The following is a 219870-nucleotide window of genomic DNA, read 5'->3' as shown; positions in this document are numbered from 1 at the left end:
TCGCGCATGCCGACCGGCACCTGACGCTGAAGCAGGCGGGCAACGGCAACTTCCTGATCGGCGGCGGCTGGACGGCGACGCTCGACCCCGTCCACCACCGCCCCCGCCCGCTGCGCGAGAGCCTGGAGGGCAACCTGTGGGTGGCGCAGCGGGTGGTCCCGGCGCTGCAACGGCTGCACGTGCTACGGAGCTGGGCGGCGATGAACATCAACATCGACGGCGCGCCCATCCTGGGCGAGCACCCGGCCGAGCCGGGCTTCTTCAACGCCGTCTCCTCCAACGGCTACACGCTGGGGCCGATGCTGGGGCAGGTCACGGCCCGCCTGATCCTGCGGGGTGATGCGGGGCGGGACCTGTCCGCCTTCTCCATCGCGCGCTTCGGATGAGCGGCGGCCGGAAGCGCGCCGGCGCCCGCGGGGCGGCCGGGCCCGAGCTTGCAGCCGCGGGCCCGGGTCGCTTAAACCAACCCATGGCGTTGATCGACGACAGCGCGCCGGCCGTCGCCGCGCCGCCCGTATCCAGGCCGGCCGCGACCCGGCCGGCCAACGGCCCCTCCCAGAACCTCTCCACCCTCGCCTATGCCTCGCTCTCGGCGATGATCCGAGACCACCGGCTGAAGGGCGGCGAGACCATCCTGGAGGCCAAGCTGGCCGAGGCCCTGGCCATCTCCCGCACCCCGCTGCGCGAGGCGCTGCAGCGGCTGGAGGGGGAGGGCATGGTCGTGAAGAACGGCAGCCGCTCCTACATGGTGCGCGGCGTCGACCTGGCCGAGTACCTCTACAGCCTGAAGGTCCGCGAGATCGTCGAGCCGGAGGCGGCGGCGCTGGCCATCGGCCGCGTGCGGGCTGAGGAGATCGAGGCGGTGCGCGACGCCATCCTGGCGCTGGGCCAGGCGCCGGACTGGGACCGGCACGCGCACTGGAAGGTGGATGCCCGGCTGCACGAGCTGTTCATCGCCGCCTGCGGCAATCCCGTGCTGATGCAGATGGTCCGCCAGCTCCGCGCCACGACGCACCTGTTCGAGATCGCGCGCCTGCGCGACCGGCTGCAGCCGGACAATCTGGAGCACCTCGCCATCCTCGACGCGCTGGCCGCCGGCGATGCGCGCGCGGTGCGCAAGGCGACGCAGCAGCACCTGCGCAGCCTGCACGCCTTCGCCCTGACCGTGGTGAGCTGACCGCGGCCGGCCGCGTCAGGCCGGCAGGGTGAGCAGGCGGCGCGGCGTCTCCACCAGCAGGGTCCCGATCTCCGCGGGCGAGAAGCCGCGGTCGCGCATCAGCGGCACCACGTTGCGCGGGATGTGGCCATAGCCGTGGCCGCCGTGGCGGCACAGGCGGGAGCGGGTGCAGATGTCATGCGACAGGGCGACCCGGCCGCCCAGCCCCACCTCGAAGAAGCGGCGCAGGAAGCGCAGGCGCATCCAGTCGTTGGGCAGGTCGGCCACGCCCATCCAGTAGTTCGACATCTCGATGCCGAAGAAGTCGTACTCCACCACGCAGCCGCGCCGGGCGAGGGCTAGCGCCGGCTCCACCGAATCCTCGTAGGTGCGGTCCATGTGGTCGATCACCACCCGCGACGGGTCGGCGCCGGCCGTCTCCAGCACGTCCAGGATTTCGCCCGGCGCGTCGGGGTGGCGGCCTGGATGCACGGTGATGGCGGCGCCGGTCGCGCGCTGGGCGTCGGCGGCCGCCTGCAACGCCCGCCGCTCGGCGGGGTGCAGCGGCCAGGAGCAGCCGATCTCGCCGATCAGGCCGCAGCGGATCGCCGTGCCCCAGGCGCCGTCGCGGAGCTGGCCCAGGATGCGCTCGGCCATCGCCTCGCGCGGCAAGGCCAGCGTCGCCGCGTCCAGATAGGGCGCGGTGTAGAAGCCCGCGCCCATCACCACCGCCACCCCGCTGCGGCGCGAGACCTCCGCCAGCCCCTCCGGGTCCGGGCAGATCCCGCCCGTCGTCACCTCGACGATGGCGCCGCCCCCCGCCGCGGCGAAGAGCGCTGCCTCCTCGGCCGCCAGCGCGACGTCCTGCAGGCGATGATTCCCGGGATAGGCGCCCGGGCGGTAGTTCACGTCGAAGGCGTTGCCCAGGGTGATCTCCGCCGCCGCGCCGCCGCGCTGCCCCGGGGGCGTCAGGTCGCAGAGCAGGTGCTCGTGCATCAGCACCTGCCCCAGCCGGTCCGGGGCAAGGGGGCCGAGAACCGTCATCACCTGTCCGCCTGGCATGATCCCTCCACCGCGGCCGGCACGGATGGGCCTTGCCGTCGTGGTCGGAGAATGGCATACAAAATGTATACACGAAAGGGCGGTCCGGTTCGTCCCGGCCGGCAAGGGGGTGCTGCGATGACCGAGTTCCGAACCGGCCTGACCGATCTGCCCGCCACGGCGGGACGCCGGCGCCTGCTCCAGGGGGCCGCCGGACTGGCTCTCGCCACGGGACTTCCCGCCGCGGGGCGTGCGCAGGGCACAGCAAGAATCGCGCCGCCGAACATCATACGCGCCAACACGCTGGTGATGTCGATCAACCCGACCCTGCCGCCGCTTCAGTTCGTCAACGACCGCGGCGAGCTGCAGGGCATGCGCGTCGAGCTCGGCAACATGGTCGCCAAGGAGCTGGGCCTGACGCCGGAATACGTCCGCATCGAGTTCGCCGCGATGGTCCCCGGCCTCGCCGCGAAGCGCTGGGACATGATCAACACGGGCATCTTCTGGACCGAGGAACGGTCGAAGATCATGTACATGGTGCCCTATGAGCGCGCGGCGGTCAGCTTCCTCGCGGCCAAGGGCAACCCGCTGGGCATCCAGAAGTGGCAGGACCTCGCCGGCCGCGCCGTGGGCGTGGAGCTGGGCGGCATCGAGGAGTCCCGCACCCGCGAGGTCGACCGCATGCTGAAGGCGGAGGGGCTGAAGGGCCTGGACATCCGCACCTTCAACAACTTCGCGGAAGCCTTCCAGGCGCTGCGCGCCCGCCAGGTGGACGCCGCCACCAGCATCGACGCGACGGCGATGTACTGGCAGGAGCGGGGCGACTTCACCCGCGCCATCGCCGGCCTGTTCCCGCAGACGGCGACCTTCGCCTTCGCCAACCGCACGCTGGCGAACGAGGTGGTGGCCGTGCTCAACGCGCTGAAGGCCGATGGCCGCTACGGCGCGCTGCTCGACCGCTACGGCGTGCTGAAGATCGAGGAAGATCAGTTCGCCATCCGCGGCCCCGGCCCGGGCTGAGGCCCGGGCCGAGGTCAGGGCGCGTCCGATGGCATGGAACTGGTCCGGCTTCTGGGGCTACTTCACCAACACCTACCTGCTGGGCGGCGCGCTCGTCACGCTGGGGCTGACCGCGGCCACGCTGGTGCTGGGCTTCCTGCTCGGGCTGGTGCTGGTCTGGATGCGGCTCTCGGGCTGGACCGTGCTCGCCTGGCTGGCGCGGGCGCATGTCTGGCTGTTCCGCGGCACGCCGCTGCTGGTGCAGCTCATCATCATCTACACCGGCCTGCCGCAGCTCGGCATCGCGCGGCTCAGCGTGCTGGAATCGGCGCTGCTGGGCCTCGTGCTGAACGAGGCCGCCTACCTGGCGGAAATCCTGCGCGCCGGCATCCAGTCCGTGCCGCGCGCGCAGCGCGACGCGGCGAACGCGCTGGGGCTCAGCCGGGCCAGAACCTTCCTGCTGGTCGTCGCGCCGCAGGCGCTGCGCGTCATCGTGCCGGCGCTGGGAAATTCGGTGAACGGCCTGCTCAAGACCACCTCCATCGCCTCCGTCATCTCCATGGAGGAGCTGCTGCGCCGCGGCCAGATCCTGATGCAGCAGCGCTTCGAGGTGCTGGAGGTCTTCACCTGCATCGCCATCATCTACCTGGCGATGACGACGCTGTGGGACCTCGTGCAGCGGCGGATCGAGGCCCACTACAGCAAGTCGGACCGGCAGGTCGCCGGCGCGGCCCAGGACCTGGCGGCGACGGAGCGCTGAGGCCCGTGGCCCGCCATGCCCCGGGGCACCTGCGCGTCGCCGTCCTGGGCGCCGGCCGCATCGGCCTGCGCATCGCCGGGCGGCTGGACGGCGGCCCGGAGGGGCCGGAGCTGGTCGCCCTGCTCGCCCGGCCGGAGCAGCGCGCCGCCCTCGCCGCCCGCTTCGGCGCGGCCCGCATCTGCACCCGGCTGGAGGAGGTGCTGGCGCGCGCCCCGGACGTGGCCGCCGAATGCGCCTCCGCCCGGCTGCTGGCCGAGGCCGGCCCGGCCCTGCTGCGCGCAGGCACCGACGTGATCCCCCTCTCCCTCGCCGCCTTCGCCAATCCGGCGACGGAGCGCGCCCTGCTGGCGGCGGCCGGGGCCGGCCCGGGGCGGCTGGAGATCCCCGCCGGCGCCATGGCCGCGATCGGCTTCCTCGCCGCGGCGCGCGAGGAGGGGCTGCACGCCGTGCGGCTGTGCGTGTCCTACCCCCCGACGCGCCTGGCCGGCACCCCGGCCGAACCCGCCCTGGCGGGGCTGGCGGCGCCGCGCACGGTCTTCGCCGGCACGGTGCGGGAAGCGGCCGCGCTCTTCCCCCGCCATCTCAACGTCTCCGTGGGCGTGGCCCTGGCCGGGCTCGGCCTCGACCGCACGGAACTGGCCCTGGTCGCGGATCCGGGGATCGGCCAGTGCCGATTCGTCCTGTCGGCGCGCGCCGCGCCGGGCGACATCCACCTGGCCGTCGAGGGCCGCGACCGGCCCGTGGAGGAGGATCCGGTGGACCACACCACCTTCTCCGTCATCCACCTGCTGCGGCGCCGGATGGCCCGGCTGGCGGTCTGAACGCCCGAGTCTCACCGCCGCCGCCGCCCGTGGCCCGGCCGTCGGTCACGGCAGCCCCGCCCGCCTCACACGGACGGTGCGATGCCTCGATCCGTGCCGGCGCGGGGAGGCGCTCGTTCCCCGGGGGCAAGGCGCTGCCTCGCCCCCGTACCCCCACTCCGCCAGGACCCTGCGGGCCCTGGACCCGATCAGCGCTGCCGCGCGGCTGTCTGTGACGGGGTCACAGCGCCGAGGAGCCATGCTCCTCGGCGGGTACGGCCGCAGCACTCGCTGACGCCTATGACACTTTCTCAGAGTCCCGCCTGTCCGCGCTCCGTCAGGGTTCAGCCCGCAGGCTGACACCCACCGGAAGCACCAAACTCCCAGCGGGGTCCGGGGCCCGCTTGTGGCCCCGGCAGGGGAGGGTCTGGGAGGGGACGGCGTCCCCTCCCGGTCCCACGCTGGAACACGGCAGTACGCCGGGTCATCCTGTCGTCGGTGTCAGGCGCACCAGCCACGGATCAGCTGGGCGACGACATCGACGGCGCGGGCATAGTCCGCCACGTCCACCCATTCGTCACGGCTGCCGTTCTGCGTCAGGTCACCGCAGAGCGGACCCAGGCCGACGCAGGGAATGCCGTGCTGCACCATCGGGTTGCGGATATCGGAGGCGGTGTGCAGCGGGTTTACCTGCGGCGGGGCGCCGGTGGCGGCCTCGACGGCGCGGGCCGTCTCGATCCAGAGGGGATGGCCCTGCGGCACCTCGGCGCCGGTGACGCCGGAGAGCCATTCGATCCGCGGCGGATGCTGGCGCAGCCAAGGATCCGCCGCCACGGCTTCCGCCACGGCGGCCTCGACCTCCGCCTGCACGGCGGTCAGGCGCTCGCCCGGCGGGAAGGACAGCGCGGCGGTGAGGGTGCAGTCCAGCGGCACGCGGCCCGGCTTGCCGCCCCCCTCGATGCGCGAGAGCAGCAGGTTGGTGGAGCGCCCGATGGCCGCCTGCAGCGCCGGGTGCCGCACCCGCTCGCCGCGGCGCGCATCCAGCGCGCGCAGGGCCGCGGCCAGCGGCAGCATCCGCTCGATCGGATTGACGGCGGTGTGGGCGAAGGCGCCGTGGCCCGGCTCGCTGGCCTCGGGCTGGCGGCCCTCGACGCGGATGCGGAAGATCAGCTGGCCGGAGGCGAGGGCCTTCACCTCGCGCATGCCGACACCCGATTCCGCCGGGTGCAGGTAGACGGCGGCATCGGCCCGGTGGCCGTGGTGCATCGCCGCGTGCACGCCACGCGCGTGCCGCTTGCTGGGCGTGCTGGCCAGGATGACGTCGCCGCGCAGGGGGCCGCCGGCGGCGGCGCGGCGCACGCCCTCCACCATCATCGCGACCCCCGCCAGGTCATCGGCGACGCCCCAGCCGTGCAGCCGGCCATCCGCGACCGTGCCGGCGAAGGGGTCGTGGCGCCAGCCATGCTGCGGCTGGAAGGCCTCGCCGTCGGGGTGGGCGAAGAGGATCAGGCTGCGGCCGCCACCGGTACCGGCCAGGCGGGCGATGACCGCCTCCCGTTCCTCCGTCGCGATGGCGCCCTCGCCGGCGAACTCCTCGCGCAGCGGCACTTCGGCGGGGCGGTAGCGCAGGCGGTCCACCGTGCAGCCGGCGGCGGCGAAGCCCCCGGCGACAAGCGCCTGCACCGCGGCCTCGCCATCCCGCTGCGCTGCGATCAGCGCCCGGAGGAAGACGACGGCCTGCCCGGCCTCCTTCGTCCCAGCCTGCCCGTCCGCCATAGGCCCTCTCCTCGGATCCGGCCGGGAGGATCGGCACCTGTCCCGCTGCTGTCAATCTTCTGGATGCAAATTGCATACAAAGAGAACGCAGTTCGCACGCAAGGGATTGCACGCGCCGGAGTCTTCCCGCCACTATCGCGCCGCATCATGCGAAGGGTCGAGCCATGGACAGCGTGATCGGGCGGCGCGGCGTGCTCGCGGGGCTGGCGGGGACGGCCATGCTCCCCGCCCTCCCCGCCGTGGCGCAGGCGCCCGCCGGCCCGCGCGGCACCGTCACCGCCTCGCTGCTCGGCAACCTCCAGAACATCCACCCCTGGCACGTCGGCAACATCGAGACGGGGGCGGCGAACCTGCTGGCCTTCTCGAACCTGCTGCGCATCGCCCCCGACGGGTCCCTGGAACCGGACGTCGCTACCGCCCTGCCGCAGGTCAGCGCGGACGGGCTGACCTACACCTTCGAGCTGCGGCGCGACGTGCGCTTCCACAACGGCGACCGGCTGACCGCCGGGGACGTGCTCTACACCTACGAGCGCTACCTCGCGACCGCGCGGCGGCGGCAGAACCTGGAGCGCTTCATCAAGTCGGTCCGCCAGGACGGCGACCACGTGGTGACGGTGGAGCTGTCCCGCCCCTTCGCCGGCTGGCTGCGCCTGCTGGGCTACGAGCTGGCGATCGTCCGCCGCGGCACGGACGTGGAGAACCAGGAGGCGACAGGCGAGAGCCTCTACCGCGGCTCCCGCCTGGCCGGCAGCGGGCCCTACATCCCGAAATCCTTCCAGGCGGACGTGGCGGCGGAGTTCGAGGCCAATCCCGACTACTTCGGCGGCCCGCCCCCGGCGCAAACGGTGCGGCTGGTGCGCGTGCCGGACGCGGCGACGCAGCTCGCCAACCTGCGGGCCGGGACGGTTGACATCATCTCCAACTGCCCCGCCAAGGACTTCGCGCCGATGGCGGCGACACCGGGCTACGGCGGCGGCAAGCGGCCCTCGGCCGGCATCTTCTACATGCCGATGAACCGCGCCAAGCCGCCCTTCGACAACATCCACCTGCGCCGCGCCGTCTCCTGCGCGATCGACCGCGACTATATCTGCGAGGAGATCTATTCGGGCCTTGTCACCCCCTCCTCCCTGCCGGCGGCGCCGGCGGAATACTGGTACGAGGAGGATCTGGCGAAGGTCCACGCCTACGACCCGGACAAGGCGCAGTACCACCTGAAGCAGGCGGGCCTGCCGCGCGGCTTCGCCTTCGAGGCGATCATCCCCGTCCCCAGCGCCTATGTCGAGGCGCGCGACGCCGCGGTGGTGATGCAGGCCAACCTCGCCGAGGTCGGCATCCGGATGAACATCCGCCAGACGGACTTCGTCTCCATGTACCGCAGCGCGCAGAACGGCGACTGGTCCGCCTTCCCGCATCCGTCGATGCAGTCGAGCGTCGAGGACTACCTGATCTTCAACAACTACCACTCCTACGGCGTGCAGGCGCGCTGGATGGGCGGGCTCGGCCCCGGCTACGACGCGCTGGTGGAGGAGGCCTTCCGCAGCGTCGACCCCGCCCGCAAGAAGCCCGCGCTGCGCAAGGTGACGGAGGTGCTGGTGGACCAGGCGCCGGCGCTGTGGATCGGCCGGCTGAACGCCTATCACCTCTGGCGCGGCGACGTGACGGGGATGGAGCCGCGCTACTCCTTCTTCATGGACCTGACCAGGGCGGGCAAGCGGGCCTGACCGACCGGCCCGCATGCTCCGCTTCGCCGTCCTCCGCGCCGCCACGCTGGCCTTCGTGCTGTTCGGCGCCAGCCTGGTGATCTTCGGCGTGCTGCGCGCCCTGCCCGGGGACCCCGCGATCGGCATGGTCACCGCCAACGCCACGCCGGAGGCGATCCAGGCGATGCGCGAGCAGCTTGGCCTGCACCGGCCGCTGCACGTGCAGTACCTCGCCTGGCTCGGGGCGGCGCTGCGCGGCGACCTCGGCCGTTCCTTCTTCTACGCCGACAGCGTGGCCACGCTGATCCGCCAGCGCTTCCCCGTCACCCTGCACCTCGCCCTCGCGGCCCTCGCGGTGGCGCTGCTGGTGGCGGTGCCGGCGGGGGTCTTCGCCGCCACGCGCAAGGGCCGCTGGGGCGACCACCTCTCCCGCCTGCTGGCGCTCGCCGGGGTCTCCATGCCCGTCTTCTGGCAGGGGCTGCTGATGATCCTGCTGTTCTCCGTGGTGCTGGGCTGGCTGCCGCCCGGCGGCTACGTCGCGCCCTCCGAGGGGCTCGGCGCCTCGGCCGCGCATGTCCTGCTGCCGGCGGTGGCGCTGGGCACCGCCTATGCCGCCACCATCACCCGCATGCTGCGCGCCTCCATGCTCGACGCGCTGGGGCGGGACTACGTCACGGTGGCGCGGGCGCTGGGCGTGCCGGAGCGGGTGGTGGTCTGGAACGACGCGCTGCGCAACGCGCTGATCCCGACCCTGACGGCGGCCGGCTTCTCCTTCGGCACGCTGCTGGCGGGGGCGGTGCTGACGGAGGTGATCTTCAACATCCCCGGCATGGGCCGCCTGCTCTACGAAAGCATCCTGGCCCGCGACTACCCGCTGGTGCAGGGGCTGGTGCTGACCAACGTCGCCGTCTTCGTGGCCATCAACCTGTCCCTGGACCTGCTCTACGCCGTGCTCGACCCCCGGGTGCGGGGATGAGGGTGCGGGGATGAGGGCGCAGGGATGAGCGCGGTCCCCTTCCCCGCCCTGTCCGCCTCGCCGGCCGGGCGCGGCCTGGCGCGGATGCTCGCCGTGCTGCGGCGCGACCCTCTGGCGGTGCTGGCCTTCGCCTTCCTGCTGGCGCTGCTGCTGATGGCGCTCTTCCCCGAATGGTTCGCCGGCCGCTCCCCCGTCCGCACCTCCCGCCTGCGGTTACTGCCGCCCTCCTGGGAGTACTGGATGGGCACGGACCAGTTCGGCCGCGACATCTGGGCCCGCTGCGTGCACGCGGCGCGCATCTCCCTCCTGGTCGGGGTGGTGACGGTGGGCATCGCCCTGGCGCTGGGCGTGCCCACGGGGGCGGTGGCGGGCTTCCGCGCCGGCTCTCGGCTGGATGCCGCGCTGATGCGGCTGATGGACGTGCTGATGGCCTTCCCGCCGATCATCCTGGCCATCGCCGTCGTCTCGGCCCTGGGCACCGCCGACATGGCGTGGGGGCCGCTGGCCGTGCCGCACATCGCCAAGGTGATGGCGGTGATCGGCGTGCTGAACGCCCCCAAGGTCGCCCGCATCGTCCGCGCCGCGGTGATGGTGGAGCGGCACGAGCAGTACGTGCTGGCCGAACGCGCCCTGGGCAGCCCGGAATGGCGCATCGTCTTCCGCGACGTGCTGCGCAACTGCGTCTCGCCCGTCGCGGTCTACGCCACGCTGCTGGTGGCGACGACGATCCTGACGGAGGCGTCGCTCTCCTTCCTCGGGCTCGGGGTGCAGCCGCCGGACCCCTCCTGGGGCGGGATGCTGGCGGACAGCCGCACCTACGTCATGTCCGGGCAGTGGTGGCTGACCGTGCTGCCGGGGCTGATGATCTTCCTCACCGTCTGCGCGCTGAACCTGGCGGGCGACCTGCTGCGCGACCTGCTCGACCCCGCCCAGCTCACGCGGGGGGCCGATGGCTGAGCCCCCGGCGGAGCCGCCCCTGCTGGCGGTGCGCGGCCTCGTCACCCGCTTCCGCACCCCCTCGGGCACCATCCGCCCCTCGGACGGGGTGGACCTGACGCTGCGCGCGGGGGAGGCGGTGGGGCTGGTGGGGGAATCCGGCTCCGGCAAGTCCGTCACCGCCCGCGCCGCCGTGCGGCTGGTCGAGCCGGCGGAGGGGTCCATCGCCTGGCGCGGCCGCGACCTGCGCGCCATGCCGCCGGCCGAGCTGCGCGCGTTGCGGGCGAAGCAGATCGCCATCGTCGTGCAGGACCCGGCGGCCGCGCTGAACCCGGTGATGACGGTGGGCGCCCAGGTCACCCGCATCCACCGCCTGCACCTGGGCAGCGACGCCGCCACCGCCCGCGCCGCCGCCGTCGCCCTGCTGCACCGGCTGCGCATCGCCGATCCCGAGGCGCGTCTCGCCGCCTATCCGCACCAGCTGTCGGGGGGGATGCGGCAGCGCGTGCTGATCGCCATGGCGCTGATCTGCCGCCCCGCGCTGCTGATCGCCGACGAGCCGACCACGGCCCTGGACGTGACGGTGGAGGCGGAGATCCTCGCCCTGCTGCGCGAGCTGCGGCGGGAGATGGGGCTGGCGCTGCTGCTGATCTCGCACGACCTCGCCGTGGTCGGGCGCCTGACCGACCGCGTCGCCGTGATGTATGCCGGCCGCATCGTCGAGGAGGGACCGACCGCGGCGCTGCTCGCCGATCCGCGCCACCCCTACACCCGCGCGCTACTGGCGGCGGTGCCGCGCGGCACGCGGGCGGCCGCGCCGGATGGCGCACGGATACCCGTGCCGGATGGCGCGCGCAGAGAAGGCCGGCTGCCGGCGATCCCGGGAGAGCCACCCGACCTCGCCGCCCTGCCCCCCGGCTGCCCCTTCCAGCCGCGCTGCCCCCTGGCCGCCGAGCCCTGCCGGGTGCCGCAGCCGCCGCGCCCCGCGGGGCCGGACCGCTCCGCCGCCTGCTGGCGCGCCGCCGCATGAGCCTGCTCTCGCTCCAGGGCGTCTCGCGCCACTATCCGCTGCGCCCGCCGCTGTTCGGCCGCGCCCGGCCGGACGCGCCCGCGGTGCGCGCCGTGACGGAGGTCTCGCTCGACATCGCCGCGGGCGAGATCCTCGGGCTGGTGGGGGAGAGCGGCTCGGGCAAGTCCACCCTGGGCCGTCTGGCACTGCTGCTGGAGCCGCTGACGGCGGGCACGGTGCGCTTCGCCGGCGCCGATCCCGCCGCCGACCCGAAGGGCTTCCGGCGCCAGGCGCAGATGGTGTTCCAGGACCCGCAATCCTCGCTGAACCGGGGGATGCGCATCGGGCGCATCCTCGACTCGCCGCTCGCGCTGCATGCCGGCCTCGGCCGTGCCGCGCGGCGGCAGCGTGTCGCGGAGCTGCTGCGTCTCGTCGGCCTGCGCCCCGAGCATGCGGAGCGCTATCCGCACGAGCTCTCGGGCGGGCAGCGCCAGCGCGTGGGCATCGCCCGCGCGCTGGCGGTGGACCCGCGCTTCGTGGTGCTGGACGAGCCGACCAGCGCGCTCGACGTCTCCATCCAGGCGCAGGTGGTGAACCTGCTGCTGGACCTGCGCGAACGGCTGGGCCTCACCTACCTGTTCATCTCGCACGACCTCAAGCTCGTCCGCTGGCTCTGCGACCGAATCGCCGTGATGTACCTGGGCCGCATCGTGGAACTGGGGCCGGCCGAGGCGCTGTGGGCGGCGCCGCGGCATCCCTACACGCGCATCCTGCTGGCCAGCGCCGCCGAGGGAGAGGCGCCGCCGCTGGGGGGCGAGATGCCGAGCCCGGTCCACCCCCCCTCCGGCTGCGCCTTCCACCCGCGCTGCCCCGCCGCCGGGCCGCGTTGCGCCACGGAGATGCCGCGGCTGCGCGAGGCGGGCGGCGTCGCCGTGGCCTGCCACCTGCACCATGGCGGGACCGGGGACGGCGGGAGGGAGGAGTGACCGCACGCTGCCGCGCCGCCTGACCGGTTTCCAGGCAGCCCGTGCCCTTCCGGCCGGAAAGGCGGCAAAGCCGGTTGCCAGACACGGGCACCGCCTGCATTGTATGCAAATTGAATTCAAATCGTGTTCGGGAGTCTTGCCGCATGCCCTCTGGCCCAGCCTCCTCCCTGACCCGCCGGACCCTGCTCCAGGCGGCGGGCGCCGCGGCCCTGGCGGGCCAGGCCGCGGCGCAGGCCCCGATCACGCTGCGGGTGATGACCCTCCAGCGCGCGCCCGGGCAGCTCAAGGCCTACGAGGCCATGGTGCAGGGCTTCGAGGCCGCCAATCCCGGCATTAAGGTCTCCATCCTGCCGGTGTCGCAGACCGACCTCTGGCCCAAGCTCGCCGCCGCCTATGCCGGGGGCGACGTGCCCGACCTGGTGCTGCAGCTCACCTCGGAGAACGCCGTCTCCCTCTACGGCCAGGGGCTGATCCTGCCGGTGGACGACGTGGTCAAGGCGGTGGGCGAGGAGGATTTCGAGCCGGCCGCGCGCAACCTGTTCAAGGACAAGGGCAGCTACTTCGCCGTCCCCGCCTCGAACAACTGCGTCTCGCTGCTCTGGTACCGCACCGACCTGCTGCAGGAGGCGGGCCTGTCCCCGCCCCGCACCTGGGCCGAGCTGGTCAACGTCGCCCGCAAGCTGACCAAGGGCGAGGTCTATGGCGCCTCCCTCCCCTACGGGAAGACCGCCATGACCAACAGCATCACCTGGACGCTGATCTACCAGGCGGGTGGGCGGGTGATCGCCCCGGACGGCTCCGTCACCTTCAACTCCGACGCCACGGTGGCGGCGCTGGAGTTCCTGAAGGAGATGCACCCGTTCTGCCCGCCGGGGGCGAACCGCTACGACTTCTTCGATGTGCTGAACGCCTATGTCACCGGCCAGGCGGCGAGCTGCATGTACACCGGCCGGGCGATCGGCAACGTGAACGCCGAGAACCCGAAGCTGGCGGACAGCATCTCCGTCGTCCCCTTCCCGCTGCAATCCGCCGACCGTCCCTGGTGGTCCGGCGCCTTCGAATGCATCGTCATCCCGAAGGCCGCGAAGAACGTCGAGGCCGCGAAGAAGTTCGCCGCCTGGAACTTCCGCAAGGACACCTACATCGACTTCATCAACGCGACGCCGGGCCACCAGATCCCGATGCTGCGCTCCGTCAGCAGCAGCCCGGAATATCTGGGCCACCCGCTGCTGGTGAAGTACCGTAAGGAGTTGGACACCAGCATCGACACGCTGGCCCGGGCGCACGCGACCTGCAAGCCGACCGACGACTACCCCCTGATCGCGCGGGCCGGCGAGATCCAGAACAGCGGCATCTTCGCCGAGACCATCCAGCGCGTGGTGATCGAGGGCATGCCGCCGAAGCGGGCCGCCGCGATGGGGCAGGACCGGCTCGCCCGCCTGCTGCGCTGACGCGCCATGCTCGACCGCGACCGGGGCCTCGGCTACCTGCTGCTGACGCCCACCGTCCTGCTGCTCGCGCTGCTGCTCGGCTGGCCGCTGGTCCAGGCGGTGATGCTCAGCTTCTACGAGATGCACCCGCTGACGCGGCGGCTGGTCTATGTCGGGCTGGAGAACTACCAGGACATCTTCGGCGACGAGATGTTCTGGCAGGCCCTGGCCAACAACTTCATCTGGCTGGCCGGGTCGCTGATCCTGCAGATCGGCGGCGGCGTCGCCGTGGCGCTGCTGCTGCATCGCAGCTTCCTCGGCCGCGGCCTGGCGCGGTCGCTGATCCTGTTCCCCTACCTCATGCCCGTCCTGGTCGCGGCCCTCGTCTGGCAGTGGATGCTGCACGACACGAACGGCATCGTGAACGTCCTGTGGCAGGGGATCGGCCTGCCGCGCGTGGACTGGTTCGGCGCCATGCCCAACGCCATGATCACCGTCATCGTCGTGGGAAGCTGGCGCGCCTTCCCCTTCGTGGTCATCGCCGTGCTGGCGCGGCTGCAATCCATCCCCGCCCAGCTCTACGAGGCGGCGGAGCTGGACGGCGCCTCGCGCTGGTCGCGCTTCTGGGACATCACCATGACCCAGCTCGCCGGCGTGCTGTCCGTGGTGACGCTGCTGCGCGCGGTCTGGGACTTCCGCGAGTTCGACCTGATCTTCCTGATGACGGGCGGCGGGCCGGTGATCGGCACCACCACCCTGCCGCTGCTGGTCTACAAGGAGGGCTTCGAGCTCTTCGCCATGGGCCGGGCGCTCGCCATCGCCGTGGTGATGCTGCTCTGCATGCTGGTGCTGATCGGCCTCTACTTCCGCGCGCTGCGGCGCATGCCCTCTGCCGAGGAGGCGGATTCGTGATCCGGCTCGAACGGGCGTTCTGGACGGGGCTGACCTGGCTGGTGGTGGTCGCCACCGCCTTCCCGCTGTTCTGGATGCTCGGCAGCGCCTTCAAGACGCCGGAGGAGCTCTTCGCCAAGCCGCCCACCTTCCTGCCCCGCGCGCCGACGCTGAAGAACTTCGCCGACGTGCTGGGCGGCACCAACTTCCTCACCTATGCCGGCAATAGCCTGATCGTCGCCACCGCCACCACGGCGATCGTGCTGGTCATCGTGACGCTCGGCGCGCATGCGATGACGGCCTTCCGCCTGCGCGGCCGCAAGACCTTCGCCCGCGCGCTGCTGCTCGCCTACATGATGCCGACGACCGCGGTGCTGATCCCGATCTACCTGATGATCGCGGGGCTGGGCGTGGCCAATACCCTGCCCGGGCTGATCATCGCCTATACCAGCCTGGCCCTGCCCTTCGGCCTGTGGATGATGCGCGCCTTCTTCGCGAACATCCCGCCGGAGCTGGAGGCGGCGGCCACCATCGACGGCGCTTCCCGCCTCGGCGCCTTCTTCGACGTGGTGCTGCCCCAGGCGGTGCCGGGCATCATCACCACCGGCGTCTTCACCTTCCTGCTCTGCTGGAACGAGTATCTCTACGCGCTGGTGATGATCAACGACGACGCGCGCCGCACCCTGCCCACCGGCATCATGGGCACGCTGGTCACGGGCTACGCGATCGAATGGGGCATGGTGATGGCGGCCGCGACGATGATGAGCGTGCCGCTCCTCCTCGTCTTCCTGCTGCTGCAACGCTACGTCGTCCAGGGCTTCGGCGCCGGCGCGATCAAGGGGTGATGACTTGAGCGAGATTCGGCTCGAAGGCGTGCAGAAGCGCTATGCCGGCGGCGCCGTCGCCGTGCAGGGCCTGGACCTGACCATCGCCGAGGGCGAGTTCCTGACGCTGCTGGGCCCGTCCGGCTGCGGCAAGACCACCACGCTGCGCATGATCGCGGGGCTGGAGACGCTCTCGGCCGGGCAGATCCGCTTCGGCGCGCAGCGGGTGGACACCCTGCCCCCGGCAAAGCGCAACATCGCCATGGTCTTCCAGAACTACGCCCTCTACCCGCACCTGACGGTGCGCGGAAACCTGGAATACCCGCTGCGCAAGCGCGGCGTGCCCACGTCGGAGCGGCAGGCGATGATCGACCGCACCGCCCGCCTGCTGCACATCGACGAATTGCTGGACCGCCGCCCGCGCCAGCTCTCGGGCGGGCAGCAGCAGCGCGTGGCGCTGGGCCGGGCGATGATCCGCGATCCGGCGGTCTTCCTGTTCGACGAGCCGCTCTCCAACCTCGACGCCCAGCTCCGCTCGGTGATGCGGGCGGAGCTGATCCGCCTGCACGCCCGGCTGAGACGGACCATGGTCTACGTCACCCACGACCAGCTGGAGGCGATGACCATGTCCACCCGCATCGCCGTGATGTTCAAGGGCGAGCTGCAGCAGGTGGGCACGCCCGCCGAGATCTACGGCCGGCCGGCCAACCGCTTCGTGGCGGGCTTCGTCGGTACGCCCGCGATGAACTTCTGGGACGCGACCCTGGCCGATGGCGTGCTGCGCGGACCGGCGCTCGCGGACATCGCCCTGCCGGAGGCGCGCGGCGGCGGCCCCGTGCTGGCCGGCATCCGCTCGGAGCACATCGCCCTGGGCGAGGGCCCCGACCGCGGCGAGGTGCTGGTGGTCGAGGCGCTGGGGCACGAGACGCTGGTGATCCTCTCCGCCGGCGGCACGGAGCTGACCGTCCGCGCGCCCGCCGACCTGCCGCTGCGTCCCGGCGAGGTCGTCCCCTTCGCCGTGCAGCCAGGACGCCTGCACCTCTTCGACCGGACCACCGGCCTCCGCCTCTGAACGCCGCCAGCCAGGATCACGCCGCCATGCCCGACCTCCTCCTCACCAACTTCGCCCTGCTTGACGTCGCGGCGGGCGAGCTGCGCAGCGGCCACCAGGTGCTGGTGCGCGGCAACCGGATCGCGGCCGTGGAGCGCGGCGCCATCGACGCCCCCGGGGCGCAGGTGCTGGACCTCGGCGGCCGTACCCTGATGCCCGGGCTGATCGACTGCCACGTCCACATGGCGCCGGGCGCGGTGCTGAACCAGCCGAAGCTGCCGCTCTCCTTCGTCGCGGCGCGCGGCGTGATGTGGATGCGCGAGATGGTGAGCCGCGGCTTCACCACCGCCCGCGACGCCGGCGGCGCGGATGTGGGCTACCGCAAGGCGGTGGAGGCGCGGATCAGCGTCGGGCCGCGGCTCTTCGTGGCTGGGCGCGCCATCAGCCAGACGGGCGGCCACGGCGACAAGCGCTGGCCGTCGGAGCCGGGCTGCAACTGCTTCTGCGGCGAGTCCATGGCCTCCATGTCGCGAATCGCCGATGGCGTGCCGGAATGCCGCAAGGCCGTGCGCGACGAGCTGCGGATGGGCGCGAACCACATCAAGGTCATGGCCGGCGGCGGCGTCAGCTCGCCCTCCGACTCGCTCTCCCACCTGCAGTATTCCGACGAGGAGCTGCTGGCCATCGTGGACGAGGCGGCGCGGCAGAACACCTACTGCATGGCGCATGTCTACACCGCCCCGGGCATCCGCCGCGCCGTGGAGCTGGGCATCCGCACCATCGAGCACGGCAACTTCCTCGACGACGAGACGGCCGGCGTCATGGCGGCGCGCGGCGCCTTCCTGGTGCCGACCCTGGTGACCTACCGCGTCGACGGCGCGAACGGCGCCAAGATCGGCTTCACCGAGGAGGTGATTCGCAAGAACGACGAGGTGCTGGAGGCCGGCACCCGCTCGCTGGCCATCGCAGCCCGTGCCGGGGTGAAGATCGCCTACGGCACGGATCTGGCCTATTCTTCCAAGGTCCACCAGCCGGAGGAGTTCCTGGTCCGCGCCGAGGTGCAGAAGCCCGCGGATATCCTGCGGAGCGCCACGCTGGTGGGGGCGGAGGTGCTGAACATGGCCGGGAAGCTCGGCGTCGTCGCCCCCGGCGCCTTCGCCGACCTGCTGGCGGTGGACGGCAACCCGCTCGAGGACCTCGGCGTGCTGCAGCAGGAGGGCGCCGCCATGGCGGTGATCCTGAAGGACGGGGCGTTCATCAAGAACACCCTCGCCGCCTGAATCCGGCAGCCCGAAGCCCTTAGTTCAGCCGCTGCCGCAGTTCCTCGGCCAGGCTGCGCATGCGCTCCGCGGCCTCGCCCTCGGGCACCAGCTCCAGGAAGCGGTCGAGGCAGGCGATGGCGGCGCCGATCCGGTCCAGGCGCTGGTTCATCAGCCCCGCCTCGCGCCACAGCACGGCGGCATCGGGCGCCAGGCGCAGCATGTCCTCGGCGCAGGCCAGGGCGGAGTCCAGCCGCCCGGCGCGCAGCCGCCGGAGCTTCAGGTTGTTCTGCAGCCGCAGCAGCACCGCCCGCTTCCCCATCGGCGCCAGCAGGCCGGGGCGCAGCTCCGCCTTGGGCCCCTCCACTCGCTTCAGCAGGGCTCGCAGCTCGGGCGCGGAGAGCGGGACGCCACCCTCGAAGGGATCGAGCACCGACTGTCCCCGCGCGCCTTCCAGCGCCACCAGGAAGTGGCCGGGGAAGTCGATGCCATGGGCGGCCCAGCCCGCCGCCTCCGCCGCATGCAGCCACAGGATGCCGATCGCCACGGGCAGGCCGCGCCGCCGCTCCGTGACCCGGATCAGGTTGGCGTTGTCGGCGTCGTCATAGCTTTCGCTGTCGCCGACATAGCCATGCGAATCATGGATCACGCGCGCGAGGACCTCGCGCCGCGACGGGGCGTCGCCCGCTTCGGCCGCCGTATCCTCCAGCGCGGCCGCGACCGCCTCCCGCGCCAGTTCGGACAGGCGGGCCTGGGCGGCGCGCCAGTCCGCTTCCGGCGCATCGATGCGCGCGAACTGCAGCGCCACCGCGACCAGGTCGAGCTCCGGGTCCGGCAGCTCCCCCGCCGCCTCCAGCGCCGCCCGGGCCTCGGCCTGCTCCTGCGCGGGGTCGGTCATCGCCGGACGGTCAACCCACCGCCGGCGGCACCATGCGGCCGAGCGGACGGCCGCCGAAGAGGTGGACGTGGAAGTGCGGCACCTCCTGTCCGCCATCCGATCCGATATTGGTGAGGGCCCGGTATCCCTTCGCCTCCAGCCCATGCTCGCGGGCCACCGCGCCGACGGCGCGCCAGAAGCCGGCGATCTCCGCATCGCTCGCCCGTGCCGAGAAGTCGGCCAGGGAGATGTAGGGACCGCGCGGGATCACGAGGATGTGCACCGGCGCCTGGGGCGAGATGTCATGGAAGGCGATGGCCCATTCGTCCTCATGGACCCGCTTGGACGGGATCTCGTTGCGAAGGATACGGGCGAAGACGTTGCCATCGTCATAGGACGGCAGGCCGGTCATGGACATGGTGCTGCGCCTCCGGGATCAGCGCCCTTCGTGCGGCGAGCCAAGGCCCGGCGCAAGGGGGTGGGACTGCGACGCCCGGCAAGGAGCCGGCCCCCCTGTCCGTCCACGCCCCTTATGCCACCGAGGCAACCGCCACCGGCGGGCGCAACAGCCGCGCCACCAGGGACGGTGCATTGGGCATGCGTCTGGCTCCCCGACGGCGCCCGGGGCCGAGGGTGCGGCCCCCTGGACCATTCTTCGTCCCTACCGGGATGGCTGCCCCGCCTGCCGACGCTGATGTCCCGCGAGGCGAAGGTCCTCATCGAGGCCGTGTCCCGGGCGTTGGTGTAGGAGCTGATCGCCGGATCTGAGGCGGTCACCGCGGTGGTTCATGGCAGGGTTGGGTTGCTGGACCTCAGCCCCTTGCTTTGGACCGACCACGATGACCGATGAGACGATGGCCCTTCGGGGCCTGCTGGAGAAGTCTGCCGACGCGACCTTCCTGCGGGAGATGGTCGGCTTTGCCGCCGGGCGCCTGATGGAACTGGAGGTGGGCGAGCTGACGGGTGCCGCCCACGGCGAGCGCAGCCCGGACCGGCTGGTGCAGCGGAACGGGTATCGCGAGCGGGACTGGCAGACCCGGGCGGGGACGGTCGAGTTGCGGATCCCCTGCCTCCGGCGCGGTTCTTACTTCCCGGCGTTTCTGGAGCCCCGGCGGCTGGCGGAGAAGGCGCTGACGGCGGTGATCCAAGAGGCTTACGTCCAGGACATCTCGACGCGCTCGGTGGATGACCTGGTCCGGGCCATGGGGCAAGGCCTATGACAGCAATGCGCTACGCGGCCTCATCGCAGGCATGAATGCTACGGCCGTCATCCCATCCAACCGGTCCCGCAAGATCGCCATCCCGCACGACACCGTCCTCCACAGGCAGCGCAACCGCATCGAGCGATGCTTCAACCGCCTAAAGCATTTCCGACGCTTCGCTACCCGCTACGATCGGCGCACCATCCACTTCGCCGGCTTCGCAACCCTCGCCGCCTGCCTCTTCTGGATGAACTGATTGTCGATCCGTCCTAGTTCGGTCGGACGCTGGATTTAATCTCGCCGTGGTATCTCGGCCAAAACATCAAGGGCAGCAACTAAAGTCTCCGATCTAATTATTTGATTTTATTAATAAAACTTGAGCGGCGGCGGGAACCGGGAACTGAAGTTCTCTGGGGCTTAGGACGTCCAGCGGCCTCACCCCACACCCGGCAGCATGGTTGGATTCTGCTGCGCTATCTCGCGGATCACTGCATGCGCCTCCGCGATGAACAGCGTCGCGGCTGCGGTCGGCCGCCGGTGGCGCAGCGTCGCGGCGACGACCGGCAGGTGCCAGCGCGGCAATGCGATCGGCAGCACGCGCAGCCAGGGCAGTGGCGGCGCCAGCAGCACGGCCGAATCCGGCATGAAGGTCAGGTAGCGCCGCGATTGCAGCATGCTCAGCCGGAAGTTCATGGAATCGCTGACGATCGGGCGCTCCGGCGGCGCCAGGCCGGCCGCCGCGAAGGCGTGCCGCACTGGGCTGCCCTCGGCCATCTCCGGCTGCGCGATGATCCATGGCGCATCAACAAGTTCCGCCAGCCGCGCCTTCCGCGCCCACGGGCTGCCTTTGCAGGTGACCACCAGCAGCCGCTCGTGCATCAGCGGTTCGAACTGGAAATCCGGCCCTGGATCCGAGGTGTGGGCCCGCGCGACCCATATATCGACCCGCCTTTCCCGCAGCGCGTCCATGCGCGACGTCACCGTGCCCGAGGCCATGGTGACCCGCATGCGCGGATAACGCTGTACCAGGCGTTCGATCACCCGCGGCACCAACCCCGCCTCGTTGACTGGCGAACTCGCGATGCGCAGCGTCGCCGCATTGGGATCGGCGAGCGTCGCCAGATCCGCCACGCCTTGGCGCAGCTCGTCGAACACCGCCCGCGCACGGTGCAGCAGCGCCTCGCCATATTGGGTCGGCACCACGCCATCCGGTGCGCGATCGAAAAGCGTTACATCCAACGCGCGTTCGAGATCGGCGATGGCCCGCGACACCACGGGGCGCGAGACCGCCAGCCGCGCCGCTGCCTTCGCCATGGAGCCTTGCTCCGCGACGGCGAGGAAGACATGCAGGTCGCGCGGGCTGAGCCGACGCCCGATGCGGTCGGTCCATTCCATGGGGGTAGCCTAGCCGCTAATCGGGCGTCCTGAAATAGAACTCCCCGCTACGCCTCTGAGCACGGCAAGCATGGGCTTCAGCTCTTGCCGATGGAGGCCGCCGGATGAGCGATGCCCGACTGTCCCGCCGCTGCTTGCCTGCGCTATTCCTCGCAGGGCCGGCCCTGGCCGGCACCGCGCTCGACCGGCCGGCGCGCATCATCGTCGGCGCGGCGCCTGGCGGCGGCGCCGACCTGGTCGCGCGCATCCTCGCGGAGCACCTGACTGGCCGCTACGCGCCGCAGGTGATGGTCGAGAATCGGCCCGGCGCCAGTTCCCGCCTCGGCGCTGAGGCGGTGAAGGCGGCGGCGCCGGACGGCACCGCGCTGCTGCTCTGCCCGATGCCGGTGCTGGCGCTGTTCCCGCATGTGCTGCCGCGCACCACGCGCTACCACCCGATCACCGACTTCACGGCCGCGGCGACGGTGGGTGAGCTGGCCTATGGGCTGGTCGTGCGGCGCGACCATCCGGCGTCCGACCTGCGCGGCTTCATCGACTGGGCGCGGGCCAAGGGCGAGGTCACCTTCGCCCCGCCGGTCGCCGGCGCGCCGCAGCACATGCTGGGGCTGGCGCTGATGCGCGCGGCGGGGCTGGACGTCACCGTGGTCACCTACCGCGCCAGCACACTGGCCATGCCGGACCTCATCGCCGGCCGGCTGGATTGCTACATGAGTCACATGGCGGAACTCGCCCCGCAGATCCGCGGCGGCCAGGCGCGGCTGCTGGCGGTCAGCGTCGAGCCCCGCCTGCCGGGCTTCCCCGATGTGGCGACCTTCGCCGAACAGGGTTTTGCGCAGCTCACCGCCAGCGAGGCCTTCGTCGTGATGCTGCCGGCCGCCGCGCCGCCGCCGGTGGTCGCGGCGCTGAACGGGGCCGTCGCCGCGGCGGTGGCGGAACCGGCGGTGCGGGACAGGCTGGCGCAGTTGCAGATCGCGCCCAAGGTGCTCTCCCCCGCCGAGACGGCGGCGCGTCTCGCGCGGGAATTCGCCGCCTGGGGACCGGCGGTGCGCGCCTCCGGCTTCACGCCCGAGGAGTAGCGCCATGCTGCGCCTGGAGATGCGCCAACAACGCCCGCACCCGCGCCGGCCGCAGCCGGTCGCGCGGATAGACGGCGTGCAGCGAGGGCCCCTCGAAGCGCCAGCGCGGCAGGACGCGCATCAGCCTGCCCTCGGCCAGCGCATCGGCCACCAGCATCAGCGGCAGCCGGGTGATGCCGATCCCCGCCAGCGCCCAGTCCCGCACCTGGAAGGCCGAGGAGGTCCGCACGCGGCAGGCCAGCGTCACCTCATGCCGCCGCCCGGCCTCGTCCCACAGCGCCAGCACTTGCCGCTCGCCGCCGAAGCCGGCAAAGCCGATCCAGGCATGGCGGCCGAGATCGGCCAGGCTGCGCGGCGCGCCGCCCGCCGCATCGAGATAGAAGGGCGCGGCGCAGAGCACGCCCTCATAGGCGCCGATCCGCCGTGCCACCAGGCCGAGCTCGGCACCGCGCAGCCAGCCGAAGCGGAAGGCGACGTCGATGCCCTCCTGCCGGGGATCGACGATGCGGTCGGTCGCCGCGACATCCAGCCGCAGCGCGGGATGCGCGGCGAGGAAGCCGGCCAGCAGCGGCACCAGCACCGCATCCGCCATGCCCACCGGGCAGGACAGGCGCAGCGTGCCGGCGAGGGCATCCTCGCCCCCACGGGCGGCGGCGATGGCGGCCTCGGCCTCGCCGCGCAGCCGGCGGCCGGCATCGAGCAGGCGCTCGCCGGCCGGGGTCGGCCGCGCGCCGCTGCGCGAGCGGACCAGCAGCCGAACGCCGAGCTCCGCTTCCAGCGCGCTGATGCGCGTGCTGACCGAGGATTTCGCCGCGCCCAGCGCGGTGGCGGCGGCGCTGATGCCGCCGGCGCTCACCACGCGGTCGAGCAGTGCGAGGTCGCCGAGCAGGGTGTCACGGATCGCCATGGTTCGATCTGGCCGAAGGATGCGTTCAGAATCAAGAACGCTGTGGCGCGTGGTGGCTGGCTATCCTTGGCGGCGACGCCCTCGCTCCGGAACCGCCGCACCATGCCCGATACCCCGTCGCTCCGCCGCCGTGCCCTGCCGGCGCTGACCCTGCTGGCCCTCCCCGCCATTGCACGGGCCCAGGCGTTTCCCGCGCGGCCGGTGCGGCTGGTCACGCCCTTCGCCGCCGGCGTCGGCGCCGAGGCGACGTTGCGCCTGTTCGCCGACAACCTGTCCCGGCGCCTGGGTCAGCCCGTGCCGGTAGAGAACCGGCCCGGCGGCGACGGCGTGGTCGCGGCCATGGCCTTCCTCGGCCTCAACGACGACCACAAGGTCTTCTTCTCCTTCGCCGGCCCCTTCACGGTGAATCCCTTCACCATCCCGAACCTGCCCTATCGGCCGGAGCAATTCGCCCCGCTCTCCACCGTCGCCATCGACCACATCGTCATCGCCGCCGCGCCTTCCGTGCCGGCCAGCGATCTGACGCAGGCGGTCGCGCTGGCGCGCCGGGATACGCTCGCCTGGGCCTCCTCGCCGGGCGGCATCGCCATCGCCTTCGCGGGCTTCGCGGCGGCGCAGGGGCTCACCCTGACCCGCGTGCAGTATCGCGCCGTGCCGGAGATGCTGAACGACCTTTCCGAGGGACGGCTGCATCTCGCGGTGATGCCGCTCGCCACCGCCTTGCCGCAGGCGCAAGCGGGGCGGCTGAAGCTGCTCGCCGTGACCAATGCGACGCGCTCCCCGGCCGCGCTGGCGGTGGCGACGGCGGCCGAGCAGGGCTTCCCCGCCTATGTCTTCGAGGGCTTCGTCGGCGTCTTCGCCGATGCCCGCCAGCCCGCAGCGGTGCGCCAGGCGCTGGAACAGGCGGCGCGCGAGGTGGTCGGCGATGCGGCCTTCGCGGCCCGCGTCGGGGCTGCCGGGCAACTCCCCTTCGCCGGCGGCGCGGACGATCTGGCCGCGCGCCTCGCCGCCCAGCGCGCTCTGGTCGAGGCCGGCCTGCGCCACCTGCCATCGGGAGGATAAGGCCATGCGTGTCGCGCTGCTGGCCGCCGCCGTGATCGCCATGACGGCCGCCGCGCCGGCATTAGCGCAGGTCGCGGTCGAGATCGTGGCGCTGCCGGCCCCGGCCGGGTTGGCGCGGTTGCTGCGCCCGGCCGGCGTGACGCCCCCGCCTCTCGTCATCCTGCTGCCGGAAGGCGCCGGCGACGACGGGCGCGACGAAGCCTATGCGGACGCCCTTCTGGCGCGCGGCATCGCGACACTGACCCTCGGGCTCGGCGAGGGTGACGAGGTGAGTGGCACCGGGCTCGATGCGGGCACGCGGCCGGGGGCGGCGGCCGCGGCGCCGGGCTGGGCAGATCGGGCAGGCTTCGATCGCGCCGCCATCGGCTTGGTGGGCTTCGGCCTCGGCGGGCGCCGCGCGTTGGCCGAGGCGGCCGGCAGGCCGGTCGTCGCGTTGTATCCGCGCTGCCACGACCTGCCGTGGCCGGCGACCGGGCTGGTACTGATCCTGCAAGGCGCGCTGGACGCGGCGGGCTGCGGGGCGCTGGCCGAGCGGCCCGGCATCTCGCTGCGGCTTCTGCCAGATGCCGGTCATGGCTGGGACGTGCCGGCCGGGTCGCGGCCAGGTGCGCCTGCCCTGCTGCCCGATCCGGCGGGGGGCGAACGCCTCCCTGCCGTCCACGATCCTGAGGCGACCGGCATGGCGGCGGCGCTGCTCGCCGATTGGCTGTCCCTGCGGCTGCGCGCTCCATGATGCACCCGGCGCCGGATTGGATGGCGATGGAACGGGCCGGGCGGCGGGCCGCCTGGCGCGGGCTGGTGCGGGCAGCGCGGCGTGCCGTGGAGCGTTTTCTGGGTCGTCGGGCGAGGGCCGCGCCATGATCCCCCGCCCGCCGTCCGCCCTGGCGAGCGAGTGGCAGGTCGTCGCCGGCGCTTTCCTGGTGCTGATGACGGGGTTCGGCGCGATCTACTCCTACGCCGCCTTCGCCGAGGAGATCGCCGGCGCTTTCGGCGTCGATCGCCCCCACCTTGCCGCGGTCTTCGCGCTGAGCGGCGGGAGTTGCTTCCTGGTCAGCGCCGTCAGCGGCCCGCTCGGCGATCGCCTCGGCGCGCGGCCGATGGCGGCGATGGGCATGCTGCTGGTGAGCATGGGCCTGGTGCTCGCGGCGACGGCGCGCGGGCTGCCCGGCCTTTACCTGGGCTATGGGCTGCTGACAGGGGTGGGCACCGGCTTCGCCTATGTGCCGGCCATGGCGGCGGTGCAGCGGGGGTTCGCGGCACGCCGTGGCCTCGCCTCGGGCATCGCGGTCAGCGGCATCGGGATCGGCACGGCGCTGGTGCCGCCCGCGGCGGAACTGCTGGGGGCCTTCGGGGATTGGCGCCTGGCCTTCCTTGTTTCGGGCATCGCTGTGGCCATCGTCGGGGCGGCGGGCGCCATGCTGCTGCCGGGGGGAGGCGTTCTGCCGAGCGCCGGCGCGCGACGGCTGCCCGCGCGCGGGATGGTGCTCGCCTGGGTCGGCACGTTGCTCGTCTCGCTGCCCGCCATGCTACCGCATGCGGCGCTGGTGGGCTCGGCGCGCGATCTCGGGCTGCCGCGCGCGGAGGCGCTGGGGCTGCTGGGGCTGATCGGCATCGGCACCATCATCGGGCGCTTCGCGCTGGCTGCGGTGGCGGATGCGCTCGGCCGCAGCCGCGTCTTCGTCGCCTGCTGCGCCAGCATGGCGACGAGCCTGGCACTGTGGGTCGCGGCTGACGGGCTCTGGGCGCTGCGGGGCTTCGCGCTGATCTTCGGTGCGGCGCAGGGCGGCTTCGTCGCGCTGCTGCCGGTCTTCATAGCCGACCGCTTCGGCACCGCGGAGCTCGGAAGCGCGATGGGGGTGCTCTATACGAGCCGGGGCATTGCCTTGCTGGTGGCGCCGCCGGTGCTAATGGCGGCGATCGGCGCGAACGGGCTCGCGGTGCCGGTCCTGGTCTTTGGCGGGCTTGGCCTGCTGGGCACGATGGTGCTGGCGGTACGCGGGGATGGGATGGGCGTGCTGCGGCGCTGCCGCATCCGGATCGCCTGATGCGCGCGGCGATGATCGGAGATGGCCGATGGAGGATTGGCGGGCGCTGAACCTGGCGAATTGGGAGGAACGCACCGCGGTCCATCTGGGCCCAGGCGGCTACGAGCTGTCCTCGCACCGGGCCGGGCGGGGAAAGCTCGATGCGATCGTCGAGGCGGAGCTCGGGCCGGTTGTCGGCCAGCGCTTTTGAACCGCGCCGGGTTTGGCGGAGGCTCCAACCGTTGAGAGGATGGAGCGATGACGGCGAAGAAGACGGCGGCGAGCTACTCGCCTGAGGTTCGGGAGCGGTCGGTGCGGCTGGTGCTGGACGGCGCCGGGGAGCATGGCTCGCAATGGGCGGCGATCGGCTCGATCGCGGCGAAGATCGGCTGCACGGCGGAGACGCTGCGTCGCTGGGTCCGGCAGGCCGAGCGTGACCGCGGCAAGCGTGCCGGGCCCACGAGCGAGGATCGGGATCGCATCAAGGCGCTGGAGCGGGAGAACCGCGAGCTGCGCCAGGCGAACGAGATCCTGCGCAAGGCATCAGCGTATTTTGCCCTGGCGGAGCTCGACCGCCGGTCGAAGCCATGATCGCCTTCATCGACGATCATCGGGGCGTGTACGGGGTCGAGTCGATCTGCCGGGTTCTGCCGATCGCCCCGTCCACCTACCACGCCCATGCCGCGCGCCGCGCCGATCCCACTCTGGGCTCGGCCAGGTCGCAGCGGGACAGCATGCTGCGGGCGGAGGTGCGGCGGGTCCACGCCGAGAACTTCGGCGTCTACGGCGTGCGGAAGGTCTGGCGCCAGCTCGGCCGCGAGGGGACGTCGGTCGCCCGCTGCACGGTGGCGCGGCTGATGCGCCAGATGGGCCTGCGCGGCGTGGTGCGTGGCAAGGAGACCAGGACGACGGTGCCCGACAAGGGCGCGCCATGCCCGGCCGACCGGGTAAACCGGCAGTTCCTGGCGCCGCGGCCGAACCTGCTCTGGGTGTCGGACTTCACCTACGTCGCGACCTGGCAGGGCTTCGTCTACGTCGCCTTCGTCATCGACACCTTCGCGCGGCGGATCGTCGGCTGGCGGGTGTCGCGCACCTCCCATGCTGGCTTCGTCCTGGATGCCCTGGAGCAGGCGCTGCATGACCGGCGGCCTGTCCAGGGCATGGGGCTGATCCATCACAGCGATCGCGGGGTCCAATACGTGTCTATCCGCTACACCGAGCGCCTGGCGGAAGCGGGCATCGAGCCGTCGGTCGGCAGCGTCGGCGACAGCTACGACAACGCGCTGGCCGAGAGCGTCATCGGCCTGTTCAAGACCGAGGTCATTCGGCGCCGCGGCCCGTGGCGCAGCCTGGAGGGCGTCGAGTTCGCCACCCTCGAATGGGTGGACTGGTTCAACAACCGCCGCCTCCTCGAGCCGATCGGAAACATCCCGCCCGCCGAGGCGGAGGCGCACTACTATGCCGCCCAGGAGGCCATAGCCCTGGCGGCCTGACTCACGCCAAACAGCCTCCGCCAAACCCGGCGCGGTTCAATCCAGCAGGCGAGCCCGGACGTGGAGCAGCTCGCCCGCAACGACATGGCCCTGGTGCTGGCTGAGACGCTGGACCGCGCGGCCATCGCCGGCAGCGGCGCGGGCGCCGAGCCGCGGGGCATCCTCAACACCTCCGGTATCGGCGGTGTGTCGGCCGGCACCAACGGCGGCGCTCTGACCTTCGACCTGGTGGCCGACCTCCAGGGGCAGGTGGAGGATGCCAACGCGGACGGCGGCTCCATGGGCTTCCTGACCAACACCAGGGTCCGGCGCGCCGCGGCCAAGATGAAGGACGTGTCGGGCTTCCCGCTGGGCGTCCCGATGGTGTTCCAGGGCGCCACGCCCACCGTCACGAACAACGTGCCGTCCAACCTCACCAAGGGCACCGGCACCGGCCTCTCCGCCCTGATCTACGGCAACTGGTCGGACCTCCTCATCGGGGTGTGGTCGGAGCTGGATATCCTGGTGAACCCCTACGCGGCCGATGCCTACGCCAAGGGGAACGTGCAGATCAGGGCGATGATGACGGTGGACGTCGCCGTGCGTCACCCGGAGAGCTTCGCGGCCATCAAGGATATCATCGCGTGAGCGGCGCGGCGCGCTTCCCGGACGGGCTGGAGCGTCGCGCCGCCGCCGAGCTGCGCGCCGCCGGCCGCCGCCTGGAGGGCTACGCCGCGGTGTTCGCGGCCGAGGCCCACATCGGCGGCTTCACCGAGACGATCCGCACCGGCGCCTTCCGGGCGTCGCTGGCCGCCGGGGGCGACGTGCTCGCCCTGGTGGACCACGACCCCGGCCGGCTGCTGGCGCGCACCGCCTCGGGCACGCTGCGGCTCGCGGAGGACACCCGCGGGCTGCACTTCTCCCTGGACGTGCCGGATACTAGCCTGGGGCGCGACATCCTCGCCCTGGCCGAGCGGCGCGACCTGGGCGGCATGTCCTTCTCCTTCCGGGTGAAGGACGAGGCATGGCCCGCGGCCGACAAGCGCGAGCTGCGCGCGGTGGAGCTGCTGGAGGTGTCGGTGGTCCATGCCTGGCCCGCCTATGCCGCCACCACCGTCCAGGCCCGCAGCCGGGCCGCCCAGGGCAGCGCCGCCGCCGCCCGCGCCCGCTTCCTGGAGACGCTGTGATGGCCGGCCTGCTGTCCCGCCTGCTGGGCCGCGCGGAGAAGCGCGCCGTGCCCTTCTCCGACCCCTCCGGCTATGCCGCGGCCTTCGGCATCCGCCCCACCGCGAGCGGCGTCTATGTGAACGCCCGGCTGGCGGAGAACCTGTCCACCGTCTCGGCCTGCGTCGGCGCGATCAGCTCGACCATGGGCAGCCTGCCGGCCTACGTCTACCGGGTGACGCCCGGCGGGCGGGAGGAGGTGCCGTCGCATCCGGTGGCCCGCCTGATCCGCCGGCCGAACGCGCACCAGACCTGGCCCGACCTGATCGAGTGGCTGATGGCGCAGGTGCTGTTGCACGGCAACGCGGTGCTGGTGATCCAGCATGACGGCGCCGGGCGCATCACCGGCCTGCTGCCGATCCCCTGGGGCAAGCTCCAGCTCTACACCCTGCCGTCCGGACGGCTGGCCTACGACGTGGTGCAGGATGCCGGCGGCGTGCGGCGCTACCTGGCCGACGAGGTGTTCCACCTGCGCGACCGCAGCGACGACGGGCTGATCGGCCGCAGCCGGATCAGCCGCGCGCCGGAGGTGCTGGGCAGCGCCACCGCGCTCCAGGAGTGGACCGGCAGCCTGTGGCAAAACCAGGCGACGCCCTCCGGCTCGGTCACGCATCCCAAGACCCTGAGCGACGATGCAGTGCGACGTCTGCGGGCGCAGATCACAGACAGCATCACCGGCACGCGCAACGCCCGCCGGGTGCTGGTGCTGGAGGAGGGCATGGAATGGAAGGCCCTTTCCGTCAGCCCGGAGGACGCCGAGGTGCTGGCGTCGCGGCGCTTCACGGTGGAGGAGCTGTGCCGGCTGTTCCAGGTGCCGCCGCCCATCGTGCAGGACTACACGCACAACACCTTCACCAACTCGCAGCAGGCGGCGCTCTGGTTCGCGCAGTTCAGCCTCACGCCCTGGGCGCGCAAGATCGAGGCGGAGTTCTCCCGCTCCATCTTCGGCACCGGCTCCGACCTGACGCTGGAGGTGGACCTCTCCGGCCTCATGCGCGGCGACTACGAGGCGCGGTGGAAGGCGCACGAGATCGCCGTGCGCAACCAGATCCTCGACCCCAACGAGGTGCGCGAGGTGGAAGGCTGGAACCCGCGGCCGGCGACGGCGCAGCAGTCGGCGGCAGGGGAGGGGGCGCAGGGCTGATGGCGCAGATTCCGCTCCTGCCGCGGCTGCTGACCGAGGCCCTGGCCGCGGAGGCCCTGGGAATCTCGATCGACACCCTGCGACGTGAGCGGCGCCGTCAGCGCATCGGGTACACCATGATCGGTGGCCGGCCGCGGTACACCGACCGCCATCTTTCTGACTACATCGCAGCCAATGAGGTAGCAGCTTGCGCAGCAGGCGGACGGACCAGCCGGGGCGAATCGGGGAATACTGGCTCAGCCTCCGCCCCAACAGCACCCAATGGTGCCGGACCTGGTTCGACGCTGACGCGCGACAGACGCGCCGCGCATCTCTCGGCACTGACGATTTTGAGCAGGCCCAGCTTGCCCTCGCGCAATGGGTCACGGCCAATGTCGCCCTCCGGCAGCAGCAGCCCCGCGACGTGCCCCTCGCCACCGTCTTCGCCCGCTACTACGAGAAGCACGCCCAGCACATCGTCGGCGCCGGCAACCAGCGGGGGAACCTGCGGGTGATGCTGGAGACGCTGCCTATGGGCATCACGGTGGCCGAGCTGAATCTGGAGGCGCAGCAGACCGCCGTGGCGGCCCTGCGCAAGCGGTACGCCCCGGGCACGGTCAAGCGGATGCTGGGCGCGACCAAGGCCGCCGTGACCTGGGCGTGGAAGAACGGCGAGCTGGACCGGCAGATGCCCTTCCTCAGCCTACCGGAGGGGGAGGGGAGGGACCGCGTCCTTTCGATCGCCGAGCTGGCGGCCCTCTGGTCGGCCGAGATGCCCGACCACGTCCGCATGTTCCTGCTGCTGCTGATCGGTACCGCCGGCCGCCCGAAGGCGGTCCTGGAGCTGACACGGTTCCAGTGCGACCTCGACCGGAGGACGATCAACCTCAACCCGCCGGGCCGAGTGCAGACGAAGAAGCGCCGGCCGATCCTGCCCATGGCCGGCTTTCTGCGCCCCTGGATCGAGGCGGTACCGGCAGGGCCGCTGGTGGCCTACCGGGGGCAGGCGGTGAAGAAGATCAACGGCGCCTTCCAGGCGGCCCGGGACCTGGCCGGGCTGGACGCCGAGGTGGTGCCCTATGCCATCCGCCACACCATCGCGACGGAGATGCGCGCCCGCGGCGTGCCCGAGATGGAGCTGGCGGGGTTCCTGGGGCACCTGATGCCCAACATCCGAACGACCGGGAGGTACACCCATGTAGCGCCGGACCACCTCGCCCACGCCCGCCGGGCGGTGGAGGAGATCGCAAACGACATCGACCGGGCTGGGACCCGGCCGATGGTACTCAACAATTTGCGTGCTAGTTGCGTACCAGTGCCTCAGCGGACGGACTGCAATCCAACCGCTAAGCCTTTGCAGACTGGAGCAGCAGTGGCAACCGGAATCCAACCTGCTCTGGTGTTCGTGAGACGTGTCTCGCCAGCCGAGAGTGTTCGCCTAAGGTGACTGCACCAGACCTTGACCCCGGCTTTTGTGCTGCGCATCATTTGTGGAAGGGGCCTTCCGCGATCGCCCCGTGAGGCTTCGGCCCAAGCATCGCGTCCATGCTCCGGCGCCCCGCGCCGAAGGAGGACGCACGTGCCGAGCCCTGACATCATCACGCCGAGCCAGCTTGCCCGGCTTCTGGGAACGCCAGACGCGCCGATCATCCTGGACGTCCGCACCGACGAGGATTTCGCCCGAGACCCCCGCACCCTGCCGGGGGCGCTTCGCCGCGACTTCCGCTCCGTTGCCTCCTGGGCGGGCGATTTCGCTGGGCGCCCCCTGGCCATCATCTGCCAGCGCGGCCTCAAGCTGAGCCAGGGCGTGGCCGCCTGGCTTCGCCACGCGGGCAGCACCGCCGAGGCGCTGGAGGGCGGCTTCGAGGCCTGGGCGGCCGGCGGCGGTCTGCTCGTTCGGCCAGACCACGTTCCGCCGCGCGACCCCCAGGGCCGCACCGTCTGGGTCACGCGCGCCCGCCCCAAAATCGACCGCATCGCCTGCCCCTGGCTGATCCGCCGCTTCATTGATCCGGCCGCGGTGTTCCTCTTCGTCGCGCCGTCCGAGGTGCCTGCTGTAGCCGAGCGCTTCGGCGCCACGCCCTTCGACATCGACGGCGTGTTCTGGAGCCACCGCGGCGCGCTCTGCACCTTCGACGTCATGATCGAGGAGTTCGCCCTGGCCTCCGACCCGCTGCTGCGGCTGGCCACCATCGTGCGCGGCGCCGACACCGCACGGCACGACCTGGCGCCGGAGGCGGCGGGGCTGCTTGCCGCCTCGCTCGGCCTCTCGCGCATGTATCGGGAGGATCTGGCGCAGCTCAACGCCGCGATGGGCCTCTACGACGCCTTCTACCGCTGGGCGCGCGATGCCGCGACCGAGACCCACAACTGGCCCGCACCAGGGAGCAAGACATGACCCCCGACACCACCAACAAGGACGAGGCGACGCCCCGCACGCTGGCGGAGGCGCAACTGCCGTCCTTCGCGGAGGCATTGCGCGTCTGGTGGCGCATCGGCCTGCTGTCCTTCGGCGGCCCGGCTGGGCAAATCGCGCTGCTGCATCGCGAGGTGGTGGACCAGCGGCGCTGGGTCTCCGATGCGCGCTTCCTCCACGCGCTGAGCTTCTGCAACCTGCTGCCCGGCCCCGAGGCGCAGCAGCTCGCCACCTATCTCGGCTGGCTGCTGCATGGGGTGCGCGGCGGGCTGGCGGCCGGCACGCTGTTCATCTTGCCCGGCGCCGTGGTCATGCTCGGGCTGTCGGTGATCTACGTCACATTCGGCCAGGTGCCGGTCGTGGCCGCGCTGTTCTTCGGCCTGAAGGCAGCCGTGCTCGTGCTGGTGGTGGAGGCGTTGCTGCGCGTGGCGCGCCGCGCGCTCAAGACCAGGGCGGCCTGGGTCATGGCGGGCGCCGCCTTCCTGGCGCTGTTCGCCTTCGACGTGCCCTTCCCCTTCGTGGTGCTGGGCGCGGCGCTGGTCGGCTACTTGGCGCCCGGCGCCTTCCGCGCCAGCGACCACGGCAAGGCCAAGGACGGCCCGCCCGCCCTGCTGGACGCCGTGCTGGCCGCCGACCCCGGCCGCCCCGCGCGGATGGCCGCACAGGCCTGGCGTGCGGGCTGGGTGGCGGTGACGCTCTGGCTGCTGCCCACGGCGCTGCTCATGGTGGCCGTGGGGGGCGTCTTCGCCGACATCGCCTGGTTCTTCTCGGTGATGGCGGTGGTGACGGTGGGGGGCGCCTACGCCGTGCTGGCCTATGTCGCGCAGGAGGCGGTGCAGGGCTATGGCTGGCTGACCGCCGACCAGATGCTGGTCGGCCTCGGCTTGGCGGAGACCACGCCGGGGCCGCTGATCCTGGTGCTTCAGTTCGTGGGCTTCCTGGCGGGGCATGGCGCGGCGGGCATCCTCCACGGCGTGCTCGCCTCGGTGCTGGTGCTGTGGGTGACCTTCACGCCCTGCTTCGCCTGGATCTTCCTGGGCGCGCCCTTCGTCGAGCGGCTGCACGGCAACCGCAAGCTGACGGGCGCGCTCGCCGCGGTGACCGCCGCCGTCGTGGGCGTCATCCTGAACCTGGCAATGTGGTTCGCGCTGCGGGTGCTCTTTGCCGAGCTGCGCGAGGTGCGGTTCGGCCCTCTCTCGCTGGACGTCCCCATGCCCGGCAGCCTGGACGTGCTGGCGCTGGCCCTCGCCGCCCTGGCCGCGCTGTGCGTGTTCCGGCTGAAGCTCGGCCTCATCCGCACCCTGGGCGTGACGGCGGCGGTGGGGCTTGCCGCAAAGCTCGTCCTCGGGTGACGGGGGGCAGCCCCGTCCGGCGGATCCTGGTCGCGCGGGGCCTGCGGGACTTCGGCGATGGCCTGGTGGCGGTGCTGCTGCCGGCCTACCTTCTGGCGCTCGGCTTCGGCGCGGCCGAGGTGGGGGCGGTGGCGACGCTGGCCCTGCTCGGCTCGGCGCTGATGACGCTCGGCGTGGGGGTCGCGGGCGCGCGGCTGGACCCGCGCCTGCTGCTGATTCTGGCGGCGGGGTTGATGACGGCCAGCGGGCTGGGGTTTGCCCTGGCGTCGGGCTTCGCGGCCATCGCACTCATCGCGCTGGTGGGGACCATCAATCCCTCTGCCGGCAGTGTCAGCATCTTCGCGCCGCTGGAGCAGGCGATGCTCACCGCCGCGTCTCCCGATGCGCGGCGGACGGCGGTCTTCGCGCGCTACAGCCTGGTCGGCGCGCTGGCCGCCGCCTTCGGCGCCCTCACGGCGGGCGCGCCGGAGCTTCTGGCCCGCACCGGCGTCACGGAGATGGCGGCGCTGCGCTCGGCCTTCCTGCTCTATGCTCTCCTCGGTGCCGCTTGCTTCCTGACCTACCGAGGAATCCTGGCGCTGCCGAAGGCGGACCGCCGGGAACGCCATGCGCCGCTGGGCCCCTCGCGCGGCATCGTGGTGAAGCTCGCCGCCCTGTTCTGCGTGGACAGCTTCGCGGGTGGGCTTGCGGTGCAGGCGCTGCTGGCGCTTTGGCTGTTCGAGCGCTTCGATCTTTCGCTGGCGCAGGCCGGGCTGTTCTTCTTCTGGTCAGGGGTGCTGTCGGCCTTCTCCTTCCCGGTCGCCGCCTGGCTCGCGGGACGGATCGGGTTGATCAACACCATGGTCTACACGCATATCCCGTCGAGCTTGTGCCTGATCGCGGCGGTCCTCGTGCCGACGGTGGAGTGGGCGCTCGGCCTGCTGTTGGCGCGAGCGGCGTTGTCGCAGATGGACGTGCCGACACGCACCTCCTACGTCATGGCCGTCGTTACACCGGCCGAGCGGACGGCGGCGGCGAGCTTCACCGCGGTGCCGCGCAGCCTCGCAGCGGCGGCCGGGCCTGCGATTGCAGGCGCCATCATCGTGGCAGGCTACCCGACCGCGCCCTTCATCCTCTGCGGCGTGCTCAAGATCGCCTACGACCTGGTCTTGCTCTGGGCTTTCCGGCACATCAAGCCACCGGAGGAGCGCCAGACCGGCGACGCCCCAAGGGTGGGCTGCCAATAAGTGATTTGTGCCGGGCGTGGTATGAATTTGAATATGCGGTCGCTATCGATGATCGCTCAGCTCCCGCGCGGCTGCCGGGCACGGCTTCCCGTGCCCGGCTGGGCGCGCCCGTTGCGGCGAACTCTTCGGTCCTTACTTGAGACGCCGCCGTAGAGCCGCCCCCAGGCTGTCCACGACCACCACGCAGGCCAGGATGGTGATGAGGATGGCAGCCACCTGGTCATAGGCGATCAGGCGCAGCGCCGCGATGAGCTCGAAGCCGATGCCACCCGCCCCCACGATGCCCAGCACGGTCGAGGCGCGGAAGTGATATTCCCAGCGGTAGATCGTGATGTCCGCGAGCTGCGGCAGCACCTGGGGCAGCACAGCGTGCATGATGACTTGTAGGCGCGTCGCACCGGCCGCGCGCGCCGCCTCCAGGGGCTTGGGGTCCACATGCTCGATTGCCTCGGCGTAGAACTTGCCGACCATGCCGACCGAGTGCAGCGCCAGCGCCAGCACGCCCGGCAGCGCGCCGAAGCCCACCGCTGCCACGAAGATGATGCCGAGGATCAGTTCCGGCACCGAGCGTAGGAAGGAGAGCACCAGCCGCGTGACGTGCCCCAGCGCCGGGTGCACCGTGGTGTTGGGCGCGGCGAGCAACGCCAGCGGCAGCGAGATGATCACGGCCAGCAGCGTGCCCGCGATGGACATGGCCAGCGTATCGAGCAGCGGACGCACCCATGACTGCCAGCGCGAGAAATCCGGCGGGATCATCTCCGAGCCGAGCTGCGCAAGCGCCGGGATGCCCTCGGCGAAGCGCTGCGCGTCGAAGAAACCCGTGATGGCGAGCGCCACGACGCAGATCGCCAGCACGCCCACCACCAGCAGCGCCTGGCGGCGCCCGTCGGCACGCTCGGCCGCCAGGATGCCCTGTTGCATGGTCCCCGACATCAGCTCATCCGACCGAGATCGAGGTTCAGGATGCGCGCCGTCTCGCGCAGCACGTCGTAGGCGGCGTCATTGGTGGCGGCGAAGCCTTCGACGCGGAAATTGCGCAGCAGTGCAGGGTCGCGCAGGTTCAGGAAGGCGTCGCGGATGGCCTGCTTCAGGTCGGGCGCCAGGTTGCCCTGCATCACCATCGGGTAGTTGGGGATGGGGTCGGAGAAGGCGACGTCCACCAGCCGCTCGCGCTGGATGACATTCCGTGCCAGCAGCGAATGGAAAATCAGCTCCGACAGCGCGCCGACCGGGGCGCGGCCCGACTGCACGGTGCGGGCCACCGCGTCATGCGTGCCGACATGCACCACGCGGAAGTCGCGCTCGCCCACCAGGCCGGTGCGGCGCAGGATGGTGGCGCGCGGCACCAGGTGCGAGGAGGTGGAGGCCTGGTCGCCGAAGGCCATCGGGTGGCCGCGCACATCCTCCAGCTTCTTCACCGGACCGTCGGCGGTTGCGATGATGATGGAGCGATAGGTGGGCGAGCCGCGCTCGACACCCACGGCGAAGGGCTCGATGCCCTCGGCGCGGGACTTCGCCAGCACGTAGGAGAACGGCCCGAAATACGCGATCTCGATGCGGCCGAAGCGCATCGCCTCGATCATGGAGGAGTAGTCGGTCGTCACCACCACCTGCACGTCACGGCCCAGCGCCTGCATCAGATGCGTGCGCAGCGGCTGCGCGTTCTGGATGATGGTGGAGGCGTTCTCGTCTGGCAGCAGCGCCATGCGCAGGCGAGTGGGGTTCTGCGCCTGGGCATGGGCCTGGGTCGCGGCCAGCGCCGGCAGCAGCAGCGGTGCGGCGAGCAGGGAGCGGCGGTTCATGGCGTGGTCTCCAAGATGCGGGTGGCATGTACGGGGGTGGGCGCGGTGCCGCCGTAGATGCGGCGGATCGCTGCCTCATCGAGATCCTTGGGCGGTCCGTCGAACACAACGCGCCCGCCACCGATGCCGATGATGCGGTCGGCGAACTGGCGGGCGAGGTCGACCTGGTGCAGCGAGACGATGGCGGAGAGCCCGTCCTGCCGGCAGATGTCGTGCAGCAGGGCCAGCACGCGCTCGGAGGTGGCGGGGTCGAGCGAGGCCACGGGCTCGTCGGCCAGGATCAGGTTGGGCGCCTGGGCGAGTGCGCGCGCGATGCCCACGCGCTGCTGCTGCCCGCCGGAGAGCTGGTCGGCGCGGCGCAGCGCAAATTCCAGCAGGCCCACGCGCTCCAGCGCGTCCAGTGCGAGGTGCTTCTCGGCGGGCGAAAGCGGCAGCAGGCTGCGCAGGGTCGAGTGGTGGCCCAGGCGGCCGGTTAACACATTGGCGAAGGCGGTCAGCCGGCCGATCAACTGGTGTTGCTGGAACACCATGCCGGTGGAGCGGCGGTGCTCACGCCAGCCGCGCGTGCCGCGCACCACGCCAAGGCGGCTCGTCTCCACATGGCCCTCGCTGAGAGGCACAAGGCCGTTGAGGCTGCGCAGCAAGGTGGATTTCCCGGCGCCCGAAGGGCCGAGCAGCACGGTGAACGCCCCTTCGGCAAAGTCGAGGCTCGTGGCATGCAGGGCGCGGGTGCCATTTGGATAGACGACGCCAGCGGCGATCAGTCGTAGCGCAACAGCGCGGTCTCTTTGATCATTCATTTGCAACTCCACGCTTGTTTGATAATTTAATGGCCGTATAACCCGGCCACGACGGCTATCGGAGTGACGTCTCGATGAAACCCGCCCCGCCACCTCGCATCCTCGCGACGCAGCCACTGCACGAGCGCGTCCTCGCGCGCCTGCGGGGCTTTGCCACCGTCGAGATGAACCCGGGCCCCGAGCCCTGGCCGGTCGTGGAGCTGCGCGCCCGCGCCGCCGAGGCAGACGGGCTGCTCGCCTTCATGACGGACCATGTGGACGAGGCCTTCCTCGCCGCCTGTCCGCGGCTGCGCATGATTGGCTGTGCGCTGAAGGGGGCCGACAACTTCGACCTTGCCGCTTGTGAGCGCCGTGGCGTGGTCGTCTCCGTCGTGCCGGACCTGCTGACCGCGCCTACGGCCGAGCTTGCGGTCGGGCTGCTCATCGGCCTCGGCCGGCATGTGCGCGTAGGTGATGCGCTGGTGCGCGGCGGCGGCTTCGCGGGCTGGCGGCCGATTCTCTACGGAGCCGGGCTCGAAGACGCGACAGTTGGGCTGCTGGGCTTCGGTCGAGTGGGCCAGGCTGTGGCTGCGCGGTTGCAGGGCTTCGGCTGCCGGATCCTTGGCCATGACGCGGGCGCCCCGGCCCCGCCGGGTGTGACCGCTGCGCCGATCGAGGAATTGCTGCCAGTGGCCGATGCGCTGGTGCTGGGCCTGCCGCTGACGCCCGCCACCCACCACATCCTCGACGCGAGGCGCTTGGCGTTGCTGCCGGCCCACGCGCTCGTGGTGAACGTGGCGCGTGGCTCGCTGGTGGACGAGGCGGCGGTGGCGACGGCCCTCGAAGCCGGGCGCCTCGGCGGATACGCGGCCGACGTCTTCGCCATGGAGGACTGGGCCCTTCCGGACCGCCCGCGCGAGATCCCGCCTGCGCTGCTCGCGCACCCACGCACGTTGTTCACGCCGCATCTCGGCTCGGCCGTCGCACAGGTGCGTGAGGCGATCGAGATGGCGGCCGCGGAATCGCTGGCCTCCTTCTTCGCCGGCGCGCCGGTGCCGGGTCTGATCGGAAGGGCGGCATGATGCTCGACCTCGGCCTGCTGAACAGCTTTGTCGCGGTCGTCGAAGATGGGGGCTTCCGCGCTGCGGCGCGGCGTTTGGGCGTGTCGCAGCCGTTGCTGACCCAGCGCCTACACCGGTTGGAGGAGGAACTCGGTGTGCCGCTCATCCAGCGCAGCCGCCGAGGCGGTGCCCCGACGCCACAGGGGCAGCGCTTGCTGCCGCATGCCCGCCGCCTTGTGGAAGGCGCTCGCCAAGCTGCGAGCCTGTTCGCATCGCGTCCGCTGGTCATCGGCTCGGCGCGCAATCCGGGCCTTTACCTACTTCCGCCACTGCTGCGTGCAGAAGAGGAACTGCGCCTCGGCTCCAACCCAGAGACACTCGAGTTGTTGGCGGCTGGCGAGACGGACATCGCTTTCACCGAATGGTGGGACGGACGACCAGGCTTCGAGGCGCTGCCGTGGCGGGAGGAGCCAGTCATCGGCATCGTGCCGCCAGGCCACCGCTATGCGGGCACGGAACCGATACCGCTGGAGATCTTCCTGGCCGAGCCGTTGATCGGCGGAGAACCCGGCACCGGCATGGGCCGGGTGCTGGCCGAGGCCTTGGGCAGCGCGGCGCCCCCGATGCGCGTGGCCCGGGCGATGGGCAGCACTGAGGGCGTGAAGCGAGCGGTGGCGGCGGGGCTTGGCGTCTCGGTGCTGCTGGAATGTGCGGCGCGCGACGAGTTGGCGGCGGGCTCACTGGTCAGGGTCGCCCTTGCGGGCCCGGCAATGCGCCGACAGATCTGGGCAGTGCTTCCCGCCGATTTGCCGCGGCGCGCGCCGGCGCGGCTGTTCTATGAGCGCGTGCGCGAGCTGGGATAGATCTTTCGGAGGCAGCGCGCCCGGGCTTGAACCATTGCCTATCGCGGAGGCTCCGTCCCTATGGGTTCCTGCGGATACTGCGGCGACCGTTTCGTCCTCAGGCTACTTCAACAGTGAGGCCCGCGGCCTTCCACTCCGGGAACCCGTCCTCGAGGCGTCGGGCCTGGAACCCTGAGCCGCGCAGTGCGTCAACAGCGTCGAACGACAACACGCAGTACGGTCCGCGGCAGTAGGCGACGATCTCCTTGTCGTGTGGCAACGCGGCCATAGCCCGATTGAGCGAGGCGAGAGGCACGTTGAGGGCGCCCGGAAGGTGACCGGCCGCGAATTCATCCTCCGGACGCACGTCAAGCACGACGACGTCGCCCGCCTTCAGGCGGCCGACCAAATCCTGCCGCGTCACGGCTTCGAGGCTGTCGCGGGCGGAGAAGTAGGTCGCGACGATCTGCTGCACCTCCGCGATGTTCCGTTCCGCGACGTGGCGCAGCGCAGTCATCAGTGCCAGCACCGCCTCATCCTTCAAGCGATAGACGACGTGCTTGCCCTCCCGCCTCGTCTCGACGAGACCGGCGCGGCGGAGGTGCTGCAGGTGCTGTGAGGTGTTGGCAAAGGGCTGGCCCGATCGCGCAGCCAGGCCTTCGACCGTGCGCTCACCCTGGCCAAGGAGTTCCAGCAGGTCGAGCCGATGTTCATGGCCGAGGGCACGCGCCACGGCGGCGAACTGGGCCAGAAGGCGCTGCTTGGGGGAAGCGTCACTGCTTGACACGGATGCGGTCTCATTCCTACGTTCAATGGTATTATTGAATGATGAGCGGTCGCCATGGCCGCGTCAACCAGGATCGGCCGCAATGGACAGCCTGCTCGCGAACGAGCCCCTCATCCGCCTGGCGGTCTTTGTCGGTGTGCTGGCCTTGATGGCCGGCCTGGAGGCCTTCTTTCCGCGCCGGCAGCGCGCAGCGGGACGCTGGCTGCGCTGGCCGAACAACCTCGGCGTCGTCGTGGTGGACAGCCTAATCGTGCGCATCCTCTTCCCGACCGCCGCCGTCGGCATCGCCCTCGCCATGGAGGGCCGCGGGGTGGGGCTGCTGCCCTGGCTCGGCATGCCGCAGCCGCTCGCGGTCGTGTTCGCCATCGTGGTTCTCGACTTCGCCATCTACCTCCAGCACGTGATGTTCCACGCGGTGCCGCTGCTCTGGCGGCTGCACCGAATGCATCACGCCGATCTGGATTTCGACGTGACGACGGGCCTGCGCTTCCACCCGGTCGAGATCGTGCTCTCCATGGTCATCAAGCTGATGGTGGTGGTCGCCCTCGGCGCACCGGCGGTCGCGGTTCTGATCTTCGAGGTACTGCTGAACGCCACCGCGATGTTCAACCACGCCAATCTCCGCCTGCCTGGCTGGCTCGACCGAGCACTGCGCCTGGTGCTGGTCACGCCTGACATGCATCGCGTGCACCACTCGGTGGTCCCGCGCGAGACGAACAGCAATTTCGGCTTCAACCTGGCGGTCTGGGACCGGATCTTCGGCACCTACCGCGCCCAGCCCGCAGCCGGGCACGACGCCATGACCATTGGCATCCAGCAGTTCCGCGACCCGCGCGAGCTCCGCCTCGACCGCATGCTGACCCAGCCGTTGCGGGAGGATGATCGCGCCTATCCGCTCGGCCGGCGCGAGCGCGCCTGATGTCGGCGCCCCAGCGGCCGTTGTCCCGCTGGCTGCTGGCAGCGGTGCTGGCGGCGGCGGTCGCGGCAACCTTCCTGGTGCGTGACCGGCTGGACCTCACGGCGCTGGAGAGCGCGGTGCGCAGCTTCGGCGTCTGGGGCGCGGTCGGCTTCGTGGTGATCTTCGCGGCGGCAACGGTGCTGTTCCTGCCCGGTTCGGTGTTCGGCCTGGCCGGCGGCGCACTGTTCGGACCGGTGCTTGGCACGGTGATCAACCTCGCGGGCGGAACGCTCGGCGCAACGCTGGCCTTCCTGGTGGCCCGCCATCTTGCCGGCGACTGGGTGGCACGACGCGCCGGCGGGCGGCTCAAGAAGGTCGTCGACGGGGTCGAGGCAGAGGGCTGGCGTTTCGTCGCGCTGGTCCGGCTGGTGCCGGCGGTGCCCTTCAATCTCGCCAATTACGCGCTGGGCCTGACGCGCATCTCGCTCGGCCAGTATCTGCTGGCGACCGCCATCAGCATGATCCCGGGCACGGCGGCCTATGCCTGGCTCGGCCATGCCGGGCGCGGAGCGCTTTCGGGCGACGACGCGGCGGCGTTGCGCTATGGGCTGCTCGGCCTCGCTGTGCTCGCTGCCATTGCCTTCCTGCCACGGCTACTGCGTCGCATGCGTCGGGCTGCTCCGGCCGCGGAGCCAATGGCCTGGACCGATGTCGATGCCCTGTCGCAGGTGCTCGCCGCATCCGGCGCGCCGAGGGTGATCGATGTGCGCGGAGCTGACGAGTTCACCGGCCCGCTCGGCCACATCGCGCGCGCCGCCAACATCCCGGTGGAAGCGCTGGTGGCGAACCCGGCTCTGGCCGGCACGGGCGCGGTGGTGCTGGTCTGCTTGACCGATCGCCGCTCCGCCCGCGCGGCCGAGGCGCTGGTCGCCGCCGGGCATCAAGATGTCGCCGTGCTGCGGGGCGGCATGAAGGCCTGGGCCGCCGCGGGCCTACCCGTGACCCACGACGCGTCGATTGCCAGCGCAACACTGAAGGAGGCGCCCACATGAAGATGCTGTTCATCGTCAACGATCCGCCCTACGGCACCGAGCGCTGCTACAACGCTTTGCGGCTGGCCGGCGCACTGCTCAAGCGCGATCCCGCGACCGAGGTGACGGTCTTCCTGATGGCCGATGCCGTCGGCGCCGCGCGGCGGGGCCAAAAGGTGCCGGAGGGCTACTACAGCCTCGAGCGCATGCTGAAGCGCGTCATCGTGGGCAAGGGTCGCGTGCTGCTGTGCGGCACCTGCATGGATGCCCGCGGGATGACCGACGAGGACGTCATGGAAGGCGCCGCCCGCAGCACCATGGATGCCCTGGCGGAAGCGACAGCCGAGGCCGACAAGGTGCTGGTGTTCTGACCATCACGCGGGAAGCGCCGACGCCGACCGGCCCCGAGGCCTATCGCGCCTGGCGCGCCTCCCCGCTCGGACGCATCACGGATGCCTGCGAGGCGGCGGCGCTTCGGCCGATGATCGGCGACGTGGTCGGGCTCGACAGTCTCGACATTGGCTGCGGCGACGGGCTGCTCGCGGTGGAACTCGCCGCCGCTGGCGCGCGCGTGACCGGCATCGATCCGGACGCCGCCATGCTGCGCGCGGCGGCGGAGCGAACGGCCGGGCAGGACATCCGCTTCGTGCAGGGCCGCATCGAGGCGCTGCCCTTCCCCGACGCCTCTTTCGACCTGCTCACGGCCGTCACCGTGCTGTGCTTCGTCAAGGACGAGGCGACGGCCTGGCGTGAGATGGCGCGCGTATTGCGCCCCGGCGGGCGGCTGGTGATCGGCGAGCTCGGACGCTGGAGTCTGTGGGCGCTGCGCCGGCGCATCCGCGGCTGGATCGGATCGCGGCTCTGGCGCAGCGCGGCCTTCCACTCGGCCAGCCAGTTGCGCCGCGCGGCGGCAGCCGCCAGCCTGGTGATCGACGACGTCCGGGGGGCGGTCTTCCACCCGCCGAACGCCGCGATGGCGCGACTGATCTCCGGGTTCGATGCGCAGCTCGGCCGTGTGACGACCTTCGGGGCGGCGTTCATCGCCCTGCACGTCCATAAGCCCGCCCGGCCGGCTTCCGGCTGAACCGACACTCACGAGGAGCCGCCATGACCACGACGCACCAAACCCGCAACGTGCTGCTGCTCGCCTCGGCCCAGGCTCTGTTCCAGACCGCATCCGTGCTGGTGATGACGGTCGCTGCGCTGGCCGCGACGTACCTCGCCCCTGCGCCATGGCTCGTCACCGCGCCAATCGCGGCGATGTTCCTCGGCACGGCCGCGGCGACCTTTCCGGCCTCGATGCTGATGGCGCGGCGCGGCCGCCGATATGGATTCCTCATAGGTGCGGCACTCGGCGTCCTCGGCGGGCTCTGCGGCGCCGCCGGCATCTGGACCGGGTCGCTCGTGCTGCTCGGTTTCGGTACACTGCTGATCGGCGCCTATCAGGGCTTCGCCCAATTCTACCGCTTTGCCGCGGCCGAAGTGGCCGATGCCGCCTTCCGGCCGCGTGCCATTTCCTACGTGCTCGCCGGCGGCGTCTTCGCCGCGATCGTCGGGCCGGAGCTCGGGCGGCATGGCGGTCCGCTGCTGGAGCCGGAATTCACCGGGTCATTCCGGCTGCTCTCGGTCGTCAGCCTGCTTGCTATGGGAATTCTGCTCGGCCTGCGCATGCCGGCGGCACCGCCCGCGGCCGCAGTAGCAGGGGCAGCGACGCCACGCCCGCTTGGCAGCATCGTTCGCCAGCCATCCTACCTCGTGGCGCTGTTCGGTGCGGCGACCGGGTATGGTGTGATGATCCTTGCCATGACGGCAACGCCGCTCGCCATGATCCACCACGAGCACGGCATCGCGGACGCGGCGCGAGTGATCCAGGCGCACACACTCGGCATGTTCCTGCCCTCCTTCTTCACGGGGTCATTGATCGCGCGCTTCGGGGTGCTGCGGATCATGTTGACCGGGGTGGTGGTGCTCTGCGCGCATGTCGGCATGACGCTGACGGGGACGGGCTTCCACAGTTTCACCGCGGCGCTGGTGCTGCTCGGCGTGGGGTGGAACTTCCTCTATATCGGCGGCACGACGCTGCTGACCGAAACCTACACCCAGGCGGAGCGGGCGCGGGCACAGGCCGCGAACGACCTGACGATCTTCGCGGTGGGCCTCGCCTCCTCGCTCGCTGCCGGCGCGATGCTCGATCGGCTCGGATGGCAGATGCTGAACATCGTGCTTCTGCCTTGGCTTACGCTCGCGGCCGCGGCGATCGTGGCGCTTGGCCTGGTACGGCGTCGCCGGCTTCGGGCGACTGCCTGAACGGGCGTGCCCGACCCACGAAGCCTGCCGGAGATGTGCGGGATGATTACTCACAAGTACTTGGTGATGGCCTTGAAGTCATCGATAGGCCCGCGGTCGGCGCGCGGGATCGCGCCGACGACGTGGTCCAAGCAATGGTCGAGATGGTCGTGGATAAGGGTGCGTTTGGCTTTGGCGATGGCCGCTTCCACCGCGTGAAGTTGCTGCGCGATGTCCAGGCATGGCCGACCCGACTCGATCATCTCGACCACGCTGCGCAGATGGCCCTCGGCCCGCTTCAGCCGTTTGACGATTTCGGGGTGGGACCCGTGGGTATGGGGATCACTCATGAACCTGTCCTATCCCCCTGGTAGGGATAGCGTCAATCTGCTATCCGGTGCGAGTATCACAGGAGTGGGGTAGCCGCGCGGCATGAGGGGGTTTCGACACATCGTCAGGCTGCTGCTCGTGGCACTGCTTGTCTTCACCTTCGCACCGCCCCTCGCAGCGGTGACGATGCACGGTGCTGCCGACCACATCCACGCCACGGACGATCACGACCTGCCCGGGCCCCACGATGCCGCCGATCATGCGATCACAGACCATGTGCATGAGGCGGTGACCGTGCGTTCGACCTCCCTGGTGCCGCGATGGATGCCGCGTACCCGGCTCGCAATCCTGGGGCAGGAGGGCCTGACGCCAGGGCCAAACAGCAGGATGGAACGTCCGCCCCGCGGGCTCGGCTGAGCTGCCCGTGCCGCCGTCTTCGGACGATTCCTTCCTTATCTCAGCTGAGCGGTCTCACCTCATGAATCCCATCATCGCGGGCGCCGCGCGCCTGTCGCGAATTCCATGGCTATGCCTGTGCATCCTCGGCCTCACCCTGCTGGGTGCCACCACAGAGGCGCTCGCCCATGCCGTCGCCGAGGGTGACAAGGGCTACATCCAGGAGATCACCGGCGTTCACCTGCTGCCCTTCATCTATCTGGGCGCCAAGCACATGGTGACCGGCTACGACCACATCCTGTTCCTGTTCGGGGTGATCTTCTTCCTATACCGGCTGCAGCACATCGCCCTCTATGTGAGCCTGTTCGCGCTCGGCCATTCGACCACGATGCTGGCCGGCGTCTATTTCGGCATCGGGATCAACAGCTACCTGATCGATGCCATCATCGGCTTCTCGATCGTCTACAAGGCGCTCGATAATCTCGGCGCTTTCCAGCGCTGGCTCGGCTACCAGCCGAACACCAAACTGGCGACGCTGATCTTCGGCTTCTGCCACGGCTTCGGCCTGTCCTCGAAGATCCTCGACTACAACATCTCTCCCGATGGGCTGCTGCCGAACCTGCTGGCGTTCAACGTCGGCGTCGAGGTTGGGCAGTTGCTGGCGCTCGGCGCCATTCTCATCGCCATGGGCTTCTGGCGTCGCAGCCCAAGTTTCCTGCGCCACGCCTATACCGCCAACGTCGTCATGATGACCGCTGGGTTCGTGCTGATCGGCTATCAGCTCACCGGCTGGTTCGTCTCCTGAGGAATCCCTGACATGTACAATACCGACCTGCCGACCCGCGCCGAACTGCCGTCCTCGAAGCAGCTGCTGCGCTCCACGGCCATTGCCATCGTCGCGGCCGCGGCCATCCTCGTGGCCGTCGTGCTGCCGGCCGAATACGGCATCGATCCGACGGGCATTGGACGGCCGTTGGGCCTGACCGAGATGGGCGAGTTGAAAATGCAATTGGCGGCCGAGGCGGAGGCCGACCGCGCGCCACCCGCCGCAACGCCGGGCCCGCGGTCCAGCCTGCCCGGCGCGATCTTCGCCGGGCTGTTCATCCGCTCGGCCGCTGCACAGACGCCGACACCGGCAGCCGCTTCGCGGACCGACGAGACCACCATCACGCTCCGACCGAACCAAGGCCTGGAAGTGAAGCTCGACATGCGTCGTGGTGCGCGGGCCAGCTACAGCTGGACCGCCACGGGGCCGGTCAACTACGACCTGCATGGTGAACCGCCCAATCCAGGGCGGAACGCCGCGCATAGCTATCGGAACGGCCGTGGGTCCTCCGGCGAACAGGGCGAGTTCACCGCCATCTTCGACGGCACCCATGGCTGGTTCTGGCGCAACCGCTCCGGCCGCGATGTCAGCGTCACGCTGCGCACGACGGGCGACTACGCACGCATCATCCGCCCCTGAGGCCGGCCTCCCCGCCGGCCTCGGCCGGCGGGGGGCTGTGGAGTTCGAAGCGCCATGGTGAGCCCACTTGCCAACCAAACCTATCGCCACCTGTTCGCGGCGCAGGTGCTGTCGCTGCTCGGCACGGGTCTGGCCACCGTGGCGCTTGGGCTGCTGGCTTTCGAACTGGCGGGCGCCGATGCCGGTGCGGTGCTCGGCACCGCGCTCGCCATCAAGATGATTGCCTATGTGGGCATCGCGCCTGTCGCTGGCGCCTTCGTCCACCTGGTGCCGCGGCGCAGCCTGCTGGTGGCACTCGACGTGCTGCGTGCCGCCGTCGCGCTGTGCCTGCCCTTCGTCACGGAGATCTGGCAGGTCTATATGCTGATCTTCGTGCTGCAAACCGGGTCGGCCGCCTTCACGCCGACCTTCCAGGCGACGATCCCCGACATCCTCCCCGACGAGGCCGATTACACCAAGGCGCTGTCCCTCTCGCGCCTGGCCTATGACCTTGAGGCGTTGGCGAGCCCGGCGATCGCCGCGGCGCTCCTTGGGCTGGTCGGCTTCCATTGGTTGTTCGCCGGCAATGCGCTGGGCTTCCTCGCCTCGGCCGCCCTGGTGCTGACCGTGGTGCTGCCCTCGCCGAAGCCGCCTGCAACGCAGGAGGGCGCCTGGGGCCGCATCACGCGCGGCAGCCGCATCTACCTCGCCACCCCGCGGCTGCGCGGGCTGCTGGCGCTGAACGTCACGGTCGCCATGGCCGGCGCGATGGTGATCGTGAACACCGTGGTGCTGGTGCGCGCGGGCTTCGGCCTGGGTGCGGCAGAGCTCGGCTGGACGCTGGCGGCCTATGGCGCGGGCTCGATGGTGGCCGCACTCGCTGTGCCGCGGCTGCTCGATGGTGTGATGACAGACCGCACAGCCATGATGGCCGGCGCCGGGCTGCTCGTTGCCGGCTTGCTGCTCGGGCTGCTGGTGCCAAGTTGGTCGATGCTGCTGCCGCTATGGATGTTGCTGGGTCTAGGCAATGGCCTGGTGCTGACGCCCAGCGGGCGCCTGCTGCGGCGCTCGGCCCATGCGGGCGACCGTCCTGCACTGTTTGCTGCGCAGTTCGCGCTCAGCCACGCCTGCTGGCTGGTCGCCTATCCGGTGGCGGGGCGGTTCGGGGCGGCGGCAGGGATGGAGGCCACCTTCCTGGTGCTGGCGGTACTGGGCGCGGTGGGGCTGGCCGCCGCCATGATGCTGTGGCCGAGGGATGATGTGGAGGAGGTCGAGCATGTCCACGACCGGCTTCCGCCTGGCCATGCGCATCTGGGCGATGCGCAGCCGGATCCGAGAGGAGCGTTCCGCCACCGCCATGCCTTCGTGATCGATGAGCTTCACCAGCGCTGGCCCCGCTAAATTCGGACACGATGCGCTGATGAGTCAGAGGCGTTTGGTCAGAAAGGCGAGGATGGTCATGGAACCCTCCGCTTCGTCACCCCGACCGACAGGGTCGCCGCCGCCAGATCGAATGTCGCCGCAGAGATGTTCCGCGCCATCACCCGCGCCGTGTTGTTCGACCACACCGCCGCGTCGAGCTCGATGAAGCGCGTCGACGAGACGAGCGACGCCTGCGCAAGATCCCCCGCCCGCGCCCCATTCACCGTGACGTCGATCAGCGCCGTCGCCCCCGGTGCCAGGCTCGGCAGGTCCCAGGACACCTCCGCCGCGAACTCTCGCTGCCCGGACTGTGGCAGCAGCGGCGTGCCGTTCAGCACGGCCGGCGTGGCTTCTGGCAGCCCATAGAGCCGCAGCGATTGCAGGTCGATCGGCCCGTCGAAGCCTATCACGCCCACCTGCGCATAGGCCACGGACGCGCCCACGCGGATAGTTTGCCGGCGATTGAAGTTGGCATCATCCATGGGCGCGCCGGCGTTCCACCCCTTGGCCGGTCCGTTCCACTGCATGGTGGTGATCGAGGCCAGGACGTCGCCCGCGATGTCCTCGCGGACATTCCCTGCGCCGTCGAACACGCGCACAAACAGCCGCCCGCCCGAGGCGCCGCTCGTCAGCCAATGTGCCAGCGCGAACTCCTTCGCCTGGGAGGTATCGAGCATCCACCCCAGTCCGCGGTTCGCCGCCAGCGTCACGGCCCGATCGGTCGGCGTGAGGTCGGTCAGCCCGTTGAAGCAGAAATCCGCCATGAAGGTCGCGGTGGTGGTGGAGGTCGCGATGGTGATCAGCCCCTCCACGCCGACCTCGGTCGCCGACTGCCGGAACGCTGCGGCCCGGGTGTTCGGTACCCCCGCGAGAAAGCGCTGGAACCGCGATGCCGGCGCGCGGTGCCGGTTGATCACCGCATTGCCGCAGCGATTGGCCGTCGCCGTGTAGTCGATGCCGACCAGGTAGGTGTTGGTCCAGGCGATGTCGTATTCGCAATCCTGCGCCCCGGCGGTGTGGCGGGCGGCCAGCGGCGAGCAGGCCTCCATGCGCATGTTCCGCGCGATGATGGCGCTGCCGGAGGTCTCGTTCAGGAAGGGGATGGCGATGTTGCTGCCGGCCTGGCGGAGCTCGAAGTTCGGCGCGTCAAAGACATGGCGATTGTGGTTGGTATAGGCGCCGGCCTCATTCCCGAACCGCACCCCGAAGCGGTCCATTGCGGCGTTCACCCCCGTCGCCTGCGCGAAGTGCCCGCCGTAGTAGCGGATCGAGGTGTTCCAGGCGGTCGCCGTCGCGCACCAGATGTCGAGGCCGATGCGGTTGTTGACGATGCGGCCCAGCGTGAAGGTGCTGTCCTCCACGCCGCGGCCATCGCCCAGGGTACGCATGCCGATGGTGAAGCCTTCCACCCGGCGCAGCTCGATCTGGCTCGCATCGACGTTGCGCACGGTGATGCCGATATCCGCCTCGGAGGACCAGTCCGATAGCGTCTGCCGGATCACGTTCAGCCCGGTGTAGAGCTTCTCCGCGTTGCGGATGGTGCCGCCATCGCCCAGCACCAGCACGGAGGTGGGCGCTGTGCCAGTGTAGCGGATGGTCCCCTGCATGATCAGGCCACGCGCGCCGCCTGGCAGCGTCACGGTGCCGGAGACGTTCCAGGTGCCAGGCGGGATCATCGCGAATTTCTGGTCCGCGCCGGCGCGATCAAAGGCGGCCTGGATGGCGGTGCGATCATCCGCCACGCCATCGCCCAGCCCGCCGAAGTCATTCGGCAAAACCGCCTCGCGGTCGCGCAGGTACTTCGCGAAGTCGGTCTTGTTGAGGTTGGCGTTGAGGACCAGCAGGTCGTCGATGCGAGCCGGCATGTTATCCACCCTGGTACGAGATGCGGAGCGAAGATGCGGACCTTGCTTTTTTACGCCGGTGGTGCGGCGGCAGAGATTGCCGGCTGCTACGCTTTCTGGGCATGGATCCGCCTCGGAGCTTCGGCGTGGTGGCTGGTGCCTGGCACGCTGTCGCTGATGGCGTTTGCCTTGTTCTTGGCGCAGGTCGACAGCGCCGCCGCTGGGCGCGCCTACGCGGCGTATGGTGGGGTCTACATCGCCGCTTCGCTCGTTTGGCTATGGGCCATGGAGGGCGTGAGGCCCGACCGTTGGGATGCGATCGGCGCCGTCATCTGTCTGGTAGGAGCGGCAGTGATACTGCTCGGTCCTCGCACCGCTTAATCTGCGTCAAGTGGCGGTGGCGGTGACCGGGCCGGCGAAGGCCGAGACGTTGCCTTCGGCCGAGACGCTGCGGAGCCAGTACCAGCGGGCCTGGCCGGTGGTGAGGCCAGTGCGATCCCAGGGCAGCGCCGTGGGCTCGCTGGCCAGCTTGGTCGCGGCGGCCAGGCTGGCGCTGCTGGCCTCGAACACCTGCAGCCGCACGGCATCCGGGGGAAAGCCGCCCGACAGCCGCACGCCGCCGGCAATGCCGGTCGCGGCCAGGCCCGACGCGGCGGCCGGCACCAGTGCCTCGCGCCAGCCCGACACCGCCCCGCTGCGCGCCTGCGCCCGGACCCGGAATGCCGTGGGTTCCGCGGTGGGGATGCCCACGGCGGTGGCGCCGAAGCCGCCCGCATAGCCTTGCCAGACCGCGACGGAGCTGGGTCGGAACTCGATCTCGTAGCCGGCCAGATAGGCCGAGCCCACGGCGGACCAGGACACCGCGATCGCAGCGAAGGTCACCCCGAGTGGTGTCTCCACCAGGATAGACGCTGGCGCGGCGATCACGCCCGGGTTCGGCAGCACCACGGACGGGTTCTGCCCCGTCGCCCGCTCATCCGTCGCCGGGTTCCAGGCCCAGACGGCGGGATCCTCCTCCGCCAGCTGCAGATTGACCCCGCCATCCGGTGCCAGCGCCCATCCCGTCACCCGCGCCGGGAATGGCGTCAGGCGTTCGAGCGCCACGGTCACCCCATCCCAGGGCCGCAGCCGCAGTGCCGAAAGGTTGGCCTGCATCGCCACCTCGCGCTGGCGGCGGTTGCGCTCCAGCTCGATTTTCATCAGGCGCTGGACCGTGGCGGCGGAGGTGGTGAGCGGGAACTCCATGTCGCGATAGATCGCCTCGCCGCCATCCTCGGTGACGTAGTTGCTGGCCAGCAGCGGCGGGGCATCGGTCGGCTGCCAGGCGGCTGCGGGCTCGACATAAACGGCGCGCACCCCGTTGAAGAGATCCCGCCGCGGACGCGAGCCCACGATGGTGACGTCGCCGCGCAGATCGTCGGAGGTGAGGGTCGCCGCCGGCAGCGCGGGCGCGCCCGCGTGGATGTAGAAGCGCCCCCCGCTCACCACCAGCGCGCCGGCCATTGCAGCCACCAGCTTGCGCGTGATGGCGATCTTGCCCTCGCCCAGGGTGACAGCGCCGTTGACGGTGTAGCGGCGCTCGGCGGTGCCATCGCGGCGGCCCATGATCTCGTCGCAGATGTTGGCCGCGGCCATCAGCGCGGGCAGGTCGATATCCGCCCAGGCGGCGCGCCACCCGAAGGGCGAGGTCAGGTACCAAGCCAGGCAGAGCGCGGGATTGTCGGACCAGCCGGTGGCGCCGGTGCGCGGATCGAGGATGGTGTCCGCGCCCTCGACGATGGCCGACAGGCTGGGCGCGCCGGAGGGGAAGGCCTCGGGCCGCAGCTTGAGGCGCACGGCGAGATAGGCGCGCCCCTGGCCACGATGGGCCGCGGTCCACTGGCCGCCAGTGTCTGCCACGAGATTGGCATTGGCGGCCTGGCCGGGATCACCCAGCGCGCGCTCGATCCGCAGCAGGCCAGCGAACTTCGCGTCGGTGGAGGCGGTGCCGTTGAGGAAGACCTCGCCGATGGCGCGGACGCGGTGCGCGGCCAGGACCACGACCACGTGGAGGAAGCCATCGGCGCGTCCCTCGTCATCGGTGGCGGAATGCAGGAACACCACGGGGCCGGAGGTGCGGCAGCGGCCAAAGACGATCTGGTGCTCGGTGATCGGCTGGCGGAAGGACTGGGTGCGTCCGGCGCCGGGTGTGCGGGGATCGAAGCCGGAGCCGGGACCGGTGTCGGTGCCTGGCGTGACGTTGGCGCTGCGGGCGGCGGAGGGCGACTTGGGGCGGAAGACCGCGGCACCCACGCCGGACACCACCAGGGCGGCGCCGGCGGCCGCCACGGCGCCCAGGACGCCGCCGCCAATGACGGCCGAGGCAGCGGCACCTGCCGCGGCAGCGATGAACGGGATGGCGACCGGCATTAGCCAATCCTCCAGGCGGTGGTGCAGGCGGTGATGGGGAGGCGCAGCAGGCCCGAGGGTCCGACGAAGGCGGCGCGGCCGGCGTCGAGCACCACGCCGAGGCGCTCGGGATCGGCCGCGAGCACCACGTCGCCGGCACGGGCGAAAGGCACTGGCACGCGCGGGTAGCCGGCGGTGTCGGCCATCGCGGCGAGGGTCGGGCGGTGCTGCCAGGACGGGCGCTGCCCCGTGCAAGCGACCACCGCCGCCATGGCAAACCGTCCGCAGTTCCAGCGTGTCGCGTCGAAGGGCCGATGCTCCGCGGCGGTGATCAGCGCCGCCAGCCGCTCCGGCCAGCCGGGCAGCCGGTTCACTGGTTCGGTAGCCGGATCTCCGCCTCCTGGAGCGCGGGCACGAACTCGAAGAAGCGATCGCCGGGATACTCGGCCTGCTGGTCGGCATCCGTGTAGCGCCGCACCTCGGCGCGCTCGAGGTCCACCAGCCGGCTCTCGCAGGCCAGTGCCACGGAGGGCTCCGCGCCGTCCGTCACCTCCATCGTGTCCATCAGCCCCGCCCAGAGCGGGAACGGGTCCGCCACAAAGGCGCCCTGCGCATCGAGCAGCGCACCCCACAGCGTGACCGGCCGCAAGCGGTAGCTGCGCTCGGCCAGCGCGATATCCACCACCTCCTGCGGCACGGGCGACAGTGCGAGGGTGAGCCGGACGGCACGCAGCTCCACCGTCTCCTCCACATCCGAGATGGCGCCGATGCTCCCAGCGCCCTCGAACACCTTCCCCGCCCAGTCCAGCGGGCCGAGCCCGGTCCAGACGCGAAAGGGGCCGGTGGCGAAGTCGAGCTCGACCAGCACGACCGGCGTGGCGATGGGCGCGGTGGCCGCGGAGGCGGCCTGGTTGCTGAGGCGTGGGGTGCCGGACATCAGAGGGCTTCCTCGAGGCGGATGGTGACCGCGGCAAAGGGGCCCGGCCGCGTCGGGTTGGCCGCCTCGTCGTCGGAGACCAGCCGCATCGGCACGCTCGGCAGGGAGAGGATCAGCGGCTCGCCGACCACCACCGCGGCGCGCAGCGGTGGCGCGATGGCGATGGTGGCGGTGCCGGCCCCCGAGGCCATGACCGCGCCGGTGGCGATGTAAAGGCGACCGCCGAGGCCGATGTAGTCGCCGGCGCCGACCGCCACGGTGCTCGGCCACCAGCCCTGCGTGACGATCGACAGCGCGCCGCGCGGCGCGCCCGCGGCCAGCGACGGATTGCCAGAGCCGACGACCAGCCCGGTCCCGTCGGTGAAGATGGTCGCGTCCGAGAAGCTGTAGGGCCCAGTCGGAACATCGCCCTGGCTGCGCGGATCGCCGGTGCGGTATTCCCGCCGCCAGTCCCAGATACGCACCGTGTTCGCCGAGCCAGCGAGTGCCGCCAGCAGCCCGTCCATCACCCCAGCCTGCACGCGCCCCAGCGGCTCGAAGCTCGCCTCTGCCACCCAGCGCGCGCCCTCGCGCCGCAGCACCTGGGTGGCGCGGGTGACGGGCGAGACAAAGCGCAGGGTGTTGTGCTGCAGGTAGAAGCTCAGCCGCGACGGACGCAGCGTGGCGGGCCAGGCGTATTCCGTCATGACCGCTATCCCCGCACGATGGAGGTGGCGCTGCCGCCGCGGCGGATGGCGTCGAGCGTCGCCGCACTGGCCTGGCGGACGATCTGCGCCGAAAGCACCCGCAGCCGTGCCTCGACGCCGGCATCGGCGCCGCGGGCGTCGATGGTGATGCTCTGGTTGATCACCGGCCCGCCCGGCGCCATGCCATTGGGCAGCACGGTGCCGCTGCGGTTCGGCACGAACCATTCGGGACCACGCTCGCCCACGATATAGGGTTGGCCGCCTGCGACCGGCCCGCCCTCGGCGCGGAACAGCCCGCCCAGCGCCGAGCCAATCCCCGAGAAGATCGAGCCGAAGTCAAAGCCGGCCAGGCTGGAGGTCACCGCCGTGCCGAGCGGCTCGGTGATGGTGCGGCGGACGACGATGCGGGCGATGTCCTGCAGAATGCCCTGCAGCACCTTGGAGAAGCTCTCGCCCTTGATGATCGCGTCCTCGAAGGCGGAGGAGAAGGTCAGGCCGAGTTCGCGCGCCGTGTTGCTGGTGCGCTCGGTCGCCTGCTGGACGCGCTGCTGGCTGCGCTCCAACTCCTCCAGCGCGGCATTGGCCTCGCGCGAGACCGTCTCGTCGGGGATGGGCTGGCCGATGCGGTCGGCGCGTTCCACCAGCCGGCCGAGGGTTTCGAGGCGGCGGGTGTAGCGTTCCTGGGCGTTCTCGTTGTTCTGGATCAGCCGCTCGCGCTCGCGGATGATGTCGTTAATCTCGCGCTCGGCCTCGCGGTCGGGGCGCGGGATGGCAGCCACGCGGCGGGTGGTGCCCTCGATGCGGCGCAGCGCCTCGTCGCGCTCGCGCAGCGCCAGGGTTTCGAGGCGGGTACGATCGGCGGCGGTGATGCCGCCCGCGGCCTCGGCCTCGCGCAGGCGGCGGACGCGGTCGTCGTATTCGCTGTTGATCCGGAAGCGATCGTCGAGCGCCTTGCGGAGTTCCTCGGCATCGGCGGCCGTGCGGCGCCGGCGAGCCTCGGCGGCCTGGCCAGCTGCGGCCTCCTGCTCGGTGCGCTGGCGCTCGCCGGCGGCCTGCTCGCCGCGGGTGATTTCCTCCGACAGCTCCTGGTACTGCCGGCGCAGCTCCTCCAGCCGGGCGGCGCGATCCACGCCGGCCTGTTGCTGGGCGGTGCCGACCAGCCCGCCGCGGATCGAGCCACGCCGGGGCTGCGAGCGCAGGCTGTCGCGGCCATCGTTCTCCGCCTCGAGGCGGGCGATCTGGGCGCGCAGCGCCTCGGCCTGGGCGCGGCGGTCGGCTTCCTGCTCGGAGGGGAGCAGCAGGCCGGAGCCGCGGCGCACGCCGTCCAGCACGCGCGCGGCGCCGGACAACGCCCGCGCCAGGGCGTTGGACAGGCCGATCGCCTGGTCGAGCCGGGCGAGGAACTGATCGGCGGCGGCGGTGAGCTGCCCAAAGGCGCGGCCGACCGAGAGGGGTGCCCGCTCGAACTCGCCATTGAGCCGCTCGACGGCGCGGAGCAGCGCGGGGAACACCGTGTCGGCGGTGAGCTTGCCCTCGGAGCCGAGTTTTCGGAGTTCGCCGATGGAGACGCCGAGCTCGCGCGCCAACGCCTGCGCCAGGGTCGGCAGACCTTCCAGGATCGAGCGCAGCTCGTCGCCCTGCAGCGTGCCCGAGGCCAGCGCCTGGGCGAGCTGCTGAGTGGAGGAGGCGATCTCCTGCTGGCTGGCGCCAGACGCGATGGCGATGCGCTGCAGGCCGCCGACCAGCGTGGCGACCTGGTCCGAGGTGGCGCCGATTTCGCGCGCCGCGATCGAGAAGCGGGCGAAGGCGTCCACGCTCTCGCGCACGGCGACGCCGGTCTGCAGGCTGTCGCGATACAGCCGGTCGTAGATCTCGCCGGCACGCTCGACGGAGCCCAGCGCCGTGTTGAGCCGGCCCATGGATTGGGTGAGCGCGTCGCCGGCGACGACCACGGCGCGCAGCCCAGCGGCGAGGCCGGCGATCTGAACGCCGCGGACGGCGATGTCGAGCAGGTCCAACGCGCGGGAGGCGCGATCGGCGCCGCCCTGGATGCGCTCCAGGCTGCGCTGGCCGGTCTCGCCGACCTCGCGCAGCTCCTGCTTGACCCGGCCGGCATCGTCCAGCGATAGCCGGACCGAGACGCGGCGCGTGCTATCCGCCATGCGTCACGCCTCCTGCATCGGTGTGGTGGTCAGGGTCCGGGGGGATCAGTGCGCCGTGCGGCGCTGCCGGCGGCCAAGCCCATGCGCATGGCCAGCAGCAGTTCGGCCGCGGCCCAGCCGGTGGCGCCCATCTCGCGGGCGGTGGCGAGGGCGGCCGGCATGTCGAGGTCGAGGCCCGTCATCGTCGCCGTGGCGCAGGTGGTGCCGGCGGCCCAAGCTGCGGCGCCCTCGACACTGGCCGGGGCCTGGGCGGCGTAGGGGCAGGCGAGGCCGCAGTCGCGGTCGAGGGCCGCGCAGCCGCGGCAGTAGTCAGGGCCCTGGCCGAAGTGCCATTCGGCCCGAGCCCTTAGTCGTTTCCCTCCAGCGCCACGGCGGCGACCGGGCCAGTGGCGCGGTCCCAGAAGGCGGCGGCGATCTCGTCCATGTCCATCAGGCGCTCGACCGCCTCGGGCGAGAGCGGCAGCGGCTTGCCGGCGGCGTCGCCGACGCCCTCCCAGGCGGTGACGGCGTGGCGGGCGAGCGCCTTGACCAGGAAGGCGAAGGCCAGGCCGCGGGCCATGTCGGGGTCGAGGTCCTCGGAGGCGGCTCGCAGCGCGCCGAGGCGGCGGGAGGAGCTGGCCTGGGCGGCGGCCATCACAGCGGTGGTGACGGGGCGGATCTCCACGCGGACGCCGCGCGGCAGGTCGAGCCAGTACGGCTCGACCGGGAGGTCGAGGGTGAGCATTTCGCAATCCCTTGTGATTGGTTACCTACGAACGATTGGCCAGCTGCTGCTGGCCGCCCCGAAGAGTGCGTCGGCTTGACGCGCTGACTATGCTGCACGAACGGCCGGCCCGAATCGGCTCTGGGCCGGCGTTACACACCGCGCCGAATACTTAACCGTAGCGAAGGATGTTTTGATGGCTGACTGGATCTACGTCGATAACTCGAACGTCTTCATCGAGGGACAAAGGGTCAGCGCACTCGCCAAGGGCATGGCGCTGAACATCTATGACGCATTTGACAACCGAATTCTCGATACGAGCTATCGGATGAGCTTTGGGAAGCTCTACCAGTTTGTGGCTGGCACTGACCCCAAGGGCACGGCCCGCGCCATGCTGTTTGGATCTCGTCCCCCGGAGAATGACGCGGTTTGGAACCTTGCAAAGCGCGCTGGTTTTGAGGTCGTTACTCATGACCGCAACTTCGCCAATAAGGAAAAGAAGATCGACACTGGGATCGTGGCGGCGCTAACGCGTGATGCCTACAAGAGCGCGCAGCCTGGAGACGTGTTTACCATCGTGTCAGGGGACAGTGACTACGTTCCCGCAGTGGAAAATCTCGTATCCGACGGTTTCCAAGTCGATGTCGTCTTCTGGGACCATGCCTCGCGGGAGCTGAAGGCCGCATGCTCAAACTTCATATCGCTCAATCAGCACTTGGACGCTTTGCGCCCTTGATGGGGCACATCAAGAGCTTCGGCGGCAGCATCACGCATACTCCGTCCCCGCCTGCTGGTTCCGCAGCACCGCCGTCATCATGCGCGTCGCCGTCGCGTTGAAGGCGGCGCGGAAATCGAAGCTGGCCTCCACACCGGCCGGACCTTCGATCGGGGTCTTGGCCAGCGCGAGATAGACCTCGTGCAGCGTGATGGTCAGGCTGCGGTTCGCGTCGATCGTGAAGGCCATGGCAAACTCCGCCGAGGTGCCGGCCTGTGCCTGGGCGAGCAGCGTGGTGTTCTCGAAGCGCACGGTGATCTGGCCGGTGCAGCGCGCAATGCCAGGGTCCACGCCCTCGACGCGGCGATCGGCGCGGATGGTGCGCACCGCCTCCATGCCGTTGGCATAGGTGAGCCGCGCGCCGGTGACCTGCGCCAGCGCGGCGCCGCTGCGGGTGATGGACCCCTGCGCCTTATTGAAGGCGGTGTAGGCCGCGCTGGTCGGCGTGCCGCCTGAGGTCGCACCCGTGCGCACCGAACCCTGGCCAAGCAGCCCGAAGGTGGCGGTGGCCGCGCCGGTCGGCGTGAAGTCCAGTTCCAGCGTGTCGGCGCGCACGCCAGTGCAGACATCGAAGGACGGCACGTCCGGATAGCCGACCTCCATCGCGTTGCTGGGCAGCGAGGCCGCGCCGGAGCCGAACGTGTGGATGAAGTTGGTGGTGCCGGTGGTGGTCGGCGCACCAAGCAGCAGCCGCAACCAGTGGCCGATGTTGATCAGATCGACGGGCACCACTGCCTGGCCGGCGACCGTCACGGTGTCGAGGAAGGGCGCCGCCGGATCCCGGTTGCTGCCCACACCGATCACGTCGGCATCCAGCAGCGGTTGCTCTGCGCCCAGGTCACATGACAGGAACGGCACGCGCCGCCAGTTGCCGCCCGGGGCGGTGCCGTAGGTAACCTCGGGGATCATGAGCAGGCGCGAGTTCGCGCCGATGGCACGGGGCATCGGAAGCTCCTGTCAGGCCAGCGGCGAGCCGGCGACGGTGAAGGACAGCGTGACGGGCACGGAGGCGACGCGGGCCGCGGCGGCGCCCTCGGTCTCGGCGTCGTCGAAGGAGGGCGCGCCGGGCTGCGCCCACTCGACCGCCCCGCCGAGGGTGCGATCGCCGGCGATCGCCGCGGCGATGTCGACCAGCAGCGCGTCGAGCAGCGCACCCGTGGCCGCGACAACCTCGACCTCGGCGCGGTGCTCGACCGCCCAGGCGAGCGGTGACAGGATCGGGGTCTCCTCCACCGTCTCGCCGTCGCGGACCACCACGAGCCCGCCGGCGGGCATGCGCTGTGGGACGGTCTCGTTCCGCAACACCTTCGGAGCCGGGTTCCGCGCGGCCAGGGTGGCGCCCAGGCGCGCGGACAGAGCGGCGAGGGCCGTCTCGCGAACGCTCACGCGGGCCTCCCGGCTTCGGCTTCCCAGGCCGCCACGAAGCGCCGCGGCAGGCGCCGGAGGGCGCGCAGGGAGGCCCCGCGCACGTCGAGCCGCTTGGCGAGCTTCACCTGCGGCAGCAGCAGGAACATCGGCACCATCCCCTGTTCGAGCAGCCCCCGTGCCCAGGCCTCGCGGCCCTTGCGGTTGGCCGTGCCGACCTCGGCCACGCCGCCAGCGATGAGCCGTGTGCGCCGCCGTCGGCCCGTTCCCGCGCCCTGGCGCAGCGGCAGGCACCAGACGAAGCCGCGGCCCGAGCGGAAGGGTCGGAGGAAGCCCTGGCCGGAGGCGACCATCTGGGCAGGCGTGACGCGCAGGCCCTTGTCGCCGCGCCCGCGCCAGCCGCGGGCGGCGTTGAAGCCGGTGGCGATCGCGAGGAACCGCCCGCCGCCCTTCGGCCGGATCAGCGCGCCGCGCTCGAAGGCATCGATCACCAACGGCGTCTTGCTCCAGACGAGGCCGGCAGCGCGCATCGACACGCCGGTGCGCGGGAAGACCTGGGAGCGCCAGGCATTGGCGATGCCGCGGGCTTTCCCGCCCAGGGATCCGGTGACCTGCTGGCGCAGTTCCCCCTTAAGCGCGTCGGTCTCGGCGCGCACGGCGCGAGAGGCAGCACGCTCACCGGCGCGGACCTCCTCCGCGAGCGCCTTGCGGAGATCCCCGACGACAGCGGAGAGGCGCATGCTACCGCCGGCAGAGTACGCGCCAGGCGACCCCGGCAGCGTCTCGCTCGGCGCTGTCCACCGTCAGTATGTCCGTGCCGATGGTGAAGGTGTCGTCCGCCTCGATCGCTGGCAGCAGGCCGATGGCGACGGTCAGCACGTCGGTCGCGCGCAGCAGTGGCGTGTCGAAGGCGTCCACCACGCGATCGGGGCTCGACCGAAGCACGCGCAGTGACATGGGCACACCGGTGCCCGCGACGCGGTAAGTGGCCTCGACGCCAAGGTTCGGATCGGCCGCGAGCACCGCCAGTGCATCGTCGAACACAGCCATTGCGGTTCAGCCCAGCCCGAGCCAGGAGGCGAGCTTCGCGCCGACCGCGGCGCCGACGATGCCGCCGGCTGCGGCCGCACCCGTCGCGGGGATCGCTGGTGATGTGCCCGGCAGCCCGCCGGCCCCGAGCGACAGCCGCGCGGTGAGGCCAGCCATCGCCTTAACCAGCTCGGTCACCGTGCGCGTCAGCTCGCGCATGTCCTTATCGCCCTCGGCGAGCCGCCGCTCGATCTCGGTGAGGCGGGTGACGATCGTGCCGAGTTCGCGGTCGTGGTCCGTCATCGGGTGACCTCCCGCTGCCGCTGCAGCCGCTGGTGGATTGTCCAGGCCGCGACGCCGATCACCGCGGCGGCGACGCCCCAGGGGCCGAGCGCGCGCAACACGGCCGCCAAGCCCTCGGCGTGGGGAGCAAGCGTGGTCACCGCATCGACCACCGCCGCCGCCGTGACGCCCGCGACCACCGAGCCCGCGGCGGCGCGCACGGTGCCACTGTGGGCAAGGCCCGGCTGGACCAGCCCCGCCATGCGTAATCCCTCCGCGATCGTCTCCGGCGCGTAGGGCATGCCGCCGAGCTCGTGCCGGATGATCGCCTCGACCAGCCCGCGCATCGTCGCCGCGTCGTGCAGGTCGATCGGGTCGTCGAGCGCGACGCCGAGCCGCGCGGCGACCGCCGCCTGGTAGGCGCGGGTGTCGTTCTCGCTGCTCGGCGCCCAGCGCGCGACGATGCTGCGCACCGTGCGCAGCCCATGCCGGTCCTGGTAGCTCTGCAGCAGCAGGGCCAGGGCGCGGATGCCGTGCTGGTGCGAGCGGAAGCGGCAGAAGCGCCCATCCGAGGGTGGGTCCTCGAGGCCGAGCCACTTGTTCGTAGCGAGGTGCTCGATGTTGCCGGGGTTGCGATTGCGGTAGCCCCGGCTGGTCTTCGGATCGCCGCTCATGTGCCGGACGCCGAGACGCGGGCCAGCATGACGCGGACCGTGGCATCGGCCGCCAGCGCCGCGACGGTGCAGAGGCCGACCTGGAAGTTGCCGGTGGCGGTGGTGGTGATGCGGCGGTTGGTGTTGTCCCAGAACACCCGCGCGCCGGCGGAGATGGCGAGCGAGGGCTCCTTGGTGAGCTCGAACTCGCCGCGGGTCTCGCACTCGACGCTGGCGTTCTGGGCGGCGTCGGACGCCGCCACCCCGAAGAAGGCGCCGACCAGCATGCCCTGGCCGGAGAGGATGCCTCCGGCGTAGGGCACCACCATCGGGATGGAGCGCGCGTCGGGACGGATGCAGTTGCGCATGGAGAGGTCTCCTGAAACGCCGAAGGCGTCCCGAAGGACGCCCTCGACGAAGCTGCTGTGGTGGTGGGGAGGATCAGGTCCCCGGGTTGAACCAGGCGCCGCGCCAGTCGATGGCGCCGACGCCGAAATCGAAGATCACGCTGACCTCGACGCCGTCCGCGCCCTGCACCGGGCCGGTGGTGACCTGCGGTCCCTCGGCGCCGTTAAGGTAGCCGTAGACATAGACGGGTGCGGCGACCGGGTCGGAGAACAGGTACCAGCGGTTCGCCTGGATCAGCGGCTCGATCACCGGCTGCACGAAGCCGGCGAAGACGTTCGCCTTGCCGATCTCGCTCGCCTGCACGACCACCGTCGCCTGGCGGGCGGCGAGCTCGAGGTTCGGCCCGACCAGCAGGCGCATGGTCTGGCCCATGGAGATCGGCAGGCCGTCCAGCGTGCGCTGCTTCATGATGGCGGTGCGGCCGGCGCCGATGGTCGAGGTGTCGAGCACCGTGCCGGTGCTGGCCTTGTTCGCGCGCGCCGCGCCAGTGGCGAAGACCGGGGCGCTGCCGGTGGCGAGGGTCGGGCCGTCGCCATTGGCGCTGTTCAGCAGGTTGTAGGCCGTGGCGTTCTCGAACTCGGCGACGCGACGACCGATGGAGGCGGCGAAGTCGGTGAAGGCGCCGAGGTCGTCGTTGACCAGCATCGGCCGCGTGACGCGGATGCGCCGCGCGAAGGTCTGCAGCAGCACGATCTCCTGGCTCTCGGACATGGTGCCGACCTGGATCTCGCCGTTCTCGGCGAGGGGGAGCAGGGTCGGGAAGTCGCCGATGCGCAGGTGGCGGTGCGGCTTGAAGTCGCGGAAGTCCCGCCGGAGGAAGATCTGGCGATAGGTCGGCTGCGCCGGCTGGTAGGCGGCGAGCAGCATCTTGTTGGCCGCGGCCGAGAGCAGCGCCGGGAAGTCCGAGCTGGTGTGGAAGGCGCGCTCGGCGAGGAGCGTCGGGTTGCGCGGCACGCTCCGCACGCCGCGGGCGCGGAGCAGCTCGCCGATCATGTCGGAGGGGCGCCAGCCCATGAACTCGGCGTGGCGGCCGGAGCCCTGCGGCTGGTAGCCGGGCATGGAGCGCGCGGCGAGCGCCTCGGCCATGGCGTCGAGGATCTGCGCAGGGTCGTCGTGGCCGGGGCCCGTCTCGGGGCGGGCCGGGAGCGTCGGGCGGCTCGTCTGCGTCTGGGTGAAGGCGTCCCACAGGCGGCTGCGCAGCACCTCGGGGCTGACGCGCTCGCGGATGGCGGCATGGCGCAGCGCGTCGAGGGTGTCCGCGGCGAGCAGGCCGCGGGCGGCGGCGAGGACCGGCTCGTAGCTGGCAATGCGCTCGGTGGCGGCGCGCTCGGCCTCGGCGCGGACGGCCTCGAGGTCGATCGTCGGCACGGCCGGTGCGGGCGCGGCGCGGGTCGGCTCGGGCGCCGGGGAGCTGGGCGTGGTGGTCACGGTGGTCTCCTGGAGCGGGGCGGTGGACGGCGACGCGGCAGGCGGCGCCGACGGGGCAGCAGCCGGCTCGGCCGGCGTCGTCTCGGGCATGGGTGGGTCCTCGTCAGGCAGGGCGGGTTCGATCGCGACGGCGGGCGCACCCTGCGGCGCCTCGCCACGCACACTGGCGTCCCGGTCCACCGGAACGGGCACGACAGAGATCTCGAAGGGCTCCCAATCCACCGCGCGGTGGACGGTCTCGCCAGTCGCGACGTCGGGCCGCGGCTCGTAGCGGTGCACGCGATAGCCGACGCTCACCGCGCGGAGAGTGCCGTCGGCGATGCGCTGCCAGACGGGCTCGACATCGGCCGCGGCGGAGAACTGCAGCGTGGCGTAGCCGCGGCCGCGCTCGAGGCGGGCGGCCGTGACGCGGCCAAGGACGTCACGCGCATCGCCGCGGCGGTGGGTGTTCAGCACGGGGGCCTGGCCCGAGCGCAGCGCGTCCATGCGCACCGCGTTCGGCGACATCTCCAGCTCCTCGGTGATCAGGCCGAGGGCCGGGACGAAGTTGCGGGCCCGGGCGCCGGTGCTCCACACCACCTCGACGGTGCGCGCGGCGCGATCGACGGTGGCAGGCGCGGTGATGGCGCGCTGCGCCACGAGCGGAACGTCCGCCGCGGTGGGCGCAGCTGCCGGCTCCGGTGCGGCATCGCTGCCGCCCGGCTCAGTGGTGTCGATCATGTGGATATCCCTGGGGAAAAGGCCGGGATGATCTGTGGATAGGGCGCGCTCAGCCCTCGCCCGACGCAGGTTCAGTCGGCACGCGCGGTGGCGCGGCCGCGCCGGTGGCGGCGATCTCCACCGCGGCCATCTGCGCGGCGTCCTGTGCTGCGCCGGACTTCGCGACCCGGCGCGGGTCGGTGTCGAGCGCGAGGCCGGCCTCGTCGAGCAGGGCGTTGGCCTCGCGGATCATCTCCACAGCGGCCCGAAAATCGTAGCCGAAGGCGCCGGCCGCCTCGGGCTGCGGCACGAAGCCGGCCCTGACCTGGGCGATCAGGGCGGTGGTGTCCTTGAGCGGGTCGATCATCTCGTGCGCCGGCGGCACGTGGCTGACGCCGTCCGGCATCTCCGCACCCCAGAGCCCGAGCAGCGCGCCCTGCGCGTGGAAGCGCTCGGCGATGGGTCGCACCAGCATCGGGATGAGCATCCCGTACTGCACCTGCTCGCAGAGGCGGCGGAACTCGATCTTGCCGGCGCGCAAGCTGGAGTAGTTCGCCTGGGTGAGATCGCCTGAGACCTGGTCGTAAGTGAGGCCGGCGCCGACCGCGGCGGCCTCGAGCGCACGGCGGGCGAAGGCGGCATGTGAGCCGCCGCCGGAGGGGTTAACCACCTCGACGCTGCCCATGCCGCGGCGATAGAGGATCATCCCCGGCTCGAAGCTCTCCACCGTCCGGCCTTGGGCGTCGCGGAGCAGGCCGGCGGCGGCGCCGGTCAGCGCCTCGTCGCCTTCCTCGGTGACCACGGCGGCGAGGCAGGCTTCGATCTTGGCCTTCATCAGCAGCGCCGCCTCGTAGTCGCCGAGGTCACGCAGGCGCAGCAGCACCGGGGCCAGCCAGGAGACATCGCGCAGCTGGCCGGGGCGGCGCTTGCGGTAGACGTGCAGCACGTCACCAGCGGGGATGCGCTCGCTGCTGAGCAAGGTCGCGCCCGGCAGGATCCAGGCGGCGCCGGGGTGGACGCGGTGGAGCCAATAGCCAATCGGCTCCCCGGCCTCGCCAAGCGCGATGCCCTGGATGGTTGGCGCGCCCTCGACCATGCCGTTCCGCGCCGTGTCGAGGTGGTCGCTCTCCAGCACCTGCAGGCGTAGGCCGATCGGGTTGGTGAGCGATGGCGACACCATCAGGAAGCGCACGAAGCACTCGCCGCTCTCGACCACAGCCCGCATCACCAGCGCCTGCAGGCCGTAGAGGTCGAGCCGCCCCTCCGCGTCGCAGGCGGTGCTCTCCGCCCAGCGCTGCCAGGCGCGGCCGTGCGCGTCGTCCGGCCAGCGCGTGGTGATGCCCGCGCCGACCGCATTGCCAGTCCAGAGATCAACGATGCGACTGGCGTAGGGATCATTGCGCACGGCATCGCGCGCGCGGCGCGCCACCGTTGCTGCCGCCATGCCGACCTCGGCATTGGCGCTGCCGCCCGAGGGCGCCCAGGCGGAGGCGCGGTGGTCCTGCGCCGCGGCATAGCCGCGCAGCACCTGCCATGCATCGCGGAGGCGTCGGATCACCCGGTTCTCTCCCGCGAGAAGCTGGCGAGTGTCACGGAAGGACGGCGCGTTGCGCTCATCTCCGCACCGCGCAGCACGGCCAGCGCGCGGCCGAGCTCATCGAGGCTGCGATACTCCACCGTCCGCCCGTCGAAGCTCACGCGCGTCGTGCCGCCCGTGTAGGCGGCCGCCAGCGCCGCGGCGCGGCTCCCCTGCGGCTGCGCCAGCGCCCACGCGAGAACAGTCGGATCCATCACGCGGCCCTGAGCGTCGGCAGCGGCGTCGCCGCGTTGACGAGATAGGACAGCCCGGTGGGCGGGTTCGGCATGATCGGCACGCCGGCCTGGTGCGTCAGCGCCGCGAAGAAGCCGTTCTCGCTGCCGGTCGTGCCGCCGCCGGCGCCGCCATCCGCCGCGGCCGAGCCGAGCAGCAGCGTGTTCCCGCCGCTGAATGCCTGCGTGCTGGTACCGCGTACCGAGGGAGCCCCGGAGAAGCACAGCAGCAGCCACCAGATGCCGGCCGAGATCCAGCGCGGCTGCGCGAAGGGGCAGAGTGCATTGCCAGTGGCGGCGGTGTCGGCGTCCACCACCGGCTCTTCGATCACCGCTCCCGGCCGGCCGGCACCATTGTCCGCCGCGAGCGCCATACGCAGGAGTCCGGCCGCGCCCGTCGTCACACTGACAGCCATGCCCGAGAACAGCCCGGGACGCGCCAGCACATAGGGGACGCAGTACAGCCGGTTCGCCGTCATCGCGACCGCGCCGCCGACGGCGCGCGCATGCTGCGAGGCGTAGAAGCGCCCCGAGACGTAGGGCAGCATCGCCGGCGCCGGCGGCAGGTAGTGCTGGAAGAGCGCGGTCATGCGAGGGGCCGGATGCCGAGGGTGAGAAGGCGCTCCGCCACCTGGTTCACCGGCGCAGCGGCGAGGCCGGAGCGCATCCGCAGCCAGCGCCAGCCGAGCAGAAGGGTGGGCGGCAGGGTGAGTGCCCGGCCGGCGGCGGCGGCCAGCACCACCTCATTGCCGAGATGGTCGTAGAGATCCGCCCAGGCTGCAGGCTCGCCCTCGTCGAGCGAGCCCTGCAGGGTGAGCGGCGCGTCGGTCCAGGCGGCCGGCAGCAGCAGCAGGCAGACGCTGTAGCCGACGCTGGCGACGGGGCCGCTCAGCGCCTGGCCGGCGGTGATACTGGTGCGCACGGGCACGATCGCGGTCATCAGGGTCTCCAGGATCAGCGCAACCAGCCGCTGCGCGGCGCGAGCCAGCCGCGCGGGCGGTGGGTGTCGGGTGCGGCCTGCGACGGCGACGGGGGAGCGACATTCCCGCCGGTGGGAAGTTCGGCTGCTGGAAGCGACAGCGCATCGGCCATGCGCGCCCAGCGCCCGTCGCCCCAGCCATCCATGCCAAGCGCCGCCGCGGCCGCGCGGGCATAGACCCGGCAGTCCAGCGCCTCGTTCCGCTCGCGCGTCTTCACCCACTCAAGCCGGCGGAAGCCGTTCCGCCCAGCACGGGCCACCAGCTGCTCCGCCGTGATCTGGCGGCAGAACTCCTCCCCCGCCGCATGCCCCGGCAGGTGCACGTAGCCCGGCGGGAAGGGATCGCCGCTCTCCTCCGTGGGCCGGTCGAGCTTCAGCCAGCCATAGGTCTCGGCCTTCAGGAAGGACGAGCCCACCGGCCAGACCTTGAGCCCACCGAGCTTCCGGCCGTTCCGCCGGACCTCCGTCGCAGCCGGCTGGCCGATCGCGGCCCGCAGCCCGTCCTGACCCTTCACGGCGATCGCGCGGCCGGCACCCGCGCGCCGGACAAACGCATACACCTCCGCCGTGGTCATGCCGTCGCCGCTGTCGATCGCCGCCATTGCCACCGGCAGCCGATGCCCGCTGGCATGCCCCCAGGTCTCGCCCAGCAGCAGCCGCAGATCCTCCCACACCCCCGCCTCGAACGGATTGCCCGCCAGCACGCGGTGCTCGATCAGCCAGGACTGCCGATCTTGGCCCCAGGCCCATAGGCTCGCCTCGAGGCGATCACGCTGAACATCCACGCCGGCCGTGAGCAGCAGCCCGCCCATCGGCACGGTGCCGACCGGCCACTGCTCGCGGCGGTCGTAGAGGCGCTGCCAGTCCGGTGCCTCGCCCGCCTCCTGCCAAGTCTCCCCGAGTACGGTGTTGCGAAAGGTCTTGATCGCGCGGTCGTCGCCCTGCGCGGCAAGCCAGAGCCGCGCGATCTCCGACCAGGGCATCCAGCCGGGCGGCGAGTAGAGCGCCGAGATGTGGAAGCCGATCGCGTGCGGGTCCGTGGCCGTGGCGGTTGCACGCCATTCGCCCGCGGCCAGCATCGCCGCCTTGTGCTGCTCGCCGATCGCGCGGTCGCAATCCTCGCACAGATACCGCGCCGTCTCCGGCTGGCCCTCGTCCCAGACCAGCCGCTCGAAGCGGAGATGCTGGCGATGGCCGCAGTGCGGGCAGGGCATGAAGTACCGCCGCTGGTCGGAGGCCAGATACTCCCGCTCGATCCGCGACAGGCCGGCGATGGTCGGCGTGCTGACGAGCAGCATCTTGCGGCGCCAGCCGAAGGTGCGGGCGCGGGCCTCGGCCAGTGCGATCGGATCACCCTCGCCCTCGACGTCGCCGGGATAGGCGTCGATCTCGTCGAGGAACAGGAAGCGCGCCGACATCGAGCGCAGGCCGACCGCGCTGTTGGCCCCGGTCATCACCAGCTGCCCGCCGGGGAACTCCTTCGAGAGCTGGCGATTGCCGCTGTCGCGGGAGCGCGCCGGCGCGACCCGCTCGCGGATCGCCGGTGTCTCCTCCACCAGTGGATCGATGCGCTGGTCGGAGAAGCGCTTGGCCAGCTCCGTCGTGGGCTGCACCGCGAGCATCGGCCCTGGTGCGTGGTGGATGACGTAGCCGATCCAGTTATTGCCGCACTCGGTGCCGCCGACCTGGGCACCCTTCATGAAAACGACGCGCCGCGCCGGATGGGCCGGCGACAGCGCGTCCATCACCTCCTTCAGGTAGGGCGTGCGGACCGTACGCCACGGCCCCGGCTCGGCAGAGCCCCGCGAGCCGAGCACGCGATGCTTGTCCGCCCACTCCGAGACCAGCAGCGCCGGCTCGGGCGCCATGCCGTCGCGCCAAGCCTGCAGGATCTCCGCGTCGCCGTCGAAGCGACCGAGCTCGTCGAGCAGGTGTTCCCCGATCATCAGCCGACGCTCACGCGCACATCGTGCCGCCCGGCCAGATGCTCTCGCAGGCGCGTGTCCATCATGGTCTGCAGCCGATGCGCGTCGACGCCGAGCTCGGCTGCCATCTCGGCAGCCACGCGGGCGGGCCAAGCGAGGATGGCGTCGCGTTCCTCCTTAGCGAGGCGGTGCACCAGCAGCAGCGCGCGGGCTTTGTCGACCAGCTTGCCCTTGCGCTCGTCGAGCCGCAGCCGGCGCTCCTGCGCCTTCAGCACCTCGTTCGCCGTGCGCGCATCGTGAAAGGTGTTCTGCGCGGCGCGCGGCAGCGGATCAGTCGGTGCGGGCGGCGCCGCGACAGGCGGTGGCGCCGCGGGCCGCGGTGTGGCCGGTGGAGCAGGCACCAGCGTCGCGGTCTTCCGGATGGGATCGCTGCTGTTGGCGAGCCGCGCCCGGACCTTCTCGATGTCCCAGGCGCCATCGGCTTCGGGCGCGATGCGGCCGGCACGCTGCGCCTTCTGCAGCGCCGTGTGGGAGACGCCGAGACGGCGCGCCACCTCGCGCTGCGAGGCCACGCGGCCCGGCTGCGCGGTGGCGATCATGATGTGATCGAGACCCCTCGAAGAAAGCAATCGCCGTCGCGCCGATGGCGCTTGGCTCAGCCCCCGCCGCAGCGCGAATGGTCCGTCACGAGCAGGGGCTGCCCTGCATCACGACGGAGACGAACATGACCGACCGCGAAGCCCGCGCCGCCCGCAACCAGCAGAAGAGCCTCGAAGCCTTCCTGCAGCAGAAGGCCCGCTTCGACGCGATGGTCGCGGAGCTTCGGGAGATGAGCGCGGACCACTTCGGCGCGGATCCCGAGGACGTCCTCTGGGGCAAGGCCGCGACGCTCGAACACTGGAACAGCCGGCTCGCGAGCGTGACGGACTGCTACTTCAAGCGCGGCGAATTCGCCGAGTAGTGCGCGGCACACCCCGCCGCGGCCCCGACCGGCGCGCGCCGGCGGGGCTCCGGGCAGTAGGGGCCGATGGTCGGCACCCGACACCGGAGACCACCACGATGACGAAGCTTTCCGACACCCAGCGCGTGATCCTCAGCGCCGCCGCGCAGCACGAGATGGGCCTCGCCCGCGCGCCGAAGACCCTGCCGGCCGCCGCCCGCAACGCGGTATTCCGCAGCCTGATCAAGAACAACCTGCTGACCGAGATCAACGCCCCGCGGGAGCATGTCGGGCTGGGCTGGCGGCAGGACGAGGACGGCACCTGGATCGTGGCGCGCATCACCGACGACGGGCTGCGGGCCATCGGCATCGACCCGAACACGGACGACGCGCGCGAGGAGGACGAGCAGAGCGCCGAGGCCATCGCGCGCCGCAACGCCGAGCGCCGCGCCGCCGCGGAGGCCGCTGCACCGGTGGCCGACACGGCGCCCACGGGCGGGGAGGACGCGACGGAGCGGGATGGCCCCGCGGAGGACGCCGAACCCGCCCAGGGCGCGACCACGCCCGCCCCGCGCGCAAGCCTGCGCTACGCCGCCGCGGCGGTCCTGGCCGCCTGGGACGCCAGCCCGGCGCAGGACGCGACCGACAACCCGATCAGCCGCGCCATCGAGACCCTCCGCGCCGCCCTGGCCGGCAAGCCGCCCCGCGCCGCGCGCGAGCCCGGCGCGCCGCGCAAGCCGCGCGAGGGGACGAAGCAGGAGACGGTCCTGGCGATGCTCCGCCGCGAGGAGGGCGCGACCATCGCGCACATCTGCGAGGCGACCGGCTGGCAGCAGCACACGGTTCGCGGGTTCTTCGCGGGCCTCAAGAAGCGCCAGGGGATCGAGGTGCAGGTGCTGGAGCGGGTGCGCCAGGTCGGCCCGAACAAGGAGGGCGCGAAGGGGTCCTACACGGTCTACCACCTGCCGGCCTGAGGCGCGCCGCACCGATCACGCCGCCGCCTGCATGCCGCGGGCGGCGGCGATGTCGTCGAAGACCCGCTCCTCCCCCGCCAGCACGGCCGCACGGCCCGTGAAGGCCTGCCACCGGCGCACCGCGACATCGACATAGCGGCGGTCGAGCTCCATCGCGTAGCAGATGCGACTAATGGTCTCCGCGGCGATGATGGTGCTGCCGCTGCCGCAGAACGGCTCGTAGACGACTTCGCCCGGAGCGCTGTTGTTCAGCATAGGCCGCCGCATGCACTCCACTGGCTTCTGTGTGCCGTGCACCGTCGCCGCGTCCTCGTCGCCTCCCGCGCTGATCGGCCAGAGCGTTGCCTGGTCGCGCGCGCCTTGCCAGTGGCCGGTCGCACCCTTGCGCACTGCATAGAGGCAGGGCTCGTGCTGCCAGTGGTAGTCGCCTCGCCCGAGCACGAAGCGCGACTTCGCCCAGACGATCTGGCTCCGCACCGCGAAGCCCGCCGCCTCGAGGCTCTCGATCACCGTGCGCGCGTGCACGCCCGCGTGCCAGACATAGGCGACGTCGCCTGGGAACAGCGCCCAGGCGTCGCGCCAGTCGGCGCGGTCGTCGTTCGCCACCTTGCCTGTGCGCATCGTGGCCGAGACGCCCGCCTCATTCCGCCACTCGGGATCGTAGTTCACACCGTAGGGCGGGTCCGTGATCATCAGGTGTGGCCGCGCGCCGTCGAGCAGCCGCGCGACGTCCGCAGCGGAGGTGGCGTCGCCACAGAGCAGCCGGTGCGGGCCGAGCAGCCACAGATCGCCAGGCTGCGTGATGGGAGCCTCGGGCGGCTCTGGCGCCGGAGCGTCGGGATCCCCGCCAGGTGCGGCCGGGGCGTCTGACGCCGCCTCGTCCAGCAGCCGGTCGAGCGTCGCCCCGTCGAAGCCGATCAGCCCGAGGTCGAACTCGTCGGTGCGCAGCGCGCGCAGCTCGGCGGCGAGCAGTCCCTCGTCCCAGGTGGAGTTGAGCGCCAGCTGGTTGTCCGCCAGCCGGAACGCCCGCGCCTGCGCCTCGGTCAGGTGCCCGAGCCGGATCGCCGGCACCTCATCGAGGCCGAGCGCCTTGGCGGCGAGCACGCGGCCATGGCCGGCGATCAGCACGCCGGCGTCATCCACCAGCACCGGCACGTTGAAGCCGAACTCCCCGATCGAGGCGGCGAGCTGCGCCACCTGCTCGGTGGGATGGAGCCGGGCGTTCGCGGCGTAGGGCGCGAGCGCCGCCACAGGCATCATCTCGACGCGGAGATCAGGCAGCATCGGCCGGCGCCTTACCGCCCTGCTCGGGCGTTGCCTGAGGGCTCGTGCGCGCCGCGGCGACCGTGTCGTGGTCTCGTCCGTCCTCGGCCAGCGTCACCGGCAGGTCTGGGTGCAGCATCCGCCAGCGGGCGATCGCCAGGTCGACATAGGCCGGCGCGAGCTCAATGGCGCGGACGCGCCGACCCGTGCGCTGGCCGGCGAGGATGGTCGTGCCCGAGCCGCCGAAGGGCTCGAACACGACGTCGCCCTCGTCCGTGTAGGCGCGCATCAGGAACTCCGGAAGCGCGACGGGGAACACCGCCGGGTGCTCGGTCTCGATCCCCCGCGCCTTGTGTCGCGTGATGCGCAGCACGCTGTCCGGGATGCGCATCTCCTGCACCGGCAGGCCGATATGGGTGTAGGCCTTCACCTCGCCGTCAGCGGCGCGCAGCCCGCTGCCCTTGTTCGGCGTGCCGGCCCACTTGCACGGCACGATCTTGTTCGCCTGCCGCGCCTCGCGGTTGAAGTGGAAGACCAGCTCGAAGGCCGGCGCGAGCCGCCCGTTCCAGTCGCCGGGCAGGCCGGGGCCCTGGTCCCAGGCGTAGAGCCCGAAGCGCCGCCAGCCCTGGCCACGCATCCAGTCCAGCCAGCCCTGCCAATACGGCTGCCATTCACCCTCGCGATGGATCAGCCCAAGATTCACCAGCACCTGAGCGTCGCGCCGGAGCGCGCCTTCGAGATGCCCGAACACGCCCTGCATCAGCGCGTCCCAATCGAACACGCCGCCGGTCGTATAGTCCCGCTGGTTCCCATAGGGCGGGCTGGTGAACAGCAGCGCGGCGCGATCCGCAGCCATGACGCGCGCGACTGTGCTTCGATTGGTGCTGTCGCCGCAGGCGAGGCGGTGCTCGCCCAGCAGCCAGATGTCGCCGACGCGTGCGACGGCTTGGCGGGGCGGCTCAGGTTCCGCATCCGCGGGGTCTTCCGTCGGCTCCGCGCCATCCGCGTCCGGCTGGTTGCCAGGAGCGGGCTCGGCACCACTGGCAACCGCCGGCGCCGGGAGGTTGTCGGCCTCGGTTTCCAGCCCTGCCAGCAGCCGCTCGATCTCGGCGCCGTCGAAACCGGTCAGCGCCAGGTCGATGCCGCCCATTTCCTGCAGCTTCGCGACCTCGGCCGCGAGCAGCGCTTCGTCCCAGCCGGCGTTCAGCGCGATGCGATTGTCGGCGAGCCGATACGCTGCCTTCTGCGCCTCGGTCAGGCCGCCGCGGACGATGGTCGGCACGGCGTCGAGGCCGAGGGACTTCGCAGCCAGCAGCCGGCCGTGGCCGGCGATGATCTCGCCGCGTTCGTCCACCAGCACCGGCGCGACGAAGCCGAATTCGAGGATGCTGGCCGCGATCTGCGCCACCTGCTCGGCGGAGTGCGTGCGCGCGTTCCCGGCGTAGGGCAGCAGCGCGGCGACCGCGCGCGCCTCGACGGCGCTCGCAGACCATGGGGCCTGGGGCATCTGCACCTGCGTGATCGTGGATTGGTGGCCGGCGCGGCTGGCAACTGCGCGACGCTGGCAACCTGGAAAACTGGCCTGGCGCTAGGAACCTTGCGCGCTTCCGCCCCCCGCATACAGCAGGCCCAGGAAGGACCCTGCAGCTCGCGAGCCACAGTGGCAAATCAGCGGACGAGTGGCTCAAGAGCCGCGGTGCTCGACGCACCTTCTCGACGTGTCACCACCATAGCCAACTCGATTTGCAAGCCGCCAGCGGGTGAATTGTAACAGCGCGATCGGGACGGTGGAGACCGCCCCGATTGCACGTCGTCACGCCGCCTGCTCTCGCGGCGTAAGCCCGAAGTGCATCGCCAGGATGCCAAGGCCTGCGACCAGCATGCCACCGGCGATCGGTTGCGGGACTGGCCTGCCGCTCCAGCCTCTGCGTGCGGCCCATTCGCGCACCGACATCTCCAGGCCCACGACGAACCAGATGCAGGAGCCGGCCGGGCTATCATGCCCACCCAACGCGTCCAGCGCCGCGAGCACACGCCGGCGCGCGTCGATCTGGCGATTGGAGAGCCGGTCTGCCGTCGAGCCTGGCAGCCGGATCAACTGCGACGTGGACATGCTGTCGATCGCCGCGCTGCGGAACAGCGTGCGGAAGATGCTGCCCGCCTCGTGCATCTGCGGCGTGATCGTGCCGTTGGCCAACATCTGCCCAAGCGTGTCCACAGCACGGCGATGCTGCACAGGGCTGCCGGTTTCGGGATCCGCTTCGCGGACCGGCTCCGAGAATCCGCCGTGCTGCAGCCGCCACTTCGAAGGCTTGGATAGGTCCTCGCGGCTCGCCTTCGCGGCCTTGGGCTTGCGCTTACCGGCCATGCTGGTTCTCCCCGTTGCGACGCCCCCAGCGCCGGTTGGCTTCGTTGGTGATGGCCTGTCGCAGCCAGTCGTCGGTGATCTCGGCGACTGGCAGCGCGGCCACGCCGTGTCGATGCCAGGCAGCCGCGCGCATGGCGTTCACCTCGCTCTCGTTGGTTGGGCTGCGGGTGCCGCGGTCGAGGCAGGAGCGGGGCGGCAGCGGTGCGCCGTGGATGCTCATGCGCGGCCTCCGGTGGGCTCGGTCGCCCAGAGCAGAAGGGCGATGGCATCGGCCTCGTTGTCGTCGGCCGGCGCGAAGCCGCGTGCGCGCATGGCCGCGATCATCGCCGCCTTGTCAGCGTTGCCCTTGCCCGTCGCGTAGCGCTTGATCGTGCCGACGGGCACGCCCTCGTAGGCGATGCCCCGCTCCTCGCACCACGCGGAGAGGTGCGCGAGGAAGCCGCCATAGAGGTGCGCGGCGTCGGTGCCGGCGTGGGAGCGCACCTCCTCGAAGGCGATGCGCGTGAGGCCGCCGGCAAGCGCTGCCAGCTCGCCGAGCCAGCTGCGGAAGCGCAGGTAGCGCATGCCGCCACCCTCGAAGCGGCTCGGGCGGAAGGTGACGGTGCCGGAGGTGATGCCACCGTCCTGGCTGCGCAACGCCCATCCAGTGGTGGTGCCGAGATCGAGCGCGAGCACCGCGTGGCGTGCCAGGTTGATCGCAGGTGGTTCGGCGATGGAGGGGCCGCTTGCGTGCGCCGCGGGCATGGGGAGAGTCGCGAGAGCCATGGGGTCTCCAAGAGGGGATCGTCGTGGTGAGGGCGGCGACGGCGCGGTTCTTGGCGGAGCTCGCCGTCGCTGCCCGGCTTTCCGGGATGGCCCTCTCGGGGTGGACCACGAGCCCGAACCCGACCGCTCTGGGTGTGGTGTGCGCGCGCCGTTGAGGCGCGCACGCACACCCCCCGTAGGGGGGTGGGATTTTGCGGAACTTGCGGAACTTGCCTAACCGCTTGTTCGGGCTGGACATTTTGAAGTTCCGCAAGCCAGTTCCGCAAAGCCCGTTTGCGGAACTTGCGGAACTTGGCGAACCCATTGGAATGCTTGGGCAAATCAAGTTCCGCAGGGAAGTTCCGCAGCGCTGCGGAACTTGCGGAACTGCCAAGTTCCGCACCAAGTTCCGCACGGTGCGGGGGCGTTCCGATCGGGTCGATCATGCCTCGACCTCCGGGTCGTTCAGCACCCAGACCTCGGGGTTTTCGACCGGCAGGACGGCGCTGTTGGTGTCCGACTGGAAGTGGCTGGGCAGCAGGCGGACCAGGGTCGGCGTGATCTCGCCGGTCTCGGGATCCGTCGTCTCCTCGCCCGTCGCGAAGAGCATGTCCTGCACCAGCAGATAGCCCTTGGAGGATTTGCTGGCAGGAATGCCGTGCTCCGGGGCCGCGCGCAGGAACTTGATGTAGCCCTTGTTGGCGAGGACGTTGATGCGGCGCGCGATGGTGTCGTTGCCACCCAGACCGTGCGTGTTCTCGAACTGCGCCGCGAAGGCGCCGCCCGTGAACACGCGCCCTTCGCGGGCCTCCTGCGCGATGATCTGCAGGATGACGTCGTGGCGACGGCTGCGCTCGGCGTCGAGGCGGGCGCCGACGTCACGCCGCACGATGCGCGCGCCTCTGCGGTCGAGCTCCACCCAGGCGCCGCCGCGCTTGTCGATGAGGAGCGGGTTGAGGCCGGGCCCGTTGCGCAGCTCGATATGCAGTTCGCGCGGCGTCTCCTCCTCATCAGGGCGGAAGAGGATCATGCCGGAGGTGTAGAAGCCGCGCAGCGCGGAGGCGCCGGAGAGCGACAGGAAGGGATCGTCCTTCACCTGTTGCTTGCTGAGCTTTTTCGTGTGGTGGGCGAGGATGATGCCCGCCTCGGGTGCCACCTCGTCGCGCAGCGCCTCGACGCGGCTCTGCAGGAAGAACAGCATCGCCGCGTTATCGTTCTCGCCTTCGCCGCCGGGGCCACCGTCGAACAGGTTGCGGATTGGATCGATGCAGATCACGTCCGCCGGCGCGTCGGGGAAGGCCTGGCGAATGGCGGCAGCCACCAGCGGCACGCCGCGCTCGTTGAGCAGCATGCGCAGCTTGGGGGTGACGACGAGGGTGTCGCGCGCGCGGGCAACGACGGCGCGGTCGAGGCGCAGCTGCTGCAGGCGCTCGCGGAGATAGTGGTACTGAATCTCGGCCTGCAGGTAGAACACGCGCAGCGGCCGCGGCGCGGTGAAGCGCAGGAAGGGCGCGCCGGCGGCGGCGTGCACGAGCAGGCTGATGAGGAAGTCGGATTTGCCGACCTTCGGCGCGCCGCCGAGCACCAGCATCCCACCCGGGGTAAGCAAGCGAGGGCCGATGAGGTCGTCGGGCATTGGCGAACTGTCGTCGAGCAGCGCGCCGAGCGTGTGGGCGGGGACGGCTGCTGATGGTGCGGCGTCGGCGCGCAGCAGCGGCGGCCCGTTGCGGTCAACGTGCAGCGCCCAGAGCGCGTCGGCCTCGGCTTTCAGGCGATCCAGCGGCCAGGCCGGGCGCAAGCAGGCGGCGTTGTACCCGCAGATGGCCTCCCAGCCCTGGTCGGGCGTGAGGCGGCCTTCATGCACCTGGCGGACGAAGTGGCCGATCGCGGCGCTCGCCCCCTGGAAGCGCGTCCAACCGTCCTGGGCGCCCTCCCGCACTGGCGTGGTCAGGACGGCGTCGAGACCCGGCCGTTCGCCCTGTGCGCCAGCCTGGGCGCGTTCCTGGCCAGGCAGGAAGGGCATGACGGCGACCGCCTCGGCGAGGTCACTCAGTTCGATCTCGCGGCGTGGGTCGTGGTGGCGGATGGTGACGACGCGCTCCACGCCGCCCTTGCGGTAGACGGTGCCCGGCACGCGGATGGGCTGGTGAGCGGAGCGGAAGTGGGCGTCGCCGCCGACCTTGTCCGCGATGTCGCCGCGCAGCGTGCAGAGGCGATGGATGTCGCCGCCCTCGGCTGGCTCCGTCAGTCGCCACCAAGCGTGGAGCTTTGCCGCACCCTCAGCCGTGCGCCCGCCGCTTTCGACCAGAAGGGTGGGCGCGCCGACGTGCTGGACCAGGTGCGCCAGCTTCGCCTCGACATCACCATTGTCGAGATCAACGACGGCGGCCTGCATCTGCAGGACATGCTCGGCCCGGGCTTGGCCGTGCTCGGCAACGGTGCCGGGAATGACGTAGACCGCGCTGCCCTCACGCGCGGCCCAGGCGGCGTAGGTGGCCAGAAGCTCGCCCGCGGTAGCATCGGCTGGGATCCAGATGTTGTGCGGGCGGGTGTCGATGCCCTGGCCCTGGTCGACGAAACCGCGGACCGGGATCAGCCCGTCGCAATAGCCGAACACCACCTCGAGGAACGCGGCGATCGCGCTCGCGTCGATCGCTGCCGGCGCCTCTGCCTCGCCGGGCAGGCAGGCCGCGTCGTTGAAGTCGCCCCATGCCGTCATGCAGGCAGCGCCCAGCACCGCTTGGCCCAGGGGCAGAACCGGCACTCGAAGTGATCGGCTTGGGCGGCAAGGCGGGGAAGCAATTCGCCGGCATCCGTCGCGGCGAGGATGCGCACCGCCCGGTCCGACATGCGCTGCGCCAGCTCCGCGTTGAACGGCACCAGCTCGTGGTGCAGCTCCGCCGTGTCCTTGTTGATGGCGGTGAACAGCGCCGGATTGTCCGCCACGCCCGGGACGCTGGCGTCCATGTAGGCCTGGTAGACCGCGATCTGCGCCGCATAGATCGGCTTGGCCGCGGCGACGCCCTTGCTGGACGTCTCGCGCCAGGCCTTGGCGTTCATGGTCTTGCATTCCCACAGCGCCGGGAACGCCATGCCGGGGACGGCGGGGCCTCCGGCGAAGACGCCGTCCACATGACCGCGGATGCGACCGCCGGCGACTGAGAAGCCGAACTGCTCGCCATGCTCGCCACCGCCGCGGCGGGTGTAGAGATCGAAGCCGGCGCCTCGCAGCCAGGCGACGGCAACGTCCTCCAGCGCATGGCCGATCCCAAAGATGCGCAACAGCCGTCCGTCGAAGTCAGCGCCCTCATCCTTCGGGGCCTTCACGAACTCGAACTGCAGCGCGCGCTCGCAGGTGTGGCCGAGGCGCGAGCCGCCCAGGTAGTTGCGCGGCGGCGTCGCCTGATTGGCCGCGACAAGCGCCGCGTCGATGGCGGCATTCACATGCGCAGAGGTCTGGCTGCGGCTGTTGAAGTCGAGCATCAGAACGGCACCTCCGCCGCCGCATCCTGCCGGGCGATCGCCTGCATCGCCTCCTGGAAGCCGCCGACGGCGACCTCGATCAGCGTCAGCACCTGCGCCTCGCTCAGTTCCTGGAAGCGGGTGCCCCAGCCGATCTCGGCCATCGTCTCCGCGACGCGGCGCATGGCGGCGCGCATCGCGGCCTTCTCCTGCCCAGTGAGGTCAACCATGGCGGACGACCTCCCAGCCAAGCGCGAGCAGAAGCCCTGGCAGGCGATGCAGCAGAAGGAGACCGACGGCCGCGGCTTCTTCCGCGGCGCCGGGTCGAACCAGCCAAAGCCACGCGCCGGGCGGGAGCAGACGGCGCAGGGCGGTTCCGGGGAGCGGGCCATCGATCATGCGGCCTGCCCCAGCGCCGCGGGCTGGGCGCTGCGCACGAGATGCTGGATGGCCTGGCGGTTGAACTTGAAGGTGAGCAGCGCCGAGGCCTGGTAGCGCGTCATGCCGAGATCGGCGCGGGCTGCCGGCGGGAGGTGGATCAGCTGCCGCTCGGTCGGCGGCTCGCGCAGCCAGCGCCGGCTCTTATGGGCGCTCTCGTCCGTCTCACACACGTTCAGCCAGTCATCCGCCGCGGCCAGCGCCACCAGCCGCTCGCCGATGGACAACAGGCGCGGCCGCGCCTCCTTGGCGCCACCGACCGCGTGCCAGGCTCCGTTCAGGAAGAAGATGCCCGCCCAGCCGTTGAAGCCATTGGCCAGCAGTGCGGCGTCGTCGCCGAACAGGTCGCACCACTGGAAAGCCGAGCGCCGGAGGAGATCGATCTCCGTCATGATGAAGTCGGTGAGCGGCGTCGTGTCGCGCCCGCGAGGCTCGAAGGCGTGGCCGCAGATCGGGCACTCCATCACCGCGATCGGCACCTCCGCCTCGCAGGAGGGGCAGGTCTTGGTGGGCGGTTCACCCTCGCCAGGCTGGCTGTCGAGGTCGACATCCTGCTCCAGGCAGCCATGGATCTGCGAGGAGGTGCCGAAATCGAGCACGATGCAGTCGCGCTTGACGATACCGGGATGCTCGGTGGGATCCACGGTGCGAAGCCCGCGGCCCACCATCTGGATCATGGTGCACTTGAACGAGCTCGGCCGCAGCAGCACGACGCAGGAGGTGGGCGGGTGGTCCCAGCCCTCCGTCAGCACCGCGACATTCACGACGATGCGCGCCTCACCCCGGGCATAGGCGGCCAGGACCGAGCGCCGCTCCCCCTCCGGCATGTCGCCGGTCACCATGACGGTGGGGACGCCGGCCGCGTTGAAGGCGGCGGCGACGTGCTCGGCATGGGCGATGGTGGAGCAGAAGGCCACCGTCTGGCGGCCGCCGGCCTTCTCCTGCCAGTGCTTCACCACGGCGTCGGTGACCGGCACGGTGTCCATGACGCGGGCGACTTCGCCCATGTCGAAATCGTCGCCGCTGCGCCGCACCGCGCGCAGCTCATCCTGGACGCCGACATCGATGATGAAGGTGCGGGGCGGCACCAGGTGGCCGGAGGCGATCAGCTCGCCGAGCCGGATCTGGTCCGCGACGTTCGAGAACACCTGGCGGAGCCCGACCTTGTCGCCGCGGTTCGGCGTGGCGGTGACGCCGTAGATCCGGCAGTCGGCGTTGCGGTCGAGGGCGCGATCGATGATGCGGCGATAGCTGTCTGCGACGGCGTGATGCGCCTCGTCGATCACCAACAGGTCCAGCGCCGGCATCGCCGCGAGGTTCGCCTGGCGGGTCAGCGTCGGCACCATGGCGAAGGTGACCTGGCCGCTCCAGGACTTCTGGCCGGCATCCACCACCGAGGTGGAGATTCCGGAATTCACGCGGCGGAACTTCGCCAGGTTCTGGGCCGTCAGCTCATCCCGATGCGCGAGGACCGCGGCCTTGGCGGCGCTGCTGCCAATATGCTCGCCCACCGCCGCCGACAGCATGATTGTCTTGCCGGCGCCGGTCGGGGCGACGCCGAGGGTGTTGCCGTGCTGGCCGAGCGCACGAAGGCTGCGCTCGACGAAGAGCTTCTGGCGGGGGCGGAGCATCATGCTGGCGCGGCCCTCCCTCAGCGCGCCCAGGCGGGACGCGGGTCGGCGCCGGCGGCGGCGGGCTGGGCGGCAGGGAAGGCACCCTGGTGGATGGCCGGCGCACCTGGCGGCGCATAGGCCTGGACGGGGGGTGCATAACCCGCCGGCACCACCTGCCGCCCCATCACCTGGGCGTAGTCCCGATGGTCCGGCGTCACCGCCATGCGGATTTCGTTCTTGGTCTCGCCGCCGGCGTCGGTGCCGTGCTCGATCTTGGCCACGAACTCGAGGCCATCCAGATCCGCGAAGCCGCCGATGCGGCGCGCGGCCTGCGCCTGGGGCGAGACATCCTTGTCGGAGATGCCGCGCGCGGAGTTCAGCATCCCGCGCAGGAAGCTGCGGCCCATCCCCGCCCACTCGGGCCCCTTCGGGCTGTGGAGGCCGATCAGCGTGAAGATCTTCCGCTTGGCGTAGGGCCCCTCCAGCACGGTGAACTCGCCGTTGAGATAGACAGCGCCGGTGCTGCCGCGCGTCGCGTAGCCGCCGGTCCAGCCCTGGCTCGGATCGTCGAAGCCGCCGGGGCGGATGGTGAGGCGGACCTTCGCCAGCGTCCCCTTGGGGATCAGATTGGGGTTGGACTGGGCGTCGTTGTAGTCATTCCAGGCAGCCATAGGGCTTCTGCTCCGATCAGGTGTTGGGGTTGGCGGTGGGCGGCGCGATCGACGGCGCGCCGTGCGCGTCGATCGGCAGCGATGGGCTGCGGATTTTCTGGAAGAGCTGCCCGAGATGCGGCGGCTCCAGCATGTCGAGCCGGCCGCTGCGATCTTTCGCGGGGTAGCCCCAGGGGTTCAGCGTCTGGCAGACCAACCCGCGGAAAGACGCGACAGCAGGCTGGCCGGGAGCGGCGTCCGGCTTGATCTCGGCCAGCGTCATCACCTGGTCGACGATGCCGGGCAGCTCGAGACCAGTCTTGCTGCCGTCGATCTGCGGCACGAAGACGCGGCGATTGAAGTCGTCGAGCTTCTCGTCGAGGATTCCGACGAAGATCACGTTGCGCCCGCGCGCATGCTGCAGATGCGTGAGCCAGGCGATCATCTCGCGGCCATGCAAACCATAGGCGCCGCGGATGTCGGGCTTGCCGGTCTTCTCCGAATACGCTTCGGGCTGACTGCGGCACCACTGGAAGCAGAGACGACCCGCGACCGTGATGCTGTCGACGAAGATCGTGGCGAAGCCGTCCATGCGCGCCGGATCGCCATAGGCCTGCAGGACGCGCGCATACTGCGCGGCGGAATAGGGCTGGTCGTCACGCAGCGCGGGGTTGGGGCCCGCCAGGAACAGCGCGAGGTCGCGGCATTCATCCCAAGTGCGCGGGCGGATCGACGCGCCACGCCAGTGCTGCACGGCGAGATCGCCCGCCTCGAGGTCGATGAAGAGCGTGCTGCTCTCGTCGAGTGTCAGCAGGAGGTAGGTCTTGCCGATGCCGCTCTTGCCAAAGATCACGGCCTTGATGCCGCGCGCCTCAGCCTGCCGCTCGTCTGCGGTGATGATGCGCAGCGCCATCAGCGGCCTCCCCGCAGCGGGATGACGCCGGCGCCATGCGGGCTGTCGCGCAGCGCCGTCTCGGACATGATGGCGAGGCGATAGGTGGCGCGGCCGGTGCGGACCGTGCGGGCCGGCTCGAAGGCCTGGCGGATGCGATCGGGCCAGGCGGTATAGGCCCGCTCCGAGACCTTGAAGCTGACCTCGACGTACTGGCCGGGATCCTCACCGCCGGCGCGGATTTGCTCCGACAGCGCGGCGAGCCGCGCCTGGTCCCAATCCACCTTCTTCGGCAGATCGACCGCGATCTCCACGGCGCCGTCCTGAAAGCGGACCGTGCCGGTGTCCTTGCCGGCAGCGGCACGGGCGCCGATGGCGCGCTGCTCGTAGCGGAGCGCGATCGCGGCCTCGATCCAGTCCTGCATGCGCTTGGCGGCATCCAGCGCCTCGCGCGCATCGGTCTGCAGCAGCGCCAGGTGCTCGGCGGGAAGCGCGATGACGTCGCTCACCGGCATGTGGCGCAGCGCTTCGAGGCTGGGGCGATTGGTGAGGAGCGCGTCCATCACGCGGCCTCCGCGAGCAGCATCGGCAGGATGGTGGAGGCGGTGCGGCGCGGGCGACGGCGGGCGACGAGGATGTAGGCGTAGTCCTCGTAGCCGTGGCGGCGCTGCACGATGTCGGCGAGGCCGAGCTCGGCCAGTTTCCAGGCACGGGCCGCCAGGCGCTGGAGCGCGGTGCGCTCGTTCTCGGGCAGGCACTGCAACTGCGGGCAGACCTGCCGGCCGAGCGCGCCACGGTGGTAGGTGATGCTGTCGCCAGGCGCCGCGGCGCCGAGCCAGGTGCAGAGGGAAGCCTCGGTGAGAGGCGCCACCACTGCGCGGATGTCGGTGATGTTGGTGTCCATGACAGCCATTACTCATCCACCTCCAAATCCGTATCAGGCGGCGGAGGGGATGCCGGCGGCGAGCAGCCGCAGGCGGATTTCCCGGATGCGGCGATAGATGCGCATGCGCGGCATCGTCTTCTGCTCGCCGAACTCGTGCGGCGTGTGCTCGCTGAGCGCTGCGCAGAGCGGGTAGTCCTCGGGGGCGATTGCACCGGCCGCGCGCTCCAGGTCGAGGCGGCGTTCCAGCGCGCCGATGGCGTCGGTGGACTGGCCGCACCACGCGCCGTATCCATCCGCCTCCGCGATGGTGTCGCCCAGCGTCAGGCCTTCGGTGTTGGGAACGGCATCGTCGAGGGAACGCGGATGGCGGGCAGCGCGCTGGCGACGGGCTTTGCCGGCGATCAGTGCGGCAGCATTCCGGATGCAGACCCGAGCGAAGGCGCCGAACTCGCCCTTCGCGGGGTCGTAGGCAGGAAGACGGGTCAAAAGATCGACAAGAAGATCCTGGCGGAAGTCTTCGCGATCCTCAGGCGGCAGGCCGAGGCTGCGGCACAGGGCCGAGGCTGCAACTCCGGCGAGATGGTGGGCCGGAGCGAGGTCGGGGAGATTGGGGCGGGAACCCATCGGTGGTCCTTTCCATCGAGTTGATGGGCGGACCGTGCCGTTCGCGGGGGGGATTCAACCTGTGTGGAAGCTATCCGAACCTATGTGGAAGCTATTCTGCTCGTGCGTCCGAGCGTCGAAACCAGATGCGGTCAGCCGGCAGCCGAAGCTCGTACCCTACACCGCGAACGGTCCGGATGAGCGCGTCCGAGGCTTTCTCTTCCGGTGACGCTGCTGCCGCAATGACCTTCTTGATGGCCGAGATGACCAGTGTCACCTGCTCGTCTCTCGGCTCCTCGCCATGGGTCGAGTATCTGGCGAGAACATCCAGGATCGCACCCCTCGAAACGATGGGATCGCGGTCGGCAGCCGCACCGGCGAGTTCTCGCAGGGCGTGGAATTCACGGGGGGTCAGCGAAAGCTCGCTGCCCCGAAAGGCCGCAACCGAGCGAATCTCGTCGATCTGCAAAGCATCCTCGCGCGGAGCCGCCTCCTGTCCGCTGACAAGATCGTCGAGCAGCATTCGGAAAGGTGCGGGCAGGGCGCCAGCTATGCGCTCGGCGACGGGGCTGATGGTGATGCCGAGTGGCTGAATCAAACGAAGCGTCTCGGGACTGAGGAAGCGCAATGTCGGTGTCATGATGATCACGCGACCCGCACCATGGCGTGCCTTGATGGCCGACAAGGTGTCCAGCGCATTCCGGTCGGACAGGAGTCGCACCAGGTAGACGCCGCACGGGTACGGTTTGGCCGGGACGGCACCGATGCGCACAACCCGTGCGTCCAGCAGTTCCAAAGGCGGACCCGTGATCCCGCTGTCGCGGCGGATTGCGACCGCCGTCGCGCGAAAGTCGATGTCGAGCGAACGCGCATGCAGATCATCTTGGACGACGGTGAGGTAGGGCTCGCCATCGACAAACTCGACATCCGCTGCGTCCGCCTCGTCCAGCGGTGGACGCCAGGCCAGGATGCCCACTTGGCGGAGGTGATCTCGAAGTGGCTCCCACCCTACGCAGGCTGCGGCGGGCAGCGCGCGGATGGGATGCAGATCAATCTGCTGCAGCAGCGAGGCGAGCAGGGTCGTCATCCATCAGAAATCCGTTGAGCCGAAGGTGCTCGAATATCCGGGCCTCGAGCAGATGGTCGCGAAAGGAGACTGTGTTGGGCACCTTGATCGCGACCGTGACGTCGCGTCGCTCCCCGTCGATTTCGAAGCGCATCCGCATCTTCAGCCCAGATACCCTCAAGGTCGAGAGATCGATGTCTGGGCATACGCGCTCGACCCGGGACACGGAATTCAGGGTGTCGGTCATGCGGAGGCTCCACGGGGAACCTCCGCGGCCGCCTTTGCCTGCTTGCCCCTCATCGATCTCGATCTCGACGACCTTGACGCTTTTCAGATCGTCGTCCCAGTCGTTCTCGAACTTCCAGGTGGTGCCTTTCTTTTCGATGGGCGCCAGATGGTAAAGTTGATCGCTCTTCGGACCAGAGAAAAAGTCGGGATCGTCGAGGAGATGTTCGGCGAATAGCTGTACCAGCTTCAGGCGCTCGACCTTGGCGCGGGCCGCCACCTTGATGAGCCCCGTCTCCGGCTCGAAGCAAATGGCGTCTGCTGTGATCTCGCGGACAGGACGTGTCGTCTGCCGGCCGCCCTCTTCTACGGGAAGGATCACGGCGTTCATCCCGTGCTCGACCAGCAGGTTGATGTGGGTGGCTTCCGGGTACCAGTAAACGTCGCAAATGCGCCCCTGGTAACGTCGCGCGAAGTATTCCCGGCAGGCGGCTTTGAAGGCTTCCCGTGCGGCCTCGTCCTCGTGCCGCGGCACCACTCCCTTCCTGGCTCCGATCAGCCTGAGGGGGGATGATGCGAAAAACGCGTGCCGATGGACCGCTCGCTGAAAGATATCGCGGTGGTGCAGGTAGGCGATCAGAGCGAGATGGCGCGCGGTCAGGCGCTTCCGATCGTCGGCGGGTGCCGGTTCGGCCTCCTCGGCCAATCGCACGCCGCGCTCATCGGCAATCTCCTGAAGCGCCCGCGCTCCATTCGGCGTCGAAAGAGTCAGTATTGAGTGAAGCGCATCCAACAATACATCGGGGAACTCGTCACCGCGCTCCCGGAAGAGGTGAAAGAGGGCGTCCCGCTGGGCAGATTCGTCTTCAGGAAGCTCAAGCCATTTAAAGGCCATGTCTGGCTCATGTGGCGCCAGGAGTTCTTGAAGGAGGCCAAGGTCGACCGTCTGCATGAACAGGCGGTTCACGAAGTTTCGGACGTTCTTGGCCAAGCGAAGCTCCGATGGATGATTCGTAATCTTTCTATCTGAGGTTGTGAGCGCGCCGCAACGGTCACGTGATACGGATTCTGGCCTTGCCGAGTAATAGCCTGGGATGAGCCTTCCCGCATCCGGCCCGATGAACCAGCACCTCCCGCCGCACCTCCGGGAGGTCTGCAGCATCCTGGCACGGGGGCTGGTGCGGCTGCGCAGCCGCGATGCCGAGGACGATGCGCGGAGTGCCGAGATAGCTCGGGGGGCGGGAGAGGTTCGCCTACACTCCACCGCCCACCAGCGCCTGCATGCGAACCCCAACAGGAAGGGACTCGCATGACCAGACGATCCACCGCCGCGCCCGCGCCGGCGCCCACCATCCCGACGATCCCACCGACGCAGGTGCTGAGCCGGCTCGCCGCGCTGCAGGCGGCGCCGACCGCCACGCTCAAGCAGCAATGGCGGGAGCTCTTCGGGAAGGAGCCGCCGCCCTGGAACCGGGCCTATATCCAGAGCCGGCTCGCGTATCGCATCCAGGAGCTCGCGTATGGCGGGCTGAAGCCCGAAACCGTCGATCGACTGGTGGCGCTGGGCGAGCAGTTGGACGGCGGCAACGTGGTCCTTCGCCGTATCCGCGCCGACAGCCGGCCGCTGGCGGGCACCCGCCTCATCCGGGAATGGCAGGGCGTGCAGCACGTGGTCACCGTTCGCGCCGATGACTTCGAATACGAGGGCCGGCCGTATCGGTCTCTATCGGCCATCGCGCGGCACATCACTGGCACGCGCTGGAACGGCTGGACCTTCTTCGGCCTGCGCCAGCCAGGCGGTGGCGCATGAAGATGCGCGCCACCACCACGGCGATGCCCGCCAGCACAAAGAAGCTGCGCTGCGCGGTCTACACGCGGAAGAGCACCGACGAGGGCTTGGACAAGGAGTTCAACACCCTCGACGCGCAGCGCGACGCCTGCGAGGCGTACATCACCAGCCAACGCGCCGAGGGCTGGGCGCTGGTGCGCGATCGCTACGACGACGGCGGCTTCTCCGGCGGCACGTTGGAGCGGCCGGCGCTGCAGCGGCTCCTGCGCGATATCCAGGCCGACCTGGTCGACGTGATCGTGGTCTACAAGATTGATCGCCTCAGCCGCTCGCTGATGGATTTCGCCAAGCTGGTCGAGGTGATGGACGCGCATGGCGTCACCTTTGTGTCCGTGACGCAGAGCTTCAACACGACTACCAGCATGGGCCGGCTGACGCTCAACATCCTGCTTAGCTTCGCGCAGTTCGAGCGCGAGGTAATCGGCGAGCGCATTCGCGACAAATTCGCAGCGTCGCGGGCGCGAGGGATGTGGATGGGGGGCAAGGTGCCGCTCGGCTACGACGTCGTGGCCCGCAAGCTGGTGGTGAACGAGGAGGAGGCTCTGCGCGTCCGCCGCGTGTTCGAGATCTTCGCCGAGACCGGGTCGGGCATCGAGACGGTGGCGCGCCTTCGGGCTGAGGGCGCCACCAGCAAGGCCGGACGACCGCTCGACAAGGGTGATGTCTACAAGCTGCTGAACAATCGGACCTACGTCGGGGAGGCTGCGCACAAGGGGCAGGTCTATCCCGGCGAGCACCAGGCGATCGTGTCGCGGGAACTCTGGGACCGGGCACACGCAATCCTGCAGGTCAGCCCGCGAATCCGCGCCAACCAGAACCGGGCGCAGACGCCGGCGCTGCTGAAGGGGCTGATCTTCGGTGTGGACGGGCGGGCACTGTCGCCGACCCACGCGCGGAAGAACGGTCGGCTCTACCGCTACTACGTGGCCCAGCGGGTCCTGAAGGGTGATGCTGCCGGCGACGCCAGCATTGTGCGCCGGGTCTCGGCGGCCGAGATCGAGGCGGCGGTGGTGGACCAGGTGCGGGCGCTGCTGCGCCAACCGGAGATCGTGGTCGGCACCTGGCGCGCGGCGCGCGTGGAGGCGCCGGACCTGACCGAGGGCGAGACCCACGACGCGCTGCATCGGCTCGACCCGCTGTGGGAACACCTCTTTCCGGCGGAGCAGGCGCGGATCGTGCGGTCGCTGGTGGAGCGGGTGGTGGTGGGCCCGGCCGGTGCCGACATTCGGCTGCGGCTGGACGGGCTCGGCGGCCTGGTCCGCGACCTCACCGCCATCTCGCCCAGCGCACTGATGACGGCAGCATGACGACGGCGACGAGCATCACTGTCCGGGTGCCGCTGGCAATCCGCCACCGACCGGGCCGGAAGACCGTCGTGACGCCGATGACCGATGGCGTGGCGCCGGTCACGACGCGCGCCGACCCGACGCTGGTGAAGGCGTTGGCCAGGGGGTTCCGGTACCAGCGGATGCTGGACGAGGGGCGCTACGCGTCCATCACCGAAATGGCAGAGGCGGAGCGAATCGAACGCGGCTACCTCGGCAGCCTGCTCCGCCTGACCCTCTTGGCACCCGACCTCGTAACCAACGCCCTCGATGGGCGGCATATGCCCTCGGTCGCCCTGGCCGCCCTGTTGGAACCATTCCCTCTATGCTGGCGCAGCCAGGGCGAATTGTTCGGCAATGACGGGTCGGGAAAGTAACGGCCGCGGCCACATGGCCATTATGCGAAGGCAAAGTCCGTGGCATCTTCGGGGCGTGACAGGCCCCGTGATCGACAACCCGATTCTCAACAGCCCCTTCGCGGAACCCTCCCGCCATTGGGAGCTCGACGAGAGCGGCATCCCCACCGGCACCCCGGCGCTCGGCCGGCGGCGCAGCGAATTCATCGTCCCCGTCCCCCCGCCGAAGCACAAGGTGAAGGCCCAGGCCACCCTCGACCTGGAGGATGAGTACGGGAAGCGCCAGCCAAACGACTACATCAATGAAATCAGGGCCAAAGTTGCCCAATGGCGCTCCCTCGGCGAACAGGGCCTGCGTCCCGTCACGCCCGTCACCGCCCGCCTGCTGCGCCACTGGCGGGAACAGGGCCGCGCGCGCCCGCTCTTCTTCTGCCAGGTCGAGGCGGTTGAGACCGCCATCTGGCTGACCGAAGTGGCCCCCCGCGCCGAGACCGAACGGCTGCGTACCCTCAATTCGGAGGCCAACCCGGACCTCCTGCGCATCGCTTTCAAGCTGGCGACCGGCGCCGGCAAGACCACCGTCATGGGCATGCTGATTGCCTGGCAGACCCTCAACGCCGCGCGCACGCGCAACTCGACCCGCTTCACCGACGCCTTCCTGATCGTGGCCCCCGGCCTGACGGTGAGGGACCGCCTGCGCGTGCTCCACCCGTCCGACCCCTCCAACATCTACGCCGCCCTCGACATCGTGCCGCGGGAGCTGCGCGACGACCTCCAGCGCGCCCGGATCGTCATCACCAACTTCCACGCCTTCAAGAAGCGCGAGACGCTCGAGGCGCCGAAGTTGGCGAAGGAGATCCTGGCCGGCCGCACCGGCAAGGTCGAGCGCCCCGAAACCGATGGCCAGATGGCGCAGCGCATCTGCAAGGACCTGCTTGGCCGCAAGCGCATCATCGTCATCAATGACGAAGCCCACCACTGCTATCGCCAGAAGGTCGGCGCAGCGGATGACGCCAGCGCGAAGCTCGACGCTGAAGGCAAGGCGGAGGCCAAGAAGAACAACGCCGCTGCCCGCCTCTGGATCAGCGGCATCGAGGCTCTGCAACGCGTCGTCGGCCAGCCTGTCCTGGTCTACGATCTCTCCGCCACGCCCTTCTTCCTGCGCGGCTCAGGCTACCCCGAGGGCACGCTCTTCCCCTGGGTCGTCTCCGACTTCTCGCTGATCGACGCCATCGAATGCGGCATCGTGAAGGTGCCGCGCGTCCCGGTGCAGGACCTGCCAGGCGCCGACGAGCCGGTCTATCGCCACGTCTATCGCTACATCCAGGAACATTCTGATGTGAAGCTGCCCAAGGCTGGCCGGGCCAAGCAGGGCAAGCCGCTCACGCCGGACCAGCTTCCCTCCCAGCTCACCGGCGCGCTCCAGGCGCTATACGGCCACTACCGCCAGGTGTTCGAGAACTGGGCCAGCCGCGGCGGCAGCACGCCGCCCGTCTTTATCGTGGTCTGCAACAACACCGCCACCTCGAAGCTCGTGCATGACTGGATCGCCGGCTACGAGCGCATCGAGACTGACGCCGCGGGCGCGGAGCGCCGCGTCATCGTGCCCGGCAACCTGCCGCTCCTCTCCAACGTCACCCAGGCCGGCATCGGCCAGAGCAGCATGGTGGAGCGCCCCGTCACCATCCTGATCGACAGCGAAGAACTCGAATCCGGCGAGGCCCTGTCGGACAACTTCCGGAAGCTGGCTGGTCCCGAGATTGACGCCTTCAAGCGCGAACTCCGCGCCCGCGGTCGCCATGCGGATGCCGAGACGGTCACCGACAGTGACCTGCTGCGGGAGGTGATGAACACCGTCGGCCAGCCCGGCCGGCTGGGCGAGCCTATCCGCTGCGTGGTCTCCGTCTCCATGCTGACCGAGGGGTGGGACGCGCGCACCGTTACCCATGTGCTGGGTGTGCGCGCCTTCGGCACGCAATTGCTGTGCGAGCAGGTGATCGGCCGTGCGCTGCGCCGTGTCTCCTATGACCCGGTCGGCGTGGACGACGCCGGCAATGCGATGTTCGCGCCGGAATATGCCGAGGTGCTGGGCATCCCGTTCAGTTTCGTGCCGGCCAATTCCAAGGCCGACTACACCCCGCCGAAGAAGACCACCCAGATCCATGCCGTGCTGCCGGAGCGTGCGGCGCTGGAAATCCGCTTCCCCCGCGTGATCGGCTATCGCACCTTGCTGCCGCCCGGCCGCATCACCGCCGCCTTCACCAACGAGAGCCGCCTCGAGATCGATCCGACGGACGCGCCGCCCGAAGCCGTCAGCGCCGCCATCATCGGCGCCGAGCACACGCTGACGCTGAACGACCTGCGCCATCAGCGCGACACCACCATCGCCTTTCACCTGGCGGGCCACACGCTGCGCACCTGGTTCCGCGACAGCGAGGACCACCTGAAGCCCTGGCTGTTCCCGCCGCTGCTCACCATCACGCGGCGCTGGATGGCGGAATGCCTGACCTGCATCGGCGGTACCTTCCCGGCCTACCTGCTGTGGCGTGACATCGGCGACAAGGCCGCGGAGCGCATCTTCCGCGCATGCACGCCCGAAGTCGCTGGTCCCGGCACGCTTCGGCCGATCCTGGACCCCTACAACGAGGCCGGCAGCAGCCGTCATGTCAGCTTCGCCACCACCAAGACGAATTTCTGGACCCCCGACGCGCAGAAATGCCAGGTCAACCTGATCGTCTGCGACGAGAATTGGGAGGCCGCGGCGGCCCAGGCGCTGGACGGCATGCAGGAGGTGCTGCGCTACGTGAAGAACGACCGGCTGGGCTTCGAAGTGCCCTATGTGGATGGCAGCACCGAGCGCCACTACCGGCCCGACTTCATCGTGGTGGTGGATGACGGTCGCGGCCCGGATGATCCGCTGCACCTCGTGCTGGAGGTGAAGGGCCGCCAGACCGCGCAGGACGACGCAAAGCACGACACCATGCGCAAACTCTGGGTGCCGGCGGTGAACGCGCTGGGGCGCTTCGGCCGCTGGGATTTTTGCCGGGTGGATGGACCCTATGGCGTGGATGAGATCATCCGGCGGCGGCTGAACGCCGACGCTCTCTCACGCGCCGCCTGAACCCGGAAGACAGCGCAGCATGGCCCGCCCGAAGAAGCTCAAACCCGACGCACTCGCCACTGAGGTGGAGACGCTCGTCCACCCCGCCGATATCGCGCGCAAGAACATCCCGACCGCGGAGACCGCGGCGCTGATGGCGGAGGAGGAGGCGCGGGCGGAACCCAAGCTCTATCCGCGCAACCCGGACCTGGATCCGCAACTGGTCTGGCGCGGGAAGGATGCGCAAGACAGCGCACCGCTGCGCGTCGAGACGGTGCCCGTCTACATCCAGGAGAAGCTGTATCCGGAGGCGCTGATCCGCGATCTGCAACGCGTGTCGGCGAAGGAAGCGGCACCGCAGGCCGATCTGTTCGGCAGCTTCGACCGCATCACGGATGAGGCGGCGCGGCTCGAGTTCTACCAGCACGCCGAGAACTGGTCGAACCGGATGATCCTGGGCGACTCCCTGCTGGTGATGAACAGCCTGGCGGAGAAGGAAGGTCTTCGCGGCCAGGTGCAGATGATTTTTCTCGATCCACCCTATGGAATCAAATTCAGCAGCAACTGGCAGCCGAGCACGCGCACGCGCGATGTGAAGGAGGGCAAGGCCGAAGGGCTGTCGCGCGAGCCAGAGCAGATCAAGGCCTTCCGGGACACCTGGAAGGATGGCATCCACAGCTATCTGGCATATCTCCGAGATCGACTGGCTGTAGCGCGGGAGCTATTGGCCGAAAGCGGCAGTATCTTCGTTCAGATCGGCGACGAGAATGTCCATGTTGTGCGTAGCCTTCTCGACGAAGTTTTCGGGCCAGCCAACTTCATCGGACAGATCGCTTATCAAAAGACCACCGGTGCGACCTCTGATTTTCTCGGCGGCACGCTCGACTACCTGCTGTGGTTTGGAAAGAACCGTCAGCAAGCGAAATTTCGCGCCATGTACAATCTGAAAACAGCCGGCGAAGAGGGTGCGACCAAATATCGCAAGTTGATCCATCTCGATGGAGCGCGGAGACCTGCCGCAGAGGGCGAAGTCTCGGGTGCGACGGCGCTCCCAGATGGCTGGAAGTTGTACACCGACGACAACCTCACCAGCCAAAGCGCCGGCCGCGAAAAAGGAGAAGGCGCAGCGTCCTGGTTTGAAGTAAAACATGACGGCCGAAGTTTTCTTCCGACGATGCAATCCCGTTGGAAAACCAACGAAGCTGGGATGGGCCGTCTCCAGGCCGCTGGCAGGCTTGAGCCTGCGCGGAACATACTGCGCTACGTGAGGAAGCTGGATGATTTTGCCGCAGTCGAGATCAACGATCTCTGGCGGGATATCGGCGGCATCCAAAGCCGAAGCGATCCGAAGGTGTACGTGGTCCAGACGTCCACTACGGCAATTGAGCGCTGCATGCTCATGACCACCGATCCTGGTGACCTCGTCTTCGATCCGACCTGCGGTTCCGGCACCACCGCCTTCGTCGCCGAGCAATGGGGCCGCCGCTGGATCACCACCGACACCTCCCGCGTCGCCCTGGCGCTGGCACGCACGCGCCTCATGGCCGGGCGCTTCCCCGCCTACCTGCTGCGCGACAGTCGTGAGGGCGCAGCGAAGGAGGGCGAGATCACTGGGCGCCCACCCGAGGAAGGCCCCTTCCGCCACGACATCCGCCAGGGCCTGGTGCTGGAGCGCGTGCCGCACGTCACCCTGAAATCCATCGCCAACAACGCCGAGATCGACGTCATCCACGCCAACTGGGCGCCGAAGATCGAGGCCGCGCTTGCCGCCCTCAACACCGCCCTCGGGACGCAGCACGCCGAATGGCAGGTCCCCCGCAGCCTGCCCGAAGACGCGAAACCGGCGGTGCAGGAGGCGCATGCGGCCTTCTGGGCCGCCCGCCGCGCCCGGCAGGCGGAGATGGACGCCTCCATCGCTCGCAATGCCGAGACCGAGTTCCTGCACGACCGACCCTACGCGAAGAAGAACGCCGTCCGCGTCACGGGTCCCTTCACGGTGGAGAGCCTCTCGCCCCACCGCGTCCTGCCAGCGGATGAGGAAGACCAGGCCGTGATGGAGGCGCTCGCGCAGGAAGCGGGCGAGCCCGTGCCCGAACGCCGCCCGCTCCGCACCCGGCCGGACGCTGGCGATGACTTCGTGACCGCCGTGCTGGACAATCTCCAGAAGGCCGGCGTGCAGAACACGAAGAAGGATGAGCGCCTGACCTTCGCCACGCTGCGCCCCTGGCCCGGCGGCAGCCGCGTCTCGGCCGAGGGCGAATACGAGGAAGCGGGCGTGAAGAAACGCGCCGCCATCGTCATCGGCCCCGAATACGGCACCGTCGGCCCGGACCTGGTGCGCGAGGCCGCGCGCGAATGCCGCGACTGGGCGGATGCCATGGTCGTCTGCGGCTTCGCCTTCGACCCGCAGGTGGGCGACAGCACCATGAACCTCGGGCGCCTGGTGGTGCTGAAGGCGCGCATGAGCCAGGAGCTGCGCGCGGCGGAGGCCTACAAGGCCGGCGGCGGCAACCTGTTCGTGGTGTTCGGCGAGCCGGACATCGCGCTCGACCAGGCCGATGGTGCATGCGTCGTGCGCCTGAAGGGGGTGGACATCTTCGACCCCACCACGGGCGAGGTCCGCTCCTCCGGCCGTGTCGAGGATGACGTGGCCTGCTGGTTCGTGGACACGGACTACGACGGCGACAGCTTCTTCGTCCGCCACGCCTACTTCCTGGGCGGCAAGGACCCTTTCGAGAAGCTCAAGACCGCGCTGAAGGCCGAAGTGGACGAGGACGCCTGGGCCAGCCTCTACCGCACGGAAAGCCGTCCCTTTGTGAAGCCGAAGTCGGGCCGGATCGCGGTGAAGGTGATCAACCACTATGGGGACGAAGCCATGCGGGTGTTCCGACTGTGACGCGCCACACCATCGAGGCGGCGCAGCACCCGCTGGAGAAGATCTTCTGCGATGACTACCTGTTCCGCATCCCCTCCTACCAGCGCCCCTATGCCTGGACCACGGAGCAGGCCGGCGAGTTGCTGAGCGACATCGAGGCCGCCCGCGGGCGCGACCCGGACGACCCTTACTTCCTGGGCAGCGTGGTGTTGATCAAGGCTCCACAGAAGCCCGAGGCGGATGTTGTGGACGGGCAGCAGCGCCTGACCACACTGACCATCCTGCTCTGCGTGCTGCGCGATCTCTCGCCCGGCATCGCCGACGACGCGCATGGCTTCGTCTGCGAAGTGGGCAACAAGATGAAGCGCACCCAGGACCGCTTCCGACTGACGCTGCGGGAGCGTGATGCGGCCTTCTTCCGGGATATGATCCAGCGCCGCACGGCGACCGATGCGTTGCCCGATCCGCGCAGTCTGGAAGATTCGCGCGCCCGGATGGTGGAGAACGCTGCTCTGTTCCGAGACAGGCTCTCGGCCATGCCGGAGGCCGACCGCAGCGCGCTGGCCAGCTACTTGGTCCAGCACTGTTACCTCGTGCTGGTGGCAGCGTCTGATCAGGAATCGGCGTTCCGCATCTTCTCGGTGATGAATTCGCGGGGGCTCGACCTTTCGCCCGCCGACATCCTGAAGGCCGAAATCATCGGCGCTATCCCGCAGGCGCAGCAGGATGACTACACCGAGAAGTGGGAGGAGCTGGAAGCGGAGCTCGGCCGGGTGCGCTTCGCCGAACTGTTCGGCCACATCCGAACCATCCACCGCAAGCAGAAGATGAGCGAGACGCTGATCGCTGAGTTCCGAAAACACGTACCCACCGCAAAGCAGCCCGCACTCTTCGTGGACCAGGAACTCATCCCCTACGGCGAGGCCTTCCACGCCATCAGCGACGCGAGTTTCGAGACCTTTCAGCACGCGGACGCTATCAACGCGGCACTCCGCCACCTCGCGCGGATCGACAATTTCGACTGGCAGCCGCTCGCCATCCAGGTCTTCGCGCGGCACGGCGGTGACCCGGCCCATCTGCTGCGCTTCGTGAACGCGCTGGAGCGCTTCGCGTATGGGCTGTTCCTGACGCGCGCGGATACCAATGCGCGGCTGCGACGGTATGGAGCGGCGCTCGAGGCGTTTCAGCAGGGCGCGGACCTGCTCGCGGCGAATTCACCCCTGCAATTGACATCCGCCGATAAGGCAGGGGTGCGCCAGGCGCTGGCGGGCGACATCTACACCGAGACCCGTATCCGCCTCCCGCTGCTGCTACGCCTCGATTCGATGCTGGCGGCAGGGGGCGCCATCTACGATCACGCGACCATCAGCGTGGAGCATGTGCTGCCGCAAACGGTGCAGGCGGGCGGGCAGTGGGCGGCGGACTTCCCCGATCCCGCGCAGCGCGAGGCCTGGGTCCACAAGTTGGCCAACCTGCTTCTGCTGACCCGGCGAAAGAACGCGCAGGCGAACAACGCGGATTTTGCAGTGAAGAAGGCGAAGTATTTCAGCGCGAAAGGCGGAACGAGCAACTTCGCCCTCACCAATCAGGTGCTTGCTGAGCCTGTGTGGACGCTCGACGTATTGCAAAAGCGTCAGGATGCATTGATTTCGAAGATCGCTCAGGCTTGGGACTTGTGAGGTTTGGGGGCCGGGGACGCCGGGCAATTCGCACGCCAGTTGCTTCCGAGAGCCAATGCCGATGCAAAAAACCCTCAAGGCTCTGGCCGGGAAATCTGTGGAAAATCAGAGTTTTGGAGCTTGAGGGTTAAATCGCCCCACCCCCGAGCTTCGGAGACTCTCGCGCATCCGGAGAACGATTTCCGGGATCGTTGCGTTCTCCAACCCTCAAGCCGACACGGAGAAACCCCAGGAAACCTGCGGTTCACGGCGCCAACGGCGCAGAAGACATGTGAGAGTCTGATTCATAATTATCCGGCGTGATTTCATGGCCTTGCGATGCGGCGTGCGAAGAGCTGGATCGAGGCGATGAAGAGCCATGCGGTAGCCGATGCGATGGTCTGCTCGAAGTCCTTGGCGAGGCGGCGGTTCCGATTGAGCCAAGCCAGTGTGCGTTCGACAACCCAACGGCGCGGGAGGACGACAAACCCTCTTGCGGCATCTGACCGTTTGACGATCTCGACGGTCCATTTGCCGATCCGCCGGAGGGCGTCCCTGAGCTTGTCGCCAGCATATCCACCATCGGCGAAGACATGGCGCAGCCACGGGAAGCGCTTGATGATCTCGGCCAGCACCAGCGGCGCACCGTCACGGTCCTGGATGTCGGCGGTGTGGACTACCGCATGGACGAGATTGCCGTCGGTGTCGGTCAGGATGTGGCGCTTGCGGCCCTTGGTCTTCTTGCCCGCATCATAGCCCCGAGGTCCGCCGCTTTCCGTGGTTTTGACGCTTTGGCTGTCGATTACCCCGGCGCTGGGCGAGGCTTCGCGACCCGTCCCCTCACGGGCGATCAGCAACAGAGCATGGTTCAATGACAACCACAGCCTATTGTCCCGCCACAGGTAGAACCAGCGCCGCACCGTCGAGACCGGCGGAAAGCAGGGCGGCAGCATCCGCCACGGCAGGCCGCCACGCAGCAGATACAGGATCGCCTCGACAATCCGCCTGAGTGGCCACTTGCGCGGGCGGCCCACATGCGATGCTGGCGGAAAGAACGGCTCCAGCAGTGCCCATTCGGCATCGGTCAAATCGCTTGGCAAAGCCAGTTCCGCACGGGCATACTGCGCCCGAGTGGTATCGGTCCACATCGTTGATCTCCGGAAGTTTTCGCAAAAACCCCTGAATCAATGACCTGGGCTGGCGTCAAGCTAACCCGCTGATACCACTCAACTTAATTTCGGATCAGGCTCTGAGGTTGGAAGTCCGACTGGAGCGGGCGAAGGGATTCGAACCCTCGACCCCAACCTTGGCAAGGTTGTGCTCTACCCCTGAGCTACGCCCGCGCTCCGTTGGTGGCGGGGCGTATCGCACGCACTTCCGGGTCTGGCAAGTCACTCCGGCGGGGTTTCTTCAGCGGTGGCTCTTTCGCTCACGCGGATTTCTTCCTTTCCGGGACCAGGCCCAGGGCGGCCAAGGCCGGACAAGGGACCTGCCCCCCGCTACCCGCATGGCTCCGCCCCGTCGCGCAGGACCTTGATCGTGTTTCCTTGTGGGCATGACGCTTGAAACCCCCGAAGGCCTGCTGCAGCGCCTCGCCCGCGCCGGCATCGCGGCCCGCACCGTCCACCACCCGCCCCTGCATACGGTCGCGGAAAGCAAGGTTCTGCGTGGGGATTTGCCTGGCTTCCACGTCAAGAACCTCTTTCTGCGGGCGAAGTCCGGCACGGCATGGCTGGTGGTGCTGGAGGAAGATCGCACGGTCTCCATCAACGCCCTTGCCCGCCGCCTGGACGCCGGCCGGGTCTCCATGGGCAGCGCCGAGGATCTCTGGGCCACCCTCGGCGTGCGGCCAGGGGCCGTCACCCCGCTCGCCCTGGTGAACGCCCCGCCGGGCAGCGTCGCCTGCGCCATCGACTCCATGCTGCTGCGCGGCGGCCAGGTGAACATCCACCCCCTGGTCAACACCGCGACCACGGCCCTGGCGCCGGAGGACCTGCTGTCCTTCCTCCGTGGCCTGGGGCATGCGCCGCTTCGCCTGGATCTCGACGAACCCGGGTGAGGCCACCACAGCCGAAGCCGGCAGCCCCCGCGCCCCGCCTCCGCGCCGCCCCGGGCACGCGCAAGGCAGACCGCCAGCGGCAGGCCATTGCGCCGCGCCCCCTCAGGCGCATCTATGCACAAAGGATTGCCGGAACTGCACGATCATGGACACCATCCTGGACCCGAACCGCCCCGTAGGCCCTCTCGGCGGCCCCATGGCCGGGGGCGATGCCGACGTCATCCGCGACGGCGACCAGAAGACCTTCATGCAGGACGTGGTGGAGGCCTCCCGCCAAGTCCCTGTCCTGGTCGACTTCTGGGCGACGTGGTGCGGCCCCTGCAAGCAGCTCACCCCTGCGCTGGAGAAGGCGGTCAAGGCCGCCGGGGGCCGGGTGCGGCTGGTCAAGATCGACATCGACAAGAACCAGGCGCTGGTCCGCCAGCTCGCCCAGATGGGCCTGCCGCTGCAGTCGGTGCCGACGGTCGTCGCCTTCTGGCAAGGCCAGATCGCCGACCTGTTCCAGGGCGCCCTGCCCGAGAGCGAGGTGAAGCGCTTCATCGAGGCGCTGTTGAAGGCCGCCGGCGGCCAGATGCCGGCCCAGGACCTGCTGGCCGAGGCCAAGGCCGCCGTGGAGGAGGGTGACCACCAGGGCGCGCTGGAGCTGTTCGGCGCCCTCGCCCAGGCTGAGCCCGAGAATGCCGAGGCGCTGGCCGGCGTCGCTCGCGCCCTGATGGCGTTGGGCCATGAGGACCAGGCGAAGGCGGTAATCGACCAGATCCCGGCCAAGATCGCCCAGCACGCCGAGATCGCCTCGGTCCGGAGCGCGCTGGAGCTGGCCGAGCAGGGCCGTGCCGCCCGCTCCAAGCTGGCCGAGTTCGAGAGCCGCCTCGCCGCCGATCCGGACGACCACGCCGCCCGCATCGAACTGGCCGTGGCGCTGAACGCGGCCGAGGACCGCGCGGCCGCGGCCGACGCGCTGCTGGAGTCGGTCAGGCGCGACCGCGACTGGAACGAGCAAGCGGCCCGCAAGCAGCTGCTGAAGTTCCTCGAGGCCTGGGGCTTTGCCGACCCGGCCTCCGTCGCGGCGCGGCGCAAGCTCTCCTCGCTGCTGTTCAGCTAGCGGCGAGCGCGCCCGTGGCCGCCTTCCACCCCCGGCTCGAAAGCCTGCCGGCGGAGATCGCGGTCTTCCCGCTGACGGGTGCGCTGCTGCTGCCGCAGGGGCGGCTGCCGCTGAACATCTTCGAACCGCGCTACCTGGCCCTGGTGCAGGACAGCCTCGGCCAGGGGCGGATGTTCGGCATGATCCAGCCCGACCCCGCCCAGGCGGAGGTCCAGACGGGGGACCAGAGGGGGACAGGGACGCGACGCGTCCAACCCGCGCTCTACCGGGTGGGCTGCCTCGGCCGGATATCCTCCTTCGCGGAGACGGAGGATGGGCGGCTGCTGATCACCCTGACCGGGGTGGCCCGCTTCCGCGTCGCGGAGGAACTGCCATTGCGGGGCGGCTACCGGCAGGTGCGAGCCGACTATGCGGGCTGGGAGGAAGACCTCGCCGTCGACCGGTCACCCCCGCCGCTCGACCGCGCTGCCGTGCTTGGCGCCCTGCGGCCCTATTTTCGCGCGCGGCGGATCGAGGCGAACTGGGAGGCGCTGGAACAGATGGCGGACAGCATGCTGGTCACCACCCTGGCCATGGTCTGTCCCTTCGATCCGCGCGAGAAGCAGGCGCTGCTCGAGGCAGCGACCGAGGAGGAGCGGGCCAGGGTGCTGGTGACGCTCCTGCAGATGGATGCCCTGGCCGGCCCGGATGCCCCGGGCGGCCCCGGCCTGCCGAGCTAGGCCCGGCCGCCGGATCGCGGGATAAGGATCGGCCCCAGGACCCGCTCTCCGCGTGGCAGCGGTGGATCGGCCCCGGGGCCCGGAACAGGAATGGACGATCGATGAGCGAGAGCGCGACGCGGCCCGACGAGGCGGGCGCTGTGGACCCCCGGCTGCTGGAGATCCTGGTCTGCCCCGTGACCAAGGGTCCTCTGCGCTACGATCGCGCGCGGGGCGAGCTGGTCAGCGAGCAGGCGGGACTCGCCTATCCGATCCGCGACGGCATCCCGATCATGCTGCCGGACGAGGCGCGCAAGCTGGAGGGCTGAGCCGGCCGTGCCGGTCACCGCCCCGGTGGAGATCCGCCTGCTGCGGGCAGAGCGGCTGCTGGAGGTCGCCTGGGCCGATGGCGCCCGGCATCGGCTGCCGGCCGAGTACCTGCGGGTGGAGAGCCCCTCCGCCGAGGTCCAGGGGCACGGTCCCGGTCAGCGGAAGCTGGTGTCCGGGCGACGCCATGTCGGCATCCTGAAGCTGGAGCCCGTGGGGCGCTACGCCCTGCGCCTGGTCTTCGACGACCTGCACGACACGGGGATCTACAGCTGGGAGGAGCTGCGGCGGCTGGGCGAGGAATACCCGGCCCGCTGGGCCGCCTATGAAGCGGAGCTGGGGGCACGGGGGCTGTCACGCGATCCGCCCCGGCGGCCGGGGGCGCCCCCTTCCGGATCGCCGGATCGCACGCACATAGCCTAGCCGACCCGACGGAGAGCCCGTGCTCCCCGGGGGGCGGAGACCCGTATCCGGACGGGCCCGCCCTGCCTGTCCGGATCATGAGGCCTGCCATGACGCAGCATCATCTCCCTCGCCGGCGGCTTCTCCGCGCCGGCCTCGCGCTCGCCCCCCTGGGCCTCGGCCTCGCGGCTCCGGCCCTCGGCCAGCCCACTGGCGCGGCCCAGCCCCCCACCCGCCTGCGCGGCACCATCGCCGCCATCGCCGGCGACCGGATGACGGTCGTGACGCGGGAAGGCCCCTCGGTGGAGGTCGCACTGAACGATCCCCTGACGGTGTCCGCCCTGCGCCGCCTCGCCCTCTCCGACATCGCGCCGAACAGCTACATCGGCACGGCGGCGGCGCCGGGCCCCGACGGGCAGTTGCAGGCGCTGGAGGTGCTGGTCTTTCCCGAGGCGATGCGCGGCACCGGAGAGGGGCACTTCCCCTGGGATCTCGCCCCCGGCTCCACCATGACCAACGCCACCGTCGGCGCCACGGTGGAGGGCCGCGCCGGGCGCGAGCTGACGCTGAACTACAAGGGCCAGAGCGTGCAGGTCCGCGTGCCGCCCGAGGCGCCGGTCGTCACCCTGATCCCCGCCAGCCGCGCGGACCTGGTACCGGGCGCGCCGGTCTTCCTCTCCGCCACCCGCAATGCCGCGGGCCAGCTTGCCACCGGCCGCGTCACCGTGGGCAAGGACGGCGTGGCGCCGCCCATGTGACGCCACGCCCATCCCGCCCCGCGACCGCCGCCTGATGTCCGACACCGCCCTTCCCCGTCCGCGCCGGGAGCGCCGCAGCGGCCCGCGGGCAGCGCCGCGCCTCGCCGCCTGGCCGCTGCCCTGGCGCGACCGCGGTGGCCGCTTCTCCTGGTTCAAGGCGCTGGCCTTCCTGGGCACGCTGGTGCCCGCCGGCATCCTGGCCGGGCGCTGGATGGCCATGGATCTGGGGCCGGAACCCTATACGGAGGCGATCCACGTCGCCGGCCTCTGGGCCATCCGCTTCCTCGCCATCTCCCTGGTCGTCACGCCGCTGCGCCGGCTGGCGGACTGGCCGCGCGTCGTGCTCCTGCGCCGCATGCTAGGGCTGGCGGCGCTGGCCTATGCCCTGCTGCACGTCGCGCTCTATGCCGCCGACCAGCAGTTCCGGCTGTGGCACGTGTTGTCCGAGATGCTGCGGCGGAACTACCTGACGCTCGGCTTGGTGGCGGTGATCATCCTCTGCACCCTGGGCTGGACCTCCACCGACGGGTGGCTGCGCCGGCTGGGCCGGGACTGGAAGCGGCTGCACCGGCTGGTCTTCGCCGCCGCGGGACTGGCCCTGGTGCACTTCTTCCTGCAATCGAAGATCGACGTCACCCAGGCGGTGCTGATGGCCGGCCTGTTCCTCTGGCTAATCCTGTGGCGGCTGCTGCCGGCCACGTGGCAGGCCAGCCTGCCGGCGCTGCTGGGGCTGGCGGCCGCCGCGGCGCTCGGCACCGCCGGGATCGAGTACGCGTGGTACGCGCTGGCCACGCCGATCCCGCCGCTGTTGGTGCTGCAGGCGAATCTGGACGTGTCCTTCGGCCTGCGCCCGGCGCTGTGGGTGGGGATCGCCGGGCTGGGGGCGGCAGCGCTGGTGCCGCTGCGCCGGCTGGTGCCGGCGAGCTGATCTGCGGGCCGGTACTGTGAGACCTGTACGCGGATTGCCCTCTCGGGCGTGGCGCCGGTCGCCCCCATGGCCGGGCGCTCCCTGCTCGCCGCCGAGCCACGCGCACGGCGGGTGGTGGAAACCGGCCACGACGCCTATCGCCAGCGCCTCGTCCTGGCGGGCGAGGGCCGTGGCACGGTGATCCGCGAAGGCGGGCGGGTCGGTGCGGAGGGCGGGATGCGCTGACCGCCGCGGCGGTCCGGTCAGGCCAGGGCGGAATCCGCCCCGACGAGCGTGGTGCCCAGCATCGCGGCGAGGCGAGGCGCGACCTCCGGCGTCGCGGCCAGAACGAGGTTGCCCTCGGTCAGCCCGTTCCCGGCCAGCACGTCGTTGACCTGCCCGCCTGCCTCCTCGACCAGCAGCAGGCCGGCGAGGCAGTCCCAGGCGTTCATGTGCAGCTCGACATAGCCGTCGCTCAGCCCGGCGGCGGCCTCGGCCAGGCCCAGTGCACCGGAGCCGTGGCGGCGAAACTCGATCCCCGCCTCGGTCAGCCGGTGCAGCAGGGCGCAGAATTCGTCCAGGCCGCGGCGGCCGGACCAGCCCAGCTCGATCACCGGCGCGGCGCCGTGCCGCAGGTGGCTGACGGCGATGGGCCGCCCGTTCAGCACCGCCCCGCCGCCGCGTCGTGCGGCGAAGAGCCGGTCGCTGTCGGGGGCGAAGATCACGCCGACCTGCGTGCGTCCGTCGCGCACGTAGGAGAGCGAGACGCACCAGCGCGGCGTGCCGTGGATGTAGCCGGCGGTGCCGTCGATCGGGTCCACCACCCAGACGCTGTCGGCCGCCTCGCCCCCCTCCTCCTCGCCGATCACCGCATCGCCGAAGGCGTCGGCCACGCGGGTGCGGATCAGCGCCTCCACGGCGCGGTCGGCCTCGGTACAGAAGTCGATCGGGTTCTTGGCGTCCGGCTTGCCCAGCCCGTGGCGCATGCGCTGCGCGAGCGCGCCGCATTCCACGGCGAGGCCGATGGCGAAGGCCAGGCGGTCGGCGATCGGGTCGCCGCTCATGCCGGCACCACCACCGCGCCGTCGGCGTCGATCCGCACGCCCACCGCGCTGCCCTCCGGCAGGGCGGAAAGCACGTCGGGGTCGATCACCAGCACGTCGTCCGGCACGCCTTCCAGCACCACCTCGTATTCCATGTGGTCGCCGAGATACGCGGCCTTGCGGACGGTGCCCGGGACGGCGTCCGCCGTGGCGGCGCCCGGGGTCAGGCGCAGGCATTGCGGCCGCACCGCCAGCTCCGCCGGCCCGTCCGCCAGCCCGCGATGCGGCAGGCGCAGGAGGAGGGGACCGAGCCGGACCTGCGCCACCGTCTCGTCCTCCCGCCGCAGCGTCACGGGGAGGAGGTTGGCGTTGCCGATGAAGTCGGCGATGAAGCGGCTGCTCGGCCGTTCGTAGAGGTCGCGCGGCGCGCCGTCCTGCACGATCACACCCCCACGCATGACGATGATCCGGTCGGAGACGGCGAGCGCCTCCTCCTGGTCATGGGTGACGTAGACCACGGTCAGGCCGAGGGATTGCTGGAGCGCGCGGATGTCGGCCCGCACCCGCCGGCGCAGCTTGGCGTCGAGGTTGGAGAGCGGCTCGTCGAACAGCAGCACCTTGGGCTCCAGCACGATGGCGCGCGCCACCGCCACGCGCTGCTGCTGCCCGCCGGACAGCTCGCTGGGCAGGCGCTTCTCGAAGCCCGCGAGGCCGACGGCCGCGAGCTTCTCCGCCGCCATCGCCTCCGCCCGGGCGCGCGGGGTGCCGGCGGCGCGCAGCCCGTAGCAGACGTTCTCCATCACCGTCATGTGCGGGAACAGCGCGTAGGACTGGAACACCATGGAGACGTCGCGCTCGGCCGCCGAGAGGTGGGTCACGTCCTGCCCGTCGATCAGGATGCGCCCGCCATTCGGGTGCTCCAGCCCGGCGACGAGACGCAAGGTGGAGGTCTTGCCGCAGCCCGAGGGCCCGAGCAGCGTCACCAGCGTGCCGCGCGCGATGTCGAAGCTGACGGCGTTCACCGCCAACACCGGGCCGTAGCGCTTCACCACCGCCTCGAAGCGCACTGCCGGCGGGGCGGCGGAGAGGGCATCTGCCGCGGGCCGGCCACGGGTCATCTCGTTCATGCTCATGCCCTCGCAGGGACCTTCTCGCCCGGAACCGGCAACGCCTCGGTGGCGGAGCGGCGGCCGATCCGCCGCTCGCCCACCAGGGCCTGGATCAGCAGCAGCGCCGCGACCATGATGGCGATCAGCACGGCGGAGTAGACGATGGCGATGCCGTACTCGCCGTACTCGGCGCGGCCGACGATGTAGACGGTGGCGAGGTTGTACTCGCCGCTGACCAGGAAGATCACCGCGCTGACGGAGGTGATGGCGCGCACGAAGCTGTAGACCATGGCGGTGGCGATGGCCGGCCGCAGGATCGGCAGCAGCACGCGCCGCAGGGTGGCGGCGGAGCGCGCGCCGAGGGTCAGCGACGCCTCGTCCAGGCTGCGGTCCACCTGGCTGAGGTTGGCGAGCCCGGCGCGGATACCCACCGGCATGTTCCGGAAGATGAAGGCGATCACCATGATCAGCCCCGTCCCCGTCAGCTCCAGCGGCGGCACGTTGAAGGCCAGGATGTAGCTGATGCCGATCACCGTGCCGGGGATGGCGAAGCTCATCATCGTCAGGAATTCGAAGGCGCCGCGCCCGGCGAAGCTCTGCCGGTTCAGCAGCCAAGCGGTGAGGATGCCCAGGGCGGCCGTCAGCGGCATGGCCAGCAGCGCCACCCGCAGCGTGGTCAGCAGCGAGCTCCAGGCGGAACCGGCCAGGAACCAGCCATCCACCCCCCGCTCGATGGCGAAGGCGGTCAGGAAGTGGCGCAGCGTGAAGCTGTTGTCGCTGCCGATCGCGGTGATGAAGCCGCCGACCAGGATCAGCCCGTAGATCGCGACCGTCAGCAGCAGCCAGGGGATGACGACGGCGAGGCAGGCGATCCGCAACCCCCGCGGCAGGCGCAGCGGCTGGCCGGAATCCCCCTTGCCCGTCACCGTCACGTAGGAGCGCCGCCCGAGCCAGAGCCGTTGCAGCAGGAAGGCGGAGAGGGTGAAGATCAGCAGCACGATGGCCAGCACCGCCGCCTGCCCCTGGTCGTGCGCCGCCCCCACCACGGCGAAGTAGATGGCGACCGAGAGCACCTGGAAGTTGCCGCCGATCATGATCGGGTTGCCGAAATCGGCCAGGCTCTCGATGAAGGCGATCAGGAAGGCATTGGCGAGACCCGGCCGGATCAGCGGCCAGGTGACGTGGCGGAAGGTGCGCCAGCGGCCGGAGCGCAGGGTCTGCGACGCCTCCTCCAGGCTGGGGCTGACGCCTTGCAGCACGCCTTGCAGCACGAGGAAGGAGATCGGCGTGAAGGCCAGGAGCTGGGCGATGGTCAGCCCCGGCATGCCGTAGATCCAGCGCGAGCGCGGCAGGCCGAACCACTCCTGCAGCCACACCGTCACCAGCCCGGCGCGGCCGAAATACAGGATCAGCGCGAGGCCGATGACGAAGGGCGGCGTGATGACGGGCAGCAGCGAGAGCAGCTTCAGCAGGCGCGGGAAGGGGAAGCGGGTGCGGGTGGCCACCAGCGCGAAGGCGAGGCCGAGCAGCGTGCTCAGCACCCCCACCAGGATCGCCTGGGCCAGCGAGTTCCAGGCGACGCCGCAGCGCCCGGGCCCGGTGACGCAGTCCAGCCCCCAGATGGCTTCCGCCGTCAGCTTGCCGGCGAAGAGCGGCAGGTCGAGGTTGCCGTCATTGTCCTGGAAGGCGGAGACGAGGACGCAGAGCACGGGATAGCCGACGAAGACGAGGATCGAGCCGCAGACCAGCCCGATCGAGGCGATGGTGAAGACCTCGCCCTTGCACCAGCCCTTCCAGGCGAGGCCATAGGCCAGCAGCACCATGGCGGCCACGGCGTAGAGCAGCGCCCCCCAGCCCAGGGCCGGCTGCGCGGCGGTGGCGCCGAACAGCCAGCCCAGCCCCTCCAGCCGCCAGCCATGCGCGCGGATGCCGAAGGCCTCCAGCACCAGCCAGGCCAGCGCGGCGATGCCCGCCGCCACCAGCGGCCCGGGGCGGCGCCCGGCCACGGCCCAGGCGGCCAGCAGCGGCGGGACCAGCAGCGGCAGCAGCCAGGGGCGGCCGCCGAGCGTCGCCTGCCACGCGGCCGGCAGCGCCTCGGCGCCGGCGCCGCGCAGCAGGGAGGAGAGCCCGCCCTCCTGCCCGTACCAGGGCAGCGCCAGCAGCGAGGCGGCCCAGGCGGCCAGCCACCACCACGCCGCGTGGCGGATGCTGCGGGCCTTGCCCTGGCGGGGGACAGAAAGGAGAGCGGCGCTCACCGGGCGTCAGCGCGCGTTCTGCACTTCGCGCGTCCAGCGCGAGAGCAGGCGGGTGCGCTCGGCCGAGGAGCCGTACTTCTCGAAGTCGTAGTTGATCAGCTTGATGGAGCTGATGTCCGGCGCCTCCGGCGGCACCGGCGTGCCGGTGTTGGAAGGAAGCTGGTAGGAGCCGTGCTGCGCCGCGATGGCCTGGGCCGCGGGGGTCAGCGCCCATTCGTAGAAGCGCTTCGCCTCCTCCGGATGGCGGGCGCCGCGGATGATGCTCATCGAGCCGATCTCGAAGCCCGTGCCCTCGCAGGGCGAGACCACCTTCACCGCCGGGTTCTGCTTCGCCGCGTCCACCAGGTCGTGCTGGAAGGCGATGCCGATCAGCGTCTCGCCGCGCATCACCGCCTGGGCGGGGGCGGCGCCGGCGCTGGTGTACTGGTCGATGTTGACGTTCAGGCGCTTGAGGTAGTCAAAGGCCTTGTCCTCGCCCATCAGCTGCACCAGCGTCGCCAGCATGGTCCAGGTGGTGCCGGAGGCGTTGGGGTTGGCCATCTGCACCTCGCCCTTGTACTCGGGCTTCAGCAGGTCCTCCCAGCAGGCCGGCACGGGCAGGTTGCGGCGCTTCAGCTCCCGCTCGTTGTAGCCGAAGCCCAGCGCGCCCATGTAGATGCCGACGGTGCGGTTCTGCGACCGCGCCGCCTGCTGCTGCGCCCAGTCGCGCAGTTGTGGCAGCGCCTCGGAGCGATAGGGCTCCGTCAGATCGTCGGAGGCAGCCTGGAGGTGCGGGTCGCCCGTGCCGCCGTACCACACGTCGCCGCGCGGGTTGGTCCGCTCGGCGCGCAGGCGGGCGAAGATCTCGCCCGCGCTCTGGCGCGTCATGTCCACGCGCACGCCCGTCTGCGCCTGGAAGGCGGTGGCGGCGGCGCGGCACCAGGCCTCGTTCACGCCGCAATACATCACGAGGCTGTTGCCCTGCGCCCGCGCCCCGCCCGGCGCCATGGCGACCGCGAGAACGCCGCCCAGCAGCAGCGCCGCGCGCCGCATCACACCCTTGGACATCCCATCACTCCCATCAGGGGCGCGCCGTTCGCGGCGCTGCCCGGTCTCGCCACCCTACTCCGCGGGGCGCCGCAGCATCCACTCGTGAGCAGGGTCGTTGTGGAAGCGCCAGGCGCGGCGCGGCCCCGCCATGACGTTCAGGTAGTAGAGCCGGTAGCCATGCGGCGCCCCCACCGGATGGTAGCCGCGCGGCACCAGCACCACGTCGCCGTCGCCCACCGCCAGCACCTCGTCCAGGTCGCGTTCGTCCGTGTAGACGCGCTGCACCGCGAAGCCCTGCGCCGGGTCGAGCCGGTGGTAGTAGGTTTCCTCCAGCAGCGTCTCGTCCGGGAAGGCGTCGCGGTCATGCTTGTGCGGCGGATAGGAGGACCAGTTCCCCGCGGGCGTCAGCACCTCCACCACCAGCAGCCCCTCGGCGGGCTCCGTCTCCGGCAGGATGTTGTGGACGACGCGGCGGTTGCTGCCCTCGCCGCGCGTCTCCGGCGCGATGCCCTCGGGCGCGATGCGGCGCGGCGGCAGGCCGGGCTTCCCGGGGGCGGAGCAGACGGCCAGTTCCAGCGCCGTCTCCGCCTCCACCCGCCAGTCGGTGCCGGCGGGGACGTAGACGGCATCCGGCCTGCCCTCGAAGGGCGAGGCGCGGCCGCCGACCCCCTCCACCCGCACGCCGCCCGTGCTGACGGCGGCGCGGCCGGTGACGGGGACGAGGCAGAACTCCCGCGCCGCCTCGCCGCCCGAGACGGACTGCCCCGCCTCCAGCCGGTAGAGGTCGAAGCCGACATGCGTCCAGCCCGCATTCTCCGGCGTGACGTGGTGCACGCGCCCCTGGGCGTCCGGCTTGCCCGCGCGGCGCAGCAGGGCGCTGCTCATGCCGCGCGCTCCATCCCGGCGCCGGCCGCGAAGCGCGCGAGATTGTCGTGGCCCATCCGGGCATAGCGCAGCGGGTTCGCCTTCTCCGGGTCCTGCTCCGCCTCGATCACCAGCCAGCCGTGATAGCCGGGGAGTTCCGCCAGCACGGCCCGAAAATCCACCATGCCGTCGCCGGGCACGGTGAAGACGCCGGCCACGACGCTGTCGAGGAAGCTCCAATCCTTCGCCCGGGATTCCTCCATCACCGCGCGGCGGATGTCCTTGGTGTGGACGTGGCGGATGCGCTCCCGCCAGCGGCGGGCCAGCGCCACCGGATCGGCGCCGCCGAAGGTCGCGTGCCCCGTGTCCAGCAGCAGGTGCAGCGCCGAGCCGGTGGAGTCCATCAGCCGGTCGATCTCCGCCCCGCTCTGCACCACCGTGCCCATGTGGTGGTGGTAGACCAGCGCGAGGCCCGCATCGGCCACGGCCTTGCCCACCTCGGTCAGCCGCGCGCCGAACGTCGCCCAGTCCGCGTCGGCCAGCACCGGGCGGCGGGAGAGGGGGATGCCCTGGTCGCCATGGATGGCGTTGGAGGTCTCGGCGATGATCAGCACCTCCGCGCCGCAGCCGCGCAGCAGGTCGAGATGCGGTTGCATCGCCGCGATCTCCGCCTTGGCGTCGCGGACCAGCAGCTCGCAGGAATACCAGCCGGAGACCAAGGCGAGGTCGTGCGCCGACAGCACCGCTTGCAGCTCCGGCGCGGTGCGGGGGAACTTGTGCCCCAGCTCGATGCCGTCGAAGCCCGCCTCGCGCGCCTCGCGCAGGCAGGTCTCCAGCGGGGTGGCGCCGCCCAGCGTGCGCAGGTCGTCGTTCGACCAGGCGATGGGGTTGGTGCCCAGGCGGATGCGTGGCGTGCTCATGCTCATCGTCCCAGCGCCTGTTCCGCGCGGGCCTCCTCGTAGCGGGCGCGGGCCTCGCGCACCTCGGCGCGGTCCGAGACCTCGGGCACGCCCACATCCCACCAGTGCCCGCCCGCCGCGGTGGACTCGCGCGGGTCGGTGTCGATCACCAGGACCGTGGTGCGGGGCGATCCCTTCGCCCGGGCCAGCGCCGCCTCCAGCTCCGCCACCGAGGCGACATGCTCGGCCACGGCGCCCAGGCTCTCCGCATGGGCGCGGAAGTCGATGCGCGGCGTCTCCTCGGGCAGCAGGTTGTTGAACGGCGCGCCGCCCGTGGCCCCCTGCAAGCGGCCGATGCAGCCGAAGCCGCGATTGTCCAGCAGCACGACGGTCAGCTTCGCGCCCATCGCGACCGCCGTCGCCAGCTCGGAGTTCAGCATCAGGTAGCTGCCGTCGCCCAGCATCACGATCACGTCGGTGTCCGGCCGCGCCAGCTTCACGCCCAACCCGCCGGCGATCTCGTAGCCCATGCAGGAGAAGCCGTATTCCAGGTGGTAGCCGCCCGGCGCCGTCGCCTGCCACAGCTTGTGCAGCTCGCCCGGCAGTCCGCCGGCCGCGCCCACCACCACGGTCCGTGGCCCCGCCGCACGCTGCACCGCGCCGATCACCTGCGCGTCCGAAGGCAGCGGCGCGTTGGTGGGGGCGGTCACGGCGGCCGCCTCCCGCTCCCAGGCGGCCAGCGCCGTGCGCCCCGCCACCGCCCAGGCTTCGGGCGCGCGGTGCCCCGCCAGCGCCTCGTCCAGCGCCGCCAGCCCCTCTCGCGCATCCGCCACCAGCGGCCGCGCGAAGTGCTTGCCGGCATCGAAGGGCTGCACGTTCAGCCCCACCAGCACCCGCCCGGGATCGCGGAACAGCGCCCAGGAGCCGGTGGTGAAGTCCTGCAACCGCGTCCCCACCGCCAGCACCAGATCGGCCCGTTCCGCCAGCGCGTTCGCGGCCGCCGTCCCGGTGACGCCGATGGCGCCCAGGTTCAGCGGGTGCCCGTGCGGCATGGCGGCCTTCCCCGCCTGGGTCTCCGCCACCGGGATGCCGTGCGCCGTCGCGAACTCCGCCAGCGCCCCCGTCGCGCCGCTGTAGTGCACGCCGCCGCCCGCCACGATCAGCGGCCGCTGCGCCGCACGCAGCAGGCGCGCCGCCTCCTCCAGCTCCGCGCGGTCCGGCCGCGGCCGGCGCGGCGCCCAGCGGCGCGGCGCGAAGAATTCCTCCGGCCAGTCGAAGGCCTCCGCCTGGGTGTCCTGGCACAGCGCCAGCGTCACCGGCCCGCATTCCGCCGGATCGGTCAGCACCGCCATCGCGCGCGGTAAGGCGGTCAGCAACTGCTCCGGCCGCGCGATGCGGTCGAAGTAGCGCGACACCGGCCGGAAGCAGTCATTGGCGGAAACGGTGCCGTCCCCGAAATCCTCGACCTGCTGCAACACCGGATCGGGTCGCCGCCCCGCGAAGACGTCGCCGGGCAGCAGCAGCACCGGCAGGCGGTTCACATGCGCCAGCGCCGCCGCCGTCACCATGTTCGTCGCCCCCGGCCCGATGGAGCTGGTGCAGGCCATCATCCGCCGCCGCCCGCTGGCCTTGGCGAAGGCCACGGCCGCATGCGCCATCCCCTGCTCGCTATGCGCCCGCAGCGTCGGCAGCGTCTCCCGCACGCCCCACAGTGCCTCGCCCATCCCGGCCACGTTGCCATGCCCGAAGATCGCCCAAACCCCGGCGAACAACGCCGCCCCGTCGCCCGCCTGCTGCGCGGCCAAGTAGCGCACGAGCGCCTGCGCGGTGGTGAGGCGGGTCATGGCTGCGTGGCTCCCGTGACTCGCAGGGCGGGCTCCGCCCCCCTGCACCCCCCGCCAGGAGCAAAGCCCCTGGACCCATATTCGTAAAAGAGTGGCGCTGGCTGGACCGGGGGTGCCTCGACGCGGCTACGCCGTCGAGGCACCCCCGGTCCAGCCAGCGCATTTGTGAAAGGGGGTCCAGGGGCTCTGCTCCTGGCGGGTGGGGTGTGGGGAGGGCGGAGCCCTTCCCACGGGCCACGGGTGCCGACGCCGCTCATGCCGCCACTGCCGGCGCGGCGGCCTGGGCGTCCTGCCAGGCGGCGCAGAGGGTGGCGAAGCGGTGGGCCATGGCGGCGACGGCCTCGGCGTCGGTGGTGCGGCCGGCGAGCCAGGCTTCGGCGGGCTCGGCGAAGATGCTGCGGCCGATGGCGAAGCCGCGAAGGTGGGGGCAGCGGGCGGCGAGGGCGAAGGCCTGGGCCAGCTCGGGCAGGGGGGCGTCGAGGCCGAGGAGGAGGATGCCGCGGCAATAGGGGTCGTGCGCGTCGATGACCTCGGCGATGGCGGCCCAGGCGGCGGCGTCGGGCTGGGCCTCCAGCTTCCACCAGTCGGGGCGCAGGCCGAGGGCGTAGAGGCGTTCGAGGATGGCGGCGGTGGTGCCGCTCCCCAGCGGGCCGTGGCGGGAGGCGATGATCTCAACCAGGCACTCGCGGCCCTGGCGGCGGCAGGCCTCGTGATAGGCGAGCAGGGCCTCCTCCTGCTCGGCGCGCAGCGGGGCGGGGTCGTCGGGGTGGTAGAAGCAGAGGCACTTGGCGGTCTGGGTGACGGGCCATTCCAGCATGGCCATGCCCGGGTCGTGCGCGCCGTCGAAGCGCAGCGGGCGGGAGCCGGGGCGCTCCATCGGGCGGGCGAGCCACAGCTCCGTGCCCTCCGCCTCGAACAGCGCCTCGCGGCCATGGGTGCCGTCGAGCAGCATGCCGTAGCCCGGGCGGCCGCCGGCGACCTGGCGCGCCGCCTGCACCGCCAGCCGCTTGAAGGCGGCGAGGCGCGCGGGGTCGGCGCCTGCGCGCTCCGCCATCTCCTCCAGCTGGGAACGATGGTCGATGGCGAAGGCCATCAGGCTGTCGGGCAGCACGCGGCGCGTGGTGGCGTGGTGCAGGTGGTTGAGGGTGGCGTCCTTGCGCAGCGCGCGGTGCGGGCTGCCTTCGGTCAGGAAGTGCTGCAACTCCGCCCAGCTCGGGTATTCGGGCGCGCAGAGCAGGCGGGAGACGGCGAAGGCGCCGCAGGCATTGGCCCAGGTGGAGCAGGTCTCCCACCCCTCGCCGCGCAGCCAGCCGCGCAGGAAGCCGGCCATGAAGCCGTCGCCCGCACCGAGCACGTTGTACACCTCGATCGGGAAGCCGCGGCCGCGCAGCCCGTCCTCCAGCCGGTCGGGGATGGGGCCGGGGAAGACGGTGCAGCCCATCGGCCCCTGCTTCAGCACCAGCGCGGCCGGGCTCGCGGCGCGCACGGCGCGCAGGGCGTCGTGGACATCCTCGGCGCCGCCGGCGATGCGGAACTCCTCCTCCGTGCCCACGATCAGGTCGCAGAGCGGCAGCACGCTGCGCAGCACCCCGGTGACGCGGGCGGAGGCGACGTAGCGGTCCTCCCCCGCCCCGGCATGCGCCAGGCCCCAGAGGTTGGGGCGGTAGTCGATGTCCAGCGCCACCCGCCGCCCGGCGGCGCGCGCGGCGTCGATCGCGGCGCGGGAGGCGCCCTCGACGCCCGGCGTGCTGAAATGCGTGCCCGTCACCACCAGCGCGCCCGCGCGGGCGATGGCGCCGGCGTCGATGTCGGCCGCCGAGAGCGCCATGTCGGCGCAGTCCTGGCGATAGAAGATCAGCGGGAAGCCGTGGTCGTCGCGCACGCCGACGACGGCCAGCGCGGTGAGGCGGTGCGGGTCGGTGACGACGGTGGAGGTATCCACCCCCTCGCGCGTCAACTGCTCGCGGATGAAGCGCCCGAAGGCCTCGTCGCCGACGCGGGTGACGAGGCCGGCGCGCAGGCCGAGCCGGGCGCTGCCGACCGCGATGTTGGTGGGGGAGCCGCCGACCGCCTTGGCGAAGCTCGCCATGTCCTCCATCCGGCCGCCGATCTGCTGGCCGTAGAGGTCGACCGAGCAACGGCCCAGGGTGATGACATCGAGCGTGATGCCGTCGAGCTGCGGCGATTCTGCCATGGCGCCCTTGCTGTCCTGGTGGCCGGCCGCGTGTCGCGGTCAGCCATCCTCCCTTGCGGCGACTCTCGGGAGCGGCGTACAAAATGTCAATTCCATTCTGAATAATTTCAGAACATCCGTGCGAAATCAGCCTTCGCGCGACATCAGGGAGGAACGGCCATGCTGGACATCGCCGTGATCGGGGCCGGTCGGATCGGCCGCATCCATGCGCGCAACATCGCCCTGCACCCGCGGGCGCGCCTCTCCGGGGTCTCGGACCCCGACACCGCCGCGGCGGAGGCCCTGGCCGCCGCCTGCGGCAGCCGGGCGATCCCGCTGGAGGCGGCGTTCCAGGCCCGGGCGGTGCTGATCGGCTCGCCCACCCCCACCCATGCCGACTACATCGAGCGCGCGGCGGCGGCCGGCCAGGCGGTGTTCTGCGAGAAGCCGGTGGACCTCTCGGCCCGGCGGGTGCGCGACTGCCTTGCGGCGGTCGAGCGGGCGGGCGTGCCGCTGATGGTGGGCTTCAACCGGCGGTTCGACCCCAGCTTCGCCGCCCTGCAACGGCGCCTGGCGGCGGGCGAGATCGGCGCGCTGGAGATGCTGACCATCATCAGCCGCGATCCTTCGCCGCCCCCCGCCAGCTATGTCGCGCAATCCGGCGGGCTGTTCCGCGACATGATGATCCACGACCTGGACATGGCGCGCTTCCTCCTGGGCGAGGAGCCGGTGGAGATCTACGCGGCCGCGGCCGCCCTGGTGGACCCGGCGATCGGCGCGGCGGGCGACGTGGATTCCGCCGCCGTGACGCTGAAGACGGCCAGCGGGAAGCTCTGCCAGATCAGCAACTCCCGCCGCGCCACCTATGGCTACGACCAGCGCATCGAGGCGCATGGGTCGCTCGGCCTGCTGCGGGCGGGGAACATGACGCAGACCACGGTGGAATCCGCCGGGAGGTCGGGCTTCACCACCGACCCGGCGCTGCCCTTCTTCCTGGAACGCTACGACGCCGCCTACCGCGCCGAGCTGGACGCCTTCATTGCCGCGGTGCTGGACGGCAAGCCGGCGGCGCCGACCGGCGAGGACGGGCTGAAGGCCCTGCTGCTGGCGGATGCGGCGACGGAATCCGCGCGGACCGGCCAGCCGGTGCGGGTGGCGGCGTAGGGCGCCGTTCAGTCCTCGAAGTTGCTGCGGGCGCGGCGCAGGAGGGACAGCAGCATCCGCACCTCATCCGCCGTGAGGTTCTGCGTCGCACGCCGGTTCACCCCGTGGGCCTCCGGCATCAGCTCGGCCCGCAACGCCCGGCCGGAGGGGGTGAGGTGGATATGGACCTTGCGCCTGTCCGTCTCGGAGCGGACGCGATGGATCCAGCCGCCCTCCTCCAACCCGCGCAGGGCGATGACGGCGGTGGGCTCCATCATGCCGACGCGCCTGGCCAGCTCGCTCTGGGTCAGCCCGTCCTCCTCCCACAGCACGCGCAGGAAGTACCACCCGCCCGGCGCCACGCCATGCGCCTGCAGCCGGGCTTGCAGGTGGCGCTGGATGGCGCGGTTCAGGTCGCGCACGAGGAAGCCCAGGCTCTGGTCGAAGGGCAGCGGTTCCGTCAGCCCGGCGGCGGAAGGCGGCATGTCCATGCGCCATCCTAGGATGGCGCCGCCGCCGGGGGAAACCTCGCCCCGGCGGGGCCGGATGGGGGCGGCGGCGGCGCCGCCCCGGCTCCTCATGCGACGGCCTGCGCCATCTCCCGCTCGTCCTCCTCCATCTCCATGCCGGAGAGGTACGCGGCCTCCTCCTTGGAGGTGCCGAGCAGGCGCCAGTTCTCCGTCTTCGGCACCACGCCCTGATAGGAGCGCAGGGCGGCCTGGGCCAGGTGCGGCGCGGCGAGGCCGATCGGCTCCGCCCCCTCCTGGAAGCGCGCCAGGGCATCGAGCATGATGCGGCGGAACTGGATCACCGCGATGTCGCTCGCGCCCAGCCGCTCGGCGGTGCGGTCGGCGATCGGGCCCATCGACTCCCACATGGCGATATCCTGGTTCGGGATGCCCGGGATGCCGGTGAAGGAGCCGCTCCGCATCGCCTCGCGGTCCTGCAGGTAGTCGTTCTCCGCCAGCCGCTTGACCGGGCGGAAGTCGGAATCCAGGTCGACGCCCACCTGGGCGACGCAGAACTTCCGCCAGGCCTCGGTGTCGATGCCGCCGCCCGTGTTGTTCCAGGCGATGAAGTGGAAGTAGCTGCTGGTGTCGTCGCGCGGCACGATCACGCTCGCCACGTTGTAGGAGGCGTTGGGCGGGATCAGCGCGGCGAAGGGCGCGACGAAGCAGGTGATTCGCACGTAGTCGTGCGTCGCGGCATTCATGATCGGGCGGCGGATCGCGGCGTAGCGCATGCCGTAATTCGTCACCTGCACCTGGATGCGCGGGTTCTTGTCGGTGGAGGGGCGCACCCAGTGCGTCTCCAGCGCCTGCGCCTCGCCGCGCGCCGGCTTCATGTCGGAGGAGTGGAGCGAGGAGGAGTGGGCGCTGTCGATCTGCCCCTCCATGATCTGCGCCCAGTTGCAGGGAAGCTGGATGCGCACCACCGCGACCCTGGTGTCCGGCGTCGGCGCCCAGGCCGGCGCCTCGAACTCCGGCATCAGCTCGGGCGGGCCCATATAGGCCCAGACGAAGCCGCCTGCCTCGCGGGTCGGGTAGGATTTGTGCTTCACGCGCTCGGCGAAGCCGCTCTCCTTCGGCTCGGAGGGCATGTCGGTGACGTTGCCGTCCACGTCGAACTTCCAGCCGTGGTAGAGGCAGCGCAGGCCGCAATTCTCGTTGCGGCCGAAGGCCAGCGACGCCTTCCGGTGCGGGCAGAACTCGCCCAGCAGCCCGATGCGGCCCTCGCTGTCGCGGAAGGCGACGAGCCTTTCGCCGAACAGGGTGACGCGGACCGGCTTGCCGTCCGGCTCCGCCAGTTGCTCGGTCAGCAGGGCGGGCACCCAGTGGCGGCGCATGAGCTGGCCCATCGGGGCATCGCCCTCGATGCGGCAGAGCAGTTCGTTCTCTTCGGCGGTGAGCATGGGTCGCTTCCTCGCTCGCTCGGGACCAGGCGGCCGGCCGGGCTGATCGCCCGCCGTCCATTTACTTAGTGTTCTAAGTATCTTTAGCGGAAGGGGTTACTCCTGTCGAGCCCGAATCTCCGGACCGTCGGCGCGATATGTGAGAACGTCTCGCAACTTTGGAAAGAGGCCCAAAATCGTCCAGAATCCCCTTGCCGGTATTTACTTAGTCTTCTAATCAAATCCCGACGAACGGCAGGCCCGCCAGGCCGGGCTAGGGTACGGGGAGGACAGACAGGCATGGATACCGGAGAGCCGGCGCTGCTGCCGCTGCGAGTCCTGCGTTCGGAACCGGCCGCCGATGGCATCCGCCTCTTCGAGCTGCGCCACCCGCAGGGCGCGGAGCTGCCGGCCTTCACCCCCGGCGCGCACCTGTCCGTCCGCGTGCCCAGCGGCGCCATGCGCAACTACTCGATCTGCAACGACGCCGCCGAGCGCGACCGCTACGTCATCGCGGTGAAGCGCGAGGAGGGCGGGCGCGGCGGCTCGGTCAGCCTGATCGACGGGGTGAAGGAGGGCGACACGCTGGAGGTGTCGGAGCCGCGCAACCTGTTCGCCCTCGACCTGCGCGCCCCCGAATACATCTTCGTCGCCGGCGGCATCGGCATCACCCCGATCCTGTCGATGATCCGCACGATCCGCAGCCGGGGCGACAAGCCCTTCCGCCTCTACTACCTGACCCGCAACGCCGCCGGCACCGCCTTCCTGGGCGACCTGTCCGACCCCGGCCTCGCCGACCACGTGCTGATCCATCACGATGAGGGCGACATCGCCAACGCCTACGACCTCTGGCCGGTCTTCGAGGAGCCGGGCAAGGCGCACATCTACTGCTGCGGCCCCCGGCCGCTGATGGATGCGGTGAAGGACATGACCGGCCACTGGCCGGAGAACACGGTCCACTTCGAGGATTTCGGCTCCGACCTGGTCCGCCCGCGCGCCGACGACGCGCCCTTCGACATCCGCCTGGGCCGCGGGGGGGAGACGCTGAACGTCCCCGTCGGCACCACGATCCTGGAGGTGCTGCGCGCCCATGGCCGCAAGGCGCCCTCCTCCTGCGAGAGCGGCACCTGCGGCACCTGCCGCACCCGCTACCTCGATGGCGAGGTGGACCATCGCGACATGGTGCTGACGCCGGCGGAGCGGAAGTCGGCGCTGATGATCTGCGTCTCCCGGGCGAAGTCCGGCACCCTCGTGCTCGACCTGTGATGCGGCAGGACGCCGTCCAGCTCGGCGTGGTCGGCCTCGGCCGCGCCTTCATGCTGATGCTGCCGACCCTGGTGCAGCATCCGCGCCTCCGCCTCGTCGCCGCCTGCGACCCGCGGCCGGAAGCGCGCGCCTGCTTCGCGCGCGACTTCGCGGGCGCCCGCACCCACGAGGATGTCGCCGCCCTCTGCGCCGATCCGGCGGTGCAGGCGGTCTATGTCGCCTCCCCGCACCAGTTCCACCTGGATCACGTCCGTGCGGCCGCCGCGGCCGGCAAGCACGTGCTGGTGGAGAAGCCGCTCGCGCTGAGCCTGGAGGAGGCGCAGGCGATGATCGCGGCGGCGCGGGCGGGCGGCGTGCATCTGCTGGTCGGGCATAGCCATTCCTTCGATGCGCCCTATCGCCTGGCGCGGGAGATGATCCGCTCCGGCGCCTACGGCGCGCCGCGCATGATCACCGCGCTGAACGCCACGGACTACCTCTACCGCCCGCGCCGGCCGGAGGAGCTGGACACGGCGCAGGGGGGCGGCGCGATCTTCTCCCAGGCGCCGCATCAGGTGGAGGTGGTGCGCCTGCTGGCCGGGCGGCCCGCGCGGTCCATCCGCGCCGCGGCCTCGGTCTGGGACCCGGCCCGCGGGACGGAGGGCGCGTACAACGCCTTGCTCGACTTCGGCGAGGGGCTGTCGGCGACGCTGACCTACGACGGCCATGCGCATTTCGACACGGACGAGTTCCAGGGCTGGTTCGGCGAGATGGGCCTGCCGCGCGACCCCGGCCGCTACGGCGAGGCGCGGGCCGCGCTCGCCCATATCCGCTCGCGCGAGGAGGAGGCGGCGCTGAAGAACCGGCGCGCCTACGGCACGAACCTCGATGCCGGCGAGGCGCGGAGCGCGGCGCCCCCGCCCGCCTACAACCATTTCGGCCTGGTCCTGGTCTCCTGCGAGCGGGCCGCGCTGCGGCCGACGCCGCAGGGCGTGATGGTCCATGGCGACACGGAGCGCCGCTTCGAGGCCCTGCCGCCCCCCGCCGTCGCGCGGCAGGAGGTGGCGGAGGAGCTGTACGACGCGGTCGCGCGGGGCATCCCGCCGCTGCATTCCGGCGAGTGGGGCCTGGCCACGCTGGAGATCTGCCTGGCGCTGCTGGAATCCGCCCGCACGGGGCGGGAGGTCGCGCTGCGCCATCAGGGGGCTGGGTGAGTCAGGGCGGCCCGCCAGGCGGCGGCGCCGGGGATTCTGGGGAGAGAACGATGCTGGACGATCCATTCTCGCGCCGCGCCGCGCTGCGGCTGGGGCTCGGCACGACATTGGGGCTGGCGCTGGCGGGGCAGGCGCGGGCACAGCGCGGCGTCGCGCGCGTGGTCGTGCCCTATCCGCCCGGCGGCACCACCGACGTCACCGCGCGTCTGCTGGTCAACCGCATGGCGGAGACGCTGAACCAGACGCTGGTGATCGAGAACCGCTCCGGCGCCAACGGTGCCGTGGGGGCGCAGGAGGTGGCGCGTTCCGCGCCGGACGGGCAGACGCTGCTCTACTCGAACGAGGTCCACCTCGTGCTGAAGTTCGTGCAGCGCGGCGTGCCCTTCGACGCCATCGCCGACTTCACCCCGGTCACGCGCACGGTCAGCATCCCCTACGTGCTGGTGGGCGGGGCGGAGCACGTGAAGCAGGCGGAGATCCGCAGCCTGGTCGACGCGGTGAGGCGCGAGCCCAACCGCTTCGCCTTCGCCGGCTCCACCCTGGGCTCCGTCGGCCAGCTCGGCGCCGCGGCGCTGGGGCAGAAGCTGGGGGCGGATCTGACGATCGTGGCCTATCGCGGCTCCGGCCCCGCGGTGAACGACCTGATCGCCGGCTCGGTCGCGCTGATGTTCGCCCCGCTCGGTGCCGTGCTGCCGCTGATCCAGGGCGGGCAACTCCGCGCCTTCGCCGTCACCGCGCCAGGGCGCGTCGCCATCCTGCCGGAGGTGCCGACGATGGCGGAGGCCGGCCATCCGGAGATGCTGTTCGAGGGCTGGACGGCGATCTGGGGCCCGAAGGGCCTGCCGGCGGCCAAGGTGGAGGAGATCCGCAAATCCGCCGACGCCGCCCTGCGCGACCCCGCGATCGTGCAGCGCCTGACCGAGCTCGGCTGCGCCCCGATCCACGAGAGCAGCGCCGACTTCGCGAAGCTGCAGATCGCGGAGCAGGATCGCAACGGCGCGATCATCCGCGCCGCCGGCATCCGGCCGGAATAGGGCGCCGGCCATGGCCCTGATCCGGATCGAGGCGGCGCGCGACGAGGCCTCGGGGAAATACTTCCTCGAGATCTACCGGCCGCATGACGCGCCCTCCCCCTTCGTCACCACGCAGCCGCGCTACCAGTCGGCCGCGGCGGCGGAGAACGACGCCATCGCCATCCTCGCGGCCGCGGCCAGCATGCCGCGCCGCCAGGGCGGCTGAATCCGGGCGGCCAGCCCCGGCCGCCCCCTTGCCTGCCCTGCCGGATGCGGCAGGGTGCCCGCCAGCCATCCGGGAGTCGCCCGTGACCAAGCTTCGCCTGTCCCTCGCCATCGGCGACTACGACCGCATCCGCCCCCTGGTGGACGGCACGGTGCAGATCGACGGGGTGGACCCGGTCTTCAGCATCCTGGACCCGGAGGAGATCTTCTTCCGCGCCTTCAAATACGCGGATTTCGACATCTGCGAGCTCTCGCTCTCCTCCTTCACGGTGAAGACCGCGGCCGGGAACTGCCCCTATGTCGGTATCCCCGTCTTCCCCTCCCGCGCCTTCCGGCACACCTCCGTCTACATCCGCACCGACCGCGGCATCGAGCGGCCGGAGGACCTGAAGGGGCGGCGCATCGGGCTGCCGGAGTACCAGCTCACCGCCAATGTCTGGGTGCGCGCCCTGCTGGAGGAGTACGGCGTCCGCCCCGCCGACGTCACCTGGGTGCGCGGCGGCTACGAGCATCCGGGGCGCGAGGAGAAGATCGCGCTGAACCTGCCGCCGGAGGTGCGGCTGGAGAATCTGCCGCCCGGCGCCACCCTGTCCTCCGCCCTGGCGGAGGGGACGCTGGACGCGGTGATCGGGCCGCGCGCCCCGTCCTGCTTCGATCGCGGCCATCCGCAGGTGGGGCGGCTCTGGGCCGATCCGGTGCAGGCGGCGTCGGAGTGGTACGGCCGGACCCGCATCTTCCCGATCATGCACCTGCTGGGCATCCGCAAGGATGTGGCGGAGCAGCACCGCTACCTGCCCGGGGCGCTGTACAAGGCCTTCGAGGAGGCCAAGTCGGCGGCGCTGGCGAAGCTTTCCAACACCGCCGCCACCAAGGTGACCCTGCCCTTCGTGGAGGAGCAGCTGCAGCGCGCCCGCGCCCTGATGGGCCCGGACTTCTGGTCCTATGGCCTGGAGCCGAACCGCCACGTGCTCGACGCCTTCCTCGAGGCGCACCACGCCCAGGGCCTCTCCCCCCGCCGCCTGACGCCGGAGGAGCTGTTCCACCCGGCGTCGCTGGAGGTCTTCCGGCTGTAGGCGCCCATTTGTAGGCGCCGACGCGCTCCGGCCCGGCCTCAGCCCTTGCCCTTCGGCGCCTCCCGCTCGACGAGGCGGGCATAGAGCGCGGCGCCGAATGGGATGGCGTCGTCGTTGAAGGCATAGCCCGGGTGGTGCGGCGAGAAGCCGTCGCCGTTGCCCAGGTGGATGTAGGCGCCGGGCACCTTCTCCATCATGAAGGAGAAGTCCTCCGACCCCATGCCGGGCGCGGTGTCGCGCTCCACGGCGGCCTCGCCCACCAGCTCGGCGGCGGCGTCGGCATAGGCGGTGGTCAGGGCGGCGTCGTTCACGGTGGGGGCGAAGATCAGGCGATAGTCCACCGTGGCGGTCGCGCCGAGCCCGGCGGCCACGCCCTCCGCCACGCGGCGGATGCCGGCCTCGATCTGCTCGCTGACCTCGCGGGCGAAGAAGCGCGCCGTGCCGGCCAGCGAGGCGGTCTGGGGGATGACGTTGTAGGCGTCGCCGCCCGTCACCTTGGTCACGCTCACCACCGCCGCCTCGCGCGGGTTGACGTTGCGCGCGACGATGGATTGCAGCGCGGTGGCGATGTGGCAGGCGGCCAGCACCGGATCGACGCTCATCTCCGGCCGCGCGCCGTGCGCGCCCTTGCCGGACACGGTGATGTCGAAGAAGGCGCCGCCGGCGGCGAAGGAGCCGGCGCCGATCCCGTACCGGCCCACGGGCATGCCGGGGCGGTTGTGCATGCCGAAGATGGCGTCGCAGGGGAAGCGGTCGAACAGCCCGTCCTCCAGCATCGCCAGCGCGCCGCCACAGCCCTCCTCGCCCGGCTGGAAGATGAAGGTCACCGTGCCGTCGAAGTTCCGCGTCTCCGCGAGATACCGCGCCGCGCCGAGCAGCATCGTCGTGTGCCCGTCATGGCCGCAGGCGTGCATCTTGCCGGGCACGGTGGACTTGAAGGGCAGGTCCGTCAGCTCCGTCAGCGGCAGCGCGTCCATGTCGGCGCGCAGGCCGATGGCGCGGTGGCCGTTGCCACTGGTCAGCACGCCGACCACGCCGGTCTTGCCGACGCCGCGATGCACGGTGATGCCCCAGCTCTCCAGCAGCGTCGCGACGATCTCCGCGGTGCGGTGCTCCTCCATCCCCAGCTCCGGATGCTGGTGCAGGTCGTGGCGGAGCGCGACCAGCTCCTCCTGGTAACGGCGGATGTGGTCGATGGCGGACATGACGGAACCCTCGGGGACGGCGCGATGGCGGGCGGGTTAGCAAGGACGGTGCCGTTGATCGAGTCCCGGCCGGCATTTGACCTCCCGGCCCGAAGCACGAAAGCTGGCGCCCCATCCCCGCCACGGCCGGAGACCATCCGATGACCCCGGAAGAGAAGCTTGCCGCCCTGGGCCTGGTGCTGCCGCAGGCGGCCATGCCCTCCGCCAACTACGTGCCCTTCCGCCTGGCGGGGAACCTGCTCTTCCTCTCCGGCCAGGGACCCCGCAGGCCGGATGGCGGCTATGAGACCGGCCGCGTCGGCCGGGAGGTGACGACGGAGCAGGCCTACCGGCATGCCCGCACGGTCGGGCTTGGCCTGCTGGCCACGGCCAAGCTGGCGGTGGGGGAGCTCAGCCGCATCTCCGCCGTGGTGAAGCTGCTGGGCATGGTCAACGCGGAGCCCGATTTCGGCGAGCACCCGCAGGTCATCAACGGCTGCTCCGACCTGCTGGTGGAGGTTCTGGGCGAGGCCGGGCGCCACGCCCGGTCCGCGGTCGGCATGGGCTCGCTGCCCAACCGCATGACGGTGGAGATCGAGGCGATCCTGCTGGTGCAGTAGCCCAGGGCCGGGCGGCCGCGGCGCGCCTCTCGACAGGCGATCGGAAACCGGCGAAGGCCGGGGGCATGTCCGACCCCGTCCGCGATATCGCCACCCTGCTGCGGCTGGAGCAGGCCGCCCTCACCGCCGTCCCGGCGCCGCGCGTCGCCTGGGACGGTCCGTTCGTCATCCGCGGCTTCCACGGCGGGACGGGGCGCGCCAATGCCGCCTGCTCGCTCGACCCCTCGCCCGACCCCGGGCTGGCCGCCCGGGTGGAGCGCATCGAGTCGGACTACGCCCGCTGGGGCCTGTCGGCGCGCTTCCGCAGCACCCCGCTGGACCCGCCGGGGCTGGAGGCCCTGCTGCGGGAACGCGGCTATGCCGAGGCGGAGGGGGCCTGCGTCATGGCCGGTCCCCTGGCGGGGCTGAGCCTGGCCGGGCGGCCGCCGGTGGTGGAACGGCTGGACGGTCCGGCACCGGACTGGCTGGCCGTGCTCGCCACGGCGGACTACCAGACGGAGGCCCGCCGGGCCGAGAAGGCGGAAGCGCTGCCGATGATGGCCCGCCCTGCCGTCTGGCTGCTGCGGCGGGAGGAAGGGATCCCCGCCGCCGCGGCCCAGATGGTGGCGGACGGCCCCCTCTGCGGCGTCTTCGACGTGGCGACCGACCCGGCACACCGGCGCCGTGGCCTGTCACGGCAGGTCCTGGCGGAGGGTGCCGCCTGGGCCGCCGGCCATGGCGCCTCGATCGCCTGGCTGCAGGTCGCCCCTTCCAACACGACGGCGCGGGCGCTGTACGCGGCCCTCGGCCTCACCGAGATCTACCGCTACCGCTACTTCGTCCGCCGCTGAGGTGGCGGCTGCCCGGGCCTGACGCCGCAGGGCCTCTCGACGCCCTGCGCCGGCGACGGGCCTTCGGCGGCGCCGGAGCTTCCGCCGCGCCTCCGGTCGGACAGGCCGGAAACGAAAAAGGGCCGGTCCTTGCGGACCGGCCCTGTTCCTGAAGCGACCCGGGAAGGCCGCCCTGCAGGCCGCTCGGACGGGCCAGCCGGAAGGCCAGCCCGTCCTCGCGATCAGCGCAGGACGATCTCCACGCGGCGGTTCTGCGGCTCGCGCACGCCGTCGGCGGTCGGCACCAGCGGGCGGCTCTCGCCGAACGCCTGGATGACCATCTCGGAGCGGGAGATGCCGTTGCGGGCCAGCTCGGCCGCCACCGCCTCGGCGCGGCGCTGCGACAGGCGCTGGTTGTACTGCGGCGAACCGGAGCGGTCGGCGTGGCCGGCCACCTCGATGCGCGTGCTGGACACCCGGCGGGCGTTCTGCGCCGCCTCGGCGATGATCTGCCGGGCGCGGTCCGTCAGGTCGGCGCGATCCCAGTCGAAGAACACCAGGTAGGTCCGGGCCGCCTCGGCCGGCGCCGGGGCCGGGGCCACGGGCACCGGAGCCGGACGCGGCGCGTTGAACGCGTAGCGCAGGCCGATGAACGCCGAGTGGTTGTTGTTGTCGACCGAGACCTTGCTGCGGGACACGACGTCGCCGCTCGCGACGTTGGTCACGTTGGCGTCGAGGTCGGACGACAGCGAACCCTGGTAGCGGTACTCGGCGGTCAGGGCCAGGCCCGGCACGCCCTGGATCGGGAAGGCCAGACCGACGATGCCCTGGTAGCCGAACTGGCCCTCACGGTCGTCGATCTTCAGGCGCGAGGCGCCGGCGGTGCCCGAGCCGAAGCGCGCGGTCACGTCGTCGTAGTCATGCCACAGGTAGCCCAGGCCGGCGCCGATGTACGGCACGACCGGGGTGAACTGCGGGATGAAGGACGGCATCACGAAGTCGTACAGGACGTTGGCCATCGCGCCGTAGGTGCGGGCGGTGCCGCCCACGCCGTAGGTCGGGACGCCGAAGGCCCGGACGTTGTCGATGTCGTTCTGGCGATAGGTGCCCTCGACCTCGACGCGCACGCCGTTGCCAAAGCCATAACCCAGCGCGACGACGCCGCCGAAGCCGAGGTCGTAGGTCGTCTTGACGGTGCGGTTCTGCAGGCCAGTCGCGTTGCCGAGGACGGCGGCGAGCGGGGTGTTCACGGCGTAGCCGCTGCTGTCGCTCTGCAGCCAGTTCGCGCCGGCACCGGCACCGATGTACAGGCCAGTGACAGGCTGCGCCTGGGCGGCGAGCGGCAGCGACAGCATCGTCGCAGCCAGTAGCGCCTTCCGAAGGCTCATCTTCAAATTCTCCCCTCGATCCCTAAGGGCCAATTCCGCCGCGCACTGGGAACAGCCCCCGAGTCCGACGCGACGTGCACCAGCTAACTAACACTCCCGACGCGGCCGTGCATCGGCCTACGTCTCGTTTCCGCATCACTGTGGCGCAGGTGACACGGGCCCTTCCTGCAGCCGCCCCAGACGGGCCAGGAGGGGGTCTTCCGCCGCGTCCCGCAGGCTTCCGAGCGGCAGCAACAGGTTGGCATGGCCCATTTTTCGGCCCGGGCGCGCCGCCGACTTCCCGTAAAGGTGAAGATGCACGTCCCGCGCGTGCAGCAGGCCAGCACAGGCCGACATGCCCTCGGCACCGATCAGGTTCCGCATCACCGCATCGGCATGCCGCGCGGCATCCCCGACCGGCAGCCCCGCCACGGCCCGGGCATGCTGCTCGAACTGGCTGATTCCACAGGCATTCATGGTCCAGTGGCCGGAGTTGTGCGGCCTGGGCGCGATCTCGTTCCCCAGCAGCCGCCCATCGGGCAGCAGGAACAGCTCGACCGCCGCCACCCCCACCAGCTCCAGCTCCTCCACGACCCGGGCCGCGTGCTCCCGCGCCCGGCGGGCGACGGCCTCGGGCACCCGGGCAGGGGCGAAGCTGGTATCGAGAATGTGATGACGGTGCCGGTTCTCCACCACGTCGTAGGTGACGGTGGTGCCGTCCACGCCCCGCGCCGCGATGGCCGAGACCTCCAGCACGAAGGGCACGAAGGCTTCCAGGATCAGCGGCCGGGGCGACAGGCGCTCCCAGGCCGCATCGAGATCCGCGGGATCGCGCAGCACCGCCTGGCCGCGCCCGTCATAGCCGAGGCGCGAGGTCTTCAGCACTGCCGGCAGGCCGATCGCGGCCACCGCGGCATCCAGCTCCGCCCGGTCCCGCACCGCGCGCCAGGGCGCGACCGGCACCCCGGCCTCGGCCAGGAAGGCCTTCTCCCGCAGCCGGTCCTGGCAGATGGACAGGGCACGCGGCCCGGGCCGGCAGGGGACCAGCCCACCAAGCGTCGCCAGCGTGTCGGCGGGGACGTTCTCGAACTCGAAGGTCACCACGTCCACGGCAGCCGCGAAGCGGCGCAGCGCCGCCACGTCCTCGTAGGGCGCGACGGTCCGCGCCGCCGCGACCTGCATGCCCGGGCTGTCGTCCTCGGGCGCGTAGACGTGGCAGCGATAGCCCAGCGAGGCCGCCGCCAGGGCCGTCATCCGCCCCAGCTGGCCGCCGCCCAGGATGCCGATGGCCGCGCCGGGCGGCAGGGGCGCGACGGTCCCGCTCACTCTGCGGCCTCCGGCTGCGGGGAGTCCGGCACCGCCTCGGTCTGCGCCGCCCGGTGGGCGGCGAGCCGCTGCGCCAGCGCCGGATCGGTACCGGCCAGGATAGCCGCCGCCAGCAGCGCCGCGTTGATCGCCCCGGCCCGGCCGATCGCCAGCGTCCCCACCGGGATGCCGGCCGGCATCTGCACGATGGAGAGCAGGGAGTCCTGCCCGCGCAGCGCGTGGCTCTCCACCGGCACGCCCAGCACCGGCAGCGTGGTCAGGGACGCCACCATGCCGGGCAGGTGCGCGGCCCCCCCGGCCCCGGCGATGACGACGCGCAACCCGCGGTCGGCGGCGGTCTTCGCATAGGCGTACATCCGGTCCGGCGTGCGGTGCGCGGAAACCACCCGGGTCTCGTGCGGGATCTCCAGCGCCACCAGCATCTCGGCGGCGTGGCGCATCGTCTCCCAGTCGGAGCGGCTGCCCATGATGACGCCGACCAGCGGCGCCTCCGGCGGGTTCGGGATGTCGCTCATGCGATGATGTCCGGCAGCAGGCGGCTTTCCAGCCAGGCGATCTCGTCCTTCAGCCGCAACTTGCGCTTCTTGAGGCGTTGCAGCTGGAGCTGGTCCATCGGCCCCTCGCCCATGCGCGCGATCACGGTGTCCAGGTCGCGATGCTCGCTGCGAAGTTCGTGCAAGCGGCGGAGGAGGCTGTCACGGTCGGCGAGCATCGTGTCGGGCGCGGCAGTTTCCAGGGGGGTCGCCCCGAGGGGCGGGCCGGCCATAACATGACGGCGGCGGCCGCGACAGCCGCCAAGAACGGGAGAAGGAACCGGATGCTCATGCAGACCGCGCCACGCCTGCGCTCGCTCGAGGATCGTCATGCCTCCCTGGAGGACAAGCTGGCCGCCGAGGCCAGCCGTCCCCGCCCCGATGAGCTGGAGCTCGCCCGGCTGAAGCGGGAGAAGCTGAAGATCAAGGAGGAGATGGAACGACTGAGGGCACCGGCGCCGGAGGACCGCCCCTCGGCCTGAGCCCCTTCGGGGGCGGCGCCAACCGGCCCCGCCCCCTCCCCCCGCGTCTTCGGGCGCTGCCCCCGGGGCCGGCCCGGTGTCGCGCCGGCCCGGTGTCGCGGATGTGCGGCCCGGGCCGGGCAACACCCCGGGATGCCCGGCCGTTCTGGCTTGCCGCGCCCGAAGGGCCGGCGGCCAGGGAGGGCCGCAGCGCATGCCGCGTGACACCGCCAGCGAGGACGCCGCTATCGTGGCGCCGCAGGAGGCCGCGGCGTCCGCCGGGCTGCGCTACGTCTCCGACGAGGCGCCCGGCATCCGCCGGCACCGTGCCGGGCGAGGCTTCTCCTACCGCATGCCGGACGGGACGCGCCTGTCCGACCCGGCCACGCTGGCCCGCATCCGTGCCCTGGCCATCCCGCCCGCCTATCGCGACGTCTGGATCTGCCCGCGCGAGGACGGGCACATCCAGGCCACCGGCCGGGACGAGCGCGCGCGCAAGCAGTACCGCTACCACCCCCGCTGGCGCGCGGTGCGCGATGCGACGAAGTACGGGCACATGCTGGACTTCGCCCGCGCCCTGCCACGCATCCGCGCCCGGGTGGCGGCGGACATGGCCCGGCGCGGCCTGTCGCGCGAGACGGTGCTGGCCACCATCGTCCACCTGCTGGAGACGACGCTCATCCGCGTGGGCAACGAGGACTACGCGGCCAGCAACGGCAGCTACGGGCTGACGACGCTGCGGAACCGGCACGTGGCGGTGGAGGGCGGCGCCCTGCGCTTCGCCTTCAAGGGCAAGAGCGGCCGTACCTGGAGGCTGAAGGTCTCGGACCGCCGCGTGGCGCGGATCGTCCGCGCCTGCCAGGACCTGCCGGGGCAGGAACTGTTCCGCTATGTGGACGAGGAGGGCGTGCCGCAATCCGTCGGCTCGGCGGAGGTCAACGCCTACCTGCGCGACATCAGCGGCCAGGACATCACCGCGAAGGACTTCCGCACCTGGGCCGGGACGGTCCTGGCGGCCATGGCGCTGCGCGAGTTCGAGCGGGTGGACAGCCAGGCGGCGGCAAAGCGCAACCTGCGCGCGGCGATCGGGCGCGTGGCGGCGCGGCTGGGCAACACGCCAACCGTCTGCCGCCAGTGCTACATCCATCCCGGGGTGATGGCGCGGTACATGGACGGCCGCCTCGCCCTGGACGTGGCCGAGGCGGCCCGGACGGAACTGCGCGAGGACATCGCCAGCCTGCGCCCGGAGGAAGCGGCCGTCCTCGCCCTCCTCAGCCTCCCAGCCGCCAGGGAGAAGCGGTCAGGACGCTGACGGGCGGCCGGCGGAGCCAGGCCACGCCCGGCGGCCGGTCTCAGGCGGAATCCCGTAGGATGCCGGCTAGGACGGCCCCGCGCGCCAGAGACGCAGGGTGACGCGGCGGCCACGGGTGTAGTTGAAGCCTTCGACCTGTCCGGCCGCGGCCGGCGAGAGGGAGAGGGCGGCGACTTCCGCCGCGAAGGCGGTGGCCTGGCGCTCCTCCACCGCGACCAGCCGCGTCTCGCCGAGGCGCTGCCCCTCCGCCAGGAAGCGGGCCGCCTCCGCGCCGTCGCGCAGCAGCCGCACCGGCGTCCCGAGGGTGAAGACGGCGGAGGGCTCGTGGTGCCCGACCAGCCCGACCTGCCCAGCCGGGATGCCACCCGGCACCGCGGCCGCGGCGCTGGCCACCGCCACACCCAGCTGGCGCGACACCCAGGGGGCCTGGAGCCGGGGAAGCACCGCCTGCATCACCACCCATTGCAGCGGGATGGCGAGCAGCGCGGCGGCCAGCCCGGCCCGGCCCCATTCCCCCGACCGGCCGTGCACGGCAACACGCCAGACCAGCAGCGCCGCCGCCGGCACGGCAAGCAGCGCCGCCGGATCGACGCGCCGGTCGGCCAGCCAGGGCAGCAGCGCCGCGCCGATCCCCAGCCCCGTCGCCACCCCGCCCAGGGCCAGCCAGCCCAGCCCGGCCAGCCAGCGCGGCGTCGGGCGGCGCAGGGGGTCCAGCGCCCAGGCGGCGGCCAGCAGCATCAGCGGCGGGAAGGCCGGCAGGACGTAGTGCGGCAGCTTGGTCGAGACCGCCTCGAACAGCAGCCAGGTCGGCGCCGCCCAGGCCAGCAGGAAGCGCACGGGCGGCTGGAGCCGCCGGGTCCAGGCATAGGGCAACGCCCGCAGCACCAGGAAGGCCCCGGGAAAGGCGGTGAGGCCGAAGGTCAGAAGGTAATAGCCGGGCGGGCCCCAATGCGCCTCCTCGCCGGAGCCGACCTTGGACAGCATGTCGCCGCCCACGGCCTGGGCGAAGAAGCGCCCCTCCGTGGCGATCCCGATGGCGACCAGCCAGGGCAGGGCGATGGCCAGCATCAGCGGCACGCCCCAGCCCGGACGCAGCGCGCGCCACCAGGAATGCGGCATCTCCTGTCCGGGGAGGGCAGAGGGTGCGGTGCGCCGGCCGGTCGCGGCGGTGCCGCCCCAGCTGCGGTCGGCCGCGGCCAGGGTGATGCCGGCCAGCAGCGGCACCATGGGCCCGATCGGGCCCTTCAGCAGCACGCCCACGCCCAGCGCCAGCCAGAAGCCCGCCGCCTGCCGCGGGGTGAAGGTCTCGGGCGAGAGGTAGGCGCGGCCCATCAGCCCCATGGCGACCGCGACCGTGGCCAGCAAGGCCGCGTCGGTCTTGGCGATGTGCACCTCGACGCACAGCACCAGGGCGGCCGCCAGCAGCGCCGCGCCGAGGAAGGCCGCCCGCCGGCCGACCAGCGCCCGGCCGAGCGAGAAGGTCGCCAGCACCGCGATCCAGGCGCCCAGCGCCGAGGGGAAGCGATAGGCCCAGATGGCGTCGCGCGCGGGGATGCCCACCGCCTCCAGCGCCGTCACCGTCCCGGCCTGGGCCCAGTGGATGCCGACCGGCTTCTTGTTCCGCTCCTCCTCCTGGTTGCGGATCCGCACCCAGTCGCCCGTCTCGACCATCTGGCGGGAGGCCTGGGCGAAGCGGCTCTCGTCCCGGTCGCCCGCAGGAAGCGTGAAGAAGCCGGGCAGCCAGAGCAGCAGGCAGAGCAGGCTCAGCAGGAGCCGGGGCCGCTGCGTTTCCGGCAGCCGGTCGAGGAAGAGCTGGGCCATGATGGGCCGCGCCTCTAGACCGCTTTACGCGCGAAGGCCATGCGTGACCGTGCGGCGCGGGTCTGTCCCGCGCCGTGCCGGCTGCGCCCGCCCCCTGGCAAGCCGCGGCGCATGGCGACATACCGCACGCATGGCCGAGACACCCCGCCGCCCCGACCGCCCCCGCCGGGGGCCGGCTCGCCCCATCGCCCCCAGGCCCCCTGCCGCAGCCGCAGCGGGCGGCAACCCCACCCGGCGCGCCGCCGCCGCCCTGCTGGCCGCGGTGCTGGAGCAGCACCGCCCGCTGGAGGAGGCACTGGACGCGCTGCCGCCGATCGAGGCGCGCGACCGCTCCGCCGCGCACCGCATCGCCTCCGCCGTGCTGCGCCGCCTGGGCTCGCTGGACGCGGCGCTGGAGCCGTGGCTGCGGCGCGAGCCGCCGGCGCCGGCCCGGCTGGCGCTGCGCATCGGCGCGGCCGATCTGTGGCTGCTGGGCACGCCGCCACACGCCGCCGTCTCCGCGGCCGTGGATCTGGCGCCGCGCCCCCTGGCCGGCTTGGTGAACGCGGTGCTGCGCAAGGCGGCCGCCGCGGGCCCGGCCGCGCTGGAGGAGCTGGACGGCGAGCGGCTGGACACGCCCGGCTGGCTCTGGACCGCCTGGCACGCCGCCTACGGCCCTGCGGTGCGGGCCATCGCCCGGGCGCACCGGAGCCCGGCGCCGCTGGACCTTTCCCTGGCACCCGGTACCGTGCCCCCGGAGGGCGCCGTGCTGCTGCCCACCGGCACCGCCCGCCTGCCGGCCGGGACGCGCTTCGCCGACCTGCCCGGCGCCGAGGGTCCCGGCTTCTGGGCCCAGGATGCGGCGGCGGCCCTGCCGGCGCGGCTGCTGGCGGCGCGGCCGGGCGAGCGGGTGGCCGATCTCTGCGCCGCGCCGGGAGGCAAGACCGCGCAGCTCGCCGCGACCGGCGCGACGGTGGTGGCGGTGGAGAAGGAGTCCCGCCGCGCCATCCGGCTGCGCGAGAACCTCGCCCGCCTGGCCCTGCCGGCCGAGGTGGTGGAGGCCGATGCGCTGCAATGGGGTGAGGAGGAGCGCTTCGACGCCATCCTGCTGGACGCCCCCTGCACCGCGACGGGGACCATCCGCCGCCACCCGGATGTGCCCTACCTCAAGCGCGCGAGCGACGTGCCGGCCCTGGCGGAGCTACAGCGCGCCCTGCTGGCGGTGGCGGCGAGGCGCCTGGCGCCGGGCGGGCGGCTGGTGCTGGCCACCTGCTCACTGCAGCCGGAGGAGGGGGAGGCCCACCTGGCTGCCGCCGCGGCGCTGGGTCTGCGCCCCGATCCGGTGCGGCCGGAGGAGCTGCCGGGGCTGGAGGCGGCGCTGACCCCGGACGGCGCGGTGCGCACCCGGCCCGACCTGTGGGCGGAGCAGGGCGGGATGGACGGCTTCTTCATGGCGCGCTTCCGCGGGGCGGGCTGATCCGTCCAGGCCGGTCCCCCTGGCCGAAGGGCCCGGCCGGCCCCGTCAGCCGAACGGCAGGCGCAGCCCCGGCTCGCGCCAGGGAAGCTCGGCCAGCCGGCCCGTGGCGGAGAGCGTGACCCAGGCGGTGGTCATCCCCGGCCCGCCGAAGCAGATGTTGGTTGGCATCGGGTCGGGCATCGCCACCACGTCCACGATCCTCCCCTCCGGCGAGACGGTGGTGATCTCGCCCGCCACCAGCGTGGCGACGACGATGTTGCCCGACGCCGCGATGGCCAGGCTGTCCAGCCGGCGGTAGCCGGGGAACTGGCAGACCAGCCGGCCGCCATGCGGGCTCGGCCAGGGCGCCTTCCGCACCGTGCCGCTGCCGGTCACGTCCCAGGCCCAGAGCCGGCCCGTCTCCGTCTCGGCGACATAGACCACGCGGCCGTCCGGCGAGACGCCGACGCCATTGCCGCCGCCCGGGATGGGATGCGCCGCCTCGACGATGCGCGAGCCGTCGGCGGCGGCCCAGTAGAGCCCGCCATGGTCGCGGTCCCGCGCCCGGGACTTGCCGAGGTCGCTGAACCAGAAGCCCTCCTGCCCGTCGAACATCAGGTCGTTGGGACCCTTGAGCGGGTGCCCGTCCACCCGGTCGTAGAGGCGCCGGATCGCGCCGGTCCGGGGATCGACCGTTTCGATCCGCCCCGTCTCGTAGTCGGCGGCCTGGCCGCAGGGGCGCAGGTACCCGCCCTCCTCGGTGAAGGCGAAGCCGCCGTTGTTGCAGAGGAAGAGGAGCCCGTCCGCGCCCAGGGCCAGCCCGTTCGGCCCGCCGGGCACCGCGGCGATGGTGGACGTGCCACCGTCGGGCGCCACGCGGGTGATGCGCCGCGCCTCGATCTCCACCAGGGCGACGCTGCCATCCGGCATGGCGACCGGCCCCTCGGGAAAGCGCAGGCCATCGGCCAGGATCTTCATGCGGGCGTTCCCTAGCGAATTCTTCAGTCTGTCCCGCGGGAGCCGCGATGCGGCTGCGCCGGAGCGCCTTGCGGTGCGGGCGCAGCGTGCCGCCGGGGCGGGCGGCTGGGAAGGCAGGCCGGCCAGGCCAGGATGAGGGCGAGCCGAGAGAGCACCGGCGCCATTCCCGCCGCCCCTGTTCGACGGGCCCCAACCCTCGCGGTCGCCTGGGCCGGTTCCTTGCCCCGGGCGCCAGGCCCGGGTGGGCCAGGGGTTGCAAACCCGGCACGATGCTTCCGGGCCACGATACGCAGCCCAGTATGCCACGCCCTGGCATCCACGCTGCGGCCTTGTCGTTTCCAGGGCTGCAACTCAGTGGCGGGACCCGGCCATGTGTGACGTCCTTTTGGTGGAAGACGATGAACTCGTCCGCGAGGCGCTGCTGATGGCGTTGGAGGAGGAGGATTTCGTGGTGAGGAGCGCCTCGGACCCGGCCGAGGCGCTCCAGATCCTGGGCTCCGAGCCTCATTGCGGCGTCCTGGTGACGGATATCGACCTGGGCGTGCAGGGCCTGGACGGCTTCGAGATGGCGACCCAGGCGCGGCGGGTTCAGCCGGATGTCCGGGTCATCTTCATGACGGGCAGGGTCTGGCGGCTGGAGGACCGGCCGCTGCGGTCGAATGAGCGCGCCCTGCCAAAGCCGTTCAAGCCGACCGAACTGATCTCACTGGTCACCAAGCTTCTGTAGGTCGCGAGGCGGGTGCGGGGCATCATCCGCCGTTGCCGAGGGGGGTTCCGCCGCCTCCCGTCCGGGCCTGCGCCTTCTCACCTCCCGGCCACCGCCATCGCGGCCCCTTGCCGCGACGGCAGGGAGGCAAGACGGGCCGAAGCTTCCTTGCGCGACACCCCGGCGGAGACGTTCCGCAGGCTGGGGTATTCGGCGACCTCTTCCGCATCCGGGCCTCCGGTTCCTACCGGTGGGGATGGACCGTCCCTTCGGACCAGGGATGAACCGCGCCGGGTTTGGCGGAGGCTGTTTGGCGTGAGTCAGGCCGCCAGGGCTATGGCCTCCTGGGCGGCATAGTAGCGCGCCTCCGCCTCGGCGGGCGGGATGTTTCCGATCGGCTCGAGGAGGCGGCGGTTGTTGAACCAGTCCACCCATTCGAGGGTGGCGAACTCGACGCCCTCCAGGCTGCGCCACGGGCCGCGGCGCCGAATGACCTCGGTCTTGAACAGGCCGATGACGCTCTCGGCCAGCGCGTTGTCGTAGCTGTCGCCGACGCTGCCGACCGACGGCTCGATGCCCGCTTCCGCCAGGCGCTCGGTGTAGCGGATAGACACGTATTGGACCCCGCGATCGCTGTGATGGATCAGCCCCATGCCCTGGACAGGCCGCCGGTCATGCAGCGCCTGCTCCAGGGCATCCAGGACGAAGCCAGCATGGGAGGTGCGCGACACCCGCCAGCCGACGATCCGCCGCGCGAAGGTGTCGATGACGAAGGCGACGTAGACGAAGCCCTGCCAGGTCGCGACGTAGGTGAAGTCCGACACCCAGAGCAGGTTCGGCCGCGGCGCCAGGAACTGCCGGTTTACCCGGTCGGCCGGGCATGGCGCGCCCTTGTCGGGCACCGTCGTCCTGGTCTCCTTGCCACGCACCACGCCGCGCAGGCCCATCTGGCGCATCAGCCGCGCCACCGTGCAGCGGGCGACCGACGTCCCCTCGCGGCCGAGCTGGCGCCAGACCTTCCGCACGCCGTAGACGCCGAAGTTCTCGGCGTGGACCCGCCGCACCTCCGCCCGCAGCATGCTGTCCCGCTGCGACCTGGCCGAGCCCAGAGTGGGATCGGCGCGGCGCGCGGCATGGGCGTGGTAGGTGGACGGGGCGATCGGCAGAACCCGGCAGATCGACTCGACCCCGTACACGCCCCGATGATCGTCGATGAAGGCGATCATGGCTTCGACCGGCGGTCGAGCTCCGCCAGGGCAAAATACGCTGATGCCTTGCGCAGGATCTCGTTCGCCTGGCGCAGCTCGCGGTTCTCCCGCTCCAGCGCCTTGATGCGATCCCGATCCTCGCTCGTGGGCCCGGCACGCTTGCCGCGGTCACGCTCGGCCTGCCGGACCCAGCGACGCAGCGTCTCCGCCGTGCAGCCGATCTTCGCCGCGATCGAGCCAATCGCCGCCCATTGCGAGCCATGCTCCCCGGCGCCGTCCAGCACCAGCCGCACCGACCGCTCCCGAACCTCAGGCGAGTAGCTCGCCGCCGTCTTCTTCGCCGTCATCGCTCCATCCTCTCAACGGTTGGAGCCTCCGCCAAACCCGGCGCGGTTCAGGGACGCGGGTCCGGCCGGACAAGGTTCTCAGCTTGCGGGACGATCCCGTAGGGTGTGCCCGTGGGCATGAGCAAAGGACAGAGGCCGGAATGAGCGAGGACCAGTATGGCGTGCTGCCGCGGGGGATCAATCATCTCGGGCTGACCGTTCCGGACCTCGATATCGCCACGCGCTTCCTCACGGACGGGCTGGGTGCGCGCTGGTGCTACGACGGCCTGACACAGGACGATCCGCCACGCGAGGGACCGGAGGTGGAACGCCAGCTGGGACTGCCGCCCGGTTCACGTATCGTCCGCCAGCGCCTGATGCGCATCGGCAACGGCCCCAACCTGGAGATATTCGAGGTCCAGACGAGAGATCCGGCAGAGCCCATTGGACTTGCCGACCGCGGATGGAACCACATCAGCGTCTACTGCGACGATCTCCAAAGCGCGCTGCGGCGGATCGTTGATGCCGGTGCAAGGCCACTGTCCGAAGTGCACGGCAACTCACGCCACGAAGACACGCCCGGGAACGGCAGCGTCTATGTGGTCCCGCCCTGGGGTGGCCTCATCGAGCTTCAGTCGATCCCGGGCGGGAACTACTATCCGAGTGACAGTCAGGCGGACGCCTGGTTGCCAAGGCCGTTCGGTCGTGTCCCGGCAGGTGGTGTAGGGGCTGTCCGTTCCTGAGTGGGCGGTCACCGCGGTGGTTCATGGCAGGGTTGGGTTGCTGAGACCGACAACCTGAACCTCGGACCACCACGATGACCGACGACAAGACTGACCTTCGCGAGATGCTGGCGAAAGGCTCGGACGGATCGTCTCGGTGGCCGTGACCATCTACGAGGCGGACGGCGCCGTGCAGGGCCGGGTGCTGTTTCTGCTCGACGAGGTCCGCCGGCTGGGGCCGATGAAGATCCTGGAGGTCGCCCGCGACGCCGGCCGCAAGTACGGGATCACCCTGCAACTGCTCTACCAGGCCGAGGACCAGCTCCTGGAACAGTGGGGCCGACAGGGCCGCAACGCCTGGTTCGACAGCGTGAGCTGGCGCATGTACGCCGCCGTGCAGAACACCGACACCGCGAAGTCGGTCTCGGACGCGGCCGGCGGGCACTCGGTGCTGGCCGAGAGCGAGGGCCGCAGCACCGGCAGTCAGGGCAAGCCCCTGGAAGCCGGGTCGCGCTCCAAGGGCACCAGCATGAACCGGCACGAGATGGCGCGCGCGCTGATCCGCCCCGACGAACTGCTGCAGGACGTGCGCGGTGACGAGGCCTTCGTGTTCGCCCGTGGCTCCAGGCCGCTGCGCTGCGGGCGCGCGATCTACTTCCGCCGACCCGAACTGTGCGCGGCGATCGAGGCCAGCCGCTTCCACAAGCAGGCGGCGGAATAGGAGGACGGCATGTCCGACACCAGGGGTTCCAACCCATCCCGCGGCACCGCGCCGCGCCGGGCGGAAGCGTCCCCCACGGCCGGCGCCAGCTCGTCAAAGCTGGCGCAGGGGCAAGCCTTGGCCGCGACGCAATACTGGCAGGGGATGGCCGCCGCCGGCCGAGCTGCGAAGCGCGCAGCCACGCAGGCAGACACTGCCAAACCAGCACGGCAGCGCGGCATTCGCGTGTAGCCGGCGTCCGTTTGGGCGGCATCAGCCGATCAGCGTGACCAGTTCCGTGTAGGGCGGTAGCAACGGGTCGGCGGTGTAGAGCCGCAGCGGCCCGGCCATGGCCTGCGCCACCAGCAGCCGGTCGAAAGGGTCGCGGTGGTATGGTGGCAGTTCCACTACCCGGGCGGCAACCTCGGCCCGCACCGGCAGCTCCGTGAAGCCGGTCGCGACCGCCGCGCTGGCGACCTCCTCCGGCCGCACCGCGAAGTCGGTGCGGCCGAGACCAGCCTTGATGGCGATCTCCCAGATGCTGGCAGCGCTGAACAGCACGTCGTTCTCCGGGTCCTCGAGCAGAGCCCGGACCCCGGCATCCAGTCGTCCCGGCTCCGCCAACGCCCACAGCAGCACATGGGTGTCCAGCAACAGGCGCATCAGCGCGTCCCGAAGGCGTCCAGTACCTCGTCTGGCAGTGGCACGTCGAAGTCTGTCGGCACCCGCAGGTGGCCGGACAAGCTGCCCAGCACTCTCCGCGGCCTCCTTATCGGACCGTCGAGGGGCACGAGCTTGGCCACAGGCTTGCCGGCGCGAGCGATCACGATCTCCTGCCCGGCGGCGGCGGCATCGACCAAGCGCGAGAGCTGCGTCTTGGCCGCGTGGATATTGACGGTTTCCATATGCTTCTTATATCAGGTCGGACTAGACTTAGTCCAGTATTAGGTTCATCCCCGCGAGCGCGGGGAACACCATAACGCCGGCTGCGGGCGGGCGCGCTGGTACGGTTCATCCCCGCGAGCGCGGGGAACACTCCGAGTACCGGGTGGCGGCCAGCGGGAGCGGCGGTTCATCCCCGCGAGCGCGGGGAACACTGCTCCGGCTGCCGCGGCAGGTAGGCGGCGAGCGGTTCATCCCCGCGAGCGCGGGGAACACATCCGCACCGCGAGGGCAGCCGAGACGGAGTCCGGTTCATCCCCGCGAGCGCGGGGAACACAACGCATCCGGATCCCTGCCCCCGAAGACCAGCGGTTCATCCCCGCGAGCGCGGGGAACACTCCGACTGCCCCGACCTCGCCGCGGCGGGCAACGGTTCATCCCCGCGAGCGCGGGGAACACGTCACCATCGCCGGCGGCACGATCACCAACGTCGGTTCATCCCCGCGAGCGCGGGGAACACCGGGGCCTGTACTGCTCCGGCACCACGGGGGTCGGTTCATCCCCGCGAGCGCGGGGAACACTCCGGCATGCCAGGAATCGGAGGGGTATCGCCCGGTTCATCCCCGCGAGCGCGGGGAACACGGTACCTCCGTGCATTCCATTGCCGGCGCCAACGGTTCATCCCCGCGAGCGCGGGGAACACTTGCCGTAGGCCACGGAGAGCGTATCGCCCTCCGGTTCATCCCCGCGAGCGCGGGAAACACCAATGGGACGATGACATCCGGGCGCACTTCGTCGGTTCATCCCCGCGAGCGCGGGAAACACGTCCTCGTCCTCGGAATCCCCCGCGAGGATGGCGGTTCATCCCCGCGAGCGCGGGAAACACGCGTACATCGAGCCGGACGTGTCGGGCGAGGGCGGTTCATCCCCGCGAGCGCGGGAAACACATGTGGGGCGTCACCGAGGCGGTGGCGCGGGCCGGTTCATCCCCGCGAGCGCGGGAAACACGATACGCGCCTGACCGCCCCCTCGGGCCATACCGGTTCATCCCCGCGAGCGCGGGAAACACCCCGGGCGGCCCGGAGGGTGATCTCCCCAGGTCGGTTCATCCCCGCGAGCGCGGGAAACACCCCGGGCGGCCCGGAGGGTGATCTCCCCAGGTCGGTTCATCCCCGCGAGCGCGGGAAACACGGGCGCCAGCGGTCCATCATGAAGCCGCCGTTCGGTTCATCCCCGCGAGCGCGGGAAACACTAGCGATCCAACTGGGCGAGCCACCACTGCACCGGTTCATCCCCGCGAGCGCGGGAAACACCCCCCTATGGAAACCGCCGTGACCGCCCTGACCGGTTCATCCCCGCGAGCGCGGGAAACACGGACTGGGTTCGCGTCGTGGCGGTGGTGGTGAGGGTTCATCCCCGCGAGCGCGGGAAACACCTGCCGCCCGGGGTGAACAGCAGCCGCAGTGCCGGTTCATCCCCGCGAGCGCGGGAAACACCGGCGGAATCGAGAACGACGAAGACCTGTGAGCGGTTCATCCCCGCGAGCGCGGGAAACACGCCACGATCCAGAGCAACGCCGCCAACCCGGTCGGTTCATCCCCGCGAGCGCGGGAAACACGCTCCGTGAGCAACGGGAGCGCCCTGGACAGCCGGTTCATCCCCGCGAGCGCGGGAAACACTCCTCCCTGCTCGACGGCCTGTTCGAGAGTTCCGGTTCATCCCCGCGAGCGCGGGAAACACGTCGCCGTGCCCCGCTCGCGCATCTCCGAGGCCGGTTCATCCCCGCGAGCGCGGGAAACACGACATCTCCGGCGCCACGGCGGCCACCTATACCGGTTCATCCCCGCGAGCGCGGGAAACACGGCGTGGTGTCGGTGGAGCTTCGTGTCCTGTCCGGTTCATCCCCGCGAGCGCGGGAAACACAGCCGAGCAGGCGGCTCCCAGAACCACCGCCCCGGTTCATCCCCGCGAGCGCGGGAAACACCATGGCTTGCCTGTCGAGGGCTTTGGCCAAGGCGGTTCATCCCCGCGAGCGCGAGAAACACGCCTGTTGTCGGCGTGATCGACGCCGCTTGCTTGGTTCATCCCCGCGAGCGCGGGAAACACTGCTCTCGAAGGCGCCTTCGCAGCTCGTGTCGCGGTTCATCCCCGCGAGCGCGGGAAACACATCCACCCGTCGTTTTCCTCATCCTCCCGCTGCGGTTCATCCCCGCGAGCGCGGGAAACACGCCTTTTGCTTGGCATCCGGGGAGGCCCCGGGCGGTTCATCCCCGCGAGCGCGGGAAACACATGGTTACGTCCGCCGCCACGGGCAAGACGGACGGTTCATCCCCGCGAGCGCGGGAAACACAAGGGATTGATTATATTGCGCGCCATATTCGTCGGTTCATCCCCGCGAGCGCGGGAAACACACGTCCTGCATGCCGTGATGGAGCTGCCACGCCGGTTCATCCCCGCGAGCGCGGGAAACACGGGATTCCTGGCAGATTCTCCGCAACCCGAGCCGGTTCATCCCCGCGAGCGCGGGAAACACGCCCATGCTGCCGCCGTTCGCGCGGCTCTCTCCGGTTCATCCCCGCGAGCGCGGGAAACACGCGCATCTCGGCGGCGAGACGGGCATGCGGCGCGGTTCATCCCCGCGAGCGCGGGAAACACCGCAGCCACTCGGCCAGCTCGGGCGGCACCGGCGGTTCATCCCCGCGAGCGCGGGAAACACCCCGAGGCGTCGGCGGACACGCTGCTGGCGAACGGTTCATCCCCGCGAGCGCGGGAAACACTGCCTTCTCCGCCTCGCGCTCCCGCGCGCACTCGGTTCATCCCCGCGAGCGCGGGAAACACATCCTGACCTGACGGCCCACGATCCGCCCGGCCGGTTCATCCCCGCGAGCGCGGGAAACACATCTCCAGAGCCTTGGCCTCCAGCGCCGTGATCGGTTCATCCCCGCGAGCGCGGGAAACACCGAGGCAGGCGGATGCCGCCGGCGCCCTTGCGCGGTTCATCCCCGCGAGCGCGGGAAACACTCGCCCTCTGCGCTCTCCCGAGCGATCAGGCTCGGTTCATCCCCGCGAGCGCGGGAAACACTCCAATTCGCGCAGATAGGTGGCGTACTGCGCCGGTTCATCCCCGCGAGCGCGGGAAACACCCTTCTTATAACCAATTGTTCTGGCTTCTATATTTGGTTGTCAAATGATCTACCGGTCGGAACGCCTGTTCCGATGCTGTAGTGGAGGCAGAGCCGAGTATGCTGCCTCCGGCCCGAAGGCGACCAGTCGAAAGCCATCCAAATCCGTCGGCACACGCCGATTCCGGCCACAGGTCTCGAACAGGAACCCCGCATCGGTCGGAGCGGCCCAGGCGATCACGGCATTGCCGTCCTCGATGCCCGTCTGCACCTGCTCCCACAGCATCTCGCGCACGCGGCGACCATAGGTCCCGACATAGACCCCGGCCCTGATCTCCAGCAGCCACACCGCCAGCCGCCCCCGCAGACGGGGCGGCGCGTTCTCAACCACGATGACCAGCATCGCCCAACCCTGGTGGAGCCTCGAACGCCACGGGCATCGCCTCCTCCGGTGCGCTCGGCAACGGCAGGCCACCGGCAGCCAGCACCTCCTCGATCAGGGGGATCAGCTTTCCCAGCACGTCGCTTCGCCGGAAGGCGTCGCGGCAGCGGCGCCGCACCTCCGCCACCGGGTCGCGCACCGCCTGGCCGTCCAGCGACCGCCCCGTCTCGAAGGCGGCGCAGACCCGGAAAGCCTCCGGCACCACGGTCTCGAACTTCAGGATGTCGGCGATATCGTAGACGAAGCTCTGCGGCTTGCCGGTGTGCAGGAAGCCGATGGCCGGCGCGTAGCCGGCCGCCAGCACGGCTGCCTCGGTCACGCCGTAGAGGGCGGCGGTCGCGGCGGACAGGCAGCGGTTCACCGTGTCCGAGACATCCCAGGCCTGCGGGTCGTAGCGCCGGCCTTCCCAGGCGACGCCATGCCGCTGCGCCAGCAGCCTGTAGGTCTCGCGCACCCGCGCGCCCTCGATGCCGCGCAACTGGTCCGCCGACCGGCGGGCCGGCGCGTCCTCGCCGAAGCGCAGCGCGTACATCTTGCGCACGACCCGAAGCCGCGCCTCGTCGTCGAGCGCGAGGCGGGCCTGCAACAGCAGCCGATCGGCCCGCGCGCCCCCGGGCTGGCCGGCGGCGTAGAGGCGCACGCCCGCCTCGCCCACCCAGATCAGCAGCGTGCCGGCGCGGGCCGCCAGCACCACCGCGGCGTGGCTGACGCGCGTGCCCGGCTCCAGCATCAGGCAGACGAGGCCACCCACCGGGATGTGCAGGCGCACGCCGTTCTCGTCCACCAGCACGAAGGCGCCGTCGAGCACGTCCAGACGCCCCTTCTCGACGAAGAGGATGGAGGCGCGCTCGCGGATCGGGATGGGGCGGGGCGGCGGCAGGCCGGGGATCGGGCGGGCGGCGCCGGCCATCAGCGCCTGTCGCGGCGGATCAGCATCAGGCCCAGACCGAAGGCGCGCGCCTTGCCGAAGCCCGCGGCCAGCGCGGCGAGGAAGCGGGCCGGGTCCTCCACCGTCAGCACGCCCTCGAACTCCAGCACCCCGAGGACCGCCGTGCCGCCCCCCTCCCGCGGCACCGGCCGGCGCTCATAGCCGTCCACCGCCACCGTGCCGTCCGGGCGGAAGCCGTGGCGCTCGCCCTGTCCCGCCAGCCAGGCGCGCCCGGCCGAGAGGATGGTCGCCGGCCGCGCCTCGGCCCGTTCCGGCCCGGGCGGCACATGGCGTAGCGCATCCATCACCACGTCGTGCCGCTGGCCGCGCCGTCCCGGCCCGGCGGTGCGGGACACCACGGGGTTGGCCCGCAGCGCGAAGCCCAGCCGGTCGCCGGGCGCGAGGGCCGGCTCGAAGGGGCGGCTCTCCACCGTGAACAGGCCGGTGGCGTCCTCCGGCCGACGGGCGGAGAGGGCGAGGAAGCGGCCCGGCGCCTCCTCCCGCCACAGGAAGTCGCGGCGGCGTTCCGGCCCGTCGGAGAAGACGGACCAGATCAGGTGGTGTCCCGCCGCGGTGCGCGCACCTTCGCCCTCCGGCACCAGCAGCCGCGCCAGCGCCGCCACCGGCGCCTCCCGCCGCAGCCGGATGCGCGACAGCCAGAGCTCTCCCGAGGGTCCGCTCACGATGCCGTCCCGCGCAGCACGGCCTCCGGCCGCAGGTCGAACTGCCAGCGGCGGCGGGAGCGCGGCTGGTCCCGCCGCATCTCCACCCGCAGCAGGCGCGGATCGGCGCCCGCATCGGCCGCGTCGAGCACGATGAGCGGATCGGCGGGCTGGTCCGCCAACAGGTCGCGCAGCGGGGTCTCGCGCCGGCCCGCCCGGGGCAGAAGCAGGCGCGCCTCCGGTCCCTCCGCGCGGCGACGCTCCAGGGCGGCGGTCGGGTCGTCCGCCGTCGCGATCTCCGGGGCGAGGGGCAGGCCCAGCGGGCAGGATTTGCGGCCGAGATAGGGCACGAAGGTCGGCCGGGCCATGGCGTCCCGCAACTGCTCCAGGGACCAGCGCGGCGCCTCTCCCCGGGCCCAGAGGGCGCCGAGGTGCCAGGCGCCGCTGCGGTAGTCCCGGCGCGAGAGCACGGTGTTCAGCCCCGGCGCGGCCAGCTCCTCCGCCCGGGTCGCGAAGCGCCGGTTGCGCAGCGCGGGCGGCATCTGGGCCGTGTGGTAGTCCGGCAGCAGCCGGCCGGGCGCGTGGCAGAGCAGCGCGAGGCCGTAATCCGCCGCCAGCGCCGCCTGGGCCGCATCGTCCTCCCGCTCCACGCCCAGGCAGGCCCCGAGCAGGCCGAGCACGGCCGAGCGCGCCGGACGGTCCCAGCCGCCGCGCCGCTCCCCCACCGCGATGCCGCCGAAGGAGGCCAGCGGCGCGACGAGGGCGAAGGTGAGGTAGGCGGGCACCGGCTCAGCCGCGCGCGAAGGCGACGATCTCGGCGAGCGTCCCCTCGCCGCCCACCACCATCTCGGCCGAGGCTTCGGCGGCGCTGCCATAGGCCTTGTCGAGCGCGGCACGGAAGGCGCGCAGCCGGCCGATCGAGGCGGCCATGACGTCGCTCCCCGATCCGCCGGGGCCGCGCCCCTCCTCCGGCTCGACCGGGGCGGCGAAGGCGCCGGCGAGGGTGCGCGGCTGGCCGTCGCCGCGCTCGGCGAGCACGTAGCCGGCGCGGCCATGCGCGGCGAAGGAGTTCTGCTTGCCGCGCGGCGCCACGGTCGCCGCCGCCTCGGCCAGGGCGCCCAGGGCGGTGGCGGCCAGCGCCGCGTCGCCGCCGAGGTTGCGCGCCAGCAGCGCGGTGTCCACGCAGAGGTAGAGGTAGAACACGCCCGAGCCGAAGGCGGCCTCGCCCAGGAAGCCCGCGCCCGCATCCTCGCTGGGGCGCTTCAGGTCGTCCACGGCGGTGTAGTAGTCGTCCTCCACCGCGACACGGTGGGTGGTGATCGCGTGCGCCACCTGCGCCGCCGCCTCGCGGTTGTAGTCGGGGGTTTCGGCCAGCATGCGGCCGAAGAGCGCGATGTCGGCCGCGGTGTCGGTGCGGCGCAGCAGGCCGGCGGCCTTGACCTCGGCCTCGCCCACCTTCTCCCCGGCGAGAGCGCGGTCGGCCAGCGCCAGTGCCGCCGCACGCTCCTCCGGCGCGACGAAGGCGAGCTGCTCGATCCGCGCGGGGTTCTTGTCCTTGGCGTCCTTGACCTTGCCGAAGACGTCCGCGATGGCGCGGGCGACGGCCAGCGCCTTGTCTTCCGCCATGCCGCCCGCCTTGAGATGCGCCAGCACATCCTCGCCCAGGCGCTGGGTCCGCTGGCCCATATGGTCCGCCAGCGCCGCCGCGAAGACCTCGGAGGTGCGCCAGGCGCGCTTGAGCGCCTGGGAGGACAGGCGCAGCCGGGTGGCGCCGCCCACCACGGCGGTCTTGGGGCGGCCGGTGTCGTCGCGGTTGAGGTTGGCGGGCGGGAAGAAGGTGAGGAGGTGGAGCTGCAGGAAGCGGCTCATGCGGCGTCGTCCTTGTCGGGCGCGGTCGGGGAGGGCGCGTTCGGGGAGGGGCGGGGGTTGGCCGGCTGGCCGACGCCCCAGTAGTCGTAGGTCCAGTGGCGGCGGCGCTCCTCCGTCCAGTAGAGCAGCGCCCCGGCCAGATCGCGCAGGTTCAGCGCGCCGCCGGCCAGCGCGACGAGGCGGCGCATCGCGGCCAGCCGCTCGTCCGGCGTGACGGCCGTCATCATCCGCTGGAAGCGCAGCGGCTTCATCAGCGCGGTGTCCAGCGCCTCCGGCCCGTTCTGCGGGCCGACCTGCCGCGCCACCGTCATGCCCTGCCGGTCCTCCCGCAGATGCGCCAGCACGGCGGCGGCCAGGGCCACCTCCACCAGCGCGTCGGGGTGGCGGACGCCGCAACGGCGTGCGAGGTCGATGGTGGCGGGCTCGTTCATCGCCTCCGCCACGCTGGCGCAGCGGCGCAGTCGGGCCAGGGCGCCGCGGTCGCCCGCGCGATGCGGCGGGTCCGGCTGCAGCTGACGCCACCAGGCGACGGTGGCGAGGATCCTCTCGTCGCGCGTCACGCAGCTTTCCCCTTCCTCTGGGCGGCCGGCACCGGCAGGGGCAGGCCGAGGGTTCCGAACAACGCGACGCCATCCTTGCCATGGCCTGTCAGGGCGAAGAGCAAGCGCCGGCGCGCGGCGGCGATGCGTGGGGCGGCCGTGGCCATGCTGGTTTCGGGGCGCAGCGGCGCCGCCTCGTCGAACAGGCTCAGCGCCGTGCTGCGCAGCAGGCGCAGCCACTTGGCCATCGCCTCCTGCTCCGCCTCCTCGCCCTGGCGCAGCAAGGCGTCGAAGAAGGCGGCCTCCGTGCGTTCCCACAGCCGCTCCCGCTGGCTGGCCAGCAGCTCGGCATCGAGCTTCACCGTGGTGCCGGCGGAGAACAGCGCCTGGCGCACCGCGTTCCGCAACAGCCCCGCCACCGCGTCGGCCGACCGCACCAGGGCGCGGGCGAGAGCGTCCTGCGCCTCCGGCTCGGCGGCGCCAGGCAGCGGCATCTCGCTTTCCACGAAGCCGCGGGCCTTCATGTTGTCCATGTCGTAGCCGGCCGCGAGCAGGCGGGTGCGCGGGCCCACGTCATAGGCACGCCGGTCGATGCGCCGCCACGCGGCGACGACAGGGGCCGGGCTCCGCAGCCCGCCATCGCCCTCCGTCACCAAGCCGAGCCAGTGGCGATAGCCGACACCGCCGGGCTGTGGGTGCAGGGGCAGCACCTCGCTGCCGGGCTTGAGCCGGTAGCACGGCGTCAGCGGGTGGCGTCCGCCCCAGGCGGCGTAGTTCGCCCCGCGCGGCCGCTGCCGCCATCCGGTGACGCGCAGCGTGTCGGGAACGCCGGTCAGGTCGCAGGGCGTCGGCGCTCCGGCTTCGGCGAAGTCCAGGCGGATGCGGCGCGGCATGCCCCACCAGCATTGCAGCGGATGGGCATTCACCTCCGGCACCACCACCGTCGCGCCCTCGGAGGTGAGGGTCGGTGCCAGCCACGGGAAGACGCGCGGCAGCTCCTCGGGCGCCGGCGCCTCGCCCACCAGGACATTGGCCCAGAGCAGGTGCCACAGCGTCTCCGCCTTGCCCGGCGCCACCAGCGTCACCATCGGGCCGCCGCCGCGCAGCCCCGTGCGGTTGCCGGCGCCGCCCGCCGGTGCCCAGGACTGGAAGGTGTAGAGCGCCATCGCCGCCGCCGGGCGGCCGAGGGCCGAGAAGCGGTTGCGGCGCACCAGCAGGTCGGTGTTCTTGCTGTTCGTGCTGCCGCCGGGACTCTCGATCAGCAGCCGCTCGACGGGTTCGGAGTCGGAGACGAGGTCTTCGCGGTCCTGCAGGAAGCGCGGGCCGGGGCCGTCGAGGTCGAAGGCATGGGCGATCGGCGCGAAGGCGGCGTCCAGCGCCTCGGGCAGGGGCGGCGTGTCCCAGCCGTCCAGCCAGTCATTGTGCTCGGCGGGCGGCAGGGTGGTGGAGAGCAGGCCGATCAGGAATTCCAGCCCGGCAACCCGGAAGTCGGCGCGCGGCCAGTCGAGTGCGACGATGGGATCGTCGTCGATGCGGTCGGTGAGCTGCGCGGGGCGGATGGTGTTGCGGGTTCCGCTATGGCGGAGAACAGGTAGCCACGGGGCGGCAACGAGATTGAACGGCAAATTTTCGACCCTCGACAACATCGGGGCTCTCATGGCTTAGTTGCCCTGGAGTGAGTTTGCACTCCAGGGCCGTAAACGGGCTTAGCCCGAAACGACTCTTCTGGGGCGTGTTTGCCACATCAGCTCCTCCTAACTTTGCCAGCGTTTACAAGACACAAGTGCGACCGATGGGGGTGCCTCCCCGTCGGTCGCCTGTGACGCTGGCGCACCTGCGATCGCTCGTCAAGTCTTTTTAGGTAGAACTTTTAATGAAAACGAACTAACACTTTCTGCTAACCCTCACACCTTGAGATATGGTATTGACGGTCGTCGAACTGATGCTTTCATTCGAAGCATGAACTGGAAAGTTAGCGAGGCCATCCCCGCGAGCGCGGGGAACATTGCTGTATGCAAACGAACACCTCTGCCCGCCCACACACCGGATCATCCCCGCGAGCGCGGGGATTGGGCTTGAACGATACACCCTCCTGCCCTGTGTAATATAAGCAGTCCTCGTCACCTAGGCCTTCCGACCCGAGGTTGCCTGTACGGAGGATACTCGGCACTTCTCCCACCACTGCCAGCAGGTGCCGCGGCGATTCCCGCTCCCACCGCCCCCACCCCTTCCTTGCCTCCTCGGCCGCCGCCCCCAGACCCGCCGGCACCGGGCAGGCCGCGACGCGGCTTCGCACGACGCTCACCTCCGACAGCGCCCAGGCCCGCCGCACGTCCGCGTCCTCGGCATAGGGCAGCACCTTTCCGTCCCGCACCACCGCGAGCCGCAGCGTCACCGTCTCCCGCTCCTCCAGCCGCGTCGGCGTGTTCGTGTCGGGGTCCCAGGCGCCGTGTTCGCGCTTGTAGCCCTTCCACACGTCCAGGACGTTCTGCGCGGCCAGCCCGGTCGCGGAATGCGCCTTCCCCTCCGCCTCCTGCGCCGCGCGGGCCAGGGCGGGCGGCACGGCGCCGGGGGCGTCGCGGTCATACGCCGCCTCGATCAGCGGCCGCATGTCCTCGGGCGTCGCGATCGCGCCGCGCCTGAACACCTCCCGCGCCGTGCGCCACAGCAGCGCAGGATCGCGGTACACTGCCGCCGTGCCCGGCAGGGCATCGCGCAGCCAGCCCACGGGCGGGTCCGCCGCCGGCTCGGGCGAGACCACCAGCAGCTCCGGTCCCGGCACCGGCCGCGGGCCGCGCCACGCATGCCGCCAGAGCCGCCCGGCGCGCTGGATCAGCAGGTCCATCGGCGCGAGGTCCGTCGCCAGCAGGTCGAAGTCGAGGTCTAGCGACTGCTCCACCACCTGGGTCGCCACCAGCACGCCGGGCCGCTCGGCCGGGTCGCCGTCGCGGCCGAAGCGGCGCAGCACCTCCGCCTCGACCCGCAGGCGGTCCACCATGGCGAAGCGGGCGTGGAACAGCATCGGATCGAGGCCCTGCGCGCGCAGCGCGGCCGCGGCCGCGATCGCCTCGTCCACCGTGTTGCGCACCCAGGCCACGGCGGCGCCGGCCGACGCGGCTTCCACGATCCGCGCGACCGCCGCAGCCTCGTCCGGCAGGTGGGTCACGGCGACGCGGCGCGGCAGGCCCTCGCGCGGGGCGCAGGGCGTCTCGGCGATGCCCGTCGCGCCCACGAGCGTCGCCAGCGGATAGGCGGTGGCGGAGAGCGCGGCGCGCGGCGCCTCCAGCCCCTCGCGGAAGGCATCCGCCAGCCCCTGTCGCACGGCCTGCGGCAGCGTGGCCGACAGCAGGATCGCCGAGCCGCCCAGCGCCGCGTGGAAGCAAAGCAACGTCTGCAGCTCGCGGTTCATGTACGGGTCGAAGGCATGCGCCTCGTCCACGATCAGCACCTTGCCGGCCAGCCCGCGCTGCCGCAGCGCCGCGTGGCGCACGGGCAGCACGGACAGCAGCGCCTGGTCGATCGTTCCCACCCCCACCTGCGCCAGCAGGGCGCGGCGGCGGTCATCGGCCAGCCAGGCGGCGCAATGCGCCTCGGCCGCCTCGTCGGCGGGGTCGTCCGGGGAGCGGCCGCGGTCCGGCGCCGCAGCTTCCCCTTCACGGGCGATGGCGGCACGGAAGCGCGGGTCGAGATCGGCGCGGCCATGCGCCAGGGCCAGGGAAGGATGCGCCGACGCCTCGAACAGCCGATGGTAGGCCCCGGCCAGCCGGCCGAACATGGCCCCCGCCGTCGCCATGGTGGGCAGGGCGAGGAACAGCCCGTCGGCCCTCCTGTCGGCCAGGAGCCGATGCGCCAGGGTCAAGGCGGCCTCCGTCTTGCCGCTGCCCGTCAGGTCCTCGATCACCGCCAGGACCGGGCCGGGGGGCAGCGCCACCGTCTCCGCCCAGGACTGGACGGGGGTGGGCCGGTCGATGCCCGGGAACAGCCGCCGCACGCCGCCGAAGGGCGCCACCGGGGCGGCGCCCAGCCCGGCCGCGTCGATCGCCCGCGCCGCCTGCGGCAGCGCCCGGTTCAGGAGGTAGCCGGCCGGGTCGTCCACCGCATCCGGCGCGACATAGGGGAACCATTCCTGCCGGGAGCCGATCCAGTCCGCCAGGGTGACGAGCCCGGCGAGCTGCCAGCCCAGGCGTTCCACGGCACGATCCCGGCCGGGGCAGGGAAGCGGCGGCGGCCGGAAGGCATCCCGCATGGCGGCGACGAAGGCTTTCGCCGCGGCGGTCGCCAAGGGTCCGAGTGCGGCCTCGTTAGGGATGCCGTCGTCAGCCGGACGGCCGTGATGACCCGCCAGGGCCTGCAGGAGGGGATTGACCCAGCTCCGCCGCCCCTTCGCATCGGGCAGGAAGGCCGGCTCCAGTTCCGTCTGCACGGTGTGGGTAAGGAGGTGCAATCCCATGACGTCGTGCGGAAAGCCCGGAACGGCATCAGGGACAGGACCGAGAATGGAGGCGGGCCAATGGGCAGGCGCCTGCGCCTGGAACGCGCGCGAGATCTTCCCGATGTCATGCAGGGACACGAAGAAGCCGAGGCAGCGCCTGTCGAGATTCAGGCGATCCGCATCCGGGAGGAGCATCGCGACGGCGGCGACGTCCAGGGCGTGGGCCACAAGCGGATGAGCGGTGACCTGATTGTCGAGATGCGGCCGGGCTTTTCCCCAAAGCGATGAAAGGTTCATGACGTGGATGCGCCGTCACGAGGTGCAGCATTTCTTCTCATATTCTCTCAAACTTCCTTTCAGATCGCCGCGACATCTGGTCGAGGGAAGTTTTCTGGTCACGCGTTGGCCATGCTCCTTCGAGGTCGCTTGGCTTCACATTTTCACCCTGGAGCGACAATCTCGCTGCATCTTTGTGCTCTTGGCGATCGTGAACTCTACTTTTTCTGCTACCATCTTTTGTAGATGCTCCAGCGCGGTTCGCACGGCAGCGGCAACGGGCTGATGTCTCTGGTGCCGCGCCACGTCATTCCAATCGCTACCGCGGTCGGTTGGAAGAAAGGACGGCAGGACGGCAACGCCTCTCACTGCGATAGCGGCAGCCTCGGCCTTCTCCTTTCCCACGTTCGGCAGCGGCACAGCCCGTCTCGGCAAGTGGTGGTCGTTGTCCCCGGCGATGACGATGGGCCGCGACGGATCGGCCGCCCGGTATGCCTTCGCCACGGCCGCCAGGTTCCCGGCGTTGAAGGCCACGGCCACCGGCAGGCCCGTTGCCTCGTGCAGCGTCGCCCCCGTGGCATAGCCCTCGGCCACCAGCAACGGCACCCCCGGCTTCGGCCGGTCGCCGATCAGCGCGTGCCCGCCCTCGGTCCTGGCGCCCTTCAGGAACAGCTTGGACCCGTCCACGTCCACCCGCTGGATGCCCCAGAGACGGCCGTCCACCCCGCGCACCGGCACCAGCAGCCGGCCGCGCCGGTCCTGCCGCAGCCCGTGCGCCCGCACCCCCTTGGCCGCGAGGTAGGGATGATCCTTGGCCGGCGCCGCCGCCGCCCACAGCCGGTGTGCCATCTTCGCCGCCCGCTCCTGGGTGTCGTGGCGCTCCCGCGCCCGCTCCGCGGATCGGGCCGCTGCTTCGGCCGCGAACGCCGCCCGCTCGGCCGGCGCCATCTGCGCGACCGGCCGCTCGGCCTTCCAGCGGATCTCGGTCCCGGTCCTGTGGTTGCGGATGTAGCCCGCCGGCCAGCCGTCCAGATGCCCGATGTAGGTGCCCGACTTCTGCCCCTTCCGGTCCCCCTCCACGGGAACCCGGTGCATCCGTCCGTCCATCTCCACTGGCCCGGCCACGCGCAGCCCCGCCCGGTGCAGGGCCGCGGCGAAGTCCGCCGCGGCGTCGGCCTCGGTGAAGCGCGGCGCCCTGCGCCGTCCCGGAGCGGCGCCCGCTCGCGCGGCCGGCGCGGGAACGGCCTGAGCGGGCGCAGGAACCGCCTGGGTAGGCTGCACGGGGCGTGCGGACGCCTGTGCCCCGTCGCGGCCCTGGCGAGGCCCCTGGGCCGCTCGGACGTCCCTCTGGCCCCTGCCCTGCCCCATCCCCGCCAGCACCGCCCCGCGCTCGTCCAGGGCCAGTGCCAGGCGATCCGCCACCACCACCCTCCTCGCGCTTGCGCTGCGCCGTCCGCCGCACGCTCGGCCGCGGTGCTCTCTCGGCTCCCACCGCCGTCCGCCGCCAGTAGGCCGCCGCGTCCACCGGCTGTGCTGGGCCGGCCTGCCTCGGCCGCGGCGCCCGGTGCCGCTCGGCTGACGCCCGGCTGCGCGCCTGGTTGTCCGCCGCCCGGTCGCGCACCGCCCTGGCCTCGCCCTCGGTCGGCCGCCCGTCCTCACGCCCGCGGTCGTGCAGAACGGTCCCGCCGGCCCGCCGCAGCCGGTCGACCAGCTCGCGCACCGCCTGCCAGCGGGCCTCGAGCGCCTGCCGCAGCCGCTCCACCGCCTGACCCACCGCCCGGCCGTCGCGTCGATCGCGGAGTTGCGCCCCCAGCGTCGCCCGCGGCTCCCCGGCCAGCTCCCGCGCCTCGGCCCGGCGGAACCCGGCCTGCATGGCGTGCGCCGCCGTGCGTCCGAGGTCGCGGGCGCGGTCCATGAAGTCGAGCGCCGATGCCTTCGCCGGCTGGCGCGCCAGGTTCCGCGCCACGTTCTCCCACACGTCGCCCGCGCCCACCGGTCGGGCGTCGCCCAGGGCGCGGCGCCCCATCACCTCCCGGCGCTCGGCCCCATCCGAGGTGACAAGGAAGGCGGAATCCCTGTGCCGGCTCTCGGCCGTGTAGCCCTTGAAGCCCTGCACCCCCGCCGAGCCCGCCGGCATGGCGTTGATGTGCTCGCGGCTGGTGATCCCCTGCGCCGCGTCGATGGTCAGCACGTCGCCCGGCGCCAGCCGCGTGCGGCCGGTCTTCTTGTCCGCCAGGCTCTCCCACGACACCGCCCCGTCGCGGCCCGCGGCCGTCCGCAGCACGATCCCCGCCGCGTTCACCCCGCGGACCTCGAGCACGCTGCCGTTGTTGCCGATGTTGCCCCGGCCGCCGTCGAGAAAGCGGGCGTTCAGGCGGTCGAACAGCCGCACCCGGTCGCCCGGCGCCAGGGTGAGGTTGTAGGCGACGCCGGCCTGGTCGGTCGCGCGGAGGCTGACCACGTCCGCCCCCAGCTCGCCATCGCCCGACGCTCCTCGCGCAGCGCCAGGGCCACGGCGCGGGCGTCGGCGTTCGTCGGCGCCGTGACGCTGATCGAGAAGCCGGCATCCCCGGCGTTCGCCTCCCGGCGCTGCCGCCACAGCGCCTTCCGCGCCGCCATCGAACGCGGCGCGGCGCCGATCTGGATGCCGCGGCTGGATGCCGGGGTCGCTGCCGAGATCGAGGGCAAGCGGCTGCGCTTTGCCCAGGCGCGCGACGGCCAGGCGCCGGAAGGGCAGCCCGGGGCGGTGCTGGGGCCGTTCAACCGCTCGCGCGTACGCAAGTGGATGGCGGAGATGGCGGCCGCCCTCTCGCCCCTCCGCTCCTGGCTGCCGTGAGCGGGGCGGCGGGCGCCGCGTCACCGCCCGACCCGCGCGCGGCCATCAGCCGCGCCCGGCTCGACCTGGAGCAGGCGACGGTCAAGGCCGGGCTGGAGGGCGATCCGCTGGCCCCGGTGCTGGAGGCGTTCTCCACCAGCCTTGGTGCCCTGGGCGAGGTGCTGGAGCAGGTCGAGGCCACCCGCCAGCCGCTGGATGCCAAGGCGCGGGCGGAGCTGGCGCGCCAGCTCGTGCAGGCGTGCCGGGCCGATGTGGTGCGCCTGGCCGGGGTGCAGTCCCGCCGGCTGGCGGTGCTGTCGGGCCTCGGCGCCGCGGTGCTGCTGCTCGGGGCGCTCGGTGGCGGCTACCGGTGGGGCCGCGCCACGGAAGCGGCGGAGGTGCGTGCGGCCTCGGGCGTGATCCGCGCCGCGCTGTCGGACGGCTCCGCCTCCGCCACCGCCTGGGCCGAGGCCATCCGCCGCAACGACCTCGTGGGCCTGCTGGCGCGCTGCGAGGGGCGCGCGGTGTGGACGGAGACCAGCGGTCGGCGCGCCTGTGCCGTGCCGCTGTGGCTGGACGATGCCCCTGCCACCGCGGCGCCCGGAGGAGCGCGGTCCTGACGACGGCCCGAGCGGGAGTCAGCCGATCCCGAGGGCAAGCGCGATCTGCGCCCGGATCGTGGCGAGTTGCTCCGGCGTGATGCGCGATGGCGTCGCCTGCACCCGCCGCACCGAGGTGGTGGTCACGAAGTGCGAGACGGCGAAGCTCGGCTTGCTGCAGCCGTTCTCCGCCGTGGGCTCCAGCCGGACGGAGAGGTCAGGGATGGCCAGGCCCGCATCCTCGGTGATCGGCACCAGGATCACGGCCGGGTAGCCGGGGCCGAACAGCCCGTCATCCTGCACCACCACGGCCGGGCGCCGCTTGTTGGCCTCCCGTGGCTGGGCGTCGCGCCAGTCGGCGATGACGATGTGCCCGGCCCGGAACTCGGACACGTCAGGCGGCGTCCACCGGCCGGCCCAGATCCGCCAGGAAGTCCTGGGCGTCCGGCGAGGCGGCGACGTGGCGGCCGACCGCCTCGCTGCCGGCGCGGATGCGGGTGCGGCGGACCTGCCGGGCCGCGTCGGCCGCGATCTGGCGCAGCAGGGTGGCCAGAGGCAGGCCCTGGGCCCGCGCCTCTCCCTCCAGGGTCTGGCGGACATCCTCGTCCAGGCGGATGGAAATGGGGGCGCCCATGCGAGCCTCAGCGACGGCAAAGCGAGAACGTAGTGGGTCTGCGTAGTGACCGCCAGTATTCCGGATAGCCGGGGTAGAGCTGGGCAGACGGTGAGAGGCCGGGGAGCGATGGGGGGCCAGGGGGGCGAGGCCCCCCTGGCCGCGGGTGGCGGAGAGGCGGGGGCCTTGGGAGCCCCCGCTGGGAGGATCAGTCGAAGGCGGAGGCGCGGGCCTGGGCGGCCTGACGGCCGACGCTCTGGCTTTCCGGGGTGCTGGCGACGTAGGGCTTCCAGGCGTTGCCGGTGATCGTCTCGTAGGCGCGGACGGCCCCCTCTGCAGCGGCCAGGGTGGCGTAGCTCTGTCGGGCCATCTCGGCGGCGAAGATCTGGCACGCTCGACGCGGCTCTCGAAACCGCTCGGCCCGTCCCGGTCCTCGTCGCGGTCGCTGTTCAGCTTGCTGGCCATGTCGCGGGCGATGGCGCGCTTACTGTCGAAGAACTGGGCGGCCCCGTAGGCGCTGCCGACATAGGCGCCGACGATGCGCTGGAAATGCATCTCCATCGCCTTGTCGCTGAGGGCGGGGCGCAGGTCCTCGGACTGCTGGACGAGGCTGGTTTCGGTCGAGGTGGCGATCCCGTCCACGTCTACCGGGTCGAGGCCGAAGAGGCGGTAGAGCTTGCTCATCATATCGTGGGTGGGGGCCTGACGGCCAGCGTCGACGAGGGTGATGCCCTGGCGGGTGCCCTGGGGGCGGCGAGCGGGAGCCTGCGGCAGTTGCGTCGTGGCGGCCTTGCCGGAGGGCTTACCAGCGGTGCGCGGCTTGGTGGCGCGGGTAGCGGTCATGACGCGGCCCATGGCGGTCTCGGCGGCGGCGCCCTTGTTCTCGTCGTTGGCGGAAGCGATGTTCTGCGAAGCCTGAGACATGATCTGAAGCATCCTGTCTTGGGTCAGCCCCCGTTCGGAGTACCAGTCCGGGCGGGGGCGACTTGTTGTTGCGGTCCTCGTTGGCCGCATCTGGATATTACCTGGTCCACCAACACACTCAACAGGAAAACGCGGTTAAATCGCTGATTTAATTGATAAATCTGCTTGATTACCTGCTTTCTTCCCGATCTTTTCTGTGTTCGTCCTGCGGGTCTGGGCCGGCGAGGCCCAGTGTCGGCCAGGAGAGGGGAAGGAGGTTGGCTTTTCTTCGTCCCGTCCTGCGAATGCCTTGGAGGTTCGGCGGCGGATGGCGTCAAAGGCGGCCGAAGGCCGGGACCGGAGCCGCGCGGAGCAGCCCGCAGGCGAAGCCGAGGACGGCGAGCACGGCGAGGACCCACCCTTTGACGGCAGCCGTTGGCGGGCCTCAGACTTGCCGCCAAGACGGCGCGCCAGGCTGCTTGCCCGTGCCCACCCCCTTCAGGGGGGTGGGTCGAGTGGCCGACCGGCGACGCTGGCCATGGGTGCCTCGGCCGGGATCTGGCGAAGGTGGCTGCCACGAGCTGCGCCAGGGGACGTCACCCGCAGGGCAGAGACCACGCAGTGGGCTCTGGGAGGCCGCGCAGTGGCCGAGTAGCACCCGGTCCCCGCGCAGCGGGGAGGCGCTCCTGGCCGACTTGACGATGTCTGCCGCAGTACCAAACACCTGGACGGGCTGGGTTGGTGTCGCTCACGAAGCCGAAGCCGCCCCAGGCGTTGCACTCTTTGCAGTCGTGCCCGAACGGATCGAAGGAGACATAGCGGTTGAGACGGAGCTCCGGCTCATCGGCAGACGTATCGCAGAAGGACTTGTAGGGCATGCGCTGGACGGGCTCCATCCGCCGACCTCCAGCTCAGTTCATCTCATCGATCCTGGCGGAGGCGCCTGGTTCCTCTGCTGCCTCGGCTGTCAGGTCCAGGCCGCGATAGAGCTCGCGCAGGGGAAGCTCCACGCCAACCTCTGGGAGATCGAGGGTATCGCCATCGGTGAGAACGCGGCCCTGCCATTGCCCGTCGATGCGCGAGAAGACGGTGGCGTGGACGTGCTTCTGATCGATGAGGACGTAGCGCCGGACGGAGGGCAGATTCATGTACTCGATGTTCTTCGCGCCGAAGTCGTCGTCGGCGGTGCTGCGGCTGAGCACCTCGAAGAGAATGACCGGTGCCGGGGCCGCCGTGTCGCTGTCGCCGGCCCTGGTGCAGGTGACCATGCCGTCCGGATAGCGACAGGTCCGCGCCGTCAGGACCTTGATGTCGCTGCCGAGGAACTCGCAGGGGGAGCCCCGCAATCTGGTGTCGAGTGCGGTGGAAAGGTTCCGCTGGATGCGGGCGTGCGCGGCGGTTCCGCCGGTCATGGCGACGGGCTGGAAGCCGTCGAACTCATAGCGGACGAGCTGCTGCTCCTCCCAGGCGAGGAACTCGGTGAGGGTCATGCTGGGCTTGCGGTGGCGGGCTTGGCTCATGGCCTGCTTCCTAGCACGGGGAGGCATCGGTCATCTCGGAAGGATGTGGGGAGATGAAGCCGCCGGCGAAAGCCGACGAGGCGTCCGCGAGGGCAGCACGGGCTTCCTCCAACGCCCATCCGCAGAAATTATACAGCAATAACAATAGTATATGTTGGATGAAATGTCCGTTCGGGCTTAGACTCCTCTCCGTGAGCAGAGGAGTGGGAACGATGACCCACGATGCGAAGGTGGTGCGCTTCCCGCTGCTGCGGGCGCTACCGGCACAGGAAGACGCCGCGCACGCGACGGTGCCGGACGTGCGGGTGGTGCTGCAGGTGGCGGAGGCGTTCCAGCTGGAGACGCCGTGGCGCGCGCTGCGGGAGCAGACGGAGGCGGCAGTCACGGCGCATGTGGAGGCGAGTGTCCCGCCGGAGCGTGGCGCCCGCCGGGAGGCCGCGCTGAGGGATCTGCTCGCGGACTATACCAACCGGGCGACGGCGGCGCGGCAGGTGTCGGACGAGGCCTGGGCGGCGGCCGAGGCGGCGCAGGCGCGGGTGGTGGAGCTGTCGCAGCATCGCGGTGACAGCGGGATGGAGGTGCTGCGGCGCCGGGCGGACGAAATGAGCGGCGAGGCGGCGCGGCTGCTGCTGGAGGCCTACGAGCTGTCTGTGCAGGCCTCGGCGGCGGCGACGGTAGTGGGCTTGGCGCGCCGAGGCGAGGCGTGGCGGCCCTGGCCGGCGCAGGCGGTGGACGACCTGTCCTGGGCGCAGCCGGTGCAGCAGGCGACCGTGAAGGTCAGCGCCACGGGTCGGCCTGGGGGCTGAGGACTGCCACCTGGCGGCAGCCGGCAAGCCAGAACTCGGCCTGGCGGTCGGCGGCAACGGCGCCGCGCAGGAGGGACCTGCGCTCGGTAGGGGTCAGGCGTGGTGCCTCGGCGTGCTCGCCCAGGACGGAGGCGAGACAGCTGGTGACGGCAAGCGGGTCGGGCTGCCCGTGATGGGGTGCGGTCGACATGGGGTCCTCCGAGGGTCTAGGTGACGCCGGCGGCGACTGGCCGTGCGGCGATCAGGCGTGGTGCGGCAGGAGCGCGGGCAGACGGGGCCGTGGATTGTCGGGCCAGGCGAGCCCCTCGTTGTCGTACAACTGCAGGGTGCGGATCGCGACCGTGGCGCGGCGGCCGTCGCGCAGCGAGCGGACCAGGGCGAGGTCGGTGCGGTTGGCGACCGCGAGGCCGAGCCAGCGCCCGGTGGCGGGATCGTGCCGGGCGGCGTGGTACTCGCCGTTGAGGAAGGCCTCGACGATCCAGGGGCGCGGCAGATGGCGCCGCCGCGGGTGCGGTCGTGCCAGTGGCCATCGTCCTGGAGGTAGAAGACGGCGCCGATGGCGACTGTGCCGACGCCGAGGGGGTTGTCACCGCCGAGGCGGCGCGGGGCGTGGTACTGGCGCAGCATCAGAAGGGGATCTCGCTGTCGTCGAAGGTGTGCAGCGGCTTCGGCGGCACGAAGCCCGGGGTGTGGAGGCGGAAGCCGTCGCAATGACCGCGTTCGCACAGAACCGTCGCGAAGCGGCCGGCCGCTTGGCGAGAGACGAAGCGGTATGGATGGCAGGTGGTCAGGAGGTGGCAGCGTCCGTAGCTGCCGATGATGCCCTCCTCGTGAATGTCCTCGAAGACGATGGTGGTGAGCGCGGGCGGACGCGTCAGGACGTTCGGCATGGGCTGGAATCCTCGTGGGCCGGCGCGGCTGCGGAGCCGCCCGGGCAAGGAGGGGATGGAAGGGGAGGACGGCCGCCGGGTGCCCGTAGGGCACCTGGTCGGGCCGCTCAGAACGGCACGTCGTCGCCCAGGTCGCCGGCGGTCGCCCCGACGGGGGCGGGGGCTTGGCCACCCCGGGCACGGCCGCGGGCGGGACGCTCGGCGGCGGGAGCGCCGGCTGAACCGCGCCGGGTTTGGCGGAGGCTGTTTGGCGTGAGTCAGGCCGCCAGGGCTATGGCCTCCTGGGCGGCATAGTAGCGCGCCTCCGCCTCGGCGGGCGGGATGTTTCCGATCGGCTCGAGGAGGCGGCGGTTGTTGAACCAGTCCACCCATTCGAGGGTGGCGAACTCGACGCCCTCCAGGCTGCGCCACGGGCCGCGGCGCCGAATGACCTCGGTCTTGAACAGGCCGATGACGCTCTCGGCCAGCGCGTTGTCGTAGCTGTCGCCGACGCTGCCGACCGACGGCTCGATGCCCGCTTCCGCCAGGCGCTCGGTGTAGCGGATAGACACGTATTGGACCCCGCGATCGCTGTGATGGATCAGCCCCATGCCCTGGACAGGCCGCCGGTCATGCAGCGCCTGCTCCAGGGCATCCAGGACGAAGCCAGCATGGGAGGTGCGCGACACCCGCCAGCCGACGATCCGCCGCGCGAAGGTGTCGATGACGAAGGCGACGTAGACGAAGCCCTGCCAGGTCGCGACGTAGGTGAAGTCCGACACCCAGAGCAGGTTCGGCCGCGGCGCCAGGAACTGCCGGTTTACCCGGTCGGCCGGGCATGGCGCGCCCTTGTCGGGCACCGTCGTCCTGGTCTCCTTGCCACGCACCACGCCGCGCAGGCCCATCTGGCGCATCAGCCGCGCCACCGTGCAGCGGGCGACCGACGTCCCCTCGCGGCCGAGCTGGCGCCAGACCTTCCGCACGCCGTAGACGCCGAAGTTCTCGGCGTGGACCCGCCGCACCTCCGCCCGCAGCATGCTGTCCCGCTGCGACCTGGCCGAGCCCAGAGTGGGATCGGCGCGGCGCGCGGCATGGGCGTGGTAGGTGGACGGGGCGATCGGCAGAACCCGGCAGATCGACTCGACCCCGTACACGCCCCGATGATCGTCGATGAAGGCGATCATGGCTTCGACCGGCGGTCGAGCTCCGCCAGGGCAAAATACGCTGATGCCTTGCGCAGGATCTCGTTCGCCTGGCGCAGCTCGCGGTTCTCCCGCTCCAGCGCCTTGATGCGATCCCGATCCTCGCTCGTGGGCCCGGCACGCTTGCCGCGGTCACGCTCGGCCTGCCGGACCCAGCGACGCAGCGTCTCCGCCGTGCAGCCGATCTTCGCCGCGATCGAGCCAATCGCCGCCCATTGCGAGCCATGCTCCCCGGCGCCGTCCAGCACCAGCCGCACCGACCGCTCCCGAACCTCAGGCGAGTAGCTCGCCGCCGTCTTCTTCGCCGTCATCGCTCCATCCTCTCAACGGTTGGAGCCTCCGCCAAACCCGGCGCGGTTCACCCCTTCTTCTTGCCATACCCTGTCATGGTGGGTTCTCAGGCGGCGAGCGGAACGCCATTGGCGGTCAGGTTGTGGCGCTGCTCTTCCAGGGCGCTGGCGAGATGGAGGCTCAGCGCCAGGGGGCTGGCCGCCTGATCCGTGGAGAGGCGCAGAAGCACCCCGATCCCGCCTTCGGGAACCTCCGCGATGACGTTCCCCGCCACCGCCCCAGGGATGAGGGTCCAGTTGATCCCGGAATGGGTGATGGTGTTGGGCAGCGGTCGTCCGATCATCGGTCGTCCTCTTCGGTGGTCCCGCGCGTCAGATTGACGGTCGGGCCTCGCGGTCATTCTCCCGGAAACTGTGCAGCCGGGTGCTTTTCATGACAACGCAAGGAGATGGTGCCCCCGGATATCCCGCCGGGGGCTGGCGGGGTCCGGTCAGGCCGCCTCGCGAAGCTGCGTCAGCAGGTCTTCCAGGGCTTCCGCCGCCCGGAGTTCTGTGCGGGCATGGCGCAGGCGGCGACGGAGTTCCGCCAGCACAGGACGGGCCTCGGGGTTCTGGTCAACACGGCCCCAACGGCGATCCCCGCTATAGCGGCGTACGATGGCGTAGACCCGTGCCATGTCCGAACGGGCTATCGTCAGGTGATGCGCTGCGTTGGCGCGATGGCGGGTGATCCTCTCCATAGCGGTGGCTTCGGGGCGATGTGCCAGGGCACGCAGGTCTCGTGCATGGCGGCCCGAAAGTCTCGGCAGCCGATCAGTCCTTTGGCCTTCATCGCCCGCTCCATCATAACGAAAATCGTTATACAGCGACAGCGAAGGAAGAGAAACGAAAAACGTTATCGTGGACGATTTTCGTGCAAGTGGTAAGATGAGGCATGAGCGCCATCACCCCTGCAACATGTCGGGCAGCCCGAGGGCTGGTCGATTGGTCGATTGAACGGCTGGCGAAGGAGGCGAATGTCGGACCCTCCACCGTCCGCAACTATGAGGCGGGGAGGTCCGTCCCCGTGCCGAACAACCTCGCCGCGATCCAGGGTGCCTTAGAGGCAGCCGGGGTGATCTTCATCCCCGAGAACGGGGGTGGTGCCGGGCTGCGGCTGAAGAAGGGCCAGCCTTGACGCTATCCCTTCGACATCGCACGCTCTGGAATTCATGGAGCGGCGGGGCATCCCAGAAGCGTGGATGCGGGAGGCTCTGTCAGCGCCGGATGCGACGGAACCCGACCCTCGCGGCGGCGGCCTGCTTCGGACCTGGCGCGCGCTGGCAGCGGCAGGGGGGCGGGCGTTGCGGGTGGTGCATCGGGCGGACGGTCCCGATATCGTGGTGATAACCGCCTTCCTCGACCGAGGACACAAGACGCCATGAACGCCGAACCGAACCGAACCACCTACGATCCGGCGGCGGATGCCCTCTATGTCTCCCTTGCCCCTATCGCCCCTGGCGCGGTGGCGGAAACCCGAGAGGTCGCGCCCGGAGTGTTCTTGGACTTCGATGCAGAGGGAAAGCTACTTGGCATGGAGGTTTTGGATGCCAGTGCGCGCCTGCCGGCTGGCGGCATACCTGCCCAAGCTGCGAAGTAGCCTGGATGCCTACTAGTTTGGATGACCAGCTAATCGCGATGGCCACTTGCTGGCTGACGATGCCAAACAGCTTCGGCAGGACATGCAGGAGTTGAAGGAATTGGTTGGCCGGCTGGAAGAGGGGTCCGCCTCTCTATCCCGGAAGGTGGATCGCCTTGGAGGCGGATTGCGCTGGATCAGGGATAGGCTGGAAACCCATCTCGTCGAATAGGCCAATCCCTCGGCCAAAACCCGATATCTCACCTTAAAGGGTAAGCGGCAAGATTATTAAATCTCCACTCCCTCGATATCATCATTCAAACAAATTTACGATTATTTTTAAAAATATACAGACGGCACGGATTTATTCCCGCCTAGGAGCGTGTCCCGGTAACGGCTGAATAGGCTCGACAGGTGGGTTGGGTGGTGATTCGCTCGCCGGCATGACGAAGAGCTTTCGGCCCTGGAAGGTGGACGAGGTCTGGCTGCTGCCGCCCTCGGTGCAGGAGTTCGTGCCCCAGGGGCATCCAGCGCATCTGGTCCGCGACATCGTGGCGGAGGAACTCGATCTCTCGGCCATTCTTTCGGCCTACACGGAGCCCCGTGGCTATCCGCCGTACCACCCGGCGATGATGGTGGCGCTGCTGCTCTACGCCTACAGCCGAGGCGTCTATTCGTCGCGGCGGATCGCGCGCGCCTGCGAGGAACGGCTCGACTTCCAGGCAGTAACGGCGCTGAACAGGCCGGACTTCCGCACCATCAGCGAGTTCCGCCGGCGTCACCTGCCGGCACTGGCTGCGCTCTTCGTGCAGGTGCTCACCTTGTGCCGACGCGCCGGCCTGGTCGGCCTTGGCCATGTCGCGGTGGACGGCACCAAGCTGCGGGCCAATGCCTCCAAGCACAAGGCGATGAGCTACGCCCGGATGAGCCCGGCCGAGGCCGAACTGGCGGCCGAGGTCGAGGGATGGCTGGCGCAGGCGGAGGGAGCCGACGCCGAAGAAGACGCCACTCTCGGGGACGAGCGGCGCGGCGACGAGATGCCGGACTGGATGCGCGACAAGAGGCACCGCCTGGAGCGGATCCGTGCTGCGAAGGCGGAGTTGGAGGCCGAGGCGCTTGCTGCTGCGGCCTCCCAGCCGGATCCGGGAACGAAGGCCGACGGCTCGCCGCGTGGGCGTCGCGGACGCAAGCCGAAGCATCCGCCTTGCGAGCCCAGGCCCACGGCACAGCGCAACTTCACCGATCCGGAGAGCCGGATCATGAAGGGTCGCGACGGCTTCGTGCAGGCCTACAACGCTGGGGCCGCGGTGGACGCGACGGCACAGGTGATCGTGGCGCATCACCTGACCAACAACGCCTCCGACCAGGACGCCTTGGGACCGCTGCTCGACGCGGTCACGGCCAACACCGGCGTCACGCCCACCGAGGTCTCCGCCGACAGCGGCTATTGCTCGGAGGCCAACCTGGCCGACCTCGACCGGCGCAAGATCCGCGGCTACGTCGCCACCGGTCGCGCCAAGCACCCCGATGGCGGCGAGGACCGTCGCAGAGGCCCACTGGTTTCAGCCATGCGGCAGCGGCTCAGGCGTGCCGGCCGGCGCAGCCGCTACCGGTTACGCAAGCAGGTCGTCGAACCCGTCTTTGGACAGATCAAGCAAGCACGAGGGTTCCGACAACTCCTCCTCCGCGGCCTCGAGAAGGTAAAACACGAGTGGGCGTTGGTCTGCACCGCCCACAACCTCACCAAGCTCGCCAAGGCACCAACAGGATGACCCGCGCTGCAAGCTGGCGCACCACGGGCGCCGCTCAACGTTCCACAATGTCAGCCCGAAAAGTGGTTACCGAGACGGGCTCCTAGCTAGAAGGATTTGTCGTTGAACGATCTGACTGCCTCGCCTCATGTGCGGCCCGAAATATTTCCTTCCTCGGAGGAAATAGAAAGATACTGGGAATTTGTCGCATCAGAGTTGAAACCTTTTGCCACAACCCTTCCCAAAACCCTATGGCATTACACTAGTGGCGAGGGTTTGATAGGAATCGTCCAGTCCGGCTCATTGTTTTCAACGCATATTTCGTGCTTGAATGACAGCGCAGAGCTAAATTACGCCAGCAATTTATTACTGCAATCGCTAAAAATGCGCGCGAGCCAGCACTACCCGCAATCACCAAAATCAGTTCTACACACAGTTATCGACACCCCATCAAAAGTCAGCAGCTCAATTATCAGCCCGTTTTTTGTCGCTTGCTTTACTGAGAATGGTGATGATCTGTCTCAATGGCGCGGATACGGCGGGGGCGAGGGTGGATACGCGATAGGCTTTGAGCCCAGTTGGCTACTGCAAGGTTTTTTACACGATCCAAAGGTTATCTATAAAATGTCATACGATCATGAACAACACAGACATTTAGCTGATCGTGTGGCGCTTCATACCGAAACTTATTTTCAGAATGGGCTTGATATTCGCCCTGGCGTCTCGCCAAGAGACTGGGCCGAAGCATTTCTTCCAATATGGGTCAATGCTATCACTCAACTTGGTCCTGTAGTAAAACATCCATCTTTCTATGGAGAGAACGAATGGCGCTTTGTGCATCGCCTTAGATCAGAAGATCGCTCGCAATTGGTTTTTCGGCAACGACGCTCTATGATGGCAAGGCATTTTCCGTTGCGGTTTCCGCCACCGGATCAGCGGGAATGCAATATTCTGCCCATAAATCACATTCGAGTTGGCCCCTCCCGCCATAAAGAAGTCTCATTAATTAGTGTCCAAGATTTACTACTTTCCTCAGGTTACGAAGATCGCGTAACCGTCGATATGTCACCCATTCCATTTCAGTCATTATGAATATTGCTCCACCCAAAGTTCAGTCAGCATCAGAACTAACTTGCAACCCGTCCATCTGCTCCATGATGGCGTCCGCCACCTGATCCGCAGCAGCCAGAAGCACGGCGTCAGCGTGATGCACATACTTCGCCGTCACGCTGACGCCCTTGTGACCGATCAGGCTCCCGATGGTGAGTTCGGACATGCCGAGGTCCCCCGCGACACTAGCGAAGGAGTGACGGAGGACATGGGCTGTCACGCCTTCCAACTTAGCTTCCTTCATGATGCGCTCTAGCATCTTGGGGAATCCCGCCATCAGTCTGTCACCCCGCTCCGGGGGGAACACCAGCGCGCCCGACGATCCTCCCCCGAGATCGCGAAGTAGGTCAGTGGCGGCGCGGGAAAGCGGACGCATGGAGCGGCCTGTCTTCGAATCAGGTAGCCAAGCCGTCCGGGTGATCGTGTCAACGTCGCCCCATCGCAGCGCCAGGGCCTCTCCCATGCGCCAGCCGGTCAGCGCCAGGAAACGGGCAGCCGCCACCGCGTAAGGCCACATGGAGGAACCTTGCTTGCCATCCTGCCGGGAGCGCGGGGTAGCCACTGCTTTCAGCCCTACAGCGAACGCCGCGTATTCCTCTCCGGACAGGCGACGATAACGGACGCCATCGGCGGGGCGGGTGATGCCGGTCACGGGGTTATCGGCCCGATGGTCCTGCTGCACGGCAAAGGTGAAGATTGCTCCGAGAAGGCCCATTGTGCGGGCGGCAGCCCCTTTCCCTCCCCGCACATTGGACAGTCCCCGCGCCTTGCCGGTGGCGACACGCTTGGCGGCCTTGCCCTGCATCACCCCCGCCATGAAGCTGCGACAGTCCTGCGTGGTGACGGCCCGCACCTTCAAGGAGCCGATCAGCGGCTTGATATGGGCTGTGATGCGGCTTCGGTCGGTTGTGAGGGTCGAAGCCTTCTTCGCCTTGCCTCTGGCGGTCAGAAGGGTCCCCGCTTCGGCGGCTTCCAGATAGGCGTCGCAGAGGTCCGCCACGGTGGCGGCCTCGCGGGAGGCCCGGCGCTCCGCAGCGGGGTCCTGTCCCTTGGTGATCTCTCCCAGCAGGATGCGAGCCTTCTCCCGCGCCGTCTCCGGGGTCCATGGAGCCCCCGCCTTGCCGATTGTGTAGCGCCGCTGGCGGTGCCCCTCATTCCGATAGAGGAGACAGAAGCTCACCACGTCGCCTGACTGGCGGCGGATGTGGAAGCCGGGCACCGATCCAGGCCCGCCATCGAATAGAACGCTGCTCTCGGGTAGGTCCGCGACGTGCTTCTTCCCGATTTTCGCTCGCTTGTTGGGTTCCGCCATCGCCCCGTACCCCGCGCTGTTACCTTGGCTTCCAAGGTAACACCAAGGTAGCAAGATGGCGGGAAGCTAAAAGGGTCTGCGAGAAGCCGCGAGAACATTAGTTGAGTAATTTCAGAAGCTTGATTGGTTCGTGAGAAGCTGAGAGAGCCTATCAGAACGCTATCCTTTGCCCTCCGAAGGCAGAGGTCAAGGGCTGCTGGTTTGTGAGAGACGTAGAAAAGGAGATTGTTTACAAAGGTTTGCGGGAGTTACCGTTGAGGCTTCCACCCTACAGGTTTTCCGCGTAAGCACTGCGTAAGCAACAGGCACCCATAGCTCAGCTGGATAGAGCGCTACCCTCCGAAGGTAGAGGTCTCAGGTTCGAATCCTGATGGGTGCGCCATCTCTCAGACAGACAGTACGATCGCTTTCAGGCTCCTTCATGAGGAACTGGGCGGAGCTGATGGCGCCGTTGTGACGCTGCGAATACCTCCAAGCCCTGCGGGACTTGACCAGCATCGCTCGCAAGCGGCACGCGTAATGGCAGAACTTACCTGCGACTTCTCGCCGTTCACGAGTGTTTTGGCATCCGACAGCTATTGTCGGACGCCGACATTCAAAGGGGTGCTCAGATGCCGCACTGTTGATTGATCTAGCAGGGAGCGTAGCGCTGTTCCTGATCAAGCTAGCGCGAAGGGGGGCTAGCCAATGCTACAGATCGTGCAAGGCATGTATTTCCGGCCGGTACCGCTCACGGACACGCTACACCGGGGTATTTTTTATACAAACCTGCGCGCCTTTCGTGAGCAGACACTGACCTTCGTTTTTGGGAGGCTGCTGCCTTCGACGACATTTGATGGTCCGCGCACCTTCACGGTCGAAGCGCGAGAGCAGCTGGAAGCCCAGAGCCCCTCCGGGACGCTTGAAGTCCTCGCCGCCACCAGTGGCGACCAGTTGCTCGACGAGGTTGCCGCAGTAGTCGCCTTCTGTACCAAAGCCACTTGCGTCCGCGACCATGACATGGCGCGCCGGCTGATTTCTGCTCAACAAGGCGAGGAAAGAAATCGCCGCGGTCCCGCGAGCCTATTGCGCCAGACCTTCGACGCAACGGTTATCCTCACGGACGAGGGTGTAGCGGACCTTGAACGCTTCACGCGCTCACTCCTCGGGCTACAGCGCAAGAGCTACGAGGCGGTCATCAGGGCCATACGCCAGATCGTCGATGCGACGCTTATCGTCGATGAAGACGCCGCATTAGCATATACATTGATGGTGGCGGCTCTAGAATCACTCGGCCAAGCGTCCGAAAGCGAACCCGCTGTCTGGGAGGACTACGATCCGTCGAAACGACATCGGATAGACGCAGCCACCCAAGGACTTGACGACGTTGTCCGCGCGCGGATCGAGAGCGCCGTGCTTGCAAATGAGCATCATGGTCTTCAGCGGCAGTTCGTCGCCTTTGTGCTAGATCACGTTGAGCCCTCCTTCTATCGGAACGAAGCTGTTGGCGCGATCCGACCAATCAAGACTACCGAGCTCCCAAACGCGCTGCGCCAAGCCTATTCTATCCGCTCGCGAACCGTTCACGCTTTGGAGCGCTTGGCTCGGGAGGTTTGGATGGCAGGCGATCGTGCCGATACGGCATTGCTAGACACCGGCATTGTCCTAAGTTTGGAAGGACTGTCACGCCTGAGCCGTCATGTGGTGCGGCGCTTCGTTGAGCGTGCTCCTCAAGGTGTCGATTCGACATTCAACTACCGCTCAGCACTACCCGGAATCATGCCGGGCCGCTGGGCAGCGCAATATTGGATCGGACGGGCCGAGGGGTTCAATCGTGATACCGCTGCCGAGTATTTCGATGGAATGCTAACATATCTGATCGAGGGGCTATCAAAGCGTAGCGAGACGGGTCTTGTCGATATGAGCCCTGTTCTAGAATCCATCGAGGGCACGGCGCTCGGCCTTTCCAAACGAGAGGATCGCCTTGCGATGGCCGGGATCATGACGGTCTGGAACACGGTCGCTCCCCCGGACCGTCGTCGCAGGCTCAAGCCGAAGCTCGCCAAGCGGTTTGAGGCCGACTTGGCGGAACCGAGCATGGTGAGCTTCGCAATCGGAATGGTGCTCGGACGGCCGATTGAATGGTCGACCGAAGATATGCAGTTGCTTTCCGACGCCCGCTGGAAAGAGCGGTTAGGCAACAAACCCGCCCCTCTTCCGATGCGAGTTGATGCGGCTCTCCACATCCTGCTCGCAGACCGGCTCTTGCACGAGGGCAGCAAAACTAAGGCGCTGGGTGAGCTCGGTCGTGCGGTCGAGACTGTTCCCGGACTTGCTCCCCTGATCGAGTTCGAACAGGCGATCGAACGCGGTGAGGACCCTGTACTGAATCTCGGTCGCTTCGTGCTCGGCGAGGCGGAGTTTATTGGAGCAGCGTCGACTGCCAGCCACCGACCGGAGTCGGATGAGGGGCAACCGGGAGAAGTGCGTTCTGACTAACGTCGGAGATACTCCGGCGTTACTCCACATGTACGACTAACGCTCTAGCGCGTTCTCCGAAAAATGCTCGCGGATGAAGTCGAGCTTGGGATCGATGTATCGCCGACAAAAAGGCCTGTTCGGGTCGGTGCGATAATAGTTCTGATATCGCTCGTCCGAAGCTTTGAAGCCCGCGAATGGTAGGACGAGGGTGTGGACCGGCTTGCCGGTCTCCGCAGCGTATCCGCGTATCGCCTCATCGGCTTCGGCTCGCTGAATCTCGTCGAAGATATAGATCGCGCTTCGGTACTTGTTTTGAACCGAGCGCGCACGAGTGGCGGAGTGTGTGCGCAGGTGCACCTCGGACAGTGTCTCCAGTCCGATAACGGAGGGTTCGAACGTTACAATCACCCCCTCGGCCCAGGTGTCCGCCGGGGCGGCCGATTGTAGAAAGCCCTGGTGGACCTGCGTGACGCCGCGCAACGCTTGGAAAACGCCCTCGGTGCACCAGTGGCAACCTCCTCCAAAGCCCACCTGTGCCATACTTAGCTCCTGCGCAAAGGCACAACGGCCGGGCCAGACTTATCGAGCTGGCGGACGAACGCGATGATCCGCTGTCCGACATCGTTCGCCATTTCGACATGAGGGTAGTGCCCAGCGCCCTCGACAATCATGGTTTCGGCATGGAGCCTCGAAGCCAAGCTTCGGGCTTCTTCGACAGGGTCCGTGAAGTCGGGATCCTTTGTGCCCATGACGATGAGGCTCGGCACAGAGATCTCGTCCAAGATCGCTGCGGTGTCGGACTTCGACAATGAGAGCATCGTCAAGAGAGCCTGCATGCGCTTTGGCTCCCTGAGGTTTGCAGCAATCGCCGCTTTTACCTCAGCATGATCCGGCGCCGGTTTCGTCGGGAATAGGCTGCTCCAGTAAGTGGTCCAGAACCAGGTTCGCCATGGCCCCGCGAATCCGAGCCCAAGGACAAGTTTCTGGATCGTCGTGAAGGGAAGATCGCGAACGATCGGACCGAGCAGCACCACCCCGTTGACGTGACTAGGAGCTTCCTTGGCAGCCCAAAGCGCGGAGCCGGCTGCGAACGAGTTGCCCATGATCACGGCTGGCCCGTCAGCCAACTGTCGGAGGATGGCGACGGCGTCACGGCCGACCGCTCGCGCGGAGTAATCCGACCACTCCGGCGACGATTGGCCGAATCCGCGGACGTCCATCGTCACCACTCGGCATCCCGCATGCTGCAGCATGGGCTTGATGAGCCGATACTCGGAGCGCAGGTCTCCCATTCCTGGGATGCCTACGACGAGAGGTCCGGTTCCACCCGTATCGTCGAAGGCTATCCTACCGCCCTCTGTCTGAAGGAACTGGGTCTGCACATCGTTAGGCGCCATGAAACGATCCGATCCGTTGAGCAGCAGACCTATCGGCTGACTTCGAAAAGGAACCACGCTCGGCGTTCCGCTTCGTCGGTCCAGGTATCGATCAGGCCGGAGGTCGCGTTGTCCTTCGCCTCGTCGGCGACTTCCTTTGCGCGGCGCAGCGACTCGACCATGTGAAGATTATCGGCGCGCAGCTCCGCCAGCATGTCCTGCGGCGTGACGAACTCAGCGTCGTTGTCCTTGATCGTCTGGTGGCTGGCGATATCGCCGATCGATCGTATGGTCGTATTTCCGGTCTTCCGGGCGCGCTCCGCCATCGCATCGGTCGCTGCGAGGATTTCCGCAGCTTGCTCATCGAGAAGGAGATGGTAGTCCCTGAAGTACGGGCCCGAGACATGCCAGTGAAAGTTCTTGGTCTTGAGGTAGACCGCATAGCTGTTCGCCAAAATGATCTTCAACGCATCCGCGACCGTCATGGTCGCGTTCTCGTCGAGGTCAGATGGTGAAGGCACGGTTGCAGCACTGGAGTTTGTCATCGCGTGAACTTCCTCGATGAAGGCTTGCGCAAAAGATCAGCGCCGATTCTCTGGAACGCTGAGGTATAGAAGATGAATTTACCTCAGATCGAAGTCCAATGGCCTGTGTCTATAGTTTCGATAGTTCTGGCGACCAGAAGGGGCGCTTGGAGCGGCACGGGAAAATGGGAAGGCAGCGAACCCCACATGCTCATCAGGCATTCGGCTGATAGCCCAATACGAAAGCGATAACCTTCTCCGAGGACATCTCGCACGGCTTCAGCGACGCACTGCCCGAAGCAACGCGATACAGATTGAAGCTGACGATGTCGTTCCCGGCTAGTTCTCGAGCAAAAAGGCTGTTCCTCCGTCCATCCTCCGACCGACGAACCGTCACGCCGAAACGCCTGCCTTCGTAAGCGCCTTCGCTATACCCCTCAGGCAGACGCTCGAAAGCCGTATCGAATTCTGGATGGTCCATTCTGCATCACCGCCAATCGGCCTTCGCCCTGCGAACGTGAGTGCTGCGCCATGCGATTGGGGTCATCGCGTCAGTCTGACGTTGCGGCCCCAAAGAAACCCCGCGTCATTAGCGCTAGCGAAGTCCGGGTCCACGTAGATGAAAACACGCTTGATAAGCGCGCCGTCGAACTCGAATACGTTGGCGAAACGGCCTTCGGACCGGCCTTCAACCGGCCACGCCGTGCCGTCAGCCATAACGCCACCTTCAAAGCCTTCCACAATCACGTGGTCGCCGGCTACGTGGAAGGTCATGCGATCGAAATCGTGCTCGATCCGCTGAAGCGACCCCAACAGACCCTTGGCGACTTCCATGAATTCGGCTTTGCCATATCCAACTCCGAACTTCGGGAAGTACGTCACGACATCGTCAGTCAGAATGTCGAGGATGGTGGGATCGCCACTGTCGATTTTCCGGAAATAGTCGGTGGCGACGGCGATGCGGTCTTGGGTCACCTCTGCATTCGGCACTCTATGAACTCCTGAGATGCGGAAGCTTTATCCGCTATTGCTTCGAGAATAATGGGCCCTGCAGGATCAGCCGGTCTGCTGCCCGGAATTCAACGGAGCGCTGAGGTGCGGAAGTGATCGTCCTTCAGTTATCCGCGTGACACGCCCGTCGAGCATCGATTCAGACCAGGACGCCCCCTGACACATCTATCACCGCGCCAGCTGTGTAGCTTGCAGCGGGACTAACGAGGTAACTGACGGCGCCCGCCACTTCCTCAATCGTGGCGATCCGACGGATGGGATGCATATCGATGACGGCCTGCGGAAAATTCTCAGCAACTTCCCCGGTCATGTCGGTTGGCATGATGCCAGGTTGGACCACGTTGACGGTAATGTTGCGTGGGCCAAGATCGCGTTGCACCCCACGGGCATATCCTGCGATCGCTGCCTTGGTTCCTGCGTAGTCGGCAATTCCCGGCACGATCGCTCGGGTGCCCAGGCCGGAACCGATGAAGACAATGCGGCCACCGTCAGAGATTTTCTGCGCCGCCGCACGCGTGATCGCCACGGTGCCCATGACATTGACCATCCACTGCCTGTCGAACGCGGCGGAATCGAGCGTCGGATCGTCAACCAATTTTCCTTGGACGGCGATTGCGGCGTTGTTGATCAAGATGTCGAGCTTGCCGAGTTCAGCTACGACCTGCTCGACCATCGGCTTGGCGGCGGACGTATCCGCTTGATCGCATCGAATTGCGAGAGCGCGAACGCCTTTGGCCCTCACCACCTCGGCGACGGACTCGGCTTTATCGGCCGACGCAGCGTAGGTGATAGCAATATCGGCTCCCTGATCGGCGAGCGTCGCCGCCAGCACGGCGCCAAGGCCTCGAGAGCCACCCGTGATGATAGCGACTTTGCCGTCCAAAACTTTCGACATCGGCGGTTCCTTTCTGAAATCTAATTGCCGGCGGACGGCTACGCGACGTTGACGCCTTTCCAGAAGGCGATGTGATCCTTGATGGAATGGGCCGCCGGAGAAGGGTCGGCATAGGTCCACGCAGCGTTTGCGTTGCGCCGGTCCCCGACCCGGAGATGGAAGTATTGGGCCGTCCCCTTCACGGGACAGACAGACGTGTGCTCGCTCGGTTCCAGATACTGCCGGTCAACCGAGTGAGGCGGGAAATAATGGTTTCCATCCACAACCATAGTCTCGTCGCTTACCGCGAGGGTGACATCGTTCCAAACTGCTGAGACCAAACCGGACTCCTCTCTCGTCGTTCAGCCACTTCCATCGACAAGTGGCCCTGTCGGGCGGGACAAATCAGTTTGCCGTGGTTTGTCCGGCAAGCAGCTTGTCGAGCGAGCCATCTGCATCGAGCGCAACGAGATCGTCGGAGCCGCCGACATGCGTCTCGTTGATGAAGATCTGCGGCACGGTGCTTCGCCCCGACGACTCGATCATCGCCTTCCGGTGTGCAGGATCGGCTTCGATATCAAGCTCAGTGAATGCCACGCCCTTCTCTTTGAGGAGCGCCTTCGCACGACGGCAGAACGGGCACCAACTCGTGGTGTAGATGAGGACTTCAGGCTTCATGTTGCATCTCCAATCGTTGAGGGGTGATGGGCCGGCCGGATTCGCGGCGGTCATCCGAAGGCAAAGGCTTGCGCCCCAGGGTCTCGTGGACCGCGCAGCTCCGGCGTCCGAGTTGGTCGAGGCGCTGGACATCACGCCGCCATCTTTCGGACCGTGTCCAAGACCCGGTCTTGCCGGTATGGCTTGGCGAAGAACACAATGTCCGCTGGAACAACGGCTTCGTCAGGCCAAGGCCTCCCGGACGTGATTATGATCTGGATGGTTGGCCACCGCCGGCGGATGCAAATGGCGAGCATGATGCCATCGATCCCGCCGGGCATGTTCACGTCCGTGAACACGACGCGCACATCCAGTCGTTCCTCCAGGGTCATGAGCGCGGCGGATGCATTCGGCGCCTGCAAGACTTCGAAGCCCGCCTCCTCGATCATGTCCGTCGCGAACAGTCGGAGAAGTGGTTCGTCTTCGACGACGAGCACCACGGGTTTCACCATTCCACCCATACTCCCATCAACCTTGAACCAGGTGACGCATGGAGGCGTGCAGATCGGCCGTTAACCCGGCGGGCTCGTAGCGAACATCGACACCTCCGGTGCCGACCAGGCCGATGTTGATCAGCTTCGATCCAAAGCCTCGGTGAGTTGGCGGCACAACCGGAGGCCCACCCCGTTCTCGCCATGTTACGCGCAGAAGGTCGTCGTCCTGGCCGACTTCGACATCCCACGACAGCGAGACGTGGCCGTCGTCACTGGTCAGCGCGCCGTATTTGCAGGCGTTTGTCAGCAACTCGTGGACGATGAGGGAAAACGAGAGCGCCGCTCGTGGTCCCAGCGCCACCGCCGGCCCACTCATGTCGACCCGATCTGAGAACCCGATCGCGTCGATCACTGTCGCTGCGACAGCTTGTAGATCAGCTTGTGTCCAACTCATTTGGTGCAAGGCGTCGTGCGCCGCGCTCAGAGCCATCAGCCGACGCTCGAAGGCGTAGACCGCTTCGCGATCGGTGACGCTTCGCAGCGTTTGGCTCGCGATGGCCTGCACCATGGTAAGCATGTTCTTCAGGCGGTGAGCGATTTCGCCGTTCACTATGAGTTGCTGCTGCTCGGTACGATGCCTCGCGACGCCTGCCTCGAGCCGGTCTGCCGCACTTCGTAGGAACGAGATTTCCTCTGCGGGCCAAGGTCGGGGATGCGCCGAATGAACGAAGAAAACGGCGATGGTTTTGCCACGATCTCGAACCGGCATGTCGACCAGCGACCGAACGCCGACCCGCATTGCGCTCTCGAGATTGTGCAGAGTGCGATCGTCGGTCAGGGCGTCCCACACAACGAGAGGGTCGCCAACGACGAGCGGCTCGCGCAAGTTCCCGTACTCGTCGAGACGGTGGCGCCCGGCAATGCTCACCGCCCCCGGGGCCGTCCAATCGGTTTCGACGTCAATCGTATCGACGTCCTCGTTGACGGATCCGAACCCGGCTCGGTCAGCGGAGAGCGTTCGGCCGACAATGGCGGCGGTCGCCGAAGCCATCTCTGCCGTATCGTGGCTGCTCCGAATGGTCTCGCCGATTTCGACCAAGGCTGTCTGCAGGGCTGTGAGGCGCTCACTGGCCTTTGCGATCCGGCGGAGTTCGAGATTTTCGCTGGCGAGACGGGCAAGGGCTTGCAGCATCGCCTTTTCCATCTCGCTGAGCCCTTCAGGCCGCGGAACGGTATCGATGACGCACAGCCGACCCACGATCGCTCCCGATCGCAGGACGAGCGGCGCGCCAGCGTAGGCGCGAAAGTGCCGGACGCCCGTGACGAGCGGATTGCGCTTGGTCCGCGCATCATTTGTGAGATCGACGATCTCTAGAAGATCGCCTTGATCGATCTCGATCCGACAGACCGAGTGTTCGATCTCCGTCTCGCATACCTCAAGCCCGTACTTGGCTTTGAACCATTGCCGGTCAGTATCCAGCAGGGTGATGAGCGCGATGGGAACGTCACAGGCCTTTGCGGCGACAAAAACGAGATCGTCGAAGGCTTGCTCATCCGGTGTGTCGAGCACCATGAGGTCTGCAAGCGCCCGCGCCCGCTGTGCCGCCCCGAAATCGGTTCTGTCAGCGCTCAGGCTCACCGCAGTTCTCCTGGATGATGCCTCGAAGGTCGAGCGTGGCCGATCATCGGCGCTTCCCGCGTCATGTCAGTGCCCCCTCATGCGGGGCGGCCACTGCGCTGACGGCACGCCCGCTTGGCCGCTCTGATCGGCGATGGCGTCACCGACGGCGAGGACGATCTTGCCCTGGATATGGCCTGCCTCTGCGCGTTCGTGAGCGACGGCCGCTTCGGAAAGGGGATATGTGCTATCGACGGCGACGCGGACCTCACCGCTGTCGAGCAAGCGAGCTAGCTTGGCCAACTGATCGCCGCTGGAACGCACCTGCGTCGCCGAAACGGTCACTCCTCGGTCGGCAGCCTCGTCATGTCCGGCAAAGCCAAGGGGAAAGATCGGGAACAGCGCACCGCCACGACGTATGGTCCGAAGGAAGCGGCCGGAGGCCGGACCGCCGACGGCATCGACGACAAGATCGATGTCGCGCACATCGTCTTCGGGTTTAGTCTTCGTGTAGTCGATGAACTCGTCGGCGCCCAGTTCGCGAAGGAACGCTTCGTGCCGGGTTGAAGCGACGGCGATGACACGCGCGCCTTCGTGCTTTGCCAACTGCAATGCCAGATGACCGACACCGCCCGCAGCCCCGTTGATCATAACGCTCTTCCCAGCCAACGGGACCGGGCTGTGGCGCTCGGGCTGCAGCGGGTTCTGCTCGTTATGGCCTAGCTCGATCAGGAACTGCCAAGCGGTCAGCCCCGACATGGGAACGGCGGCTGCATGAATGTGGTCCAGGTGTCGGGGCTTGGCCGCAAGGTCGGAAGCAGGCGCGGAAACATACTCGGCGTATCCCAAGCTCTCGCCGAAACTGGGAAAGCGGATCATTCCAAAAACTTCATCGCCGACCGAGAACGCCGTCACATCGTCAGCGACCTTCTCGACGATCCCGGAGACATCCGAGCCGGGTATGGCGGGGAATGTCACCGACGGCCGCCACTCGGGCGGCAGAGCCTTGTATCCCTCGCGGAGATACCAGTCGGGCGGGTTGAGGCCTGCCGCTTTTACACGGACGAGCACCTCTCCCGGCTTTGTCACAGGTGTCGGCGCCTCCTCATAGCGAAGGACATGAGGAGCGCCGAACTCATGGAAGCGGATCGCTTTCATTTTTCGTCCTCCGATCAGACGCGTTCGAGGAGGGCGACAGTGCCTTGACCACCATCGGCGCAGATGCTGACGATCCCGCGAGATCCGACCGGCATGGCCCATAGCTCTTTCACAGCTTGGCTGAGATCGCGCGCGCCGGTCGCGCCGAAGGGATGTCCGATGGCTACCGAGCCGCCGTTGGGATTGACGCGATCCCAATCGAAGTTGCCCATCTCCTCCGAAACACCGGCCTTGTCTCGGACCCAGTTCGGATCAGTAATGGCCGCGACGTTGGCCAGCACCTGTGCCGCGAACGCCTCGTGGATTTCCCAAAGTGCGATGTCGGCGAAGCCAAGGTGATGGCGCGCCAGAAGTCGTGGAATGGCATAGGACGGCGCCATCAGCAGCCCCTCCGTGCGCAGGTCGACCGCCGAGACTTCGTAGTCGATTATCCGCGCATAGGGCGTGCCATCGGGCAGCCTCTTCAGACCCTCCTCGTTGGACACCCAACAGCCGGCCGCCCCATCCGTGATGGGGGAGCTGTTGCCGGCTGTCAGGCTACCCATTCCGCTCTCACGATCGAAGGCGGGCTTCAAACCGGATAGACGTTCGGCGGATGTGTCCGCGCGCGGGTTCGCATCGCGGGAAAGCTCCGGCAACGAGATCACGAGGTCATCGAAGAAGCCGCCGTTCCAGCCGGCGACGGCGCGCTGGTGGCTTTTTAGAGCCCAGTCATCCTGAGCCTCACGCGAGATGCGCCACGCCTTGGCGGTCTCCTCCATGTGATCGCCCATCGTCCTGCCCGTAAGGCGGTTGGCCCAGCCCTTCGTGGGGAGCACATAGTCTTGAGGGGTCAACGCCCCCAGGGCGGCAAGTGCTGCGGCCGGATCCTGCGCGAAGAGATCGGTGAGTCGTTTAGATGCCTCAGCGGTGAGAGCGAGCGATGGTCGGCTCATGACCTCAGACCCGCCGACCAGTATCAGGTTGAGCCCGCCGCCGAGCATCCCGGCTGCGGCGAAGCTCGCGGTCATGCTGGTCGAGCACGCTAGGACTACGGAGAATGCTGGAACGTTGGGGTTGAGCTTCCCGTCCAGCCAGATTTCGCGAGCGATGTTGCTCCAGCCCAGGTTCGGGATGACGGTTCCCCAGATCGTCAGATCGGGCTCCGCAAGCTTCGCCATTTCTTCAACGACTGGCACTGACAACGAGACCGCGTCATAATTTGCCAGCGCTCCTCCGCCACGACCGAATGGTGTCCGCAAGCCTGCGGCTATGAAAACTGGTTCGGCGAAGCGGCTCACGGTGATCTCCCAAAGCTAAAGATTCTAATTAGACGAGGTGGCGTAGTGCGGTCCGCTGACGGCAGGCGCCGGCCGTCAGGGCGTCTCCCCATCCCTGAGGTCGATGACCATTTTTCCGATGTTTTTTCCGGCGAACAGATCGAGGAACGCCGAAGGGGTTCTCTCGAGGCCGTGAACTACCGTCTCCTGCCATTTGACCTTCCCATCGGCGATCCACCGGGTGACGTCGCGCTGGAAATCCTCCCAAACCGACATGTTGTGGATGGTGACGAAGCCTTGCAGCAGGAGGCTCTTCTCAATAACCGCATAGATATTGCGGGGGCCGACCGGCTCGCTGTTGTATTGCTCGATCATTCCGCACAAAGCGAAGCGTGCGAAGCCATTGGCCGCCTCAAGCGCGGCTTCCAGGTGCGTGCCACCGACGTTGTCGAAATAGATGTCGACACCCTTAGGCGCAGCTTCGCGAAGTGCTGCGACCATGTCGTCCGTATTCTTGTAGTTTATCGTGGCATCAGCGCCTGCTTCCTCGCGCAGCCAACGCAATTTGTCCTCGCCGCCCGCAGACGCAACGACTCGGCATTCCTTGATCTTTGCGATTTGGACAGCGAGCGATCCGACCGAACCCGCTGCTGCTGACACGAACACAGTTTCGCCAGCTCGCGGCTTTCCGATCTGGAGCATGCCGATGTAGGCGGCGAAGCCTGGGAAACCGAGCGGGCCCAGATACGCCTGCTCTGGAATCGTCGTATCGATCCTAGTAGCGGACGCGGCGTCGATGATCGCGCGGTCGCGCCAGCCGGCAAAGTGGCTCACAACCTCGCCAGGGCTGAACCGTTCATCCTTGCTTTCGACTATGACGCCGATCGCGGCGCCATCGAGAGGCTCGCCAACTTGGAAGGGCGGCATATAGCTTTCTCGACCGGTCATGCGGCCGCGCATGTAAGGGTCAACGGAGAGCCACCGGTTGGCGACGAGCAGTTGTCCTCGCTCTGGCGCGGGGAGATCCTGCTCGACGAGTTCGAAGTTGTTGGCCTGCGGTAGCCCTTCGGGACGACTTTTAAGGTGAAATTGACGGGCCATGATGGTCATGGGCGAAGCCTTTCCCGGACAGAGCTTGAGCTGGGCGCTCCCGCGTGATGGGATGCGATCATCTGGCCGCCCCTACCCACCGTAGCGCTCGGTCTTGATGATCGAGACGCCCAGCCCTGCCGACAATGCGCTGTCCGTCGCGATGTTGACGAAACCGTTCGACCCGCAAACGAACACGTGGCCCGGGTCGCGACCGAGACGTGCGATTGTCGCCTGGACCATCCCATCGTCGATCCGTCGGCCATAGTCCGAGGCGCGCTTTGGCGCTTCTCGCGTAATCGCGAGCGTCAAGATGAACGTGGGATCGCTCATCTCGATTAAGTGGAGTTCGCTGGAGAAGAGCACGTCCTCAGCGGTTCGCGCCGACAAGAGCAGAGCGACTGGAACGGCCTGTGCCGATGCCCGACGCTGCCGGATCATCGCCATCAGCGGCACCACGCCTGAACCTGCGCCGATCAGCAGCACCGGCTTGTCGGTAGGCTCGGGCCAAAGAAAGTGGCCTCCAAGCGGTCCCCTGAGTTCGATCTCGTCGCCGGCTGCGGCGACGTCGTGGAAGAATGGCGAAACTTCGCCATTCGGCAGGCGCTCGATGGCGAGTTCCAGGATCGGTGAAGAGCCCGCCGACGATGCGATCGAATAACTGCGCATCGCCTGATAGCCGTCTGGGGCGGTCAGCCGGACGTCGACGTGCTGGCCTGCTGTATGGACGAATGGTTCCTGCAACCGCAGGAAAAAGCTCTTGATACTCGGTGTCTGTTGGACGATTTCGTCGATCACGCCTGACTGCCACGACGCGGGTTGCGCATCGAACTCAGTCATGGGTGTACCGTTGCTCGCGCCACGGATCACCGTAGATGTGATAACCGCGCAACTCCCAGAACCCGGCCTCGTCGCGAGTGGTGAACTGCAGCGCATTCACCCACTTGGCGGACTTCCAGAAGTAGAGATGCGGAACAAGAAGGCGCGCCGGTCCGCCATGGTCGCGGGGAAGCGGCTGGCCCGCGTAGCTCAGCGCGACCATAGCTTTGCCGGACAACATGTCCGCGAGCGGAACATTCGTCGAATAGCCATCGTAGCAGTGCGCGAGAACGAAGTCTGTTGGCTGTTTAACTTCAGCGTCAGCGAGGATGTCCTCGATCAGCACGCCTTCCCACTTCGTGTCGAGCTTGGACCAGGACGTGACGCAGTGAATGTCTTTGGTCACTTTGGTCTTTGGAAGGGCGTTGAATTCACTCCAACTCCAGACCTTCACGGGTCTCGGACCGATCTTGACCGTGAACTTCCAGTCGGACGTCTCGATACGAGGCGTTGGCCCAGCGGTAAGAACGGGAAAGTTCTCCACGAGATGTTGACCTGGCGGAATACGGCCCTCGTGGTCGCCGCCTGAACCGCGGCCGGTGAAACCTCTGGTGACCATGCCGAACCCCCTTGCTCGTCACGACGGACCGACCGACTTCATCTCAGGCTAATGCGTAGATGACCCTCGCAAAGGAAAGATATCGAGCGGATCGCAAAGCTGATGTTCAGACAACCGGGTGTTAAATCAGTAGAGACACGCAATTCATCACTATGACTCGCGATAATCCCGCCTCGACTATAGCTTTATATCAGACTGCTTTCCCAATGCCCTGTCGCTATAGTTTCGATAGCTTTGAATCGGTGTTGCGTGAGCGTTATGGCTCGTGGGACAGAGAAGCTTCGCGAGGTGAGGTCGCCAGCATGCGACTGCGGCGTGCCCAGGAGGTCGTCATTCCCATCCAAGACGAGATTATCGCAGCGCTCGGCGTTTCGGCGTCGTTCGATGCCCGACGCGAGGCGGCAGAACGCGCCGCCTTCCTCCGCGACTATCTTAGGTCGTCGGGGCAGCGAGCGTATGTGCTTGGAATCAGCGGCGGCGTCGATTCCCTGACGGCGGGCCTAATCGCGCAATCGGCCGTGAAGGATCTGCGTCAGATCGGGTACGAATGCGAGTTTGTAGCGGTGCGGCTGCCCTATGGCGAACAGATGGACGAGCGCGATGCTCAGCTTGCCTTGTCAGCCATCAGGCCCGACCGCGTTGCCGTGATCAATATAAAGCCCGCGACCGACGCGCTGTGGAGCGGGATGACAGGCTCCGATTACGAGTCCGCCGACCCCGGCCTGCGCAGTACGGTGCTCGGGAACATCAAGGCACGCCAACGGATGGTCGCCCAGTTTGCTCTCGCGGGGACCCTGGGCGGCCTTGTGATTGGCACGGACCATGCAGCCGAAGCGGTGATGGGTTTCTTCACAAAGTTCGGCGATGGCGCGGCCGATGTTCTCCCTCTCGCCGGTCTCAATAAGCGGCGCGTTCGCGCGATCGCGTCTCATCTGGGCGCCCCGGCGGAACTGATCAGTAAGGTTCCCACGGCAGATTTGGATGACGCGATGCCGTTACACCCCGACGAAGACGCCTACGGCGTGACCTATGATGAGATAGACGATTACCTCGAAGGAAGGGGTGTGGCCCAGGCGGCGGTCGAGACGATCCAAAGAGCGTATCGAGCCACCGCGCATAAGCGCGCGCTGCCTGTGGCCTCCAACGTGCAGCTTCTGGCGCCGCAAGGGTCGAACGGACGCTAAATTTGCTCCCGCCTAGGACATAGAAACTATGTCACGCCGCTATTGGAAAAGACCGGCGTTGGAATTCATAGTCATCCACGTAAACTCGTGGCCTCGTCGGGTATAGTCTAGACAGGATTCTGGTCTTATCGACTATTCGACGCTCGGGCCGTGGGGCGGTGAAGTATAGCAGTTCCCCTGCGCTCGCGAGTTTTCGCTGCACGTCGGGCACATGCTTCGTGTTCGGAGAGAGGGATGAGCGCGGCCGATCGTCAAGCGCCAGAGCTTCGCATTCATCGGTGGATCGGCGTGGATGGAAGCGACCTTAAGGCGCCGATCAAGCTATCGGATCTTGGCGTAGGGCCGAAGGTCCTTTTCGCGTTTCAGCATTGGTGCAGGGGCTGCCATCTGCATGGGTTTCCTACACTGCAGAAATTGCATGGTGCGCTGGAGTCCAGAGGCGTCGGATTCGCAGTGATCCAGACGGTCTTCGAAGGCGCGCACGAAAATACATTCGACAAGTTGCGCACCAATCAGGTGGAGTACCGTCTCCCCGTCGCTTTCGGGCACGACGAACCGCCGCCTGGTGCTGCGTTTCCAACGTTCATGGAGGATTACCGGACACGGGGAACGCCGTGGTTCACGGTCATCAACGCCGACGGTTGCGTCGTCTTTTCGGATTTCCACCTGGACGCGGATCGTTTGGTGGCAAATTTGGAGAGCTCGTGAAACATGCCACGGTGGCTCATTCTAGCCTGCACCCACTTCGTCGTTGGCATCACAGGCTTTGCTGCCGGCATCTACACGCTGCCTATCCTCACCGCGCCGGCGTCGCCCACTGAAGCTGCGTTGAGGAGTTCGACGCCTGAGGCGCTCTATTCGGGAAAGCTTTCTCGTGATCTAGCCGGCAGCGACCTGCTGCACTGGGGTGAAGGCGAAGTGCAGATCCTGCCTCACCGGATCGCGCACATTGGCCGTCTCTCTCCCGGGCCGGACTACAAGCTTTATCTCGCCCCGCACTTCGTAGAGACCGAGGAAGCGTTCCTCGCGATCAAGGCCGCGTCCGTTCGGGTCGGCGATGTGAGGGCCTTCAACGGCTTCATTATGGAGGTGCCCGCCGACATCGACGTTCGCGACTACAGTGCCGTTGTCATCTGGTGCGAAGCCTTCGATCAGTTCATCAGTTCTGCGGCGTATCAGCCGCCGCGCCAGGCTCGGAAATGAGTCAGGCGATGGATAGCGTGAAGGCGGCCTGCGCGCGGGGGCTCGTTCTGGCGCCGGTCGCAGCGCTGTTGTTGAGTGTCGCCACCTTGCTCTTGGGCAATGGTCTATTGGGTACCCTTCTGATCGTGAGGGCTGGTGAGGAAGGCTTTTCCGCTCAAACGATCAGCGCGATGATGTCCCTATACTTTGCGGGCTTCACCATTGGCGCTCTCACGCTGCCCAGGATGATCGTGTCCGTCGGTCATGTGAGGACTTTCGCTGGCTTCGCCGCGATCGCCTCGATGACGGCTCTTCTTCATGTCGCATTCGTGGAGGCGAACGTATGGATGCCGCTTCGCCTTGTGACCGGTTTCGCCTATGCAGGCATGATCCTGGCGACTGAGAGCTGGCTCAACGCTCACGCGATTCAATCCACGCGCGGTCAGCTTTTGTCGATTTTCGGCGTTGTTTCGATGGGTTCATGGGCCCTTGGTCAAGCGCTTCTCAACATCGCTCCACCCGCAGACGTGACGCTGTTCCTGTTCGTCTCGCTGCTGATATCTGCGGCCGTCGTCCCCGTCACGCTACTGCCCAGTCATCCCCCGGCCGAGGTTCAACAGGAGCCCGTCGCCTTTCGCGATCTCGTTGCAATTTCGCCCCTTCCGTCGGTCGGCGTTTTCCTAGCCGGTCTGGCCATCGGCGGCTTCTGGGGACTAGGGCCCAATTTTGCGCAGAGGATTGGCCTCGATGTGGGCGGCATTTCTTCGTTCATGGCTGCGGTCCTTGGTGGAACGCTCGTGCTGCAGTGGCCATTGGGATGGCTATCGGACCGCGTGTCGCGGACACTCGTCATTGCCGGCGCCGCCCTGGCTTCCGCGGCGGCCGCGATCGGCGTAGCGCTGGCTGCGGACGCGCCTCTGCCTGTGCTACTTGCGGCGGGCGCGCTGTTCGGCGGCTTCGGTATTCCCATCTATTCGCTATGCCTTGCCGTTGCGAACGACGACCTTCCTCCGGGTCGGCTGCTGGGCACCGCTCGCGGACTTCTCCTACTCAACGGGATCGGAACCGCCGCCGGGCCGCTCATCGGAGGCCTGGTGATGGACCTCCTCGGTCCTGGCGGCCTGTTCCTCTACGCGGCGGCATTGCTGACTGCCCTGGCGGTCTTGGCCGGTGTGCGTAGGCACTCCGACCGATCCGTCAAGACAAGAGCGACACGCTGCCCGAGCACGGCGATGATAACCGGGTCGCTCGACGCGATGATACGAACCCCGGCGGATCAGCGCCGCTGAGACGACGATGCCCATAACCGAAGGACTGCCAGTCGGCTGTTAGAGGAGCCTGGCTGAGAACAAGGTGGAACGCGTCATGGATGAGGGCGTGAAGGCTTCAGCCCCGAGAGACGCATACGAGGCTAAACGGGGGGCGATCGCCATCCTCCCGTTGGCCTTCGGGGCCAGCGTGTATGGCTTGGCCTTCGGTTTCCTGGCCGTACAGGTAGGTTTCCCATGGTGGGGCGTCGCGATCATGAGCGCCTCTACCCATGCGGGCTCTTCGCAGATCATCGCGGTTGAGCAGTTCGCTTCCACAGGTGTCGTGTTGGGCGCGGTTCTGGCCGGTGCGTCACTGAACCTGCGCTATGTCGGCATCATCGCCTCTTTATCCGAGGTGCTGGCCGGCTTGTCGCTGAGGAAAAAGCTCTTCGCCATCCACATTACTGGCGACGAGAACTGGGCTTTGACGATGTCCGAGCGGGCAAAGTCCCCCGATGTCGGAGCACCATTCCTCATAGGCTCAGGGCTGGTGAATATCTCCATGTGGACAGCCTCCACGACGCTCGGGGCTTTGCTTGGCGCCGCGCTGCCCGATCTCGGACGCTTTGGCCTGAGCTTCGCGTTCACGGCGGCCTTCATTGCAATGGCGCGAGGTCTGTGGCGGGGACGTTCCCAAGCCCTGCCATGGACCATGGCCGCGGCAGCGACCATGGCCGTCATCTCGCTCGGCATGCCCAAAGCTTACGGGATCATCGTCGGCGCATTCTTCGGCTTGGTGGTGATCTCCTTGAAGCGCAGGATCGAGGCGGCAGCCTGATGAGCGCTTCGCACTGGGCTGTCGTCGGTTTGCTCGTCGTGGCTGCGTTTGCGATCCGGGTCGCCGGGTTGATTGCCGGTGAGCGAATTAGGGTTTCCAGGCAGGCTTGGGTTCTGGACGAGTTGCCTGGGCTGATCGTGGTCAGCTTGGTCGCTTCGTCGTTGATCGGTCAGCCACCTCCAACCTGGATCGCGGCCGGTGTCGCGCTGGGTGCAGCGATCGCCACGAACCAGGTCATCGTGGCGATGGTATTGGGAATGCTCGCCTACGCAGGTCTGGGGTGGCTTGGCTCGTAAGTGCCGATCATCTGCGAGAAGGAGCTATGGGGAGGCCAGCAGTCGTCCAGTCAGGCTGCGAACGTCGATGGCCCGCACTCACGATCCGAGGACCGCGGGTCCTTGCCTACGCAACAGCCTCCACGGTCAAATCGCGGCCATTGAACTGCACCGTTTCCCCGGCTCGCGCGCCTTCGATCGCCTCGTAGATCGGGGCTATCGTCGAGATGCCCATCAGTTCCTGCCCATGACAAATGAACCTGCCAGTCGAGACCGAAATGACGAAGTGCTTGCCGGACAGCTTGACGACGGCGCCTTCCGAGACTTCTGACTTCGGTCCAAAATCGATCGTCCGAAGCTTGTCGAGCTTATCAACATAGTCATCGAGAGTGTCATCGAGCGCCTCAGCGAAATCGCTCGCCACCTCGGCTTGCGCCTGCTCGTCGTTCTCGATCGGCTCGCTGCGATCGAGGCGCGCGGTGGAAACGTAATCCAGATACTTCTCGCGAGCGCTTTTCAGTGCCGCTGTCTCAAGAGACAGCATGGTCTCGCGAATGTGGTCCTTATTCCAGTCCATCTCTGCCTCGTTATCGCTGACCTGAAAGGGAAATCCCATCCTTCGTTCGGGTCCAATTTGTTCCCGCACGCTGCGCCGACCTCATTCGTCGGGAATCACGTCTTCGCCCTGGTAGGGAATCCTTATCAGCCGGGGATCCCGAATAATGCTCGTCACGAGCCAGACGTATGATTGTTCTGCTGTATCGAAGCCAAGGATGCTGAAGGCTCCCCCGAACGGGCATGCCGGGAAGTCTGGGAAGCCTTCCCGCAGAACGTAACGCTCAGGGTCGCGATCAAACTCGCTTTTATAGACCTTGCGCAGCCCATGCTTGCTCGGCACGTCCGCGTCACCGGCCGGAGATGTTTCACGATGCTCAAGAAGCCGTTCGGACAGGTCGCGGTGGCATATCTCGTCGAACACATCGAAGGCATCGATCAGCAGACCTTTGTGCTCGGTCGCCGGGTCGGTGATGGCGTAGATGTTCGATGCGTCTTCGGCTCCATCGCCGCTTTCGAGGCGTACCGCGGCATCGACACGGATGCTGCATGCGTCGAGGGTCGATCCGAGCTCGAGATCGACGAGAGCGCCGTCCTTCACACGGTACTCTCGGTCATAGCCCTTAGCCACGAAAGACTGCACGGCGTCCAGAACGTCTGTCACTTGAGTTGTCATCAACGCACCTCGAGTTCGGATTGTAAGGGTTGCGCGCCGACCGAAGGCGCGCATTGGCGCGGTGACCGACCAGCACGGAAGGTGCGGAGCGCCATCACAGCCACTTGGCTCGCTTGAAGCGGACGAACAGGAAAAGACAGAACGTCAGCATCAGGCCGAGCACGACGAAGTAGCCGTACGCTGTGTCCAGCTCCGGCATGTTCCTGAAGTTCATTCCATATATCCCCGCGATAGCCGTAGGGACCGCGAGTATCGCCGCCCATGCAGCGAGTTGGCGTGTGATGACGCCTGTCCTTTGCGCCTCGAGAAGGCTGCTGAATTCGAAGACCGTGGACAGCACCTGGAGGAGGCCATCGACCATGGACTGGACGCGGTCGACGTGGTCGGCAACGTCGTTGAAATACGGCCGCACCTCAGCGCTGATACACGGGAAATGTCCGCGAACAAGCTTGCGCACCAGTTCCGCCATAGCGCCAAGGGTTCGCTGGAAACGGGTCAATTCGCACCGCAAGCCGAAGATGCGCGCGACCTCCTCCCGCCCCAGGAAGTCGTCGAGCGATCGCCTCTCCATCGCGAGGACGTCGTCTTCGATCATTTCGAAGATCGGCAGATACTGATCGACGATGCGGTGAAGGATGGCGTGCAGGACGTAATCGACACCCTTACCAAACTGAGCAGGCGAACCCTCAAGCTGCTCGCGAAGATTGCCGAGCGCTCCGGCGTTGCCGTGACGCACGGTGATCAGATGGTTGTGACCAGTGAAGATCGCCGTCTTGCCGTAGCGTATGCGGTCCCCGACCAGCTCGGCCGTCTGAGCGACGACGTAAAGCTCGCCGTTATAGACTTCGAGCTTCGGCGGGCACATCGGGTGCATCGCGTTATCGATCGCCAATGGATGCAGATTGTAGGTCGCCTGAAGCGCCCTGAGTTCGCTGACCGAAGGCTCGCTGAGCCCGATCCAGCAGAAGCCAGATCGGTTCTTGTCGAGTTCGATCCGCTCGTCGATAGCGACCTCGCGGATGCGGCGACCCTCGTTGTAATAATAAGCGGCGATGACGCTCATGCGGGCCTCGCCGGGATGACCAGGCCCCGCTGCACGGCTGGTCGAGCGAGGCCGCGATCCAACCAACCCCGGACGTTCCGATGATCGGCGATGCGCAACAGGTCGCCGGCGTCATAGGTGCCGACCAGGGCATTGACCCAGCCGAGCGTCGCGATGTCGGCGATGGAATAGTCGTCGACGATCCACTCGCGCCCATCAAGCTGGCGATCCAAGATTCCCAGCAGGCGCTTCGACTCGTCGGCGAACCGTTGCTGAGGCCGCTTGTCTTCGTAGTCCTTTCCGCCCCAGCGCAGGAAGAAGCCCAGCTGACCGAACATCGGGCCGATCGCAGACATCTGGAAGAATACCCAGCTCAGCACCTCATAGCGCCTGGCTTGTCCCGGTGGGATCAGCCGGCCCGTCTTCTCGGCAAGGTAAACGAGGATCGCACCGGACTCCCAAACCCCGAGCGGCTCACCATCGGGGCCTGACGGATCGATGATCGCAGGGATCCGCCCGTTTGGGTTCAGCGACACGAATGCGGGGTCTTTGGTCTCGTTTTTGCTGATGTCGATAAAGTGCGGCTCGTATGGCAGCCCGGTCTCCTCAAGCATGATGGACACCTTGACGCCGTTGGGCGTGGGCGCCGCATAGAGTTGCAGGAGATCAGGATTGGAGGCAGGCCAGCGCTCGGTGATCGGATATGACGAAAGGTCTGGCATGCTGGGGCAATCCTACCAAATCGATGGCCGGCAAGCGGCATGACCGCTTGAGGGGCCGTTCGAGGACCGCATCGTTCGCCGATGCGGTCCCATTGCTTGCGATGCAGAGCGCTATGTCGCGATAGGCGCTGCAGCTATTCAGCTGCCGCTCCGGTGGTAGGCTGGGTAGCACCAGCGTCGTCACGCTTGGGGAGCACCCAATTCGCGCGCGGGAAATGGCACGTGTAACCGCCCGGGCGCTTCTCGAGATAGTCTTGGTGCTCCGGCTCCGCTTCCCAGAAATCGCCGACGGGCTCGACTTCGGTGACGACTTTTCCGTCCCACAGTCCGGAGGCGTCGACGTCGGCGATCGTCTCCTCGGCGACCCGTTTCTGCTCCTCGTCGACATAGTAGATGCCTGATCGATAGGAGAGGCCGCGATCGTTGCCTTGCCGATCTTTCGTCGTCGGGTCGTGGATCTGGAAGAAGTATTCGAGGATGTTGCGGTAGCTTGTCGCTGCCGGGTCGAAAATGATCTCGATCCCTTCAGCGTGAGTGCCGTGATTGCGATAGGTGGCGTTCGGGACGTCGCCACCGGTGTATCCGACGCGGGTCGACACGATGCCGGGCTGCTTGCGGATCAGATCCTGCATGCCCCAAAAACATCCGCCTGCGAGAACAGCGCGCTGATGCATGTTACGCCTCCTCCACCTGATCGAGATACTCGCCGTAGCCCTCGGCTTCCATCTCATCGCGCGGGATGAAGCGAAGGGCGGCCGAGTTGATGCAATACCGCAGTCCGCCACGGTCGGCCGGACCGTCGGGGAACACGTGGCCGAGATGGCTGTCGCCATGGACCGATCGAACTTCCGTCCGGACCATGCCGTGAGAACTGTCCCGCACCTCGTTCACGTGCGCGGGGACGATAGGCTTGGTGAAGCTGGGCCAGCCGGATTTCGACTCGAACTTGTCCGTCGATGCGAAAAGCGGCTCGCCGGACACGACATCGACGTAGATGCCCGGTTCCTTGTTGTCGTTGTATTCACCGGTGAAGGCCCGCTCCGTGCCGTCTTCCTGAGTGATCCGGCGTTGCTCGGGGGTCAGGCGGTCGATCGCTGCCTGAGACTTTTCAAACTTCATGATCGTCTCCAATACTTGGTTACAGGGCCAGGCACATTACGGACATCTTATCTTGCTTGACGGTCGCCTCGACTATCGCAGTGCCAAATATATTTATCCAATACGCTGTGCGTATAGTTTCGATAGCTCCGCTGTGTCAGCGGTGTTCAGTTCCACGCGTATCTGGCCGCCAGCTGCGCGATCTTTCGGATCTCAACCGGCACCGTGGAGCCGGAGACCGTCGCGATCACGACCTCTCGTTCGAGGACGAACCCGTCGATAGGGCGGGTAACCAGACCTTGGGCTGTAGCCGACCGCTCCGGAAGGATGCATATGGCCTCGCCTTCGGCGACGACCCGTTGCACCCAATCGTCACGATCGGACCGGAAGCGCGGTCGCATCAGCACCTCCCGTCGTGCGAAATGGTCTAGGATCTGCTCGCGAAACTCACACTTCAGACGATCGACGAACGGGAACTCCAACAGGTCCTCGCCGCGCACGATATCGCTCGCCGCGAGCGGGTGCTTTGCGGAACAGCCGAGCACGAAGCGCTCGCGGAACAGAGGTCGCACATCAAGCTTGCGGTCCGGCCGCGTCTCGCGTGGCAGGATGCATGCGTGATACTTGCCCGACAGCACCTCCGATGTGTCTTCACTCGCCCCAAGCGAATGCATCTTGATCTCGATCGATGGCACCTCGGCCAACGCGCTCTCGAAAAAAGTCGTGAAAAGCTTCGGCCCGACGGTCGGAGCGACGGCTACGTCCAAGACCCGGTGCCTTCCCATGGCCCAGTTCTCAGAATGATGCCGAACACTTTTCATCGCGACTAACATGCGCCGAAACTCAGCCTCCACGTCCTGGCCAAGGCCGGTGAGACGGCTGTTCTTCCCATCGCGATAAATGAGCGGACCGCCGAGTTCTTCCTCCAAGCGGCGGATCGCGCGTGTCAGACTTGGCTGGGACACACCGCTCAACCGCGCCGCTGCTGTAAAATTCAGCGTCTCGGCCAAGTTGATGAAATAGCTGACCTGATTGAGTTCCATAGCCCTTCGGCCTGCGCGCCCTGACTGATGCCGCTTCCAGGACCGGTCTTTTCGACCGCCACCAGAAGTATGCGCGACGCATATAATCACGCTTTAGGGGCTTGTCTATATGCACCACGCATATAAAAAGAATGTCTTGGACGGCTAGTCCGGGCCTGATGGCGCTTCCGCCAGGGCCCAAGGGTTCCGGTGCACCCACTAAGTCGCCGTGGGAGGCTCGACGCTTATGACAGGAACACCGTTCACGTTTCCCGGTGGTGGAGGCTCTGATCTAACCGGGTATTTGGAGGCGCCCGAAGGTACGCCTCGCGGCTGGGCTATTTTCGCCCATTGCTTCACTTGCGGGAAAGACAGCCGCGCCGCCGTGTACATCGCACGCGCCCTCTCGCGGGCTGGCATCGGCGTCTTGCGGTTCGACTTCGCCGGCACAGGGATCGAGAGTTCTGCGGATGAGGCGATAAGCTTCGCTTCCGACGTCGATGATCTTAAGGCCGCCGCGGAGGCCATGGCTGTCGCCGGTAAGGCGCCCTCCCTCCTTGTCGGACACAGCCTGGGTGGCACGGCTGCGATCGTAGCCGCCGCCGACTTGCCGGATATCGCGGCGGTAGTGACGATCGGCGCCCCGGCTGACCTTCAGCATATATTGCGCGTCTTTCAACCTGCCGACCTAGACGCGATAGCGAGCGAGGGCGAGGCATCTGTGGAGATTGCTGGCAGGCCCTTCCTGATCCGCCGCAGTTTCCTGGAAACGGTCGACGAAGTGGACATCGAGAGGTCTATCGCTGCCCTTCGACGTCCGGTGCTTGTGATGCATTCACCGGTGGATCAAGTCGTGGGTATCGAGCACGCCTCGCGCATCTTCGTCGCGTCGCGCCATCCCAAGAGCTTTGTTTCGCTCGACACGGCCGATCACCTTCTCACCGATGTCGAAGATGCGAATTACGTCTCAGCTATGGTCGCAGCGTGGGCAAGCCGCTTCCTGCCGCCGCTCGCGGCGGACCTTCCACAAGTCGAGTTAGCGAATGGAGTCGTGGCGTCGGAAACGTTGGCGGGGAAGTTCCAACTCACGGTCCGTAGTGGCGGGCACACGCTGTTCGCCGATGAACCAGAATCGGTCGGAGGTCTCGGCAGCGGGCTGTCTCCTTACGAACTGGTGTCGGCCGGACTGGCCGCCTGCACGGTGATGACAATGCGTCTTTACGCGAACCGCAAAGGCTTTCCGCTGGAGCGAGCGACGACGACCGTGCGACACGAGAAAGTGGCGGACATGGTGCCTCCCGACCGCTTCACGCGCACCGTCTTTCTCGACGGGCCGCTCAACGATGAACAGCGGGCGCGCATACTGGAAATCGCGGATCGGTGTCCGGTCGACCTGACACTCGTCCGAGGCTCGGATGTGCAGACCCAACTTTCGAACAATGCGCAGCCTGCAGGTGCGGCGCCGGCGATCTGATGTGGTGCACATAGCGGAGGTTGATCGGATGCAGAGTCTGCCCACTACTGACCAAACGCCGACACGAACCGAGCGAGCGATACTTGCGGGTGGATGTTTTTGGGGCCTCGAAGATTTACTTCGCCGCGCGAAGGGCGTCGTGACGACGCGTGTGGGCTACATCGGCGGCGAACTGCCGGACCCGACTTACACGAGACACCATGGTCATGCGGAAGCGGTGGAGGTCACGTTTGATCCTTCGATACTGACGTATCGTGCTCTCCTGGAACTCTTCTTCCAAATCCACGATCCGACGACATACGAGCAACAAGGTAGCGACGTCGGACCAAGCTATCGGTCCGCGATTTTCTACACGTCCGAAAAGCAGATGGACGTTGCTCTGGAGACAATCGCCGAGATCGAAGCGTCGGGTCGCTGGCCGGGACCTGTCGTGTCAGAGATCAACCCGGAAGAGCCGTTCTGGGAGGCCGAGCCAGAGCATCAGCAGTACCTCCAGCGTCGACCCGGCGGCTATAGCTGCCACTTCGAGCGACCGGCCTGGCGACTGGACCGAGCGAAACGATGAGCACGCAGGGACGGTCATCAACGATACGCACGCGATGGCGCTCGCCCCGCGTCGCTAGGTCAGCCGGGTTCTTGCGATGATACCCGAATACGCAATCGCCGGCTTGTGGGGGCTTTTGTCAGGAAGCGGACTTCTGGTGGGGGCGGTACTTGCGGACGTGCTGTACGGGCGACTCACTCACCGCATGATCTCAGCGGTGATGGGCTTCGGTGGTGGTGTGTTGATTGCCGTGGTCGCTACCGAACTCATAGGTGATCGCGTGTCGGCTGGCATGGGACCCTTGGCGATCTTTGCGCTGCTCGCAGGGGCCGCAATCTTCAGCGGCACAAACTGGTTTCTCTCTCGGCGGGGCGCGAAGCATCGAAAGCGATGCGGTGAATGCACCGAGCAGGCCACTGAACAGGAGCACCGCGGCAGCGGTGCTGCGATTGCGCTCGGCAGCGTTCTCGACGGCATTCCAGAGGCCCTCGTGATTGGGATGTCCGTGGCTGGCGGAGGCAAGATCAGCCTTGCAGTAGTGGCAGGCTTCTTTTTGGCTAATGTGCCACAGGGTCTATCGAGCACTTCCGGAATGAAGGTCGCGGGCCGATCGCGAAGCTATATCTACGCGGTCTGGATCGGTATTCCGCTACTTGTTTGCATCGCCGCCGGTACGGGAAACCTTCTGCTCGGCTCGGCGTCCACTCAAGCCCCTGCCATTCTGTCGTTCGCAGCTGGCGCGGTCATAGCGATGCTGGCGGAGGCCATGATCCCCGAGGCTTTCGAGAAGGCGCCGCCGTTCATAGGTCTGATCACGGTCGTGGGGTTCCTGGCGGCGTATCTCATCGCTCAACACTGAAACCTGCGAATTCCGGAGCCCTAAGCCTCGCCGCCGTTCTCGCGATCTACCCCGCGCTCGTGCAATTCGGCATCGATCGGGCAATTCGTGCAGCCCTCGTAACAGCACAAACGGCAGATGCGGTAGGAATGCTCGAGGTTTTCCAAGCGGTCGCGCAGCACGCGTTCAGCAATGCTGTAAAGGGCGTCCAACTCGGTAGGGGTGAGGATCGATAGTCCCTCAGCGATCACCTTGTCGCGCGACGCCAAGACCGCATCGCTCGCGACCTTGCCAGCCTCTGTAAGATGGAGGGACCGCGTGCGCCCGTCAGTCGAATGCTCACGCCGCTCGACCAATCCCTCCGTCGACAAACGGTCCACCAAGCGGACGGTCGCGGCATGGGAAAGTCCCACCCCAACTGACAGCATGCGGATCGATAGCCCTGGCTTATGGGCAATCAACGCAAGCGCCGAGGCGGCGGGTCCAGCTTCTGGCGCCCGCGATGAACTAGCGCGAACGATGTCGTCGCTGATCATGAGTGCGAACGCCCCAAAGATATTTCGATCTCGAGGTCCATCGTAAGCGAGGTCTACGGACCCTTGCGGCCTTTGCTTGATCGTCAGCTGTTTTCGTCGGCCGCGCAGTGCCATGGCATGAGCTCGTCGATGCGGCTGTTGGGCCAGCCGTTGACCAGGCGCGTCAGCACTGTGGTGAGGTAGCGCTGCGGGTCGACGCTGTTGAGCTTGCAGGTCTCCACCAACGAGGCCACGGCCGCCCATCTGGCCCCGCCATCGTCGCCGGAGGCAAAGAGCGCATTCTTGCGGCTGAGGCAGATCGGTCGGATGGCGCGCTCCACCGTGTTCGTGTCCAGCTCGATCCGACCGTCCTTGAGGACCCGCATCAGGCCGTCGCGATGGTTCAGCGCGTAGCGGATGGCCTCTGCCGTCGGACTGCTGCCCGGCAGCCGCGCGAGGTGCGCCGAGAACCAGGCGAACAGGTCCTCGACAAGGGGGCGGCTTCGTTCCTGGCGGACGGCGCGGCGGATGTCGGGCGGCTTGCCGCGCAGTTCCGCCTCGACCGCGTAGAGGGCGGCAATCCTCTGCAGCGTCTCGGTGGCGATCGGCGCGGTCTTGCCCTTGGCTAGCTCGATGAACTGCCGGCGCAGGTGCGACCAGCAGAATGCCAGCGTGATGCCCTCGCTCGCCGCGGCGAGCGTCTTGTAAGCGCCGTAGCCGTCGCACTGGAGGATGCCGCGATAGCCGCCCAGCAGTGCCTTCGCGTGCTCGGCGCCGCGGCCCGGCGCGTAGTGGAACACCACCGCCGGCGGGTCCGTCCCGCCCCAGGGCCGGTCGTCGCGCGCGATCGCCCAGGCATAGCCCTTCTTGGTCTTGCCACGTCCAGGGTCGAGGACCGGCATCGTGGTCTCGTCGGCGAACAGCCGCGAGGAGGCCAGCAGGATCTCCCGCATGCGCCGGACCACCGGGATGATCTCCAGCGCCCCCGTGCCGGTCCAGTCGGCCAGCACCTCGCGGCCGATCTCGATCCCCTGCCGCGCCAGGATCTGCGCCTGGCGGTAAAGGGGCAGATGGTCGGCGTAGCGAGAGACCAGCACGTGGGCGACCGTTGCCTCGGTCGGCACCCCGCCCTCGATCAGGCGGGCCGGCGCGGGCGCCTGCAGCACCACGCCGGCGCAGGCCCGGCAGGCCAGCTTCGGCCGCTTCGTGACGAGGACGCGGAACCGCGCCGGGATCACGTCGAGCCGCTCGGCGGCATCGGTGCCGATCTCGACCAGCGGGCCCTGGCAGCAGGGGCACACCGTCGCCTCGGGCGCCAGCACCTGCTCGATGCGCGGCAGGTGCGCCGGCAGTCGGCCCCGGCCTGCCCGGCGGCGCTTCTTGTGCTGGTCGCGCAGCGCCGGAGAGGCCTTGCCGGCCTCGGCCGCGTTCCCGGCCAGCGTCGCCTCGATCTCCTCGAAGGCGAACAGCAGTTGCTCCTCGGGGAGCCTCTCGGATTTCTGCCCGAACTGCCGGCGCTTCAGCTTCAGCAGCAGGTGCTGGAGGCGCTCGTTCTGCGCCGTCAGCGCATCACGCTCGGCGACCAGCGTGTCGACCTCGACCAGCGTCTCGAGCAGAAGCGCGCGCAGGGCTGCGGGGTCCTCCGGCAGTGTCGGCCTGTCGTCTCCCGCGGCGCGCATCGTGCCGCGGATTCTATGCCGGCGCGCTCGGCGTGGGAATCTCCCGCAGCGTTTGCACGCGCCGCCAATCGATCCCGTCGAACAGCGCGGCGAACTCCACCGGCGTCAGACGCAGCACGCCGTCCACCACCGGCGGCCAGCGGAACGCGCCTCCCTCCAATTGCTTCCAGACCAGGACCAGGCCGCCGCCGTCCCAGAGGAGGATCTTGATCCGGTCGGCACGGCGCGAACGGAACACCAGCACCGCCCCGGAGAACGGATCTGCGCCCAGCACCTCGGCGGCCAGCGCCGCCAGGCTGTGCGCGCCCTTGCGGAAGTCGACCGGCTTCGTCGCCAGCAGGATCCGCGCGCCAGCCGGGGGCGCGATCATGCCGCCGATGTCCGGATCGCCCGCAGCACCATCGTCAGCAGGTCCACATCTGTGCCAGGCACCACGTGCAGCACCGCTCCCGCCAGTTCCACCTCGATCGGTGGCGAGGAACCTGCCGACGAGACTGTTGTCGGCTCGGGCACAGGCATCGACGGCGCCGGCACGATCGGCACAAAGCTCAGCGGCGCCACCGCAGCACGCCGCATCTCCCGCCGCCACGTGAACACCTGCTGCGAACTGACCTGCCAGCGTCGTGCCACCTCGGCCACCACCGTGCCGGGCCGCAGCGTCTCCGCTACGATCCGTGCCTTGTCGTCGTCCGACCACTTCCGCCGACGGCCAGGTCCGGTCAGAACCTCGACACGCCGATATCCGCCGTCCTTCGCGTCACCACTAATGTCGACCATAATGTCGGCCCGAAGCTCCCTGCTCCAAGCCGACCCAGCACATCCACCAACCGCGCCGGAAGACGGGCCTCGTGGCCACGCTTACGGTCCATCCATTGCCCCATCTATATGTGCGCGAAGCATAGACAGCAAGCCATACCCCTGCGGCGCTGGGGGATTGTGGCAAACCGAAAGGCGCGCCTTTACAGTGGTTTAGGATACGCTGCGGATGGCGCGGAAGATTGAAATACAGGACTTCGATCGTCGGGTCACACAAAATGGCGATACCTGGCGGCTATGGATCGGGGTGGGCTGTCGTGATTTCGGCTGCCTGACGGCCGAATCACATCACGCCTGCGCCAGGTGCCACCCCTCGTCGGCACCTAACGGAGGGATCCGGGGGCTTGCTTTCTGAGATGCACCTCGACCGTCTCACCGCGTCCGACCACCACAGTGTCAATCTCGCTAAGAAACAAGCCGTGCTCCATGACGCCGGGGATGGCATCGATCGCTCCGGCGATCTCGATCGGCCGAAGGGCCTTGCCGAAGGCTGCATCCAAGATGTGATTGCTCTGGTCTGTGATGAATGGTTCTCCGCCGACCGAGCGAAGCGTCACACTGGCTCCGAGCTTGGCAAGATGCGTTCGAACGAACTCGCTCGCGAAGGGCACGACTTCGACCGGCAGAGGAAACTCGCCGAGTCGTCGAACGACTTTGCTAGCGTCTACGATCACGATCATCCGGCTAGAAGCGGCGGCCACGACCTTCTCTCGGAGCAAGGCGCCGCCGCCGCCTTTGATCGCCTGAAAGTGGCAGTCGATCTCGTCAGCGCCGTCGATCGTGAGGTCTACCGAACTGAACTGCTCAAAAGGAACGAGCGGCACCGCGAGACGACGAGCGAACATTTCGGTCGCTCGGGAGGTGGCGACAGCGGTGATGCGAAGGCCCTGCCGAATGCGGTCGCTCAGGCTCTTAATGGCATAGGCTGTTGTGCTTCCGGTCCCAAGGCCAACGAACATGCCATCTTCGATCTCGTCGACTGCTCTGGCCGCAGCCAGCCTCTTCTCTGCTTCTTGGGAAAACATCTAACGCCACTTCATCTCGCCGGTATGCGTGCCTTCACCAGGTCGATTGTGAAACTGGGCAGCGCAAATCTGATCCTCGATGCCGACATTGCCTCGTTGACCTACAGCCTGCAGACGGATAGGTCTATGCGTGACGCATACATAATGCGGATGGTCTGATCGGCAAGCTTTCGCTGCCGGAGTGCACCTCCGGGTGCCAGTCGGCACTGAGCGAAGTGCATATGCCGTAACTATCTCGGCGAACCAGGGGACACAGGCATGACGGTCAAGGTCGCAATCAACGGTTTCGGTCGGATCGGACGACTAGCTTTAAGGTCGATCGTCGAACTACGGCGTGAGGACATCGAGGTGGTTGCGATCAACGACCTCGGGCCGGTTGCTACGTTGGCGCACCTCCTGAAATACGATTCAGTTCACGGCCCCTTTCAAGGATCAATAGCCACCGGCGAAGACTGGATCGACGTCGGGTCTGGTAAAATCCAAGTATCTTCAGAGCGCGATCCATCAAAGCTTCCGCATGATGAGCTTGGAGTGGACGTAGCGCTCGAATGCACAGGTCTGTTTACCTCCAGGGAGAAGGCTGAATCGCACATCCGTGCGGGAGCAAAGCGCGTGCTCGTCTCCGCGCCCAGCGAGGGGGCAGACAAGACGATCGTCTTCAAGGTCAATCACGAAACGCTGACAACCGATGATGTCGTCGTATCGAATGGCTCATGCACCACGAATGTCCTCGCCCCCGTCGCGAAGATCCTGAACGATCTATGTGGCATTGAGCGGGGCTACATGACCACGGTTCACGCCTATACCGGTGACCAACCGACGCTAGATACGGTGCATAAGGATCTCTACCGCGCACGGGCAGCCGCGCTGTCGATGATCCCAACCTCGACCGGAGCCGCGAACGCAATCGGACGCGTGCTGCCAGAACTGAAAGGCAAGCTCCATGGCTCGTCAATCCGCGTGCCAACGCCGAACGTATCGGTCGTCGATCTCGCTATTTCCGCATCCCGGGAGGTCACGATCGACGAAGTGAACGACGCCATTCGTCAGGCTGCGAGTGGTCCTATGAGTGGGGTGCTCGCTTACACGACAGAGCCATTGGTGTCTGTGGATCTGACCCACCGGACCGAATCCTCGATCGTCGCGCTACCCCAGACCGATGTCGTCGATGGCCGGATGGTTCGCGTGCTTGCTTGGTACGACAACGAGTGGAGCTTTGCGACACGCATGGCGGATGTCGCCGTGGTGATGGCGAAGCTCATCTAGCGGATCGGTTGCGGGAAAAGTCGGATCTTGGCGACAAGATGCGTTCGCGAAACGGAGGCATTGAACATGAATGGGCCACTAGCACGTGCAGCGAGAGCGCTCATTCAGTGGCCGCGATCACATGTCGCCAAGATCGCAGGCTTGGAGGAAGAGGCGCTAGCTCAATTCGAAGCCGGCGCCAGCGTGTTTGCAGCCTCGGATCTGACGCGGCTGCGGGACGCGCTCGAACGCGGCGGCGCGGTCTTCATCGGCGAGGACAATAGTGGAGGGCTCGGCGTGAGGCTCAAGTTCAACGCCAAGGATGTGCGTGCGATCAATCGGATGGAGGGCGAAGGTGGGCCGGTAGGCACCGACGACGTCTAAGCCTTCCAGCGAACGCTTGTACTCCGGCACGAGGCTCGACACCGGCCCACAGATATTGTATGCGCGACGCATATATTGCGTGAGTCGCGGCGATGGATGACCCCTCGGATCGCTTGATCAACATCTTTGGCGCGCTGTCTCAAGCGGTGTCTGACCGCGTGCGCTTGGCGATCGCTGAAGCATTCAATGCGGGGGGCGAGACGGCCGCGGCTTTGATCGCGATCGGTCACGCGCCAGGAATGTCGATCGGCCAGGTACGGCAAACTCTCCGGCTTTCGCATGCAGGTGCAGTTCGCGTCGTCGAGAGGCTAGGCGAGCAAGGCCTGGTGGCGAAATCGCCATCGCCCTCTGACCGCCGGGTAGTTCATGTCTCGCTGACCTCGCGTGGTCAGGTGGAGCGGGCCAAGCTGCTAGGTCTGCGGAACGCGGCGGTGTCCGAGCTGCTGAGCAAAGTGTCGGCTGACGATCGCGTCGTGCTGGAGCGGGCCGCGGACAACATCCTGTCGTCGCTGTTCTCGGACCCCCACGGCGGCTTGGCAACCTGTCGTCTGTGCGATCAGGCCCGCTGTACCGATTGCCCAGTCGGCCACCATCGTCCGTGACGCCCTGACGATCATCCCCTTTTGAGGAGTTCGATATGAGTATTTTCGATCGGTATGAATTGCTTGTGCCCGAGCGCAGTCGGAAGGAACTGGCGCTGTTGAGATGGGCGCTCGTGATCGTTTTCTCTTGGTTCGGCGCGATGAAATTCACGGCCTACGAGGCCGATGGCATCGCCCCCTTCATCGGCCATAGTCCGATCATGAGTTGGCTGGGTATGTTCGGGGTACAGGGCCAAAGTTACTTTGTCGGCGTCATCGAGCTGTCGACCGCAGTCGTGCTGGCCTTAGGGGCTTTCCGCGCATCCTTCTCAGCGCTTGGCGCGCTCATGTCGGCGGCGACCTACTTCATCACCCTAACCTTCTTTTTTACGACGCCTGGGGTCGGGGAGCCGACCGCCGGAGGCTTTCCTGCGATATCTGCCGCTCCTGGCCAGTTTCTGCTGAAGGACGCAGTCTTGCTGGCGGCATCACTTGTGCTGCTGCTTGCGTCGGTCCAACCCAAAAATGAGCGCCTGGGGCCGATGACCACCGATCGGTCGTGAGCATAGGCACGATGGTCTTGGACACGCTCCGTGGAGAGTGGGCGCTTCGTCGCAACGTCGATCCGACGGGCGAACAACTGATTGGCGACGCGGATTTCGCTTCGACAGGTGAATCCGCGCTCACCTATCGAGAAAGCGGGATACTTCGGCTTCGGGATGGCCGCGAACTCTCAGCGTCTCGGCAATATCGGTACTGCGCGGTCGGCCACCGAGTAGACGTTCAGTTCGCAGACGGACCGAACACCGGGAAGCTGTTTCTCAACCTTGAATTCTCGCGCAAGAATAGGGGGTACGAGGCAACAGACACCCACGTCTGCGGTGACGACGCCTATCACGCTTTTTACCGAATTCTCGACGCAGGATCTTTCGAGACAGTTATCAGGGTCATTGGTCCACGAAAGGCGTACGACCTGCGGAGCCGGTACTCAAAGGTGTCACGAACGACGCCGGACCGTCTACTTTTTCCCCTGGCCTGACGCGCCGCTCCTGGCCAGTCTGTCACGCGCTTCGAATCCAAAAACGATCGTGGTCGTCATCACGAGGTAGGCGACAATGCCACCCGGAGAAAGCGTAGGCATTGCGGCAAGGATTAAAGCGTCGTTGCCACCGGGTATCAGGCCGATGCCTATTCCCATCAACGCGCCGCCGGCGATCGACCGCAGGATGCCGGCGAGCGTCGGTCGCTGGAAACGCAAGCGACCCTGACGCACGGATGCCGTGATTGCTCCCGCAACAGAGGCAATGACCGCAACCAGTGCGACCTCGCCTGTCGGCGACATTCGAAGAGGAAGGCCGCGTTGGATGAGGTCAGCGAATGTCCATGCTGGTGAAAGAGCGTAGAGAAGCCCACCAGTCATACCGAGGCCAATCATTGAAGCGCCAAACGCCCAGTTCTGCCTTCTTTGCGGTGCGGTCTTCCGTGACACGAAAATCGCCGCTAGCCCGAGCACCACGCCTAAGGCGAGAAGCGTCGCGCCCCCTGGGACACTCGGCCTAGCGATAAAACTTGGCCATGTCGCGACGGGGCCAAACCGGCCGAGATCAGCGGCCAAGATGCCGATTGCCAGTCCGGCAGGAAGGGCGAGCAACCGCATCTCTCCATCCCCTAACCGTGCCAGTGAACCTAGCAGGCAGGTGTCATTTATGAGCGCGCCGAGGCCGAAGGCGATGGCGCCGATGATGACGAGGCCGTTGACGCTCGTCGAGAGTGGGAGGGTCGCGTTCAGCGTCCCCGACCAGGCGAGCGGTATCGCAATAAGGCCAGCAGCCGCAGACGCCGCAACAAATCCAACGAACATTCTTGGTCGGCGCCGTTGCTGCAACTCATGAGCCGCTACGACCAAGCACGTGCCGCCTCGGTTCGCAGAATACCCGAACCAGAAGGCCAGTATGCATATGAGAAAGTCGAACGCGATCGATGCCAAAGATATCAAGCCTGCCTCGGTTTCTCATCAGCCCTTGTGCGAAGGGCGCCGGCGCAGCTGGCGGGAGGGCTGAGATGGATTTTCAGCCGGTGTCTGTCCCGGGTAGCCAACCACGGGCCACATAGTCTCGACACCAGATTTCTCGTAACCGTTTGCGATAAGGAGCCGCTGGGACAATCGGCCTAGTTTGTTCAGGTCAGCCGGCGACAGCGGCGAGACACACGCTGCAATCACTTGTTCGCGCGCTCTGAGCAGAGCGCCGGTCATTTTCACACCTGCATTGGTCAAGTGGATAAAGCGCGCCCTCTTGTCCGCCGTGTGTCGCCGCCTTTCCACCAGGTGATCGGATTCGAGCCTATCGATCAATCGGACCGTTCCCGCATGCGAAAGCCGGATCCGGCTCGCAAGGACACTGATAGGCAATCCCGGCTCGAAGCTAAGGAAAACCATCAATGCAGCCGCGGGGCCGCTCGGCGAAAGCGAGGCTGATGCGCTCGCGATGCTGTCAGCTACCGCGAGCGCAAGTGCACCAAAATGATATTTGGCGGCCTCGGGCTCCATCCGGAAAGAATATATGCGTCACGCATAGACATCAAGCGCCCGAATATGTATGACCGGCGCATACATCTATCACGGATTCGGAGATGGTCATGCTCACTGATGGGCTCGGCTTGGATTCCCCATCTGAGATCGAAAAGCGGGGCCTCCAGCAAAGGCTTTGGAGCGTCGCGCGCTGCTCGTGTGAACGGAAGCCGGGAACGGGGAATGCGCGTCATGCCTGATCTGACGCTCGATCTTCGATACCTTAAGTATGCTATCCATGTCGCCGAAGCGGGTAGTTTCCGCAGGGCGGCGGACCGCCTTTCGATATCGCAATCAACGGTCAGCCGCCGCGTTCAGATGCTCGAACGGCAGCTTGGCGTTTCCCTGTTCAAACGCACGCGATCGGGCGCTGGATTGACGCCGGAAGGAGAGCGATTTCTGCAGCAAGCTGCGGTCGGAGCGAGGTATCTTCGCGAGGCCGCCACTGAGATGCGATCGGTCCGTAAACCTACGACTGGACTAGTCAGGTTCGGGATGCTCGAGGCGTTTCCGGCATGTCCCATAATCGACCTCTTGGCGACCTTTAGACAGCGATACCCGACGATCGAGGTGAAGCTCGAAGAAGGCACGTCAGAGCAGAACACCCTCGGCGTGGAGCGCGGGCTGCTAGACGCGGCGATCAGCCTGGGCGCAACGAAGGGACCTCCGTTTCAGATTCGACGGTTGTGCGAACCCGACCTCTTCGTTGCCCTATCACCCATACACCAACTCGCGTCGCGACCGCGGCTCGCCTGGGAGGACATTTGCGACGAAGTCTTTCTTGTCCGCTCAGATGGTGCCGGGCGCGAACTCGCAGCTATTCTCCGGCGGATGCTGGGCGCTGCCGAAGAGGCGATCCAACTATCTATCCAGCAGGTCAGCAGGGAAACACTTCTGACCATGGTCGAGCAAGGCTTCGGGCTGACGATAACGAGCGTCGTGCATCGGCCCGATATTGCATTGGTTCCGCTCACACCAGCGCGCGCGCCGACGGCGGCTATGATTTCGTCGAGCGATAACGACAATCCGGCTCTGCCGCTGCTGCTGAAGTGCTTCGATGTCCTGCCAGCCTTCAAGCAGAGCAGCGCCAGCTAATCGGAGGCGTTCTGGGTCTTCGTACGCCTAGCCTTCGAGAAACCTCGATCGGTTGCGATGAACCGCTGCAGCATCGGTACGATCAACCGCGCGGGCTCGACAGCAGGCAGGCCTTGTTCGCGTCCCAACAAATCCGCGTAATCAGAAAGGTCTTGGTGGAGAGCCGCCGGCAGCTCTACCTGAACCTTGATCGGCTTCTGGTCGGCGATCGGCCCCAGCTTGAGCTTCGACATCATCAGCCCCCATAAGGTTCGAGTACGAGATCACGGGTCACGACAACACGCACAGGAAATCCCGGTCGGATCGTCAATGTTGGAGCCACGTTGAGTTGCCGTCTGACGATCTGCTGACCGGCATCGTTGATCGTGTCTTGACCGCCATTCCGGATCGCCTGGATGAGACGGTCGTCATTGTCGGCGGCGAGCTCGGCGCCGACTCCGAGAAGAGTCGAGAGGCCGGCGGCCTTGGCAAGATCCCACCAGTGGTAATCGACGCCATCCTGCAGGCCGGCATAGCCTTCGACGTCTGCGCCGGGCTGGCGCTCGAGCACTATTGAACGGCCATTTGGGAAAATCAGTCGATTCCAGACTAGCAGGACGCGGCTTTGACCGAATTGCACATTGTTATCGTACTGGCCGATAACCCGCGTGCCTTGTGGCACGAGCAGAATGCGCCCTGTCGGGCTGTCGTAGATGTTTTCGGTCACCTGAGCGGTGATCTGGCCCGGAAGGTCGGATCGGATGCCGGTTATGAGAGCTGCTGCGATAACTGCGCCGGCCTGAAGGACATTTGGCGACGCTGGAGCAACGACGCGATCGGGCGACACCGTCCGTCGATCGGTCGCTGCGTTCAGGAAAGCGTTCTGACGCTCCTGTGCGGAGGGGGTGGCCGGCGGAGGTGCGAGGCCGAGGCTCGCCAAATCCGGGGCGGACGGGAGTGCTGGGGCAGCTCCCGCTGCAGCGGGAGCGCCCCGGCTTTCCGATCCGGAAAACAGACGGCTGGTGCGTGCGGTCTCGATTTCCTGAAGGCGGCGTTGCTCTTCCGCGCTGATACCGGGGTTGGGCGTGGCGATACCGGGTGCGGGCACGGGCTGTCTGCGATCCTGGGTGCTGAGGATCGGCCGGCCGAGGTCACCGGGAAGGGGCGGACCGAGCTGCGGCACGCCACTGTAATCTCGCGGCAGGCCGGCCAAGCCGTCAGCCGTCGAGCGATTTTCGGTCGAATAGAGTTCGTCGTTGGGCCGACCGGCGTCGCGCGTCTGCAGCGCGTAGAGCAGTGCACCGCCGAGGCCGACGCTGGCGACAAGACCAAGGCCGGCGAGGACCTTGCGCGATAGTCGAGTGACGCGGGGCGGTTCGGCGCGCAGACGCATCGGCGCTGGCCCGACCGGCTCACCGGTCAGGGGCTGTGCATCATCGTCTGGCACTTCCTCATTTGGGGGCGAGTTCGCGCTCACGAGGTGGGCCTCCCGTCTGTTCGGACGATCCTGACGCGCTTCTGCTCGCGACCGGAACCGAACCGCAGTTCCGCCGCCGCGAAGAGTCGATCGACGATCATGTGGTGGCCGCGAACGCGGTAGTTCACCAGTTCTGAGGTGTTGCCCTCGGGCCCGACGACGAACAGCGGCGGCATCTCGCCCTGACCAATGCCTCGCGGAAACTCGATGAAGACCTGGCGACCGTCGTCGAAGGCGCGCAGTGGGCGCCAAGGAGCGCGGTCACCCTCGATGGCATAGCGGAAATTGACGTTCGCGAGATCGACACCGCTCGCAACCGGTTGAGCGGCCTGCGCGTCGGCATTCTGCCGGCGCAGCGCGATGAGTTGATCCTGCGGATACTGCCAGGACACTGAAGCCATGTAGGTTCGCTCTGTCGACCGCAACTCCATGTGATAGGTGCGCATGTTGGTGTTGATGACCAGGTTCGTCATCAGGTCGGCCCGTGTGGGCTTCACGAGGATGTGGATCTGGCGCGTCGCGCCCGATCCGCTCTCGGTGTCGCCGATGATCCAGCGCACCGTGTCCCCGGCCGCAACAGGGCCTGCGCCGACGAGCTGTTCGCCGGGCTGAAGCGCAATGTCGGTGATCTGACCGACAGCGGTATATACCTGATAGAGCGCGCCTTGCGTCCAGGGATAGACCTGCATGGAGTTGATGAAGCCGTCGCGCACCGGCTGGACGCGGGCCGCCTCATTAGCCTGGTTGACGCGCGCCGTTGGGTTGGCGGGCTCGGGCGCGCGTCGCGTCTCCGGCACACGCTGCAACTGGCCGGGTAGCGGCAGCGGCCGCGGCAGTTCGACCACGGTGACAGGCGCTGGCGGATCGACGGTCTGCACGGCGGGAGCCGCGTTGTCGTAGGAGATCTCGGGCGGTGGGTTCGTGGTGGCGCAGCCCGCGAGCGCAGTTGTCGCCAGCAGGACCATCGGGATTGCGGCTCTGCGGAGAGCCGGGTTTACAAGTGCGTGTGAAGCCGGGTTTCCGGCTTTACGGAAAGACGGCTTCATTGCCCAAGCTCCCGTGACCAATTGATGGCGTTGACATAGATGCCGAGCGGGTTTGCCCTCAGCCGATCGGCGTTGCGGGGGACCTGCACGACGATCGTCAGGATCGCGGTCCAGCGCGTGGTCTCGGCGAGCTGGCCGTTCTCATAGCGGCGCTCGACCCAGGCGACGCGGAAGCTGTCGGGCGAGGCGCGGATGACGCTTGAGACATCGACAGCAACCTGCTGTCGGCCGACCCGCGTGAACGGGTCGTTCGAGCGAGCATAGTCGTTGAGCGCCATGGCGCCGCGATCAGTGGTGAAGTCGTACGCCCGTAGCCAGTTCTGGCGCACGATGATCGCGTCCGCCGGGATGCTGCGAACCTGTTCGATGAAGCGCGCGAGATGAAAGGCGATTTGTGGATCGGTGGGCCGGAAGTCGGCCTCGGCGGGTGCGACCGCCTGGGACTGACCCAGTCGATCGACCTGCACGACCCACGGCACGACGGTCCCGCGAGCTGATTGCACGACGAGGGCGGTGGCGAACCCCGCCGTAAGGATCAGCGAGCCGAAAGCCATCAGCCGCCAGTTTTTCGCCTGGATCCTGGAGGCCCCGATCCGATCGTCCCAGACTTGGGCAGCACGTTGATACGGCGTCTCCGGCTCGGGTGCCTTGCCGTAGTGAGTGGATGGTCGTTTGAACATTAGCGGTCGCCTTGAGTCAGATTTACCGAGGAACCGCCGCCATGGGCGTCGCCAGAGCGGACGGCATGAGCCGTGGCCTGGGCGGCGTGAGTCATTTGCTGGGACCGGCGCATTCTCTGCGCCCAAGCCGGCGGCCCGCCAGCGCTCGCAGGCGCCGCGCCATCGCTGGCGGCATCACCCCCTATCGAGCCCATGGTGGACGTTCCGCCTGTCGCTTCGAACGCCGCTTTGCCGCCTGCGTTGAAGCTTGACCTCATTGTGTCGGCAGCGCGCGATGCGGCACGGCGCAGAGGTGAGACAGCCGCGCTGCCGCCTGCACGCGCAACGCCTCCGAGGCCGGAGGCCACCCCGGCCGCGCCGGACTGTCCGGCTGCGCCAAGGCTGTAGGCTGTGGACGCTCCACCCGCGATGGCGGCGCCACCACGAGCTGCGGCTGCCGCACCGCCTGCCAAGGCCGCGCCGCCGGAGGCTGCTGCACCGACGGCGCCGGCGCCAAGAGCGACCACGCCGCCCGCTGCGAGGCCGGTTCCTATCGCCGCGCCTGCACTGAGCTGCGGGCCGCCAGAAACGAGCCCGGTGGCGATTCCGGGACCAAAAATGCCGAGGCCGAGAAGTGACAACGCGGCCAGCACGATCGCCATGGCTTCGTCGATCGACGGATTCTGCCCGCCAAAACCGGAAGTGAACTCTGAGAAGAGCGTTGACCCGATGCCGATGATGACCGCGAGGACCAGAACCTTGATGCCGGAGGAGATGACGTTGCCGAGCACGCGCTCGGCCATAAACGCGGATTTGCCGAACAGGCCGAACGGGATCAGGACGAAGCCGGCGAGCGTCGTCAGCTTGAATTCAATGAGGGTGACGAACAGCTGGATGGCGAGAATGAAGAAGGCGAGCAGGACCAGCGCCCAGGCAAGAAACATGCAGGCAATCTGGATGAAGTTCTCGAAGAACGACCAGTAGCCCATCAGGCTGGAGATGGAGTCGAGCAATGGTCGACCGGCGTCTAGGCCGGTCTGCGCGACTCTTCCCGGGCGCATGAGGTCCGCAGTTGAAAATCCGGTGCCACTCGCCTTCAGCCCGAGACCGGCGAAGCTCTCGAAGACGATACGTGCGAGGTTGTTCCAGTTGCCGATGATGTAGGCGAAGACGCCGACGAAGAGCGTTTTCTTCACCAGCCGCGCCATGATGTCGTCGTCGGCGCCCCAGCTCCAGAACAGTGCAGCGAGCGTCACGTCGATGACGATCAGGGTCGTGGCGATGAAGGCGACCTCTCCGCTAAGCAGGCCGAACCCGCTGTCGATGTAGCGAGTGAAGACCTCGAGGAAGTGGTCGATGACCCCGGTGTTGCCCATGATGCTATCGCGCTTCGTTGATCTGTGGCGTGCTCGGCGCGGTCGGCGCGTGATCTTGCGCGTCTGTCCCTCGTGGTTGAGGGCTGAAGACGTCACCGATGGGTGATGCTACGTCCGGCAAGCGCTCGACGGGACGAGAACCGGGCGCGAGAAAGCGGTGTCGGTTCTCGGCCCACGCCCGGCGGCAGGCGGGGTCTCGCGGACCTTCTTCGCCGAGTGCCTGGCAGCGGATGAGCGCGTCGCGCAGGGGATCCGCAGTTTCTTGAGGCGTTCGTCCGGACGACCAAGCCTCAGGCACTTCCTCTTTCCGGGACATCTCGATCGCGGTCGCGGTGACCGCAACCGCGACGAAAATCACCGCGCCCATCCGAGCGACCAATTTGCCGTCCACGGTCGGTCCCCTCAATTGCCGTTCGGGAACATGCGCGCATTGCCCGGCTGGTAGCCGCTGCCGGGCGTGAGAAAGCGACGGCGCTGCTCACGACCCTGTTCCGCCGCTGCGGCGCGCTCGGCTTCGGATAGGCTCTGAGCGCGCCCGTTAGCGGCGACGACGGCGGTGAGGTCGGCGAGCTGTTGGGCCTGCAGTGCGAGCAGTTGATTGCCGGCCTGCGTCGCCTGCAACGCCCCCGTCGCGCCCTGGCTTTGGCCGATAAGCGCTGACATCTCCGTACGGTTGGTGTCGATGTTGCCGACAACAGCCGCCTGGACTCGCATAGCGTCCTGCAGACCACCGACAGTGTTCTGCCAGCGCTCCCGCGCCTGTGTGACGAGCGCCTGATCCGAGGCGGACATCGAGGCATTGCCATAGGTGGTCTGGAATGCTCGGTCGATCTGTTGGACGTTAAGGGCTATCCCCTGCGCCTCGCTCAGAAGCTGTTGCGTCCGCTGAACCGACTGTTGAAGCTGCTGAAGCGAAGAGTGCGGGAGGCTGGCAAGATTACGCGCCTGATTGATCAGCATCTGAGCTTCGTTCTGAAGCTGAGTGATCTGCTGATTCACCTGCTGGAGGGTCCGCGCCGCAGTGAGGACGTTCTGGGCATAGTTCGTTGGGTCGTAGACGATCCACTGAGCGGCAGCCGGGGTGCTGAGGACCGGTGAAAGTGCGAGCGGGACCGCGAGGAGTGCGGCCGTCACGCGCAGTGCGCGACTGTGGGTTTGAATCAGACGTGTCATGGACGTGCCTCCGGGTCTCGTTGATTGACGTTGGTGAGGTCGGTGATCAGGTCGGCAGCCCAGTCGAGTCGGTTGGCCGCCAGCCACTCGGCGAGGAACCCCTCGGTGCCGCTTCGGGCGTGGACATCGGCGATCATCGCTTGATGCTGTTTGGATGAGGCTGCGCACAGCGCCAGCGCCACATCCGACAGGCCCAGCTCGAACAGGCGATTGCCCCGTCGCGATTGGCAGTAATAGTCTCGCTTGGGCGTTGCCCGCGCGAGGATTTCGATCTGCCGGTCGTTGAGACCGAAGCGGCGATAAATCGCGGTGATCTGCGGCTCGACCGCGCGCTCGTTCGGCAGGAGGATGCGCGTTTGGCAGCTCTCGATGATGGCCGGCGCTATCGCAGAGCCGTCGATGTCGGAGAGCGACTGGGTGGCGAAGATGACGCTGGCGTTTTTCTTGCGCAGCGTCTTCAGCCATTCGCGGAGTTGTCCGGCGAAGCCGTCGTCGTCGAGGGCGAGCCAACCTTCATCCACGATCAGGAGTGTTGGCCGGCCGTCGAGGCGGTCCTCGATGCGATGGAAGAGATAGGCGAGCACCGCTGCCGCTGCACCGGTGCCGATCAGACCTTCGGTCTCGAAAGCCTGGACATGCGCCTCGCCGAGATGCTCGGCCTCAGCGTCCAACAGCCGGCCATAGGGGCCGCCGACGCAGTAGGGTCGTAGCGCCTGTTTCAGGTCATTGGACTGGAGAAGTACCGACAGCCCGGTCAACGTGCGCTCGGCGACCGGCGCTGACGCCAACGACGAAAGCGCTGACCACAGATGCTCCTTGACCTCGGGCGTGACCGGCACGCTCTCTCGGGAGAGGATCGCGATCAGCCAGTCGGAGGCCCAGGCGCGCTCGGCGACGTCGTCGATGCGGGCGAGCGGCTGGAGCGACACACTCTCCTCGGAACCCTCGGTCAAACCGCCGCCGAGATCATGCCAGTCGCCCTGCATGGCGAGCGCCGCGGCGCGGATCGATCCGCCGAAGTCGAAGGCGAAGACCTGAGATTGTGCATAGCGGCGAAACTGGAGCGCCATGAGTGCGAGAAGCACCGATTTACCGGCGCCGGTCGGCCCGACGATCAGCGTATGACCGACATCGCCGACGTGGATGGAAAGCCGGAACGGGGTCGAGCCCTCCGTTCTGCCGTAAAGCAGTGGGGGTGCATCGAAGTGCTCGTCCCGTTCCGGTCCCGCCCACACCGCTGACAGCGGGATCATGTGAGCGAGATTCAATGTGCTGATGGGCGGCTGGCGGACGTTGGCGTAGACATGCCCGGGGAGTGAGCCCAGCCAGGCGTCGACAGCATTGATGGTCTCAGTCATCGCCGTGAAGTCGCGGCCCTGAATGACCTTTTCCACCAGCCGGAGCTTCTCGGCCGCGACGCGGGGATCATCGTCCCAGACGGTGATGGTCGCGGTCACGTAGGCTTGGCCGGCATAGTCGGCGCCCAGTTCCTGCAGCGCCATATCAGCGTCAGCGGCCTTGTTGGCTGCGTCAGTGTCAACGAGCGCCGATGCCTCGTTGGTCATCACCTCTTTGAGAATGGCGGCGATCGACTTGCGCTTTGCGAACCACTGCCGCCTGATCTTCGTCAGCAGCTTGGTCGCGTCGGTCTTGTCGAGCAGGATCGCTCGGGTCGACCAGCGATAGGGAAAGGCGAGCCGGTTCAGCTCGTCGAGGATGCCGGGCGTCGTCGCGGTCGGGAAGCCGACGATAGTGAGGATGCGTACGTGCGCATCTCCAAGCCGGGGCTCCAGCCCGCCGGTAAGCGGCTGATCGGCGAGCAAAGCGTCGAGGTACATCGGCGTTTCGGGCACGCGGACGCGATGGCGCTTCGTCGAGATCGTCGAATGCAGGTAGGTGAGCGTTTCGGCGTCATCGAGCCATACGCACTCCGGCATGAAGGCGTCTATCAGGTTGAGGATACGGTCGGTGCGATCGACAAAACTTCGGAGCACTTCGCGCGCATCGACGCCGGCATGGTCCCGACCCTCGTAAAGCCAGGTCTCGGCACGGGCGGCATCCTCGGCTGGCGGTAGATAAAGGAATGTGAGGAAGTAGCTGGATTCGAAATGGGCGCCGGCTTCTTCAAAGTCTGCCTTGCGCTCGGCATCGACAAGCGCCGAAGCGCTGTCGGCAAACGTGCTTGCCGGATATGACACCGCGCCATGGCGCTGCGCTTCGACGAATATGGCCCATCCGGAACCGAGGCGACGGAAGGCGTTGTTCAGCCGGCCAGCGACGGCGACGAGCTCGGCTGGCACTGCGCTGTCGAGGTCAGGACCGCGAAAGCGGGCCGAGCGCTGCAGGCTGCCGTCTTTGTTGAGGACGACGCCTTCGCCGGCGAGCGCCGCCCAGGGTAGGAAGTCGGCGAGTCGGGTATTCCGATTGCGGTATTCGGATAGGTTCATCACTGCCCGGCTCCTCAAGTCGCCAAGTGGCCGGGGATGCGCAGATGTTTGCGCACGACGTCGACAAATTGCGCATCACGTTTGGCCGCCCAGACGGCGGCGAAGTGGCCGACTGCCCATAGCGCCAGCCCGACCAGCCAAAGGCGAAGGCCCAAGCCAAGCGCGGCGGCCAGGGTGCCATTGAGGATCGCGAGCGAGCGCGGCGCACCGCCGAGCAGGATGTGCTCGGTCAGCGCACGATGAACCGGCACGGAAAAGCCCGGCACGTCCGCGCTATGATCCGCTCCAACGGCCATCAGACAAGCGCCCCGCCGCCGAACGAGAAGAACGACAGGAAGAAGCTCGACGCGGCGAAGGCGATCGACAGGCCGAACACGATCTGGATCAGGCGGCGCGCTCCGCCCGACGTGTCGCCGAAGGCGAGAGTCAGGCCGGTGATGATGATGATCATCACCGCGATGATCTTTGCGACCGGGCCCTCGATCGATTCGAGAATCGACTGCAGGGGAGCTTCCCATGGCATCGACGAACCGGACGCATGAGCGGCAGGTGCGAGGGCTATGGAAATGAAAGTGACGGAAGCCGCCGTGGCGATGTGACGGCGGATGCGCAGGGCATGCTTGATCATTACCTGTCTCCTGAGATGGACGGAATTGTTGGAGTGACGCAGTAGTCACCGTCGGGGCCCAGGCCTTCGACGCGGGCAAGCTCGGCCAGGCGGCGCGAGGAGCCGCGGCCGGAGAGCACCGCAACCAGATCAATGGTCTCGGCGATCAGCGCGCGCGGAACCGTGACGACGGCTTCCTGGATGAGTTGCTCCATCCGGCGAAGAGCGCCGATGGCGGTGCCGGCGTGGATCGTGCCGACGCCGCCGGGATGCCCAGTGCCCCAGGCCTTCAGCAGATCGAGCGCCTCTGCACCGCGCACCTCGCCGATCGGGATGCGGTCGGGACGAAGACGCAGCGAGGAACGGACAAGATCGGAGAGAGAAGCGACGCCGTCCTTCGTGCGCATTGCGACCAGGTTTGGCGCGGCGCATTGCAGTTCACGGGTGTCCTCGATCAACACGACGCGATCGGAAGTCTTCGATACCTCCGCTAACAGGGCGTTCGTGAGCGTGGTCTTACCGGTGGAGGTGCCGCCGGCTACGAGAATGTTCCGCCTATGAAGAACGGCCTGACGCAGCGTTTCGGCTTGGTCGGACAGCATGATGCCTGCCGCGACATAGTCATCGAGCGTGAACACGGCGACGGCTGGCTTCCTGATCGCGAAAGCCGGCGCGGACACCACCGGCGGCAGAAGGCCCTCAAACCGCTCCCCTGTTTCAGGCAGTTCGGCGGAGACGCGAGGCGCCCCGGCATGAACCTCGGCCCCGACGTGATGCGCGACAAGTCGAACTATGCGTTCGCCGTCGGCTGGAGATAGGCGTTCACCGGTGTCGGAGAGACCTTCCGACAACCGGTCGACCCAGAGCCGCCCGTCGGGGTTGAGCATCACCTCGACGATCGCGGGGTCTTCCAAAAACGTGGCGATCGCCGGGCCGAGCGCAGTGCGCAGCATCCGAGCCCCGCGAAGGATCGCCTCCGATTTCTGGTGAGCTGCCGTCACGTCGTCCCCGTTCTTTTGCGGGACCGCCGCGGGCGGCCCTGGATCGGGGATGAGTAGAAGAGGCAGAAATCATGGCGTGACAACAACCATCATGTGGCCGTCGTACTGTGGCGTACAAAGACAGGGAAACGGCGGAACGGTCGAATACTTGTGATGCGTCAAACAGTGATTATTCCGCGTCGCGCGCGGGGATGTCTTCCGCGATTTCCTGCCTGAGCTTCGGACCTTGCGCGAGTCGTCTTCCGAGCGCGGTCACGAAGGCTTCGTAGCGCTCCGACGCTTTGGCGCGAGCCGCGACCTGCGCCGGCTCCGGCAACGGCGGGTTGGAGGTCAGCCAGAAGCGGATGAACACTGCGAGCGTCTCGACCGATATTCCCAGATCGCGCTCCATACGCGCCATGCGTCGGTCGAGCTGGTCAAGCCGCTTCGTCGTCGCGGCCTCCTGACGCTCGGCAGCGTCCGGCGAGAGGAATGAAGCGATACCGGCCTCGGCTACCAGTGACAGGGACAGATCGCGCCGGGCAGCATGGGCTGCGAGCGCCTTCATGACGTCCGGGTCGAGATAGACCGACAGCCGCTGCTTCTTCAAAGGCTTGGTCACCCCCGCCTCCTACAGCTCGATGCCATCGCCAGGATCGAGCGATGCCTGCCGAGCGACCTGGCGCATGGTCTGCGTCATGCGGCTGAGGCGCGCAGCATCCTCATCGACGTCGTCGCGAGGATCGATCTCGAATTCGTTGTCGACGATCGCCTTGCGTTCGACGGTTTTCGTGCGGCTCAGTTCAGGCTGATGCCGTTGCTCGGAGTCCGTCGGGTCGTCGTCGGCCAGATTATCTGCCGTAGCTGGCGCACTCAGCACGGGGGGTTTCGGTATGGCGAGCGCGCTCCAATCGTCGGCTCGAGCGCTTGCGGGCTTCGTGAGTGCGGGAGGCGTAAGGATGCGCTCCTGAAGCCGACGATCCTCGTAATAGCGGGCCTTCTTTGCGCGGATAGGCGGGATGCCGGCGACCATGACGATCTCGTCTGACGGCGGGAGCTGCATGATCTCGCCCGGCGTGAGCAGTTGCCGAGCAGTCTCCGAGCGCGAGACCATCAGGTGGCCGAGCCAGGGCGATAGCCGGTGGCCGGCGTAGTTCTTCATGGCCTTCATTTCGGTCGCGGTTCCAAGCGCATCCGAAACGCGCTTCGCAGTTCGCTCGTCGTTGGTGGCGAAGCTGACGCGCACATGGCAGTTATCGAGGATCGAGTTGTTCGGACCGTAAGCTTTCTCGATTTGGTTCAGCGATTGCGCGATGAGGAACGCCTTCAGACCGTAGCCCGCCATGAAGGCGAGCGCGCTCTCGAAAAAGTCCAGGCGCCCAAGCGCGGGAAACTCGTCGAGCATGAGCAGCAGCCGATGGCGATTGCCCTTCGCCTGGAGGTCCTCGGTCAGACGGCGGCCGACCTGATTAAGGATCAGGCGGATCAGCGGCTTGGTCCGGTTTATGTCAGATGGCGGCACCACGAGGTAGAGCGTGGTCGGATACTTGCCGCCGACCATGTCGGCGATGCGCCAGTCGCACCGACGGGTAACTTCCGCGACCACGGGATCGCGATACAGGCCGAGGAACGACATCGCTGTCGACAGCACCCCGGAGCGCTCGTTATCGGACTTGTTGAGCAACTCGCGGGCGGCGCTGGCAATCACCGGATGTGGACCGGCCTCGCCGAGATGGGCGGTCTTCATCATCGCCGCGAGCGTCGACTCGATCGGGCGCTTCGGATCGGAGAGGAAGGCGGCGACGCCGGCCAATGTCTTGTCGGCCTCTGCGTACAGGACGTGCAGGATCGCGCCGACCAGAAGCGCGTGCGATGTCTTCTCCCAGTGGTTTCGCTTTTCGAGCGAGCCTTCCGGGTCGACGAGAATGTCGGCGATGTTCTGCACGTCGCGGACTTCCCATTCGCCCCGTCGCACCTCAAGCAACGGATTGTAGGCCGCCGACTTCGCGTTCGTCGGATCGAAGAGCAGCACGCGGCCATGCCATGCGCGATAGCCGGCGGTGAGCGTCCAGTTCTCGCCCTTGATGTCGTGGACGATCGCTGACCCCGGCCAGGTCAAGAGCGAAGGCACCACCAGGCCAACGCCCTTGCCGGAACGGGTCGGCGCGAAGCACAGCACATGCTCCGGACCGTCATGGCGAAGATACTCGCGCTCATGCCTGCCGAGTACGACTCCGTCGGGGCCGAGCAGTCCTGCCGCCTTCACCTCTTCCGGTCGCGCCCAGCGGGCCGAGCCATAGGTCTCGACGTTCTTGGCTTCACGCGCCCGCCATACCGACATGCCGATCGCGACGGCGATGGAGATGAAGCCACCCGACGCGGCGATATAGGCGCCCTCGACAAAGATCGGCGGCGCATAGGCGTCGTAGAAATACCACCACCAGAAGAAGGCCGGGGGATAATAGATCGGCCATCCGGCCAGTTCGAACCAAGGCTGACCGAGCTGGGGCTGGAAGCCGAGACGGTAGGCTGTCCATTGCGTGGCGCCCCAGGTCGTCATCAACACGATCAGGAAAACGGTGAGGATCTGCCCCCAGAGGATTTTCGTCGCCGACATGGCAGGTACTCCTTTCTTGGTGGGGCTACATGCCGAGGCCGCGATTGCGGCCGAAGCTCCAGTCGACGCCGCCGCCCCCGCGCGAGACCCCGGAGACGTGCTGGCCGAGTTGACGTTCGAGGGACGGCGACCAGGGCACGAGCTGGAAGCCGAGCCCGTCGTCGATCATGGCGAAGCGGCCGGAGGCGAGCGCGAAGCGCTGGCGATAGGTGCCCGCCACATACTCGCCCGTTCCGGCCTTCGAGAATGGCCGGCCGGTCTCGGCCGCGAGCTTCTCCCCGAGCGCTTCGACCTCGCGCTGGCGCAAAGTTTCGATCAGCCCCGGCGAGAAGCTGACGCCGCGGGTCTGACGCTCGGCGAGCCCTTGGTGGATAAGATGCTCGGCGCGTCGGTCCATTGCCTGCCGCACCTCCGCGCCAAAGCCGCCACCACCGAGAGCCACCGGTTCGCGGGCGATAGCCTGCCGGTCGAGCCAGGTGGCGCCGGTCGCATGGACCTGCTGTTCGATATCGAGATCGGATCGAACAGCGAGTGCGACACGGCGGCGGCCCTGCACGTCGTCGAACTTGCGCAGCTCGACGATCGAACCCGGCGCGCTGTCGGCAGCCGCGTCGAGATCGGGGAGCTTAATATGATGGGTTCGCCCGTCGGTGCCGTCGACGACGGCATAGGCCGTGCCCTTCAGTTCGTCGTCGAGACCGCGATCGACCAGACGCCCGATGACAGGGTCATCGATGCTTTCGCCCGCGAGCACATAGCTCGCGGCGCCACGCTCGATGCCGCGCTCGGTCAGGCCACGATGGATGCGCTTGATGATGTCGCCGCGTTCACCGAGGGCGCGTAGAGTCTTCTCCGCAGTCTCCGACACAACCCACTGACCGGGACCGACCTGATCGGCGAGACCAAGCGTCTCCAGCTTGCGCAGCCTGCCGACCTTCAACGCGTGGAACTCGTCAGGCTTCTGATCGGGACGTGGCGCGAGGTCGACGATGCCGGTGCGATAGCTGTCGCGGGAGATCTGCCGATCGAGATCGGTCCAGCGTTCCGCCTCGACCTGACGTCCGAGGTTACGACGGATCTCCTGCTCGGTGCGGGGCCCCAGTTCCTGGGTGACGAGGTCCTGCGCGCGGGCGCGCATGCCCTCCTTGATGTAGTCGCGGGAGATTACGAGGTCCTGGCCGTCGTCGGTACGTCCCCGCAGGATGATGTGGACATGGGGATTGTCGGTGTTCCAATGATCGACGCCGACCCAGTCGAGCTTGGTGCCGAGGTCCTTTTCCATCTGCCCCATCAGGTCGCGGGCGTATGTCTTGAGGTCGGACATCTCCGTTGCGTCCTCCGGTGAGACGATGAAGCGGAAATGATGGCGGTCGTCCTGGGTTCGCTCAGCGAAGGCCTTGGGATCGTCGTCTCCGGTCTCGGGACCGAACAGCTTGGCCTTCTCCCCGTCCCGGGTAACACCCTCGCGCCGGAGGTAGTTGAGGTGGGCGCTAAGCGGCGCGGCCTTGGCGGTGTGCCGCACGACGCGCGTCTTGATAACCACGTTGCGCGACCGGCTGGTCAGGAGCCGGTTGGCCTGCACTGTCGCGCGCTGCCCGCGACCGAACCGCGAGCGATTGCTCTTGGTGATCTGGCCGGATCGCGAGACGCGGCCGCCAGCCCGCTGTGCGGCCGCAAGTGCCTGAGCGATGAAGGGCCGTGCCTGTTGCGCGCGGGTCGAGCGGATGCGGCCAGGCCGGATGCGGAAATCGTCCTCGCCGCTCATCGCCAAAGCTCCGCACATCGCGCAAAGCGAAGGAACCACTTGGAAAAATGGCGATAGCGCAGGCTGCGCCAGTTAGGCGCACCTCGCGCAAATGCGCCATAAGTCCCTGAAAACACACGACCGCACCAAGCCGCACATCGCCGGCTTTTATCTCGCCATCGTTCGGTTGTGCTGACTGCTCCCCCTCCGCAGACTGCCCATCTCCCGCCAAGGCACGCCACGGTACGAACGGGTGCGAACGCGGTCATCGCGGTCCCCCGGAAACGCTGCGCGCAACGAAAAGGCCATCGGTGGGCGAAGCCACGGGGCCTTGATCGCGCACCGGTGCCGCCGCCGTGGCGGTGTCCGACTTGCCTTCAGACTGCAACGGCACGACAGACTCTCTGCCGGCCGACTGTGCGACGAAGAGCGGCGCTCTCGTCCAGGTCAGCGGATCGGCGGACGCCACCATGACAGGGCCGGTGAGTTCACCGCCCCCCACGATGGGGGCGAGCGTCGCGACATAGGCGCGCGTTTCGGCCGGCAATGGGCGGCCGGCGAGATACTCTTCGTAGCGGCCCGGACCCGCGTTGTACGCCGCCAAAAACCCCGGCGATCCGTAGCGGTCGTGCATCTCGCGCAGATATGCAGCACCCGCCAGAATGTTGTCCCGGGGGTCGTAGGGATTGCCGCCGAGCCGATGCCGGACGCGCAACTCCTCCCACGTGACGGGCATGATTTGCATCAGGCTCATTGCGCCGGCCGACGAGATCGCGCGCACATCGCCCGCGCTTTCGACGCGCATGACGGCACGTATCCACGTTTCTGGAACGCCAAACCGCTGAGACGCCTCTGCGATGTACGCGCCATAGGGATCGCTGCGTGATGGCTGCTCGACCTGCGCCTGCTGGGCGCATGCAGTGCTCGCGGCGGATCCGGCGAGGACCAGGCCGGAAAGGAGAAGGAGAGCTGCACGTCGGAGGGCGATCCTCCCTCCGACGACAGGTTTGATGCGTGTGGCGGGCATCGTTCAGTCCCGCTCGCCGCGCTTTGGCGGACGGTTCCAGTGCAGGCCCCAGGCGGACTTGTCGTCGGCCGACTGGAACAGGTTGGCGCGGATCGGATGTTCGAAGGTCGGATCGTCAAGCTGCAGCGAGACGTATTCGCCGGCCTTCTCGCCGGTGCGCTTCCAACCCGCGCCGATCTCCGCGCCGGTCTCGTTGCTCATGGTGTCGAGCACATGGACGCGGTAGTCGGGCGCGTTCTCAGCTTCGGACGGCTCGGCCGCGACGATGATGATGTCCTGGTGTATGGAAAGTGTCGTCAGATGGCCGATGAAGCCATCATTCTCGCGCATGAATTGACCGATCACGGGCATTGGTCGTCTCCTTCAGATTGCGGTGGACAGGGTCATGGGCGCGCCGTCACCGCGTCGGCGCGCGCCAGACGAAGCGGCCATCGCCGTCCTCGTCGGTGTAGAGAGGGGTGGCCCGGCCGATCACGGCGGTGGCCGGAAGCGGGCCGAAGTAGCGGCCGTCGAGGCTGTCGCGGACCTGCCAGTTCATCAGGAACAACTCGCCAGCCGCGACCAAGCGGCAGCCCTGCCAAACGGGGAGCGGGCGACCGCGACGATCGCGATCGAGGGCGTCGCCGATCGGCACGCCGTCGACCGTGATAGCGAGCCCGGTCCGGCAAACCCGCTGACCCGGGAGCGCGGCGACGCGCTTCAAGAGCGGTACGCCGCGTGGCAGGTAGTCGCCATCGGACAGGAATGTCGCGAGCGGCTCGGGCGCGTCGACCGCCACCAGATCGGTCACGTCGAGGGCGCCTACATCGCCGATCGTGTAGAAGCCGACCGGCGTGCTGGCTGAAGCGTTCCAGATGAGGCGCGGCGCGAATGAGGCGATCGAGGCGAGGCCTAGAAGCGACACCGCCGCCGTCGTGGCGATGGCGTAGGAGAGCCGCGTCATGCGCCGATCTCCTCGCGCAGGAGAAAGGCGCGATGCTGCCGAAGACCATAAGCGCGTGGCGTTTCGCCGGCGGTCATTCGGTTGTGGACGTGGCGCCAATGGTCCGGCGAGACCTCGATCGGCTCGATGCCACGCGCCTCGATGGCGTCGATGAGCTTGAGCATGCGCTCCACCTTCGGCCAGCCGTCGACGCGCAGGAGGATGTCCGCTCCGGGCGTGACGGTCGGCATCGTCTGGCACGGCGCAGCAGGCTCAACAGCGCGCAGGATGTCGAGGCGCGAGAGCACGGTCCCATGCTCATTCGCGGCCCATCGGACCAGCGCAAAGATGCTTCCGGGAGGGAAGAAGAGGATGCGTCGGCGCCGGTCGAGGATCTGTTCGCGTATCTCGCGACCGAACCGTATCCAGTGCTCCGTTCGCTTCTCGACCCAAGTAAGTTCGACCTGGGTGAAAGCTTCTGGCGGCGGCTCGGCGGCAGCGCGGCCGAAGCGCATTGGCGCGGCGACATGGCCGGTCATGATCCTTCTCCTGACGGGGGTGGGAATTCGCGCTCGAACAGCGCGCGCAGCATGTCGGCGACGGTCTGCCCGCGCTGGAAGGCGGCGATCTTGATGCGGCCGCGCATATCCGCAGTCACGTCGATCGTCAGTCGCGCCGAGAAGTCCACGCCGGCTTGTGCGCGCGGGGTGTGGCGCTCGGGCGCCTTGATCCAGCTCTCCGGATCGGCCGGACGCGCCGCGAAGCTGCGTTTCGGGGACCGCGCGCTCATGCGCCGATCCTCGCGACTTCCGCCGCGAGCGCGGCGATCTCGCGCGCGCCAGGGCAATCCTCGTCCTGCTCGGCGGCGAGCCGGCCGGTCTGCACGACATCGGCGAAGACGATGCGCTGGCCGATCGTGGTCGAGAGCAAGGGCGGGTCGTGATCCGCGAGCGTTTCGGCGGTCTCGCGCGCCAACACGGTGCGAGCCGCGCAGCGGTTCAGCACGAAGCGGGCGGCGAGTTGCGGGCGGTAGATGCGTGCCTCGCCGAGCAGCGAGAGCATTTCGGCGGAGGCCCAGCCATCGAGCGGCGACGGCTGCACCGGAATGAGCACGAGATCGGCCGCGAGCAGCGCCGAGCGCATCAGCCCAGCGACGCGCGGCGGGCCGTCGATGACGACATGGTCAACGTCGCGGGCCAACTCCGGCGCTTCGCGGTGGAGCGTGTCACGGGCCAGGCCGACGACACCGAACAGCCGCTCCAACCCCTCTCGGCTGCGCTGCTGCGACCAGTCGAGCGCCGAACCCTGGGGGTCGGCGTCGATCAGCGTCACGCGCTGTCCACGGCGAGCCCATTCGCCGGCGAGGTGCAGGGCGAGCGTCGTCTTCCCGACGCCGCCCTTCTGGTTGAGCAGCGCGACGATCATGACGGTCTCCCGGCGATCGGGGACTCGTCCACAGCGGCCGAAAAGCACGGTCGCGTTAGAAAGATTCCGTAGGAATCTAGGTTAGATAAGTTACAGGGCTTGCAAGTCGCTGATTCAGCGCGAGGATTCGTCGAATCCGGTCCCCGATAGCACGAGACTTCGGTCCCCGATGGCACGATAGTGCCGGTCCCCGATAGCACGAGACGATTCACAGCTTATCCCCAGGGCGAGTTTTCGAGCGGCGACGGCGGCGCGGAATGCCAAGCGCGTCGGGATCGGTGGGTGCGAAGGACAGGATGTCGGGACCGCCGACGCACTGCTCGATGGTGAGCTGATACCCGGGGAGCGGCTGCCGGCGGACGATCTCGCGGAGGTCGTAGGCAAAGTGCTTGAGCGGCGAGAGGCTACCAGACTTTGCATGGAGGTGCGGAAAGTCGAAGCTCCAGCCGAACTCCTGCTTGCCGCCGTGCTTGCGCACCAGGCGGTACAGCCAGCGCTCCAGCCCTCCGGTCAGGCCGAAGTAGTTGCGGTCGATGCTGAGCACCAGCGCGTCGTCGAGCACCGCGCTGTAAAACCAGTCGGGAACGATGAGTTCGAGGCCGAGCGGCCTGCCGCGTTGGTCGGCTCGTTCCTTCCACTCGTTGATCCAGGAGAACCGGTGCATCCGACGCTCTGTCGGCTGGCGGATCGAGGTCGCGACGGTAGTCGACTGCAGTCGGTCGAGTGCGGCCTTGAGCCGATCGTAATCACGCAGCGATACGCCGCGGCCGATGAAGTTCAGGATTTCATACGGGGTCGTGGCCATCAGCCGCGACGGCTGGAGCCCCACGTCGCGAGCCTCGACGATCTGTGAGGCGGCCCAGATGAGGATGTCGGCGTCCCAGATCGTCGCCATGCCATGCTCGGGCACTGCCTCGACACGGATCTTGACCGATCCGGCCTTGAAGTCGATCGGCGCAAGCCGCTTCGACTTGGCGAGGGAGAAGAACGGATAGGCCATCAGGTCCTGCGCATCGCGAGGCGCCAAGTCACCGGGCAGCGCCCGGAAGAGGTCGAGTTGCGCTCGCTCGTCGCTGCGTTGATGGCGGGACGACAT

The 219870-nt window shown here is 68.8% G+C and carries 234 protein-coding genes, 2 tRNA genes, 1 pseudogene, 1 CRISPR repeat array and 3 other annotated features (1 of these 241 only partly in view); of the genes and pseudogenes, 98 read left to right on the top strand and 139 right to left on the bottom strand.

The window, feature by feature from the left end:
* Positions 1–386, top strand: the final stretch of a protein-coding gene (locus tag LPC08_RS01185) for an FAD-dependent oxidoreductase (protein ID WP_230450910.1). The gene continues 2515 nt to the left of window position 1, outside the view; the window shows 386 of its 2901 coding nt (coding positions 2516–2901); its start codon lies beyond the left edge, outside the window; its stop codon occupies positions 384–386.
* An 83-nt stretch (positions 387–469) separates the two neighbouring features.
* Positions 470–1177, top strand: a complete 708-nt coding sequence (locus LPC08_RS01180) for a GntR family transcriptional regulator (RefSeq protein WP_230450909.1) — start codon at positions 470–472, stop codon at positions 1175–1177.
* 15 nt (positions 1178–1192) lie between these two features.
* Here the strand turns inward: LPC08_RS01180 and LPC08_RS01175 are convergent, their stop codons facing one another.
* Positions 1193–2218 (bottom strand): phosphotriesterase family protein, encoded by a 1026-nt coding sequence (locus LPC08_RS01175; RefSeq protein ID WP_230450908.1) that lies wholly within the window; start codon positions 2216–2218, stop codon positions 1193–1195.
* 117 nt (positions 2219–2335) lie between these two features.
* On the opposite strand from LPC08_RS01175, the gene LPC08_RS01170 reads away from it, so the two are divergent.
* The 3 genes from LPC08_RS01170 to LPC08_RS01160 are packed head-to-tail and all read left to right on the top strand — an operon-like array spanning position 2336 to position 4777.
* Positions 2336–3217, top strand: coding sequence for an ABC transporter substrate-binding protein (locus LPC08_RS01170; protein ID WP_230450907.1), 882 nt, complete (start codon positions 2336–2338; stop codon positions 3215–3217).
* 28 nt (positions 3218–3245) lie between these two features.
* On the top strand, positions 3246–3956 hold the full coding sequence (locus LPC08_RS01165; RefSeq protein WP_230450906.1) for an amino acid ABC transporter permease: 711 nt from the start codon (positions 3246–3248) through the stop codon (positions 3954–3956).
* A 5-nt stretch (positions 3957–3961) separates the two neighbouring features.
* Entirely contained in the window at positions 3962–4777 is an 816-nt protein-coding gene (locus LPC08_RS01160; RefSeq protein WP_230450905.1) for an aspartate dehydrogenase domain-containing protein, read from the top strand.
* Positions 4778–5257: 480 nt separating this feature from the next.
* On the opposite strand, the gene LPC08_RS01155 is transcribed toward LPC08_RS01160, so the two are convergent.
* On the bottom strand, positions 5258–6532 hold the full coding sequence (locus tag LPC08_RS01155) for a M20 family metallopeptidase (protein WP_230450904.1): 1275 nt from the start codon (positions 6530–6532) through the stop codon (positions 5258–5260).
* A 164-nt stretch (positions 6533–6696) separates the two neighbouring features.
* Here LPC08_RS01155 and LPC08_RS01150 point away from each other — a divergent pair, with 164 nt between their 5' ends.
* From LPC08_RS01150 to LPC08_RS01105, 10 genes are all read left to right on the top strand, one after another.
* Complete coding sequence (locus tag LPC08_RS01150) at positions 6697–8253, top strand: ABC transporter substrate-binding protein (protein ID WP_230450903.1); 1557 nt, start codon at positions 6697–6699, stop codon at positions 8251–8253.
* 13 nt (positions 8254–8266) lie between these two features.
* Positions 8267–9208 (top strand): ABC transporter permease, encoded by a 942-nt coding sequence (locus LPC08_RS01145; RefSeq protein ID WP_230450902.1) that lies wholly within the window; start codon positions 8267–8269, stop codon positions 9206–9208.
* 24 nt (positions 9209–9232) lie between these two features.
* Positions 9233–10165, top strand: coding sequence for an ABC transporter permease (locus LPC08_RS01140; protein ID WP_230450901.1), 933 nt, complete (start codon positions 9233–9235; stop codon positions 10163–10165).
* A complete protein-coding gene (locus LPC08_RS01135; protein ID WP_230450900.1) occupies positions 10158–11174 on the top strand; it encodes an ABC transporter ATP-binding protein in 1017 nt (338 codons plus the stop codon). Before LPC08_RS01140 ends, LPC08_RS01135 begins: the two co-directional genes overlap by 8 nt.
* On the top strand, positions 11171–12139 hold the full coding sequence (locus LPC08_RS01130; RefSeq protein WP_230450899.1) for an ABC transporter ATP-binding protein: 969 nt from the start codon (positions 11171–11173) through the stop codon (positions 12137–12139). Before LPC08_RS01135 ends, LPC08_RS01130 begins: the two co-directional genes overlap by 4 nt.
* Before the next feature lie 143 nt (positions 12140–12282).
* Positions 12283–13590 (top strand): ABC transporter substrate-binding protein, encoded by a 1308-nt coding sequence (locus tag LPC08_RS01125; RefSeq protein WP_230450898.1) that lies wholly within the window; start codon positions 12283–12285, stop codon positions 13588–13590.
* A 6-nt stretch (positions 13591–13596) separates the two neighbouring features.
* Positions 13597–14481 (top strand): carbohydrate ABC transporter permease, encoded by an 885-nt coding sequence (locus LPC08_RS01120; RefSeq protein ID WP_230450897.1) that lies wholly within the window; start codon positions 13597–13599, stop codon positions 14479–14481.
* On the top strand, positions 14478–15305 hold the full coding sequence (locus LPC08_RS01115) for a carbohydrate ABC transporter permease (RefSeq protein ID WP_230450896.1): 828 nt from the start codon (positions 14478–14480) through the stop codon (positions 15303–15305). Before LPC08_RS01120 ends, LPC08_RS01115 begins: the two co-directional genes overlap by 4 nt.
* Before the next feature lie 4 nt (positions 15306–15309).
* A complete protein-coding gene (locus LPC08_RS01110; protein ID WP_230450895.1) occupies positions 15310–16356 on the top strand; it encodes an ABC transporter ATP-binding protein in 1047 nt (348 codons plus the stop codon).
* Positions 16357–16382: 26 nt separating this feature from the next.
* Positions 16383–17615, top strand: coding sequence for a metal-dependent hydrolase family protein (locus tag LPC08_RS01105; RefSeq protein WP_230450894.1), 1233 nt, complete (start codon positions 16383–16385; stop codon positions 17613–17615).
* 19 nt (positions 17616–17634) lie between these two features.
* On the opposite strand, the gene LPC08_RS01100 is transcribed toward LPC08_RS01105, so the two are convergent.
* Both LPC08_RS01100 and LPC08_RS01095 read right to left on the bottom strand, forming a co-directional pair.
* Positions 17635–18492: a SirB1 family protein gene (locus tag LPC08_RS01100; protein WP_230450893.1), complete on the bottom strand. Its 858-nt coding sequence runs from the start codon at positions 18490–18492 to the stop codon at positions 17635–17637.
* Between the two features lie 10 nt (positions 18493–18502).
* Positions 18503–18889: a histidine triad nucleotide-binding protein gene (locus LPC08_RS01095; protein ID WP_230450892.1), complete on the bottom strand. Its 387-nt coding sequence runs from the start codon at positions 18887–18889 to the stop codon at positions 18503–18505.
* Between the two features lie 421 nt (positions 18890–19310).
* On the opposite strand from LPC08_RS01095, the pseudogene LPC08_RS01090 reads away from it, so the two are divergent.
* Positions 19311–19679 (top strand): annotated as a pseudogene (locus tag LPC08_RS01090) (transposase); the annotation flags it as partial.
* Positions 19680–19722: 43 nt separating this feature from the next.
* Positions 19723–19929 (top strand): hypothetical protein, encoded by a 207-nt coding sequence (locus LPC08_RS01085; protein WP_370643278.1) that lies wholly within the window; start codon positions 19723–19725, stop codon positions 19927–19929.
* A 179-nt stretch (positions 19930–20108) separates the two neighbouring features.
* Here the strand turns inward: LPC08_RS01085 and LPC08_RS01080 are convergent, their stop codons facing one another.
* Entirely contained in the window at positions 20109–21068 is a 960-nt protein-coding gene (locus LPC08_RS01080; RefSeq protein WP_230450891.1) for a LysR family transcriptional regulator, read from the bottom strand.
* Positions 21069–21172: 104 nt separating this feature from the next.
* Here LPC08_RS01080 and LPC08_RS01075 point away from each other — a divergent pair, with 104 nt between their 5' ends.
* A complete protein-coding gene (locus tag LPC08_RS01075; protein WP_230450890.1) occupies positions 21173–22144 on the top strand; it encodes a Bug family tripartite tricarboxylate transporter substrate binding protein in 972 nt (323 codons plus the stop codon).
* Here the strand turns inward: LPC08_RS01075 and LPC08_RS01070 are convergent.
* The gene (locus LPC08_RS01070) at positions 22128–23051 is read right to left on the bottom strand and encodes a LysR family transcriptional regulator (RefSeq protein WP_230450889.1); all 924 of its coding nucleotides are present in this window, start codon (positions 23049–23051) and stop codon (positions 22128–22130) included. The genes LPC08_RS01075 and LPC08_RS01070 overlap by 17 nt on opposite strands.
* 102 nt (positions 23052–23153) lie before the next feature.
* Here LPC08_RS01070 and LPC08_RS01065 point away from each other — a divergent pair, with 102 nt between their 5' ends.
* The 12 genes from LPC08_RS01065 (at position 23154) to LPC08_RS01010 (ending at position 34950) form a co-directional block, all read left to right on the top strand.
* The gene (locus tag LPC08_RS01065) at positions 23154–24113 is read left to right on the top strand and encodes a Bug family tripartite tricarboxylate transporter substrate binding protein (protein WP_230450888.1); all 960 of its coding nucleotides are present in this window, start codon (positions 23154–23156) and stop codon (positions 24111–24113) included.
* A 4-nt stretch (positions 24114–24117) separates the two neighbouring features.
* Positions 24118–24846: a dienelactone hydrolase family protein gene (locus tag LPC08_RS01060; RefSeq protein WP_230450887.1), complete on the top strand. Its 729-nt coding sequence runs from the start codon at positions 24118–24120 to the stop codon at positions 24844–24846.
* 124 nt (positions 24847–24970) lie between these two features.
* On the top strand, positions 24971–26158 hold the full coding sequence (locus tag LPC08_RS01055) for an MFS transporter (protein WP_230450886.1): 1188 nt from the start codon (positions 24971–24973) through the stop codon (positions 26156–26158).
* 28 nt (positions 26159–26186) lie between these two features.
* Positions 26187–26348, top strand: a complete 162-nt coding sequence (locus LPC08_RS01050; RefSeq protein ID WP_230450885.1) for a hypothetical protein — start codon at positions 26187–26189, stop codon at positions 26346–26348.
* Between the two features lie 47 nt (positions 26349–26395).
* Positions 26396–27630 (top strand): IS3 family transposase gene (locus LPC08_RS01045; protein WP_230450884.1). Its coding sequence is split into 2 segments (ribosomal slippage): positions 26396–26690 and positions 26690–27630, totalling 1236 coding nucleotides; the frame shifts between segments, so codons are not numbered across the junction.
* Positions 26683–26799, top strand: a sequence feature (AL1L pseudoknot). It overlaps the preceding gene by 117 nt.
* 39 nt (positions 27631–27669) lie before the next feature.
* Positions 27670–28257, top strand: a complete 588-nt coding sequence (locus LPC08_RS01040; RefSeq protein WP_255702327.1) for a phage major capsid protein — start codon at positions 27670–27672, stop codon at positions 28255–28257.
* The gene (locus tag LPC08_RS01035; RefSeq protein WP_230450882.1) at positions 28254–28796 is read left to right on the top strand and encodes an HK97 family phage prohead protease; all 543 of its coding nucleotides are present in this window, start codon (positions 28254–28256) and stop codon (positions 28794–28796) included. The genes LPC08_RS01040 and LPC08_RS01035 overlap by 4 nt, the downstream gene beginning before the upstream one ends.
* Positions 28796–29977: a phage portal protein gene (locus tag LPC08_RS01030; protein ID WP_230450881.1), complete on the top strand. Its 1182-nt coding sequence runs from the start codon at positions 28796–28798 to the stop codon at positions 29975–29977. The genes LPC08_RS01035 and LPC08_RS01030 overlap by 1 nt, the downstream gene beginning before the upstream one ends.
* A gap of 403 nt (positions 29978–30380) precedes the next feature.
* Positions 30381–31403: a tyrosine-type recombinase/integrase gene (locus tag LPC08_RS01025; RefSeq protein ID WP_230450880.1), complete on the top strand. Its 1023-nt coding sequence runs from the start codon at positions 30381–30383 to the stop codon at positions 31401–31403.
* A 132-nt stretch (positions 31404–31535) separates the two neighbouring features.
* Positions 31536–32354 carry a chromate resistance protein ChrB domain-containing protein gene (locus tag LPC08_RS01020; RefSeq protein ID WP_230450879.1) on the top strand — a complete coding sequence of 273 codons (819 nt, stop codon included), beginning with the start codon at positions 31536–31538 and terminating at the stop codon, positions 32352–32354.
* Positions 32351–33724 (top strand): chromate efflux transporter, encoded by a 1374-nt coding sequence (chrA, locus tag LPC08_RS01015; protein ID WP_230450878.1) that lies wholly within the window; start codon positions 32351–32353, stop codon positions 33722–33724. The genes LPC08_RS01020 and chrA overlap by 4 nt, the downstream gene beginning before the upstream one ends.
* On the top strand, positions 33721–34950 hold the full coding sequence (locus LPC08_RS01010) for an MFS transporter (protein WP_230450877.1): 1230 nt from the start codon (positions 33721–33723) through the stop codon (positions 34948–34950). The genes chrA and LPC08_RS01010 overlap by 4 nt, the downstream gene beginning before the upstream one ends.
* A gap of 132 nt (positions 34951–35082) precedes the next feature.
* Here the strand turns inward: LPC08_RS01010 and phnE are convergent, their stop codons facing one another.
* Genes phnE through phnC form a run of 3 tightly spaced genes read right to left on the bottom strand, consistent with a single transcriptional unit; the run spans position 35083 to position 37564 of the window.
* On the bottom strand, positions 35083–35883 hold the full coding sequence (gene phnE, locus LPC08_RS01005; protein ID WP_370643277.1) for a phosphonate ABC transporter, permease protein PhnE: 801 nt from the start codon (positions 35881–35883) through the stop codon (positions 35083–35085).
* Positions 35883–36752 carry a phosphate/phosphite/phosphonate ABC transporter substrate-binding protein gene (phnD, locus tag LPC08_RS01000; protein ID WP_230450876.1) on the bottom strand — a complete coding sequence of 290 codons (870 nt, stop codon included), beginning with the start codon at positions 36750–36752 and terminating at the stop codon, positions 35883–35885. The genes phnE and phnD overlap by 1 nt, the downstream gene beginning before the upstream one ends.
* A complete protein-coding gene (phnC, locus tag LPC08_RS00995) occupies positions 36749–37564 on the bottom strand; it encodes a phosphonate ABC transporter ATP-binding protein (RefSeq protein ID WP_441295822.1) in 816 nt (271 codons plus the stop codon). The genes phnD and phnC overlap by 4 nt, the downstream gene beginning before the upstream one ends.
* Before the next feature lie 62 nt (positions 37565–37626).
* On the opposite strand from phnC, the gene LPC08_RS00990 reads away from it, so the two are divergent.
* Positions 37627–38613, top strand: a complete 987-nt coding sequence (locus LPC08_RS00990) for an NAD(P)-dependent oxidoreductase (RefSeq protein ID WP_230450875.1) — start codon at positions 37627–37629, stop codon at positions 38611–38613.
* Positions 38610–39455, top strand: a complete 846-nt coding sequence (locus LPC08_RS00985) for a LysR family transcriptional regulator (protein WP_230450874.1) — start codon at positions 38610–38612, stop codon at positions 39453–39455. Before LPC08_RS00990 ends, LPC08_RS00985 begins: the two co-directional genes overlap by 4 nt.
* Positions 39456–39552: 97 nt before the next feature.
* On the opposite strand, the gene LPC08_RS00980 is transcribed toward LPC08_RS00985, so the two are convergent.
* Positions 39553–40221, bottom strand: coding sequence for an ArsR/SmtB family transcription factor (locus tag LPC08_RS00980; RefSeq protein WP_230450873.1), 669 nt, complete (start codon positions 40219–40221; stop codon positions 39553–39555).
* A gap of 82 nt (positions 40222–40303) precedes the next feature.
* On the opposite strand from LPC08_RS00980, the gene LPC08_RS00975 reads away from it, so the two are divergent.
* The 5 genes from LPC08_RS00975 to LPC08_RS00955 all read left to right on the top strand — a co-directional run bounded on the left by LPC08_RS00975 (position 40304) and on the right by LPC08_RS00955 (position 44457).
* On the top strand, positions 40304–41140 hold the full coding sequence (locus LPC08_RS00975; protein WP_230450872.1) for a sterol desaturase family protein: 837 nt from the start codon (positions 40304–40306) through the stop codon (positions 41138–41140).
* Entirely contained in the window at positions 41140–42171 is a 1032-nt protein-coding gene (locus tag LPC08_RS00970) for a VTT domain-containing protein (RefSeq protein ID WP_230450871.1), read from the top strand. The genes LPC08_RS00975 and LPC08_RS00970 overlap by 1 nt, the downstream gene beginning before the upstream one ends.
* Complete coding sequence (locus LPC08_RS00965) at positions 42168–42521, top strand: DsrE/DsrF/TusD sulfur relay family protein (RefSeq protein ID WP_230450870.1); 354 nt, start codon at positions 42168–42170, stop codon at positions 42519–42521. The genes LPC08_RS00970 and LPC08_RS00965 overlap by 4 nt, the downstream gene beginning before the upstream one ends.
* A gap of 110 nt (positions 42522–42631) precedes the next feature.
* Complete coding sequence (locus tag LPC08_RS00960; protein ID WP_111472473.1) at positions 42632–43234, top strand: class I SAM-dependent methyltransferase; 603 nt, start codon at positions 42632–42634, stop codon at positions 43232–43234.
* A gap of 23 nt (positions 43235–43257) precedes the next feature.
* Entirely contained in the window at positions 43258–44457 is a 1200-nt protein-coding gene (locus tag LPC08_RS00955) for an MFS transporter (protein ID WP_230450869.1), read from the top strand.
* A gap of 50 nt (positions 44458–44507) precedes the next feature.
* On the opposite strand, the gene LPC08_RS00950 is transcribed toward LPC08_RS00955, so the two are convergent.
* Positions 44508–44786 (bottom strand): metal-sensing transcriptional repressor, encoded by a 279-nt coding sequence (locus LPC08_RS00950; RefSeq protein ID WP_111472471.1) that lies wholly within the window; start codon positions 44784–44786, stop codon positions 44508–44510.
* A 118-nt stretch (positions 44787–44904) separates the two neighbouring features.
* Here LPC08_RS00950 and LPC08_RS00945 point away from each other — a divergent pair, with 118 nt between their 5' ends.
* The 4 genes from LPC08_RS00945 (at position 44905) to LPC08_RS00930 (ending at position 48007) form a co-directional block, all read left to right on the top strand.
* A complete protein-coding gene (locus LPC08_RS00945) occupies positions 44905–45183 on the top strand; it encodes a hypothetical protein (protein WP_230450868.1) in 279 nt (92 codons plus the stop codon).
* Positions 45184–45244: 61 nt separating this feature from the next.
* Positions 45245–45967 carry a HupE/UreJ family protein gene (locus LPC08_RS00940; RefSeq protein ID WP_230450867.1) on the top strand — a complete coding sequence of 241 codons (723 nt, stop codon included), beginning with the start codon at positions 45245–45247 and terminating at the stop codon, positions 45965–45967.
* Positions 45968–45979: 12 nt separating this feature from the next.
* The gene (locus tag LPC08_RS00935) at positions 45980–46627 is read left to right on the top strand and encodes a transmembrane anchor protein (protein WP_230450866.1); all 648 of its coding nucleotides are present in this window, start codon (positions 45980–45982) and stop codon (positions 46625–46627) included.
* A gap of 54 nt (positions 46628–46681) precedes the next feature.
* Positions 46682–48007, top strand: a complete 1326-nt coding sequence (locus LPC08_RS00930; RefSeq protein WP_230450865.1) for an MFS transporter — start codon at positions 46682–46684, stop codon at positions 48005–48007.
* 56 nt (positions 48008–48063) lie between these two features.
* Here LPC08_RS00930 and LPC08_RS00925 read toward each other — a convergent pair whose 3' ends face one another.
* Entirely contained in the window at positions 48064–49893 is a 1830-nt protein-coding gene (locus LPC08_RS00925) for a pectate lyase family protein (protein ID WP_230450864.1), read from the bottom strand.
* 33 nt (positions 49894–49926) lie between these two features.
* On the opposite strand from LPC08_RS00925, the gene LPC08_RS00920 reads away from it, so the two are divergent.
* On the top strand, positions 49927–50253 hold the full coding sequence (locus LPC08_RS00920; RefSeq protein ID WP_230450863.1) for a YnfA family protein: 327 nt from the start codon (positions 49927–49929) through the stop codon (positions 50251–50253).
* Positions 50254–50259: 6 nt separating this feature from the next.
* Here the strand turns inward: LPC08_RS00920 and LPC08_RS00915 are convergent, their stop codons facing one another.
* From LPC08_RS00915 to LPC08_RS00885, 7 genes are all read right to left on the bottom strand, one after another.
* On the bottom strand, positions 50260–52281 hold the full coding sequence (locus LPC08_RS00915) for a phage tail protein (RefSeq protein ID WP_230450862.1): 2022 nt from the start codon (positions 52279–52281) through the stop codon (positions 50260–50262).
* On the bottom strand, positions 52281–52634 hold the full coding sequence (locus LPC08_RS00910) for a DUF6950 family protein (protein WP_230450861.1): 354 nt from the start codon (positions 52632–52634) through the stop codon (positions 52281–52283). Before LPC08_RS00910 ends, LPC08_RS00915 begins: the two co-directional genes overlap by 1 nt.
* The gene (locus LPC08_RS00905) at positions 52631–53197 is read right to left on the bottom strand and encodes a hypothetical protein (protein WP_111472463.1); all 567 of its coding nucleotides are present in this window, start codon (positions 53195–53197) and stop codon (positions 52631–52633) included. Before LPC08_RS00905 ends, LPC08_RS00910 begins: the two co-directional genes overlap by 4 nt.
* Positions 53197–53883: a hypothetical protein gene (locus tag LPC08_RS00900; protein WP_230450860.1), complete on the bottom strand. Its 687-nt coding sequence runs from the start codon at positions 53881–53883 to the stop codon at positions 53197–53199. The genes LPC08_RS00905 and LPC08_RS00900 overlap by 1 nt, the downstream gene beginning before the upstream one ends.
* Positions 53884–53888: 5 nt before the next feature.
* Complete coding sequence (locus tag LPC08_RS00895) at positions 53889–56045, bottom strand: tape measure protein (RefSeq protein WP_230450859.1); 2157 nt, start codon at positions 56043–56045, stop codon at positions 53889–53891.
* Between the two features lie 29 nt (positions 56046–56074).
* On the bottom strand, positions 56075–56227 hold the full coding sequence (locus LPC08_RS00890; protein WP_230450858.1) for a hypothetical protein: 153 nt from the start codon (positions 56225–56227) through the stop codon (positions 56075–56077).
* Positions 56228–56391: 164 nt separating this feature from the next.
* Positions 56392–56769, bottom strand: coding sequence for a phage-derived protein YdaY family protein (locus LPC08_RS00885; protein WP_230450857.1), 378 nt, complete (start codon positions 56767–56769; stop codon positions 56392–56394).
* Between the two features lie 175 nt (positions 56770–56944).
* On the opposite strand from LPC08_RS00885, the gene LPC08_RS00880 reads away from it, so the two are divergent.
* A complete protein-coding gene (locus LPC08_RS00880) occupies positions 56945–57484 on the top strand; it encodes an NYN domain-containing protein (RefSeq protein ID WP_230450856.1) in 540 nt (179 codons plus the stop codon).
* Positions 57485–57514: 30 nt separating this feature from the next.
* Here the strand turns inward: LPC08_RS00880 and LPC08_RS00875 are convergent, their stop codons facing one another.
* The 14 genes from LPC08_RS00875 to LPC08_RS00810 form a co-directional block, all read right to left on the bottom strand.
* Positions 57515–58468, bottom strand: a complete 954-nt coding sequence (locus LPC08_RS00875) for a phage tail tube protein (RefSeq protein WP_230450855.1) — start codon at positions 58466–58468, stop codon at positions 57515–57517.
* A gap of 12 nt (positions 58469–58480) precedes the next feature.
* Positions 58481–58909 (bottom strand): hypothetical protein, encoded by a 429-nt coding sequence (locus tag LPC08_RS00870; protein WP_230450854.1) that lies wholly within the window; start codon positions 58907–58909, stop codon positions 58481–58483.
* Entirely contained in the window at positions 58906–59628 is a 723-nt protein-coding gene (locus tag LPC08_RS00865; RefSeq protein WP_230450853.1) for a DUF6441 family protein, read from the bottom strand. Before LPC08_RS00865 ends, LPC08_RS00870 begins: the two co-directional genes overlap by 4 nt.
* A 1-nt stretch (position 59629) precedes the next feature.
* On the bottom strand, positions 59630–59938 hold the full coding sequence (locus tag LPC08_RS00860) for a head-tail joining protein (RefSeq protein ID WP_230450852.1): 309 nt from the start codon (positions 59936–59938) through the stop codon (positions 59630–59632).
* A gap of 6 nt (positions 59939–59944) precedes the next feature.
* Positions 59945–60220: a hypothetical protein gene (locus LPC08_RS00855; RefSeq protein WP_230450851.1), complete on the bottom strand. Its 276-nt coding sequence runs from the start codon at positions 60218–60220 to the stop codon at positions 59945–59947.
* Positions 60217–60873 carry a structural protein gene (locus LPC08_RS00850; RefSeq protein ID WP_230450850.1) on the bottom strand — a complete coding sequence of 219 codons (657 nt, stop codon included), beginning with the start codon at positions 60871–60873 and terminating at the stop codon, positions 60217–60219. The genes LPC08_RS00855 and LPC08_RS00850 overlap by 4 nt, the downstream gene beginning before the upstream one ends.
* Entirely contained in the window at positions 60870–61220 is a 351-nt protein-coding gene (locus LPC08_RS00845) for a DUF2190 family protein (protein ID WP_230450849.1), read from the bottom strand. The genes LPC08_RS00850 and LPC08_RS00845 overlap by 4 nt, the downstream gene beginning before the upstream one ends.
* Before the next feature lie 73 nt (positions 61221–61293).
* A complete protein-coding gene (locus tag LPC08_RS00840) occupies positions 61294–63408 on the bottom strand; it encodes a prohead protease/major capsid protein fusion protein (protein ID WP_230450848.1) in 2115 nt (704 codons plus the stop codon).
* A 49-nt stretch (positions 63409–63457) separates the two neighbouring features.
* Positions 63458–64945, bottom strand: a complete 1488-nt coding sequence (locus LPC08_RS00835; protein ID WP_230450847.1) for a phage portal protein — start codon at positions 64943–64945, stop codon at positions 63458–63460.
* Complete coding sequence (locus LPC08_RS00830) at positions 64942–65178, bottom strand: phage head-tail joining protein (RefSeq protein WP_109873291.1); 237 nt, start codon at positions 65176–65178, stop codon at positions 64942–64944. The genes LPC08_RS00835 and LPC08_RS00830 overlap by 4 nt, the downstream gene beginning before the upstream one ends.
* Positions 65178–65786: a hypothetical protein gene (locus LPC08_RS00825; protein ID WP_230450846.1), complete on the bottom strand. Its 609-nt coding sequence runs from the start codon at positions 65784–65786 to the stop codon at positions 65178–65180. The genes LPC08_RS00830 and LPC08_RS00825 overlap by 1 nt, the downstream gene beginning before the upstream one ends.
* On the bottom strand, positions 65783–66136 hold the full coding sequence (locus LPC08_RS00820) for a hypothetical protein (RefSeq protein ID WP_230450845.1): 354 nt from the start codon (positions 66134–66136) through the stop codon (positions 65783–65785). Before LPC08_RS00820 ends, LPC08_RS00825 begins: the two co-directional genes overlap by 4 nt.
* A 14-nt stretch (positions 66137–66150) precedes the next feature.
* On the bottom strand, positions 66151–68121 hold the full coding sequence (locus LPC08_RS00815; protein ID WP_230450844.1) for a phage terminase large subunit family protein: 1971 nt from the start codon (positions 68119–68121) through the stop codon (positions 66151–66153).
* Positions 68121–68699 (bottom strand): elements of external origin, encoded by a 579-nt coding sequence (locus tag LPC08_RS00810; RefSeq protein WP_230450843.1) that lies wholly within the window; start codon positions 68697–68699, stop codon positions 68121–68123. The genes LPC08_RS00815 and LPC08_RS00810 overlap by 1 nt, the downstream gene beginning before the upstream one ends.
* Before the next feature lie 125 nt (positions 68700–68824).
* Here LPC08_RS00810 and LPC08_RS00805 point away from each other — a divergent pair, with 125 nt between their 5' ends.
* Together LPC08_RS00805 and LPC08_RS00800 are read left to right on the top strand one after the other, a co-directional pair.
* A complete protein-coding gene (locus LPC08_RS00805; RefSeq protein WP_230450842.1) occupies positions 68825–69061 on the top strand; it encodes a hypothetical protein in 237 nt (78 codons plus the stop codon).
* Between the two features lie 98 nt (positions 69062–69159).
* A complete protein-coding gene (locus tag LPC08_RS00800; RefSeq protein ID WP_230450841.1) occupies positions 69160–70014 on the top strand; it encodes a DUF3489 domain-containing protein in 855 nt (284 codons plus the stop codon).
* A gap of 15 nt (positions 70015–70029) precedes the next feature.
* On the opposite strand, the gene LPC08_RS00795 is transcribed toward LPC08_RS00800, so the two are convergent.
* The 16 genes from LPC08_RS00795 to LPC08_RS00720 form a co-directional block, all read right to left on the bottom strand.
* The gene (locus LPC08_RS00795; protein ID WP_230450840.1) at positions 70030–71298 is read right to left on the bottom strand and encodes a site-specific DNA-methyltransferase; all 1269 of its coding nucleotides are present in this window, start codon (positions 71296–71298) and stop codon (positions 70030–70032) included.
* Entirely contained in the window at positions 71288–72784 is a 1497-nt protein-coding gene (locus LPC08_RS00790; RefSeq protein ID WP_230452949.1) for a site-specific DNA-methyltransferase, read from the bottom strand. Before LPC08_RS00790 ends, LPC08_RS00795 begins: the two co-directional genes overlap by 11 nt.
* Positions 72785–73090: 306 nt before the next feature.
* A complete protein-coding gene (locus LPC08_RS00785; RefSeq protein WP_230450839.1) occupies positions 73091–73645 on the bottom strand; it encodes a DUF6456 domain-containing protein in 555 nt (184 codons plus the stop codon).
* Positions 73635–73865: a hypothetical protein gene (locus LPC08_RS00780; RefSeq protein ID WP_230450838.1), complete on the bottom strand. Its 231-nt coding sequence runs from the start codon at positions 73863–73865 to the stop codon at positions 73635–73637. The genes LPC08_RS00785 and LPC08_RS00780 overlap by 11 nt, the downstream gene beginning before the upstream one ends.
* On the bottom strand, positions 73862–74410 hold the full coding sequence (locus tag LPC08_RS00775) for a hypothetical protein (RefSeq protein ID WP_230450837.1): 549 nt from the start codon (positions 74408–74410) through the stop codon (positions 73862–73864). Before LPC08_RS00775 ends, LPC08_RS00780 begins: the two co-directional genes overlap by 4 nt.
* Before the next feature lie 421 nt (positions 74411–74831).
* Entirely contained in the window at positions 74832–77108 is a 2277-nt protein-coding gene (locus LPC08_RS00770) for an AAA family ATPase (RefSeq protein ID WP_230450836.1), read from the bottom strand.
* Entirely contained in the window at positions 77105–77872 is a 768-nt protein-coding gene (locus tag LPC08_RS00765) for a hypothetical protein (RefSeq protein ID WP_230450835.1), read from the bottom strand. Before LPC08_RS00765 ends, LPC08_RS00770 begins: the two co-directional genes overlap by 4 nt.
* Positions 77872–78081 carry a DUF6511 domain-containing protein gene (locus tag LPC08_RS00760; RefSeq protein WP_230450834.1) on the bottom strand — a complete coding sequence of 70 codons (210 nt, stop codon included), beginning with the start codon at positions 78079–78081 and terminating at the stop codon, positions 77872–77874. The genes LPC08_RS00765 and LPC08_RS00760 overlap by 1 nt, the downstream gene beginning before the upstream one ends.
* 165 nt (positions 78082–78246) lie before the next feature.
* On the bottom strand, positions 78247–79923 hold the full coding sequence (locus LPC08_RS00755) for a DEAD/DEAH box helicase (RefSeq protein ID WP_230450833.1): 1677 nt from the start codon (positions 79921–79923) through the stop codon (positions 78247–78249).
* A 17-nt stretch (positions 79924–79940) separates the two neighbouring features.
* Positions 79941–80573, bottom strand: coding sequence for a hypothetical protein (locus LPC08_RS00750; RefSeq protein ID WP_230450832.1), 633 nt, complete (start codon positions 80571–80573; stop codon positions 79941–79943).
* Between the two features lie 16 nt (positions 80574–80589).
* A complete protein-coding gene (locus LPC08_RS00745) occupies positions 80590–81465 on the bottom strand; it encodes an ATP-binding protein (RefSeq protein ID WP_230450831.1) in 876 nt (291 codons plus the stop codon).
* Entirely contained in the window at positions 81465–82007 is a 543-nt protein-coding gene (locus LPC08_RS00740; protein ID WP_230450830.1) for a hypothetical protein, read from the bottom strand. Before LPC08_RS00740 ends, LPC08_RS00745 begins: the two co-directional genes overlap by 1 nt.
* Entirely contained in the window at positions 82007–82357 is a 351-nt protein-coding gene (locus LPC08_RS00735; protein WP_230450829.1) for a hypothetical protein, read from the bottom strand. Before LPC08_RS00735 ends, LPC08_RS00740 begins: the two co-directional genes overlap by 1 nt.
* 24 nt (positions 82358–82381) lie before the next feature.
* On the bottom strand, positions 82382–82954 hold the full coding sequence (locus LPC08_RS00730; RefSeq protein ID WP_230450828.1) for a sigma factor: 573 nt from the start codon (positions 82952–82954) through the stop codon (positions 82382–82384).
* A 91-nt stretch (positions 82955–83045) separates the two neighbouring features.
* The gene (locus tag LPC08_RS00725) at positions 83046–84020 is read right to left on the bottom strand and encodes a winged helix-turn-helix domain-containing protein (RefSeq protein WP_230450827.1); all 975 of its coding nucleotides are present in this window, start codon (positions 84018–84020) and stop codon (positions 83046–83048) included.
* Positions 83983–85215: a hypothetical protein gene (locus tag LPC08_RS00720; protein ID WP_230450826.1), complete on the bottom strand. Its 1233-nt coding sequence runs from the start codon at positions 85213–85215 to the stop codon at positions 83983–83985. Before LPC08_RS00720 ends, LPC08_RS00725 begins: the two co-directional genes overlap by 38 nt.
* Before the next feature lie 318 nt (positions 85216–85533).
* Here LPC08_RS00720 and LPC08_RS00715 point away from each other — a divergent pair, with 318 nt between their 5' ends.
* Genes LPC08_RS00715 through LPC08_RS00690 form a run of 6 tightly spaced genes read left to right on the top strand, consistent with a single transcriptional unit; the run spans position 85534 to position 95408 of the window.
* Positions 85534–86034: a DUF2924 domain-containing protein gene (locus LPC08_RS00715; RefSeq protein ID WP_230450825.1), complete on the top strand. Its 501-nt coding sequence runs from the start codon at positions 85534–85536 to the stop codon at positions 86032–86034.
* Entirely contained in the window at positions 86031–87380 is a 1350-nt protein-coding gene (locus LPC08_RS00710; RefSeq protein ID WP_230450824.1) for a recombinase family protein, read from the top strand. Before LPC08_RS00715 ends, LPC08_RS00710 begins: the two co-directional genes overlap by 4 nt.
* On the top strand, positions 87377–87775 hold the full coding sequence (locus LPC08_RS00705; protein WP_230450823.1) for a hypothetical protein: 399 nt from the start codon (positions 87377–87379) through the stop codon (positions 87773–87775). The genes LPC08_RS00710 and LPC08_RS00705 overlap by 4 nt, the downstream gene beginning before the upstream one ends.
* Before the next feature lie 55 nt (positions 87776–87830).
* The gene (locus LPC08_RS00700; protein WP_370643275.1) at positions 87831–90875 is read left to right on the top strand and encodes a BPTD_3080 family restriction endonuclease; all 3045 of its coding nucleotides are present in this window, start codon (positions 87831–87833) and stop codon (positions 90873–90875) included.
* Between the two features lie 19 nt (positions 90876–90894).
* The gene (locus tag LPC08_RS00695; protein WP_230450821.1) at positions 90895–93750 is read left to right on the top strand and encodes a site-specific DNA-methyltransferase; all 2856 of its coding nucleotides are present in this window, start codon (positions 90895–90897) and stop codon (positions 93748–93750) included.
* Positions 93747–95408 carry a DUF262 domain-containing protein gene (locus LPC08_RS00690; RefSeq protein WP_230450820.1) on the top strand — a complete coding sequence of 554 codons (1662 nt, stop codon included), beginning with the start codon at positions 93747–93749 and terminating at the stop codon, positions 95406–95408. The genes LPC08_RS00695 and LPC08_RS00690 overlap by 4 nt, the downstream gene beginning before the upstream one ends.
* Positions 95409–95713: 305 nt before the next feature.
* Here LPC08_RS00690 and LPC08_RS00685 read toward each other — a convergent pair whose 3' ends face one another.
* Positions 95714–96535, bottom strand: coding sequence for an IS5 family transposase (locus LPC08_RS00685; RefSeq protein ID WP_230450819.1), 822 nt, complete (start codon positions 96533–96535; stop codon positions 95714–95716).
* 120 nt (positions 96536–96655) lie between these two features.
* A tRNA-Gly gene (locus LPC08_RS00680) sits at positions 96656–96730 on the bottom strand.
* Between the two features lie 212 nt (positions 96731–96942).
* Between LPC08_RS00680 and LPC08_RS00675 the strand changes: the two genes are divergently transcribed.
* The 8 genes from LPC08_RS00675 to LPC08_RS00640 all read left to right on the top strand — a co-directional run bounded on the left by LPC08_RS00675 (position 96943) and on the right by LPC08_RS00640 (position 101886).
* Positions 96943–97446, top strand: coding sequence for a prolyl-tRNA synthetase associated domain-containing protein (locus tag LPC08_RS00675; protein WP_230450818.1), 504 nt, complete (start codon positions 96943–96945; stop codon positions 97444–97446).
* Between the two features lie 145 nt (positions 97447–97591).
* Complete coding sequence (locus tag LPC08_RS00670) at positions 97592–98548, top strand: tetratricopeptide repeat protein (protein WP_230450817.1); 957 nt, start codon at positions 97592–97594, stop codon at positions 98546–98548.
* A gap of 14 nt (positions 98549–98562) precedes the next feature.
* Positions 98563–99267, top strand: a complete 705-nt coding sequence (locus LPC08_RS00665; RefSeq protein ID WP_230450816.1) for an LON peptidase substrate-binding domain-containing protein — start codon at positions 98563–98565, stop codon at positions 99265–99267.
* Positions 99268–99368: 101 nt separating this feature from the next.
* Positions 99369–99575 carry a Trm112 family protein gene (locus LPC08_RS00660; protein WP_230450815.1) on the top strand — a complete coding sequence of 69 codons (207 nt, stop codon included), beginning with the start codon at positions 99369–99371 and terminating at the stop codon, positions 99573–99575.
* Between the two features lie 7 nt (positions 99576–99582).
* A complete protein-coding gene (locus tag LPC08_RS00655) occupies positions 99583–99996 on the top strand; it encodes a gamma-butyrobetaine hydroxylase family protein (RefSeq protein WP_230450814.1) in 414 nt (137 codons plus the stop codon).
* An 89-nt stretch (positions 99997–100085) separates the two neighbouring features.
* The gene (locus LPC08_RS00650; RefSeq protein ID WP_230450813.1) at positions 100086–100733 is read left to right on the top strand and encodes a hypothetical protein; all 648 of its coding nucleotides are present in this window, start codon (positions 100086–100088) and stop codon (positions 100731–100733) included.
* A 34-nt stretch (positions 100734–100767) separates the two neighbouring features.
* A complete protein-coding gene (gene msrQ / locus LPC08_RS00645; protein WP_230450812.1) occupies positions 100768–101661 on the top strand; it encodes a protein-methionine-sulfoxide reductase heme-binding subunit MsrQ in 894 nt (297 codons plus the stop codon).
* 48 nt (positions 101662–101709) lie between these two features.
* Positions 101710–101886 carry a hypothetical protein gene (locus LPC08_RS00640; RefSeq protein WP_230450811.1) on the top strand — a complete coding sequence of 59 codons (177 nt, stop codon included), beginning with the start codon at positions 101710–101712 and terminating at the stop codon, positions 101884–101886.
* Between the two features lie 17 nt (positions 101887–101903).
* Here LPC08_RS00640 and LPC08_RS00635 read toward each other — a convergent pair whose 3' ends face one another.
* From LPC08_RS00635 to LPC08_RS00600, 8 genes are all read right to left on the bottom strand, one after another.
* Complete coding sequence (locus tag LPC08_RS00635; protein WP_230450810.1) at positions 101904–102704, bottom strand: inositol monophosphatase family protein; 801 nt, start codon at positions 102702–102704, stop codon at positions 101904–101906.
* Positions 102701–103810, bottom strand: a complete 1110-nt coding sequence (locus LPC08_RS00630) for an ABC transporter ATP-binding protein (RefSeq protein ID WP_230450809.1) — start codon at positions 103808–103810, stop codon at positions 102701–102703. The genes LPC08_RS00635 and LPC08_RS00630 overlap by 4 nt, the downstream gene beginning before the upstream one ends.
* Before the next feature lie 2 nt (positions 103811–103812).
* Positions 103813–106047: an ABC transporter permease gene (locus LPC08_RS00625; protein WP_230450808.1), complete on the bottom strand. Its 2235-nt coding sequence runs from the start codon at positions 106045–106047 to the stop codon at positions 103813–103815.
* 6 nt (positions 106048–106053) lie between these two features.
* Complete coding sequence (locus LPC08_RS00620; RefSeq protein ID WP_230450807.1) at positions 106054–107094, bottom strand: ABC transporter substrate-binding protein; 1041 nt, start codon at positions 107092–107094, stop codon at positions 106054–106056.
* Positions 107095–107148: 54 nt separating this feature from the next.
* A complete protein-coding gene (gene iolB, locus LPC08_RS00615; protein WP_230450806.1) occupies positions 107149–107961 on the bottom strand; it encodes a 5-deoxy-glucuronate isomerase in 813 nt (270 codons plus the stop codon).
* Entirely contained in the window at positions 107958–108860 is a 903-nt protein-coding gene (iolE, locus tag LPC08_RS00610; protein ID WP_230450805.1) for a myo-inosose-2 dehydratase, read from the bottom strand. Before iolE ends, iolB begins: the two co-directional genes overlap by 4 nt.
* 2 nt (positions 108861–108862) lie before the next feature.
* Positions 108863–110683 (bottom strand): 3D-(3,5/4)-trihydroxycyclohexane-1,2-dione acylhydrolase (decyclizing), encoded by a 1821-nt coding sequence (gene iolD, locus LPC08_RS00605; RefSeq protein ID WP_230450804.1) that lies wholly within the window; start codon positions 110681–110683, stop codon positions 108863–108865.
* 253 nt (positions 110684–110936) lie between these two features.
* Entirely contained in the window at positions 110937–112877 is a 1941-nt protein-coding gene (locus tag LPC08_RS00600; protein WP_230450803.1) for a bifunctional 5-dehydro-2-deoxygluconokinase/5-dehydro-2-deoxyphosphogluconate aldolase, read from the bottom strand.
* A gap of 159 nt (positions 112878–113036) precedes the next feature.
* On the opposite strand from LPC08_RS00600, the gene iolG reads away from it, so the two are divergent.
* Positions 113037–114020 (top strand): inositol 2-dehydrogenase, encoded by a 984-nt coding sequence (iolG, locus tag LPC08_RS00595; protein WP_230450802.1) that lies wholly within the window; start codon positions 113037–113039, stop codon positions 114018–114020.
* Positions 114021–114028: 8 nt separating this feature from the next.
* On the opposite strand, the gene LPC08_RS00590 is transcribed toward iolG, so the two are convergent.
* Entirely contained in the window at positions 114029–114490 is a 462-nt protein-coding gene (locus tag LPC08_RS00590) for a MarR family winged helix-turn-helix transcriptional regulator (RefSeq protein ID WP_230450801.1), read from the bottom strand.
* An 86-nt stretch (positions 114491–114576) separates the two neighbouring features.
* Positions 114577–115911 (bottom strand): Rieske 2Fe-2S domain-containing protein, encoded by a 1335-nt coding sequence (locus tag LPC08_RS00585; protein ID WP_230450800.1) that lies wholly within the window; start codon positions 115909–115911, stop codon positions 114577–114579.
* A 279-nt stretch (positions 115912–116190) separates the two neighbouring features.
* Here LPC08_RS00585 and LPC08_RS00580 point away from each other — a divergent pair, with 279 nt between their 5' ends.
* The 5 genes from LPC08_RS00580 to LPC08_RS00560 all read left to right on the top strand — a co-directional run bounded on the left by LPC08_RS00580 (position 116191) and on the right by LPC08_RS00560 (position 120660).
* Complete coding sequence (locus tag LPC08_RS00580) at positions 116191–117156, top strand: PDR/VanB family oxidoreductase (RefSeq protein WP_230450799.1); 966 nt, start codon at positions 116191–116193, stop codon at positions 117154–117156.
* A complete protein-coding gene (locus LPC08_RS00575; RefSeq protein ID WP_230450798.1) occupies positions 117156–118349 on the top strand; it encodes a Gfo/Idh/MocA family oxidoreductase in 1194 nt (397 codons plus the stop codon). Before LPC08_RS00580 ends, LPC08_RS00575 begins: the two co-directional genes overlap by 1 nt.
* A gap of 50 nt (positions 118350–118399) precedes the next feature.
* On the top strand, positions 118400–119383 hold the full coding sequence (locus LPC08_RS00570; RefSeq protein ID WP_230450797.1) for a Bug family tripartite tricarboxylate transporter substrate binding protein: 984 nt from the start codon (positions 118400–118402) through the stop codon (positions 119381–119383).
* A 10-nt stretch (positions 119384–119393) separates the two neighbouring features.
* Entirely contained in the window at positions 119394–119588 is a 195-nt protein-coding gene (locus tag LPC08_RS00565; protein WP_230450796.1) for a hypothetical protein, read from the top strand.
* Between the two features lie 82 nt (positions 119589–119670).
* Positions 119671–120660 carry an ABC transporter substrate-binding protein gene (locus LPC08_RS00560; protein WP_230450795.1) on the top strand — a complete coding sequence of 330 codons (990 nt, stop codon included), beginning with the start codon at positions 119671–119673 and terminating at the stop codon, positions 120658–120660.
* A gap of 38 nt (positions 120661–120698) precedes the next feature.
* On the opposite strand, the gene LPC08_RS00555 is transcribed toward LPC08_RS00560, so the two are convergent.
* Positions 120699–121865, bottom strand: coding sequence for a M20 aminoacylase family protein (locus LPC08_RS00555; RefSeq protein ID WP_230450794.1), 1167 nt, complete (start codon positions 121863–121865; stop codon positions 120699–120701).
* A gap of 140 nt (positions 121866–122005) precedes the next feature.
* Here LPC08_RS00555 and LPC08_RS00550 point away from each other — a divergent pair, with 140 nt between their 5' ends.
* Together LPC08_RS00550 and LPC08_RS00545 are read left to right on the top strand one after the other, a co-directional pair.
* Positions 122006–122464, top strand: a complete 459-nt coding sequence (locus tag LPC08_RS00550; RefSeq protein ID WP_230450793.1) for a RidA family protein — start codon at positions 122006–122008, stop codon at positions 122462–122464.
* 65 nt (positions 122465–122529) lie between these two features.
* The gene (locus LPC08_RS00545; RefSeq protein WP_230450792.1) at positions 122530–123294 is read left to right on the top strand and encodes a GNAT family N-acetyltransferase; all 765 of its coding nucleotides are present in this window, start codon (positions 122530–122532) and stop codon (positions 123292–123294) included.
* 221 nt (positions 123295–123515) lie between these two features.
* Here LPC08_RS00545 and LPC08_RS00540 read toward each other — a convergent pair whose 3' ends face one another.
* From LPC08_RS00540 to LPC08_RS00525, 4 genes are all read right to left on the bottom strand, one after another.
* On the bottom strand, positions 123516–124661 hold the full coding sequence (locus tag LPC08_RS00540; RefSeq protein WP_230450791.1) for an OmpA family protein: 1146 nt from the start codon (positions 124659–124661) through the stop codon (positions 123516–123518).
* A gap of 135 nt (positions 124662–124796) precedes the next feature.
* Positions 124797–125966, bottom strand: a complete 1170-nt coding sequence (locus LPC08_RS00535; RefSeq protein WP_255702292.1) for a 5-(carboxyamino)imidazole ribonucleotide synthase — start codon at positions 125964–125966, stop codon at positions 124797–124799.
* The gene (gene purE, locus LPC08_RS00530; protein WP_230450790.1) at positions 125963–126481 is read right to left on the bottom strand and encodes a 5-(carboxyamino)imidazole ribonucleotide mutase; all 519 of its coding nucleotides are present in this window, start codon (positions 126479–126481) and stop codon (positions 125963–125965) included. Before purE ends, LPC08_RS00535 begins: the two co-directional genes overlap by 4 nt.
* Positions 126478–126678: a YdcH family protein gene (locus LPC08_RS00525; protein ID WP_230450789.1), complete on the bottom strand. Its 201-nt coding sequence runs from the start codon at positions 126676–126678 to the stop codon at positions 126478–126480. The genes purE and LPC08_RS00525 overlap by 4 nt, the downstream gene beginning before the upstream one ends.
* A 105-nt stretch (positions 126679–126783) precedes the next feature.
* Between LPC08_RS00525 and LPC08_RS00520 the strand changes: the two genes are divergently transcribed.
* A complete protein-coding gene (locus tag LPC08_RS00520) occupies positions 126784–126981 on the top strand; it encodes a YdcH family protein (protein WP_370643274.1) in 198 nt (65 codons plus the stop codon).
* Between the two features lie 193 nt (positions 126982–127174).
* Entirely contained in the window at positions 127175–128272 is a 1098-nt protein-coding gene (locus tag LPC08_RS00515; RefSeq protein WP_230450788.1) for a DNA topoisomerase IB, read from the top strand.
* A gap of 66 nt (positions 128273–128338) precedes the next feature.
* Here LPC08_RS00515 and LPC08_RS00510 read toward each other — a convergent pair whose 3' ends face one another.
* Entirely contained in the window at positions 128339–130093 is a 1755-nt protein-coding gene (locus tag LPC08_RS00510) for an ArnT family glycosyltransferase (protein ID WP_304622052.1), read from the bottom strand.
* Positions 130094–130223: 130 nt separating this feature from the next.
* Between LPC08_RS00510 and LPC08_RS00500 the strand changes: the two genes are divergently transcribed.
* Positions 130224–131549 (top strand): transcription antitermination factor NusB, encoded by a 1326-nt coding sequence (locus tag LPC08_RS00500; protein ID WP_230450787.1) that lies wholly within the window; start codon positions 130224–130226, stop codon positions 131547–131549.
* A 45-nt stretch (positions 131550–131594) separates the two neighbouring features.
* Here the strand turns inward: LPC08_RS00500 and LPC08_RS00495 are convergent, their stop codons facing one another.
* Positions 131595–132506: an SMP-30/gluconolactonase/LRE family protein gene (locus LPC08_RS00495; protein ID WP_230450786.1), complete on the bottom strand. Its 912-nt coding sequence runs from the start codon at positions 132504–132506 to the stop codon at positions 131595–131597.
* A 388-nt stretch (positions 132507–132894) separates the two neighbouring features.
* Between LPC08_RS00495 and LPC08_RS00490 the strand changes: the two genes are divergently transcribed.
* The gene (locus tag LPC08_RS00490) at positions 132895–133233 is read left to right on the top strand and encodes a response regulator (protein WP_230450785.1); all 339 of its coding nucleotides are present in this window, start codon (positions 132895–132897) and stop codon (positions 133231–133233) included.
* Between the two features lie 299 nt (positions 133234–133532).
* On the opposite strand, the gene LPC08_RS00485 is transcribed toward LPC08_RS00490, so the two are convergent.
* Positions 133533–134767 (bottom strand): IS3 family transposase gene (locus tag LPC08_RS00485; RefSeq protein WP_230449651.1). Its coding sequence is split into 2 segments (ribosomal slippage): positions 133533–134473 and positions 134473–134767, totalling 1236 coding nucleotides; the frame shifts between segments, so codons are not numbered across the junction.
* Positions 134364–134480: a sequence feature (AL1L pseudoknot), on the bottom strand. Its footprint overlaps the gene before it by 117 nt.
* Before the next feature lie 140 nt (positions 134768–134907).
* Here LPC08_RS00485 and LPC08_RS00480 point away from each other — a divergent pair.
* Together LPC08_RS00480 and LPC08_RS00475 are read left to right on the top strand one after the other, a co-directional pair.
* Positions 134908–135489 carry a VOC family protein gene (locus LPC08_RS00480; protein WP_230450784.1) on the top strand — a complete coding sequence of 194 codons (582 nt, stop codon included), beginning with the start codon at positions 134908–134910 and terminating at the stop codon, positions 135487–135489.
* 142 nt (positions 135490–135631) lie between these two features.
* Positions 135632–136189, top strand: a complete 558-nt coding sequence (locus LPC08_RS00475) for a type IV secretory system conjugative DNA transfer family protein (RefSeq protein ID WP_230450783.1) — start codon at positions 135632–135634, stop codon at positions 136187–136189.
* A gap of 252 nt (positions 136190–136441) precedes the next feature.
* On the opposite strand, the gene LPC08_RS00470 is transcribed toward LPC08_RS00475, so the two are convergent.
* The 11 genes from LPC08_RS00470 to LPC08_RS26145 form a co-directional block, all read right to left on the bottom strand.
* On the bottom strand, positions 136442–136831 hold the full coding sequence (locus tag LPC08_RS00470) for a type II toxin-antitoxin system VapC family toxin (protein WP_230450782.1): 390 nt from the start codon (positions 136829–136831) through the stop codon (positions 136442–136444).
* The gene (locus tag LPC08_RS00465; protein ID WP_230450781.1) at positions 136831–137073 is read right to left on the bottom strand and encodes a type II toxin-antitoxin system Phd/YefM family antitoxin; all 243 of its coding nucleotides are present in this window, start codon (positions 137071–137073) and stop codon (positions 136831–136833) included. The genes LPC08_RS00470 and LPC08_RS00465 overlap by 1 nt, the downstream gene beginning before the upstream one ends.
* 41 nt (positions 137074–137114) lie before the next feature.
* A CRISPR array of direct repeats spans positions 137115–140193; the repeat unit is 29 nt; unit sequence CGGTTCATCCCCGCGAGCGCGGGGAACAC.
* A gap of 49 nt (positions 140194–140242) precedes the next feature.
* The gene (cas2e, locus tag LPC08_RS00460) at positions 140243–140575 is read right to left on the bottom strand and encodes a type I-E CRISPR-associated endoribonuclease Cas2e (RefSeq protein WP_230450780.1); all 333 of its coding nucleotides are present in this window, start codon (positions 140573–140575) and stop codon (positions 140243–140245) included.
* Complete coding sequence (cas1e, locus tag LPC08_RS00455; protein WP_230450779.1) at positions 140556–141524, bottom strand: type I-E CRISPR-associated endonuclease Cas1e; 969 nt, start codon at positions 141522–141524, stop codon at positions 140556–140558. Before cas1e ends, cas2e begins: the two co-directional genes overlap by 20 nt.
* Positions 141524–142225 (bottom strand): type I-E CRISPR-associated protein Cas6/Cse3/CasE, encoded by a 702-nt coding sequence (cas6e, locus tag LPC08_RS00450; RefSeq protein WP_230450778.1) that lies wholly within the window; start codon positions 142223–142225, stop codon positions 141524–141526. The genes cas1e and cas6e overlap by 1 nt, the downstream gene beginning before the upstream one ends.
* Positions 142222–142989, bottom strand: coding sequence for a type I-E CRISPR-associated protein Cas5/CasD (gene cas5e / locus LPC08_RS00445; protein ID WP_230450777.1), 768 nt, complete (start codon positions 142987–142989; stop codon positions 142222–142224). Before cas5e ends, cas6e begins: the two co-directional genes overlap by 4 nt.
* Before the next feature lie 4 nt (positions 142990–142993).
* Positions 142994–144073: a type I-E CRISPR-associated protein Cas7/Cse4/CasC gene (gene cas7e / locus LPC08_RS00440; RefSeq protein ID WP_230450776.1), complete on the bottom strand. Its 1080-nt coding sequence runs from the start codon at positions 144071–144073 to the stop codon at positions 142994–142996.
* Complete coding sequence (casB, locus tag LPC08_RS00435) at positions 144070–144633, bottom strand: type I-E CRISPR-associated protein Cse2/CasB (RefSeq protein ID WP_230450775.1); 564 nt, start codon at positions 144631–144633, stop codon at positions 144070–144072. Before casB ends, cas7e begins: the two co-directional genes overlap by 4 nt.
* Positions 144630–146258, bottom strand: a complete 1629-nt coding sequence (casA, locus tag LPC08_RS00430; protein WP_230450774.1) for a type I-E CRISPR-associated protein Cse1/CasA — start codon at positions 146256–146258, stop codon at positions 144630–144632. Before casA ends, casB begins: the two co-directional genes overlap by 4 nt.
* Positions 146259–146584: 326 nt before the next feature.
* Positions 146585–149341: a CRISPR-associated helicase Cas3' gene (gene cas3 / locus LPC08_RS00425; protein ID WP_230450773.1), complete on the bottom strand. Its 2757-nt coding sequence runs from the start codon at positions 149339–149341 to the stop codon at positions 146585–146587.
* Positions 149342–149476: 135 nt separating this feature from the next.
* Entirely contained in the window at positions 149477–150742 is a 1266-nt protein-coding gene (locus LPC08_RS26145; protein ID WP_304622051.1) for a toprim domain-containing protein, read from the bottom strand.
* A 247-nt stretch (positions 150743–150989) separates the two neighbouring features.
* On the opposite strand from LPC08_RS26145, the gene LPC08_RS00410 reads away from it, so the two are divergent.
* Together LPC08_RS00410 and LPC08_RS00405 are read left to right on the top strand one after the other, a co-directional pair.
* The gene (locus LPC08_RS00410; RefSeq protein ID WP_230450772.1) at positions 150990–152156 is read left to right on the top strand and encodes a hypothetical protein; all 1167 of its coding nucleotides are present in this window, start codon (positions 150990–150992) and stop codon (positions 152154–152156) included.
* A complete protein-coding gene (locus LPC08_RS00405; RefSeq protein ID WP_230450771.1) occupies positions 152153–152755 on the top strand; it encodes a hypothetical protein in 603 nt (200 codons plus the stop codon). Before LPC08_RS00410 ends, LPC08_RS00405 begins: the two co-directional genes overlap by 4 nt.
* Before the next feature lie 18 nt (positions 152756–152773).
* Here LPC08_RS00405 and LPC08_RS00400 read toward each other — a convergent pair whose 3' ends face one another.
* The 4 genes from LPC08_RS00400 to LPC08_RS00385 form a co-directional block, all read right to left on the bottom strand.
* Entirely contained in the window at positions 152774–153127 is a 354-nt protein-coding gene (locus tag LPC08_RS00400; RefSeq protein WP_230450770.1) for a type II toxin-antitoxin system PemK/MazF family toxin, read from the bottom strand.
* A gap of 1 nt (position 153128) precedes the next feature.
* Entirely contained in the window at positions 153129–153368 is a 240-nt protein-coding gene (locus tag LPC08_RS00395) for a hypothetical protein (protein WP_230450769.1), read from the bottom strand.
* A gap of 187 nt (positions 153369–153555) precedes the next feature.
* Positions 153556–153717 (bottom strand): hypothetical protein, encoded by a 162-nt coding sequence (locus LPC08_RS00390; RefSeq protein ID WP_230450768.1) that lies wholly within the window; start codon positions 153715–153717, stop codon positions 153556–153558.
* Positions 153718–155161: 1444 nt separating this feature from the next.
* Positions 155162–155770, bottom strand: coding sequence for a Uma2 family endonuclease (locus LPC08_RS00385; RefSeq protein WP_230450767.1), 609 nt, complete (start codon positions 155768–155770; stop codon positions 155162–155164).
* Between the two features lie 212 nt (positions 155771–155982).
* Here LPC08_RS00385 and LPC08_RS26140 point away from each other — a divergent pair, with 212 nt between their 5' ends.
* Complete coding sequence (locus tag LPC08_RS26140) at positions 155983–156576, top strand: hypothetical protein (RefSeq protein WP_304622050.1); 594 nt, start codon at positions 155983–155985, stop codon at positions 156574–156576.
* A gap of 626 nt (positions 156577–157202) precedes the next feature.
* On the opposite strand, the gene LPC08_RS00375 is transcribed toward LPC08_RS26140, so the two are convergent.
* The 4 genes from LPC08_RS00375 to LPC08_RS00360 form a co-directional block, all read right to left on the bottom strand.
* A complete protein-coding gene (locus tag LPC08_RS00375; protein WP_230450766.1) occupies positions 157203–157466 on the bottom strand; it encodes a hypothetical protein in 264 nt (87 codons plus the stop codon).
* Between the two features lie 257 nt (positions 157467–157723).
* Positions 157724–158958 (bottom strand): IS3 family transposase gene (locus LPC08_RS00370; RefSeq protein WP_230449651.1). Its coding sequence is split into 2 segments (ribosomal slippage): positions 157724–158664 and positions 158664–158958, totalling 1236 coding nucleotides; the frame shifts between segments, so codons are not numbered across the junction.
* Positions 158555–158671, bottom strand: a sequence feature (AL1L pseudoknot). Its footprint overlaps the gene before it by 117 nt.
* Positions 158959–159044: 86 nt before the next feature.
* Positions 159045–159281 carry a hypothetical protein gene (locus LPC08_RS00365; protein ID WP_230450765.1) on the bottom strand — a complete coding sequence of 79 codons (237 nt, stop codon included), beginning with the start codon at positions 159279–159281 and terminating at the stop codon, positions 159045–159047.
* 147 nt (positions 159282–159428) lie between these two features.
* Positions 159429–159677, bottom strand: coding sequence for a hypothetical protein (locus LPC08_RS00360; RefSeq protein WP_230450764.1), 249 nt, complete (start codon positions 159675–159677; stop codon positions 159429–159431).
* Positions 159678–159871: 194 nt separating this feature from the next.
* Here LPC08_RS00360 and LPC08_RS00355 point away from each other — a divergent pair, with 194 nt between their 5' ends.
* The 5 genes from LPC08_RS00355 (at position 159872) to LPC08_RS00340 (ending at position 163398) form a co-directional block, all read left to right on the top strand.
* A complete protein-coding gene (locus tag LPC08_RS00355; protein ID WP_230450763.1) occupies positions 159872–160114 on the top strand; it encodes a helix-turn-helix domain-containing protein in 243 nt (80 codons plus the stop codon).
* Positions 160115–160118: 4 nt separating this feature from the next.
* On the top strand, positions 160119–160361 hold the full coding sequence (locus LPC08_RS26270) for a DUF4258 domain-containing protein (protein ID WP_441295848.1): 243 nt from the start codon (positions 160119–160121) through the stop codon (positions 160359–160361).
* Positions 160358–160576, top strand: coding sequence for a DUF2283 domain-containing protein (locus tag LPC08_RS00350; protein ID WP_230450762.1), 219 nt, complete (start codon positions 160358–160360; stop codon positions 160574–160576). Before LPC08_RS26270 ends, LPC08_RS00350 begins: the two co-directional genes overlap by 4 nt.
* A 422-nt stretch (positions 160577–160998) precedes the next feature.
* Entirely contained in the window at positions 160999–162327 is a 1329-nt protein-coding gene (locus LPC08_RS00345) for an IS1182 family transposase (protein ID WP_230450761.1), read from the top strand.
* Between the two features lie 102 nt (positions 162328–162429).
* Entirely contained in the window at positions 162430–163398 is a 969-nt protein-coding gene (locus tag LPC08_RS00340; protein ID WP_230450760.1) for a DUF2971 domain-containing protein, read from the top strand.
* Between the two features lie 19 nt (positions 163399–163417).
* On the opposite strand, the gene LPC08_RS00335 is transcribed toward LPC08_RS00340, so the two are convergent.
* Positions 163418–164728 (bottom strand): site-specific integrase, encoded by a 1311-nt coding sequence (locus LPC08_RS00335; protein ID WP_230450759.1) that lies wholly within the window; start codon positions 164726–164728, stop codon positions 163418–163420.
* Between the two features lie 305 nt (positions 164729–165033).
* On the opposite strand from LPC08_RS00335, the gene LPC08_RS00330 reads away from it, so the two are divergent.
* Together LPC08_RS00330 and LPC08_RS00325 are read left to right on the top strand one after the other, a co-directional pair.
* A tRNA-Arg gene (locus LPC08_RS00330) sits at positions 165034–165110 on the top strand.
* Positions 165111–165415: 305 nt separating this feature from the next.
* Entirely contained in the window at positions 165416–167206 is a 1791-nt protein-coding gene (locus LPC08_RS00325; RefSeq protein ID WP_072492846.1) for a hypothetical protein, read from the top strand.
* A gap of 36 nt (positions 167207–167242) precedes the next feature.
* Here the strand turns inward: LPC08_RS00325 and LPC08_RS00320 are convergent, their stop codons facing one another.
* From LPC08_RS00320 to LPC08_RS00255, 15 genes are all read right to left on the bottom strand, one after another.
* Positions 167243–167728 carry a peptide-methionine (S)-S-oxide reductase gene (locus LPC08_RS00320; RefSeq protein ID WP_027297108.1) on the bottom strand — a complete coding sequence of 162 codons (486 nt, stop codon included), beginning with the start codon at positions 167726–167728 and terminating at the stop codon, positions 167243–167245.
* A 2-nt stretch (positions 167729–167730) separates the two neighbouring features.
* The gene (locus LPC08_RS00315) at positions 167731–168585 is read right to left on the bottom strand and encodes an alpha/beta fold hydrolase (RefSeq protein ID WP_072492847.1); all 855 of its coding nucleotides are present in this window, start codon (positions 168583–168585) and stop codon (positions 167731–167733) included.
* A 29-nt stretch (positions 168586–168614) separates the two neighbouring features.
* A complete protein-coding gene (locus LPC08_RS00310; RefSeq protein ID WP_027297107.1) occupies positions 168615–169109 on the bottom strand; it encodes a Dps family protein in 495 nt (164 codons plus the stop codon).
* A 193-nt stretch (positions 169110–169302) separates the two neighbouring features.
* Positions 169303–169569 (bottom strand): hypothetical protein, encoded by a 267-nt coding sequence (locus LPC08_RS00305; protein ID WP_024588016.1) that lies wholly within the window; start codon positions 169567–169569, stop codon positions 169303–169305.
* A 62-nt stretch (positions 169570–169631) separates the two neighbouring features.
* Entirely contained in the window at positions 169632–170078 is a 447-nt protein-coding gene (locus LPC08_RS00300; RefSeq protein WP_207790344.1) for a nuclear transport factor 2 family protein, read from the bottom strand.
* 160 nt (positions 170079–170238) lie between these two features.
* On the bottom strand, positions 170239–170994 hold the full coding sequence (locus tag LPC08_RS00295) for an SDR family NAD(P)-dependent oxidoreductase (protein ID WP_027297106.1): 756 nt from the start codon (positions 170992–170994) through the stop codon (positions 170239–170241).
* Positions 170995–171032: 38 nt separating this feature from the next.
* Positions 171033–171314, bottom strand: coding sequence for a DUF427 domain-containing protein (locus LPC08_RS26135; protein WP_062342448.1), 282 nt, complete (start codon positions 171312–171314; stop codon positions 171033–171035).
* A gap of 64 nt (positions 171315–171378) precedes the next feature.
* A complete protein-coding gene (gene grxC, locus LPC08_RS00290) occupies positions 171379–171651 on the bottom strand; it encodes a glutaredoxin 3 (RefSeq protein ID WP_027297105.1) in 273 nt (90 codons plus the stop codon).
* A 131-nt stretch (positions 171652–171782) separates the two neighbouring features.
* Positions 171783–172142 (bottom strand): response regulator, encoded by a 360-nt coding sequence (locus tag LPC08_RS00285; RefSeq protein WP_223850255.1) that lies wholly within the window; start codon positions 172140–172142, stop codon positions 171783–171785.
* Between the two features lie 16 nt (positions 172143–172158).
* Entirely contained in the window at positions 172159–173763 is a 1605-nt protein-coding gene (locus LPC08_RS00280; RefSeq protein WP_051544228.1) for a sensor histidine kinase, read from the bottom strand.
* A gap of 66 nt (positions 173764–173829) precedes the next feature.
* Positions 173830–174900 carry an NADP-dependent oxidoreductase gene (locus tag LPC08_RS00275; protein WP_051544225.1) on the bottom strand — a complete coding sequence of 357 codons (1071 nt, stop codon included), beginning with the start codon at positions 174898–174900 and terminating at the stop codon, positions 173830–173832.
* Between the two features lie 14 nt (positions 174901–174914).
* Entirely contained in the window at positions 174915–176180 is a 1266-nt protein-coding gene (locus LPC08_RS00270; RefSeq protein ID WP_027297103.1) for a thiolase family protein, read from the bottom strand.
* A 75-nt stretch (positions 176181–176255) separates the two neighbouring features.
* Positions 176256–177269, bottom strand: a complete 1014-nt coding sequence (locus LPC08_RS00265; protein WP_027297102.1) for an NADP-dependent oxidoreductase — start codon at positions 177267–177269, stop codon at positions 176256–176258.
* Between the two features lie 72 nt (positions 177270–177341).
* Entirely contained in the window at positions 177342–178088 is a 747-nt protein-coding gene (locus LPC08_RS00260; protein WP_027297101.1) for a ferredoxin reductase, read from the bottom strand.
* Positions 178081–178686, bottom strand: coding sequence for a sulfite oxidase-like oxidoreductase (locus tag LPC08_RS00255; protein WP_024350792.1), 606 nt, complete (start codon positions 178684–178686; stop codon positions 178081–178083). Before LPC08_RS00255 ends, LPC08_RS00260 begins: the two co-directional genes overlap by 8 nt.
* Before the next feature lie 302 nt (positions 178687–178988).
* On the opposite strand from LPC08_RS00255, the gene nadE reads away from it, so the two are divergent.
* The 6 genes from nadE (at position 178989) to LPC08_RS00225 (ending at position 183436) form a co-directional block, all read left to right on the top strand.
* Positions 178989–179870: an NAD(+) synthase gene (gene nadE, locus LPC08_RS00250; RefSeq protein ID WP_051544223.1), complete on the top strand. Its 882-nt coding sequence runs from the start codon at positions 178989–178991 to the stop codon at positions 179868–179870.
* Between the two features lie 234 nt (positions 179871–180104).
* Complete coding sequence (locus tag LPC08_RS00245; protein WP_230450758.1) at positions 180105–180578, top strand: peroxiredoxin family protein; 474 nt, start codon at positions 180105–180107, stop codon at positions 180576–180578.
* Positions 180579–180581: 3 nt separating this feature from the next.
* Complete coding sequence (locus tag LPC08_RS00240) at positions 180582–181073, top strand: DM13 domain-containing protein (RefSeq protein ID WP_027297098.1); 492 nt, start codon at positions 180582–180584, stop codon at positions 181071–181073.
* A gap of 8 nt (positions 181074–181081) precedes the next feature.
* Positions 181082–182341: an MFS transporter gene (locus tag LPC08_RS00235; protein ID WP_027297097.1), complete on the top strand. Its 1260-nt coding sequence runs from the start codon at positions 181082–181084 to the stop codon at positions 182339–182341.
* 76 nt (positions 182342–182417) lie between these two features.
* Positions 182418–183140: an AzlC family ABC transporter permease gene (locus LPC08_RS00230; protein ID WP_051544221.1), complete on the top strand. Its 723-nt coding sequence runs from the start codon at positions 182418–182420 to the stop codon at positions 183138–183140.
* Positions 183140–183436 (top strand): AzlD domain-containing protein, encoded by a 297-nt coding sequence (locus tag LPC08_RS00225; protein ID WP_027297095.1) that lies wholly within the window; start codon positions 183140–183142, stop codon positions 183434–183436. Before LPC08_RS00230 ends, LPC08_RS00225 begins: the two co-directional genes overlap by 1 nt.
* Before the next feature lie 106 nt (positions 183437–183542).
* On the opposite strand, the gene LPC08_RS00220 is transcribed toward LPC08_RS00225, so the two are convergent.
* The 7 genes from LPC08_RS00220 to LPC08_RS00190 all read right to left on the bottom strand — a co-directional run bounded on the left by LPC08_RS00220 (position 183543) and on the right by LPC08_RS00190 (position 188551).
* Positions 183543–183992, bottom strand: a complete 450-nt coding sequence (locus LPC08_RS00220) for a hypothetical protein (protein WP_140926871.1) — start codon at positions 183990–183992, stop codon at positions 183543–183545.
* An 81-nt stretch (positions 183993–184073) separates the two neighbouring features.
* Entirely contained in the window at positions 184074–184634 is a 561-nt protein-coding gene (locus LPC08_RS00215) for a hypothetical protein (protein ID WP_230450757.1), read from the bottom strand.
* A 106-nt stretch (positions 184635–184740) separates the two neighbouring features.
* Positions 184741–185709, bottom strand: coding sequence for a magnesium and cobalt transport protein CorA (locus LPC08_RS00210; protein WP_027297092.1), 969 nt, complete (start codon positions 185707–185709; stop codon positions 184741–184743).
* Entirely contained in the window at positions 185706–186410 is a 705-nt protein-coding gene (locus LPC08_RS00205) for a glutathione S-transferase N-terminal domain-containing protein (RefSeq protein WP_027297091.1), read from the bottom strand. The genes LPC08_RS00210 and LPC08_RS00205 overlap by 4 nt, the downstream gene beginning before the upstream one ends.
* A gap of 134 nt (positions 186411–186544) precedes the next feature.
* On the bottom strand, positions 186545–187084 hold the full coding sequence (gene msrA, locus LPC08_RS00200; protein ID WP_027297090.1) for a peptide-methionine (S)-S-oxide reductase MsrA: 540 nt from the start codon (positions 187082–187084) through the stop codon (positions 186545–186547).
* Between the two features lies 1 nt (position 187085).
* The gene (gene msrB, locus LPC08_RS00195; protein ID WP_024350804.1) at positions 187086–187529 is read right to left on the bottom strand and encodes a peptide-methionine (R)-S-oxide reductase MsrB; all 444 of its coding nucleotides are present in this window, start codon (positions 187527–187529) and stop codon (positions 187086–187088) included.
* 146 nt (positions 187530–187675) lie between these two features.
* Entirely contained in the window at positions 187676–188551 is an 876-nt protein-coding gene (locus LPC08_RS00190) for a LysR family transcriptional regulator (protein ID WP_140926873.1), read from the bottom strand.
* 226 nt (positions 188552–188777) lie between these two features.
* On the opposite strand from LPC08_RS00190, the gene LPC08_RS00185 reads away from it, so the two are divergent.
* From LPC08_RS00185 to LPC08_RS00175, 3 genes are all read left to right on the top strand, one after another.
* The gene (locus LPC08_RS00185; protein ID WP_027297088.1) at positions 188778–190004 is read left to right on the top strand and encodes a bifunctional alpha/beta hydrolase/OsmC family protein; all 1227 of its coding nucleotides are present in this window, start codon (positions 188778–188780) and stop codon (positions 190002–190004) included.
* A gap of 28 nt (positions 190005–190032) precedes the next feature.
* Positions 190033–190569 carry a peptide-methionine (S)-S-oxide reductase MsrA gene (gene msrA, locus LPC08_RS00180; protein WP_072492901.1) on the top strand — a complete coding sequence of 179 codons (537 nt, stop codon included), beginning with the start codon at positions 190033–190035 and terminating at the stop codon, positions 190567–190569.
* 76 nt (positions 190570–190645) lie between these two features.
* Positions 190646–191407 carry a ZIP family metal transporter gene (locus tag LPC08_RS00175; protein ID WP_051544219.1) on the top strand — a complete coding sequence of 254 codons (762 nt, stop codon included), beginning with the start codon at positions 190646–190648 and terminating at the stop codon, positions 191405–191407.
* A 20-nt stretch (positions 191408–191427) separates the two neighbouring features.
* Here LPC08_RS00175 and LPC08_RS00170 read toward each other — a convergent pair whose 3' ends face one another.
* From LPC08_RS00170 to rpiA, 5 genes are all read right to left on the bottom strand, one after another.
* Positions 191428–191922, bottom strand: coding sequence for a MarR family winged helix-turn-helix transcriptional regulator (locus LPC08_RS00170; protein ID WP_230450755.1), 495 nt, complete (start codon positions 191920–191922; stop codon positions 191428–191430).
* Positions 191923–192005: 83 nt separating this feature from the next.
* Positions 192006–193580, bottom strand: coding sequence for an IS66 family transposase (gene tnpC, locus LPC08_RS00165; protein WP_073140535.1), 1575 nt, complete (start codon positions 193578–193580; stop codon positions 192006–192008).
* 13 nt (positions 193581–193593) lie between these two features.
* Entirely contained in the window at positions 193594–193950 is a 357-nt protein-coding gene (gene tnpB / locus LPC08_RS00160; protein ID WP_073140533.1) for an IS66 family insertion sequence element accessory protein TnpB, read from the bottom strand.
* A complete protein-coding gene (gene tnpA / locus LPC08_RS00155; RefSeq protein ID WP_073140531.1) occupies positions 193947–194357 on the bottom strand; it encodes an IS66-like element accessory protein TnpA in 411 nt (136 codons plus the stop codon). Before tnpA ends, tnpB begins: the two co-directional genes overlap by 4 nt.
* Before the next feature lie 362 nt (positions 194358–194719).
* Positions 194720–195355, bottom strand: a complete 636-nt coding sequence (gene rpiA, locus LPC08_RS00150; protein ID WP_230453149.1) for a ribose-5-phosphate isomerase RpiA — start codon at positions 195353–195355, stop codon at positions 194720–194722.
* Between the two features lie 324 nt (positions 195356–195679).
* On the opposite strand from rpiA, the gene gap reads away from it, so the two are divergent.
* From gap to LPC08_RS26130, 5 genes are all read left to right on the top strand, one after another.
* Positions 195680–196687: a type I glyceraldehyde-3-phosphate dehydrogenase gene (gap, locus tag LPC08_RS00145; RefSeq protein ID WP_037249475.1), complete on the top strand. Its 1008-nt coding sequence runs from the start codon at positions 195680–195682 to the stop codon at positions 196685–196687.
* A 141-nt stretch (positions 196688–196828) separates the two neighbouring features.
* Entirely contained in the window at positions 196829–197050 is a 222-nt protein-coding gene (locus LPC08_RS00140) for an XRE family transcriptional regulator (protein ID WP_197430705.1), read from the top strand.
* A gap of 92 nt (positions 197051–197142) precedes the next feature.
* Positions 197143–197652 (top strand): MarR family winged helix-turn-helix transcriptional regulator, encoded by a 510-nt coding sequence (locus tag LPC08_RS00135; RefSeq protein WP_072492849.1) that lies wholly within the window; start codon positions 197143–197145, stop codon positions 197650–197652.
* 35 nt (positions 197653–197687) lie between these two features.
* Positions 197688–198194 carry a YkgB family protein gene (locus LPC08_RS00130; RefSeq protein ID WP_027297082.1) on the top strand — a complete coding sequence of 169 codons (507 nt, stop codon included), beginning with the start codon at positions 197688–197690 and terminating at the stop codon, positions 198192–198194.
* Positions 198195–198205: 11 nt separating this feature from the next.
* The gene (locus LPC08_RS26130) at positions 198206–198670 is read left to right on the top strand and encodes a DUF6314 family protein (protein ID WP_072492850.1); all 465 of its coding nucleotides are present in this window, start codon (positions 198206–198208) and stop codon (positions 198668–198670) included.
* Here the strand turns inward: LPC08_RS26130 and LPC08_RS00120 are convergent.
* Complete coding sequence (locus LPC08_RS00120) at positions 198650–199618, bottom strand: YeeE/YedE thiosulfate transporter family protein (protein ID WP_072492851.1); 969 nt, start codon at positions 199616–199618, stop codon at positions 198650–198652. The two genes, LPC08_RS26130 and LPC08_RS00120, sit on opposite strands and share 21 nt — an antisense overlap.
* 27 nt (positions 199619–199645) lie before the next feature.
* A complete protein-coding gene (locus LPC08_RS00115; RefSeq protein ID WP_081798498.1) occupies positions 199646–200179 on the bottom strand; it encodes a MarR family winged helix-turn-helix transcriptional regulator in 534 nt (177 codons plus the stop codon).
* A 213-nt stretch (positions 200180–200392) separates the two neighbouring features.
* On the opposite strand from LPC08_RS00115, the gene LPC08_RS00110 reads away from it, so the two are divergent.
* The gene (locus LPC08_RS00110; protein ID WP_027297081.1) at positions 200393–201295 is read left to right on the top strand and encodes a LysR family transcriptional regulator; all 903 of its coding nucleotides are present in this window, start codon (positions 200393–200395) and stop codon (positions 201293–201295) included.
* On the opposite strand, the gene LPC08_RS00105 is transcribed toward LPC08_RS00110, so the two are convergent.
* The 21 genes from LPC08_RS00105 to LPC08_RS00005 all read right to left on the bottom strand — a co-directional run bounded on the left by LPC08_RS00105 (position 201292) and on the right by LPC08_RS00005 (position 219870).
* Positions 201292–201531: a DUF2274 domain-containing protein gene (locus LPC08_RS00105; protein WP_081798497.1), complete on the bottom strand. Its 240-nt coding sequence runs from the start codon at positions 201529–201531 to the stop codon at positions 201292–201294. The genes LPC08_RS00110 and LPC08_RS00105 overlap by 4 nt on opposite strands.
* Positions 201531–202751 (bottom strand): TraB/TrbI/VirB10 family type IV secretion system protein, encoded by a 1221-nt coding sequence (locus tag LPC08_RS00100; RefSeq protein ID WP_072492853.1) that lies wholly within the window; start codon positions 202749–202751, stop codon positions 201531–201533. The genes LPC08_RS00105 and LPC08_RS00100 overlap by 1 nt, the downstream gene beginning before the upstream one ends.
* Positions 202748–203716, bottom strand: coding sequence for a P-type conjugative transfer protein TrbG (trbG, locus tag LPC08_RS00095; RefSeq protein ID WP_230450753.1), 969 nt, complete (start codon positions 203714–203716; stop codon positions 202748–202750). Before trbG ends, LPC08_RS00100 begins: the two co-directional genes overlap by 4 nt.
* Before the next feature lie 77 nt (positions 203717–203793).
* On the bottom strand, positions 203794–204477 hold the full coding sequence (gene trbF / locus LPC08_RS00090) for a conjugal transfer protein TrbF (RefSeq protein ID WP_024350821.1): 684 nt from the start codon (positions 204475–204477) through the stop codon (positions 203794–203796).
* Complete coding sequence (gene trbL / locus LPC08_RS00085; RefSeq protein WP_024350822.1) at positions 204477–205832, bottom strand: P-type conjugative transfer protein TrbL; 1356 nt, start codon at positions 205830–205832, stop codon at positions 204477–204479. The genes trbF and trbL overlap by 1 nt, the downstream gene beginning before the upstream one ends.
* Positions 205833–205836: 4 nt before the next feature.
* Entirely contained in the window at positions 205837–206223 is a 387-nt protein-coding gene (trbK-alt, locus tag LPC08_RS00080; protein WP_070154328.1) for a putative entry exclusion protein TrbK-alt, read from the bottom strand.
* Positions 206224–206234: 11 nt separating this feature from the next.
* On the bottom strand, positions 206235–207005 hold the full coding sequence (trbJ, locus tag LPC08_RS00075) for a P-type conjugative transfer protein TrbJ (protein ID WP_027297076.1): 771 nt from the start codon (positions 207003–207005) through the stop codon (positions 206235–206237).
* Complete coding sequence (gene trbE, locus LPC08_RS00070) at positions 207002–209455, bottom strand: conjugal transfer protein TrbE (RefSeq protein WP_027297075.1); 2454 nt, start codon at positions 209453–209455, stop codon at positions 207002–207004. The genes trbJ and trbE overlap by 4 nt, the downstream gene beginning before the upstream one ends.
* Positions 209456–209466: 11 nt before the next feature.
* Positions 209467–209748, bottom strand: coding sequence for a VirB3 family type IV secretion system protein (locus LPC08_RS00065; RefSeq protein ID WP_027297074.1), 282 nt, complete (start codon positions 209746–209748; stop codon positions 209467–209469).
* On the bottom strand, positions 209748–210080 hold the full coding sequence (locus LPC08_RS00060; RefSeq protein ID WP_024350826.1) for a TrbC/VirB2 family type IV secretion system protein: 333 nt from the start codon (positions 210078–210080) through the stop codon (positions 209748–209750). Before LPC08_RS00060 ends, LPC08_RS00065 begins: the two co-directional genes overlap by 1 nt.
* Positions 210080–211012 carry a P-type conjugative transfer ATPase TrbB gene (gene trbB, locus LPC08_RS00055; protein WP_275436986.1) on the bottom strand — a complete coding sequence of 311 codons (933 nt, stop codon included), beginning with the start codon at positions 211010–211012 and terminating at the stop codon, positions 210080–210082. Before trbB ends, LPC08_RS00060 begins: the two co-directional genes overlap by 1 nt.
* A gap of 217 nt (positions 211013–211229) precedes the next feature.
* Positions 211230–211607: a CopG family transcriptional regulator gene (locus LPC08_RS00050; protein WP_194248570.1), complete on the bottom strand. Its 378-nt coding sequence runs from the start codon at positions 211605–211607 to the stop codon at positions 211230–211232.
* A 63-nt stretch (positions 211608–211670) separates the two neighbouring features.
* Positions 211671–213656 (bottom strand): conjugal transfer protein TraG, encoded by a 1986-nt coding sequence (locus LPC08_RS00045; protein WP_027297072.1) that lies wholly within the window; start codon positions 213654–213656, stop codon positions 211671–211673.
* Between the two features lie 25 nt (positions 213657–213681).
* Entirely contained in the window at positions 213682–215421 is a 1740-nt protein-coding gene (locus LPC08_RS00040; RefSeq protein ID WP_027297071.1) for a relaxase/mobilization nuclease domain-containing protein, read from the bottom strand.
* A gap of 244 nt (positions 215422–215665) precedes the next feature.
* A complete protein-coding gene (locus LPC08_RS00035; RefSeq protein ID WP_027297070.1) occupies positions 215666–216427 on the bottom strand; it encodes a lytic transglycosylase domain-containing protein in 762 nt (253 codons plus the stop codon).
* Between the two features lie 3 nt (positions 216428–216430).
* Entirely contained in the window at positions 216431–216778 is a 348-nt protein-coding gene (locus tag LPC08_RS00030; RefSeq protein ID WP_027297069.1) for a DUF736 domain-containing protein, read from the bottom strand.
* Between the two features lie 46 nt (positions 216779–216824).
* A complete protein-coding gene (locus LPC08_RS00025) occupies positions 216825–217370 on the bottom strand; it encodes a S26 family signal peptidase (RefSeq protein ID WP_062347402.1) in 546 nt (181 codons plus the stop codon).
* Positions 217367–217888, bottom strand: a complete 522-nt coding sequence (locus tag LPC08_RS00020) for a DUF2840 domain-containing protein (RefSeq protein ID WP_027297067.1) — start codon at positions 217886–217888, stop codon at positions 217367–217369. Before LPC08_RS00020 ends, LPC08_RS00025 begins: the two co-directional genes overlap by 4 nt.
* Positions 217885–218139 carry a hypothetical protein gene (locus LPC08_RS00015; protein ID WP_027297066.1) on the bottom strand — a complete coding sequence of 85 codons (255 nt, stop codon included), beginning with the start codon at positions 218137–218139 and terminating at the stop codon, positions 217885–217887. The genes LPC08_RS00020 and LPC08_RS00015 overlap by 4 nt, the downstream gene beginning before the upstream one ends.
* Positions 218136–218774 (bottom strand): ParA family partition ATPase, encoded by a 639-nt coding sequence (gene parA / locus LPC08_RS00010; RefSeq protein ID WP_027297065.1) that lies wholly within the window; start codon positions 218772–218774, stop codon positions 218136–218138. Before parA ends, LPC08_RS00015 begins: the two co-directional genes overlap by 4 nt.
* A gap of 208 nt (positions 218775–218982) precedes the next feature.
* The gene (locus LPC08_RS00005) at positions 218983–219870 is read right to left on the bottom strand and encodes a replication initiator protein A (protein WP_027297064.1); all 888 of its coding nucleotides are present in this window, start codon (positions 219868–219870) and stop codon (positions 218983–218985) included.

It is taken from the genome of Roseomonas sp. OT10, from assembly GCF_020991085.1.
GTDB lineage: Bacteria > Pseudomonadota > Alphaproteobacteria > Acetobacterales > Acetobacteraceae > Roseomonas > Roseomonas cutis.
Note: the sequence above shows the minus strand (reverse complement) of the source record. Positions and strands in the feature narration are given on the sequence as shown.

What these genes read in the sequence shown, in the direction of transcription:
- LPC08_RS01180 (WP_230450909.1), top strand. Translation starts at nt 470, where the DNA reads ATGGCGTTGATCGACGACAGCGCGCCGGCCGTCGCCGCGCCGCCCGTA.
- LPC08_RS01175 (WP_230450908.1), bottom strand. Translation starts at nt 2,218, where the DNA reads ATGCCAGGCGGACAGGTGATGACGGTTCTCGGCCCCCTTGCCCCGGAC.
- LPC08_RS01170 (WP_230450907.1), top strand. Translation starts at nt 2,336, where the DNA reads ATGACCGAGTTCCGAACCGGCCTGACCGATCTGCCCGCCACGGCGGGA.
- LPC08_RS01165 (WP_230450906.1), top strand. Translation starts at nt 3,246, where the DNA reads ATGGCATGGAACTGGTCCGGCTTCTGGGGCTACTTCACCAACACCTAC.
- LPC08_RS01155 (WP_230450904.1), bottom strand. Translation starts at nt 6,532, where the DNA reads ATGGCGGACGGGCAGGCTGGGACGAAGGAGGCCGGGCAGGCCGTCGTC.
- LPC08_RS01150 (WP_230450903.1), top strand. Translation starts at nt 6,697, where the DNA reads ATGGACAGCGTGATCGGGCGGCGCGGCGTGCTCGCGGGGCTGGCGGGG.
- LPC08_RS01145 (WP_230450902.1), top strand. Translation starts at nt 8,267, where the DNA reads ATGCTCCGCTTCGCCGTCCTCCGCGCCGCCACGCTGGCCTTCGTGCTG.
- LPC08_RS01140 (WP_230450901.1), top strand. Translation starts at nt 9,233, where the DNA reads ATGAGCGCGGTCCCCTTCCCCGCCCTGTCCGCCTCGCCGGCCGGGCGC.
- LPC08_RS01135 (WP_230450900.1), top strand. Translation starts at nt 10,158, where the DNA reads ATGGCTGAGCCCCCGGCGGAGCCGCCCCTGCTGGCGGTGCGCGGCCTC.
- LPC08_RS01130 (WP_230450899.1), top strand. Translation starts at nt 11,171, where the DNA reads ATGAGCCTGCTCTCGCTCCAGGGCGTCTCGCGCCACTATCCGCTGCGC.
- LPC08_RS01125 (WP_230450898.1), top strand. Translation starts at nt 12,283, where the DNA reads ATGCCCTCTGGCCCAGCCTCCTCCCTGACCCGCCGGACCCTGCTCCAG.
- LPC08_RS01120 (WP_230450897.1), top strand. Translation starts at nt 13,597, where the DNA reads ATGCTCGACCGCGACCGGGGCCTCGGCTACCTGCTGCTGACGCCCACC.
- LPC08_RS01105 (WP_230450894.1), top strand. Translation starts at nt 16,383, where the DNA reads ATGCCCGACCTCCTCCTCACCAACTTCGCCCTGCTTGACGTCGCGGCG.
- LPC08_RS01100 (WP_230450893.1), bottom strand. Translation starts at nt 18,492, where the DNA reads ATGACCGACCCCGCGCAGGAGCAGGCCGAGGCCCGGGCGGCGCTGGAG.
- LPC08_RS01095 (WP_230450892.1), bottom strand. Translation starts at nt 18,889, where the DNA reads ATGTCCATGACCGGCCTGCCGTCCTATGACGATGGCAACGTCTTCGCC.
- LPC08_RS01085 (WP_370643278.1), top strand. Translation starts at nt 19,723, where the DNA reads ATGAATGCTACGGCCGTCATCCCATCCAACCGGTCCCGCAAGATCGCC.
- LPC08_RS01080 (WP_230450891.1), bottom strand. Translation starts at nt 21,068, where the DNA reads ATGGAATGGACCGACCGCATCGGGCGTCGGCTCAGCCCGCGCGACCTG.
- LPC08_RS01075 (WP_230450890.1), top strand. Translation starts at nt 21,173, where the DNA reads ATGAGCGATGCCCGACTGTCCCGCCGCTGCTTGCCTGCGCTATTCCTC.
- LPC08_RS01070 (WP_230450889.1), bottom strand. Translation starts at nt 23,051, where the DNA reads ATGGCGATCCGTGACACCCTGCTCGGCGACCTCGCACTGCTCGACCGC.
- LPC08_RS01065 (WP_230450888.1), top strand. Translation starts at nt 23,154, where the DNA reads ATGCCCGATACCCCGTCGCTCCGCCGCCGTGCCCTGCCGGCGCTGACC.
- LPC08_RS01060 (WP_230450887.1), top strand. Translation starts at nt 24,118, where the DNA reads ATGCGTGTCGCGCTGCTGGCCGCCGCCGTGATCGCCATGACGGCCGCC.
- LPC08_RS01055 (WP_230450886.1), top strand. Translation starts at nt 24,971, where the DNA reads ATGATCCCCCGCCCGCCGTCCGCCCTGGCGAGCGAGTGGCAGGTCGTC.
- LPC08_RS01050 (WP_230450885.1), top strand. Translation starts at nt 26,187, where the DNA reads ATGGAGGATTGGCGGGCGCTGAACCTGGCGAATTGGGAGGAACGCACC.
- LPC08_RS01030 (WP_230450881.1), top strand. Translation starts at nt 28,796, where the DNA reads ATGGCCGGCCTGCTGTCCCGCCTGCTGGGCCGCGCGGAGAAGCGCGCC.
- chrA (WP_230450878.1), top strand. Translation starts at nt 32,351, where the DNA reads ATGACCCCCGACACCACCAACAAGGACGAGGCGACGCCCCGCACGCTG.
- phnE (WP_370643277.1), bottom strand. Translation starts at nt 35,883, where the DNA reads ATGTCGGGGACCATGCAACAGGGCATCCTGGCGGCCGAGCGTGCCGAC.
- phnD (WP_230450876.1), bottom strand. Translation starts at nt 36,752, where the DNA reads ATGAACCGCCGCTCCCTGCTCGCCGCACCGCTGCTGCTGCCGGCGCTG.
- LPC08_RS00990 (WP_230450875.1), top strand. Translation starts at nt 37,627, where the DNA reads ATGAAACCCGCCCCGCCACCTCGCATCCTCGCGACGCAGCCACTGCAC.
- LPC08_RS00985 (WP_230450874.1), top strand. Translation starts at nt 38,610, where the DNA reads ATGATGCTCGACCTCGGCCTGCTGAACAGCTTTGTCGCGGTCGTCGAA.
- LPC08_RS00975 (WP_230450872.1), top strand. Translation starts at nt 40,304, where the DNA reads ATGGACAGCCTGCTCGCGAACGAGCCCCTCATCCGCCTGGCGGTCTTT.
- LPC08_RS00970 (WP_230450871.1), top strand. Translation starts at nt 41,140, where the DNA reads ATGTCGGCGCCCCAGCGGCCGTTGTCCCGCTGGCTGCTGGCAGCGGTG.
- LPC08_RS00965 (WP_230450870.1), top strand. Translation starts at nt 42,168, where the DNA reads ATGAAGATGCTGTTCATCGTCAACGATCCGCCCTACGGCACCGAGCGC.
- LPC08_RS00960 (WP_111472473.1), top strand. Translation starts at nt 42,632, where the DNA reads ATGATCGGCGACGTGGTCGGGCTCGACAGTCTCGACATTGGCTGCGGC.
- LPC08_RS00955 (WP_230450869.1), top strand. Translation starts at nt 43,258, where the DNA reads ATGACCACGACGCACCAAACCCGCAACGTGCTGCTGCTCGCCTCGGCC.
- LPC08_RS00950 (WP_111472471.1), bottom strand. Translation starts at nt 44,786, where the DNA reads ATGAGTGATCCCCATACCCACGGGTCCCACCCCGAAATCGTCAAACGG.
- LPC08_RS00940 (WP_230450867.1), top strand. Translation starts at nt 45,245, where the DNA reads ATGAATCCCATCATCGCGGGCGCCGCGCGCCTGTCGCGAATTCCATGG.
- LPC08_RS00935 (WP_230450866.1), top strand. Translation starts at nt 45,980, where the DNA reads ATGTACAATACCGACCTGCCGACCCGCGCCGAACTGCCGTCCTCGAAG.
- LPC08_RS00930 (WP_230450865.1), top strand. Translation starts at nt 46,682, where the DNA reads ATGGTGAGCCCACTTGCCAACCAAACCTATCGCCACCTGTTCGCGGCG.
- LPC08_RS00925 (WP_230450864.1), bottom strand. Translation starts at nt 49,893, where the DNA reads ATGCCGGCTCGCATCGACGACCTGCTGGTCCTCAACGCCAACCTCAAC.
- LPC08_RS00920 (WP_230450863.1), top strand. Translation starts at nt 49,927, where the DNA reads ATGCGGACCTTGCTTTTTTACGCCGGTGGTGCGGCGGCAGAGATTGCC.
- LPC08_RS00915 (WP_230450862.1), bottom strand. Translation starts at nt 52,281, where the DNA reads ATGCCGGTCGCCATCCCGTTCATCGCTGCCGCGGCAGGTGCCGCTGCC.
- LPC08_RS00905 (WP_111472463.1), bottom strand. Translation starts at nt 53,197, where the DNA reads ATGTCCGGCACCCCACGCCTCAGCAACCAGGCCGCCTCCGCGGCCACC.
- LPC08_RS00900 (WP_230450860.1), bottom strand. Translation starts at nt 53,883, where the DNA reads ATGACGGAATACGCCTGGCCCGCCACGCTGCGTCCGTCGCGGCTGAGC.
- LPC08_RS00895 (WP_230450859.1), bottom strand. Translation starts at nt 56,045, where the DNA reads ATGGCGGATAGCACGCGCCGCGTCTCGGTCCGGCTATCGCTGGACGAT.
- LPC08_RS00890 (WP_230450858.1), bottom strand. Translation starts at nt 56,227, where the DNA reads ATGACGGGCCTCGACCTCGACATGCCGGCCGCCCTCGCCACCGCCCGC.
- LPC08_RS00885 (WP_230450857.1), bottom strand. Translation starts at nt 56,769, where the DNA reads ATGCTCACCCTCGACCTCCCGGTCGAGCCGTACTGGCTCGACCTGCCG.
- LPC08_RS00880 (WP_230450856.1), top strand. Translation starts at nt 56,945, where the DNA reads ATGGCTGACTGGATCTACGTCGATAACTCGAACGTCTTCATCGAGGGA.
- LPC08_RS00875 (WP_230450855.1), bottom strand. Translation starts at nt 58,468, where the DNA reads ATGCCCCGTGCCATCGGCGCGAACTCGCGCCTGCTCATGATCCCCGAG.
- LPC08_RS00865 (WP_230450853.1), bottom strand. Translation starts at nt 59,628, where the DNA reads ATGCGCCTCTCCGCTGTCGTCGGGGATCTCCGCAAGGCGCTCGCGGAG.
- LPC08_RS00860 (WP_230450852.1), bottom strand. Translation starts at nt 59,938, where the DNA reads ATGGCTGTGTTCGACGATGCACTGGCGGTGCTCGCGGCCGATCCGAAC.
- LPC08_RS00855 (WP_230450851.1), bottom strand. Translation starts at nt 60,220, where the DNA reads ATGACGGACCACGACCGCGAACTCGGCACGATCGTCACCCGCCTCACC.
- LPC08_RS00850 (WP_230450850.1), bottom strand. Translation starts at nt 60,873, where the DNA reads ATGAGCGGCGATCCGAAGACCAGCCGGGGCTACCGCAATCGCAACCCC.
- LPC08_RS00845 (WP_230450849.1), bottom strand. Translation starts at nt 61,220, where the DNA reads ATGCGCAACTGCATCCGTCCCGACGCGCGCTCCATCCCGATGGTGGTG.
- LPC08_RS00840 (WP_230450848.1), bottom strand. Translation starts at nt 63,408, where the DNA reads ATGATCGACACCACTGAGCCGGGCGGCAGCGATGCCGCACCGGAGCCG.
- LPC08_RS00830 (WP_109873291.1), bottom strand. Translation starts at nt 65,178, where the DNA reads ATGGATCCGACTGTTCTCGCGTGGGCGCTGGCGCAGCCGCAGGGGAGC.
- LPC08_RS00825 (WP_230450846.1), bottom strand. Translation starts at nt 65,786, where the DNA reads ATGACCGCGCTCTTCCAGCACTACCTGCCGCCGGCGCCGGCGATGCTG.
- LPC08_RS00820 (WP_230450845.1), bottom strand. Translation starts at nt 66,136, where the DNA reads ATGACCGCGATCGTGCCCGTGCGCACCAGTATCACCGCCGGCCAGGCG.
- LPC08_RS00815 (WP_230450844.1), bottom strand. Translation starts at nt 68,121, where the DNA reads ATGATCGGGGAACACCTGCTCGACGAGCTCGGTCGCTTCGACGGCGAC.
- LPC08_RS00810 (WP_230450843.1), bottom strand. Translation starts at nt 68,699, where the DNA reads ATGATCGCCACCGCGCAGCCGGGCCGCGTGGCCTCGCAGCGCGAGGTG.
- LPC08_RS00805 (WP_230450842.1), top strand. Translation starts at nt 68,825, where the DNA reads ATGACCGACCGCGAAGCCCGCGCCGCCCGCAACCAGCAGAAGAGCCTC.
- LPC08_RS00800 (WP_230450841.1), top strand. Translation starts at nt 69,160, where the DNA reads ATGACGAAGCTTTCCGACACCCAGCGCGTGATCCTCAGCGCCGCCGCG.
- LPC08_RS00795 (WP_230450840.1), bottom strand. Translation starts at nt 71,298, where the DNA reads ATGCTGCCTGATCTCCGCGTCGAGATGATGCCTGTGGCGGCGCTCGCG.
- LPC08_RS00790 (WP_230452949.1), bottom strand. Translation starts at nt 72,784, where the DNA reads ATGCCCCAGGCCCCATGGTCTGCGAGCGCCGTCGAGGCGCGCGCGGTC.
- LPC08_RS00785 (WP_230450839.1), bottom strand. Translation starts at nt 73,645, where the DNA reads ATGGCCGGTAAGCGCAAGCCCAAGGCCGCGAAGGCGAGCCGCGAGGAC.
- LPC08_RS00780 (WP_230450838.1), bottom strand. Translation starts at nt 73,865, where the DNA reads ATGAGCATCCACGGCGCACCGCTGCCGCCCCGCTCCTGCCTCGACCGC.
- LPC08_RS00775 (WP_230450837.1), bottom strand. Translation starts at nt 74,410, where the DNA reads ATGGCTCTCGCGACTCTCCCCATGCCCGCGGCGCACGCAAGCGGCCCC.
- LPC08_RS00770 (WP_230450836.1), bottom strand. Translation starts at nt 77,108, where the DNA reads ATGACGGCATGGGGCGACTTCAACGACGCGGCCTGCCTGCCCGGCGAG.
- LPC08_RS00765 (WP_230450835.1), bottom strand. Translation starts at nt 77,872, where the DNA reads ATGCTCGACTTCAACAGCCGCAGCCAGACCTCTGCGCATGTGAATGCC.
- LPC08_RS00760 (WP_230450834.1), bottom strand. Translation starts at nt 78,081, where the DNA reads ATGGTTGACCTCACTGGGCAGGAGAAGGCCGCGATGCGCGCCGCCATG.
- LPC08_RS00755 (WP_230450833.1), bottom strand. Translation starts at nt 79,923, where the DNA reads ATGATGCTCCGCCCCCGCCAGAAGCTCTTCGTCGAGCGCAGCCTTCGT.
- LPC08_RS00750 (WP_230450832.1), bottom strand. Translation starts at nt 80,573, where the DNA reads ATGGCTGCCTGGAATGACTACAACGACGCCCAGTCCAACCCCAATCTG.
- LPC08_RS00745 (WP_230450831.1), bottom strand. Translation starts at nt 81,465, where the DNA reads ATGGCGCTGCGCATCATCACCGCAGACGAGCGGCAGGCTGAGGCGCGC.
- LPC08_RS00740 (WP_230450830.1), bottom strand. Translation starts at nt 82,007, where the DNA reads ATGGACGCGCTCCTCACCAATCGCCCCAGCCTCGAAGCGCTGCGCCAC.
- LPC08_RS00735 (WP_230450829.1), bottom strand. Translation starts at nt 82,357, where the DNA reads ATGGCTGTCATGGACACCAACATCACCGACATCCGCGCAGTGGTGGCG.
- LPC08_RS00730 (WP_230450828.1), bottom strand. Translation starts at nt 82,954, where the DNA reads ATGGGTTCCCGCCCCAATCTCCCCGACCTCGCTCCGGCCCACCATCTC.
- LPC08_RS00725 (WP_230450827.1), bottom strand. Translation starts at nt 84,020, where the DNA reads ATGACGACCCTGCTCGCCTCGCTGCTGCAGCAGATTGATCTGCATCCC.
- LPC08_RS00715 (WP_230450825.1), top strand. Translation starts at nt 85,534, where the DNA reads ATGACCAGACGATCCACCGCCGCGCCCGCGCCGGCGCCCACCATCCCG.
- LPC08_RS00710 (WP_230450824.1), top strand. Translation starts at nt 86,031, where the DNA reads ATGAAGATGCGCGCCACCACCACGGCGATGCCCGCCAGCACAAAGAAG.
- LPC08_RS00705 (WP_230450823.1), top strand. Translation starts at nt 87,377, where the DNA reads ATGACGACGGCGACGAGCATCACTGTCCGGGTGCCGCTGGCAATCCGC.
- LPC08_RS00695 (WP_230450821.1), top strand. Translation starts at nt 90,895, where the DNA reads ATGGCCCGCCCGAAGAAGCTCAAACCCGACGCACTCGCCACTGAGGTG.
- LPC08_RS00685 (WP_230450819.1), bottom strand. Translation starts at nt 96,535, where the DNA reads ATGTGGACCGATACCACTCGGGCGCAGTATGCCCGTGCGGAACTGGCT.
- LPC08_RS00675 (WP_230450818.1), top strand. Translation starts at nt 96,943, where the DNA reads ATGACGCTTGAAACCCCCGAAGGCCTGCTGCAGCGCCTCGCCCGCGCC.
- LPC08_RS00670 (WP_230450817.1), top strand. Translation starts at nt 97,592, where the DNA reads ATGGACACCATCCTGGACCCGAACCGCCCCGTAGGCCCTCTCGGCGGC.
- LPC08_RS00660 (WP_230450815.1), top strand. Translation starts at nt 99,369, where the DNA reads ATGAGCGAGAGCGCGACGCGGCCCGACGAGGCGGGCGCTGTGGACCCC.
- LPC08_RS00650 (WP_230450813.1), top strand. Translation starts at nt 100,086, where the DNA reads ATGACGCAGCATCATCTCCCTCGCCGGCGGCTTCTCCGCGCCGGCCTC.
- msrQ (WP_230450812.1), top strand. Translation starts at nt 100,768, where the DNA reads ATGTCCGACACCGCCCTTCCCCGTCCGCGCCGGGAGCGCCGCAGCGGC.
- LPC08_RS00635 (WP_230450810.1), bottom strand. Translation starts at nt 102,704, where the DNA reads ATGAGCGGCGACCCGATCGCCGACCGCCTGGCCTTCGCCATCGGCCTC.
- LPC08_RS00630 (WP_230450809.1), bottom strand. Translation starts at nt 103,810, where the DNA reads ATGAACGAGATGACCCGTGGCCGGCCCGCGGCAGATGCCCTCTCCGCC.
- LPC08_RS00620 (WP_230450807.1), bottom strand. Translation starts at nt 107,094, where the DNA reads ATGTCCAAGGGTGTGATGCGGCGCGCGGCGCTGCTGCTGGGCGGCGTT.
- iolB (WP_230450806.1), bottom strand. Translation starts at nt 107,961, where the DNA reads ATGAGCAGCGCCCTGCTGCGCCGCGCGGGCAAGCCGGACGCCCAGGGG.
- iolE (WP_230450805.1), bottom strand. Translation starts at nt 108,860, where the DNA reads ATGAGCACGCCACGCATCCGCCTGGGCACCAACCCCATCGCCTGGTCG.
- iolD (WP_230450804.1), bottom strand. Translation starts at nt 110,683, where the DNA reads ATGACCCGCCTCACCACCGCGCAGGCGCTCGTGCGCTACTTGGCCGCG.
- LPC08_RS00600 (WP_230450803.1), bottom strand. Translation starts at nt 112,877, where the DNA reads ATGGCAGAATCGCCGCAGCTCGACGGCATCACGCTCGATGTCATCACC.
- iolG (WP_230450802.1), top strand. Translation starts at nt 113,037, where the DNA reads ATGCTGGACATCGCCGTGATCGGGGCCGGTCGGATCGGCCGCATCCAT.
- LPC08_RS00590 (WP_230450801.1), bottom strand. Translation starts at nt 114,490, where the DNA reads ATGGACATGCCGCCTTCCGCCGCCGGGCTGACGGAACCGCTGCCCTTC.
- LPC08_RS00585 (WP_230450800.1), bottom strand. Translation starts at nt 115,911, where the DNA reads ATGCTCACCGCCGAAGAGAACGAACTGCTCTGCCGCATCGAGGGCGAT.
- LPC08_RS00580 (WP_230450799.1), top strand. Translation starts at nt 116,191, where the DNA reads ATGGATACCGGAGAGCCGGCGCTGCTGCCGCTGCGAGTCCTGCGTTCG.
- LPC08_RS00575 (WP_230450798.1), top strand. Translation starts at nt 117,156, where the DNA reads ATGCGGCAGGACGCCGTCCAGCTCGGCGTGGTCGGCCTCGGCCGCGCC.
- LPC08_RS00570 (WP_230450797.1), top strand. Translation starts at nt 118,400, where the DNA reads ATGCTGGACGATCCATTCTCGCGCCGCGCCGCGCTGCGGCTGGGGCTC.
- LPC08_RS00565 (WP_230450796.1), top strand. Translation starts at nt 119,394, where the DNA reads ATGGCCCTGATCCGGATCGAGGCGGCGCGCGACGAGGCCTCGGGGAAA.
- LPC08_RS00555 (WP_230450794.1), bottom strand. Translation starts at nt 121,865, where the DNA reads ATGTCCGCCATCGACCACATCCGCCGTTACCAGGAGGAGCTGGTCGCG.
- LPC08_RS00550 (WP_230450793.1), top strand. Translation starts at nt 122,006, where the DNA reads ATGACCCCGGAAGAGAAGCTTGCCGCCCTGGGCCTGGTGCTGCCGCAG.
- LPC08_RS00545 (WP_230450792.1), top strand. Translation starts at nt 122,530, where the DNA reads ATGTCCGACCCCGTCCGCGATATCGCCACCCTGCTGCGGCTGGAGCAG.
- LPC08_RS00540 (WP_230450791.1), bottom strand. Translation starts at nt 124,661, where the DNA reads ATGAGCCTTCGGAAGGCGCTACTGGCTGCGACGATGCTGTCGCTGCCG.
- purE (WP_230450790.1), bottom strand. Translation starts at nt 126,481, where the DNA reads ATGAGCGACATCCCGAACCCGCCGGAGGCGCCGCTGGTCGGCGTCATC.
- LPC08_RS00525 (WP_230450789.1), bottom strand. Translation starts at nt 126,678, where the DNA reads ATGCTCGCCGACCGTGACAGCCTCCTCCGCCGCTTGCACGAACTTCGC.
- LPC08_RS00520 (WP_370643274.1), top strand. Translation starts at nt 126,784, where the DNA reads ATGCTCATGCAGACCGCGCCACGCCTGCGCTCGCTCGAGGATCGTCAT.
- LPC08_RS00515 (WP_230450788.1), top strand. Translation starts at nt 127,175, where the DNA reads ATGCCGCGTGACACCGCCAGCGAGGACGCCGCTATCGTGGCGCCGCAG.
- LPC08_RS00510 (WP_304622052.1), bottom strand. Translation starts at nt 130,093, where the DNA reads ATGGCCCAGCTCTTCCTCGACCGGCTGCCGGAAACGCAGCGGCCCCGG.
- LPC08_RS00500 (WP_230450787.1), top strand. Translation starts at nt 130,224, where the DNA reads ATGGCCGAGACACCCCGCCGCCCCGACCGCCCCCGCCGGGGGCCGGCT.
- LPC08_RS00495 (WP_230450786.1), bottom strand. Translation starts at nt 132,506, where the DNA reads ATGAAGATCCTGGCCGATGGCCTGCGCTTTCCCGAGGGGCCGGTCGCC.
- LPC08_RS00480 (WP_230450784.1), top strand. Translation starts at nt 134,908, where the DNA reads ATGAGCGAGGACCAGTATGGCGTGCTGCCGCGGGGGATCAATCATCTC.
- LPC08_RS00470 (WP_230450782.1), bottom strand. Translation starts at nt 136,831, where the DNA reads ATGCGCCTGTTGCTGGACACCCATGTGCTGCTGTGGGCGTTGGCGGAG.
- LPC08_RS00465 (WP_230450781.1), bottom strand. Translation starts at nt 137,073, where the DNA reads ATGGAAACCGTCAATATCCACGCGGCCAAGACGCAGCTCTCGCGCTTG.
- cas2e (WP_230450780.1), bottom strand. Translation starts at nt 140,575, where the DNA reads ATGCTGGTCATCGTGGTTGAGAACGCGCCGCCCCGTCTGCGGGGGCGG.
- cas1e (WP_230450779.1), bottom strand. Translation starts at nt 141,524, where the DNA reads ATGGCCGGCGCCGCCCGCCCGATCCCCGGCCTGCCGCCGCCCCGCCCC.
- cas7e (WP_230450776.1), bottom strand. Translation starts at nt 144,073, where the DNA reads ATGAGCCGCTTCCTGCAGCTCCACCTCCTCACCTTCTTCCCGCCCGCC.
- casA (WP_230450774.1), bottom strand. Translation starts at nt 146,258, where the DNA reads ATGTTGTCGAGGGTCGAAAATTTGCCGTTCAATCTCGTTGCCGCCCCG.
- cas3 (WP_230450773.1), bottom strand. Translation starts at nt 149,341, where the DNA reads ATGAACCTTTCATCGCTTTGGGGAAAAGCCCGGCCGCATCTCGACAAT.
- LPC08_RS00395 (WP_230450769.1), bottom strand. Translation starts at nt 153,368, where the DNA reads ATGGGCGCCCCCATTTCCATCCGCCTGGACGAGGATGTCCGCCAGACC.
- LPC08_RS00390 (WP_230450768.1), bottom strand. Translation starts at nt 153,717, where the DNA reads ATGGCCCGACAGAGCTACGCCACCCTGGCCGCTGCAGAGGGGGCCGTC.
- LPC08_RS00385 (WP_230450767.1), bottom strand. Translation starts at nt 155,770, where the DNA reads ATGAGCCAAGCCCGCCACCGCAAGCCCAGCATGACCCTCACCGAGTTC.
- LPC08_RS26140 (WP_304622050.1), top strand. Translation starts at nt 155,983, where the DNA reads ATGACCCACGATGCGAAGGTGGTGCGCTTCCCGCTGCTGCGGGCGCTA.
- LPC08_RS00375 (WP_230450766.1), bottom strand. Translation starts at nt 157,466, where the DNA reads ATGCCGAACGTCCTGACGCGTCCGCCCGCGCTCACCACCATCGTCTTC.
- LPC08_RS00365 (WP_230450765.1), bottom strand. Translation starts at nt 159,281, where the DNA reads ATGATCGGACGACCGCTGCCCAACACCATCACCCATTCCGGGATCAAC.
- LPC08_RS00360 (WP_230450764.1), bottom strand. Translation starts at nt 159,677, where the DNA reads ATGGAGAGGATCACCCGCCATCGCGCCAACGCAGCGCATCACCTGACG.
- LPC08_RS00355 (WP_230450763.1), top strand. Translation starts at nt 159,872, where the DNA reads ATGAGCGCCATCACCCCTGCAACATGTCGGGCAGCCCGAGGGCTGGTC.
- LPC08_RS00350 (WP_230450762.1), top strand. Translation starts at nt 160,358, where the DNA reads ATGAACGCCGAACCGAACCGAACCACCTACGATCCGGCGGCGGATGCC.
- LPC08_RS00345 (WP_230450761.1), top strand. Translation starts at nt 160,999, where the DNA reads ATGACGAAGAGCTTTCGGCCCTGGAAGGTGGACGAGGTCTGGCTGCTG.
- LPC08_RS00335 (WP_230450759.1), bottom strand. Translation starts at nt 164,728, where the DNA reads ATGGCGGAACCCAACAAGCGAGCGAAAATCGGGAAGAAGCACGTCGCG.
- LPC08_RS00325 (WP_072492846.1), top strand. Translation starts at nt 165,416, where the DNA reads ATGCTACAGATCGTGCAAGGCATGTATTTCCGGCCGGTACCGCTCACG.
- LPC08_RS00320 (WP_027297108.1), bottom strand. Translation starts at nt 167,728, where the DNA reads ATGGCACAGGTGGGCTTTGGAGGAGGTTGCCACTGGTGCACCGAGGGC.
- LPC08_RS00315 (WP_072492847.1), bottom strand. Translation starts at nt 168,585, where the DNA reads ATGGCGCCTAACGATGTGCAGACCCAGTTCCTTCAGACAGAGGGCGGT.
- LPC08_RS00310 (WP_027297107.1), bottom strand. Translation starts at nt 169,109, where the DNA reads ATGACAAACTCCAGTGCTGCAACCGTGCCTTCACCATCTGACCTCGAC.
- LPC08_RS00305 (WP_024588016.1), bottom strand. Translation starts at nt 169,569, where the DNA reads ATGGACCATCCAGAATTCGATACGGCTTTCGAGCGTCTGCCTGAGGGG.
- LPC08_RS00295 (WP_027297106.1), bottom strand. Translation starts at nt 170,994, where the DNA reads ATGTCGAAAGTTTTGGACGGCAAAGTCGCTATCATCACGGGTGGCTCT.
- grxC (WP_027297105.1), bottom strand. Translation starts at nt 171,651, where the DNA reads ATGAAGCCTGAAGTCCTCATCTACACCACGAGTTGGTGCCCGTTCTGC.
- LPC08_RS00285 (WP_223850255.1), bottom strand. Translation starts at nt 172,142, where the DNA reads ATGGTGAAACCCGTGGTGCTCGTCGTCGAAGACGAACCACTTCTCCGA.
- LPC08_RS00275 (WP_051544225.1), bottom strand. Translation starts at nt 174,900, where the DNA reads ATGAAAGCGATCCGCTTCCATGAGTTCGGCGCTCCTCATGTCCTTCGC.
- LPC08_RS00265 (WP_027297102.1), bottom strand. Translation starts at nt 177,269, where the DNA reads ATGACCATCATGGCCCGTCAATTTCACCTTAAAAGTCGTCCCGAAGGG.
- LPC08_RS00260 (WP_027297101.1), bottom strand. Translation starts at nt 178,088, where the DNA reads ATGACTGAGTTCGATGCGCAACCCGCGTCGTGGCAGTCAGGCGTGATC.
- LPC08_RS00255 (WP_024350792.1), bottom strand. Translation starts at nt 178,686, where the DNA reads ATGGTCACCAGAGGTTTCACCGGCCGCGGTTCAGGCGGCGACCACGAG.
- nadE (WP_051544223.1), top strand. Translation starts at nt 178,989, where the DNA reads ATGCGACTGCGGCGTGCCCAGGAGGTCGTCATTCCCATCCAAGACGAG.
- LPC08_RS00245 (WP_230450758.1), top strand. Translation starts at nt 180,105, where the DNA reads ATGAGCGCGGCCGATCGTCAAGCGCCAGAGCTTCGCATTCATCGGTGG.
- LPC08_RS00240 (WP_027297098.1), top strand. Translation starts at nt 180,582, where the DNA reads ATGCCACGGTGGCTCATTCTAGCCTGCACCCACTTCGTCGTTGGCATC.
- LPC08_RS00235 (WP_027297097.1), top strand. Translation starts at nt 181,082, where the DNA reads ATGGATAGCGTGAAGGCGGCCTGCGCGCGGGGGCTCGTTCTGGCGCCG.
- LPC08_RS00230 (WP_051544221.1), top strand. Translation starts at nt 182,418, where the DNA reads ATGGATGAGGGCGTGAAGGCTTCAGCCCCGAGAGACGCATACGAGGCT.
- LPC08_RS00225 (WP_027297095.1), top strand. Translation starts at nt 183,140, where the DNA reads ATGAGCGCTTCGCACTGGGCTGTCGTCGGTTTGCTCGTCGTGGCTGCG.
- LPC08_RS00220 (WP_140926871.1), bottom strand. Translation starts at nt 183,992, where the DNA reads ATGGACTGGAATAAGGACCACATTCGCGAGACCATGCTGTCTCTTGAG.
- LPC08_RS00210 (WP_027297092.1), bottom strand. Translation starts at nt 185,709, where the DNA reads ATGAGCGTCATCGCCGCTTATTATTACAACGAGGGTCGCCGCATCCGC.
- LPC08_RS00205 (WP_027297091.1), bottom strand. Translation starts at nt 186,410, where the DNA reads ATGCCAGACCTTTCGTCATATCCGATCACCGAGCGCTGGCCTGCCTCC.
- msrA (WP_027297090.1), bottom strand. Translation starts at nt 187,084, where the DNA reads ATGCATCAGCGCGCTGTTCTCGCAGGCGGATGTTTTTGGGGCATGCAG.
- msrB (WP_024350804.1), bottom strand. Translation starts at nt 187,529, where the DNA reads ATGAAGTTTGAAAAGTCTCAGGCAGCGATCGACCGCCTGACCCCCGAG.
- LPC08_RS00190 (WP_140926873.1), bottom strand. Translation starts at nt 188,551, where the DNA reads ATGGAACTCAATCAGGTCAGCTATTTCATCAACTTGGCCGAGACGCTG.
- LPC08_RS00185 (WP_027297088.1), top strand. Translation starts at nt 188,778, where the DNA reads ATGACAGGAACACCGTTCACGTTTCCCGGTGGTGGAGGCTCTGATCTA.
- msrA (WP_072492901.1), top strand. Translation starts at nt 190,033, where the DNA reads ATGCAGAGTCTGCCCACTACTGACCAAACGCCGACACGAACCGAGCGA.
- LPC08_RS00175 (WP_051544219.1), top strand. Translation starts at nt 190,646, where the DNA reads ATGATACCCGAATACGCAATCGCCGGCTTGTGGGGGCTTTTGTCAGGA.
- LPC08_RS00170 (WP_230450755.1), bottom strand. Translation starts at nt 191,922, where the DNA reads ATGATCAGCGACGACATCGTTCGCGCTAGTTCATCGCGGGCGCCAGAA.
- tnpC (WP_073140535.1), bottom strand. Translation starts at nt 193,580, where the DNA reads ATGCGCGCCGCGGGAGACGACAGGCCGACACTGCCGGAGGACCCCGCA.
- tnpB (WP_073140533.1), bottom strand. Translation starts at nt 193,950, where the DNA reads ATGATCGCGCCCCCGGCTGGCGCGCGGATCCTGCTGGCGACGAAGCCG.
- tnpA (WP_073140531.1), bottom strand. Translation starts at nt 194,357, where the DNA reads ATGGTCGACATTAGTGGTGACGCGAAGGACGGCGGATATCGGCGTGTC.
- rpiA (WP_230453149.1), bottom strand. Translation starts at nt 195,355, where the DNA reads ATGTTCGTTGGCCTTGGGACCGGAAGCACAACAGCCTATGCCATTAAG.
- gap (WP_037249475.1), top strand. Translation starts at nt 195,680, where the DNA reads ATGACGGTCAAGGTCGCAATCAACGGTTTCGGTCGGATCGGACGACTA.
- LPC08_RS00135 (WP_072492849.1), top strand. Translation starts at nt 197,143, where the DNA reads ATGGATGACCCCTCGGATCGCTTGATCAACATCTTTGGCGCGCTGTCT.
- LPC08_RS00130 (WP_027297082.1), top strand. Translation starts at nt 197,688, where the DNA reads ATGAGTATTTTCGATCGGTATGAATTGCTTGTGCCCGAGCGCAGTCGG.
- LPC08_RS26130 (WP_072492850.1), top strand. Translation starts at nt 198,206, where the DNA reads ATGGTCTTGGACACGCTCCGTGGAGAGTGGGCGCTTCGTCGCAACGTC.
- LPC08_RS00115 (WP_081798498.1), bottom strand. Translation starts at nt 200,179, where the DNA reads ATGGAGCCCGAGGCCGCCAAATATCATTTTGGTGCACTTGCGCTCGCG.
- LPC08_RS00110 (WP_027297081.1), top strand. Translation starts at nt 200,393, where the DNA reads ATGCCTGATCTGACGCTCGATCTTCGATACCTTAAGTATGCTATCCAT.
- LPC08_RS00105 (WP_081798497.1), bottom strand. Translation starts at nt 201,531, where the DNA reads ATGATGTCGAAGCTCAAGCTGGGGCCGATCGCCGACCAGAAGCCGATC.
- trbG (WP_230450753.1), bottom strand. Translation starts at nt 203,716, where the DNA reads ATGGTCCTGCTGGCGACAACTGCGCTCGCGGGCTGCGCCACCACGAAC.
- trbF (WP_024350821.1), bottom strand. Translation starts at nt 204,477, where the DNA reads ATGTTCAAACGACCATCCACTCACTACGGCAAGGCACCCGAGCCGGAG.
- trbL (WP_024350822.1), bottom strand. Translation starts at nt 205,832, where the DNA reads ATGGGCAACACCGGGGTCATCGACCACTTCCTCGAGGTCTTCACTCGC.
- trbJ (WP_027297076.1), bottom strand. Translation starts at nt 207,005, where the DNA reads ATGACACGTCTGATTCAAACCCACAGTCGCGCACTGCGCGTGACGGCC.
- LPC08_RS00065 (WP_027297074.1), bottom strand. Translation starts at nt 209,748, where the DNA reads ATGGCCGTTGGAGCGGATCATAGCGCGGACGTGCCGGGCTTTTCCGTG.
- LPC08_RS00060 (WP_024350826.1), bottom strand. Translation starts at nt 210,080, where the DNA reads ATGATCAAGCATGCCCTGCGCATCCGCCGTCACATCGCCACGGCGGCT.
- trbB (WP_275436986.1), bottom strand. Translation starts at nt 211,012, where the DNA reads ATGCTGCGCACTGCGCTCGGCCCGGCGATCGCCACGTTTTTGGAAGAC.
- LPC08_RS00050 (WP_194248570.1), bottom strand. Translation starts at nt 211,607, where the DNA reads ATGAAGGCGCTCGCAGCCCATGCTGCCCGGCGCGATCTGTCCCTGTCA.
- LPC08_RS00045 (WP_027297072.1), bottom strand. Translation starts at nt 213,656, where the DNA reads ATGTCGGCGACGAAAATCCTCTGGGGGCAGATCCTCACCGTTTTCCTG.
- LPC08_RS00040 (WP_027297071.1), bottom strand. Translation starts at nt 215,421, where the DNA reads ATGAGCGGCGAGGACGATTTCCGCATCCGGCCTGGCCGCATCCGCTCG.
- LPC08_RS00035 (WP_027297070.1), bottom strand. Translation starts at nt 216,427, where the DNA reads ATGCCCGCCACACGCATCAAACCTGTCGTCGGAGGGAGGATCGCCCTC.
- LPC08_RS00030 (WP_027297069.1), bottom strand. Translation starts at nt 216,778, where the DNA reads ATGCCCGTGATCGGTCAATTCATGCGCGAGAATGATGGCTTCATCGGC.
- LPC08_RS00025 (WP_062347402.1), bottom strand. Translation starts at nt 217,370, where the DNA reads ATGACGCGGCTCTCCTACGCCATCGCCACGACGGCGGCGGTGTCGCTT.
- LPC08_RS00020 (WP_027297067.1), bottom strand. Translation starts at nt 217,888, where the DNA reads ATGACCGGCCATGTCGCCGCGCCAATGCGCTTCGGCCGCGCTGCCGCC.
- LPC08_RS00015 (WP_027297066.1), bottom strand. Translation starts at nt 218,139, where the DNA reads ATGAGCGCGCGGTCCCCGAAACGCAGCTTCGCGGCGCGTCCGGCCGAT.
- parA (WP_027297065.1), bottom strand. Translation starts at nt 218,774, where the DNA reads ATGATCGTCGCGCTGCTCAACCAGAAGGGCGGCGTCGGGAAGACGACG.
- LPC08_RS00005 (WP_027297064.1), bottom strand. Translation starts at nt 219,870, where the DNA reads ATGTCGTCCCGCCATCAACGCAGCGACGAGCGAGCGCAACTCGACCTC.